The 176,806-nt window shown below is 48.7% G+C and carries 164 protein-coding genes, 1 tRNA gene and 2 pseudogenes; 102 read left to right on the top strand and 65 right to left on the bottom strand.

Annotated features, from left to right (window positions below; genetic code table 11):
* Window positions 1-164: 164 nt before the first annotated feature.
* Both ACW73I_RS05490 and ACW73I_RS05485 read right to left on the bottom strand, forming a co-directional pair.
* Window positions 165-491, bottom strand: coding sequence for a hypothetical protein (locus tag ACW73I_RS05490; protein WP_458028230.1), 327 nt, complete (start codon window positions 489-491; stop codon window positions 165-167).
* A gap of 54 nt (window positions 492-545) precedes the next feature.
* A complete protein-coding gene (locus ACW73I_RS05485; protein WP_458028229.1) occupies window positions 546-899 on the bottom strand; it encodes a hypothetical protein in 354 nt (117 codons plus the stop codon).
* Between the two features lie 732 nt (window positions 900-1,631).
* Here ACW73I_RS05485 and ACW73I_RS05480 point away from each other — a divergent pair.
* Entirely contained in the window at window positions 1,632-2,219 is a 588-nt protein-coding gene (locus tag ACW73I_RS05480) for a DUF2452 domain-containing protein (RefSeq protein WP_458028228.1), read from the top strand.
* 367 nt (window positions 2,220-2,586) lie between these two features.
* Here the strand turns inward: ACW73I_RS05480 and ACW73I_RS05475 are convergent, their stop codons facing one another.
* The 6 genes from ACW73I_RS05475 to ACW73I_RS05450 form a co-directional block, all read right to left on the bottom strand.
* The gene (locus tag ACW73I_RS05475) at window positions 2,587-3,483 is read right to left on the bottom strand and encodes a VPLPA-CTERM sorting domain-containing protein (RefSeq protein WP_458028227.1); all 897 of its coding nucleotides are present in this window, start codon (window positions 3,481-3,483) and stop codon (window positions 2,587-2,589) included.
* Between the two features lie 534 nt (window positions 3,484-4,017).
* The gene (locus tag ACW73I_RS05470; RefSeq protein ID WP_458028226.1) at window positions 4,018-4,980 is read right to left on the bottom strand and encodes an SAM-dependent methyltransferase; all 963 of its coding nucleotides are present in this window, start codon (window positions 4,978-4,980) and stop codon (window positions 4,018-4,020) included.
* Window positions 4,981-5,182: 202 nt separating this feature from the next.
* Window positions 5,183-5,539, bottom strand: coding sequence for a hypothetical protein (locus tag ACW73I_RS05465; RefSeq protein WP_458028225.1), 357 nt, complete (start codon window positions 5,537-5,539; stop codon window positions 5,183-5,185).
* Between the two features lie 4 nt (window positions 5,540-5,543).
* On the bottom strand, window positions 5,544-6,350 hold the full coding sequence (locus tag ACW73I_RS05460; protein WP_458028224.1) for a tRNA threonylcarbamoyladenosine dehydratase: 807 nt from the start codon (window positions 6,348-6,350) through the stop codon (window positions 5,544-5,546).
* Entirely contained in the window at window positions 6,347-7,108 is a 762-nt protein-coding gene (locus ACW73I_RS05455; RefSeq protein ID WP_458028223.1) for a TatD family hydrolase, read from the bottom strand. The genes ACW73I_RS05460 and ACW73I_RS05455 overlap by 4 nt, the downstream gene beginning before the upstream one ends.
* Before the next feature lie 109 nt (window positions 7,109-7,217).
* Complete coding sequence (locus tag ACW73I_RS05450) at window positions 7,218-7,676, bottom strand: DUF5658 family protein (RefSeq protein ID WP_458028222.1); 459 nt, start codon at window positions 7,674-7,676, stop codon at window positions 7,218-7,220.
* A 430-nt stretch (window positions 7,677-8,106) separates the two neighbouring features.
* Here ACW73I_RS05450 and ettA point away from each other — a divergent pair, with 430 nt between their 5' ends.
* The 7 genes from ettA to ACW73I_RS05415 all read left to right on the top strand — a co-directional run bounded on the left by ettA (window position 8,107) and on the right by ACW73I_RS05415 (window position 16,364).
* Complete coding sequence (ettA, locus tag ACW73I_RS05445; protein WP_458028221.1) at window positions 8,107-9,771, top strand: energy-dependent translational throttle protein EttA; 1,665 nt, start codon at window positions 8,107-8,109, stop codon at window positions 9,769-9,771.
* A 268-nt stretch (window positions 9,772-10,039) separates the two neighbouring features.
* Window positions 10,040-10,282, top strand: a complete 243-nt coding sequence (gene hfq, locus ACW73I_RS05440) for an RNA chaperone Hfq (protein WP_458028220.1) — start codon at window positions 10,040-10,042, stop codon at window positions 10,280-10,282.
* Window positions 10,283-10,293: 11 nt separating this feature from the next.
* The gene (gene hflX, locus ACW73I_RS05435; protein ID WP_458028219.1) at window positions 10,294-11,622 is read left to right on the top strand and encodes a ribosome rescue GTPase HflX; all 1,329 of its coding nucleotides are present in this window, start codon (window positions 10,294-10,296) and stop codon (window positions 11,620-11,622) included.
* 88 nt (window positions 11,623-11,710) lie between these two features.
* Window positions 11,711-12,904 carry an FtsH protease activity modulator HflK gene (hflK, locus tag ACW73I_RS05430; protein WP_458028218.1) on the top strand — a complete coding sequence of 398 codons (1,194 nt, stop codon included), beginning with the start codon at window positions 11,711-11,713 and terminating at the stop codon, window positions 12,902-12,904.
* Window position 12,905: 1 nt separating this feature from the next.
* A complete protein-coding gene (gene hflC / locus ACW73I_RS05425) occupies window positions 12,906-13,760 on the top strand; it encodes a protease modulator HflC (RefSeq protein ID WP_458028217.1) in 855 nt (284 codons plus the stop codon).
* 89 nt (window positions 13,761-13,849) lie between these two features.
* The gene (locus ACW73I_RS05420; RefSeq protein WP_458028216.1) at window positions 13,850-15,043 is read left to right on the top strand and encodes an ATP phosphoribosyltransferase regulatory subunit; all 1,194 of its coding nucleotides are present in this window, start codon (window positions 13,850-13,852) and stop codon (window positions 15,041-15,043) included.
* A 28-nt stretch (window positions 15,044-15,071) separates the two neighbouring features.
* Window positions 15,072-16,364: an adenylosuccinate synthase gene (locus ACW73I_RS05415; RefSeq protein ID WP_458028215.1), complete on the top strand. Its 1,293-nt coding sequence runs from the start codon at window positions 15,072-15,074 to the stop codon at window positions 16,362-16,364.
* A 338-nt stretch (window positions 16,365-16,702) separates the two neighbouring features.
* Here ACW73I_RS05415 and ACW73I_RS05410 read toward each other — a convergent pair whose 3' ends face one another.
* The gene (locus ACW73I_RS05410) at window positions 16,703-17,629 is read right to left on the bottom strand and encodes a cation diffusion facilitator family transporter (RefSeq protein WP_458028214.1); all 927 of its coding nucleotides are present in this window, start codon (window positions 17,627-17,629) and stop codon (window positions 16,703-16,705) included.
* Entirely contained in the window at window positions 17,629-17,940 is a 312-nt protein-coding gene (locus ACW73I_RS05405) for an ArsR/SmtB family transcription factor (protein ID WP_458028213.1), read from the bottom strand. Before ACW73I_RS05405 ends, ACW73I_RS05410 begins: the two co-directional genes overlap by 1 nt.
* Window positions 17,941-18,171: 231 nt before the next feature.
* On the opposite strand from ACW73I_RS05405, the gene ACW73I_RS05400 reads away from it, so the two are divergent.
* A complete protein-coding gene (locus tag ACW73I_RS05400) occupies window positions 18,172-18,312 on the top strand; it encodes a hypothetical protein (RefSeq protein ID WP_458028236.1) in 141 nt (46 codons plus the stop codon).
* A 239-nt stretch (window positions 18,313-18,551) separates the two neighbouring features.
* On the opposite strand, the gene hemG is transcribed toward ACW73I_RS05400, so the two are convergent.
* Window positions 18,552-19,079, bottom strand: coding sequence for a menaquinone-dependent protoporphyrinogen IX dehydrogenase (gene hemG, locus ACW73I_RS05395; RefSeq protein WP_458028212.1), 528 nt, complete (start codon window positions 19,077-19,079; stop codon window positions 18,552-18,554).
* 17 nt (window positions 19,080-19,096) lie between these two features.
* A complete protein-coding gene (locus tag ACW73I_RS05390; protein WP_458028211.1) occupies window positions 19,097-19,873 on the bottom strand; it encodes an ATP-binding protein in 777 nt (258 codons plus the stop codon).
* A gap of 322 nt (window positions 19,874-20,195) precedes the next feature.
* Between ACW73I_RS05390 and tnpA the strand changes: the two are divergent.
* The 14 genes and pseudogenes from tnpA to ACW73I_RS05320 all read left to right on the top strand — a co-directional run bounded on the left by tnpA (window position 20,196) and on the right by ACW73I_RS05320 (window position 33,300).
* A pseudogene (gene tnpA, locus ACW73I_RS05385) lies at window positions 20,196-20,621 on the top strand (IS200/IS605 family transposase).
* 389 nt (window positions 20,622-21,010) lie between these two features.
* A pseudogene (locus ACW73I_RS05380) lies at window positions 21,011-21,070 on the top strand (type IV pilin protein); the annotation flags it as partial.
* Entirely contained in the window at window positions 21,047-21,388 is a 342-nt protein-coding gene (locus ACW73I_RS05375; RefSeq protein WP_458028235.1) for a type IV pilin protein, read from the top strand. The pseudogene ACW73I_RS05380 and the gene ACW73I_RS05375, both read left to right, overlap by 24 nt.
* Window positions 21,389-21,506: 118 nt before the next feature.
* Entirely contained in the window at window positions 21,507-21,869 is a 363-nt protein-coding gene (locus ACW73I_RS05370) for a response regulator (RefSeq protein WP_458028210.1), read from the top strand.
* Between the two features lie 41 nt (window positions 21,870-21,910).
* Window positions 21,911-23,986 carry a chemotaxis protein CheA gene (locus ACW73I_RS05365; RefSeq protein WP_458028209.1) on the top strand — a complete coding sequence of 692 codons (2,076 nt, stop codon included), beginning with the start codon at window positions 21,911-21,913 and terminating at the stop codon, window positions 23,984-23,986.
* 40 nt (window positions 23,987-24,026) lie between these two features.
* Entirely contained in the window at window positions 24,027-24,515 is a 489-nt protein-coding gene (locus ACW73I_RS05360) for a chemotaxis protein CheW (RefSeq protein ID WP_458028234.1), read from the top strand.
* A 42-nt stretch (window positions 24,516-24,557) separates the two neighbouring features.
* The gene (locus ACW73I_RS05355) at window positions 24,558-26,897 is read left to right on the top strand and encodes a methyl-accepting chemotaxis protein (protein ID WP_458028208.1); all 2,340 of its coding nucleotides are present in this window, start codon (window positions 24,558-24,560) and stop codon (window positions 26,895-26,897) included.
* A gap of 40 nt (window positions 26,898-26,937) precedes the next feature.
* Window positions 26,938-27,447: a chemotaxis protein CheW gene (locus ACW73I_RS05350; RefSeq protein ID WP_458028207.1), complete on the top strand. Its 510-nt coding sequence runs from the start codon at window positions 26,938-26,940 to the stop codon at window positions 27,445-27,447.
* 205 nt (window positions 27,448-27,652) lie between these two features.
* Window positions 27,653-28,108 carry an STAS domain-containing protein gene (locus tag ACW73I_RS05345; RefSeq protein ID WP_458028206.1) on the top strand — a complete coding sequence of 152 codons (456 nt, stop codon included), beginning with the start codon at window positions 27,653-27,655 and terminating at the stop codon, window positions 28,106-28,108.
* 23 nt (window positions 28,109-28,131) lie between these two features.
* Window positions 28,132-28,968 (top strand): CheR family methyltransferase, encoded by an 837-nt coding sequence (locus tag ACW73I_RS05340; protein ID WP_458028205.1) that lies wholly within the window; start codon window positions 28,132-28,134, stop codon window positions 28,966-28,968.
* The gene (gene cheD, locus ACW73I_RS05335) at window positions 28,965-29,603 is read left to right on the top strand and encodes a chemoreceptor glutamine deamidase CheD (RefSeq protein ID WP_458028204.1); all 639 of its coding nucleotides are present in this window, start codon (window positions 28,965-28,967) and stop codon (window positions 29,601-29,603) included. The genes ACW73I_RS05340 and cheD overlap by 4 nt, the downstream gene beginning before the upstream one ends.
* 7 nt (window positions 29,604-29,610) lie before the next feature.
* A complete protein-coding gene (locus tag ACW73I_RS05330; protein WP_458028203.1) occupies window positions 29,611-30,657 on the top strand; it encodes a protein-glutamate methylesterase/protein-glutamine glutaminase in 1,047 nt (348 codons plus the stop codon).
* 7 nt (window positions 30,658-30,664) lie between these two features.
* Window positions 30,665-31,870, top strand: a complete 1,206-nt coding sequence (locus ACW73I_RS05325; RefSeq protein ID WP_458028202.1) for a methyl-accepting chemotaxis protein — start codon at window positions 30,665-30,667, stop codon at window positions 31,868-31,870.
* A 329-nt stretch (window positions 31,871-32,199) separates the two neighbouring features.
* Window positions 32,200-33,300, top strand: coding sequence for an AI-2E family transporter (locus ACW73I_RS05320; RefSeq protein ID WP_458028201.1), 1,101 nt, complete (start codon window positions 32,200-32,202; stop codon window positions 33,298-33,300).
* Between the two features lie 4 nt (window positions 33,301-33,304).
* Here ACW73I_RS05320 and ACW73I_RS05315 read toward each other — a convergent pair whose 3' ends face one another.
* A complete protein-coding gene (locus ACW73I_RS05315) occupies window positions 33,305-34,717 on the bottom strand; it encodes a PhoH family protein (RefSeq protein WP_458028200.1) in 1,413 nt (470 codons plus the stop codon).
* Window positions 34,718-34,922: 205 nt separating this feature from the next.
* Here ACW73I_RS05315 and ACW73I_RS05310 point away from each other — a divergent pair, with 205 nt between their 5' ends.
* The 10 genes from ACW73I_RS05310 (at window position 34,923) to ACW73I_RS05265 (ending at window position 44,833) form a co-directional block, all read left to right on the top strand.
* Window positions 34,923-35,465, top strand: coding sequence for a hypothetical protein (locus ACW73I_RS05310; protein WP_458028199.1), 543 nt, complete (start codon window positions 34,923-34,925; stop codon window positions 35,463-35,465).
* 24 nt (window positions 35,466-35,489) lie between these two features.
* Window positions 35,490-36,251 (top strand): tetratricopeptide repeat protein, encoded by a 762-nt coding sequence (locus ACW73I_RS05305; RefSeq protein WP_458028198.1) that lies wholly within the window; start codon window positions 35,490-35,492, stop codon window positions 36,249-36,251.
* A gap of 12 nt (window positions 36,252-36,263) precedes the next feature.
* On the top strand, window positions 36,264-38,186 hold the full coding sequence (locus ACW73I_RS05300; protein ID WP_458028197.1) for an ATP-dependent DNA helicase: 1,923 nt from the start codon (window positions 36,264-36,266) through the stop codon (window positions 38,184-38,186).
* Window positions 38,183-39,070 carry a tRNA (adenosine(37)-N6)-threonylcarbamoyltransferase complex dimerization subunit type 1 TsaB gene (gene tsaB, locus ACW73I_RS05295; protein WP_458028196.1) on the top strand — a complete coding sequence of 296 codons (888 nt, stop codon included), beginning with the start codon at window positions 38,183-38,185 and terminating at the stop codon, window positions 39,068-39,070. The genes ACW73I_RS05300 and tsaB overlap by 4 nt, the downstream gene beginning before the upstream one ends.
* Window positions 39,071-39,113: 43 nt before the next feature.
* Window positions 39,114-39,737 carry an L-threonylcarbamoyladenylate synthase gene (locus tag ACW73I_RS05290; RefSeq protein WP_458028195.1) on the top strand — a complete coding sequence of 208 codons (624 nt, stop codon included), beginning with the start codon at window positions 39,114-39,116 and terminating at the stop codon, window positions 39,735-39,737.
* Window positions 39,738-39,739: 2 nt separating this feature from the next.
* A complete protein-coding gene (locus tag ACW73I_RS05285) occupies window positions 39,740-40,393 on the top strand; it encodes a site-2 protease family protein (RefSeq protein ID WP_458028194.1) in 654 nt (217 codons plus the stop codon).
* A gap of 22 nt (window positions 40,394-40,415) precedes the next feature.
* Window positions 40,416-41,243, top strand: coding sequence for a segregation and condensation protein A (locus ACW73I_RS05280; protein WP_458028193.1), 828 nt, complete (start codon window positions 40,416-40,418; stop codon window positions 41,241-41,243).
* Between the two features lie 313 nt (window positions 41,244-41,556).
* Entirely contained in the window at window positions 41,557-42,216 is a 660-nt protein-coding gene (gene scpB / locus ACW73I_RS05275; protein WP_458028192.1) for an SMC-Scp complex subunit ScpB, read from the top strand.
* Window positions 42,107-42,961, top strand: coding sequence for a 23S rRNA pseudouridine(2605) synthase RluB (rluB, locus tag ACW73I_RS05270; protein WP_458028191.1), 855 nt, complete (start codon window positions 42,107-42,109; stop codon window positions 42,959-42,961). Before scpB ends, rluB begins: the two co-directional genes overlap by 110 nt.
* Before the next feature lie 204 nt (window positions 42,962-43,165).
* Window positions 43,166-44,833, top strand: a complete 1,668-nt coding sequence (locus tag ACW73I_RS05265) for a hypothetical protein (RefSeq protein ID WP_458028190.1) — start codon at window positions 43,166-43,168, stop codon at window positions 44,831-44,833.
* Between the two features lie 148 nt (window positions 44,834-44,981).
* On the opposite strand, the gene ACW73I_RS05260 is transcribed toward ACW73I_RS05265, so the two are convergent.
* The 5 genes from ACW73I_RS05260 to ACW73I_RS05240 all read right to left on the bottom strand — a co-directional run bounded on the left by ACW73I_RS05260 (window position 44,982) and on the right by ACW73I_RS05240 (window position 50,004).
* Window positions 44,982-45,293, bottom strand: a complete 312-nt coding sequence (locus ACW73I_RS05260) for a hypothetical protein (RefSeq protein WP_458028189.1) — start codon at window positions 45,291-45,293, stop codon at window positions 44,982-44,984.
* A 97-nt stretch (window positions 45,294-45,390) separates the two neighbouring features.
* On the bottom strand, window positions 45,391-45,816 hold the full coding sequence (locus ACW73I_RS05255; protein WP_458028188.1) for a hypothetical protein: 426 nt from the start codon (window positions 45,814-45,816) through the stop codon (window positions 45,391-45,393).
* 400 nt (window positions 45,817-46,216) lie between these two features.
* A complete protein-coding gene (locus ACW73I_RS05250) occupies window positions 46,217-47,818 on the bottom strand; it encodes a DUF4080 domain-containing protein (RefSeq protein ID WP_458028187.1) in 1,602 nt (533 codons plus the stop codon).
* A 74-nt stretch (window positions 47,819-47,892) separates the two neighbouring features.
* Window positions 47,893-49,401 (bottom strand): cbb3-type cytochrome c oxidase subunit I, encoded by a 1,509-nt coding sequence (locus ACW73I_RS05245; RefSeq protein ID WP_458028186.1) that lies wholly within the window; start codon window positions 49,399-49,401, stop codon window positions 47,893-47,895.
* Between the two features lie 3 nt (window positions 49,402-49,404).
* Window positions 49,405-50,004: a c-type cytochrome gene (locus ACW73I_RS05240; RefSeq protein WP_458028185.1), complete on the bottom strand. Its 600-nt coding sequence runs from the start codon at window positions 50,002-50,004 to the stop codon at window positions 49,405-49,407.
* A gap of 451 nt (window positions 50,005-50,455) precedes the next feature.
* Here ACW73I_RS05240 and ACW73I_RS05235 point away from each other — a divergent pair, with 451 nt between their 5' ends.
* Window positions 50,456-50,881 carry an RrF2 family transcriptional regulator gene (locus tag ACW73I_RS05235; RefSeq protein WP_458028184.1) on the top strand — a complete coding sequence of 142 codons (426 nt, stop codon included), beginning with the start codon at window positions 50,456-50,458 and terminating at the stop codon, window positions 50,879-50,881.
* 35 nt (window positions 50,882-50,916) lie between these two features.
* On the opposite strand, the gene ACW73I_RS05230 is transcribed toward ACW73I_RS05235, so the two are convergent.
* Genes ACW73I_RS05230 through dksA form a run of 4 tightly spaced genes read right to left on the bottom strand, consistent with a single transcriptional unit; the run spans window position 50,917 to window position 55,126 of the window.
* Complete coding sequence (locus tag ACW73I_RS05230) at window positions 50,917-51,828, bottom strand: DMT family transporter (protein ID WP_458028183.1); 912 nt, start codon at window positions 51,826-51,828, stop codon at window positions 50,917-50,919.
* On the bottom strand, window positions 51,828-53,771 hold the full coding sequence (gene acs, locus ACW73I_RS05225) for an acetate--CoA ligase (RefSeq protein WP_458028182.1): 1,944 nt from the start codon (window positions 53,769-53,771) through the stop codon (window positions 51,828-51,830). Before acs ends, ACW73I_RS05230 begins: the two co-directional genes overlap by 1 nt.
* A gap of 39 nt (window positions 53,772-53,810) precedes the next feature.
* Entirely contained in the window at window positions 53,811-54,701 is an 891-nt protein-coding gene (gene gluQRS / locus ACW73I_RS05220) for a tRNA glutamyl-Q(34) synthetase GluQRS (RefSeq protein ID WP_458028233.1), read from the bottom strand.
* A gap of 2 nt (window positions 54,702-54,703) precedes the next feature.
* Window positions 54,704-55,126, bottom strand: coding sequence for an RNA polymerase-binding protein DksA (dksA, locus tag ACW73I_RS05215; protein ID WP_458028181.1), 423 nt, complete (start codon window positions 55,124-55,126; stop codon window positions 54,704-54,706).
* Window positions 55,127-55,234: 108 nt separating this feature from the next.
* On the opposite strand from dksA, the gene ACW73I_RS05210 reads away from it, so the two are divergent.
* From ACW73I_RS05210 to ACW73I_RS05200, 3 genes are read left to right on the top strand one after another with little or no spacing between them, the layout of a single operon-like run.
* Window positions 55,235-56,398, top strand: a complete 1,164-nt coding sequence (locus ACW73I_RS05210) for a pyridoxal phosphate-dependent aminotransferase (RefSeq protein WP_458028180.1) — start codon at window positions 55,235-55,237, stop codon at window positions 56,396-56,398.
* A complete protein-coding gene (locus ACW73I_RS05205; protein ID WP_458028179.1) occupies window positions 56,389-56,712 on the top strand; it encodes a rhodanese-like domain-containing protein in 324 nt (107 codons plus the stop codon). The genes ACW73I_RS05210 and ACW73I_RS05205 overlap by 10 nt, the downstream gene beginning before the upstream one ends.
* 11 nt (window positions 56,713-56,723) lie before the next feature.
* The gene (locus ACW73I_RS05200; RefSeq protein ID WP_458028178.1) at window positions 56,724-57,449 is read left to right on the top strand and encodes a DUF3581 domain-containing protein; all 726 of its coding nucleotides are present in this window, start codon (window positions 56,724-56,726) and stop codon (window positions 57,447-57,449) included.
* Between the two features lie 79 nt (window positions 57,450-57,528).
* Here the strand turns inward: ACW73I_RS05200 and moeA are convergent, their stop codons facing one another.
* Together moeA and mobB are read right to left on the bottom strand one after the other, a co-directional pair.
* Entirely contained in the window at window positions 57,529-58,773 is a 1,245-nt protein-coding gene (moeA, locus tag ACW73I_RS05195; protein WP_458028177.1) for a molybdopterin molybdotransferase MoeA, read from the bottom strand.
* On the bottom strand, window positions 58,770-59,297 hold the full coding sequence (gene mobB / locus ACW73I_RS05190) for a molybdopterin-guanine dinucleotide biosynthesis protein B (protein WP_458028176.1): 528 nt from the start codon (window positions 59,295-59,297) through the stop codon (window positions 58,770-58,772). The genes moeA and mobB overlap by 4 nt, the downstream gene beginning before the upstream one ends.
* 74 nt (window positions 59,298-59,371) lie before the next feature.
* Between mobB and ACW73I_RS05185 the strand changes: the two genes are divergently transcribed.
* Complete coding sequence (locus ACW73I_RS05185) at window positions 59,372-59,878, top strand: DnaJ domain-containing protein (protein ID WP_458028175.1); 507 nt, start codon at window positions 59,372-59,374, stop codon at window positions 59,876-59,878.
* A gap of 377 nt (window positions 59,879-60,255) precedes the next feature.
* Entirely contained in the window at window positions 60,256-61,242 is a 987-nt protein-coding gene (gene rpoS / locus ACW73I_RS05180; RefSeq protein WP_458028174.1) for an RNA polymerase sigma factor RpoS, read from the top strand.
* Window positions 61,243-61,259: 17 nt separating this feature from the next.
* Here rpoS and dnaQ read toward each other — a convergent pair whose 3' ends face one another.
* Both dnaQ and ppk1 read right to left on the bottom strand, forming a co-directional pair.
* Window positions 61,260-61,982, bottom strand: coding sequence for a DNA polymerase III subunit epsilon (dnaQ, locus tag ACW73I_RS05175; RefSeq protein WP_458028173.1), 723 nt, complete (start codon window positions 61,980-61,982; stop codon window positions 61,260-61,262).
* Between the two features lie 2 nt (window positions 61,983-61,984).
* A complete protein-coding gene (gene ppk1, locus ACW73I_RS05170; protein ID WP_458028172.1) occupies window positions 61,985-64,069 on the bottom strand; it encodes a polyphosphate kinase 1 in 2,085 nt (694 codons plus the stop codon).
* Between the two features lie 136 nt (window positions 64,070-64,205).
* Between ppk1 and cysM the strand changes: the two genes are divergently transcribed.
* From cysM to truA, 4 genes are all read left to right on the top strand, one after another.
* Window positions 64,206-65,096: a cysteine synthase CysM gene (gene cysM, locus ACW73I_RS05165; RefSeq protein WP_458028171.1), complete on the top strand. Its 891-nt coding sequence runs from the start codon at window positions 64,206-64,208 to the stop codon at window positions 65,094-65,096.
* Window positions 65,097-65,178: 82 nt separating this feature from the next.
* The gene (gene rlmD, locus ACW73I_RS05160) at window positions 65,179-66,501 is read left to right on the top strand and encodes a 23S rRNA (uracil(1939)-C(5))-methyltransferase RlmD (protein ID WP_458028170.1); all 1,323 of its coding nucleotides are present in this window, start codon (window positions 65,179-65,181) and stop codon (window positions 66,499-66,501) included.
* Window positions 66,501-66,989, top strand: coding sequence for a L,D-transpeptidase family protein (locus tag ACW73I_RS05155; RefSeq protein WP_458028169.1), 489 nt, complete (start codon window positions 66,501-66,503; stop codon window positions 66,987-66,989). The genes rlmD and ACW73I_RS05155 overlap by 1 nt, the downstream gene beginning before the upstream one ends.
* A gap of 6 nt (window positions 66,990-66,995) precedes the next feature.
* On the top strand, window positions 66,996-67,799 hold the full coding sequence (gene truA / locus ACW73I_RS05150) for a tRNA pseudouridine(38-40) synthase TruA (protein ID WP_458028168.1): 804 nt from the start codon (window positions 66,996-66,998) through the stop codon (window positions 67,797-67,799).
* Window positions 67,800-67,983: 184 nt separating this feature from the next.
* On the opposite strand, the gene ACW73I_RS05145 is transcribed toward truA, so the two are convergent.
* From ACW73I_RS05145 to ACW73I_RS05105, 9 genes are all read right to left on the bottom strand, one after another.
* A complete protein-coding gene (locus tag ACW73I_RS05145; protein ID WP_458028167.1) occupies window positions 67,984-69,231 on the bottom strand; it encodes a hypothetical protein in 1,248 nt (415 codons plus the stop codon).
* A 119-nt stretch (window positions 69,232-69,350) separates the two neighbouring features.
* Complete coding sequence (locus tag ACW73I_RS05140; protein ID WP_458028166.1) at window positions 69,351-71,147, bottom strand: V-type ATP synthase subunit A; 1,797 nt, start codon at window positions 71,145-71,147, stop codon at window positions 69,351-69,353.
* A complete protein-coding gene (locus ACW73I_RS05135) occupies window positions 71,144-71,839 on the bottom strand; it encodes a DUF2764 family protein (protein WP_458028165.1) in 696 nt (231 codons plus the stop codon). Before ACW73I_RS05135 ends, ACW73I_RS05140 begins: the two co-directional genes overlap by 4 nt.
* Window positions 71,836-72,525, bottom strand: coding sequence for a hypothetical protein (locus ACW73I_RS05130; RefSeq protein WP_458028164.1), 690 nt, complete (start codon window positions 72,523-72,525; stop codon window positions 71,836-71,838). Before ACW73I_RS05130 ends, ACW73I_RS05135 begins: the two co-directional genes overlap by 4 nt.
* 12 nt (window positions 72,526-72,537) lie before the next feature.
* Window positions 72,538-72,987 carry an ATP synthase subunit C gene (locus tag ACW73I_RS05125; protein ID WP_458028163.1) on the bottom strand — a complete coding sequence of 150 codons (450 nt, stop codon included), beginning with the start codon at window positions 72,985-72,987 and terminating at the stop codon, window positions 72,538-72,540.
* Window positions 72,987-74,786 (bottom strand): V-type ATP synthase subunit I, encoded by a 1,800-nt coding sequence (locus ACW73I_RS05120; RefSeq protein ID WP_458028162.1) that lies wholly within the window; start codon window positions 74,784-74,786, stop codon window positions 72,987-72,989. Before ACW73I_RS05120 ends, ACW73I_RS05125 begins: the two co-directional genes overlap by 1 nt.
* Window positions 74,787-74,788: 2 nt before the next feature.
* Window positions 74,789-75,391 carry a V-type ATP synthase subunit D gene (locus tag ACW73I_RS05115; RefSeq protein ID WP_458028161.1) on the bottom strand — a complete coding sequence of 201 codons (603 nt, stop codon included), beginning with the start codon at window positions 75,389-75,391 and terminating at the stop codon, window positions 74,789-74,791.
* Window positions 75,384-76,733 (bottom strand): V-type ATP synthase subunit B, encoded by a 1,350-nt coding sequence (locus ACW73I_RS05110; protein WP_458028160.1) that lies wholly within the window; start codon window positions 76,731-76,733, stop codon window positions 75,384-75,386. The genes ACW73I_RS05115 and ACW73I_RS05110 overlap by 8 nt, the downstream gene beginning before the upstream one ends.
* A gap of 302 nt (window positions 76,734-77,035) precedes the next feature.
* Window positions 77,036-77,962 (bottom strand): YfdX family protein, encoded by a 927-nt coding sequence (locus ACW73I_RS05105; RefSeq protein WP_458028159.1) that lies wholly within the window; start codon window positions 77,960-77,962, stop codon window positions 77,036-77,038.
* A 515-nt stretch (window positions 77,963-78,477) separates the two neighbouring features.
* Here ACW73I_RS05105 and ACW73I_RS05100 point away from each other — a divergent pair.
* From ACW73I_RS05100 to ACW73I_RS05000, 21 genes are all read left to right on the top strand, one after another.
* Window positions 78,478-83,520: a diguanylate cyclase domain-containing protein gene (locus ACW73I_RS05100; protein ID WP_458028158.1), complete on the top strand. Its 5,043-nt coding sequence runs from the start codon at window positions 78,478-78,480 to the stop codon at window positions 83,518-83,520.
* Window positions 83,521-83,595: 75 nt separating this feature from the next.
* Entirely contained in the window at window positions 83,596-85,020 is a 1,425-nt protein-coding gene (locus ACW73I_RS05095) for a hypothetical protein (RefSeq protein WP_458028157.1), read from the top strand.
* Between the two features lie 185 nt (window positions 85,021-85,205).
* The gene (locus ACW73I_RS05090) at window positions 85,206-85,769 is read left to right on the top strand and encodes a DUF447 domain-containing protein (RefSeq protein WP_458028156.1); all 564 of its coding nucleotides are present in this window, start codon (window positions 85,206-85,208) and stop codon (window positions 85,767-85,769) included.
* Window positions 85,766-86,500, top strand: a complete 735-nt coding sequence (locus tag ACW73I_RS05085; RefSeq protein ID WP_458028155.1) for a (5-formylfuran-3-yl)methyl phosphate synthase — start codon at window positions 85,766-85,768, stop codon at window positions 86,498-86,500. Before ACW73I_RS05090 ends, ACW73I_RS05085 begins: the two co-directional genes overlap by 4 nt.
* Before the next feature lie 40 nt (window positions 86,501-86,540).
* The gene (locus ACW73I_RS05080) at window positions 86,541-89,072 is read left to right on the top strand and encodes a bifunctional diguanylate cyclase/phosphodiesterase (RefSeq protein WP_458028154.1); all 2,532 of its coding nucleotides are present in this window, start codon (window positions 86,541-86,543) and stop codon (window positions 89,070-89,072) included.
* Between the two features lie 68 nt (window positions 89,073-89,140).
* Window positions 89,141-90,229 carry a glycine cleavage system aminomethyltransferase GcvT gene (gene gcvT / locus ACW73I_RS05075; protein WP_458028153.1) on the top strand — a complete coding sequence of 363 codons (1,089 nt, stop codon included), beginning with the start codon at window positions 89,141-89,143 and terminating at the stop codon, window positions 90,227-90,229.
* Window positions 90,230-90,234: 5 nt separating this feature from the next.
* Window positions 90,235-93,135, top strand: a complete 2,901-nt coding sequence (gcvP, locus tag ACW73I_RS05070) for an aminomethyl-transferring glycine dehydrogenase (protein WP_458028152.1) — start codon at window positions 90,235-90,237, stop codon at window positions 93,133-93,135.
* A gap of 404 nt (window positions 93,136-93,539) precedes the next feature.
* Entirely contained in the window at window positions 93,540-94,454 is a 915-nt protein-coding gene (locus ACW73I_RS05065) for an AEC family transporter (RefSeq protein ID WP_458028151.1), read from the top strand.
* Complete coding sequence (locus ACW73I_RS05060; RefSeq protein WP_458028150.1) at window positions 94,451-95,725, top strand: competence/damage-inducible protein A; 1,275 nt, start codon at window positions 94,451-94,453, stop codon at window positions 95,723-95,725. The genes ACW73I_RS05065 and ACW73I_RS05060 overlap by 4 nt, the downstream gene beginning before the upstream one ends.
* The gene (locus ACW73I_RS05055) at window positions 95,716-97,608 is read left to right on the top strand and encodes an ATP-binding cassette domain-containing protein (RefSeq protein WP_458028149.1); all 1,893 of its coding nucleotides are present in this window, start codon (window positions 95,716-95,718) and stop codon (window positions 97,606-97,608) included. The genes ACW73I_RS05060 and ACW73I_RS05055 overlap by 10 nt, the downstream gene beginning before the upstream one ends.
* Window positions 97,609-97,741: 133 nt before the next feature.
* Window positions 97,742-98,236, top strand: a complete 495-nt coding sequence (locus ACW73I_RS05050) for a DUF3617 domain-containing protein (protein WP_458028148.1) — start codon at window positions 97,742-97,744, stop codon at window positions 98,234-98,236.
* Window positions 98,237-98,434: 198 nt separating this feature from the next.
* Complete coding sequence (gene lgt, locus ACW73I_RS05045) at window positions 98,435-99,223, top strand: prolipoprotein diacylglyceryl transferase (RefSeq protein ID WP_458028147.1); 789 nt, start codon at window positions 98,435-98,437, stop codon at window positions 99,221-99,223.
* Between the two features lie 67 nt (window positions 99,224-99,290).
* A complete protein-coding gene (prfB, locus tag ACW73I_RS05040; RefSeq protein WP_458028146.1) occupies window positions 99,291-100,388 on the top strand; it encodes a peptide chain release factor 2 in 1,098 nt (365 codons plus the stop codon).
* Between the two features lie 27 nt (window positions 100,389-100,415).
* Complete coding sequence (locus tag ACW73I_RS05035; protein WP_458028145.1) at window positions 100,416-100,652, top strand: DUF4160 domain-containing protein; 237 nt, start codon at window positions 100,416-100,418, stop codon at window positions 100,650-100,652.
* Entirely contained in the window at window positions 100,633-100,911 is a 279-nt protein-coding gene (locus ACW73I_RS05030; RefSeq protein WP_458028144.1) for a DUF2442 domain-containing protein, read from the top strand. Before ACW73I_RS05035 ends, ACW73I_RS05030 begins: the two co-directional genes overlap by 20 nt.
* 20 nt (window positions 100,912-100,931) lie before the next feature.
* Window positions 100,932-101,747: an NYN domain-containing protein gene (locus ACW73I_RS05025; protein ID WP_458028143.1), complete on the top strand. Its 816-nt coding sequence runs from the start codon at window positions 100,932-100,934 to the stop codon at window positions 101,745-101,747.
* An 80-nt stretch (window positions 101,748-101,827) separates the two neighbouring features.
* The gene (gene lysS, locus ACW73I_RS05020; protein ID WP_458028142.1) at window positions 101,828-103,324 is read left to right on the top strand and encodes a lysine--tRNA ligase; all 1,497 of its coding nucleotides are present in this window, start codon (window positions 101,828-101,830) and stop codon (window positions 103,322-103,324) included.
* Window positions 103,324-103,629: a DUF2818 family protein gene (locus ACW73I_RS05015; protein ID WP_458028141.1), complete on the top strand. Its 306-nt coding sequence runs from the start codon at window positions 103,324-103,326 to the stop codon at window positions 103,627-103,629. The genes lysS and ACW73I_RS05015 overlap by 1 nt, the downstream gene beginning before the upstream one ends.
* A gap of 18 nt (window positions 103,630-103,647) precedes the next feature.
* The gene (locus ACW73I_RS05010; protein ID WP_458028140.1) at window positions 103,648-104,133 is read left to right on the top strand and encodes a flavin reductase family protein; all 486 of its coding nucleotides are present in this window, start codon (window positions 103,648-103,650) and stop codon (window positions 104,131-104,133) included.
* Window positions 104,134-104,233: 100 nt separating this feature from the next.
* On the top strand, window positions 104,234-106,144 hold the full coding sequence (ftsH, locus tag ACW73I_RS05005) for an ATP-dependent zinc metalloprotease FtsH (protein ID WP_458028232.1): 1,911 nt from the start codon (window positions 104,234-104,236) through the stop codon (window positions 106,142-106,144).
* A 31-nt stretch (window positions 106,145-106,175) separates the two neighbouring features.
* A complete protein-coding gene (locus ACW73I_RS05000; RefSeq protein WP_458028139.1) occupies window positions 106,176-107,321 on the top strand; it encodes a glutaredoxin family protein in 1,146 nt (381 codons plus the stop codon).
* Window positions 107,322-107,387: 66 nt separating this feature from the next.
* Here the strand turns inward: ACW73I_RS05000 and ACW73I_RS04995 are convergent, their stop codons facing one another.
* Both ACW73I_RS04995 and ACW73I_RS04990 read right to left on the bottom strand, forming a co-directional pair.
* A complete protein-coding gene (locus ACW73I_RS04995; protein WP_458028138.1) occupies window positions 107,388-107,858 on the bottom strand; it encodes an EVE domain-containing protein in 471 nt (156 codons plus the stop codon).
* Window positions 107,859-107,875: 17 nt separating this feature from the next.
* Entirely contained in the window at window positions 107,876-109,048 is a 1,173-nt protein-coding gene (locus ACW73I_RS04990; RefSeq protein WP_458028137.1) for an EAL domain-containing protein, read from the bottom strand.
* A gap of 205 nt (window positions 109,049-109,253) precedes the next feature.
* Here ACW73I_RS04990 and ACW73I_RS04985 point away from each other — a divergent pair, with 205 nt between their 5' ends.
* The 8 genes from ACW73I_RS04985 to ACW73I_RS04950 are packed head-to-tail and all read left to right on the top strand — an operon-like array spanning window position 109,254 to window position 119,496.
* Window positions 109,254-110,732, top strand: coding sequence for a lipopolysaccharide biosynthesis protein (locus ACW73I_RS04985; RefSeq protein ID WP_458028136.1), 1,479 nt, complete (start codon window positions 109,254-109,256; stop codon window positions 110,730-110,732).
* 13 nt (window positions 110,733-110,745) lie between these two features.
* Complete coding sequence (locus ACW73I_RS04980; RefSeq protein ID WP_458028135.1) at window positions 110,746-112,512, top strand: hypothetical protein; 1,767 nt, start codon at window positions 110,746-110,748, stop codon at window positions 112,510-112,512.
* Window positions 112,509-113,387, top strand: coding sequence for a sulfotransferase family protein (locus tag ACW73I_RS04975; protein ID WP_458028134.1), 879 nt, complete (start codon window positions 112,509-112,511; stop codon window positions 113,385-113,387). The genes ACW73I_RS04980 and ACW73I_RS04975 overlap by 4 nt, the downstream gene beginning before the upstream one ends.
* 4 nt (window positions 113,388-113,391) lie before the next feature.
* Window positions 113,392-114,546 (top strand): glycosyltransferase family 4 protein, encoded by a 1,155-nt coding sequence (locus ACW73I_RS04970; protein WP_458028133.1) that lies wholly within the window; start codon window positions 113,392-113,394, stop codon window positions 114,544-114,546.
* The gene (locus ACW73I_RS04965) at window positions 114,546-115,679 is read left to right on the top strand and encodes a glycosyltransferase family 4 protein (RefSeq protein ID WP_458028132.1); all 1,134 of its coding nucleotides are present in this window, start codon (window positions 114,546-114,548) and stop codon (window positions 115,677-115,679) included. The genes ACW73I_RS04970 and ACW73I_RS04965 overlap by 1 nt, the downstream gene beginning before the upstream one ends.
* The gene (locus ACW73I_RS04960) at window positions 115,679-116,641 is read left to right on the top strand and encodes an NAD-dependent epimerase/dehydratase family protein (RefSeq protein WP_458028131.1); all 963 of its coding nucleotides are present in this window, start codon (window positions 115,679-115,681) and stop codon (window positions 116,639-116,641) included. The genes ACW73I_RS04965 and ACW73I_RS04960 overlap by 1 nt, the downstream gene beginning before the upstream one ends.
* Before the next feature lies 1 nt (window position 116,642).
* Entirely contained in the window at window positions 116,643-117,680 is a 1,038-nt protein-coding gene (locus tag ACW73I_RS04955; RefSeq protein ID WP_458028130.1) for an MraY family glycosyltransferase, read from the top strand.
* Window positions 117,670-119,496 carry a polysaccharide biosynthesis protein gene (locus ACW73I_RS04950; protein ID WP_458028129.1) on the top strand — a complete coding sequence of 609 codons (1,827 nt, stop codon included), beginning with the start codon at window positions 117,670-117,672 and terminating at the stop codon, window positions 119,494-119,496. The genes ACW73I_RS04955 and ACW73I_RS04950 overlap by 11 nt, the downstream gene beginning before the upstream one ends.
* 41 nt (window positions 119,497-119,537) lie before the next feature.
* On the opposite strand, the gene purH is transcribed toward ACW73I_RS04950, so the two are convergent.
* The 3 genes from purH to dusB are packed head-to-tail and all read right to left on the bottom strand — an operon-like array spanning window position 119,538 to window position 122,370.
* Window positions 119,538-121,097 carry a bifunctional phosphoribosylaminoimidazolecarboxamide formyltransferase/IMP cyclohydrolase gene (purH, locus tag ACW73I_RS04945; protein WP_458028128.1) on the bottom strand — a complete coding sequence of 520 codons (1,560 nt, stop codon included), beginning with the start codon at window positions 121,095-121,097 and terminating at the stop codon, window positions 119,538-119,540.
* A 28-nt stretch (window positions 121,098-121,125) separates the two neighbouring features.
* Complete coding sequence (locus tag ACW73I_RS04940; protein WP_458028127.1) at window positions 121,126-121,389, bottom strand: helix-turn-helix domain-containing protein; 264 nt, start codon at window positions 121,387-121,389, stop codon at window positions 121,126-121,128.
* Complete coding sequence (gene dusB, locus ACW73I_RS04935) at window positions 121,390-122,370, bottom strand: tRNA dihydrouridine synthase DusB (RefSeq protein ID WP_458028126.1); 981 nt, start codon at window positions 122,368-122,370, stop codon at window positions 121,390-121,392.
* A 225-nt stretch (window positions 122,371-122,595) separates the two neighbouring features.
* Between dusB and ACW73I_RS04930 the strand changes: the two genes are divergently transcribed.
* The 7 genes from ACW73I_RS04930 to lipA all read left to right on the top strand — a co-directional run bounded on the left by ACW73I_RS04930 (window position 122,596) and on the right by lipA (window position 127,112).
* A complete protein-coding gene (locus tag ACW73I_RS04930) occupies window positions 122,596-122,769 on the top strand; it encodes a rubredoxin (protein ID WP_458028125.1) in 174 nt (57 codons plus the stop codon).
* A 149-nt stretch (window positions 122,770-122,918) separates the two neighbouring features.
* Window positions 122,919-123,128 (top strand): hypothetical protein, encoded by a 210-nt coding sequence (locus ACW73I_RS04925; protein WP_458028124.1) that lies wholly within the window; start codon window positions 122,919-122,921, stop codon window positions 123,126-123,128.
* A 141-nt stretch (window positions 123,129-123,269) separates the two neighbouring features.
* Window positions 123,270-124,430 (top strand): D-alanyl-D-alanine carboxypeptidase family protein, encoded by a 1,161-nt coding sequence (locus ACW73I_RS04920; RefSeq protein WP_458028123.1) that lies wholly within the window; start codon window positions 123,270-123,272, stop codon window positions 124,428-124,430.
* The gene (locus tag ACW73I_RS04915) at window positions 124,430-125,269 is read left to right on the top strand and encodes an aminotransferase class IV (protein ID WP_458028122.1); all 840 of its coding nucleotides are present in this window, start codon (window positions 124,430-124,432) and stop codon (window positions 125,267-125,269) included. The genes ACW73I_RS04920 and ACW73I_RS04915 overlap by 1 nt, the downstream gene beginning before the upstream one ends.
* A complete protein-coding gene (locus ACW73I_RS04910) occupies window positions 125,266-125,532 on the top strand; it encodes a YbeD family protein (protein ID WP_458028121.1) in 267 nt (88 codons plus the stop codon). The genes ACW73I_RS04915 and ACW73I_RS04910 overlap by 4 nt, the downstream gene beginning before the upstream one ends.
* Window positions 125,533-125,550: 18 nt before the next feature.
* Window positions 125,551-126,153, top strand: a complete 603-nt coding sequence (gene lipB / locus ACW73I_RS04905; protein WP_458028231.1) for a lipoyl(octanoyl) transferase LipB — start codon at window positions 125,551-125,553, stop codon at window positions 126,151-126,153.
* Window positions 126,150-127,112, top strand: a complete 963-nt coding sequence (gene lipA, locus ACW73I_RS04900) for a lipoyl synthase (protein ID WP_458028120.1) — start codon at window positions 126,150-126,152, stop codon at window positions 127,110-127,112. The genes lipB and lipA overlap by 4 nt, the downstream gene beginning before the upstream one ends.
* 94 nt (window positions 127,113-127,206) lie before the next feature.
* Here the strand turns inward: lipA and ACW73I_RS04895 are convergent, their stop codons facing one another.
* From ACW73I_RS04895 to ACW73I_RS04885, 3 genes are all read right to left on the bottom strand, one after another.
* Window positions 127,207-127,428 (bottom strand): hypothetical protein, encoded by a 222-nt coding sequence (locus ACW73I_RS04895; protein ID WP_458028119.1) that lies wholly within the window; start codon window positions 127,426-127,428, stop codon window positions 127,207-127,209.
* Between the two features lie 164 nt (window positions 127,429-127,592).
* Entirely contained in the window at window positions 127,593-129,407 is a 1,815-nt protein-coding gene (locus ACW73I_RS04890; protein WP_458028118.1) for a GspE/PulE family protein, read from the bottom strand.
* A 153-nt stretch (window positions 129,408-129,560) separates the two neighbouring features.
* The gene (locus ACW73I_RS04885) at window positions 129,561-130,532 is read right to left on the bottom strand and encodes a hypothetical protein (RefSeq protein ID WP_458028117.1); all 972 of its coding nucleotides are present in this window, start codon (window positions 130,530-130,532) and stop codon (window positions 129,561-129,563) included.
* 239 nt (window positions 130,533-130,771) lie between these two features.
* Between ACW73I_RS04885 and ACW73I_RS04880 the strand changes: the two genes are divergently transcribed.
* A complete protein-coding gene (locus ACW73I_RS04880; protein WP_458028116.1) occupies window positions 130,772-133,081 on the top strand; it encodes a penicillin acylase family protein in 2,310 nt (769 codons plus the stop codon).
* 548 nt (window positions 133,082-133,629) lie between these two features.
* On the opposite strand, the gene ACW73I_RS04875 is transcribed toward ACW73I_RS04880, so the two are convergent.
* The gene (locus ACW73I_RS04875) at window positions 133,630-135,594 is read right to left on the bottom strand and encodes a hypothetical protein (RefSeq protein WP_458028115.1); all 1,965 of its coding nucleotides are present in this window, start codon (window positions 135,592-135,594) and stop codon (window positions 133,630-133,632) included.
* A 114-nt stretch (window positions 135,595-135,708) separates the two neighbouring features.
* On the opposite strand from ACW73I_RS04875, the gene ACW73I_RS04870 reads away from it, so the two are divergent.
* Complete coding sequence (locus ACW73I_RS04870) at window positions 135,709-136,131, top strand: GtrA family protein (protein WP_458028114.1); 423 nt, start codon at window positions 135,709-135,711, stop codon at window positions 136,129-136,131.
* Here the strand turns inward: ACW73I_RS04870 and ACW73I_RS04865 are convergent.
* The 3 genes from ACW73I_RS04865 to ACW73I_RS04855 form a co-directional block, all read right to left on the bottom strand.
* Window positions 136,124-136,855 carry a methyltransferase domain-containing protein gene (locus tag ACW73I_RS04865; RefSeq protein ID WP_458028113.1) on the bottom strand — a complete coding sequence of 244 codons (732 nt, stop codon included), beginning with the start codon at window positions 136,853-136,855 and terminating at the stop codon, window positions 136,124-136,126. The two genes, ACW73I_RS04870 and ACW73I_RS04865, sit on opposite strands and share 8 nt — an antisense overlap.
* Window positions 136,856-136,859: 4 nt before the next feature.
* Complete coding sequence (locus ACW73I_RS04860) at window positions 136,860-137,780, bottom strand: glycosyltransferase family 2 protein (protein WP_458028112.1); 921 nt, start codon at window positions 137,778-137,780, stop codon at window positions 136,860-136,862.
* Window positions 137,781-137,892: 112 nt separating this feature from the next.
* Window positions 137,893-138,735, bottom strand: a complete 843-nt coding sequence (locus tag ACW73I_RS04855; protein ID WP_458028111.1) for an ion transporter — start codon at window positions 138,733-138,735, stop codon at window positions 137,893-137,895.
* Between the two features lie 267 nt (window positions 138,736-139,002).
* On the opposite strand from ACW73I_RS04855, the gene ACW73I_RS04850 reads away from it, so the two are divergent.
* From ACW73I_RS04850 to ACW73I_RS04840, 3 genes are all read left to right on the top strand, one after another.
* Window positions 139,003-140,196: an NAD(P)/FAD-dependent oxidoreductase gene (locus ACW73I_RS04850; protein WP_458028110.1), complete on the top strand. Its 1,194-nt coding sequence runs from the start codon at window positions 139,003-139,005 to the stop codon at window positions 140,194-140,196.
* A gap of 115 nt (window positions 140,197-140,311) precedes the next feature.
* Window positions 140,312-141,076: a hypothetical protein gene (locus ACW73I_RS04845; protein ID WP_458028109.1), complete on the top strand. Its 765-nt coding sequence runs from the start codon at window positions 140,312-140,314 to the stop codon at window positions 141,074-141,076.
* A gap of 82 nt (window positions 141,077-141,158) precedes the next feature.
* Window positions 141,159-141,644, top strand: a complete 486-nt coding sequence (locus ACW73I_RS04840) for a hypothetical protein (protein ID WP_458028108.1) — start codon at window positions 141,159-141,161, stop codon at window positions 141,642-141,644.
* A 250-nt stretch (window positions 141,645-141,894) separates the two neighbouring features.
* On the opposite strand, the gene ACW73I_RS04835 is transcribed toward ACW73I_RS04840, so the two are convergent.
* Both ACW73I_RS04835 and ACW73I_RS04830 read right to left on the bottom strand, forming a co-directional pair.
* Complete coding sequence (locus ACW73I_RS04835) at window positions 141,895-142,491, bottom strand: hypothetical protein (RefSeq protein ID WP_458028107.1); 597 nt, start codon at window positions 142,489-142,491, stop codon at window positions 141,895-141,897.
* A gap of 345 nt (window positions 142,492-142,836) precedes the next feature.
* The gene (locus ACW73I_RS04830) at window positions 142,837-143,361 is read right to left on the bottom strand and encodes a hypothetical protein (RefSeq protein ID WP_458028106.1); all 525 of its coding nucleotides are present in this window, start codon (window positions 143,359-143,361) and stop codon (window positions 142,837-142,839) included.
* 342 nt (window positions 143,362-143,703) lie between these two features.
* Here ACW73I_RS04830 and ACW73I_RS04825 point away from each other — a divergent pair, with 342 nt between their 5' ends.
* From ACW73I_RS04825 to ACW73I_RS04815, 3 genes are all read left to right on the top strand, one after another.
* On the top strand, window positions 143,704-145,254 hold the full coding sequence (locus ACW73I_RS04825; protein WP_458028105.1) for an AAA family ATPase: 1,551 nt from the start codon (window positions 143,704-143,706) through the stop codon (window positions 145,252-145,254).
* A 1-nt stretch (window position 145,255) separates the two neighbouring features.
* A complete protein-coding gene (locus ACW73I_RS04820) occupies window positions 145,256-146,119 on the top strand; it encodes a general secretion pathway protein GspB (protein ID WP_458028104.1) in 864 nt (287 codons plus the stop codon).
* A gap of 125 nt (window positions 146,120-146,244) precedes the next feature.
* Window positions 146,245-146,817: a hypothetical protein gene (locus ACW73I_RS04815; RefSeq protein WP_458028103.1), complete on the top strand. Its 573-nt coding sequence runs from the start codon at window positions 146,245-146,247 to the stop codon at window positions 146,815-146,817.
* 583 nt (window positions 146,818-147,400) lie between these two features.
* On the opposite strand, the gene ACW73I_RS04810 is transcribed toward ACW73I_RS04815, so the two are convergent.
* Window positions 147,401-147,835 (bottom strand): ProQ/FinO family protein, encoded by a 435-nt coding sequence (locus ACW73I_RS04810; protein WP_458028102.1) that lies wholly within the window; start codon window positions 147,833-147,835, stop codon window positions 147,401-147,403.
* 217 nt (window positions 147,836-148,052) lie between these two features.
* Between ACW73I_RS04810 and ACW73I_RS04805 the strand changes: the two genes are divergently transcribed.
* A complete protein-coding gene (locus ACW73I_RS04805) occupies window positions 148,053-149,495 on the top strand; it encodes an SLC13 family permease (RefSeq protein WP_458028101.1) in 1,443 nt (480 codons plus the stop codon).
* 214 nt (window positions 149,496-149,709) lie between these two features.
* Window positions 149,710-150,018 (top strand): hypothetical protein, encoded by a 309-nt coding sequence (locus ACW73I_RS04800; RefSeq protein ID WP_458028100.1) that lies wholly within the window; start codon window positions 149,710-149,712, stop codon window positions 150,016-150,018.
* A 75-nt stretch (window positions 150,019-150,093) separates the two neighbouring features.
* On the opposite strand, the gene ACW73I_RS04795 is transcribed toward ACW73I_RS04800, so the two are convergent.
* Both ACW73I_RS04795 and sbcB read right to left on the bottom strand, forming a co-directional pair.
* The gene (locus ACW73I_RS04795; protein ID WP_458028099.1) at window positions 150,094-150,570 is read right to left on the bottom strand and encodes a NifB/NifX family molybdenum-iron cluster-binding protein; all 477 of its coding nucleotides are present in this window, start codon (window positions 150,568-150,570) and stop codon (window positions 150,094-150,096) included.
* 399 nt (window positions 150,571-150,969) lie between these two features.
* A complete protein-coding gene (gene sbcB, locus ACW73I_RS04790) occupies window positions 150,970-152,406 on the bottom strand; it encodes an exodeoxyribonuclease I (protein WP_458028098.1) in 1,437 nt (478 codons plus the stop codon).
* Window positions 152,407-152,537: 131 nt separating this feature from the next.
* Between sbcB and ACW73I_RS04785 the strand changes: the two genes are divergently transcribed.
* The 3 genes from ACW73I_RS04785 (at window position 152,538) to ACW73I_RS04775 (ending at window position 154,476) form a co-directional block, all read left to right on the top strand.
* Entirely contained in the window at window positions 152,538-153,131 is a 594-nt protein-coding gene (locus ACW73I_RS04785) for an SRPBCC family protein (protein WP_458028097.1), read from the top strand.
* Window positions 153,132-153,192: 61 nt separating this feature from the next.
* On the top strand, window positions 153,193-154,143 hold the full coding sequence (locus tag ACW73I_RS04780; protein WP_458028096.1) for a beta-propeller fold lactonase family protein: 951 nt from the start codon (window positions 153,193-153,195) through the stop codon (window positions 154,141-154,143).
* Window positions 154,144-154,188: 45 nt separating this feature from the next.
* Window positions 154,189-154,476 (top strand): hypothetical protein, encoded by a 288-nt coding sequence (locus tag ACW73I_RS04775; RefSeq protein ID WP_458028095.1) that lies wholly within the window; start codon window positions 154,189-154,191, stop codon window positions 154,474-154,476.
* A gap of 45 nt (window positions 154,477-154,521) precedes the next feature.
* On the opposite strand, the gene ACW73I_RS04770 is transcribed toward ACW73I_RS04775, so the two are convergent.
* From ACW73I_RS04770 to ccmA, 13 genes are all read right to left on the bottom strand, one after another.
* The gene (locus ACW73I_RS04770) at window positions 154,522-154,743 is read right to left on the bottom strand and encodes a FeoC-like transcriptional regulator (RefSeq protein WP_458028094.1); all 222 of its coding nucleotides are present in this window, start codon (window positions 154,741-154,743) and stop codon (window positions 154,522-154,524) included.
* The gene (gene feoB, locus ACW73I_RS04765; RefSeq protein ID WP_458028093.1) at window positions 154,740-157,052 is read right to left on the bottom strand and encodes a Fe(2+) transporter permease subunit FeoB; all 2,313 of its coding nucleotides are present in this window, start codon (window positions 157,050-157,052) and stop codon (window positions 154,740-154,742) included. The genes ACW73I_RS04770 and feoB overlap by 4 nt, the downstream gene beginning before the upstream one ends.
* Window positions 157,049-157,282, bottom strand: a complete 234-nt coding sequence (locus ACW73I_RS04760) for a FeoA family protein (RefSeq protein ID WP_458028092.1) — start codon at window positions 157,280-157,282, stop codon at window positions 157,049-157,051. The genes feoB and ACW73I_RS04760 overlap by 4 nt, the downstream gene beginning before the upstream one ends.
* Before the next feature lie 473 nt (window positions 157,283-157,755).
* Window positions 157,756-159,135, bottom strand: coding sequence for an oxygen-independent coproporphyrinogen III oxidase (gene hemN / locus ACW73I_RS04755; RefSeq protein WP_458028091.1), 1,380 nt, complete (start codon window positions 159,133-159,135; stop codon window positions 157,756-157,758).
* Window positions 159,135-160,334: a c-type cytochrome biogenesis protein CcmI gene (gene ccmI, locus ACW73I_RS04750; protein WP_458028090.1), complete on the bottom strand. Its 1,200-nt coding sequence runs from the start codon at window positions 160,332-160,334 to the stop codon at window positions 159,135-159,137. Before ccmI ends, hemN begins: the two co-directional genes overlap by 1 nt.
* Window positions 160,331-160,831: a cytochrome c-type biogenesis protein gene (locus ACW73I_RS04745; protein ID WP_458028089.1), complete on the bottom strand. Its 501-nt coding sequence runs from the start codon at window positions 160,829-160,831 to the stop codon at window positions 160,331-160,333. Before ACW73I_RS04745 ends, ccmI begins: the two co-directional genes overlap by 4 nt.
* A complete protein-coding gene (locus ACW73I_RS04740) occupies window positions 160,828-161,361 on the bottom strand; it encodes a DsbE family thiol:disulfide interchange protein (protein WP_458028088.1) in 534 nt (177 codons plus the stop codon). The genes ACW73I_RS04745 and ACW73I_RS04740 overlap by 4 nt, the downstream gene beginning before the upstream one ends.
* On the bottom strand, window positions 161,354-163,303 hold the full coding sequence (locus ACW73I_RS04735) for a heme lyase CcmF/NrfE family subunit (RefSeq protein ID WP_458028087.1): 1,950 nt from the start codon (window positions 163,301-163,303) through the stop codon (window positions 161,354-161,356). Before ACW73I_RS04735 ends, ACW73I_RS04740 begins: the two co-directional genes overlap by 8 nt.
* The gene (gene ccmE / locus ACW73I_RS04730; RefSeq protein ID WP_458028086.1) at window positions 163,300-163,734 is read right to left on the bottom strand and encodes a cytochrome c maturation protein CcmE; all 435 of its coding nucleotides are present in this window, start codon (window positions 163,732-163,734) and stop codon (window positions 163,300-163,302) included. The genes ACW73I_RS04735 and ccmE overlap by 4 nt, the downstream gene beginning before the upstream one ends.
* Window positions 163,731-163,895 carry a heme exporter protein CcmD gene (gene ccmD / locus ACW73I_RS04725; RefSeq protein WP_458028085.1) on the bottom strand — a complete coding sequence of 55 codons (165 nt, stop codon included), beginning with the start codon at window positions 163,893-163,895 and terminating at the stop codon, window positions 163,731-163,733. Before ccmD ends, ccmE begins: the two co-directional genes overlap by 4 nt.
* A complete protein-coding gene (locus ACW73I_RS04720; protein ID WP_458028084.1) occupies window positions 163,892-164,653 on the bottom strand; it encodes a heme ABC transporter permease in 762 nt (253 codons plus the stop codon). The genes ccmD and ACW73I_RS04720 overlap by 4 nt, the downstream gene beginning before the upstream one ends.
* 24 nt (window positions 164,654-164,677) lie before the next feature.
* Window positions 164,678-165,352 (bottom strand): heme exporter protein CcmB, encoded by a 675-nt coding sequence (ccmB, locus tag ACW73I_RS04715; RefSeq protein WP_458028083.1) that lies wholly within the window; start codon window positions 165,350-165,352, stop codon window positions 164,678-164,680.
* Window positions 165,343-165,975 (bottom strand): cytochrome c biogenesis heme-transporting ATPase CcmA, encoded by a 633-nt coding sequence (ccmA, locus tag ACW73I_RS04710; RefSeq protein ID WP_458028082.1) that lies wholly within the window; start codon window positions 165,973-165,975, stop codon window positions 165,343-165,345. Before ccmA ends, ccmB begins: the two co-directional genes overlap by 10 nt.
* A gap of 145 nt (window positions 165,976-166,120) precedes the next feature.
* On the opposite strand from ccmA, the gene purE reads away from it, so the two are divergent.
* The 10 genes from purE to pnp all read left to right on the top strand — a co-directional run bounded on the left by purE (window position 166,121) and on the right by pnp (window position 176,726).
* Window positions 166,121-166,618: a 5-(carboxyamino)imidazole ribonucleotide mutase gene (purE, locus tag ACW73I_RS04705; protein ID WP_458028081.1), complete on the top strand. Its 498-nt coding sequence runs from the start codon at window positions 166,121-166,123 to the stop codon at window positions 166,616-166,618.
* Window positions 166,615-167,709: a 5-(carboxyamino)imidazole ribonucleotide synthase gene (locus ACW73I_RS04700; RefSeq protein ID WP_458028080.1), complete on the top strand. Its 1,095-nt coding sequence runs from the start codon at window positions 166,615-166,617 to the stop codon at window positions 167,707-167,709. Before purE ends, ACW73I_RS04700 begins: the two co-directional genes overlap by 4 nt.
* Before the next feature lie 220 nt (window positions 167,710-167,929).
* A tRNA-Phe gene (locus ACW73I_RS04695) sits at window positions 167,930-168,005 on the top strand.
* 136 nt (window positions 168,006-168,141) lie between these two features.
* Window positions 168,142-168,627, top strand: a complete 486-nt coding sequence (gene rimP, locus ACW73I_RS04690) for a ribosome maturation factor RimP (RefSeq protein ID WP_458028079.1) — start codon at window positions 168,142-168,144, stop codon at window positions 168,625-168,627.
* A complete protein-coding gene (gene nusA / locus ACW73I_RS04685; RefSeq protein WP_458028078.1) occupies window positions 168,617-170,128 on the top strand; it encodes a transcription termination factor NusA in 1,512 nt (503 codons plus the stop codon). Before rimP ends, nusA begins: the two co-directional genes overlap by 11 nt.
* 14 nt (window positions 170,129-170,142) lie before the next feature.
* Entirely contained in the window at window positions 170,143-172,851 is a 2,709-nt protein-coding gene (infB, locus tag ACW73I_RS04680) for a translation initiation factor IF-2 (protein WP_458028077.1), read from the top strand.
* A 2-nt stretch (window positions 172,852-172,853) separates the two neighbouring features.
* Window positions 172,854-173,267, top strand: coding sequence for a 30S ribosome-binding factor RbfA (gene rbfA, locus ACW73I_RS04675; protein ID WP_458028076.1), 414 nt, complete (start codon window positions 172,854-172,856; stop codon window positions 173,265-173,267).
* On the top strand, window positions 173,267-174,178 hold the full coding sequence (truB, locus tag ACW73I_RS04670) for a tRNA pseudouridine(55) synthase TruB (protein ID WP_458028075.1): 912 nt from the start codon (window positions 173,267-173,269) through the stop codon (window positions 174,176-174,178). Before rbfA ends, truB begins: the two co-directional genes overlap by 1 nt.
* A 111-nt stretch (window positions 174,179-174,289) precedes the next feature.
* A complete protein-coding gene (gene rpsO, locus ACW73I_RS04665; RefSeq protein WP_458028074.1) occupies window positions 174,290-174,559 on the top strand; it encodes a 30S ribosomal protein S15 in 270 nt (89 codons plus the stop codon).
* Between the two features lie 88 nt (window positions 174,560-174,647).
* Window positions 174,648-176,726, top strand: coding sequence for a polyribonucleotide nucleotidyltransferase (gene pnp / locus ACW73I_RS04660; protein ID WP_458028073.1), 2,079 nt, complete (start codon window positions 174,648-174,650; stop codon window positions 176,724-176,726).
* Window positions 176,727-176,806 lie beyond the last annotated feature (80 nt).

Here is a 176,806-nt window from a genome sequence, read left to right as displayed (position 1 = left end):
TCACGTGGCGGTGTAGGCGCGATTGCTAGCCAGGGATGGCTAGCAATCTTTCCCGCCGGAAGCCGACACTCTCCGGTCAATTCATAACGCTCCACATAACCCGACTGAGCCGCATCGCGGCGAAGGGCTGTGTTAATGTGGTTGTTAGGCTGGCGTGTTTCACGTTAGGGCCAAGGCATGCCGTCAAACGCGCGGCGGACAGCAGAGCAACTATCAGGACTATTTCCTGATGCCTGCTGTTGTGCATGGTACCGCATGCCTTCCATAAATATTGGAAGGAATATTATTTGGTCTTGAGATCCTGGCGGAAAAACCCTATCCATCCAGCCTCCAACCCGACTAGACGCATCTGTTGTATCAATACCACAAGCTGCGGCTCGGCCTAAAATTACAGCATATGATGTGAGCTTGTCTGTATCGCTTGATGAAGCCGCAATCGCTAATGAATTAAATAATATGAACGCAATAACAGCTTTCACAAGATGTTTCATTTGTATCTCCTATAGAAGCCTAACGTCAAGTTGCCCCGTTAGTTATGTGGTTGTTTAAAATACGGCTGCTTGTAATTTCGTAAACGTTTTACTATCAGTAGACGCAAGCAATTTTCTTCCATCTTTAAATTTCGCTACAAAAGTAACTTCTTTCTTTTTTCCACCTAAAAGTAATCCCGCTAATAATCCAACAGGACCTAATATTACAGCTCCTGCCGCACCCCAACCTATTGTGCCGCTAAGTTTCTTGACGCTCTCTTCAGTTGCAATTTCCACCGTTTCTAATTCTGTAATAGGGATTGTCTCGCCAAGAAAATTATGAGCTTCTGTCTTGAGTGTCAATGAGCCAAAACTGTATTGGCCATCTACCTTTAAGAAATCTCCCGCATGTACTTTAATTTTTGCCATTTACGTTCCTTTTGAGTAACACATAACAAGTTATTAAGCTGTTAACAGTATATCTACCTAAAAATGACTTTTGATATGCTAATTTGTTGATTAGCTGAGAATTTTCCCTTCTGTATATCATCGGTATTAGTAGATTATGACTGGTAATGATCCATTTGCCGCCATTGAATCACGTTAGGCGATAGACCGCAACGGGTCGTAACCTGATGGCCAGCCTATTCGAAACCAATTTCCAGCGGCCGCTTTAGAGAAGTATTGCATAGCCGGATTTTGTTGAAACCGTAAGTTCTGTTCAAATGCTCCTGCTCGTCCTGGTAGAGCGTTAATGATGAAAGGGTATTGTTAACCGAAAATATGCGGATGTTTCGCTAGTTCACCAAGGCCGGACAATGACTATTCCGGATCATCAAGTTCTTCCCGGAATTTACTCCACCACCGTCCGGTATTCAGTATGCGGTGGATGATTGCAGGTCGGCACGAATAATTGCAAAGTAATGCCGGTTTGAACGCCCGTCAGTTGCATTTAATTCAGGTCGAAAAATGTGCTGATTGCTGGTTTGGGCGTTTTCGATTGCAAGCCGCTACAGATAGTAACTAAATGTGCAAGAGGTGTTTTTAACGAACGGTGATTTCCTTTTTGTCATTAGAGGAAAATTCGCCCATTTTATAATTCAGTTTCGCGGCCGATTGGGTCGCAAGGGTTTTTCCGGATGTAAACGGGTGTTTCAAATTATGACTTTAACGATTAAACCTGTAAATCCGCAGGGTAAAGGGCTTGTAGCGGTGTTGGATAGCTTGCAACAAGCTAAAACACAGTTGCATGCTCCGGCTAAAAACATTCGGCAGATTAGCGGTGAATTATTTACTTCGCTGTTTATTTTGAACAGTCAAATTCGCTTTAAGCCGAAATTAAAGCAAACCTATTGGCTCTATTTAAAAAATAATCAATACCGACTCTCTTTAATCGCACCTGAACAGTGGACGCCGACGCAATACGGGCGCTTTATCGGTGCTTGTGAACTGCAAACAGATTTAACCTGGACATTGGAATTATCCCGCGATTGTAGCAATGACCGGGCTTTTATTCTGGAGATTGCGCGCCAGCGCTCGCGACTTGAAGAAAAAATGCAACAGGCGGAAAAACTTGACGATGTATTGCCAGTATACCTGGAGTCGCTGTCTTATTACCCCCGCCTTCTAGCCTCGGCACTGGCTTATTCCTTAAGGCAATCCATGCAGAAAAGCGGTATTTCCGGGTTAAGCTTTCAGCAGGCAAAAAAACGACTTACAACTGATACGAATCAAAACTTGTTCGGCTAGCTGCGAGCAAAAGGATGACCGTAAGGAATCGTGCAAAAATGAGCAATAGCGGATAAATCCGTGTGGCACGTTTTTTATAGCGCCATTCCTCCATGGTTAGCCGGATCGAGCCGTACATCCTAGTCTATTGACCATACCTCGCTTCATCTTTAGCGCCGGGGGGAAGTGGGATCTTCAATCAAATGCCGACTATCGACGCCTGCCGCCATCAGCGCAGCGCGCCCGGGAAAAAAATACCCCCACTTGCGCATTGCTCGGCTGTCACCAGCGCCAAAATAAGCATTGTTTTTGATGGGGTTAGGGTTTAAGTTAATCGCAGTGACGCGGAGCGCGGGAAGCCTGAGTGGAAGTTGTTTTTGGCCGAATGTTAAACGGGTAACGCACGTTTGCGCCGGATTACGCCGGCAATGCTAGCTAGCCCACCGCCAAACAACCAGATGGCTGCCGGAACAGGCACCGGCGATGAGTTGATGTCCAGCGAATAACTATCGTGCGGTCCAAAGTTGCCTGCGCCGGAGTATCCCCCAAGTAAGATCGAATAAATCTGGCCCGCTTGCGCAGTGAAGGTAACGGTGCTGTTATCCGTGTAAGTCAGGAACGTCAAGCCGGTCGAAAAAGAAGGATTATTTTGCATGGCCGGCGCAAGATTGGGGTTGTCGTTGCTGGCCGGACGATAATTAATATTCCAGCCGCTATGATGGTCGTAAGTACCGGCGTCCATACCAGTAAACACCGATATGCCGAAATTATTCCAGCCACCGCTGCTAGCATGAAGCGATGCGGCTGTGAGCGTCACTTGTTGTGTTAGGTCTGATTTGAACAAGCCAACATCCGTATTGTGCGCCCAGCCCTGGGAACCGCCCGAATCAGCGGGTCCATTCGGCCCGGCGTCATTCCATGCGCCTTTGGCCGTATCGACGTCCGCGTAGATGCCGTATAGATCATAGGCGTTTTGCGATGACACCACCTGTGCTTCGCCAAGCGAACTAAACTGCACTGCCCAGTTGGTTACGGGGGATATAGTACCGAACGGTGTCACACCTCCGCCGGGTGATGAACCTTGGCCGCAAGTCGGACACCAACCATCGGTTCCAACCCAGAGGCCGTCTTCGGACCAGCCGTCCGAGCCTCCGGTTCCAGGGGCCGTACCCGCGTTCATCGTGTTGTACATAACAAGCGCCGATGCGGAAGATACTGCGCCTAAGTAAAGTACGCCACCCGCTAACGTCTTGGCGATCGCACGGGTAAGTTTGGCATTTTTCATTCCATTTACCTCGATTAAGTTAATCCTGGGTTTGTAATAGCCGGTAGGGTATTTCCCGGGTCAGGTGCCAACTACACTTTTTCGATTTTGTCCTGAAAGGATTAGTGACTATCTTGGGCTATGCTAAGATTTTGCGTTTACCGAGCAAGCTAACAAATGCAGTTACCATGCCAATTAATGCTTTACCAAATTCATGTCTTAAGGAGCTATTAGGGGTTTAGGAATATGGGAAAACTCGCGGTTTCTATATTGATTGTGTGAAATGCCGTAATTTAAGATTGACTGGCAAGATAAAGCCCGCCCCGCTTACGCAAGCTAATCGCCGCTAGTGTGCCCGGCATGGGCTAAAACCTGTTAAAGGGCGAGCGAGTTTCACCATGCTGATCACTTCGCGTAAATTTCGAATGTGCTGCGTCAACAAACTCATCCCGGTGCAATTTCGTGCCGGCGGCCGGGCGGAGGTTCAGCGATTAAACCGGAAATAAATGGCTGGGATCCGGCTTGACCGTCTGATTGGCGCCTTGCGCGCAAATCTCAAACCGGCTTTTGTGCCGTGAAGATTAGGTATTCGGTCATTTTTTCGTTGAACAGTTGGTGTTGGGCCAAGCCGACCAGGTAATTAGCGGTTTGAGCTCTGGTCCGCAGTCCCAGCCATTGGCTGATGGTTTGTACCGGTTTAAGGCGTTTGGCCACTTTGTACATGTACTCCACCGAGGCTTGCGTTTGCGGCGTGATATCGTGGCAATTTACCGTGTCAAAGCCTTGTTGCGCCAATAAATTTTGCATCTCGTCGCGCGAACACAAGTTCGGTACGGCCCAGCCATTCAGGCAAGTAACCACGGCTTGCCATTGATGTTCGGTAAATTGGCGCTGCAACAAAAATCCGTCGCAGATGACAATGCGCCCGCCGGGTTTCAACACGCGGAAAGCTTCCAGTAGAAAATCGCCTTTGTTTAAGGCATGGCAGGAGCTTTCCAGGGCCCAGACTACATCGAAACTTTCATCGTCGAAAGCTGTTTTGCAAAAATCGGCGACTTCAAAATTCACCAGTTCGGCTACACCGTGGCGACAGGCGTGTTGCCGGGCATAATCGGCTTGTTTGGGGCTGATTGTAATGCCGGTGGCTTGGTTGCCGTGTTGTTTGGCCATCCAGATCGTGCTGCCGCCGATCCCGCAGCCGGCGTCCAATATCTTGTCATTCGGTCGAATCTCCGCTTTGTCGTAAAGCACCTGGTTTTTATTCAATAAAGCCTGATGTTGATTATACGGTTTGGTCTCGTCCCAATAACCGTAATGTAGAGCCAGATTGTCACGGTTGCACCAGGCAAACAGATAGTCGCGATAGCATTCCTCGTAATGTCGGGTGGCGTCCGCCTGTAGCTTTTCGGTAGAAAGTTCGGCATGTTGGCGTAAACTTTGATCGCGGTAATCCTGGTTCGGTTCTATCGTGTACATCGTGGAAAATAGAGGCTGTTGAAATTTAACAAGGCTGGGCATTATAAGCCAGTTTGACCGAGCATTACGTGACTTGGCGCGATACGGTAGCGGACCGGCCTGGTCTCGCCGGGGCATTCGTCATGACGGTCTGCTACCGGACCACTGACGGCTGGCGAAATTAATTGCATTCTGGCCGAGCGACTTTTGCCGATGCTTAACCGGACCGCCGGGCGATTAAGCCCGTAGACGATTCGATTTCGAATCAGCGCTTTCGGCGCTGGTTCGGTTCGATTTTCAATAGGGCTGCGGCTTGTTTAGAGGGCATTTGCTCGAGCTTGTCCAAGTCTACTCCGAAGCGGATTTTGAACAAACTGCGGCGCTTGCCGGCGGGCAAGTTAGCCAGAATCTCCGCGAGTCGTTGATTTACTTGAGTTCGTAACCGATTCGATTCGGCGTCTTCCTGCGCGTTCGCACCGGCTGGATGGCGGGAGGTGGTTCTTTGAGTATTATCGGATTCGTCAACCGAAGATTGCTTGCGTAATGCCTGTAATCGATTGCTGTTCACCAGATTTAACTGGGTTGGGTTAGCCGTCGCTTCGGGGCGATTGGAGTCGGTCATCGGTTTATTCCTTCACATGAGATTCAGGGATGCTGCTTTCCTCGAAGTTGGGCGTTTTAGCGGTCTGAGTGTGGTGATGACTGTGAGCGGTATCGTGAATCAAATTACGAATGACCACCGAGGCACAAACGCCGCCGAAAGCCGCGGGCAGATATGAAATCGTACCGTAGGCGGATTTTTTGTAGTTGCTGCCGTCGGTAAACATCAGAGAGTCTTTGTTGACCACTTCCGGCGAAAACACCACTTTGACGCCCCGGCTAATGCCGTGTTTACGCAGACGTATGCGAATGAATTGCGCGAACGGGCAGTTATAGGTCTTGGAAATATCCACCACTTTCAGATGGGTCGGATCCATTTTGCCGCCGGCGCCCATGGAGCTGATGATTTTCATCTTGCGGGTTTTGGCCGCGCGGATCATATGAATCTTAGGCGTCAGGCTGTCGATCGCGTCGACGATATAATCGTAATGGGTATTCAGCAATTCCGCTGCGGTATCCGGCGTGATGAACTCGTGACGGATGTTAAGTTTCAGGTCAGGATTGATTTCCAGTAAGCGCGCGCCCATCACGTCCGCTTTGGATTGGCCATGGGTCGTGGCTAATGCGGGTAATTGGCGGTTGCGATTGCTGGGCTCGACCACATCGCCGTCAACTATCGTCATCCGGCCTACGCCGGCCCGACAAATGAATTCCGCGGCAAATGAACCGACGCCGCCCATGCCGACTACCAGCACATGGGCGTTTTGCAATTTGTCGAGTTTGGCTTTGCCGATCAGGAGTTCGGTGCGCGATAGCCAGCTTAAATCAGTCATTGAAGAAACACTCTTTTAAAATTGTGAAAAATTTGTCGCCGTAAGGCGTCGGCAGTTAAACCGGTTATTTTAGCGGCAGCGGCGTAAATCGCGTTAATTGATAAGTCGTCGGCGTCGTCCGTTTCCAAAAATAAACGCTCAAAGGGCATGGTGCCCAAGACTCGATAGGCATTACTTTGAGGATTCAATAAAACTTTGCCTAAGGATAAGTAAAAACCGTGTCTGAGCAGCTGTTTGGCCAATTCGGGTTTGTTGTTGTAGCCGTGTACGATCCAGGGAACAGCCGTGTTAACGGACTTTTTGATTTGCATTAACTCGTTAAATGCTCGGACGCAGTGAATAATCAGGGGCTTTTTCCATCGCTCGGACAGCTCGATTTGGCGCCGGAACACGATTGATTGCGCGGATAGGTCGATACTTAACGTCTTATCCAGCCCGCATTCGCCAATGGCCAATAGCTTCGGGTGATGACAGTAGGTTTCGAGTGTTTGGATTGCGACGTTAATATCTTGACGTTCGATAAACCAGGGATGAATGCCGAGGCTGAAGTAACTTGCGGAAGGTAAATTGATGGCCGGGACATGTTCTAGCGGCCGCTTATGGGATGAGGGGGATTGCCGAGGTTCGCGATCGTCAGTTTCGATTATCTGGTGTGTATCGACGCTGATGATTTGCCAATGGTCTGTTGTTTTTAATCGGTGGCTATGTATATCTATGGTGGGGTAATCGGCTAACGAATGATTTGTTTGGGGGCGCATCAAACTATTTTAAGCCAGCACCTATACGGTGATTACGATAGTGTTATCAATTACTGCATGTTAGACAAATAAGCTCGGCAGTTTATCGTTTTGCGGTTTTAAATATTGGTCAAGCCGCAGCCACTAGAAAAATATTGTTGCTGACGACCCAGCTGTAGAATGCATCCGCACTTAATAAAGTGGCTGTGCCCCAGCAGCTTCCCATATTACGCCGAGCAAAATACAGTACGGCAATAAACTCTAACAACAGCAGTTTCAATAAGAATATCGACAATCCCAAGCCCATCGTACCGGCAAAAAACACCAGCATGGGGTTAGCTTCATCGACTAGGTTGAATTTCAAGCCCAAGTACGTGACGACGCCGTCGGCGGTATGTAGTAAGCCGAACAGTAGAATCAGCGAGGAATTGATCAGATATTTCAGATGTCCAACTTCCATTCCCAATAATGAAGAATGTACCGGGCGCGCGGATAGACAGATATATCGTAACGGAAAATTAGAGTCGCGCAGAGCGTCGCTTAATGAACGACAGCGGATCTTGAGGGAGCGGAAGAGCTTGGTTTTCATATCCACGTCTCCTTGAAAATTTGACTTATATCAATTTCAGAATAAACCAAAAACCGAATTTTCCCTAATTTCCTATTGAATTAATGCCGTTTCTTTTAGGTCGCTCGCAAATTTGGTGAGTCATATACAGCACGCTCAGCAACGGATTAAGGCGTTGGCATATGGTTGCGGAAAACTTTTGCGGATTTCGAGCCGGCAACATCGAGTAGCCGCTTACGACTTCGCATGTGCGTTATACCTGAAGGCGGTCTTTGTCTTGCCGTTAGGTGGCGGATGCGATTTCCGGAAGCGGTATCGTAGGTTCCTGGCAGAGTATATATAGCGAATGTTCAGACTGAAATGCCGGCTAGGTCTTTGCCGAACAAAATACAAACTTAAATTTTGACAAGCCACGCTATAATGGCGCTTTCAGTTTTTTGACCGAGAAACGATGGCTCAATATATTTTCTCCATGAATCGGGTAGGCAAGGTGGTGCCGCCCAAGAAATACATACTCAAAGACATCTCCTTATCTTTTTTTCCCGGTGCAAAGATCGGCGTTTTGGGCCTAAACGGATCCGGGAAATCGACTTTATTGCGCATCATGGCCGGCGTCGACAAGGAAATCGAAGGGGAAGCGATACCGTTAAAGGGCATCAATATCGGTTATTTGCCTCAGGAACCGCAGCTTGACCCGAATAAAAACGTTCGGGGCATTATTGAAGAAGCCGTACAACATGTTAAAGATGCGTTGGCTCAGCTGGATGCAGTGTATGCCGAATATGCGGATCCCGATGCGGATTTCGATAAGTTGGCTGCCGAACAGGCGCGATTGGAAGACATTATCAATGCGTGCGACGGCCATAACCTGAATCGTCAATTGGAGATCGCCGCGGACGCTTTGCGTTTGCCGGATTGGGAGGCGGAGATCGGCAAATTGTCCGGCGGTGAAAAACGCCGGGTCGCTTTGTGCCGATTGCTGCTGTCCAAGCCCGATATGCTGTTGTTGGACGAGCCGACCAACCACCTGGACGCGGAATCGGTCGCATGGTTAGAGCGGTTCCTGCACGATTATGCCGGCACGGTTGTAGCGGTTACTCACGATCGTTATTTTCTCGATAATGTGGCGGGCTGGATCCTTGAACTGGATCGCGGTATGGGTATCCCATGGGAAGGCAATTATTCTTCTTGGCTGGAGCAGAAAGAAAAACGTTTGGAATTGGAAGAGAAACAAGAAACTTCACGCCAAAAAGCGATGAAAGCGGAACTGGAGTGGGTGCGCTCCAATCCAAAAGGGCGCCATGCCAAGAGCAAGGCCCGTTTGGCCCGCTTTGAAGAATTGTCGTCGGTTGAGGTGCAAAAGCGTAACGAGACCCAGGAAATCTATATTCCGCCCGGGCCGCGCTTGGGCGATGTGGTTATAGAGGCGGAGAATATCGGCAAAGGCTTCGGCGACAGGCTGTTGATCAATAATCTGAGTTTTAAGTTGCCGCCCGGCGGTATCGTTGGCATCATAGGTCCGAACGGGGCCGGTAAAACCACCTTGTTCCGAATGATGGCCGGTTTTGAAAAGCCGGATTCAGGGACCTTCACGATGGGTCAAACCGTGCAGTTGTCCTATGTTGAGCAGTTCCGTGACAACATGGACGACAATAAGACGGTTTGGGAGGAAATTTCCGATGGATTGGACATGGTTACGGTCGGTAAATATGAAACGCCTTCCCGGGCCTATTGCGGACGGTTCAATTTCAAAGGCCCGGATCAGCAGAAACGTATCGGCGATTTGTCCGGCGGCGAGCGCAACCGTGTGCATTTGGCCAAGCTGTTAAAAAGCGGCGGTAATGTTTTACTTCTGGACGAACCAACTAACGATTTAGACGTCGAAACGCTGCGGGCCTTGGAAGAGGCTCTACTTGCGTTCCCGGGCTGTGCCGTCGTGATTTCACATGACCGCTGGTTCCTGGATCGAATTGCGACACATATGTTGGCTTTCGAGGGCGATAGTGAGGTCGTTTGGTTTGAAGGCAACTATGCCGATTACGAAGCGGACCGTCATAAACGCTTGGGTATCGATGCCGATACGCCGCATCGTATTAAATATAAGAAAATTTCTTAAATTTGAATGGATATAACACTATCTATCTACTCTACTGATCGAAAAAGTTAAGGATTGGTAGAGTACAATCTACGGCATTTTCTGTGGGTTGTATGGTTAAGCGCGTTTGTATATTGATGTAAAATATTACGCGTGGGCTTGAATTAGCAATTTATACCCCAAACTTGGATTCTGTTTTGTAAATAAACCTCGTTTATAGTGTGTTGAAAACAATAGATTTAGCCGGTAATGTATTGCCGTAGCCCGAACAATAATAAGGAGAAATAGGATGTCAAAAGCGCAAAATTTGCAGGATAATTTCTTAAATTCCCTCAGAAAGGAACATATTCCTGTATCTATATTCCTGGTTAACGGCATCAAATTACAAGGCCGGGTAGATTCTTTTGATCAATATGTCGTCATGTTGAAAAACACTGTTAATCAAATGGTATACAAACACGCAATTTCTACCATTGTTCCCAGCAAAAACGTCAGTATGCATCGAGACACTGATTCCAGTGATGAAGGCTGAGAGGTTTCTGATTGTTTGAACGTCCCGATGCAGGTGAACGAGCAATTCTCGTTCACCTGAATTTGCAAGTCGGTCAAGAAGATCTCGACGAGCTTAAAGAACTGACCAAATCAGCCGGTGCTCTGCCTGTCCACGTGGTTACAGGGAATCGGCACAAGCCGGATCCCAAATATTTCGTCGGTATCGGTAAGCTGGATGAAATCAAAGCCGCAGTGACCGAGTTTCTGGCAGACATCATCATTGTTAATCATCCGCTTTCTCCCAGTCAGGAGCGCAATTTGGAGAGGGCATTAGAAGTTCGAGTTGTCGATCGCAATGGTCTGATCTTAGATATATTCGCTCAACGCGCGCAAACCTTTGAAGGTAAGTTGCAAGTGGAATTGGCGCAGCTAAAACATTTATCGACCCGTTTGATTCGCGGATGGACTCATCTGGAGCGGCAAAAAGGCGGTATCGGTTTGCGCGGACCGGGTGAAACTCAGCTCGAAACCGACCGACGTTTATTGGGCGTACGTATCAAGCAGATTCAGCAACGTTTGCAAAAAGTCGAAAAGCAGCGCCACCAAGGACGCAGCAAGCGGAAAAAGGCGGAGATTCCATCCGTTTCGCTGGTTGGATACACCAATGCCGGAAAGTCCACATTGTTTAACAGCTTAACCGGTGCCGGTATCTATGCGGCAGATCAATTATTTGCCACGCTGGATCCAACCCTGCGCCATTTGCAATTAAGTGATAGCGGAGGATTGGTCTTGGCCGACACGGTGGGATTTATACGGCATTTGCCGCATGAATTGGTAGCGGCCTTCCGTTCGACCCTGCAAGAAGCCAGCGAAGCCGACTTACTGCTGCATGTGATCGACGCGCACGCCGAAGATCGCGACGATACGATCTTTCAGGTGAATCAGGTATTGGAAGAAATCGGTGCCGATAAAATACCCCAATTAAGGGTCTTCAATAAAATCGATTTGTTAGACGGTATCGAACCCCACATTGACTATGACGCCGATGGCAAGCCTACTTCTGTTTGGATTAGCGCGCAAACCGGCGCAGGTTGCGACTTATTGCAGCGGGCACTAATTGAATGTTTTTCCAGTAGCAAGGTCATTAAAAAGTGCTTTCTGCCGGCGCGGCAGGTCGGCATGAAGGCCAAATGGTACGGCTTAGTTCGTTTTATCGATGAAACTGTTAACGAACATGGCGATTGCGAGCTGACTATAGAAATCGACAAAAAGAATCTGGGATTGCTGAAAGACATTAAAGTAGAGGAAGTAAGCCGTGCTCAACTTAATTTAAACGCGGCTAACCGCGCGAGTTGGCCGAACGCGGCGGATATACGATAGAATGGTCGGCTTTAGCTCGTTGTAATGTGAGACGCTGTGTTAAACGCGTCGATTGTATTGAAGTTTTAAATCCTATTGGAGCATTTGTATGTCTTGGAATGAGCCCGGTGGCGACAACAAAGACCCTTGGAGCGGTCGTAACGACCAAAACAGTCCGCCTGATTTGGACGAAGTGTTGCGTTCGTTGCAAGAAAAGATTGGTGGTATCTTTGGTCGCGGTTCCGGAGGCGGGGGAGGCGACGGACCATCGATGCGAGGATTGGGCTTTGTGATAGCGGGTGCCGTTGTGTTATGGGGCATGAGCGGCTTTTACATAGTCGACGAGGGCACCAGAGGAGTGGTCACGCGTTTTGGCGCTTATGTCGATACGACGACTCCCGGCTTGAACTGGCATATTCCCGCGCCAGTCGAACAAGTTCAAGTGGTTAACGTCGAGAAGCAGCAGTTTATCGAAGTCGGTTATCGTTCCGGTAGCGGTATGGCTATGGGCTCGGTGCCGAAAGAGGCGATGATGCTGACCAAAGACGAAAACATCGTCGATGTCCGTCTCGCCGTCCAATATCAAGTGAAAGACGCCAAAGACTATGCTTTTAATGTGCTCGATCCGAATTCTACACTGAAACAAGTAACCGAGAGTGTCGAGCGCGGCGTAATCGGTGCCAGCAACATGGATTTCGTATTGACGGAAGGCCGTAGCGAAATCGTCATGGCAATCAAGAGCGAAATTCAATCTGTAATGGATGCCTATAAAACGGGCATTTTGGTAACGAGCGTCAACTTGCAAGATGCTCAGCCACCTGAGCAGGTGCAGGGTGCGTTTGAAGATGCGATCAAAGCCAGGGAAGACAAGCAACGTCTCATCAATGAAGCGGAAGCGTATTCCAACGACGTTTTGCCAAAAGCCCGTGGTGCCGCATCGCGCATAGAGCAAGAGGCGGAAGGCTACAAAGAGAGAGTGATCGCTCAAGCTAAAGGTGATGTCAGCCGTTTCGCTCAATTGCTGACGGAATACAAAAAAGCACCGGCGGTTACCAAACAGCGGATGTATATCGAAGCGATGGAATCGGTATTACAACGCTCCAACAATGTCTTGGTCGATGTAAAAGGCGGCAACAACATTATGTATCTGCCGCTCGATAAAGTCGTCGACAGATCACCTGAGGCGACTAACGACGCTCCGGTTAGTTATGAGCATACACCTTTGGTATCTCAACCGGTAAAAGAAACGATCAAAAACAATAGTCGTGCTTCGGCCCGCGAACGCGACGTGAGAGGACGCTAAGATGGGAAATAAAATAATTGTTGCTATCGTTGCGTTGGTGGTCTTGTCATCGATGTCGGTGTTTACCGTCAGCGAAACGGAACGTGCGATTAAATTCCGATTGGGTGAAATCGTGGGCGCAGACTTTAAACCCGGTTTGCACTTTAAAATACCTTTCATCAATAACGTTAAAAAGTTTGATGCGCGCATCTTGACCATGGACGCCACGCCGGAACGATTTCTGACCGCGGAAAAGAAAAACGTGATCGTCGATTCGTTCGTTAAATGGCGTATCGGCGATGTGAAAGCGTTTTATACAACGGTAGGCGGCGATGTCAATCAGGCGAATATCCGCTTAGATCAAATCATCAAGGATGCGGCGCGTAGCGAGTTCAGTAAAAGGGAAATCAAACAACTGGTCTCCACCGACCGCAGTATCATTCGTGAGTCTTTGATTACCAACGTGTCGCCCCAAGCCGAAAATTTGGGCATCGATATTGTCGACGTACAAGTCAAACGCATCGACTTGCCGAATGAAGTCAGCAGTTCGGTTTATCAACGGATGGAGGCCGAGCGGGCGAGGGTGGCTCGCGAGTTTCGTTCGCAAGGTTCTGAAGCGGCGGAAAAAATTAGGGCCGACGCCGATAAACAGCGCGAAATCATCCTAGCCAACGCTTATCGTAATTCCGAAGTACTGCGGGGCGGGGGCGACGCTAAAGCCGCTGAGATTTTCGCCAATACCTACAGCGAAGACAGCGAGTTTTATGCATTTTATCGGAGTATGATTGCTTATAAGCAAAGTTTAGGTAAATCGGGCAATATCATGGTGCTTGAACCCGATTCGGATTTCTTTAGGTTCTTCAAACATCAAAAATAAGCAAAACATTCGAAACGTAAAACAAGACGCTCCGCTGGTCATGAATACATGACAGCAGGGCGTTTTTTTGCGATTGGGACAAACAAAAAATGCAAAATAAAGATTCCTGGCTGTTACCGGAAGGCATTTCCGAGATGTTGCCCGAGCAAGCGGCGCATCTGGAACGTCTACGCCGCGACCTGCTCGACACCTTTGATCGTTGGGGTTACCAACTGGTCATTCCGCCTTTCGTCGATTTTTTGGACTCGTTACTGATCGGTTCCGGTCATGACCTCGACCTACAAACCTTTAAACTCACGGACCAATTGAGCGGCGAATTACTGGGGGTTAGAGCCGATATGACCCCGCAGGTGGCCCGAATCGACGCGCATCATTTGAAGCACGAATGGCCCACTCGTTTATGTTATGCCGGTACTGTCCTGCATACTTTGGGCGATCCTTTAGAAAAAACCCGCAGTCCCATGCAAATCGGGGCTGAGCTATATGGTCACGGCGGTATCGACAGCGATTATGAAGTCATTCAGTTGATGCTGGAAATGTTGGCTATCAGCGGCGTACAAAACGTGCATCTGGATATGGGGCATGTCGGAATTTACCGGGCCTTAGTCGAACAAGCAGGATTGAATCAGCAGCAAGAAGCCGAGTTGTTCGACGTTTTGCAGCGCAAGGCCAGAACCGAGTTGGCGGAGCTGGTTGATCAATTCGCGATCGATGACCGGTTTAAAACCATTTTCAATACCTTGCCGAAGTTAAACGGCGGTATCGAAGTATTGGCCGACGCAGCCAAATTGCTCGACGGCGATAACGAAACCATTCAAGCCGCATTGCAAGATTTACAAGCTATCGCTGAAAGGTTGAAACGCGATTATCCTTCGTTAAACGTCAGCTTCGATTTAGCTGAACTGCGCGGATATCACTATCACACCGGTATGGTTTTCGCCGCATTCGTGCCGACCATCGGTAGGGAAATTGCGCGCGGCGGTCGCTACGACAACATCGGCGGCGTGTTCGGCCGAGCCAGGCCGGCGACCGGATTCAGTGCGGATTTAAAAGTACTGGCGGGCTTGCTGAAAGATGCTATGGAAACAAACGTTCAAACGGTGTTCGCGCCGGCAGCGGAAGATATTGATTTACCGGTCACTATTAGAGATTTAAGGGCTTCCGGTGTTCGCGTGATACAAGAACTGCCGGGACAACAAGGCAATATCGAACAGCTGGGTTGCAATGCCGTGTTGGAAAAGCAGGACCGAAAATGGGTCGTCAAACCATTGGCTCGTCGTTAAAGCATTCATATAAAGGTAAAAGAAAAATATGAGAAAAAATGTTGTTGTTATCGGCACACAATGGGGTGACGAAGGTAAGGGCAAATTGGTCGACTTGTTGACCGAACAAGCCGCTGCGGTCGTTCGCTTTCAAGGCGGGCACAACGCCGGACATACTTTGGTGATCAACGGTCGGAAAACCGTTTTGCATCTGATTCCGTCCGGCGTGTTGCGCGAGGGCGTGCAATGCATGATAGGCAACGGCGTCGTGTTATGCCCGGAAGCGTTGCTAAAGGAGATCGGTATTTTGGAGCAATCGGGCGTGCCCGTCAGAGACCGGCTGAAAGTCAGCGAGGCTTGCGCCCTGATTCTGCCGGTGCATGTTGCAATCGATCAGGCGAGGGAAAAAGCGCGCGGGGACAAGGCTATAGGAACGACCGGGCGCGGCATCGGCCCCGCCTATGAAGATAAAGTGGCTAGACGGGGCTTGCGTGCCGGCGATCTGCGTAACGCCGAAGAGTTCGCCAGACGCCTGAAGGACCTGGTCGACTACCATAACTTCATGCTAGTCAACTATTATCAAGCCGACCCGGTCGATTATGATTCAATTCTAAATAGGACATTGGAGTTGGGCGAACACATCAAACCGATGTTGGCCGATGTCGCCGAGGAATTACAACTTCATCAAGCGCAAGGCAACAACATTTTGTTTGAAGGTGCGCAAGGGGCCTTGTTGGATATCGATCATGGTACTTATCCTTACGTGACCTCGTCTAATACCACGGCAGGCGGTGCCGCGACAGGTGCGGGCATCGGTCCGTTAGCCATTGACTATGTGCTGGGCATCACCAAGGCGTATTCGACCCGAGTCGGCAATGGCCCGTTTCCGACCGAGCTGAACGATGGCAATGGCGAACATCTCGGTTCGAAAGGTCACGAATTCGGCGCCACTACCGGCCGTAAGCGCCGTTGCGGCTGGTTTGACGCAGTTTCGATGCGCAAATCCGCTCAGATGAACAGCCTCAGCGGCATTTGCTTGACCAAATTGGATGTATTGGACGGCTTAGAAAAAATCGGCATTTGTACAGCCTATAAAATTAAGGGCGAAATGACGAAAACCGCACCATTGGGCGCCGATCAATATGCGATTTGCGAAGCGGTCATAGAGGAAATGCCCGGTTGGAAGTCGACGACGGCAGGTATTACCTCGTTCGACCAATTGCCTGATAACGCTAAGGCTTATATCGCCCGTATCGAAGAACTGGTCGGCGTTAAGGTAACCATTCTTTCGACCGGACCGGATCGTAACGAAACCATCGTATTGGAAAACCCGTTCGCTTAAAAAGCACCCGAGTCAAATGATCTGTAAGCATTGTGATGTGGCATTTGTCCTTATATATCGGGACTTGCCACGTTTACTTTTTCAATGACGATCATACGGGACAAGTCGAACGCAACCCGTAGCGGGGAGACGCGGCGAAAGAAAGGCTTTCCGATAGCGGGAAACGACGGGTGAGCCAATTAGCCGGCGAAGCGTCGAGGAAAATTGGTTGCCACTGAAAATCCCTCGACTTAGCCGTCAATCCACCTATCCAATGGCCACTTTGCACATCGACCGGCAAGACTTCGACACCATGGCGGCGAACATCTTGGGGATTTAACTATCGTGCGCGGTCATTGCTACTGGATGTGCAATGCACAGGTGTGCTCGATAGTGCCTTGTTCTATTTGCAACGTGCTGTGCTGAATGGAAAAACGCTCTTTTAGGGCCTGCGCTAGGTCATCCAAGAACGCGTCGCCGGGGTAAGCGGGCATGACTAAATGGACAGTTAAAGCAGTTTCGGTGGTACTCATGCCCCAGATGTGCAGATCGTGCATGTCCTTGACTCCTGAACATCGGCGCAGATAGTTTTCCACTGCGGATACATCAATGTGTGCTGGAACGGCGTTCAAAGCCAGTTTGATTGACTCGCGCAGCAGTCCCCATGTGCCGATTACAATCACACCTACGATGAATAGGCTAATCGCCGGATCGAGCCAATACCAGTCGGTAAGCATCATCGCCGCTCCGGCGATCACAACACCCAGCGATACAGCCGCGTCGGCGGCCATGTGCAGGTAGGCTCCACGAATGTTCAAATCCCCTTTACTTCCCTTCACGAATAACCAAGCCGATAAAACGTTGATTACGATTCCAACACTTGCTACCAGCGTGACTGTCTGTCCAGCCACAACAGGAGGTGCAGAAACGCGCTGGATGGCTTCCCAGGCAATGGCACCACACGCAACCAGCAAGAGTATGGCATTCGCTAGTGCCGCCAAAATCGATGTGCTACGCAGACCGTAGCTGTAGCGCCCGCTAGGTGCCTTACGAGCGAGAATGGAAGCGCCCCAGGCCAATAGTAGACCTAATACATCGGAGAGGTTGTGTCCGGCATCCGCCATTAAAGCAGTCGAGTTGGCAATGAAGCCGTAGGCAAATTCGATCACTACAAAAACAATGTTCAGAACGATGGCGACGCCGAAGGCCCTATTATGATTGTCGATATTGCTATGTGTGTGGCTACAGTGATTATGACCATGGTTATGCAAAGGATCGTGTGACATTAGTCTGTCTCCGTATGAGGTTCTGCAATGTGTTCTAGCATATTGGTTAGGATGTCCGAGATGTGCTGATCCGCAGCGGCATAGAACACTTGCTTGCCGTGTCGGTCGGCCTTGACGATACGTGCGGCTTTCAGTAACCGAAGATGATGACTGACCAGCGAATTGCTCAAGTCGAGTTTGCTCGCTATGTCATTGACGGCAATTGGCACATCAAGACAAGTCAAAACGATGCGCAAGCGGGTATTGTCACCAAGTAGGCGAAAAAGATCGGCGAGTTCAGCAACTGAATTTTCAACAAGAGAAGGTGTCATTAAAATGGCAAACGATTGAACAGTTGTTCAAATATTATTTAAAGTCTATGTAAAAGTAAAGCAATGCGGAAAATGTTGTTGAGCTCTCAGCTATTGCTCTATCGGTGTTAATGGCCATCTAAACTGACCCACTTTCGGACAACAAAATTGCCCCCACTGACATTTATATTGGGGTAGTTGCCCCTTACCATTCTCCGATTTATCCGGGGAATGGTTTTGAAGGAGTGGAACATGATTCATAAAATAAAATCGCTGTATGACGCTGGAAATGGCCTCGGTAAAAAGGCGATTGCTCGGGAGCTGAAGATTTCAATCAATACCGTTCGTAAATATCTAGCCATGGATGAGGTGACATGCACCGCGGTTCGCTAGTGCCCACTACAGGGCCCGTAGCGGTGGACACGTTTGGTGGTCGAATCCATGTTGACGGTGGTAACGCCATTGAGGTAACTGCTCTTTTTTATCGAACTCCCCCATATCAGCGGTTTGTTCGACGATCGGGTGGCGCAGTGTGCCCGCAGACCTGGAGCAGCCCCAATGCCCCATTGAAGCGCGATGTGCCGGGTACGGTCATCCTATCCGTGCTTTCCGGCCATCAGCGCTTGATATGGTTACATTGTGCTGATGCGTTTTGCAAACGATTCGACTTGCTGCCAATCGGTAAATTCAACCGTAGTTTCGGGGTTGGTCGGCCCGCGCGTCAGGAACATGATGAAACGGATTATTGTGCGATCTAAAAAGTTATAGCGCGGATAATCGAGTTTACCGGCAAATACGGCTAATTCTTTGGGTTTCCAGCTTATTTTTTTTAGAAATTTTTGCAAATAGGGGTTGGTCTTCGGTTGATTCTTGTCGGGTTTGCGGGCAACCACATTGACCGAGAAAAAGGCGTTGGGTTTGGCATCCAAAATCGCTTGTTTGTTACGGATGAAATCGAAGATTTGCCGACTATGCTTGCCATAGCGGATGCTGGCGCCAATGACGATTTTATCGAAGTCGTCTAATTCAACGGAAGCCGAATCTGAAACCGGCACTACTTTGACATGGTGCCCACCTTTTTCGATAAATTGTCGCAAGCGCTGGCAAATAGTCAGGGTATGTCCATCGGTGGTTGAATATACGATCAAAATTTTGGACATCGCTTTGCTATGAGTAGTCAATTAGAGAGCTCTTTTTGCTGTCGACAATAAGCGTTAAAAAACTGCTTTGCGGTGCGGCCGTTTTTCGCGGCATTTTGATGGGCGAAATCCAACGCAGCCTTATGCAACTCATCCCGGTTACCGTCAAAATCGGCAAAGTAACTGTCGACGATCTCGAGATAGGTTGGAGTCTGTTGAGGATAAAACGCTAAGCGCAGGCCAAAACGGTCGGCGAGCGATATTTTTTCCTCGATTGCGTCGGAATAATGCACTTCACCATCGATCAACTTCGTATCGAGATTGTCGCTCATCAGTTCGGGTAACAAATGGCGTCGATTTGAAGTCGCGTAGAACAAAACATTATCCGGTGGAAGTTCTATCGATCCTTCCAATACGCTTTTAAGCGGCTTATATAAGCTGTCGCCACTTTCGAAAGACAAATCGTCGCAATAGATAATAAAACGTTGCGGATGCTCGCGTATATCATCGACGATTTCGGGCAAATAGAGCAGGTCGTATTTATCCACTTCAACGATGCGTAGGCCTCGGTGTTTGTAAGCATTTAACAACGCTTTGACCAGCGAGGATTTGCCGGTACCCCGCGCACCCCATAATAAAACGTTGTTGGCGGGCAAGCCGGCAAGAAAACGCTCGGTATTACTAACGATTTGCTGCTTTTGCGTATCTATCCCGAATAGTTGTTCCAACCGAATAGGGTCGGTGTGACGTACTGGGCGCAGGGCGGCCTGACGTTGGCGCCAAATAGCCGCGCAGGTGGAATTCCAATTGATCATTTTGCGAAAATGTTGTTTGTGTAATCGGCAACGCCATATGCATTGCCGGTTTACGTGATAGTGTTAGGGTCCAACGGTTAAAGAAGCCGCACAGTCTACCGTAGCTCCGCCGGCGATTGATTGGCTTCCCACATTGAAATTGCCGGTGCCGTGTAGTTTAACAACAGGTCCTGTCGGGTTCCAAGTAGAAGGTACGCTGTTAACCAAAAATGAGAAATCCCCCGGCTCTGCCGGGGAGACAGCAAAAGTTTGACATTTAGAGGAGTCCATCAGGACACTCGAACGCGTGAGCCGCCAAGCAAACGCGAAAAAGGAGAACCTGATGGACGAGAACGAAAGCTTAAGCCACTCGAAATGGGAGTGCAAATATCATGTGGTATTTATACCAAAGTGCCGGCGTTGAACGCTGTACAAGGAATTGCGAAAACATTTAGGGGAGGTGTTTCGGAGGCTTGCGGGCCAGAAAGAGAGCCGGATACTGGAAGGTCACTTGATGCCGGATCATGTGCACATGCTGATTTCGATCTCGCCGAAATATGCGGTGTCGCAAGTGATTGGTCACATCAAGGGCAAGAGCGCGATTCATTTGGCGCGGGTTTATGGTGAAAAGAAACGGAATTTTGTAAGGCAACATTTCTGGGCGAGAGGTTATTTTGTGTGGTAGGTCGGGATGAAACGATGATTCGGGAGTATATCCGGCATCAAGAACAGGAAGACCAACATTGAACAAATGAACCTTTGGCAGTGAGTCGCCGCCTATGGGCGGCCATTATGAAAGGGCCGCGTTAGCGACCCTATTTACCGCTTTGAGCGGTTCACAACATAAAGCCCCCGGCTTTGCCGGGGGATACTTACTGTAGCGCGAATTTTCTCTTAACGCTGACCGAATAAAATCCTCAACGGCGATTTCGACTATGCTTGATACAACAGATGGTAATTCAACTGAGTTCGATTTTGCCAAACGAATGTTTCGCCAATTAGGCCGCGCTTTTAATTTTTTGGGCTGTTCCATGAAGTACGTCCTATCGGTCTACGCAATATACTCGAGATTGTTGGATTCGATTGTTTCTTAATTCTAGAACCGGATTTAGTTATGCAACGCAAATTTAGTACAAAAAATAAGACAGGGGGGTAGCAGGCTTCACACTTATTGAGCTAATGATCACGGTGGCGGTGATAGGCATTTTGGCAGCGATTGCCTATCCGGCATACAACGATTATGTCAGAAGAGCCAAACGTGCGGACGGAAAAGCCGTATTGATGCAAGTGCGATTAGCTCAAGAAAAATGGCGAGCCAATCATACGACGTATGGAACGAAAACAAACATAGGAATAACGACGTCGCCCGATGGCTACTACACTGTAAATGAATTTACCGATTTGAGCGCAACCACTTACACCATAAGCGCCAGCCCCAATTTTACTGACGCAAAATGCGGCACATTGGGAATTAACCAAAATGACGTTAAAACCGTTTCCGGTACCGATCCGGTTGCCGATTGCTGGGGCAAATGAACGCTTTTCAGTTGACTGGCCCGGATAAGACGAAGTGTGATTTTATCCAAACTCAAATTTATTTTTGTCGATTCGTAATGTAGTATTTTGCTTACATTTTTGATTTAAGGAGTTGATTGTGGCAACGATTCTTGCAGTCGATGATTCTGCATCCATGAGACAGATGGTGTCCTTTACTTTGAAGGGCGCCGGATACAATGTGATTGAGGCGGTTGACGGGGTTGACGCGTTGAATAAAGCGAAGACTCAAACCTTCGATTGTGTTGTGACCGACGTGAACATGCCCAATAAAGACGGCATCACACTTATTAAGGAATTACGCGCCCTGCCTGATTATAAATTTACCCCTTTGTTGATGCTGACAACCGAATCCGGTATGGAAAAAAAACAACAAGGCAAGGAAGCGGGAGCGACCGGCTGGATTGTAAAACCGTTTAATCCCGACCAGCTGTTGAAAACGATCAAAAAAGTCTTGGGTTAAGAATTGGTCGCAAACGGATATTCGGTGCGCGGGTAGAGTCTATGTCGATCGATATGGCGCAATTTCACCAGGTTTTTTTCGAAGAGAGTTTCGAAGGCTTGGACGCTATGGAATCGGGATTGCTCAATCTCGACATGGGCGACGTAGACGTGGACGAAATTAATACTATTTTTCGGGCTGCGCATTCGATAAAAGGCGGTAGCGGCACATTCGGCTTTACGGTGGTTTCCGACTTTACCCATGTCATGGAAACTCTGCTCGACGAAATGCGCGACGGGCGCCGACAAGTCACGCAACAGGCTGTCGATGTTTTACTGGGTTCGGTCGATTGTTTAAGAGAAATGCTACAGGCGATACAAGATGGTGGCGAGATCAACCAGGAAAGCGTAAATTCTCATCGGCAAGCGTTGGATTCCGAGCTTAGTCATGCAGCGGGCGCAAGCCAAAACGGATTGCCGAGTGTGCAAAATGGGAGCACTTCGACTGAAGCGATGCCGCCGGTTGAGCAAACGCAAGGTAAAGAAGAAATCATCGGATGGAAGATCGCCTTCAGCCCGCATCTGCATTTATTAAAAACCGGTAACGAGCCGGTCAGAATGTTCCGCGAGTTGGCGGGTTTGGGCGAACTGACGGCGTCCGCGGATTTGCAAGGCGTTCCCGATCTTTATCAACTCGACCCCGAAGAGTGCCATCTGTCCTGGAAATTGGATTTGCAGGGCCATGTTTCGGCAGACGAAATTGATGAGATTTTTGATTGGGTCGAGGACGACTGTGATTTAGCCAAGCAAGCCATCTACGCAGAATTCCCTTTGACTATCGGGCAGGCGGCCGGTGCCGAGCCTTGGATTGACACCGGCGCCGAAACAAGTGCGTCCGGCCCTACCCGTTCCGAATCGAATCATCCGCCAAGCCGTGCAAGAAAGGAAGAAACCAAAACTGCCGCCAAAGCGTCCAGTTCAATTCGTGTCGATACGCGAAAAATCGATACCTTGATTAACATGGTGGGGGAGTTGGTCATTACTCAATCGATGTTGAGTTTGATCGGAGAGCATTTTGAGCTCGGCAAGCTCGATCAACTCAAAGCCGGCCTTTCGCAATTGGAGCGGCATACCCGCGAGTTGCAAGAAAGCGTGATGAATATACGCATGTTGCCGATCAGCTTCGTTTTCAGCCGTTTTCCGCGGCTGGCGCATGATATCAGCAATAAGCTCGGCAAAAAGATAGAGCTCAAATTAGTGGGCGAACACACTGAGGTCGACAAGACGGTTGTGGAATTGCTGAGCGATCCGCTGGTTCATCTGGTGCGAAACAGTTTGGATCACGGTATCGAGATGCCGGATATTCGAATGGCCGCCGGTAAGCCGGAAACCGGTACGATTACATTGGAGGCCTATCATAGAGGCGGAAATATCGTTATCGAAGTCAGCGATGACGGCAAAGGCCTGGACAAAGAAAAACTCCGGGCGAAAGCCGTAGAAAAAGGCCTGATCGAACCCGATGCGATTTTGACCGACAAGCAAACCTACGAATTGATATTTATGCCCGGTTTTTCCACCGCAGACCAATTAACCGATATTTCCGGGCGGGGCGTGGGTATGGACGTGGTTCGGCGCAACATTCAGGCCTTGGGCGGCAATATTGACATCATCTCAAAATTGGGTGAAGGCTCGACTATATCGATTCATTTGCCTCTGACCTTGGCCATTTTGGACGGGCAATCCGTCGCCGTCGGCGATGAAACCTATATCGTACCGCTGGGAGCTATCATCGAGTCGCTGAATATCAAGGAAGATCAGCTAAATCGGGTGGTCGGAAAAGGCGAGACATTTCTGCTGCGCGGCCAATATCTGCCTATCGTCCGAATGCATGAAATTTTTAATGTTGCTTCCGCTAAACACACTAAACTGACTGAAGGTTTATTGGTGGTGGTGGAAGGGCAGGGAGGACGCTGCGGATTGTTCGTGGATGACTTAATGGGGCAGCAACAAGTTGTTATTAAATCGTTAGAGGCCAATTATCGTAGGGTCGAGGGCGTATCGGGAGCCACCATTTTAGGCGACGGTTCGGTGGCGCTGATTCTGGATATACCCGGCTTGCTTCGTCTGGCACGTCAATAATTCATCAGCGCTTATGACTCAAATAGAAGAAGTCGAACGAATGGAACAGGCCGACGGAAAGTCGCAGCCTGCCAGCATTCAATTTCTGAGCTTTACCTTAGGTCAGGAAGAATACGGCGTCGATATTTTACGCGTACAGGAAATCCGTAGTTGGGAACCCGTCTCTCGTATTCCGAATGTGCCGCCTTATGAAAAAGGCGTGGTCAATCTACGAGGTGCCATTGTTCCGATTATCGATCTGCGCGAGCGTTTCGGACTGGGGCGTAGCCAATATACCCCGTTGACGGTTGTGGTGGTGTTGCAAGCCCATATCCGCGACAAAACCCGCATTATGGGGGTGGTGGTCGATGCCGTATCCGATGTGATCGACGTCGATAAAAAGAATATCCAGAGTGCTCCGAATTTCGGGTCCAGAGTGAGTACCGAATTCATCAACGGCCTGATTTCAGTGAATCGGCGTATGGTAATGCTGTTGGATGTGGATAAATTATTAAAATTAGATGGCGTGGACGATGACGATGAGATTTGAGAATACCGATCAGCTGGGTGGGGTTTTAAAGGGGGAGTGGCCATGAAAATCAATCATCCGGTGACTGACCGTGAAGTGATGATGAAGCCCGGCACCCTGCTAGTGACCAGAACTAACTTGAAAGGTATCATCACCTACGCAAATGAAGCTTTCGTTGAAATCAGCGGTTTTTCCAAAGACGAACTGATCGGAACGAATCACAACGTGGTCCGGCATCCCGACATGCCGCCGGCTGCATTTGAAGACTTGTGGTTGAACTTGAAGGCGGGAAAACCTTGGACCGCACCGGTGAAAAACCGGACGAAATCGGGGGATTTTTACTGGGTCGAGGCCAACGTCACCCCGGTTTATAAAAATGGCAAGGTCCATGAATATTTATCGGTTCGCTACGCGCCATCGAGAGAACAAATCGCGCAGGCCGAAGCTTTGTATGCCAAGCTGAACGCTAATGCCGCCACGATGAAGCCAACCGGCTTTAGGGCGCTAGTCAAAAAAGCAACGGACCTGGGGATAGGGAAAAAATTCGGTCTTGTCTACCTGTTATTGCTGGTACCGGCATTGAGTCTGCTTTATTCCCAATATCAATTGCAGCAATGGTTTAGCTTATCGGCGAATTTAGCCTTCTTGTTGCTAGCCACGTTTTTGGGATACAAGCTTTATAAGGCTATCAATCAAAACCTTGAAGAAGCTTTAGGTATTTGCTACCGGTTGGCGGAAGAGAAATTTAGAAACAAAATGGATCTGGATCGGGACGATCTGATCGGCGATTTCAAAAGGGCTTTGTACAGTATGCAAGTCAAACTGAACGCCGATTTGGCCTATTCCAAAGAAGTTGCCGCGGAGGCGACACGAATCAGACAGGCTTTGGATAACGTTCAGTCCTGTGTGATGGTGGCCAACAACGATCTGGACATCATATACATGAATAATACCGTCATGGAGATGTTCAAAGATGCCGAAGCCGATATTCGTACCCGGTTGCCGAACTTCGACGCGACTAAATTATTAGGTGCCAATGTCGATCAATTCCATCAGAACCCCAAGCATCAGCGCTCCCTGCTGGCGAACTTGAATACTTCATATAGCTCGGAATTGGAGATAGGCGGACGCCATATGAACGTGGTTGCAACGCCGGTTAAAAATGACCAAGGCGAGCGCATTGGCTATGTCGCCGAATGGGTGGACAGAACACGGGAAGTTAAAGTGGAAAAGGAAATCGAAGAAATCGTTGATAGCGTCAAGATCGGCCGTCTGGACCAGCGTATCTCGCTGGATGACAAACAAGGTTTTTTCGCGAAGTTGAGCGGAGGTATCAACGAATTGACGGATGTTATCGAACACGTATTTCAAGACGTCGGCAGCACCATGGAAAGCATGGCGGAAGGTGATCTGACCAACCGGATTACCAGCGACTATCAGGGCGTCTACTTAAACTGCAAAAATGACATCAACGCGACTATTGATAAGTTAAGCCAGATTTTCGGGCGGGTCGCCGAGTCGGCCAATTTTATTAACAATTCCTCCCAAGAAATCGCCAGCGGTAACAACAACCTGTCGCAACGAGCCGAACAACAGGCCGCCAACTTGGAACAAACGGCTGCTAGCATGGAGGAACTGACCGCTACCGTTAAAAATAATGCCGATAATGCCCAACAAGCGAATTTGGTGGCTGGCAATGCCAGGGAATTAGCCGAAAAAGGTGGCGCCGTGGTGAAGGAGGCTGTTGCCGCGATGCAGGAAATCAACGAAAGCAGCAATAAAATAGCGGACATCATCGGCGTCATCGACGAGATTGCTTTTCAAACCAACCTGTTGGCTTTGAATGCATCCGTAGAAGCGGCCAGAGCAGGAGAGCAAGGCCGCGGTTTCTCCGTAGTTGCGACGGAAGTCAGAAACCTTGCTCAACGCAGTGCAACTGCGGCCCGCGAGAGTAAAGAACTGATCCAGAACAGCGTGCAGAAAGTGCGCGCAGGCAGCGAATTCGTCAATCAAACCGGGTCGGCTTTATCGGAGATTGTCGCGGGCGTGAAAAAAGTCGGCGATATCGTAGCAGCGATCGCCAATGCCAGTGTCGAGCAATCGGCCGGGATCGCACAAGTAAACCAAGCCGTCGCTCAGATGGATGAAATCACTCAGCAAAATGCAGCATTGGCTGAAGAAGCCTCGGCCGCCAGCGTTTCCATGAGCGATTTATCGAGCGATATGGTTGAGTTGTTATCGTTCTTCAAGTTGGAAAATCAAGTTAAAAAATCGCATGCTCATTCAAGTGTCGCCGACTCACCGTCTGCCTCAATCGCCGTACCGGAGCAAAAAGTCGCGTCTCGATCTAAGCAGCCGGCTTATAAAAACGTTACGAGCGATGATGAATGGCAGGACTTTTGACTTGATTGAAATTTAGGTTTGCTGACATGAGAAATTCGTTATGAATGCCGATTCCAAGCCTGAACCACAAGTTGAGCAATTCCTGACTTTTGAGTTGGCGGGCGAATCTTATGGAATCGAGATATTGAAAGTCCAAGAAATTCGCGGCTGGGAGGCGGTGCGGAAAATTCCGAATACGCCGGACTATGTCAAAGGGGCTTTAAACTTGCGCGGCTCGATTGTGCCCATCATCGATTTACGTGTGCGTTTTAATATGGAAGGGGTTGAATATACGCCGATGACGATAGTGATCGTGTTGTATATAGAAATTGAAAGTATCGGCTCTACGGTGATGGGCATTGTTGCCGATGCTGTTTCGGACGTACTGGATATAAAGATTGGCGATATCAAACGCACGCCTCATCTCGGTTCGAAAATCGATACCCGTTACATTCGCGGTATGTATGTCAGTAAAAAGAATATGGTGATGCTGTTGGATGTCGATAAGCTATTGAATCCTGATGAGTTTGTTGCAATTGCCGAATTCCCTTCGTCGGCAGATCCTAAATGACCGCAAAAAATATTGCGTCTATTTGGCGGAAAGGCCGAGTAAAAAAGAGCACCGGTTCTGTTAACTCCCCCCCGATTATTCGCGAAAGCGAAATTGCCGCTTAATACCGCGTTGGCTACCGTTAATTATTGCAAAACGCATTTCGAATCGGTGCCGTTGGCATTGGATCGATAGCGCGAAACTTCGTATACGGAAGGATGACGAAATGTCGGAAAATGTAAAAGATCAACTAAAAGATTGCGTTCCTGCCGATCGTTCAAGTGAAGCGTATTGTAGCGAAGCTCTTGAAACGACAGCAAATGATGCCGTTCAGGAAAACGAGCGGACGCTCAATGCCGAAGGGGGTGATCTAAATCTCCAGCAGGAAGACGTGCAACAAGTTGTGTTGGCGTCGGTTCAGAATATTCAAAATGTCGCCGAACTACATGACCGATTGATACATGTATTGGATAGCGCCAAAAAAATCGAGGTCGATGCGTCGGCGATCACCACTGTCGACACCGCAACTTTACAATTGCTATTGGTGTTAAAACAAACCGCTCTCAAATTACAAAAGGAAGTGAATATCGATTTTCCGTCGGAAAAGTTCATCGAGGCGGCGGAATTATTAGGATTGGCGGAGATGCTGGATGTCGACCAAGCCGCCGCCGGTTTTTTCTGACTCAAACACCATACTAATTGGCAGTGATAGAAAAAACGCGCGAATTTGAATATACCTGGGATGATTTCAATTTTTTGAGACAAATTTCCAATCAGCATTCGGGCATCCTGGTACCTGATGATAAGTTTGATATGTTCTATTCCAGGCTTTCGAAGCGCATTCGTACCTTGGGCTTTACGCGTTTCAAACAATATTGCGACTATTTACAGAGTCATTCGGATCGTGAATTTACCGAATTTATAAACGCGGTAACGACCAACCTGACTTCGTTTTTTCGAGAAAATCATCACTTCGAGTTTCTTGCCAACCATTTACTGTCGGAACTGCTGAGTAAAAATCGCGCCAACCGACAGATCAAAGTCTGGTCGGCCGGTTGTTCCACGGGCGAGGAGCCTTATTCCTTGGCGATGACATTATTGGAGAATGTTACGGAAGGTTGGGAAATCAGTATATTAGCCACGGATTTAGATACCAACGTCCTGTCAACCGCAGCCGAAGGCATATACCCGATTGATCGGGTTAGCGGCATTAGCGAACAGCGGCTACGGCGTTGGTTTCAAAAAGGAACGGGAACGCAGGCCAACAAAGTTCGGGCGAAAACCGAATTACGCAAAATCATTACCTTTAATCAATTAAACTTGATGCAGGAATGGCCCGTGACAGGTTTTTTTGATTTTATTTTTTGCAGAAACGTATTAATTTATTTCGACAGGTCAACCAAAGCTCGATTGGCGAACCGTTATGCCGGTTTGCTGAAACAAGGTGGACACCTGTTTATCGGTCATTCGGAGTCTTTGCATCAACTGGATACGCCTTTTACCCCGGTTGGTAACACCATCTATAAAAAGATAGTGGCATGATGCATCGCAATATAGTCGGCTTGCCCTCTATATCCGGGTTCGAAAATATTAACCGTTATTGGGATGCCGAAAATGAAATCGTTGCGGCGAAGTTACTGCCGGGTGACTATTACGTCACAAGGGAAAATGAATTGATCACGACGGTATTAGGATCGTGCGTTTCCGCCTGCATCCGAGATGCGGCTGCCGGCATCGGCGGTATGAACCATTTCATGCTGCCCGAAACGACGAAGTCGCGTTTGAATTCAAGGGACGAATCCGTGGTGGGAACGGCGTTACGCTACGGCAATTACGCCATGGAGCATTTGATTAATACTATTCTCCGGTTTGGCGGGAAACGTAAAAATTTGGAAGTAAAATTGTTCGGCGGCGGCAAAATTATCGCGACACTGGGGGACGTGGGTTTAAAAAATATTCAGTTTGTACTGGATTATGTGGATACCGAAGCATTGAAGTTGATATCTCACGATCTGGGCGGTATCTATCCGCGTAAAATTAACTTCTATCCTCAGAGCGGGCGGGTCAGGATGAAAAAAATCAAAGACCTACATAACAATACAATTGCGTTAAGAGAAAAACAATACTGGCTGCAAATCAAAGACGTGCCGGTTGAAGGCAGCATAGAACTGTTTTAGGTTGAATGTGGACAAAATAAAATTGCTGATTGTGGATGATTCGGCATTGATTCGCCAAATACTGACTCAAATTTTCAGTACCGCTGAAGATATTGAAGTGGTAGGCAGCGCGAGCGATCCGTTGATTGCGAGGGATAAAATCAAAGCCTTGAAGCCTGATGTATTGACATTGGACGTGGAAATGCCGCGTATGGACGGTTTAACGTTTTTACGGAATTTAATGCGATTGCGCCCAATGCCGGTGGTAATGGTTTCAACTTTAACCGAAAAAGGAGCGGAAGCCACGCTGGAGGCTTTAGCGTTGGGTGCCGTTGATTTTGTAGCTAAACCCAAGGCCGATGTCCCCGATGCACTGCTTGCTTACGCTGCCGAGCTTATCAATAAAGTGCGCATGGCCGCGAACGCACGAATAAAAGCATTGGAAATTCCGGCGAAGAGCCATTTGACCGGACAATCGCAAGCTAGCGTCAGGAAACTTTTCAAGACTACCGACAAGATTGTCGCGGTCGGATCGTCGACGGGAGGCACGGAAGCGCTGAAAACAATCGTCAGAATGTTGCCTGCAAATGCGCCGGCTATGGTCGTCGCCCAACATTTACCGCTTGCCTTTAGCGAGTCTTTCTCCAAGCACGTAAGCGAATGCGGCGAAATGAGAGCCTGTATTGCCGACGATGGTCAATTGATTTTGCCGGGTCATATTTATATAGCGCCGGGAGACAAGCACTTACAAGTCGGGCGAAACGGTGCGAGATATGTTTGCCGTCTGAACGACGGTCCCCTGGTCAATCGGCACAAACCTTCGGTGGAGGTATTGTTTAAGTCTATGGCGGAAAATGTCGGCAAAAACGCCATCGGAGTGATGCTGACGGGAATGGGGGCGGATGGCGCCAAAGCCATGGTGCAAATGCGTGAAACCGGTGCAATCAATATTATCCAGGACGAGGCTTCCAGTATCGTATGGGGAATGCCGGGCGAGGCCTATAAACAAGGCGCCGCCCATTATGTGTTACCCTTGGAAAAGATCGCGGGCCAAATTCTAGCTTTGATGAATTAAACAAATTATGACCAAATTTCTGAAGGATAACCGCTGGCCGCTGCTTTTTACTGTCGCTATGCTGTTGTCGCCGTTTTTGTTGCCGACCGTATATGTGATCGGTCTATCCATGCCTTTGATCGCATTGGTCTGGATGTACAAGGTGTTTGCGATGGGTAAACAGAGTCAATCCGGCGAAAACGAATTGAACAATAATGGAGACACGGAACGCTTGATTCAGGCAATCGACAGATATCAGAACAGTCTAAGCGGCTGTATCAACGATGAGCTGTTTCAGTTTGATGCGGAACTGAAACAATTGAAAGCGATGGTGGCGGACGCGGTCGTGACGATGTCCGCTAGCTTTAGTAATCTGCATCAGCTAACAACAGGACAATCGGATGTCGTTCATTCCTTGATTGAGGACTTAAACCAATCCGAAGCAAAGTCCGGCGGCAGTCAGACTTTTCAGGAGTTTGCCGAAGAAACCGACAAGGTGCTTGGTTTTTTCATAGACCATATTCTGCAGATCAGCAAACAAAGTACGGAAATGGTCGGCGTGATTAATGACGTCGGCGGCCATATGGCGCACGTGGAAAAACTACTGGGTGATGTTCAGAAAATCGCGGATCAAACCAATTTATTGGCGTTGAATGCCGCCATCGAAGCGGCACGGGCAGGCGAAGCCGGACGCGGATTTGCCGTAGTTGCGGACGAAGTACGTAACTTATCTAAAAACTCGGATAAATTCAGCGAAGAAATCAAGACTGTGGTCAACGCATCCAAGGCAAATATCAAACAGGCGCAGGCGATGATTGAAGAGATGGCTTCGAAGGATATGAATATTACAGTAAGCTCCAAAGCTAAAATCGATAAAATGATGAGCGATATTGCCGTGATCAATAGCAAGATATCTCGAAGTATCGATGAAGTGTCTAAACTCAATACTAAAATCGGGCGCAGCGTCAACGATGCGGTCAGAGGCCTGCAATTCGAAGACATGTCCAGACAATTGATCGAATATTTACAAGCCAATATCCACAAATTTCAAGCTTTAAACGACGAGCTGAAAATAGGGATGGGGGTATTCAGAACGATGGATGCGGCTAGTTGGGAAAAACAGTTAAATGAAGGCGTTGATCGTTTACGGAAAATGAAGGAACAGTGGCGGACTGAATCGCCCAAAGTCGTGTCCCAATCGTCGGTTGACGAGGGCGACGTCGAACTATTCTAAAAATAATAAAAAATATACCTGGGGGGGTAAATGAGCGTTGATTCGAAAATCGACTCCGACGTTTTACATTTCAAACTCTTATGTCTCACTGATTTAAGTGCGTATAAGGGCTTTAAAAAGGCGGCCGATTATCCGGGTGATTTTGCGTTAGGTACGCGATTGCATTTTCGAGATAAGCCGGCGGGCGATCGGCATTCGGCCTTAATAAAAGGCTCCCGGCGCGAGTGAAAGGTAAAGAAACTCCGGAAACAGCAAATCAATAATATTTTTTGCTTGGCTTAAAGCTACTCCAACCACTCCCACTGCCGCCGTTCAGGCGAAAGATGCCTATGCCCAAACAAACTGATTTCTCCAATCTCGATTTCGTGCGGGATTTTTTTCATCGGTTCTTACCCAACTCACAAGTTGTCGCTCTGGCAATCAGCCTAATTGTCGGCTCGCTGCTGATTTACAGTCTGTCCGGATTACTGATGCCGGTATTCGCGTCTGTTGTTTTGGCCTACTTATTGGAAGGCTGGGTCGGCAAGCTGGAAGGGCGCTGGATGTCGCGATTGGTGGCAGTGCATGTGGTATTTTTCGCTTTCTTGACCGTCCTCGGCTTCGTGTTATTTGTCCTTGTACCTATGGTATCCGAACAAACCGTGCAGTTGGTGCAGCGTATCCCGGAGATGGTGGCTAGCGCTCAGGTCAAAATTATGCATTTGCCCGAGGTTTACCCGGAATTTATTTCTCAGGCGCGCATTAGGGAAATTATGTTTTCCATTCAACAAGAGTTGTTGAAATACGGCCAGAATATCATTTCCGGATCGGCTCAGTCCTTTGCCGGGTTATTGGCGGCCGTTATCTATTTGTTCCTGGTGCCGATGATGTTATTTTTCTTCATGAAGGATAAAGAGTTGCTGATCGGCTGGTTTGCGCAATTTTTTCCGGACGACATGACGCTGACCTTGCGAGTTTGGCAGGAGGTGGATTTACAACTTGCTAATTACGTCAGGGGGAAGTTTTTGGAAGTATTTCTTCTTTGGTCTGTTAGCTACCTTACCTTCGCGGTGTTGAACTTGAACTACGCCATGTTATTAGCCGTGTTGATGGGGCTGCAAGTAGTGATACCGTATGTCGGAGCCACCCTGGTCACTTTTCCGGTGTTAGGCGTCGCATATGTACAATGGGGTATGACCGGCGGGAACGAGTTTATGTACGTTTTGATCGCGTATTCGGTTATTCAGGCCGTCGATGGTGTGGTTCTAGTTCCGTTGTTGTTTTCTGAAGCCGTTAACTTGCATCCTATCGCAATTATTGTCGCCATTTTGTTTTTTGGCGGATTATGGGGCTTTTGGGGCGTGTTTTTTGCGATTCCGCTAGCCACGCTGGTCAAAGCCGTATTAACCGCGTGGCCGCGAGCCGGAGGGCAGGTTCCGGAAGTCGTATGAGTGCTTATAGATTATCAGAGGCGTAATCCGCTAAACGGGAGCGCTCGCCGCGTTTTAAGGTTATATGGGCGCTGTTCTCCCAGTTTTTGAACCTGTCGACTACATAGGTCAGGCCTGAACTGGTCGCCGTTAAATACGGGGTATCTATTTGTGCCAGATTGCCGATGCAGACGATTTTGGTTCCCGGGCCAGCGCGCGTAATCAAGGTTTTCATTTGTTTCGGCGTCAAATTCTGCGCTTCGTCGATGATCAGATAACGATTTAAAAACGTTCGGCCCCGCATAAAGTTCAACGAACGAATTTTTACGCGGTTCATCACCACGTTTTGCGAAGCGCCTTGTTCCCATTCATTGTTACCCGAACGGCTACCTAATAATTCCAAATTATCCATTAATGCCCCCATCCACGGCGCCATTTTTTCTTCTTCGGAGCCGGGCAAAAAGCCGATGTCTTCGCCGACGGGAACGGTTTCACGGGTCATGATGACCTCTAAATAGGTTTTCTGCTCCATCGTCAGCGATAAACCCGCGGCTAAAGCAAGTAAGGTTTTTCCGGTTCCAGCGGAACCGAGTAAGGTGACGAAGTCGACATCGGGATCGAGTAAGGCATTGAAAGCGAAATTCTGTTCGCGGTTTTTGGCAATTACACCCCAAACGCTGTTATGTTTGTTTCTATAATCTTTAGCCAATTGTAGGACCGCCGTCTCGCCGTTACAGGATTTAACTATCGCTTCAAACCCCGACTCATCTTCAAGATAAAGATACTGATTGGGATACCAATCGGCTACATCGCGGCCGTGAATACGGTAAAACGTTTTATTGTTCTCCTGCCACGATTCCATTTTGCTGCCGTGTTCTTCCCAGAAGCCCGGTTCTAAGGCCATCGAGCCGCTATAGAGCAGGTCGATATCTTCTATCGTTTGGTCATTGTGGTAGTCTTCCGCGTTAATCTGCAAGGCGGCGGCCTTGATCCGCATATTGATATCTTTGGACACCAAAATAACGTTGACGCCGGGATACTCCTTGCTCAAGGCCATGACGATGCTCAGAATGGAATTGTCGGCAATTTGTCCCGGCAGGTCGGACGGCAGCAAATGCGACAGCTGTCTGGTTTGAAAATACAGACGGCCGATATCGGCTTGCTCGCCGCCTGGTCCGAATTCGATTTTGGATAATGGCAAGCCTTCGTTGATAAGGGCTTGGTCGGCATCGCGAATCAATTCGTCAAGGAAGCGGCTGACTTGGCGCACGTTACGCGAAACGTCCGATATGCCTCTCTTTGCATGGTCCAATTCTTCCAATACCACCATAGGAATGAAAATATTATGCTCTTGAAACCGAAAAATTGCGGTTGGATCGTGCATCAGTACATTGGTGTCCAGCACGAAAAGTTTTTTTGCGGTGGATTTAATATTCATGTAGTCCTGTTGGGGTCAGATGTATTGCTTTTTGTAGCTTTCTACCTTATTTGCTATCGGTGCGTCAATTGCGACTGACAATGCCCCGATCAGGGTTCGTTTTGGTCGGTGCCCGGTTTGTGTTGCTTGTTTAATTACACTAGAATGCAGCGTTAGTTTAATCGCGACGCGTTGTCTTTATTACTTTGTTATTGGGTGTCGGAGCATGACATTTTCAGGAACACGTCAGCCGGATTTGGATTGGAGCCACGTCAGGGAAACAGTCAAGCTATTGGCGGTTTCCGTTGCACAAGTTAAAGCAAGTATGAAAGCTGGTGACAGGTCGATTGATGAATTAGCGAAGTCGTTTACCGAAATGGTAGACGATATGGCCGCTATTAATAATATCTTGACCGCGTTGCCAATCAGTGCGGAAAGAGATGACGCGTTACGGAATTGCGTAGGAATGCAAGATAAGATTTACGCTTCGATTGTGGCATTTCAGTTTTATGATAGATTGCAACAACGTCTACAGCATGTTTCTCTCGGCCTGAAAGAGTTGTCGGCATTAATAGGAAATCCTAATCGCCTGTATAACCCAACGGAATGGATGAAATTTCAACAAGAAATTCGCGGGTGTTACACAATGGAGTCCGAGAAAATTATGTTTGATGCCATCCATGAAGGTAAAAGTATCGAACAGGCGCTCGCGTTGGTGCATATATCGGAAAATCAATTGGCCGATAACGATGAGGTCGAGTTGTTTTAATTGCTAAAAGTTTTAAAATTATTGATGAATAACAGATTTTTGTTAGCTTTGGTTCCACTGATATCGATGGTGTCGGGATGTAGTACTGTTAGTGACCAACAGCCTCCTAGGCCGGTTGCCAAAGTGGTCAAACCAAGCCAGCCTGCACCGCAGAAAAAGCCTCAGACCAAAAAAACGCCTCCCCCTGTGGCCAAGAAAACTGCGCCTGACACTGCAACCTATCCAATCGACGACGGTAAGGGCAGTATTAAGATTGAATCGAATGTGCCTGAAATTCGGATCGATCCGCTGGCTCCACCCGTTGAAATCCCGGCGGCAACGGGTTCGGCTACTACGGATAACGCCGTTCAGCACAATAGCATTCAGGGAAACAGCATTATCGGCAATGCCGTCGCGGCCCCGCCCCCCCCCGCTTTCCCACCTTACACGATCGAAGATGTTCACGTCCCGACCGGAACGTCACCTGCTGTCGTGGCCTTGCTTACCGAAGCGGACCGCAATCGGGCATCCGGCAATCTCTCGGCGGCCGTTGTCGCTACCGAGCGCGCTTTGCGTATCGATTCACGCAATCCGACTTTGACCTATAAACTGGCGCAGTTAAGAATCAAGCAAAACAAACCTCAACTGGCAGAGGAGTTAGCAGGAAAGGCTGCGTTATTGGCGGGAAACAATCTGGAGTTAAAACGCAAAAGTTGGTTGTTGATTGCGGAAGCCCGACGTATGCAACAAAACTATCAGGGTGCCAAACAAGCTCAATTTAAAGCCGAAAGTTTTTATGGCCGTTAGTTAGAAAGCATAGTGACCAATCTTGCTGAAATATTCGGCAACGATGGTGCGTTAGCCGCTCATATCGATGGCTACTCGCCGCGCGTTGCCCAAATCGAAATGGCCGAAAAAATTGCGCAAGCTATAGAGAGTCGGCAAAACCTAATTGCCGAAGCAGGCACCGGCACCGGAAAAACGTTTGCCTATCTGATACCCGCGATTATTTCCCGAAAAAAAACCATTGTTTCCACCGGCACCAAAAATTTGCAGGATCAGCTGTTCAATAAAGATCTGCCACTGATCCGCAAAACCTTGAGCCGCACTCCGTTTAAGGCAAGTCTACTAAAAGGTCGTGCCAATTATCTCTGCACCTACCGTCTTGAATTAGCGCTAAACGCCTCTTTCGGCTATGTCAAACAAGATGCCGAGGCGCTCGCTAAAATCAAAACTTGGTCTAGCCGAACCAGAACCGGTGACGTTTCGGAAGTGGCCGACGTGCACGACGGCGATCCTGTTTGGTTTCATGCCACCTCGACCACCGATAATTGTCTTGGGCAAAACTGCCCCGACTATACCGATTGCTTTTTGACGAAAGCCCGTAAACAGGCCCAGGAATCCGATATCGTAGTGGTCAATCACCATTTGCTCTGCGCGGATTGGTCTATCCGAAACACCGGCTTTGGTGAGTTGCTCCCGGACGCCGAAGTGGTCATCATAGACGAAGCGCATCAATTGGCCGATACCGCATCTAACTTTTTAGGCGTATCGGTTAGCGGCAAGCAATTGACGGAGTTGGCGGACGATACGCTGGCTGAATATTTTACCGATGCCAAAGACATGCCGGATTTGCGTACGGCTTGTGAAGATTTGCAACTCGAAGTCAAGGATATGCGTTTGGCGTTCGGTTTGGAACTACGCCGTGGCGATTGGCAAGACATCGAAACCAATCCCAAGATGACCGCAGCCCTGGCGTCTCTGCAAAAACAGCTGGCGCGTCTGACCGATCAATTGGAGCGGGCATCGATCCGTAGCAAAGGTCTGGAGTCGTGTTTCGAGCGGGCGGAAGCACTGGACATGCAATTGGAAACCTTGATTAAGGACGAGGACGGGCAGTGGATCAAGTGGTACGAAACCTACAGCAAGTCTTTTACCTTAAGCCGGACTCCGCTGGACATTGCTAAAGAATTTCGCGGATTCATGGCGCAACATAAAGCCATCTGGATTTTTACGTCGGCGACCCTAAGCGTGGCTAATAATTTTGTCCATTTTTCCAAAAGCTTAGGATTGAACGATACACAAAGCCAAAGCTGGGAAAGCCCTTTCGATTATCCTAATCAAGCCTTGTTTTATCACCCTAAGGGTTTACCGCAACCGAGTGATCCGGCGTTTACCGATAAGATTGTCGATTTCGTGTTGCCGGTGCTTGAAGCGAGCCGGGGCAGGGCGTTTTTCCTTTTTACCAGTCATAAAGCCTTGCAACGCGCCGCTCAATTATTGGATGGCAAACTCGATCACCCGCTTCTAGTGCAGGGCAAGAAATCGAAAGCGGTTTTGCTGGAACAATTCAAAAAACTCGGCAACGCCGTATTGCTGGCCACTGCCAGTTTTTGGGAAGGCGTGGATGTACGCGGCGATGCCTTATCGTGCGTCATTATCGACAAATTACCGTTTGCATCGCCCGGCGATCCGGTGTTGAAAGCGCGCATGCATGCAATGGAAAAGCAAGGACGCAACCCTTTCTTTGAACATCAATTGCCCAGTGCCATCATCATGTTGCGCCAGGGCGTCGGCCGTTTAATTCGTGATGACAATGATAGGGGGGTGCTGATGGTTTGCGATCCACGCCTGTTGAAACGCGCATACGGTCAGATGTTTTTGGACAGCGTGCCCCCGATGAAACGCAGCCGGGATATCGAAGATGTGCGGAACTTTTTTGCTATAGAGGAAAATCATTGAAATTATTGGCAGTAGAAACATCCACCGACGCCTGCTCGGCCGCCTTGTACGTCGATGGCGAGACTATTGAGAATTTCGAAATCGCACCGCGCCAGCATACCAAGCTAATTTTACCGATGATTGACCGCTTGATGGCCGATGCGCAGCTTAAGCCGCAACAGTTAGACGGTGTCGCATTGAGCCGCGGACCCGGTTCCTTTACCGGCGTGCGCATTGCCACGGGTGTGGTGCACGGCATAGCGTTCGGAGCCGATCTGCCTGTGGCGTTGGTGTCGACTTTGGCCGCAATTGCGCAGGATTTTTTCAATCGCCACAAAAAAGGCGCCGCACAGGGATGTGCAAGTGCCGCGAAAAGCAGGATGCTGGCAGAGGCCGCCGCACAGGGATGTGCAAGTGCCGCGAAAAGCAGGATGCTGGCAGAGGCCGCCGCACAGGGATGTGCAAGTGTCGCGAAAAGCAGGATGCTGGCAGAGGCCGCCGCACAGGGATGTGCAAGTGCCGCGGGAGGCGGGACGCCGGAAGCGACCGTTTCATTCACGGCGATGGATGCCAGAATGGACGAGATTTTTTGGGGTGTTTATCGCCGTGATGATGCGGGATTGGCGAAACTGATCGGCCGGGAGGCCGTGACGCCGGCCGCCGAAGCCGTTTTTCCGGAATTGGAGGGTTTTGGCGTTGGTTCCGGCTGGGCTGTCTACGGAGAAACGCTATCCAAACGCTTGGGCCGGCGTGTGCAAGGCACTGAAACCCGAATATGGCCAAGAGCGGCCTGCATCGCACAGTTAGGCGTCTACGATTTTGCAAATGGCATCGCCGTGCCGGTGGAGCAGGCGATGCCGGTTTATCTGCGCGACAAGGTCGCTAAAAAGCAATCCGAAAGATGAGGTACAATAGCCCGTTTATTGCTCGATACCTATCGTCTTCTCCATGGCTGAATATCTTGAAATCCATCCGCAAAATCCCCAGCCGCGTCTGATTCAACAAGCGGCCGACATGATTCGCGAAGGCGGCGTCATCGTTTATCCGACAGACGCCTCCTATGCGTTGGGTGCGCAAATCGGCGACAAGCAGGCAATGGATAGGATGCGCCGGATTAGAAGATTGGACGACAATCATAACTTCACCTTGTTATGTAACGATTTGTCTCAAGTCTCGATATTCACCAAAATGGGTAACGATGCTCATCGCTTGATCAAAAACCTGACGCCTGGACCCTTTACTTTTTTGCTGGATGCCACGCGCGAGGTTCCTCGCCGTCTGCAACATCCGAAAAAGAAAACCATAGGCGTGCGCATCACAGACAACCGCATTGCCCGTGCTTTACTAGAAGCACTCGGCGAACCGCTGCTTACTACGACAATGATCTTACCGGACGAGGAAGAAGCGATGGCCGATCCTTACGATATTAGGCAAAAATTGGATCGAGAACTCGACTTAGTGATCGATGGCGGTATCATCGATTACAAGCCTACGACTATTATCGCCTGCACGGATAATGTCATTGAAATTGTCAGACAGGGGATAGGTCATGCCCCGATGTTGGAGAAATAAATATGATGGAAGAATTGACGCTGATTCAGCGCATTGTCGTATGGGTCTTGCCGGTCATTTTTGCGATTACGGTTCATGAAGTCGCGCATGGCTGGATGGCTAAAAAATTCGGGGACATGACTGCCGACCGGGCCGGCAGGCTGACGCTAAATCCCTTGAAGCATATCGACCCGCTCGGGACGATTATCGTTCCGGGACTATTACTGATCACGTTTACCGGCTTCATATTCGGATGGGCAAAGCCGGTACCGGTAGATGCCCGGAATTTTAAGAACCGCAAAACCGCCATGATGATGGTTGCGCTGGCAGGACCTATTTCCAACCTGCTGATGGCTCTGGCCTGGGCATTGTTGATTCGTATTGCTGTAATAATCAATGTCGAGTTCGTCTCGATGCCGCTGATCTACAGCGGCGTAGCCGGGATTACGATCAATTTGGTCTTGGCGCTGATTAATCTCTTACCGATTCCGCCTCTAGACGGAAGCCGGGTTTTGTCCGGTTTGCTGCCGGACTACTGGGCTTGGCGCTATAACCAACTGGAGCGCTTCGGTTTTCTGATACTGTTATTGCTGTTAATTACAAACGGCTTAGGATTGATCTTGGCTTATCCCATGTATTATGCCCAGCAGTTTTTTTTCTCTCTCGCTGGTTTGTGAGTTCGTTTAATCTTAAGCCGTTATGAACGCTTTGGACCAAACTGTTGAGCCGTCTGCGGTTTCCTCGCCGCTGGCCTTAGTTCAAGGTCAGCCGTTTCAAGACTTACCGGACGATTTGTATATTCCTCCCGATGCGTTGGAAGTGTTTCTGGACGCCTTCGAAGGGCCTTTGGATTTATTGTTGTATTTGATCCGGCGTCAGAATCTGGATATCCTGAATATCCCTATAGCTCAAATAACCCGGCAATATATCGCTTACATCGAGATGATGGACAGCTTACGTTTGGAATTGGCGGCGGAATATTTGGTAATGGCTGCGTTACTTGCGGAAATCAAGTCCCGCATGCTGCTGCCTCGGCAACCTGAAAGCGAAGAAGAGGAAGAGGATCCTAGAGCATTTTTGATTCGGAAGCTGCAGGAATATGAAGCCATCAAAAAAGTTGCCGAAGAAATCGACCAACTGCCGCGCGATGAACGCGATACGTTCGCGGCAACAGTGGACGTCTCGACCGTTGACGTGAAACAAGCTTTGCCGGATTTGCAACTAAAAGAACTATTGCTGGCGTTTCAGGACGTATTGAAACGCGCAGTACAACTCAGTCACCATCATATAAGCAAAGAGCCCTTATCAGTCCGTGAACGAATGGCAACCATTTTGGAAAAACTTAACGGAGCAGATCAACTCCCTTTCGCAGCGTGTTTTACCCGAGGTGAAGGAAAAAACGGGGTGGTTGTCGCGTTTCTTGCCATCCTTGAGCTCTCGAAGGAACGAGTCATCGATATCCTCCAGCCCGCTCCCTTTGCAGGAATCTTCGTCCGAATCCGCGTTAATAACAGCACCGGCGACTGATAACGCCATTACCGAAAGTGTCGTTGATGATTCCAGTGTTGAAGAAATCAAACCTAAGCCAAAGCCGAGAAAGCCTAGAGCCAAACCCGCATCGGCGACCGAGCTTGTCCGCGTTCGAAAAAAAGCCGTTCGCTTACCGCCGGTTTGGTCGGCCGAATTACGCACCAAACCTTCGCCACCGCCATTTGTCCCGAAATTCAGGAGTAAAACGCGTTTTCCGTCGACCTGGACCAAAGAGTTACGTACTCATGCCGCAAACCCCGTTGTTTACGAAGTTTCGGCGCCATTACCTGAACAGCCGATAGAGTGCGACGTGAATATAAAACGCATCGTAGAAGCCATTCTGTTCGCCGCGAATAAACCCATGAGCATCAAACAGATTCAACAGGCTTTTCCGGAATTGGATCAGCCCGATACTTTGGAAATTCAGCTGGCACTGGAAGCGATTGCCCAGGATTATCTGACCCGGCCTATCGGTTTGAAACGGCTTGCCAGCGGTTATCGTTTTCAAATTAGGGAAGGTGTGGCACCCTGGCTAACGCGCTTGTTCGAAGAAAAGCCGCCCCGTTATTCCAGAGCATTACTGGAAACCCTTTCCATAATCGCTTATCGCCAGCCGGTGACGCGTGGCGAAATCGAGGATATTCGTGGTGTGGGCGTCGGCTCCGGCATTATTCACACCCTATTAGACCGTGAATGGGTGCGAGTCGTGGCGCATAAAGAAGTGCCCGGACGTCCGGCCCTCTATGGCACCACCAAGCAATTTCTGGATTATTTCAATCTATCTTCGTTGAGCGAATTGCCGACACTGGACGAGATTATCGATCTTGATCTCAGTCATGACCAAACACAGCAGGAATCCCGTGAAAGAACGCAAACCCAGTCATCCGAAACCGAAGTCTCATTCGACGACGCCGCGCCGGAAAGCGCATCCCTCGACGAATCCACCGCCGACAACCGAACGTTACACTAACATCCCGGCCGGCGGGGAGCGTATCCAAAAGTTGCTGGCCCGGGCCGGAATCGGTTCACGGCGCGAAATCGAAAAATGGATAGAGGAGGGGCGGGTCACCGTCAACGGCAACCGTATTCAACCGGGTTATCATCTGAAGCCGCACGATCATTTGCAAATCAATGGGCGCGTTGTGAAGTGGGAAAAATACGCCGATCAGCCGACACGTGTATTGGTGTATCACAAACCCGTTGGCGAATTAGTCACGCGGCGCGATCCGGAAGGTCGCCCCGTCATATTTACCCAATTGCCGCGTTTGGCCGTCGGACGTTGGGTGGCGGTAGGACGATTGGACATCAATACCTCCGGATTGATATTAGTCACAAACAATGGCGAACTGGCGAACCGTTTGATGCATCCGTCTCGCCAAATCGAACGGGAATATGCGGCTCGGATTTTAGGTGAAGTCGACGAGGCCATGATGCAACGCCTGCACGACGGTGTGGAACTGGACGACGGCCTTGCCCGTTTCGAAGAAGTGAGTTTTTACGCCGGTGAAGGTGCCAATAAGTGGTTTTATGTTACCGTCAAACAAGGCCGTAATCGTTTGGTCAGGCGGCTATGGGAATCACAAGGCGTCAAGGTTAGCCGCTTAATCCGCATTCGTTACGGTGATATTATCTTGCCGGAACGCGTCAAGGCGCATTCATACTATGAGTTGGAGCAAAAGGAATTGGAAGTGCTGATGGCGTCTGTCGATTTGTAAAAGAGCTTTCGCCGTTTTCCGCGCCGGGTACGATTTGGCCGTGACTGCATCAGGATCGGAAACCGCAGGGTTCTGCCCGAACATAAAAGACCACGCGCCTGGGTGCGAACCTTGTCGAGATAAAGCACCGCTCGCCAGGGTAAGCGCTGAATCCGGCGTGAAAAATCGCCTAACACGATTCTTCCGGCAATTGAGGTTAATACGATGGGGCAAACTAACAAAGCTGTCAAACCCGGCCTCGCGACGCAAGTTAGAGTCTGGTTCGATGAAAACATCTTGGAATTAGGCCGGCAAGTCCGCTGGAGTTATTTGCCGCCTTTGATGGTATATCTTGCGGCCGGGGTGTCGGGATTGACCGGAATTGTCGGCACATTCTTCGTGAAGGAATACCTCGGCCTGTCCGCCGAGTTTCTGGCGGCCTTGGGATTCTGGGCCACGCTGCCATGGACCTTGAAGATGCCTATCGGGCATTTGGTTGATTTATTCTGGCAATATAAAAACCAGTTTATCTACCTAGGCGGCGTATTGATTGCTTCCAGCTTGTTGATCATGAGCAATCTGCTGAGCGATCTCCGCTACATGCTCACCATCATGCCGGCCGATGATTGGTATGTTCTAGCCGCCTTGTTGGCGCCTATCGGCTACGTCATCCAGGACACGGTGGCCGATGCGATGACGGTCGAAGCCGTGCCTCGCTATGACCTACAGGGGCGGCCGGTCAGGGAAGCCGATGCCCATTTAGCTCACACGACGATGCAAACCTTGGGCAGAGTCGCTATTATCGGCGGCTCGATGCTGGTCGCGGCTGCAAATGTCAGTCTTTTCAGTGGTGCCGCGGAAATGACGGTCGCCGAAAAGGCCGAGGTTTATTTGCGCATTTATCGCCTGGCCTTATTCATCCCGTTGATTTCGATAAGCGGTGTATGGCTGGCTTCTTATCAGCGCCACGAGCGAGCGAGCGCGCTGGCCGCGCAAGGTTACGAGTTCGAAGATATCGACCGTATGTTAGGCCGTAACGAGAGGGCGCTGACCGAAGTCAACTGGTGGATATTGGGCGGTGGATTCGGCTTCGCGTTATTAGCGTTAGTCGTTGGCTTGGCCGACCGGCCCTATAGCGAAGAGATGGTGTTCGCAGGCTCCTTGGCCATTGTGCTGTTTCTGATCCGGCGCTTGACTAGCAATCTAAGTTGCGACGCCCGCAATCAGCTTTACGGTATCGCTTTCGTAATCTTTGCCTTCCGCGCCGTACCGACTGCCGGCGCCGGCGAAACCTGGTGGGCGATAGACGAGCTAGGTTTCGATCAGCAGTTTTTGTCAAAACTGTCCCTTTTAACCAGTTCCTTGACTTTACTGGGCATGTTTATATTTCGCCGCTTTATGGCAGAACGCCCGATAACTTATATCATTGCGGTGCTTGCCATTGCTTTGGGGCTGTTGTATTTGCCCAATGTGGGATTGTTTTACGGTATTCATAAATGGACGGCGGCGCATACCGGCGGCGTGGTCGATGCCCGCTTTATCGCTCTATTCGATACCGCGCTGGAATCTCCGCTGGGACAGATAGCGATGATACCGATGCTTGCCTGGATCGCGCATTCCGCACCGGAAAATTTGAAGGCGACTTATTTTGCCGTAATGGCGGCTTTTGTCAATTTGGCTTTGTCGATGTCGCAATTGCTGACCAAACTGTTGAACCAATGGTTTGTGATTACGCGGGAAGTCAGAGAGGCAAGCACAGGTATGCTGGCCGTGCCGGCCGATTACAGCGAATTAGGGTTGTTATTGATTTGCGTGATGATAATCAGCATGGTCATGCCGCTACTGGCAATCGTGGTCGCCAATCGCACTTTTTTGGGCAATAAAAAATTATAAGGTTGAATTGCCGAGTTTTAGCGTCCGTAACGGTAAGCCGCCAAGTGGCAAGGTCACGGCGCATGCGCGGGCTACCGTTTTCATCCTCGCAACTTGCGCTGTTCCACTACATTATCGACCGCATGCCAAGTTCGGGGACGATGTTAATTTATTCGTACCTTTGATGCCGGCTTTGCATATCGGGATAAAACACGCCGACCGGGCGACTAAAGGTGAAATTGAAGGGAGTAAGTATCAATTTGTCTGTTGCGATGTCGAAAGCGTCGTGCGGCGGAGGGATCATGGCGAAGGCGGTTAATGGGGAGATAGCAACAAACAATGCAGAACTGCAAATTGTGGCCGCCAAACCGACCGGCCTAGCCAGTAGTACGTCAACCAGAAACGCGTCCGCTCTAACGTCGTCGGCGTATGCATTCGTTGTCGTGATAAACAACAGCGCGGCCAATGCCCATCTTGCCATTTTGTTCTCCATATAACTATAAAAATAATACCTTTCCTGCGTGAGGTTTTCGGCAATTTGCTTTTCCGTTTTCGGTTGTTTTGAAACAGGATATCTATCAATCGCTATCGTCGCGCGATTTAGTCAACTCGGCCAACATGTTTTCTAAGTGTTTGATTTTAACATCGCAATTTTCAATGCTTGATTGAACCTTACGCTGAAAAAAAATTCCCATGGCTTCGCCGTCAATTTCGTGTTCCGCATATTCGTTTAATAAATGGCAGGCATCGTTCATTGCTTGTTCCGCTCTTTGCAAACGGTCGTTTTCAGAAAAATAGTCAGTATCGCTCAACATCATGATACGACTCGTTAATTCATTCTGGTGACGGAAAACCGCTTCAGCGTACTCGGCAAAACTATCATAATTTTGCGCTGCGGGCGGGAGAGTGGAGCAAGCGGGCAATGTCAGCACTATTGTTGTAACGATACGAAAAATTTTATAACGAGGTACATCCATCATTAATCTCTTGACGCGAACAAGCAAATCAGTCGGGCAATTCACGCGATTTGCGTACGAAAAACCAGCTGAACGGCCATTCTACCTTCTCGATAACGATTCAGCGCATAAATCCGAAACTTTAATGACCAATCACCAAACTTTAATGTCAATGAGGCCGTTTTACCTTCCAATGTTTTTTACGCCATTGCGTGTTTATCCTGTATATCTTAATGCGCTTAAGGCGATATTGTGACTTGAGGTGTTTCAATAATGCATCAATCAATCGTTGGCACTCGATAGCGGCACCTGAAATACGTTTCTCCAGATCGAGATCATTCTTTGTCATTGATTGGAACCGGTAGCAGTGAGCAGATGAGCGAAGTATAGATATATTAGGCAAAATTGATCGGATGCACGCCGATTTAGACCAAGATATGCGTTTTATTCAGGTCGGCCGGGTTTTGGTTGATTCATAGAATAGTCGTTGTCTCTTATTTGCGCTGCCACGTTTCAGGTGTTGTTTTGCGGTGTTTTGCAAAAAGTCGGGAGCGCGTTTTTCCGCCGTGCTCAGATAGTCTAGTTCCAAAACCCGTTTGGCAAGGTCCGGCGTAATTTTTAGCGTATCGGTCATAACGGCGTATGTCATTTCAAATAGTCGCTTCAACGCGATTTTCCACGTGCTGCTGTTAAGCGTAAATAGCGCATCGCTAAAACGTAAAAAACGCTCAAAAGGCTGATTATCGACGATTAACGGAACGGTATTTTTAAAGCGGCCGGAATTGCCGACCAAGTCCCAGTAGCGGGCAAATCGGTTAATGCGCTGCATGTCGCCAAAGCTCATAGTATGACTGTTTAGTAAGGAATAGGGCGCATGGGGATCGTAGCGCATTTGATACGAGCCGTTGTGACGATTGATAGGCGCGCCGCGCAGGCGCTTTAGAATCCCCACTTGAATTTCCTGAGGGTTCAGGGCGATCAGCTGGTCAAAGCTACGACCGAATCCTTCCAGGGTGTCCCCAGGCAAGCCGGCAATCAAATCGGCATGAATGTGGACATTTGAGTGTTGCCTAAGCCAGGCCAGATTGGCGCGGGTTTTATCGTTATCTTGTTTGCGGCTGATGCGCTGCTGAACTTCCGGGTCAAAACTTTGTACACCGATTTCAAACTGTAAACAGCCGGGTGGAAAGCGTTGTATGACCTGTTTCAGTCTTTCCGGTAGATTGTCGGGAATGACCTCAAAGTGCAGATTAAGGTTTTCGGGGTTTTTACCCAGAAAAAATTCCAAAATCGCCACGCTGCTATCGATTTTTAAATTAAAGGTACGATCGATGAATTTAAAGCTCCGTGCACCTCGGGCATATAGCGCATCCATCTCGATTAAAAACTTGGTCAATTCAAACGCCTTTGCAGTGACATCAAGAGACGACAAACAGAATTCGCATTTAAAAGGGCAGCCGCGCGAGGCTTCTACATAAACGATGCGTTGGCGGATATCGCTATCGCTGTAATAGGGGTAGGGAGAAGCCAAATCGGTTAACGCTGCTGCTTTTCCGTTAATGATTTTTTCGCAAGGTTCCTTGTCGCAAAGGATCTGCCGGCAAAGCCCGGGGAAGCTGATTTCGCCGTATCCGGTAATGATGAAATCGGCCTGATCAGTCACATTGGGTAGATCCGGAGGATGGCTGACTTCCGGACCGCCGAGAACGATAGCGATTTCGGGAGCGACTTGTTTGATAAGGCCGACCAAAGCCGTGATTTCCGCGACATTCCAAATATACACGCCAATGCCGATGATACGTGGTTGGCGGTTTAGCAGTATCTCGGCGATATCGATTGGCCGTTGCTCGATGCCGAACTCCAGCAATTCGGTTTGCGATTGCAAGTCTCCCATGTTTGCATATAGATAGCGGAGACCGAAAGCACTGTGAATATAACGGGCGTTGAGCGTACAAAGGACGATACTGGGCATGCAGGTGCGGTTTATTTCAAAAGCCGTCAGCATACCATCGGTCGGACTGGCCGCACAGGAATCATGCGCCCGCTTCATCGACATAAGCCGTTATGGTTTCTATTGGACGAAACGCGAACGGCTTAACATTAAAGTGGTTTTAATAGCGTCGCCTAGTTTTCTATGGCGGGTTCGCCGGTGATGATTGCCGCAGGGCGCAGTTCTTTGCGACCGATTTCGAGTAGATCCCAGAACAACAGGGCGCCGCCGGCCGCAGTCATCAAACCGAATACCATGCGCCAAATCATCGCCTGCAGGAACCAGGGATGATTTTGTGCGGCAAAGTAGCCCGCCCAAGTTGAACCTTCCACGGCGCGTTCGATGAATGATTGCTCGTAACCGGCGATCAACAGCGCGACGGTCATGCCCACGACCCCCAGGTTGAGCAGAATCAACGACGTTTTCCAACGCCAACCGTTGATTAAGTCGCCGCCCATCCAGACATTGCCGCGCGCTTGTTGCGCTGCCAGGTAGAAGAAGGCGATATTGATAGTGGCGTAAGCGCCGAAGAAGGCCAAATGCCCGTGAGAGGCCGACCACTGAGTGCCGTGGGTGTATAAATTGATTTGCGGTAGCGTGTGCATAAAGCCCCAAACGCCGGCGCCCAAAAAGTTTCCGAAAGCATGGGCGATGACCCAGGCTAGCGCAGGGTGGTTGCCGTTCTTAAACCGGTGGACGCCTGAATCGTAGATCGAATGGACCACCATGGCCACCAAAGGAATCGGTTCCAGCGCCGAGAAAAAGCCGCCGATGGTGAACCAATATTCGGGCGTGCCGATCCAGAAATAATGATGGCCCAAGCCTAGAATGCCGGAGCCGAACATCAACGCCACTTCGATATACAGCCAGGTTTGTACGATTTGCCGGCGGACCCCCAGCAGCTTCATCAGACTCCAGGCCATGATGCAGCCGACCAGGACTTCCCAGGTTGCTTCCACCCATAAATGAATGACCCACCACCACCAGTATTGATCGACACTGATATTAGTGGCGTAGAACATGCCGGCGGTGTATAGGCCCGCCAGTGCGACCAGGTCCAGCGTCAGAACGCCGGCAATGCCCGACCATTTGCCGGCGGCGAAAGTAGCGGCGACGTTGTAGAAGAAGATCAACATCACCGCGACGATGCCGATATCCGCCCAACGCGGCGCCTCTATGTATTCGCGGCCTTCGTTGATCAGCCACAAGGAGGTGTCGTTACCGCTACCGAATTGAATCAGCAAATAGACCAAAACCACGATGGTGACGGCGCCGGTTAGCACCCAGAATGCCAGTTGTCCCCACTTCAGGCCGACGATGGGCACACCGCTTTCCTCTTCCAGAAACCAATAGACCGAACCGATGAAGCCGTACAACATCCACACCACCATGGCATTGATATGCACCATACGGTTGACGTTGAAATCCAGGATTTCGTACAAAAAGCTCGGAAAAATGAACTGCAAACCCGCCAATAAACCAAACAGCAGCTGAGCCATGAACAGCACCATCGCCACGGCAAAATAATGCACCGCCAGTTTTTGACCGCCGCTCAAATGGGGATTGGCCATGAAATCGGCATGGCGTTGCTTGCAGTCGCCCCAGCAAATAGCCGCTTTTTCTCGATAAGCTTGTAACTTCATGACTTATTCCTCTTCGCCTAGCGCGATGAAATTATGCGGAAAACCGTTGGTGTCGATAGACGACATCCATTTCAAAAAGGCGACTATGCCTTCGGCTTCTTGTTGAGTGATGTCCAGATTCGGCATCTTGCGGTTGGAACCGTAAGTACGGGCGTTTTTCTCCGGATCGAGCAGGAAATCGACCATCATTTGCTCGCGCGATTCTTTGGCAAACCAGCCTTGATCCAGCCAGGCCTTGGTCAAGTCCGGCGCGTAATAGGCGCCGTTGCCGAGCAGCGTGTGGCAGTTCATGCAATTTTTGGCCTGCACGGTTTTTTTGCCTAAATCGACCAGAGCCTGGGCCTCTTCCTCGCTCAACACTTTGCCGAATAGCGGCGCTTCGTTGCCGATGGCTGGCTGGTAACGTTGCTTGGCTTCATCGAAACGGTAGCTTATGTCGTTGTTGATGACGCTATAAGCCGGTACGCGTGGGCCGCCCGCGGAAATCCTAGCCATCGAATCAAACGTTAAAATAACTAATAACACAAACGAACCGCCGGTCACCCAGATGGCGGTTTTTTTCCAGAATGTTTCCGATGCCCAGCGCGGCACTTGTTCAGTCATGATGACGATCTCCGGATAGATGAAAAGTTAAGAATCATTCTCTGATTCGTGGGTTGCAACACACAAGCACCAGATGAAATGAGGCATGAAGCCATAACCTAATGCCATAATGAGCGATAGGATCAGCCAAAAACCGCTGAAGTGATTAACAACGCTAAATACCGCAATACAAATCAGTAATACCGCGTAACAACTGATGGCGAATAGGTAAAACGGGCGGCGGCCGCTAATTTTGGCCCAAGCGAATAATGCGGCATAAAGAGCGGCGGAAAAGATAATCATAGCCGCACAGAAGAAGCTCAGGAAAAAGTCGGATAACGCGACAGGTTCAATTAGCATTGGGATTTAGGATAAGGAACGTTTTTCAGCATGCCCAGTCTGAAAATTTCAGTACGCTTGAGTTTAGAGTGAATTAACATTTATTTCAAATACAGCTATTAAGGAAGGAATCATGCAACTGACTGCCCACACGGATTATGCGTTAAGAGTATTAATGTATTTAACGATTCATCCGGAGCAATTGGTCACCATAGGCGAATTAGCCGAGTTTTTCGACATTTCCAAAAACCATTTAGTAAAAGTCGTACATCATTTGGGGCTAAAAGGGTTTGTGCGGACGGTGCGAGGAAAAGGTGGCGGGATTTGTTTGGCCAGACCGCCTCAGCAAATTAATGTGGGGCATGTCGTTCGTGAGGTCGAAGGGCATTTTCAGATCGCCGAATGCTTCAATCCGAAAAAACAAGGTTTATGCGCCATTCATGCGCAATGCGGTTTGATGGGGTTATTCGGCGATGCGGTAGAACAATTTTTGCAAGTTCTGGATGGCGCTGTGTTGGCCGACTTGTTGCCGCCGGAACCTGTTCCAATGCTCAAGTAGCTTGAGCGGACGAAAAGCATGGCAAGCCCTGAAGCTCAACCGCCACCCCGAATGACCTCAATCGGGCGTACCCGCCGCCGGTGGCGGTGGTCTACTAAGGTATGTAAGCCGAGTGCTAGTAGGATCAAACTTGCGCCGCCGGCAATTTTTAACGATACCGGTTCATGATTGATGCTCCACCCTAAAACCAATGAAAATACCGGCGTGACCAGCGTGATTAAGGCCACCTTGGTGGCTGCCATATGAATCAACACGTAGTAGTAAAAGGCAAAGCCGATCGGGGTTGCGACCATGCCCAGATAGAGTATCGATAGTTGTGCCTGCAACGGTATCTTAGGCGGCAACATGCCGTGATCCAGCCAACACCACGTCAGCAAATAGGCGGGCAAGGCGATGAGCATGCCGCCGCTGATTTGGGTCAACGCGGGCAATTGGGCGTGTATGCGTTTAACCCAAACGGAACTGGCCGCTTGCAGGAAGGCCGCAATCAAGATGGCGATCATGCCCTGTATTGCTTGTTGCTTGATATCCAAGGCCGACTGGAACATCAGAATCAAACCGGCCAAACCTAAAGTATAAGAAGCCAATTTACCCCAACCAAGGCTGTGTTCTTTTAAAAAAGTAGCCGCGAGAAAGGCGGTCATAAACGGCGTCAGACCGAATATGACCGATATCCAGCCGGAAGGAATAAAGCGGGCGCCCCAGTACACGGTCAGCATGCCGGCAAATAGCTGGACGGCCACTGCCAGGTAGGTCAGACCGGCTGCCTTGTTCAGACGTAACGGCAGCCGTTTGCCGAGCATTAACAGAAGCAAACAAAGCGCGCCTAGGCTCATTCGGGCGGTGACGCCGAAGACGTAACTGACTTCTTCGGCGCTCCATTTGATGGCTAACGGCGTAGTGGACCAAATCAAAATGACGCCGAAATAGGCCAGGGCGATTCGCATTATTTCTGATGGGAAGCGCGCTGAGCCAGTAGATCGTCGACCACCAACGGATCGGCCAAGGTCGAGGTATCGCCTAAATTGTGAATGTCGTTAGCGGCGATTTTACGCAATATGCGGCGCATGATTTTGCCGGAACGGGTTTTAGGAAGGCCAGGCGCCCATTGAATCAAATCGGGTTGAGCGATAGGGCCAATTTCCTCGCGGACCAGATTCAACAAGTCCTTTTTCAAATCATCGGTCGGAACGATGCCGACGTTCAACGTCACGAACGCATAAATACCCTGACCTTTGATTGGATGCGGATAGCCGACCACCGCGGCTTCGGCCACGTCGCGGTGCAATACCAATGCACTTTCGACCTCGGCCGTTCCCAATCGGTGGCCGGAGACGTTAATGACATCATCCACCCGGCCGGTAATCCAGTAATATCCATCACTGTCGCGGTGAGCGCCGTCGCCGGAAAAGTAATAACCCGGGTACTTTTGAAAATAAGTCTCATAGAAACGTTGATGATCGCCGTATACGGTACGCATCTGTCCCGGCCAGGAGGCTGTCAGTACCAAAATACCGGTGGCTTCGCCCTCCAGTATGTGTCCGTCGTTGTCGAGAATGGCGGGTTTCACGCCGAAAAACGGTAAGGTGGCCGAACCCGGTTTCAGTGCCGTGGCGCCCGGAAGCGGTGTTATCAAAATGCCGCCGGTTTCGGTTTGCCACCAGGTGTCGACGATGGGGCAACGGCGTTCGCCGACCACCTGATAATACCATTCCCAAGCCTCGGGATTAATCGGCTCGCCCACGCTGCCCAAAATACGCAGGCTGCTGCGGTCGGTACGCGTTACGAAATCGTCGCCTTGTGCCATTAATGCGCGGATTGCGGTCGGCGCGGTATAAAAAATATTGACTCGGTGCTTGTCCACGATTTGCCAGAAGCGGTCGGCCTCCGGATAGGTTGGAATGCCCTCGAACATTAGTGTGGCGGCGCCGTTGCACAAGGGGCCGTAAATCACGTATGAATGGCCGGTGACCCAGCCGATATCGGCGGTACACCAGTAAACCTCGCCGTCCTGGTAATCGAACACGTATTTGTGCGTCATCGCCGCATACAGCAGATAACCGCCGGTGGTGTGTAACACCCCTTTCGGTTTGCCGGTGGAGCCGGAGGTATACAGGATAAACAAGGGGTCTTCGGCATCCATCCATTCCGGTTCGCAGTCTTCCGAGGCTTCCGCCATGGCTTCGTGGTAATAAACGTCGCGGCCCGTTTTGAATGGGGTTTCGTATTCGCTGTGTTTGACCACGATGACTTTTTCCAAATTAGGACATTTTGCAGCTGCTTTATCCGCCATCAGCTTGGAAGGGACGACTTTGACGCCGCGGTAGCTTTCGTCGACACAGATTAGCAGACGGCAGTCGGCATCCAGAATACGGTCGCGCAGGGATTCGGCGGAAAAACCGCCGAATACGATGGAGTGTATCGCTCCGATGCGGGTACACGCCAAAATTGCCACGGCGGCTTCGATTATCATCGGCAGATAAATACACACCCGATCGCCCTTCTTGATGCCTTGGGCTTTCAAGACATTGGCGAACTTGCAAACTTCCCGATGCAATTCCCGATAAGTTAGCTTGAGCGAATCTTTAGGTTTATTTCCTTCCCAGATCACGGCCACCCGATCGCCGCGGCTCTCCAGATGCCTGTCCAAACAGTTGACACTGACGTTTAACTTGCCGCCTTCGAACCAGTGTATTTCCGCCTGGTCGTAATCGCAGCGCATGACGCTATGCCATGGCTGATGCCAATCCAGAAACAATTCGGCTTGTTCCGCCCAAAACCCGGTAGGATCTTTAATCGACCGTTCGTACATGCTTTGATAGGTTGCGGCATTGATATGGGCTTTTGAGGCGATATCAGGTTTTACGGGATAAATGTGATGTTCTGACATGGTAATTCCTTGGGTCTTATCCGATTTATGAGCGGTAACTTAGTGAATCGGCGGATGAATTGCACTAATTTTTTTCAAGGCTAACGGCTCCCAATGAGTAATCGCCCATTCTAGTTGGGTTGCGACAGGCGCGTTTCGCAAAGACGAGGGCGGATTTTGCTGCAGCATGTTTAATAACAAAAACAGGGTCGGTTCGGGTTGTGAGTCGTCTACCGGAGTGGCTAAGTTCTGCTTGCTGAGTTTATGGCCTTGATCGTCGACGATCAGCGGCAAATGCATGTAACGGGGATGCGGGTAGGCCAGCAATCGCTGTTGGTAAATCTGTTTTGGGGTCGAGTCGAGTAAATCGATACCCCGCACTACGTGCGTAATTTTTTGCAAATAGTCGTCTATTACCACCGCAAACTGATAAGCGATGATGTTGTCTTTACGGCGTATAATGAAATCGCCGTGTTCTCGGCTCAGATGATGATTGACTTTACCTTGCAACGCATCGTCGAATTCGATCGATATATCTTGTACTTTTAAGCGCCAGGCCGATGGCTCATCAAAGGAAAAACCCGCGTATCGACATACGCCAGGATAGACGGCGGTATGCCTTAGGATTTTGCGGCTGCAACGGCAGGCGTAAAGCCAGTGCTGTTCCTGTAGGTGTTTTAAAATGGCTTGGTATTTGCTCAGGTACCGGCTTTGGTAGTAAATCTCGCCATCCCAATGTAAACCGAATCGCTCAAGACAATGCAAGATGGCGTCAATGGCACCGGCGGCATTGCGCGGCGTATCTAAATCATCAATGCGCAATAGCCATATACCGCCGTGCCGGCGAGCATCCAGATAACTGGCTAAGGCGGTATAAAGCGATCCAAGATGCAGCTGGCCGGTTGGGGATGGCGCAAACCGGCCTATATAGCGTGAGTCGTTCGACGCCAGAGTTAACCCATTTGTTTTTCCCGGATTTCATCCAGGGTTTTGCAATCGATACACAATGTGGCGGTCGGGCGGGCTTCCAGACGGCGAATGCCGATTTCAACTCCGCAGGTTTCACAATAACCGTAATCGCCTGACTCGATGGCTTTTAGGGATTCTTCGATTTTCTTGATCAATTTGCGCTCTCGATCCCGGGTACGCAGCTCTAAACTGAATTCGGATTCCTGAGTCGCTCTATCGTTGGGATCGGGAAAGTTAGCCGCATCATCCTGCATATGATGTACGGTACGATCCACTTCTTCCATCAATTCTGACTTCCATTTGTTCAGGATGTTTGTAAAGTGCTGAAGCTGCGCTTCATTCATGTATTCTTCACCTTCTTTTTCTTCGTACGGTTTAAAGGTGAAATCTGTCGTGGAATTATTCATCCATTGACTCCTGACTGACAATAAAAAAATCGGAGCTTTTTATCAGAATGGCTAAGTGCAGGCAAGAAGTTTGTTATGATTCCCGCGGTTTTTTTACAAAAAGATAATATGAAACAGAAGATCGCCGATCGCATGCAAGGCATTTCCGCCTTTTATGTTATGGAGTTACTGCAACGTGCTAAGGAATTGGAAAAGGAGGGCAGAGATATCGTTCATATGGAAATCGGCGAGCCGGATTTTCCTACGCCGCAGGGCATAATAGACGCCGGTAAAGCCTTGTTACAGTCCGGTGAGGTAAAATATACCGCTGCGGCCGGCTTGCCGGAATTGCGTGACAGCATCGCTAATTATTACCGAGAGGAATATCGGGTGGAATTGGATCCGCGGCGCGTCTTTGTTACGCCCGGCGCATCCGGTGCGTTTTTGTTGGCGTTCGGTATTAGTTTAAATCCGGGAGAACAAGTGTTGATGGCAGACCCTTGCTATCCATGCAACGACAATTTTGTGCGTTTGTTCGACGGTCAAACGCAATTTGTGGATGTCGATGCCGGTACGGGCTACCAACTCACAGCGGAACTGCTGAGTGAACATTGGCGACATGCCAGCAAAGGCGTGTTAATAGCATCGCCTTCCAACCCGACCGGCACCATGCTCGGCGCGGACGACTTGAAAAGCGCTATTGATCGAGTTCATGATTTGGATGGCTGTTTTTATTCCGACGAGATTTACCATGGCTTAGTTTACGACCGACGTGCGGCTAGTGCCTTGGAATTTAGCGACGACACCTTTGTGATTAATAGTTTTTCGAAATATTTCGGCATGACCGGATGGCGGATCGGTTGGTTAATCGTGCCTGAAAACTTTATTCCGGCCGCGGAAAAACTCGCGCAAAATATTTTCATTTCCACGCCGACTCATTCGCAATACGCGGCGTTGGCCTCGTTTTCTCCGGAAAACAGGGCCGAACTGGAAAGGCGGCGACTGGAATTTAAACGCCGTCGGGATTTTTTGTATGAAAATCTACTGAAATTGGGATTTAAAATCGCTTGTAAACCGGAAGGGGCGTTTTATGTTTATGCCGACTGTAGTGCGTTTACCGACAATAGTTTTGAGTTCGCCAAACAACTGTTGGAACAGCAAGGCGTAGCCGTGACGCCAGGGCGAGATTTCGGCAGAAATTTAGCTGACCGGCATATCCGTTTTGCATATACCGCTTCTATAGATAGAATGGCGACCGCTTTAGAACGATTGGAACGATTCCTATGCCAATAACACAATATACTGTTTATCAATTGCAAAAAGATATTGAAAATGGAAAGAAGCTTTTATTATTAGACGTGCGCGAACCCAACGAATACGCATTTGCGCACATCGACGGTAGTCTGCATATTCCGTTACGCCTACTATCCGAGCGGGTTGACGGCTTGGATAAAGAACAAGATATCGTGGTGGTCTGTCACCACGGCATGCGTAGTCAACAAGCATGTTTGTTTTTGGAGCAATATGGTTTTAATCGGCTTTATAATTTAAAGGGTGGCATAGATGCCTGGTCTTTAAACTGTGATCCTACAATACCTCGCTATTAATAATAACAACTATGTTCCTAAAAGAATTTTATGAAACTCACGACAATAGCATTCGGATTGCCGCGCAGCAGGCCAGTGCATTTGCCAAAGAGATTGCCCATGACTTTAATCCCTTGCATGATGCCGACGCAAAACGTTTTTGTGTACCGGGTGATTTATTATTTTCCTTAGTGCTGGAAAAATACGGCCTTAGCGAAAACATGCATTTTATCTTTTCCGGTATGGTCGGTGACGGCGTGTTTTTGAATTTTCCGGAAACCAATGCCGATCAAATCGATATTACCGATAATCAAGGTAAAACTTATCTTCAGGTTCAGCGTTCAGGCAGAATCAATCACGATCATAAGATGTTGGAAACCTTAATTAGGGATTACGTTGCATTTTCCGGGCAAAACTTTCCTTACGTGTTGGTCCCGCTGCTTGAGAAGGAAAATGTAATGTTTAACATCGATAGACCGCTGGTCATCTACGAAAGCATGACTCTGAATATGTTAAAGCTCGATATCGAAAATCCTCATCTGGTCATGCTGGAGCCTTCAATGGAAGTGAACGGTAAACGCGCCACTGCTTATTTGCACTTTCAAATCAAGTCCGACGATGAAGTTGCCGGATCCGGTTTTAAAAAGTTGGCTGTTAGTGGTTTGCGCGAATACGAAGCGGAACCAATGAAAGCATTTGTGGATGGTTATTTGGCTCGAAAAAACGGCTACCTGGCTAATGTGACCATAGGTCCTTAGTGGTTGTGAATCAAATCAATGTTTACGGAATAGACGGGCTGATAGAAGCGGGGGTATCGAACGCTTGCCGTTGCCCCCCTTAAATTCGATTTTCAAAAGGTTCGACCGTCACCATTTGTCCTGCTTCTACGCCGGAACAATCTTGATCTAATATGATGAAACAGTTTGCTAGGCTGGCTACTTTTAGTTGGTGAGAATCCTGCGGACCGGCGAGTTTTACCGCAAATTCGCCCGGCTTTACTTGGCTTAAAATCCCGCGTTGATATTCCTTTCTTCCGGGAGATTTCCGTAAAGATGTTTCACAACGTGCGCGCAGTTGTAACGCTTGTGTCGGCGGTGCGCCTGCGAGTCTTAGTAGCGCCGGTTTGACAAATTGTTGATAGGTCACTAATACGGCTGCGGGATTACCGGGCAAGCCGAAAAACCAGCAGTTGCCAATTTTACCGAATGCCAATGGTTTTCCGGGTTTGATCGCCAGTTTCCAGAAATTGACTTGGCCGCATTTCTCCAATGTTTGCTTGACAAAATCCGCGTCGCCAACTGATGCACCACCCGTCGAAATTAATACGTCGAACTTGTTTGCTGCGCCCATTAAGGCATTTTCGAGCGATTGCGGATCGTCTTTGATGACGCCTAAATCCGTCACCGAATGATTGGGGTCGTTTAGCATGGCGGCTAACAAATACCGGTTACTGTCGTAGATCTGACCCGGTTGCAGTGCTTGACCTATTCCGACTAATTCATCGCCCGTGGAAAAGAACCCGATGTTTAATCGGCGATATACGGTAATGTTTGCTATGCCGGCAGCCGCAAGTAAACCTAAATCACTCGAATTCAATTTCTTAGGAGCGACAATCAGCGGGTCCTGTTTTTTTACGTCGCTGCCAATCGCCCTGATGTTTTTGAATGGTTGAGTGTCGTCAGGGAAAGTTACGTATTCGCCATCAACGATTAATCGTTCCTGTGCAATAACGCTATCGGCAAAGTTCGGTACTAATGCGCCGGTAAAAATTCTTACGCATTGGTTCGAAGCGACCGGACCGTTAAACGGTTTTCCGGCCCAAGCTGTCCCTGCGATACGCAATTTGAATGCCTGATTGCGAACGATGTCTTCATTCGAAAACGCGTAGCCGTCCATTGCTGCATTGCGGTGCGGCGGGATATGGATCGGCGATTTGATCGTATTAGCCAATACTCGATCTTTCGCTGAAAACAGGTCGATCGATTCCTGGTCTTGGATGGTTTCAATGGCGTAAATAATGCTGGATATAGCCTCTTCCGCCGATAACAGGCCCGCAGACCCGGGGTAACAAAAATCCGTCACAATTTAAGCTCAAAAAAACGGTGGAAAATAAAATCGGCGATCGCCTGCGGATTGTTCAAATCTAAACAAGGTATCGTGTCGGGCGTGGGTAATGGCTGGTCGCTAGCGATTGCGATGACGTTATCGTCGTCCGGGTATAGTAAGTCTTTGTTCAGGCTCGGCCTGTGCAACTCGATTTTTACAAAGTTTTCGTCACGGAAGCCTTCCACCAAAATAAGATCGAGATTGTTTTTCGGAAAAAAAGCTAATTGTTCCATTAAACCGACTTCACGTCGACGAGAATACTCTGTGACTAGGACGCTTCGATATGGCGAAACTATCATCATCGGCGATGCGCCGGCGCTTCTCAAGCGATAGCTATCTTTGCCGGGATAATCAATTTCGAAATCGTGATGGCTATGTTTTATTGCCCCGATTCTTAAGCCACGTTGCTTAAGAATCGGTATCAATCGGGTTAGCAATGTGGTTTTGCCTGTACCACTGTACGCAGCAAAACCTAGAATCAATGGATTAGATTGAGGCATTGATTGTATGTATAGGACCGGTCAAGCATTCTAATGTATTATGGATCGGATGATATTACCAGTCGAGACAGACCTTGATACGCATTTTATTGTTTTTGGCGCCGCTAATACTGATTTATCTTGCTGCTCGCTGGTATCAGAAAACACCGACGGGACAAATACGCGTTGCGTTGAAAAAGTCCATTTGGATAGTTGTCATATTGCTATTGACGGCTTTAGCCGCCGCCGGAAAACTAAATTTACTGTTTGCCATGATAGGTGTACTGATTGCGAGTCTGGTGCGGTTAATGCCGGTTCTTTTACATTATGCTCCGCAACTGCGCCGGCTTTGGATGCTATACGTTCATGGGAAGCAAACGCATAAGACGGATTCTGAACAGCCTAGATATCGGGCGGGCAGCGATAGATCAATGACAAAATCGGAAGCATTATGCGTCCTTGGTTTAAAACCTGGAGCCAGCGAAGAGGACATTATCCAGGCTCACCGAAAGCTGATTGCGCGATTGCATCCCGACCGTGGCGGCTCAGATTATTTGGCGGCGCAAATCAATCGGGCAAAGAAAGTATTGCTTCAAAGCTAAGTTATTCTTAAGATTCGATTAAAATAGTTGTTTTTTGTCAAGTGTTGTTTTTTAACAACGATGAGTCTGTCTCAATTTTGTGAAAAATTTCACCAAAATACCCAATTAAATCAAATAATAATATTTTTTTTTTAAAGTCATACTAGCACTGGAATAAAAAAGGCGTTATGCTTGAAACCACGATAAGGAAACGGTTTGTTGCTCAAATAGTACTTAATTTTACTTATGGGAAATACATAGTTTTCGGATTTCTTAGGTAGATCCGTGCTTTTGGAATCGCTAATTGAAATGTTAAACCGTGATAAACAGCTAATCGTGAAAATATTTACCAGTAAGACGGCCGAGTGTACATTAAGCATCAAACCTGGAGAAGAGTCATGATGGAAGAATCGATTGATATTACAAAAGAGTTGGAAATGGACATTGCTGACGACATAACTTTTGGCGATATTGAAGACGACAGTCCGGGTATCGACACTTCCGAAAGATATAAAACAAGTGATGCCGAGGTCAGCGACTCTCCGCTCGAAGCTAATTTTGATGCGACTCGGGCTTATCTTAATGAGCTTAGTAAGTCCCAATTACTCAGTGCAGACGAAGAAAAAATATACGGTAAAAGAGCGCTGCAAGGCGATCCTGAAGCACGAAAAATCATGATCGAAAGCAATTTGCGCTTAGTGGTAAAGATTTCCAGACGTTATCTGAATCGCGGTCTTCCGTTATTGGATTTGATCGAAGAAGGCAATTTGGGTTTGATACGAGCGGTTGAAAAATTCGACCCCGATCGAGGGTTTCGTTTTTCTACTTATGCCACGTGGTGGATCAGACAAACCATCGAACGGGCGATTATGAATCAAACCCGTACCATACGTTTGCCGATTCATATCGTGAAGGAAATGAATGTTTATCTAAAAGCGCAGCGTAACCTCGCGCAGCAACTCGACCATGAGCCGACGGCTGACGACATCGCCAAGCATTTAGATAGGCCCGTTAAAACCGTTAACAGGATGCTTAAGCTGAATGAGCGGGTCACTTCGGTTGACGTTTCGTATGGCAAGGATATCGACAAACCGCTGCTGGAGACCATCACGGAAGAGGAAAGTCGCTCGCCGGTGGAAATCCTGCAGGAAGATTTAATTCAAAATAATGTAGCCGATTGGGTTTATCAACTGGCTGAAAAGCAGCGCGAGGTGATTTGTCGCCGATACGGTCTATGTGGTTTTGAAAGTGCGACTTTGGAGCAAGTCGCATTGGAACTCGGAGTGACCAGAGAACGCGTTAGACAAATTCAGATGGATGGATTGAAACGCTTGAAAGAAATTTTGGAAGACACCGGCTATTCTTTTGAATCGATATTTAATTAATAGTGAACACGGCATGCTTAATCTCGGAGCCAAATGCAGTTCCCGCTCATCTTAGCAATGCTTTCCAGGCGTTCCCGGTGCGCCGCGAGTTCATCGCTATTGCAACGCACTACTTTTAACGCCGGACGGTCGGCGGACAACCGCACAAACTGTTCCTGTTCTGTATTTTCGATTTGATCCCCTTCATCTAATAACGACGATTGACCGCCGGTCATGATCAGATACACATCGGCGAGAATTTCGGCGTCCAGCAAAGCGCCGTGCAGATCGCGGTGGCTGTTGTCTATTCCGTAGCGTTTACACAAAGCATCCAAACTGTTACGGGCGCCTGGGTGTTTTTTGCGCGCATAGGTCAGCGTATCGAAAACGGTGCTGTTGGTTTCTACTGAACGCGTTTCGTTTTCCAGTAACGATAATTCGTGGTTTAGAAAACCGACGTCGAAGGGGGCATTGTGAATAATCAGTTCGGCGCCGGCCGTAAACGCCATAAAATCTTCAACCACATCGGCAAATCGCGGTTTGTCTCGCAAAAATTCGTTTGTTATGCCGTGCACCTCAATGGCGCCTGCATCGATTTCTCTATCAGGATTCAGATAGACATGAAATCGGTTCTGTGACAGGCGTCGGTTGATCAGTTCCACACAACCGATTTCAATGATTTTGTGACCTTCTTTCGGATTAATGCCGGTGGTCTCGGTATCGAGTACTACTTGACGTTGATTTGCAATATGGGCTGGCATATTTATTGGCTATAAGTTTTTAGTAATTCGGTTTGCACCTGAAATACGGGCTCATCGCCCGGTGTGGCGCGTAGATATTTTCCGTCGCGCTGTAATAACCATGCTTGGGAATTATCGCTTAAATTAGCTTTCAAGTCGTTCATGATGCGTTCGCTGATTTTTTTGTCGGCAATTGGAAAACACACCTCCACTCGTTTAAACATATTGCGATTCATTAAATCGGCGCTGGAAGCATATACAGTCCAATCGCCGCCATTCATGAAGGCGTAAACGCGAGCATGTTCCAAAAAACGGCCGATAATGGAGCGAACCTCGATATTATCGGAAACCCCTTCTATACCGGGACGCAGGCAGCAAATACCGCGTACGATGAGTCTGATCCGCACGCCGGCTTGCGATGCGCGGTACAACGCTTGAATCGTTTGTTCCTCAACCACGGCATTGACCTTAATGATGATTTTGGCTTGTTTGCCTTTCTGGGCGAACTCGATTTCCCTGTCTATCATCTTTAACAAGCCGTTATGCAAGGTAAAAGGCGATTGCAATAGCTGATTAAGTTTGCTGACCTTGCCTAGGCTGGTCAATTGCATGAACACGCGGCGCACGTCTTCGCTTAGTTCTTTTTCGCAACTAAACAGGCCATAATCGGTATATAGGCGGGCCGTTTTCGGGTGATAGTTGCCGGTGCCCAGATGAACGTAATTGCGCAGAATCCCCCCCTCTCTACGCAGTACCATCGACATCTTAGCGTGAGTCTTGTATCCAACCACGCCATACACGACATGAGCGGCCGCTTCTTGTAATTTCGCGGCTAGGCCTATGTTTTCTTTTTCGTCGAAACGGGCGCGCAACTCGATGACGACCGTTACTTCCTTTCCGGCACGGGCGGCCTTGATTAATGCCCCGACAATCGGGGAATCAACACCGGTACGGTAAAGCGTTTGTTTGATGGCTAATACATCGGGGTCCGTCGCTGCCTGGCGGAGAAATTCTATGACAGGCTGGAAGGACTCATAGGGATGATGTAGCAATATATCCTGTTTACGGATGCAGGCAAACATGTCTTTGTTGCGGGTCAAGACCGACGGTAGACCGGGTTTGAACGGCGGAAATTTTAGCTCGAATCGGTCTACCATGCTGTAAATGGCCTGGATACGGCTCAAATTAACCGGGCCATTAGCCAAAAACAGTTTGTCCGGTGTTAATTCGAATCGGGCCAATAAAAAATGAATGGTTTCTTCCGGGCAATTGGCGTCCACTTCCAAACGGACTTCGTCACCATAGTTACGCATTGCAAGCTCGCCGGCGACGGCCAACATTAGGTCGTCTATCGCATCGTCGTCGACGAAGAAGTCGCTGTTGCGGGTTACACGGAACTGATAACAACCTTTTACCGTCATGCCGTTGAATAAATCCGATACGAAAGCATGAATAATGGAAGACAAAAACACGAAATCATGCGGCCCGCTATCGGTATCGGCGGCGGGCAGTTGTATGATGCGGGGCAAAGCGCGCGGCGCCTGTAATATCGCGCGCCCGCTGTTTCGGCCGAATGCGTCTTTCCCGGTAAGAGAGATGATGAAATTCAAACTCTTGTTGAGTATGCGAGGGAAGGGGTGCGCCGAATCCAGCCCCATCGGGGCCAGAATCGGCAGTAGTTCTTCATTGAAATATTTTTCCAGCCATGCTTTCTGCGACTCGCTCCAGCGGTCGCGCTTCAGAAAACGGATATTTTCCGCTTCGAGGCTTGGAATCAGCACCTCATTGAGCACTCGGTATTGTTCGGCCACCAATTCGTGAGCCTTAATCGAGATCTTTTCCAATTGCTCTTGAATACTCAAACCGTCAACGCTGATGGCGCTGTCGTCCATTTCCGCCATTTGCAACAAGCTGGCGACGCGCACTTCGTAAAATTCGTCTAAATTTGAGCACGAGATACAAAGATAATTTAAGCGTTCTAATAATGGAATATTCGTATCGAGCGCTTGTGCCAGGACGCGGATGTTAAATTCCAACAAGCTTTGTTCGCGATTGATATAAAGTTCTGGACTGGTTAGTTCGGGAGAAATATTTACAAGGGTATCCATAACCGTTCGGAGTTCTTTTGTCGATTAGCTCGAATTATAAAACAATTCCTTATGCGCAACAGTTATATGCATTCGGCGCGACCACGGGTTGGTCGATTTGATATAATCCGGCAGTGTTCATTTCTCCGATTCAGTTATGAAATTTCCTACCATCGAGTCGCAAGTCGGTAATACCCCGCTTGTGCGTTTGCAACGTCTCCCAGGCGAAACGACTAATACTATTTTAGTTAAATTAGAAGGTAATAACCCGGCCGGTTCAGTCAAAGATAGGCCTGCTTTAAGCATGATTAAACATGCCGAAGGCCGCGGCGAAATTAAACCGGGAGACCGATTGATCGAGGCGACCAGCGGGAATACCGGTATCGCACTGGCAATGGCCGCTGCTATTAAAGGGTATAAAATGACCCTGATTATGCCGGACAACATGAGTGCCGAACGTATCGCTTCGATGAAAGCCTATGGAGCGGAAATTATACTGACACCTGCTAAGGGCAGTATGGAAGCCGCTATCGACTTGGCTCGCAACATGGAAGCCGAAGGTAAGGGGCGGATATTGGATCAATTCGCCAACCCCGACAATCCGCGCGCTCACTACGAAGGCACCGGTCCGGAAATTTGGCGCGATACTGAAGGCAAGGTCACGCATTTCGTCAGCGCGATGGGCACGACGGGTACCATCATGGGAACGTCGCGCTATCTGAAAGAGCAAAATCCGGATATTCAAATCGTCGGCGTTCAGCCCAAGGGCGAATCCAAGATTCCCGGCATTCGCCGCTGGCCTAAAGAGTATCTGCCAAAAATATTCGACGAAACGCGGGTGGATCGCATCATCGAAGTCGACCAAATCGACGCCGAGAACGCTACTCGGGCGCTGGCCGCGCGGGAAGGCATCTTCGCCGGCGTATCGTCCGGCGGCGCGGTATTTGCGGCCTTGGAATTGGCCAAACAAGTGCAAAACGCGATCATCGTCGCGATTATCTGTGATCGCGGTGACCGCTATTTATCCACCGGCGTGTTTCCTTCCTGACGCTCGTAAACAGGAGAAGGCTCAGGCTCGTATAGATTTCCCGGAAAAGCGATGCTTCCGGTTTTTCATTTATTCATGCTTCATGTTCCGAAAGAAAAAATTACCCCTAGATCCCGTTACCGTTACGATCGAATCTCTATCTCATGACGGCCGGGGTGTCGCCCATGTCAACGGCAAAGTCGTGTTCATCGACGAAGCCTTGCCGGGCGAAACCGTCGACTTTATCTATACCGACAGCCGTAAGGACTACGCCGAAGGCAAACTCGCGGCTTTGCATAGCCGCTCGGAACATAGAGTCGAGCCGGCCTGTCCGCATTTCGGCGTTTGCGGCGGTTGCAGCTTCCAGCATGTAGACGACGCGGAACAAATTCATTTCAAAGAAGATTTATTACAAGACCAATTTCGCCGCATCGGCAAAGTCGAGATTCCGCAAATCTGGGAGGCATTGAAAGGCCCACACTGGGGCTATCGGCGCAAAGCCCGAATGGGCGTCAAATGGGTGGCCAAGAAAAACCGAGTGCTGGTCGGTTTTCGCGAGCGGCGCAACCCGTTTTTAGCGGAGATCGACAGCTGCAAGGTCATGCATTCCATTGTCGGTGAAAACCTGATCGCCTTGGGCGAGATGATTGCCGGTCTCAGCATCAAAGACAAAATCCCGCAAATCGAAGTGGCGATCGGCGATACCGAATGCGTGCTGGCCTTTAGAGTGCTGGAGCCGCCTACCGATGCCGACAAGCAGCGCATGCGCGAGTTTGGCCGTCGCTACGGCATCAGCATGTGTTTGCAGTCTAAGGGGCCGGACAGCATCGTTCCGCTCGACGGCGAGCCGGAAGTGATTCCTAGCTATGCCTTGGCAGAGCAGGGCATCAAATTCAATTTCCGACCGGCCATGTTTACCCAGGTCAATTACGACATCAATCAAAAAATGGTGACGCGCGCGTTGGATGCGTTGGAATTGACTAAGGAGGATAGGGTGCTGGATCTATTCTGTGGTTTGGGTAATTTTACCTTGCCTATGGCGACCAAAGCCGGCTGTGTGGTCGGAGTCGAGGGCGACTTGCCGTTGGTCAACCATGCCCGCGAGAATGCTCGACTGAATCAGGTGGAAAATGTCGAATTTTATGCGGCCGATTTGAGTAAGGACATTAAAGACTTGTCTTGGTCTAAACAGAAATTCACCAAGATCCTGTTGGATCCATCGCGTGCCGGCGCTTCGGAAGTACTGCATCATTTTAAGCATTGGCAGCCAGAACGTATCGTCTATGTGTCCTGCAATCCGTCGACTTTGGCGCGCGATGCCGGTATCATGGTCAATGATCTGGGTTACAAGCTGGTCAAGGCCGGCGTCATGGACATGTTCCCGCAGACGGCGCATGTCGAATCGATAGCCTTGTTTGTCAAATAATGGCTGTAGTGAAATGTTACCTGGATGTCTGTATCGCCAGCCAAGAATTGAGGCTGCTGGCAAACGACGAGGTGTTATGCCGCTACTCGGTATCTACTGCGAAAAACGGCCCAGGCCAACTGAAAGGCAGCGAATGTACGCCGACCGGTTGGCATAGGATACGAGCGAAAATTGGCGGGGATGCGCCGATAAACAGCGTGTTCGTCGGGCGCAGGCCGACCGGGGAGATTTACACGCCGGCACTGGCCTCGGAATTTCCCGGACGCGATTGGATACTGAGCCGCATCTTGTGGCTGGGCGGGCTGGAGCCCGGCCATAACCGCTACGGCCGCGTCGATAGCACTTGGCGTTATATTTACATCCACGGTTGCCCGGACGAATCGATGCAAGGCGTGCCGGCATCGCATGGTTGCATCAGGATGAAGAATGCCGATGTGACCGACTTATTTGCCAGGGTTGAGGTCGGATATAAGGTGTTCATTCATTAAAGATTAATGGCGCGTATCGTTTTAGGCATAGAATACGACGGCTCGGCCTATGCCGGCTGGCAATGGCAGGCGGGCAAACCCACTTTACAAGGCGAACTGCAGACAGCCTTGAGCAGGATAGCCGACGAAGCTATCACGGTACATTGCGCCGGCCGTACCGATGCCGGTGTGCATGCATTGGAACAAGTCGTACATTTTGATAGCAACGTTAATCGAGATTTACGGGCTTGGTTGATGGGCGGCAATAGCCTGCTGCCGGAGGATATCCGAATTATCTGGGTCAAGCCGGCGGTCGGCGATTTTCATGCCCGTTACAGTGCGATAGCCCGTTTTTACCGTTATGTCATCTTGAATCGACCGATGAAATCGGCCCTATTGAGAACGCAAGCGACTTGGTGCTATCTGCCTTTAGATGCCGGCAAAATGCACCTGGCCGCCCAATATTTAATCGGCGAGCACGATTTTTCGTCCTTTCGTGCACAGGGTTGCCAATCTAAAAGCCCAAATCGCTTCATGCACTTTGTCGATGTCTACCGCGACGACGATCGGGTTGTCATCGACATTTGCGCCAATGCTTTCCTGCATCATATGGTCAGGAATATCGCCGGCGTGTTGATCGAGATCGGAAGCGGTAAACGGCCGGTTGATTGGACCGCGCAGCTGCTGGATATAAGAAACAGGGCGGTGGCGGCGATGACGGCGCCGCCGCACGGTTTGCATTTGGGCGGCGTATATTATCCGGATCAATACGGCATACCCGGTCACCCGATTTTTGCGAAATTGCCGCCGGATGCTAGACGTTTTGACTAATCGATATACCGATTACCGTCAAAGTCATTGTGAGAGCGACGCTTCGTCGCGCTCGAAACTCTCCGGTCGCGACAAAGTGTCGCTCCCACACAGGACATCTTTCATGTCCTTATGGAGATGCCGGCAGTTTCATGACCGTCGGCTGCTAAGTCGAGTAGCCGAGTCGTTTCGTAACACGAGATCATTATTCTATGGTTTCGGTCCAATGGCAGCGCTGTTTGACGATATCGGCTGTCTTGTCGTTGGCGATGCCTTTGGCGATCAAAGCGATCACGCGGTCATCGGTATCGTAGCCGATATGGGCGTCCAGCGGATTGGCCAGTTTGCCTAGCCCGAACGCATCATAAACCTTGGCGACATTGATGTTGATGTTGGTTACATTAATGCACAGACGGGAATCCAAATATTTGTCGACGAAATCGTAGGGCAAGGCGTAACTGAGCAAATCATTGGGGTCGCTGAAGGCGATGATGTTGGTATGGCGCAAGATGCGTTCCTGATATTTTTCCCCGGTCGGCTGACAATAGCTTGCTGCCTGTTTGGTGATTTCCGGTAACGACCGTCCCAATTGCAGCATGGGTAATTGATTCGACATCATGTAAATCGGCACATCTTTATTTTTCAAGACGTTGGCGACGTCCTCGTAATAGCCCTGATTTTTGCCTTCGGTGTAAAGCGAGGCGATGCGGTGTAAACCGTCTATCGTAATCCGGCTACCCAAACTATGGGAAACAAAGGCATAGCTGTCGTTATAGAACGGCGTGACATTCTTCGACGAGCAGGCTTGATGCACGTCGTTGGGCAACGTGTCCCAGTCGCCGCTGACCATCCAGCAAAACGATTGCAAGAATGCGGTGAGGATATCTGCGCGCTTTTCGCCAAGATAAATGATGGGATCGGGGCCGGTGTCGTTGGAGAATTTTTTCAACAAATCGTTGACTTCGGCGCGGCGAAAAGATTGTTCGCCGGAATTGTCGTAAGACAAAACCTCTTTGTCTTTCGCGGTGATTTCCGACCAAGTCAATTCGTAAAACAGCAATTCCTGGTTTCTTTCCTTGTTCAGGTAACGATGGATGCGCAGGTTCCCCAGGTTTGCGTTCGAGTCGTTGGGCGAGGCCAGCTTGATGTTTTTGTGCGCTTTCGTGGTAACCGTGAGATCGAGTTCCTTAGCCAGTTTTTCCAAAAATTCGGTGGAATAGCCGGGTAGGTGGTTGCCCACACCATGCACCATCAACACCTTCATTTTGCGCCCGGGTGTTTCCAATTGCGGTTTTAGTCCGGTGAATTTGTCGCCGGTGATTTCGCAAACCCGGGTATCCTCTTGTTCCTGTTTTTCCAGAAAGGCTTCGGCGATACCTTTGCCAAAGCTGGCGCAGCCGTTTAGAAGGCTAGCGGCGGATAAAATGAGTAACAAACGAATTACTGTGCTCATAAATACAATCGAGTAAAAAAGGTAACAAGCGAAATAGGTAATGTATGCCGGGGGTTTGCTTAACTCTCAGCGAGATTCGTAACGATTTTATTTGAAGCCGAATCCAAGCCCTTAGTTGTCTATTGTAAGGCCTCAATCTTACTCCACAAGGATTTATATTCGGTCGATTGCCAAATCGCATAGTTCAAATTTTTGAATAGACCGGTCAAACGCGTGTAATAATCTCGCACATGGTGTTGGTCGGAAAACTGGTGCTTGGCTCCGATCAGTTTAATGATCAACATGAATACCTCTTTTTGGCGTTCCAAAGACACCGATACGTCAACATTGTCGAACGCATCCTGCTGCAAATAGACCATATCTACGAAGGTCGCTTGTTGATAGATCACAAAGTCTTCCAAGGTCACGCCTTCCTCTCCGGCCACTTGTATCATTTCGTAGACATGATTGCCGTGCGCTAATAATTCGATCATTTGCTGTACATGCGCAGTCCATTCCGGCGCGAGGTGTTCGGAAAACCAAGGGCTTAGTTGTTCCAGGTAACGCGACCAAGACAGCAGTGGGTCGACCGCCGGATAAAAGCGTTTGTAGGCTCGATCAGCGCTCAAGCCAAGAAAGGTTTTTACCGTACTCAAGGTCGATTGCGTCACCGGTTCTTCGAAGTTGCCGCCGGCGGGCGATACCGTGCCTATCATTGTCAGACTGCCATCACTTTCCGCGTTCGAGATGACACCGGCTCGCTCATAAATGCCCTTAATCGACGAATCCAAATAAGCGGGGAACGCTTCTTCACCGGGAATTTCTTCCAAACGGCCCGAGGTTTCGCGCATGGCCTGCGCCCAACGCGAGGTTGAATCTGCCAACAGTAATACGTTCAAGCCCATTTGCCGATAATATTCGCCCAAGGTAATACCGGTATAAATCGACGCTTCGCGCGCGGCGACCGGCATAGAGGAGGTGTTGCAAATAATGATGGTCCTGTCCATCAACGATCCGCCGGTTCTAGGGTCGGTCATTTGCGGAAATTCGGTAATGGTTTCCACCACTTCGCCGGCCCGCTCGCCGCAGGCCACTACAACCACGACATCGACTTCGGAATTTCTCGCGATCAGGCTTTGCAGAACGGTTTTTCCTGCACCGAAAGGTCCGGGGATACAGCCGGTGCCGCCTTTCGCAATCGGGAAAAAAGTATCGACCAAACGCAAATGTGTAATCAGGGGTTCGCTAGGATATTGGCGTTGGCTGTAGTTGTTGCGCACTAAATCTTGTGTCAACGGCTTACGTACGGGCCAGCGTTGTTTTAAGGTTAAGATTTGCTCTTTACCATTACTCAAGCGAATTTTTGCCACGGGTTCGTCCACCGTGACATTGCCTTGTTGTATCCAAGTCACTTCGGCTTCGCCTTTGATATCGAACGGCACCATGATTTTATGTTTGAAGCGCCTCTCCTGCACGCTACCCAAACTTAGCCCGGCATGGACTTTTGCGCCTAATTGGACGCATGGGGTAAAAGCCCATTTGGCGTTACGATCAAGAGCCGGCATATCGACGCCGCGCGGCAGAAAATAACCGAATTCCGTACCGAGTAATTCGAGGGGATTTTGCAAACCGTCATAAACCTGCCCCAGTAAGCCGGGACCAAGCTCGACCGACAGTTGTTCGTTACTCTGCTCGACCGGATCGCCGACACCCACGCCCAAGGTGCTCTCATATACCTGAGCATCGGCTCGGTTGCCGTATATCCGCAAGATTTCCGCTTTTAGGCGCTCCTTATGTTTGACTTCGCTACGGCTGGGCAGCACATAAACCACTTCGTTTTTAGTGAGCGCATGATTTCCCAGAGATTCGATCGCGACAATATCATCCTGTACGGCGATGACGCGAGCCGAGGCGGTGGTTGGGTTTTGTTCGTTCATGAATTTCCTTCACATTCCAGCGATACGTCCGCCATGGCGGCGCAAACTAACTCGTTAAAGCGCAACAAGGCTCGGTCTGCGTCGTAACTGACCCAGCGATGAATCAAGTCCCAGCGCAATACGTAAAGCACAACCGCCGGAAAATCGAAACAATGGCCGCGGCTCAAGCGCGCGTAATATTGCCAATTCAAGCTCAGCATCAGTTTATCCAAGGCCAAGGTCTGATTTGTCGCCATCAGTTGCTGCGTTTGTTTCAACCAGGGTAGGGCTTGCCCTAGGCCGAAGTCGGGTTTTTGCCAGTTGCGTTTAATCAGATGCAAGCGGTTGCCGAAACCATGGAAGGGTTCGCCGGCCTGCAGCGTTTCGCCCGCGTGTTTGCGGCGCAAGGCAGTCAGGATGGTTCTGAGCTCTAAACGCCACAAGACGATTTCACGCAAAAACTGACTCCGGATTAGCCCTAACTCGGCCATGCCGGTTTCGACGATGTGCCGATCGTCCGCCACCTTCATTTTCGACCAATGCAACATACGCTCAATTCTGTCCAAATCGCCGGCATCCTGCGGGTCGAGCAGACTCAGACGCTTATCTAATTGGATGCGGGAAATCGGCAGAATCTTGGTCGAGAACAAATTAGCAGGCTGTACCGGCAGACTACTCATCAACAACGTATATTTAAAGTCGTCGTTGTTCACTTGACGATGCCCTGCAACAAAGCCCGAAACCGAGGCTGCAAATGTTGCAGCAACAAGCTCGATACGGCGTCGTCGGTAAAATCGATTTCCATCGCGTTCCCGTCCAACCGAATCAGAAGACCGGCTTTGATGTCATCGGAAACCTCGAAACGAACACCCTTTCGAAGCAAGTCGCCGGCGATCGCGGCGGTTAAATGCGATAAGGCGCCTTGTTGCAATTCTTCAGGTTTTTTGCGCAACTCTTCGACGCCGATGACGATTTCCGGCAGAATGACCGTCATCTCGTTATTATCATCCAAACCGGTTCGTTCACGTATTTGGCCGGCTAGCGCCAAAATCAATTGTTCGATAAAAGCCGGACTAGCCATTTGTTCGCCGACGACCCTTTGGACTTCTTGGCTGAAGCTGCCGAGCAGCGTATCCCTGAGTCTTAACAAGGTGTCTCTGGCGGCCAGGTTCAAGGCATCTATGCCGGCGTTGGTTAATGCATCGGCTTCGGTTTGCGCTTTTTTTACAATGTTTTTGGCTTCCTGTTCGGCTTCTCCGATCAACCAAGCTGCGCGCCTTTGAGCGTCGGCGACTATGTCCTCGGCTTTGGCCTGGCCGGCATTAACGGCCTGTTCACGCAATCGCTCGATCAGTTGTTCAACGCCGGAGGAAGCGAATTCGGCTTTTTCCTCTTTCATAACTTATGTCTCTTACGCTTGCGGAATGCCGCCGCTGATGACCAGCGCGAAAATGAATGCAAATACCGCGAAACCTTCGACGATGGCGGCCGGGACGATGGATAAACCAAAAATTTCGGGTTTGGCCTTTGCGGCGTGTATCGACGATGCACAGCATTGACCTTGGTAGATTGCACAGAACATCAAGGCGATGCCGGCTAATACCCCGACCGCGAATAGACCGCCGGCATTATCGACATTGACCGGGCGGTTCAATGTGAACATCACGACGATGCCGTAAATCACCTGAGATGAAGGCATCGCCGATAAACCGACATAGCGGCCATGACCGGTTTCGGTGTCCAACATGGCGCCTATAGCGGCTTGTCCGGCAATGGCGCAACCGATTACGCTGCCGACAGCACCCAGTGCCATAGGAGAATATATGCCTATCCACCCCAAAACGATCATTAAATCAGCCATTAACGGACTCCTTTTTTGGAAAATGCTTTAAACGAGTAACCTTCATCGGAGACGCTCCAATTATAAAATTCGATGAAATTCAGACGCAGACCGTGTACCAGGCCGCTCATTAGGCACAGCATTAAATTGAGCGTGTGGCCTAACAACAAAATCAAAATCCCAAGCAAAAGGCCTGGGCCCGGCATATTGTGTACCACTTGTGCTGCCAATTGATTGAAAGTCAATGCCAGCGACGCACTGGCCAAACCCAAAGCGAATAAACGCATATAGCTCAATACGTCGCCGAACAGCTGCGTGATGCCGATTAAGCTCTTAATGCCATCGGCCAAACGCCAAAATAAATCTTGGAATTGTCGAACGGGACGGGCGCTACTAAACAGCAGCAGCAATACTGCGCCGCAGACCATGAATGTTCGTCCGACCGAACCCAAAATTGCAACGGAACCACTTTGTTCAAGCCATACGCAAAAACCGCCTACAACCAGTCCGATCCAGCCGATTGGCGCCAATGCTTGGCTAGAGCGGCGTAATTGGTAAGCTTTGATTAGGTTAGCCAACGCGATATGCACCACGCCGATCGCAACTGTTAATCGTATCATGCCGTCGAAATCGTTTAGGTCGAATATTTTGATTCGGCTGAAAAAGCTATCCGGTTTAGGAGCGAATCCGAAATAGCTGCCGCATAGCATCCCCCAAATGATAGAGATTAATACCGTATTGATGGCCAACGTACGTAATCGGCGCCCTTTAATATTTGCGCCCAATTTACCCCATTTGAATGCCAATAAAATACCGAACACCAGCGCGTAACCCGCATCGGATAAAATGATTGCGAAAAACAAGGTAAACGAAAGAAACACCATGATGGAAGGGTCCCAGCCTTGATAACTCGGTGTTTGGTAGAAATTAACCAAATCTTCGCCTCCTGCAAATTGTGCAGGGTTTTCCAATAGGGTTGGCGGATTATCGTTAGGCTCCGGATCTTCGATTAATAATGCAAGATTTCGCTCATTTGTGAACTGCCGGTATCGCTCCAGCTCTTTTTCGGGCAACCAACCTTGTAACGCAAAAACGCCCATTTCGTCCCTGGTCAATGCTTGGGCTTGCTTTAAATCGTCCTGATTCAAGGTTTCGTTAAAATGCAGGGTCATTAATGTAATCCAGCGCGTGTAGGATTCGCGTTGCGCGTGCAGATCTTCCAACGTTAACTCAAGTTCGCCGGCTTGATCTTCCAATTCCGATAAAGGAATGGAACCGGTATGTGTTCGCGTCACCGGAAAGGCGTTTTCAACGGGCTCTGTTTCAGAAACGACGACTACATAGCAATACAAATTGTTTTGATAGACCGTTTGCCAGACGTATTCGCAGCCAAGTAATTTATGCATCAATCTTTTGGGAATGATGTAAAACCATAGCCGTTGAGATGCTAATAATCCCGATTTGGGAAATTGAAAATCGCCCCAGGGTTCCAGTTCTTTGATGCGTTTTTGGATTGCATCGTAACGGTCTCTTAATTCGCGCGTCTTGTTTTTCAGCTTCAATACTTCGTCGGTTATTCGACTAAGATTAAAGTTTTTATCCTTTCTAATTTGTTGACGCTTGTTTCGGCAACCGTTTAGATATTTCAATGCTTCAATCACCCGCTCGGCTTGATGAGGGTTTTCATCGGTATCGGACCTGATCATCGGAACCATCGGGATCAGATGCAATCCCCCCATAGTCTGCAGCTGTTCCAGTACGCGCGCTTTATCGCGGATCAAGCCGCAGAATGTCAATTTCTTCAATTTGACTATTGCCACCGTTACCTCACCGCGTTTGCTCTAAGTTGCTTGGTAATTTTGGAACGGACGACATCGGAGCGTTCGGTATCTGAAAGAAAGATACGGATTTTTCGGATGTTTTGTTGGGCTCGAGGAATCAGTACCTTATCGAATAGGTTTACTTTTTGCGTCACCTTTTTAACGGCGATGCTTAACAGCTCTAATCTTCGCTCCTCGACTCGATGCTGTAAGCGCAACTCGAGCATTAGGCGCAACTGCGCGACTAACGGATCAACCCAATGCGGCTTTAAGTACGGAGAATAGGGCAGGTCGATTAATTCAAAACTTTTTAGCGTTGGTAAATTGATACCCACGATATTTTCATTCCCTAACTCGACATCTTTGATGGTGACCAATTTATCTAAATCGATATCCCGGTTGGCGATCATCGGCAGAAAATCGGCAACGCCTTTGTTGCACTGTTCAATGCGGCTTTTTGTCTGCTCGAATTGCGACCAGCCTTTCGCGCGTTCCACCACCAACTTTTGTCGTTTTAGCTCCAACGAGGGTAGATATTGCTGATAGCGCTTCAGCGTTCGCGTTTCCTTATGCAAGGACGCTTTATTCAGCGATAGCTTAGCCATGCAGTGCCTTCGGGAAATATTTGTCGATCAAACCCTGTTTCATCAGCAATTCGCTTTCCGAAAAGCATTCGGCCAAGGTTTGCCAACTTAAATCTAAAGCTTGTTCCAGCGGGATCGATACGCCGATATCCATAAACCGCTTTCTGAATAATTTGCCGAATTTCAGCAACTTCCGGTCATAATCCGATAGATCGAAAGCCATGGCTTGTTTTTGTTCGGCGTCGTTGGCGGCTGCGTAAAACCGGATCATCGTATTCATGATCTGGGAATGGTCTTCTCGAGTCACTTTGCCTATCACGTGTTGTTTCAACCTGGACAACGATCCGAACGGATCCAGCATGCCGTCATGCAGATAAAACTGACCTTCGGTGATATAACCGGTATTGTCGGGTACCGGATGCGTCACGTCATTGCCCGGCATGGTAGTCACGCTCAATATGGTGACGGAACCGGCTCCTTTGTAATCGCAGGCTTTTTCGTAGCGCCGGGCCAATTGCGAGTATAGATCGCCCATATAGCCCCGATTGGACGGTACATGTTCCATCGAAATACCGACTTCCTTCATCGCATCGGCATAGGCGGTCATATCAGTCATCAACACCAGGACCCGTTTGCCTTCTTCGACCGCAAAACGTTCCGCTACCGCCAAGGCCATATCCGGCACCAGCAACCGTTCTACGATAGGGTCTGACGCCAGGTTGCAGAACATAATCGTCCTGGCAAATACGCCGGCCAATTCGAATTGGGATCTAAAATAATGGAAGTCGTCGAATATCAGCCCCAACCCGGCAAAGACCACGATATCGGCATCGGCTTGAATACCGACACGAGCCAAAAAGGCATTATAGGGTTCGCCGGCAATCGAAAAAATCGGGATCTTCTGGCTTTCCACCAGACAATTGAACAAATCGATCATCGGCACATTCGTGCGTATCATTTTAGACGCAAGAATTCGTTTCATGGGATTGACCGATGCGCCGGTGATGGTGACTTTCGGATCGGGTTGCAGATCGGAGCCGCCGTCCATAGGTTGGCCGATACCGTTAAAAATGCGCCCCAAAATATTGTTCGAATAAGTGACCTGTAACGCATGCCCCAAGAATCGCACCGATGCCGCGGTCGAAATTCCGCGGGTACCCGAAAATACTTGCAGCGAAACCTTGCTATCGTCGATTTTAATCACCTGCGCCAAAGACTCGCTGCCATTTGGATCCTCGACGCGGGCCAAGTCGCCGAAACGGGTAGTGATGTCCTGATGTGCCGAAGCGCTGCCGACATTGACCGTAATGATATTTCCAACGATAGACAAAATGTTGTAATGTCTAACCATGTGTTCGATCATGCAGTGCTCCGTTCACTTAAGGCTAATGATGAGAAAAGGTGCGGGCAACTGCGCAAACCGTGCGGTAAGAAATGCGAGATTTGCGATAACGGATTAGCCCGAAAGATGATACCGTCCCATTGCCTCTGACCTTGGTTTAATCATACAGCTGAACCCAGTGGTGACTCAAGTGCAGTAGTTCTTTCAGCGTTGAGCGTTTACAGAGAATTGTCAATTTTTTAACAGACAATCAGCGAAAAACACGAAACCGAAAGATTATGCTTCATGTTTTTCGCAACGTTTGAGTGGGGGCCGAAGACGCGCTATTTTGAAGTGATCGAGTTGGCGATCTTCTTCTTTAAATCGCTCAACTTTTGTTTGATTTTATCCCAAGCGGCCTTTGATCGTTCGGTATGCATCTCATTTTGCATGTCGTCGATTACCGTATACAGTAGGGAAAAGTCGTCTTTGCTGCCATAACCGAGTAGTTCGGCGATTTTAAGCTCATCCTTTGCCGCATTGGTGTATTTCAAAACCTCGGTCCGACTTTGTTCTTTAGTCATATCTTCCTTGTGTTCGACTTCTGACGCTCTGGTTAATAATGATTCCGCCCGCAAAACAGGCAGTGGAGTTATCTCGGTTTCTTCAACCAGGGTATTTAACACATCCCCTAATATTTGCTTAGCTTCATCAATTTTCTGCGCATCGATTTTCGCGATTGCCGTTTTAATAGCACTAGGGTAGGTGCCAAGAGGGATGCTAACCGTTGTCACTCTAAGTTCGCTCGCTAAACCGGAAAGTACACGACGCGCATCTTGTAACCGGCCTTTATCGAGCAAATCATCGGCCTGTTTGACTGTTTTTTCCAAACTCTTTGCATCACCTTCGTAATCAAAAACATCAACGCTCACGTCGGCCGGAACCAACATCATAGCCGGGTGCTCCATTAACAGTATGTCCAGTTTAGTCAACGCGTCTTCTAATAAGACTTTGGCGCCTTTCGCATCGTTGTTCTCCAAACTGACCAAGGCCTGCTGCGTGGCCGACAGCGCTCCTTTCGCTTCCCGGATTAGGTTCTGAATTTTCTCCGCCAATATTTTCTGTTTGTTTACATGATCGGTTTTTTCGTTGGTGACGGTAGTCGGTGAAGATTTTTTTTGCTCTGCGTCTGCCAATGCATCGAAGGATAGAGGCAAAGCGGAAACCAAAATAAATGCGGTATAACTTGCGAGCTTATGAATTGAATGCATGGTGTTCTCCTGTTAATAGACGAGAAACTAGTCCACAAAGCTAGCGCAGGGCGTGGGTTTGTGGGGTTTTGCATTTTCTATATAGCAGTTATTATGCCACTGATATTCTGTGCGATTTATATTTAAAATCAATTAGATAGATTTATTTAAAGCTGTATCGGAGAATTTGAAGCTAAAAGTTGGCGAAAACCACCAGGTTAGTGCTTATTTCAACCGGAATTAATCGACTGAATCGAATAGGGCCGCAAATTCGTGAATCAGAAACGAAAGCAAATTATGAAAAGAAAAAGGCGGGGAATAAACCGAATTCTGAGCAAATGGACTGCTTTTTCCACAGCACCGCCTATAATAATCGCACATGAAATTTCGATTTGGCGATAGCTAATGCCTCGGGTTGCGGTGGTTTAAGTCAAAGCAAAGATTGCTTAGAAGTCCAATTGGGTTTGTCTTATTCGGCTTTATTTTTCTGTTATTCTTTGAAGCATCATAATAATTTCAAATTATAGAGTTCACTCTTGTTGCCTAGCGATCGCTATCTGATTACCGAATGCCTGAGCGATGCCGGTTGGTATAAGGTTTATCGCGCAAAATGCTTGCAGCACGGCCAAGAGCTTGTGTTGAAATATTTGTGTGACAGTTATCCCAACACATCCATGTTGGCGTCATTCCGGTCCGAATATCAAATCTTGCAGCACTTGGATATTTCAACCGTCATTAATGTTTTGGCGTTAGAAGCGCATGGCAGGCAACTGGTTCTGGTACGCGAATTTTTTCCGGGCCTCAGCTTGAGCGAATATGTCGATCGCAGCCCCTTGCCGTTATCGGCAGTTTGCCAATGGATTTCGGCGCTCGCCGAAACCTTGCACGCCATCCATGACAGCGGGGTCGTACACGGTAATTTGAATCCGCAGAACGTCTTGATCGATGCGGAGCGGAAAGCGTTAAAATTAATAGGGTTCGGCCATGCCAAATTTAATTTCGAAACCGACACGCGGACGCCATCGCTGGAGGGGAATATCGATTATTTGGCACCGGAACAAAGCGGGCGTATCGATAGATCGGTCGACGGCCGAACGGATATTTATGCACTGGGGCTGGTTTTCTTTGAATTGTTGACCGGTCGCAGGCCGTTTGTGTCCGATGACACGATCGGCCTGTTGCATAAGCACATCGCGCAACCGGCTCCGGATCCGCGCGAATTCAATCCGGAATTACCCGAATCCGTAGCAAATGTGACTAACAGGATGTTAGCCAAGGATCCCGATCAGCGCTATCCGACGGCATTGGCATTGCTATCGGATATAAAACTCTGTCACAACTCCTTAGCCACGGGCATGTCCGTCAATCTCACTTCGCTAAGGCCGGCATTGAATCTGCCGGACTGCTTATACGGACGTGAATTGGAACTCGATCGATTGAAAACCGCCTATCGCCGTTCGCGGCATGATCGGTCGGTGTTATGTCTGATCGGCGGCGGTTCGGGCGTAGGCAAGTCGCGACTGATCGATATCTTTAAACGCGACGCCTTGCCGGACGAAGCCCGCTTTGTTTCCGCCAAATGCGATCAATATCAAAACAACCCGCCGGCGCAAATTTTTCAAGACGTTTTTAAAGACTTGCTGCAGCAGTTGTTGGGCGAGGAGCAAGAGACGCTGACTACCCGGCGGGATCGGCTGCAAATTCAATTGGGCGGCGAGGGACAAGCTATCATGGACATGCTGCCGGAATTGGAATTGGTGCTGGAAGCCCAAGCCCCTTTACCGGAACTGCCGGCTGCGGAGGCCAAGGTGCGTTTGTTACGAGTATGCACCGCTTTCCTATCGGCTTTTTGCGAGCCCGAAAGACCGTTATGCGTGTTTCTGGACGATATACACTGGGCTGATCCGGCACTGTTCCCTTGGCTGGAGTTCTTTCTGTTCGACCTGAAGCATTTGTTTTTAATAGCCGCCTTCCGCGACAACGAAATCGAGGAGGACAGCGCTTTGTTTCGCATGACGGAAAAGTTGCGTAGCGAAGGTATTCCGGTTGAAAGTTTGAATCTGGCGGCTTTGCCGGTAAACGCCTTGACGGAAATGGTGAAAGACACCTTAAACCTGGGGGAACACAACGCCTTCGAGCTCAGCAAGGCGCTCCATGTCAAGACTCAAGGCAATCCATTATTTTTCGTTAATTACCTACGCCAATTACAATTGGAAGGCTGTCTGAAATACTGCGCATCGTCCGGGCGCTGGCATTACGACGCCGACATGGTACGCATACTAGGCATAAGCGAAAACGTTGCCGAACTCCTGCTGGCCCGGATCGCATCGCTCGACACGGAGGTACGCGACGCATTGAAACTGGCGGCCTGCATCGGAACGACTTTCGATGCCGAATTGCTAAGCGCCGTATCCGACGAAAGCGATGGAATCCCGAAGTACCTGGCTAAGGCCGAAGAGTGCGGTTTGCTGATCGTGAAGCACGACAAGAAAACCGAATTTAAGTTTTCTCACGACCGCGTACAACAGGCGGCTTATTCGCTGCTAACAGAACATCAATTACAAAGCAATCGCCTGAAAATCGGCCGATATTTACGCGATTGCGCACATAACCATCAGGACAAATCCCTATTGTTCCAAGCGGTCGATCATCTCAATGCCGTTCAAGCATTGATAGTCGATGCGGAAGAGCAGCGACTGTTGGGCGCGGACAATTTCCGGCTGGGCTTATGGGCCAAGCATCGTGGCGCCTTCGAACAAGCCTTGCCTTATTTCCGCCAGGCTTCGGATCTGTTGCTTCGCGAACTTCGCGTATTCGGAGGCTCGGCCACCGTGTTTTCTCATAGAGCCGAATGCGAGCATTTGTGCGGCAATCATGACCAAGCGAAAGCCCTGTTCGAGCAGGCGGTCAGTCTGGCCGATTCGGAATTGGAAAAAGCGCGCATATTTGAATTAATGATCCAGTTCTATGCGGACTTGTCCCGGTTCGAAGAGGCGTATCAAGTGAGCCGGCAGGCGGCCGCTCTTTTCGGTATCGATTTGCCGGCGGGATTCAATCCTTTAAAGTTCGGCATCGAATTTTCGGCTCTAAAATATCGCCTGCGCCGATTCGAGGTCGGCGACTTATTGACGTTGCCGACGGTGGCCGACAACCGGATGGATATCGCTATCCGTATCTTATCCGCCACATTGAAAGTGGCCTACCAAATCCGGCCCGAATTGTGTGCGGCTATCGCCGTCAAGCAGGTTGAACGTTGTTTACGCTATGGCAATAATGCCGAGGCCGTGATCGGATACATGGTCTTTGGCGTGATTTTCTTGGGCGGCGTATTGGGCGATCATCAAGCCGGCTACGAGTACGGGCGTTTGTCCCTGGGATTGCTGGATAAATACGCCAACCAACGGCAAAGGGCGGAAGTCCATTTCGTTTACGGCTATTTTGCCCATTCTTGGCGGTTCCCGGCGATGGATACGGAGACTTATTGGCAAACCGCGTTGACCAAGGGTTTGGAGCTCGGCGACTGGTTTCATAGCGGCTGTGCTTGCTGCGGTTTGGCTCAAAGCCGCTTGATGCGAGGCGTGGCTCTGGACCGGCTTTGGCAGGACATTACGGAAATGCTGCCGACGCTGATGCGTATCGACGTGCATGAACATTTGGGCGTCGTTCACGGCATACGCCAAGCGATTAAAAATTTGCGCGGCGATACCGCATCGCCGGATTCATTCGACTCGGACGATTTCGACGAAAAATCTTATGTTAGAAAGTTAAGCAGCTACGGTTCCAGACATTTCGCTCATTATTATTTTGTAAATAAGATGATGTGCTGTTATTTGCAAGGCGAATACGAAATCGCGCTGGAATACAGCAGGCTTTCCGAAAATTATCTAAAAGATTCGGCCGGGATGCTGCATGCGGTCGAGCACCATTTTTACAAGGCGCTGATTCTGGCGAAGCTTTATCCGAATTTGTCGAAATTGGACCGCTATCTGGCGCTAAAAACCATGGTTCGGACCGAAAAAAAACTGAGCCGTTGGGCCAAGGAAAGCCCGCTCAATTTCACCGGCCGAAAATATCTCATTAGGGGCGAAATCCAACGTCTACGCCGGCGCCCCGCCTTGGCCCTGGACGCTTATTTAAGCGCAAGCCGGGAGGCCGAATCTGCCGGGCATTTGCATCTGGAAGCGCTGGCGAACGAAATGGCCGCCATGCAACATCAGGCATCGGGTCAGCTACGCCCGGCAAGATTTCACTTCGAAGAGGCGGCCTACTGTTACCGGCGTTGGGGCGCTGTAAGCTGTTTGCGGCGGTTTGAATCCGGAGTAATGCAAAGCGGGGAATTATCGCGGCGGCGCCCGGCCGCTTCCACGGCACTCGATAGCGTCACGCTGGTCAAGGCGGCCGAAGCCATTGCCTCGGAACGTAAATTGCCTGAGCTGCTGCAAACATTGATGCATATCGTGATCGAAAATGCCGGAGCCCAACGCGGAGCGTTGTTGCTGCGGGATAATGACGAACTCTTGATTCAGGCCGAGGCCGAGTTCGGCGGCGCTCCGGCCGCCGTGATGCGGAGTGTACCGTTGGCGTCAGCGAATGGAGTATCGAGGAACGTGATCAATTTCGTTTCCCGCACTCGGGAAATCGTCGTGTTGGAGAATGCTCAGGACAGTCCGATCTATGGCAAGGATCCTGAAATCGTTCGACGGCAGGTCCGGTCTTTGCTCTGCGCGCCATTGTTATTGCACGGGGAATTACAAGGCGTACTTTATTTGGAAAATAACTTGTCCGACGCGGTGTTCAACGCGGAACGCGTCTATTTGCTGAAACATTTGAGCGGCCAGATCGCCATTTCCATCGATAACGCGCTCGGTTACCGCTTATTGGAGGACAAGGTGGCGGAAAGGACGGCGCAGTTACAGACGCAAAAGCGTGCATTGGAACGGAAGAATATAGAGCTGCAAAGCTTCAACGATACGATACGCGCGTTAAACGAACGCTTGCGTAACGAAAACCGTGAACGGAGAGGTGCCGAGCTGGCTTTGCAAAAGGCGAACAGCGAGTTGGAAAGCCTGGTGATGTTGGACGGCTTGACCCAAATCGCTAATCGCCGCCGGTTCGACCAATGCCTGGAAATCGAATGCCAACGCGTATTGCGCAATAAGACGCCGTTGGCGCTTATTCTGTGCGATATCGATTATTTCAAAGCCTATAACGATTGTTACGGACACTTAGGCGGCGACGATTGTTTGAAAGCCGTGGCTCAAGCCATTGCGGGCGCGTTACGGCGAACGACCGACATTGCCGCCCGTTACGGCGGCGAGGAATTTGCGGTGATCATGCCGCATACCGACGAGGAAGGCGCCACTCAGGTGGCCGGCCGGGTCCGGCAGGCCGTAATGGATCTCAATATTCCGCATCAAGGCTCGCAAGTCGCTCAGATTGTGACCGTCAGCATAGGCGTTGCAACGGCGATACCTTTTCGCCGCTGTGCGCCGGCGTCGTTGATTAAGACGGCGGACGAAGCGCTCTATTTGGTTAAAGAGGGCGGGCGCAATGGCATACACAGAAAAATGGTTGCGTGAAATAGCGCTGTCAACCATTGCGGTTGACCGCCCCGAATATTTCCAGTTGTTGTTCGTTTTTATTTAGGAGGAAAAATGCCGTTAAAAAACCAGCTGTCGTCCGTCGCGACTGCCATTGCTTTTTCACTTTCGTTTTACTCCGGTAACGCGTCAGCCGTCGAAACCGGCGGCGTCGATCCCTATGCCGTCAATGACGGACACATCCCAAGCAAAGCCGAATACGACGGTCCGCTTTGGCGTTTTAATCACGATTATCCGAAATCGTTGCCGAAATCGGAAAAACCGTGGACTAAGGTGCTGAACGGCAAACCTTTGAGCAAAGAAAACGCTCATGCTTATATCGAAGCGTTGAAACAGGCCGTATCCCAAGATATGCGGGTCATGTTGACGCGCCCTAGAGAATGGAATGCCAAGCCGCATAATTGGTACAGCATGCTGTGGGCAGGCGATGCCGTGGAAAAAGCCGGCTGGGAAGGGCGGGAGGCCATATACGGCACCTATACCGGTCAGATTCAAGCCGCATCGGTTTATGCCGAATCCGGTTTGACCGTCGATATTCGCAATTATGCAACGATTTATTACAACGATGTCGCCGCCTATGCTTTGCATCGCGTTTGGCAAAAGTGCAGTAAAGAAACCCGGCAATGTCCGCCTACCCTGAGCGATAACGCGGCACAATTCGACGACGGTTCCTTGGTCGTTAAATCGGCCGGAGTGAACGCGTCGGGCGAACAATGGCCCGTCATGCAAGGTGCGGCCAAGTGGCAGATCTATCGCCCGCCTTTCGATTTGGAAGGCACCGTGCCGGGTAAACCGCCGGTAGTCAGCGATATCTATGTCGGCATTTTCGACATTATCGTCAAAGACAGCGTTGCGGCGCCGGAAACCGGCTGGGTGTTTACCACCCTGGTATACGACAAAGATGCGCCGGGTAAGGACGCTTGGGACCGAATGGTGCCGCTCGGCGCGATATGGGGCAACGACCCTAATGTCAATTCCGCCGAACATCCCGAGCAGTCCTTGTTGGAAACCTATGTCAACCCGGCCGCGCCGGCCTATGCCAAAGTGACATTGGGTTACGGCGGTCGTTTGTCGGGGCCTTTCGACATCGCGGTCAAGACCGATGTCGAAGTAGACGGCAAGATCGTCGAGAAATTGCCGAGTTCGTCATGTCTGAGTTGCCACGGCACCTCCAGTTTCCACCCCGGATCGTACCAAGCCTTGACGTTTTTTTATCCGGTGCAAATGCCTTTGACCAAGCCTTGGAAGATGTATACGCCGGGCTCCGACGAGTGGAACCAGTGGTTTCAAAACAGGCCCGGAACCGTTTCGCAAAGTAAGGAGGCGGGTGCGATTGCGCTGGATTACAGTACTTTTTTGGAAGCGGCCTTGATGAACTATGCCGCGGTCGAATCCGATAAAAAACCGCGTTTATTAAAAGCGGTCAAAGACGACCTTTGGGAAAACTGGCGTAATTGGCAAAAGGCCAGAAAACACTGAGGTGAATTTGGCTTCAGGTTTCGATATTAATCCATCCTGATGCATGCATCGCATCAGGATTTTCAACAGAATTTTCTGTGCTTCAATAGGCACCGCGGATAAATCGCTGATGCCGACGACAGGCATGTAATGGTATTCTGACCGCTGTTGTCAGATGACTGAGATTGAGCCTTTACCGATTTTTAATGATACAAGAAACGATCATAACCAGCGTTAACGGAGGCGATATGCCCCATATCGCACCGATGGGAGTGCATGTCGAGGGGGATAGATTCGTCATTTTGCCGTTCAAGCCCGCCCTTACTTTGGACAATATCGTGCAGACCGGCGCGGCCGTCATCAATTGTTCCGACGATGTGCGAGTGTTCGCCGGTTGCCTGACCGGGCGGCGCGACTGGCCGTTGAAGCCTGCCGAAAAGATTAAGGGATACTATCTCGCGGACACGCTGGCTCATACCGAATTGGAATTGGAAAAAATCGAAGACGACGCGATTAGGCCAAGGCTAATCTGTAAGCCGGTACACGAAGTCAATCACAAGCCGTTTCGCGGCTTCAATCGCGCTCAGTTTGCAGTGTTGGAAGCTGCAATTTTGATCAGCCGTTTGAATAGATTGCCTTGGGATAAAATTCAGGCCGAGTTGGACTATCTACGCATCGGCTTCGACAAATGCGCCGGCGATAGAGAACAACAAGCATGGGCTTGGTTAATGGATGCGATTGAACAATATAAACGAGGCGTGATGTCATGACCGGGATGTTAGCCAGTGTCAATAGTTTGGAAGAAGCTTTGCTACTCGAACCGTTCAATGTCGATGTGATCGACTTGAAGCAACCCGCTAAGGGAGCGCTAGGCGCCTTGCCTGTTGGGGAGGTCGCGGAAATCGTATCCACGCTTAACCCAGAAACGGTTATCAGCGCAACGGTAGGCGATTTACCCATGCAGCCGGATCTAATCAGCGACGCCGTGCAAGCGATGGCGCAGACCGGGGTGGATTACATAAAGATCGGATTTTTTCCGGGCGGCGATTGGCCTGCTTGTATCGAGCGTCTGGCCGACGTTGCCGCGCGACGCCATGCGCTGATTGCGGTTTTGTTTGCCGATGTCCGGCCGGATATGCGTGTCATTCCCAGCTTGCAACGGGCGGGCTTTAAAGGCGTGATGTTAGATACGATGGACAAAAACCAAGCTTCTTTGACCGAAGCGATGAGCGCCGCTCAATTAAAGCGTTTTGTCGAAACGGCTAAAAGTCAAGGTTTGCTGACCGGTTTAGCGGGCTCCTTACGATTACAGGACATTGACGCTTTGCTGCCGCTGCAGGCCGATTATTTGGGTTTCCGTGGAGCACTGTGCCAACAACGGTGCCGGACCGCACAGTTGGACCCGGAACAAATTGCCGTGATTCGGCATCTGATCAATGGTCTGCAGAACCCCGCACTTAAATTGAACGTCATTAGCATTCAACAAGAGCGCTGTATATAGCTGTTCTTTGAAACATCATTGTATGGATGAGAGGAGAATTATGCTGATTTGCGCGGCAGATAAACATACCGGTTTGCGGCCGTTAATCATTTTGCCGGTCCTGTTGCTGTCAATACAAATAGCGAGTGTATTCCTTTTTCCGCACTACGCCTTAACCCTCGTTAACTACGTGCCGTTGCATACTGCAATGGAAATATTGGCCATTGTCGTGTCGTCGCTGGTGTTTGCCGCCGGATGGATTGTTTATCAAGAAGAAGGCTCCGCCAATTTAATGCTGTTGGCGTGCTGTTTTCTAGGCGTCGCGTTGTTGGATTTGATGCATACATTGTCCTTTCCGGGGACGTCGGACTGGTTGACGCCCAACGGTCCGGAAAAGGCGATCAATTTTTGGTTGGCGGCGCGTGCTTTTGCGGCAATGGCGTTGTTTTGCGTCGCTTTTTTGCCTGATTGGCCGCTCAAGAAAACGCAGAGCCGTTGGCTAATGCTGACGACTGTTTTAGCGCTGGTAGGCCTGATTGCCTGGCTGGTGTTATCGCATCAGTCATGGCTGCCGCGAACCTTTATAGCGGGAAGCGGGCTGACTTTGTTCAAGAAAAGCGCCGAATACTTATTGATCACGATTTACGCCGCGATGGCATTTCGTTTTTATCTGAAAACCCGCAACCCACATGTGCTGAATGTTGCCGGACTGTGTGCCGCCGCCACGGTTATGGCGATGAGCGAAGTGTTTTTTACCTTGTACGGCAATGTCTCAGATAATTTCAATTTCCTCGGCCATGTATACAAAGTGATCGCCAATGCGTTGATTTATTGCTCCGTGGTTACCAATAGCCTGATGCTGCCTTATCAACGCCTGTATCGGAGCAATCTTGCCTTGAAGGAGAGTGAGGCCAAGTTTCACGCGATTGTCGATGAATCTCCGATTGCCTATGTGCTGAATGACGAAAAGCAGCGTATTCGATATTTGAATCCGGCGTTTATCAATACCTTTGGTTACGGTCTAGACGATTTGTCGACCTGGCAGGATTGGTGGGTTAAGGCTTTTCCCGATTTTGAATATAGGCAGGCGTGCTACGAGAATTGGCAGCGGCATTTACAGTTCGCTCAGCAAAGCGGCCAAGCCTTTATGCCGATGGAAATGGATGTTTCAAACAAGCAAGGGAATAGGCGAACGGTGCAAGCCAATATCGCCTTTCTCGGCGATCGTCTTGCCGGACATCATGTCGTCATATTGCAGGATATCAGCGAGCGGGTTGAGGCCATGAATGTTATTTGGCGTCAGGCACACCTGGACCCTTTGACCGAGTTACCCAATCGCAGTCAATTCTTTGAAAAGTTGATGCAAGAAATGCTTACGGCGCGTAAAAACAGGCGGCGCATGGCTCTGTTGTTCATCGATTTGGATAGATTTAAAGACGTTAACGACACGCTCGGCCATTTTATGGGGGATATTTTGCTGCGTGAAGCCGGGCGGCGTTTACGTTTATCGGTCGGAGAGAATTTGACATTAGCCCGTTTGGGCGGCGATGAATTTACTGTGGTCGTCGGCAATTTAAATGCGCGTGAACAGGTCGAGCCAATCGCTCAAAACATTTTGCGCTGTTTGGCTAAGCCGTTTGATTTGGGGGACGAAACCGTATATATCTCGGCCAGTATCGGCATCGCCTTTTGTCCGGACGATTCCGACAAAAGCGAAGAATTATTGAAAAATGCCGATCAAGCCATGTACGAAGCCAAAAAACAGGGTAGAGACCGGTATAGTTTTTATACGAAGAAAATGCAGCAGCACGCTCAAAGCCGTATGCGTTTACTGGGGGAACTGCACAGCGCTCTTAGTAAACAGCAACTCATGGTCCATTATCAGCCCATCGTTGAATTAGCGACAGGAGAAATCTGTAAAGCCGAAGCGTTATTGCGCTGGCATCATCCTACCTTAGGGATGGTCAGTCCCATCGATTTTATTCCGTTGGCCGAGGAAACCGGCATAATTGTCGAAGTCGGAGAATGGGTGTTTCGAACGGCCGCCCGGCAGGTGAAAGCGTGGCGCGAACGTTATTGTTCCGAGTTTCAAATCAGCGTAAACAAGTCGCCGGTACAATTTAGTAATGACCGTTACGACCAGAGTCATTGGCCGCAAGAATTGGCACAGCTCGGTTTACCCGGCCACTGTATCGTGGCGGAAATTACGGAAGGCCTGTTACTCGACGCGAGCCGTCCTGTAGCGCAACAATTATTGCTATTTCGCGATGCGGGTATCCAAGTCGCGTTGGATGACTTTGGAACCGGCTATTCTTCATTAGCTTATTTAAAAAAGTTCGACATTGATTATCTAAAGATCGATCGTTCATTTGTTAATCAACTAACAGCCGAATCCAATGATAAGGTTTTGTGCGAGGCCATCATTGTCATGGCCCACAAGCTCGGGATCAAGGTCATCGCGGAAGGGATAGAAACCACCGAGCAATATCATTTACTGGTTGATGCAGGTTGCGATTACGGTCAAGGTTATCTATTTTCTAAGCCTGTTCCGGCCGAAGCATTCGAAGAGTTGCTTAAATCGGACGTTTCGTAGCTCGGCTGGCCGGCGGTCGGCCCGGTCCGACCGAGTTTGTTAGTCATCATTTTGTAAGGAAAATGGCTATGACGATCTTGAAACAGACAACTTTATACGGCCTACATATCGAACGGGGCGCCAAAATGACCGCGTTTGCCGGATATGTCATGCCGGTGCATTATCTAAAAGGCATCATACAAGAGCATTTGCATTGTCGCGCCGAGGTCGGGTTTTTCGATATTTCGCATATGGGCCAATGCCGGATTCTGGGCCGGAACGCCACGCTGGAATTAGAAAAATTGACGCCGGGCGGCATCGTCGATTTAGCGGTCGGCCAGCAAAAATATACGGTGTTGACCAATTCGGATGGCGGCATCATCGATGACGTCATCGTGACTCGGATAGAGGATGGATTGAGTATGGTCGTCAATGCCGGCTGCAAGGAGAAGGACTTTGCCTACCTGCGTCAGCGGGTTTCCAAAGATTGTAGGTTTGAAGAGCTCGCCGACTTGGCTTTGCTGGCCTTGCAAGGGCCGCAGGCTGGGCCGATCATGCAAATATGGAGCGCGGAAGCCGCTGAATTAGCCTTCATGCAGGCTTGTTCCACCCAAATAGACGGCGTGGACTGCGTGGTCAGTCGCAGCGGTTACACCGGGGAAGACGGGTTTGAGATATCGCTGCGACAGTCCCAAGCCGAATATATCGCGCGTTTGCTGCTGGCCGAAGCGGGTGTCGAGCCGATAGGCCTGGGCGCGCGCGATACCTTACGTCTGGAAGCCGGACTTTGTTTGTATGGGCATGAGCTGAACGAAACCATCACCCCGGCGGAAGCGAAGCTGCAATGGATCTTCAAAAAAGGCCACGATGATTTTCCGGGGGCGGAGACGATACTGCGGCAATTAGCTCAGGGACCGCGGCGCGTTCGAGCTGGCTTGTCGGTGGATGGCAAGATTCCGGTTAGGGAAGGGGCAGCCGTTTTCGATGACAAGCATAATCAGGTGGGTTATGTCACCAGCGGCAGTTTTTCACCCAGTCTGGGCCGTCCCATAGCGATGGCGTTGATTCAGCCCCAATCCGCCAAAACCGGCACCCGTTTATTGGCTAGTGTGCGCGACAAACAGATCGCCGTCACTGTTTGCCGTTTACCCTTTGTTCCTCACCGTTACCACAGGTAGTCGCCATGACCACGAATCGCCCCCGCCTAGAACAATTGGAAATGCGCGGCAGCTTCATTCCGCGCCATATTGGACCGGATGCCCGACAAACCCGCGACATGCTTGCCGAGCTAGGACTGAACGAACTGGAGGAACTGGTCGAAAAGGTGATTCCCGGCAACATCCTAAATAGCGAACCTTTGAAGCTGACCGAGACCATCAGCGAGCGAGCGGTGATCAAATATCTGCGCAACATGCGCGAACGTAACAAGGTCTTGGTATCGATGATAGGCATGGGTTATTACGATACCGTGATGCCGTCGGTCATAAAACGCAATGTGTTGGAAAACCCGGGTTGGTACACCGCCTACACGCCTTATCAGGCGGAAGTCAGCCAGGGCCGGTTGGAAGCCTTATTGAATTTTCAACAAATGATCATCGATTTGACCGGCATGGAGCTGGCCAATGCCTCGTTATTGGACGAAGCCACTGCCGCCGCCGAGGCGATGACGATGTCGCGGCGTTTGGCGAAAAGCCCGGCGAATACCGTTTTGATCGATGGCGATTGCCACCCGCAAACGATCGCCGTGGTCAAAACCCGGGCGGCGTCGCTGGGTTATCAAGTGCGTGTGGCCGACCCGTATCGGGATTTAGAGCAACATGATTTTTTCGCATTGATTCTGCAATATCCCGGATCCAAGGGCGAGATTCATGATTTGAGCGCTTGCGTGAGCGTGGCCCACGCTAAACAGGCCTTGGTGACCGTCGCCGCCGATTTGTTGAGCTTGGTGCTGCTGAAGCCGCCGGCCGCTTTCGGCGCCGATATAGCCATCGGCAGCGCCCAGCGTTTCGGCGTGCCGATGGGCTACGGCGGGCCGCATGCGGCGTTTTTCGCCACCCGCGACGAGTTCAAGCGCTCGGTGCCGGGCCGCGTTATCGGCGTGTCCAAGGACAGTCACGGCCATGTCGCCTTGCGCATGGCTTTGCAAACCCGCGAGCAGCATATCCGCCGCGATAAGGCCACCAGCAATATCTGTACTTCGCAGGTATTGTTGGCGGTGATCGCGAGCTTTTACGCGATTTATCACGGCGCCGACGGTTTACGCCTGATCGCGGGAAGGGTGCATCGTTACGCGCGGATCTTGGCGGCGGGCATCGCCCAATATGGCCATGAAGTGCTTAGCCAATGTTATTTCGATACCCTCTTGGTCCGGATACCGAACAGAGCCAAGCGCATCGCCGCGCGGGCGGAGGAGTCAGGCATCAATTTCAGGATTATCGACGCCGATCATGTCGGCATCTCGCTGGATGAAACCACGACCCGTGAGCATATTCGCAGCGTATGGCAGGTGTTTTCAGCGCCTGGTTATGACATGCCGGACATTGGAACGCTGGATAAAACGATAGGCGACTGCCTGCCGGATGGTTTGTTGCGCAAGGATGCGATTCTGCAAAATCCGGTGTTCAGCCTATATCATTCCGAAACCGAGATGATGCGCTACATGCGGAAGTTGGCGCGGCGCGATATCGCGTTGGACAGGTCGATGATCCCGTTGGGTTCGTGCACGATGAAGCTGAATGCCGCCACCGAGATGCAGGCCATTTCGGTACACGAATTCAACGCGATGCATCCCTTCGTGCCCTTGCATCAGGCGCAGGGTTATCAGCAGTTATTTGCCGAATTGGAAGACATGCTGTGCGATTTGACCGGCTTCGATGCCTTTTCCCTACAACCGAACGCCGGCTCGCAAGGCGAATACACAGGTCTCCTGGTCATACGCAAATACCATGAGGTCAACGGCGATAGCCAACGGGATATTTGCTTGATTCCGGCGTCGGCGCACGGAACCAATCCCGCCAGTGCAGTATTGGCCGGCTTAAACGTCGTCGTCGTCGCCTGCGACGAGAACGGCAACGTCAGCGTCGACGATTTACAGGCCAAGGTCACCCAATATCGCGAAAGCTTGGCGGCGCTGATGATTACCTATCCGTCGACGCACGGGGTCTACGAGCAAGCCTTTAGGGATATCTGCGATATCGTGCATCAAGCCGGCGGTCAGGTGTATTTGGACGGCGCGAATTTCAATGCCTTGGTCGGCCTGAGCCGTCCGGGCCGTATCGGCGCCGACGTGGCGCACTTGAATTTGCACAAGACCTTTGCGATACCGCACGGCGGCGGTGGCCCCGGCGTCGGTCCGATCGGCGTGCGCTCGCATTTGGCGCCTTTCCTGCCCGAACATCCGGTTGTGGAAGGCGTGAATCCCGCCAAGGGCGGGCACGGTACGGTCGGTACCGTGTCGGCGGCGCCTTGGGGTTCGGCCAGTATTCTGACCATTTCCTGGGCTTATATTGCGATGATGGGGGCCGCCGGTCTCAAGCGGGCCACGCTGGTGGCGATCCTGAATGCCAATTACATCGCCCGCAAGCTGGCGCGGCATTACCCGATTCTTTATACCGATCAAAACGGCTGGATCGCCCATGAATGCATCATCGATTGCAGAGCATTCAGGAAAACCGCCCAGGTCACGGTCGAAGACATCGCCAAGCGTTTGATCGATTACGGTTTCCATGCGCCCACCGTGTCTTTTCCGGTGGCCGATACCTTGATGATAGAGCCGACCGAAAGCGAAAATAAAACCGAAATCGACCGCTTCTGCGATGCGATGATCTCCATCAGGCGGGAAATTCGCGAAATCGAGGATGGATCGGCAGACGAGAGCAACAACGTGCTGCGTCATGCACCGCATACGCACCGCTTATTGTTGGATGAGTGGACGCTGCCTTATTCCCGGCAAAAAGCCTTTTTCCCCGACAGTCACCAGCACGACGATAAATATTGGCCGCCCGTCGGCCGCATCGACAATGTTTACGGCGACAGGCATGTGATGTGCAGCTGCCCGCTGGATTGGGGCGAAACCTTGGAATGATGTTTCGCCGCCGATACGGTAAGCGGCTTACCAATCCTTTGGTTATGCAGAACCGTCCTAATAGTAAAAACGCGCCAGACGTCTAACCGCTTTTCGGCAATAGCTAAAGCTATTGCACTCCGGAATTTCAATTCGGGAGTCAAAAAGCTTTAGCTTTTTCCGATCAATCTGGAAAAATCAATTGATCCACGAAATACACTAAAAACACGAAAAAATTCAAAGCGCTATTTATGTTGTATCCAACACCCGGTAGATGGAAGGCATACATCATGTAAGAAACTGATTCGTGTCTTTCGTGCTTTTCGTGGACCAACTGCGGTTTTTAGGATCAATGCTTACGCAATCGGCGTAAACCATAAGCCGGCCTGTATAATCCGGCTTTACAACTCGAACAAGCCACCTCGATGAATACCACCTTAATCCAAATGACCGTGCTGATCTTGTGCGGAGCTAGCTGGCGCTTGTTTCCGATACGCGGTCTGTCCGCCGATCAAACCCGCTTGGCCTTGACCAGTGTGGTGTATTACTTCTTTCTGCCGGCATTGGTGCTGGACGTGTTGTGGAAGGCCGACATCGGCAAGCAAACCTTAAAGTACAGCGCTTTGGGCTGCTCCACGATCTTGCTCGGCGTTGCCGTCAGCTGGCTGCTGGTAAAGGCATTCAAGTTTAAAAACCAGCAAGCCGGCGCGGTGATATTGGCCGCCGCCTTCCCCAACGTGACGTATCTGGGGCTGCCGGTGCTGGAACAAGCGTTCGGCACTTGGTCGCGTTCAGTCGTCATACAACTGGATTTATTCGCCGCGGCGCCTTTGGTGTTTACCTTGGGGATCAGCCTGGCCCGCTACTTCGGCGGCGATAACGAAGGCAAGACCAAGTCCTTGCTAGGCTTTTTCAATGCGCCGCCGTTTTGGGCGGCGTTCGCCGCGGTGTCGTTGAACGTCGGCCAAGTGCCTGCGCCAATATGGTTGGCTGGCTTGCTGCAGAAAATCTCAGCGGCCGTGGCGCCGTTGATGATTTTTTCGCTGGGTCTGGCCTTGAGCTGGCAGTCCGTTCGGATGCGCAATCTGCCGTATATCGTGCCGATCGTCGCGTTCAAATTGTTGCTGTTCCCGTGGGCGGCGATGCATATCGCCGATCTCGTGCAATTGCAAGGGCGATACAAGGCCGCGGCCGTTTTGGATCTGGCCATGCCCAGCATGCTGTTGGGCGTCGTGTTTTGCGACCGCTACCGTTTGGACAGCTCCTTGTACGCGACCGCCGTGACCCTGACCACGGGCCTGAGCCTGATCAGCCTACCGTACTGGTTTGAACGACTATGAAAGCGATCGCGGAAATTTTTTCCCAAGGCGAAGAGGTGGTTTGCGGGCAAATCGTCGACAGCAACGCGGCTTGGTTGTCGCAGCAACTCAATGATATGGGCTTTGCGGTCGAACGTCACACGGCGGTGGGTGACGATTTGGACGATCTGGTCGGCTTGATCCGGGAAATCGCCGAGCGTGCCGACGTTTGCATCTGCACCGGTGGCCTGGGGCCGACCGTCGACGACTTGACCGCCGAAGCCGCCGGGATTGCCGCCGGCCAAGCCCTCAGATTCGACCAGACCGCCATGAGCCAAGTGGAAGCCTACTTCGCCAAACGCCGGCGGCCGATGGCGGAGATCAATCGCAAGCAGGCTTATTTTCCGCAAGCTGCCGAGCGCATAGACAATCCCATCGGTTCGGCGCCGGGTTTTGCGTTGAAAATCCGGCGCTGTCGTTTCGTGTTTTTGCCGGGCGTGCCTTCGGAAATGAAAGCCATGTTTCCCACGGTACGATTACGACTGCAGGCGCAATTCGACCTGAAGCCGGATAGCCTGATTACCCTGCGTAGCGAAGGCGTAGGGGAATCGGCCATTCAACAACGCTTGCAAGACATGATATTGCCACAAGGCGTGGCTTTGGGGTTTCGGGCCACGCCGGATGAGGTGCAAACCAAATTGCGCTTTGTTCCCGGTTTTCCGCTCGGCGAGATGCGGCAAATCGTCCGGCGGGTGGCGGAATGTATAGGCGATTATGTATTCGCGATCGATGGCCTGGATGGTCAATCCGGCGGCGATTTGTTGACGGTGATCGATAGCTTGATGTCCAACCGGAGTTTGGCGACCTTGGAAACGGCCAGCGGCGGTTTATTGGCGGCCAAATGCCACGGCCGGGACTGGTTGGCGGCGGCCATGATCGCCAAGGATACGGATGCCGCGCTCGGTTCATTGGACGTCGGTCCCGAGCCCTTGGACTGCGCTCGGAAGAAACCCGCCGAAGATGCCGGACCAGTCGATTCCGAACATCAAATCGCCGAAGTCGCCCGTCGTTTGGCTATCGAGTTGCAACGGCGGCAACACGCTAATCTGGCTTTGGTGCAACTGTTTCACGGCACGCAAGACGATTATCGCGATCAGGACGGCAGCATCGTCCTTTATAATGGCCTAAAAACCGAAACCGGCTTCTTTCATAGTCGCCATCGACTGACCGGCCCGGCAAAAACCAAACAAAACCAGTCTGCCTTATTGAGCCTGGATTTACTCAGACGCTACTTACAAGACAAATGCCATTAATTCGCCTAAACAACGTATCCATCGCCTTCGGCACCCACGCCTTACTCGACAACGCCAACTTTCAACTCGACCCCGGCGAACGGGTCGGATTGCTTGGCCGTAACGGCGAGGGTAAATCCACGTTGATGAAAATCATCGCCGGCAATATTCCGGCCGATCACGGCGAAGTGTGGCGCCAACCGGAATTGCGCTTGGCCTGGCTGGAACAGATGCCGGATTTAAACGACGAAATCACGATCTACGAAGCCGTGGCCGGTGGCTTGGGCGATTTGGGTAGCTTGATCGCGCATTACCATGATTTGCTGACCCACATGGACGGCAGCGAGCAATCCCTGCAAGCTCTGGGTAGCGTGCAACATAAACTGGAAGCCGGGAACGGCTGGCATTTTCAGCAGCGGGTCGAATCCGTATTGAGCCGATTGCAACTGCCCGCGGACGTCAAGGTCGGCGGATTGTCCGGCGGCTGGAAACGGCGGGTGGCCCTGGCGCGGGCTTTGGTGATAGAGCCGGAAGTCTTGTTGCTGGACGAACCGACCAACCACCTGGATTTCGAAAGCATCACCTGGCTGGAAGAGCAATTGCTGAACTTTCCGGGCGCGGTGTTGTTCGTGACGCACGACAGGGCCTTTTTGCAAAAACTGGCGACCCGCATCGTCGATCTGGATCGCGGCCAATTGACTTCGTGGGCGGGCGACTACCAAGATTATCTGACCCGCAAAGCCGCCGCGCTGGAGGACGAGGCCAATCAAAACGCCGAATTCGACAAGAAGTTGGCCAAGGAAGAAGTCTGGATACGCCAAGGCATCAAGGCCCGCCGCACCCGCAACGAAGGCAGGGTCAGGGCCTTGAAGCGCTTGCGGGCCGAAAGGGCCGAGCGCCGCAATACTCAGGGCGTCACCAAACTTGACTTGAATAAGGGCGAAATCTCCGGCAAAAAAGTGGTCGAGGCGACAGACGTCAGTTTTAGCTACGGTGACCAGACCATCATCAAGGATTTTTCGATACGCATCGAGCGCGGCGACAAGATCGGCCTGATCGGCAACAACGGCGCCGGCAAATCCACGTTGTTGAAGCTTCTGTTAGGTCAACTGGAACCGACCGGCGGCACGGTCGAACTCGGCACCAATCTGCAAATCGCCTATTTCGATCAATTGCGCGAACAGCTCGATCCGGACATCAGCGTGGCCGACAGCGTGCTGGACGGCGGCGAATTCATCGACTTGCCGGATGGCAAGCGGCACGTGATGAGCTATCTGGCCGATTTTTTGTTCGCGCCTGCCCGTGCACGTTCACCGGTGCGCAGCTTATCGGGCGGCGAAAAAAACCGTTTGTTGCTGGCGCGGCTGTTCACCAAGCCGGCCAATTTGATCGTCATGGACGAACCCACCAACGATCTTGACCTGGAAACCCTGGAAATCCTGGAGGAAAAACTGGTCGAGTATCAGGGCACCTTGTTGTTGGTCAGCCACGACCGCGAATTTCTGGATAACGTCGTCACCAGCGTGCTGGTCTTCGACGGCGAGGGCAGGGTCGAAGAATACATCGGCGGCTATGCCGATTGGGTCAGATTGGCCGAGCAAAACAAAAAAGCCGAAGCCGAGATGGTCAAGGCGAGCGCCGAAACCGTCAAGAAAGAAAAACCCAAATCCGCGCCGGCCAAAAAGCTCGGTTACAAAGAGCAGCGCGAACTGGAACAATTGCCGGAACGCATAGAACAATTGGAAGCCTTGCAAGCGGAATTGACCGACCGGATCGGCCAGCCCGATTTTTACAAGCAAAGCCAGGACCAGGTGGCAGAGCTATTGGACAGGCTGAAGGCGACCGAGGAAGAGCTGGCCCAGGCTTATCAGCGTTGGGATGAGTTGGATGCGTTGCAGGGCTAATAACTGTGAGCAGCGGGACGCGTCGCTTGATGAATAGGATAATTTCGCGTTTACCTACCGACACTAATGAAAAGGAATGCGGGGTTAAGGGAACCGGTTTCAAATGATCAATCACTTATTCCAAGGGGAAAATATGCAACAACTTCAAATCCATTATCGTATCGCTATCACAACTGTGCTCATGAGTTGGACTGTCGCGGCGGATGCTCAGGCCGTCATGGAGCCCGGTGGTTGGGAAGTGCAAGCGAAAATAACGGCTCAAGACCCGACTACCGGCGTGACAAAGACGCTCAACGATTCGACCATGCGCCAATGCCTTTCCGAGGCATTCTTAAAAAAGGATCCGTATCTGACACCGGGTATTGACAATGAAAAGATGAGACAGAAAGGAGCGAAATGTTCGTTGTCCGACCAGGTCAGAAATAAAGATTCCGCGTCCTGGCGAATGATTTGCGAGTTCGCGGATGGAAGCAAGGCGGATATGTCGATCAACAATTCGGTTTCTCGACACGAATTTTCTTCGGAGATCAAGCAGCTTATTGTAAAAGGCGACCGGACCGTGCCGATCCAAATCGCGATTAAGTCAAGGTTTATTGGCGAATGCACCGAGGACATGCAGCAGCAATAGAGCCCGCTATCAATCGCCAGTTCGGATTTTATGTCAGCGGCGCGACCGATAGGGTAGAAGCGTTGGGTAAGGGCAGGCTTCGGTATTAAGATCATTCAACGACTGGTTCAGGAAAGATGGCAAATCTCAAAGCCCGTTTGCCGCATGTCTGCAAACCTTGTAACCTTTCCACAAGTTCAACTAATTCTCAGCTTAGCCATGCAGCATTTGATCTGGAACATAGATCCCATTCTTTTTGACTTCGGTTTTCTGAAAATTCGCTGGTACGGCCTGATGTTTGCGCTGGGCTTCGTCGGCAGCTTTTTAACCATGCAATGGTTTTATCAGCGCGAAGGCAAAAACGTCGAAGAGCTCGATACATTGCTGTGGTATATGGTAATCGCGACTATCGTCGGCGCGCGTTTGGGGCATACTTTGTTTTACGATCCCGAATACTACTTATCGCATCCCGTCAAGATTTTAGCGATTTGGGAAGGCGGATTGGCGAGTCATGGCGCCACCTTGGGGATTATTTTCGCCTTGTATCTTTACCGGCGGAAATTCGGCGACGGCTATTTCTGGTTGTTGGATCGAGTGTGTATTCCAACCGCGCTGGCAGGCGCGTTGATACGGATAGGCAATTTTTTTAATTCGGAGATTTTGGGAATCCCGACTCAGTTGCCCTGGGGCGTGGTGTTTGTTCGCGTCGATGCCATACCGCGTCATCCCGTGCAGCTTTACGAATCGTTCAGTTATTTAATGATTTACGGGATTTCGCTATTGATTTATAAGAAACGGGGCGACAAGCCCGGCTTTGTGTTCGGCTGTTTTCTGGTCATGCTGTTCGGGGTGCGATTTTTCCTGGAATACGTCAAAACCGAGCAAGCCATGTATGCGACCGGTTTTGCTTTGACAACCGGTCAATTGCTTAGCATTCCGTTTATATTGGCCGGCATGGCTTGTATCGCTTGGTCGCTAAAAAACCAGTCGAGCAAGCCGGTCGCGTAATCGTTTATAATTGCACGCTTTTTCGAATTGCCGGGTATGCCGGTGTTTTGCTGGGTTTTGAGGGTTCATGCAAGAAATCAATCCGATCAAATACAAAATCGCCGATTTGCGCGAACGTGGTTCCAGTCTGAAAACTTATTTGGATTTCGACACTAAGAGCGAACGTTTGGTGGAGGTTTTGCGGGAGCTGGAAGACCCGGCTATTTGGAACAACCCGGAACGGGCGCAAGCGATGGGTAAGGAACGCGCCATGCTGGAAAGCGTGGTGTTGACCATCAAAGGCTTGGAACAAGGCCTGAACGACGCGGAAGAATTGCTGTTGATGGCGGTGGAGGAAAATGACGCCGACACGGTCGACACGGTTGCGGCCGATTTAGAGGGTTTCGAAAAGCAAGTCGCGGGTTTGGAGTTCCAGCGCATGTTCAGCGGCGAGATGGACCCGAACAACGCCTTTCTGGATATTCAGGCCGGTTCCGGCGGCACCGAAGCTCAGGATTGGGCATCAATGATAGAGCGCATGTATTTACGCTGGGGCGAAGACAAAGGTTTCAAGACCGAATTGATCGAGGAGTCGCCCGGAGACGTGGCCGGCATCAAGAGCGCGACGATACGCTTCGAAGGACCTTATGCTTTCGGTTGGTTGCGCACCGAAACCGGCGTGCACCGCTTGGTGCGTAAGTCGCCGTTCGATTCGGGCAACCGCCGCCACACGTCGTTTGCTTCGGTGTTCGTGTCGCCTGAAATCGACGACAACATCGAGATCGACATCAACCCGGCCGATTTGCGCATCGACGTTTACCGGGCCAGTGGCGCCGGTGGCCAGCACGTCAACAGGACGGAGTCGGCGGTGCGGATTACCCACAACCCGACCGGGATCGTCGTGCAGTGCCAGAACGACCGTTCGCAGCACAAGAACAAAGATACCGCGATGAAACAGTTGAAAGCCAAATTGTACGAACTGGAAATGCTGAAGCGTACCGAAAGCCAGCAGGCGGTCGAGGATTCCAAGTCCGACATCGGCTGGGGTAGTCAGATTCGTTCGTATGTCTTGGATCAGTCTCGTATCAAGGATCTACGCACCAATGTTGAAACCGGCAATACCCAGGCGGTATTGGACGGCGCCTTGGACCAGTTTATCGAGGCCAGTTTGAAGAGCGGGTTGTAAAGTTTTAGTGACTTAGCACCGAATTCGATGCCCACAGTATTGAGAGTTGGCGGTTACCGTTTTTTCTTTTACAGCAATGAAAATGGTGAACCCGCACATATTCACGTTCAGTGTGAAAAGGCCTTGGCGAAATTCTGGCTAAGCCCCGTGGTATATGCGAGAAGTACCGGTTTTTCCGCACATGAATTGACTAAGTTGAATAAACTGGTAGAAGAAAATCAGAAAGTCTTAATGGAGGCCTGGAATGAATTCTTTAGCCGTTGAAATTCCTAGAGCATCTTCGGTTACTTGTACAGATCAGGAATTGATCGTGCTCTTAGTCGACGGACGCCAAATTTCAGTACCTATCATTTGGTTTCCTCGGTTGGCCAAAGCTGATGCGAGGCAGAGGGACGATTATCAGATACTTGGCGATGGCGAAGGAATACATTGGCCCCAGATCGATGAGGATATTTCGGTGTTTGGCTTGATTGCGGGAAAACCATCGGTTGAATTCAATAATCATGCGCAGGACTTCGGTTAGTTAATTCCAAAGGAATAAGAATGCAACTTTCCAACAATAAACGTTTTGCATTATTGATTGATGCCGATAACGCCCAGGCGAAATCTATCGATGCAGTGCTAACCGAAACTGCTCGGTACGGTGACACTACCTCGCGCCGATGTTACGGCGACTGGACAAGTCCACAGCTGGTGCAGTGGAAGAGTGTTTTGAATAAGCATGCCATTCAGCCAATCCAGCAATTTAGTTATACGACAGGCAAAAATGCCACTGATTCTGCGTTGATCATCGACGCCATGGATCTGCTTTATACGGGCAAGTTTCACGGCTTTTTTTTGGTTTCAAGTGATAGCGACTTCACTAAATTAGCAACGCGTATTAGAGAATCAGGGCTCGAAGTCATCGGAATTGGCCGTAGAAGTACCCCAGAACCATTTCGAGCGGCGTGCAATAAATTTATCTTTACTGAAACGATAATGGATGACGAGGCATCAACATTGGATGCACGATCAATCGGCGACTCGAAAGCGTTTTTTAACGTGAGCACAAGCGCAACATCTCCCAAAGACGATAAAAAAGAGCAGACAGGCAATAATAAGAAAACTGCTGATGACACACTAAAAAAATTGATTAAGGACGCTATTGAATCAGCCTCTGAAGAGGATGGGTGGGCAAATTTGGGTGGTGTCGGTAGTTATATTCCCAGAGTCGATAGTTCGTTTGATCCGAGAAATTATGGATTCAGTAAATTAGGGAAACTGATAACCTCACTCGATTATGTGAAGGTTGAACAAAGAAAAATGGAAAGTGGGCACCAGAATATTTACGTTCAGTTTCAACCATCTGAAACTAAATAATAGATCAAAACGAAGTCCTTCGATTTGTTTTTATCTATTCAAGAAACTTTTTCAATAATATTTTTTAAGTAATTTAATTCATGTCAGAACTCGTAAACGACGAACAAGAACAGATCAAACAACGCCGAGAAAAACTCAACGGCCTGCGCGAAGAGGGCGTTGCTTTTCCGACCGATTTTCGCCGCAATGTGGTGGCTGGTCAATTATTGGCCGAATACGGCGAAAAATCCGAAGAGGAACTGACGGCCGAACCGATTCGGGTAAAAATCGCCGGCCGCATGATGACCCGCCGCATCATGGGCAAGGCCAGTTTTTGCCATTTGCAAGATATGTCCGGCCAGATTCAGGTTTACGTCGCGCGCGATAATTTGCCTGAAGGCGTTTACAACGAGCGCTTCAAGAAATGGGACATCGGCGACATCATCGGTGCGGAAGGTGTGTTGTTCAAGACCAAGGTCGGCGAACTCAGCGTCAAGGTCGACGAAATTCGGCTGCTGACCAAAGCCTTGCGCCCATTGCCGGAGAAATTCCACGGCATCGCCGATCAGGAAATCAAATACCGTCAGCGCTACCTGGATTTGATCATGAGCGACGATACCCGCAAGACTTTCGTCATGCGCTCAAAAATCGTCAATTACATTCGTGAATTTCTGGTACAGCGCGACTTTCTGGAAGTCGAAACTCCTATGATGCAGGTCATCCCCGGCGGCGCGACGGCACGTCCGTTTTCGACCTTCCACAATGCGTTGGACATGGATCTTTATCTGCGCATCGCGCCGGAACTGTATTTGAAGCGCCTGGTCGTCGGCGGTTTCGAACGGGTATTCGAGATCAACCGTAATTTCCGTAACGAAGGTTTGTCGACTCGGCATAATCCGGAATTCACCATGTTGGAGTTCTATCAGGCCTACGCCGAATATGGCGATTTGATGGATTTGACCGAAGCGATGCTGCGCGGCATCGCCGAAGACATCGTCGGCAAGACCAGCATCGAATATCAGGGCGAAACGTATGACTTCGGCAAGCCGTTCGCGCGCATGACGGTACTGGAATCGATCCTGCATTTTAATCCTGACTTGACGATCGATGACCTCAATACGCGCGGCGCCGCGATTAAAGTAGCCGAAAAATTGAATATTCCGGTCAAGGAGACGTATGGTCTGGGCAAGGTGCAAATCGAGATCTTCGAAAAGACCGTCGAACATCGCTTGATGAATCCGACCTTCATCACGGCTTATCCGGTGGAAGTGTCGCCGCTGGCGCGCCGCAATGACGGCGATCCGCACGTGACCGACCGCTTCGAATTTTTCGTCGGCGGTCGTGAAATCGCCAACGGCTTTACCGAACTGAACGACGCCGAGGATCAAGCCGATCGCTTCCGTAAACAAGTCGAGGAAAAAGAAGCGGGTGATAACGAAGCGATGCATTACGATGCGGACTACATCACAGCTCTGGAGCACGGCATGCCGCCAACCGCCGGTGAAGGCATAGGCATAGACCGATTGGTCATGTTGTTTACCAATGCGCCTAGCATCCGCGACGTGTTATTGTTCCCGCATATGCGTCCGAAAAACTAATGATGCGTAGCAATGTTTACGAGGTGTTATTGGTCGCCGCCTTTATCGCTGCCAATATTCCTTGGCTTACCGAACATTTTTTGTTGGTGGTGAGGCTAAACAAGACGGCTTGGTGGCGCTGGTTGGAATGGCTGGTATTTTATTGCTTAACCGGCTTATTGGCGATGGCATTGGAAAACAAATTGACTGGCGGCGTACATTCCCAACAATGGGAATTTTACGTGGCGACGCTTTGTCTATTTGTAGTATTTGCGTTGCCCGGTTTTATTTACCACTATGACCTCAAGAAACTGTTAAAAGCATAATCTTTAAAAGAGAAATATATGACTGTCGATGCAAATGAATTTAAAAGTGCTCTAAAGCTATGGGCAAGTGGCGTCACCGTAGTGACCGCGCAATCCGCAGACAAAGGTTTAAAGGGTATGACTGCCACGTCGTTCAGCAGCGTGTCGCTCGATCCGCCGCAAATTTTGGTTTGTTTGAATAAGAATACCGATACCGGTATTGTTGTTTTGGATCAACATCAGTTTGCGGTCAATATACTGAGCAATGAACAACAAGATGTTTCCAATAAATTCGCCGGCGGCAGTTCGCAGGAAGAACGTTTCGCCAATACGGCCTGGGAATCGGGCGATAACGGCGCGCCTTTGTTAAGCGACGCATTGGCCTGCCTGGAATGCCGGGTTGTCGAACAGGTATCAGCCGGCACGCATTGGATCGTGATCGGCGAGGTACAAAAAGTGGTGTGCCGCAATGGCGAGCCGTTGTTGTATTACAGTAGCGCTTATCGGCAACTATCGCCCGCTTAATCGAGGAAAGGTTGGAAAATAAACGGAGTAAAGCCGGCGCTTTGATTTTTTCTTTGTAGAGGGTGGACATATCATGAGCGGACAACACAAATTGATCGAAATGCTAAAAGCCCTGTGGGAATGGTTGGTTTTATCGTTCCGCTGGCTGGATGATAAATTAGCTGCGTTGTTCAAACCGTCTTCCCAAGATCGGGCTCCGTCGGATAGTCCGGATGCTGCGAACAACAAAAAGCCTCGCACCTGGCTTTATGTGTTGCTCGTTTTATTTGTCCTCTCCATCTTAGCAGGCGGAGAAAAACCGAATGGAAAGGAAATTCCCTATAGCCGGTTCCTGGCATTGGTGAGTGCCGATAAAGTGGAAAATGCCGTCGTCACCCAACGATTTATCAACGGTAGCCTGAAGGAAGAAGACAAAAAGATCGGCAAGTATTTCTTTACCATTCCACTCTGGGATGAGTCGCTAACCAAAAACTTGCAAGACCATAAAGTGGAATACGTGGTCAGAAGCGGCGAAAACTGGTTCAGCAACGTCCTGTTCAATTGGATTATCCCTATCGCTATTTTTGCCGGCATTTGGATGTGGCTGTTGCCGAAAATGACCGGCGGCGCGGGGCGGGGATTTTTGAATATCGGCAACAAGATCAAGATTCAGCAGGAAGCCGGCAAAATAACCTTTGACGACGTGGCCGGCGCGGAAAGCGCTAAGCAGGAATTAAAAGAAACCATCGATTTTCTGAAATCGCCGGAAAAACTGCAGAAGTTGGGTGGGCGTATGCCGAAAGGCGTGTTGCTGGTCGGATCGCCAGGCACCGGCAAAACCTTGTTGGCTAGAGCGGTCTCCGGCGAAGCGGGTGTGCCGTTTTTCAACATCAGCGCCTCTGAATTCATCGAGTTGTTTGTCGGTATCGGCGCCGCGCGGGTGCGGGACTTGTTCGAACAGGCCAGGCAAAAAGCCCCTTGTATTATTTTCATCGACGAATTGGATGCGATCGGACGATCTCGTGGCGGCCCCGTCGTGATGGGAGGCAACGACGAACGCGAGCAAACCCTTAATCAATTGCTGACCGAGATGGACGGCTTCGATCCGGCTTCCGGCGTCGTCGTCATGGCCGCCACCAATCGACCGGAGATCCTGGACAAAGCCTTGTTGCGGGCCGGCCGCTTCGATAGGCAAATCGTGGTTGAAAAACCGGATTTGCAAGACCGCATCGCGATTTTGAAATTGCACAGCAAAGGCATGCAACTGGCTCAAGATGTCGATTTGGCAACTGTGGCTAAACGCACTCCCGGTTTTGTCGGCGCGGATCTTTCCAATATCGCAAACGAATCGGCCATTTTGGCGGCGCGTGGGGGCCGCGATACGGTCGGCATGGCTGATTTCGAAGCCGCGATCGACCGCGTCATGGCGGGGCCGGAAAAGAAAAACAGGGTGCTGGGCCCCGAAGAAAAACGCCGCGTGGCTTACCACGAAGCCGGCCATGCCCTGGTTGCTGAATCCGTGCCGACCGGCCAACCGGTGCATAAAATATCGATCATTCCGCGCGGCGTGTCGGCGCTTGGTTTTACGCTGCAGTTGCCGGTAGAGGAAAAATACCTGTCCACCGAGGACGAGCTCAAAGACCAATTGGCGATTCTGTTGGGCGGACGCATGGCCGAGCAATTGGCATTAGGTAGCATTTCAACCGGCGCGCAAAACGATCTGGAGAAAGCCAGCGAAATCGCGCGTAACATGGTGTGTTATCTGGGGATGAGCAAAAAGCTCGGGCCGCTGATTTACGGCCAACGTCAGCAATTGCAATTCTTGAGCGGCGATATATCCGAGCAGCGCAATTACAGCGAAGAAACCGCCCGTATCGTCGATGCCGAAATCAAGGACTTGGTCGAACAAGGTCAAAAACGCGCCGAGGAGATATTGACCAGCAAGCGGCAACAACTGGATAAATTGGCCGATCTGTTGCAAGAAAAAGAAGTCATTCAACGCGAGGAAATGACGGCGTTATTGTCGCGATAGGTTAAAAAGATCAAGGACGATGGTGTGTCATATGCCGACAAGCACCGGAACGTTGAATCGGCCCAGGCCGCTTAATTTGTATCGTTATATATGCTTACTCGGCCTGCTGGTTGCGCCTATTGTGGCTTGGGCGAGCAATGCGCAAGAACTGGGCATTTTGCGAGTGTATGTGCGCGATGGCTGTCCGCACTGTGCCGAAGCGAAAACGTTTTTGCCTCATGTTGCTGCGCAGCGCCCCCATCTCAAAATTATCTACCGATCGCTGGATCAAGATCCCAGTGCTCGCATTGAACTAATCAATCTTTCCCGAAAAGCCGGAATTTGGCCGCCGGGTGTACCGACCTTTGCGATGCACGGCAAGGTGATGGTCGGTTTTGCAGACGCAGCCACCAGCGGCCCGGAGTTAACGGCGTTTATCGACAATGCCTCCGTCAGTCAGCAGGTCGATGCCGGCTGGTTTGGCCGCATCAGCGTCGAACGCCTGGGGCTACCGATGTTCACATTGGCGATGGGCTTGCTGGACGGCTTTAATCCATGCGCAATGTGGGTTTTGCTATTTTTGCTGTCGCTATTAATCAGGCTGCAAAATCGTCGGCGCATGGCTTTGGTAGCGGGCACCTTCGTGCTGGTCAGTGGCGCAGTGTATTATGCGTTCATGGCAGCCTGGCTGAATGTGTTTTTGCTGATGGGAATGTCCGATTCGGTACGCTGGACTTTAGCGGGATTGGCCATCGTGATCGGCGCCGTAAACGTAAAAGACTATTTTGCCTTTAATCAAGGTATTTCGTTTTCGATTCCCGATTCGGCCAAACCCGGTTTATACGCTAGGATGCGCCAATTAATGCAAACCGAAGCGATGACGGCGTCATTGATCTCGGTTACCGTTCTGGCGGTGTTGGTTAACTTCATCGAATTGCTGTGCACGGCGGGCTTGCCGGCGATTTATACCGCCGTACTAAGCCAGCACGGATTCAGCACGATCGAATACTATGCTTACCTTTTGCTTTATATCCTTGCTTATATTGCGGACGACTCCTTGATGGTTGCGATCGCAGTGATTACCCTAGGCAGCCATAAGCTAACCCAAGAATCGGGGCGTTGGTTAAAGTTAGTTAGCGGTTCAGTGATGTTGGCATTGGCGGTCGTTATGATAGCGAGGCCGGATTGGCTGATGTAAATGCGCGGTCTCTAAAACTAAGCTTAAAAACGAGCGATCACTCGTTTGGGTGAACGAACGCTTGGTTCAAGAAACAGAGTTTTCTAACTCCCGTATCAATGTCCATTGCCGTTCGGTAACCGGCATGATGGATAGTCGATTGCCGCGTCTTACCAATGCAAGATCAGATAATTCCGGTTTTTGTTTGAGCTCCTGTAGAGTGATCGTACGCGCAAATTTCCTTACAAATCGAACATCGACCATAAACCACGTCGGCTTTTCGGGATTACTTTTCGGATCGAAATGTTTATCTTGAGGATCAAAGGCGGTGAAATCTGGATAGCTTTCTTTAACGACTTCCGCGATGCCGACGATGCCGGGTAGCTTGCAATTTGAATGATAAAAAAAGATTTGATCGCCTATTCGCATTTCATCCCGCATCATGTTTCGAGCTTGATAATTGCGAACCCCATCCCAATGTTCGGTTTGCTGCGGCCGTGTTTGAAGGTCATCGATGCTGAACGCATCGGGTTCGGATTTCATGAGCCAGTATTTCATAGTATGTGCGGTGATTATTATTCCGATGCCACGATATCGACCAGCAATATTCGGTCCGTATCAAGTCGTAACGATAGTGTTTTACAAAGAAAATCAGTGCTGAAATCCCGGTAGCGCTCCGAGGTAATGATACGGTCGCGGTCGCCACTGTCTTCTAAGGCAAGCAACTGAAAAAAGTACGGTCGCCAGGACCAATTAAAACCGATTTTGCGCGGGTCGGTAAACCATTTGTCTTCGGAAAAATTAAAATCCGGCGATAGTTGATAACCATCGTTATCGCACAAATAAAAGCGAATGACACCGCTTTCGGCGAAATTCCAGCTAGCGAGTTCATTTAGATTAAAGTCACCTTGTAATTGTTTCGCCAAACGATATATAAGTTCTTTGGTGTTAGCGATTGATTTGATTTTGTTCTTTATTTTGGCAATCTTTCTTTTTAAGAATTTGGTGCGCAAGGACACGATATGTTGTTCATAGCTGTCGGCCGGCATGAAATCGGGTTGAGCCGGCGAAAACAAGTGTCCTTGCATATATTGAGCGCCGCAGTTCAACCCGAACAAAAATTCCTCGTCGGTTTCAACGCCTTCGCAAATGATTTGACAACCTGTGCGTTTTCCCAAACGGGTCATCATTGAGACCACTTCACCGACAATACCGCCCTTAGTGGCTTTTTTGAATAGCCGCATGTCGATTTTGATAATGTCAGGCTGTATCGCCATGACTCGCTGCAACTGCGATGCACCGGCGCCAAAATCATCCAATGCCACGCGCAAGCCTTGTTTGCGGTATCGTTTCACTATTTCAGTCAGTTTAACTAGATCGGCATGTTGTTCGCTGATTTCGATTATGATGCGATGACGGTCGATCTTTAAGTCGTCCAGCATCTTAAGAGTGGGAAGCGCATTAAGGTGTCGTAAATTTTCTATCCACGATGCCGAAATATTGATGGCTAATGATGTATTATTATCGAGTTCGGCAAATTTTTGCAGGGCCTTCCACCGAACATCTCGATCGAATGCGGTCCTTTGCTCCGTACTCAATGTGCTTGATGAAAAAAGCGAGCCGGCCGAGACGACTGCGTTATTGGAATTTATTTGTCGGGCTAGCGCTTCATAGCCGATGATTTTTCCGTTGGCTACACTAACGATCGGTTGAAAACAAGGGAAAAGGTTGAGTTGAAGTTCCGTCATTAGTTAACAATCTAAACAATAAGATTTTGGCCGCAGTTGGTGACCTATCCATTTTAAATCAATTCGCTCTTTTGCTCCATTTTCGGATAAATTTAAACCTCAATAAGGTTGCCCCCTCAGGTTCGACGGACTTGCGGCTTCGCCTTTGCACGCAAATTGATCTAATGCACGGAGATTTTTCAATTGATAATAGCGTATTATTTCGATGCGAAAAATACCTATTATATTTTCCTTTCTTATGACATTAATAAACAAAACGTTTCATGGAATTGTTTGGCATTTTATCCAACTATTAGTGAGGCGAGGTATAAACTTTGTAGTAATATTGTTGCTTGCGCGGGTTTTGCTTCCGCAAGATTTTGCTTTAGTCGCAATGATGACCGTATTTTTAGCTATCGGCTCTTCTCTGATGAACTCTGGTTTTAAAGAGGCATTAATTCGGAAGAAAGACGCAACCCAGATAGATTTCAATACCGCATTTTACTCGAATTTGTTAATGGGGATAGGCTCTTACTGTATTTTATATGGCGCAGCTCCTTGGATTGCCGCATTCTACGATGAAGAGAGATTAGTTAATCTTATAAGAATTTCCGCGATAGGCGTTATTATTAATTCATTCATTGTGGTCCAGAATGCACAGTTACATAGAGAGATTGATTTCAAAACAGGGACACAAATTTTTATACCTGCCAGTTTTTTATCAGCGATAATATCAGTCGCTTTTGCTTATTCGGGATTTGGTGTATGGGCATTAGTTAGTCAATCGCTAGTTTTTTCCTTAACACAAGCGGTTTTTTTATGGTTTAAACGGCGATGGAGGCCGTCACTTAGTTTTAGCCAAAAGGCATTCAAACAAATGTACGCTTTCGGATACAAGCTTTTCCTATCCGGAGCGATTAACATCATATTTTCGAATATTTATATAGCAGTTATTGCAAAGATTTTTGATGCATCAACCGCCGGGTGCTATTTCTTTGCAGAAAAGATCAAAGATATGATCATCAATCAATTGATTGGGTCGATAAATACCGTTAGCTATTCCACTTTAGCCAAATTAAATGAAAGTGAGAAAGACCTGAAAGCTCGCTACAGAAAAATTACGTCGGTTGTAACTTTTCTTCTCTTTCCGGTGATGACCATTTTGGCCGTACTTTCCAGTCAAATTTTCGAAGGATTAATGCCGGCAAAATGGTCAGCGGCGGCGGAATACTTTCAATTGTTATGTTTTGCCGGATTGTTAGATCCAATTACGACCATCAATTTGAACCTCCTCAAAGTCAAAGGCCGATCCGATTTATACTTTTATTTAGAAGTTTTAAAGAAATTAGTTGTAGTGACTGTTTTTTTAATTAGTATTAAGTTTGGAATTTTAGGAATTTTAATAGGGCAAATTATTAGTTCCATTTTAACTTTTATCCCGAACAGTTATTTTCTATCGAAGTTGATAGGTTATTCTATAAGAGAACAATTAAGTGATTTTATTACCAATTTGTTATTGTCTTTTGTAGTTGCAGCTTGCTGTTTCTATATTGTAAATTACGTCTCTTGGGAGCCATTAGTCGAAATAACCGTGTTTGGCATGCTGTCTATAACTATGTATTTTTTTTCTGCGTTTTTATTTAAACTTAACGGATTTGTATTGATAAAAGAGATGGCGGCACGAAAATTTTATAGACATATTTAACGAATTACTTTTAATGGCTGATAATAAATTAATCCTAACAATATACGACGACGCCTGTATCGGGGCAAATCTTGCTATTGATGATCAGCCGGTTCAAGAGTTTTTTTCTGTTGATGAAAGATTAACAGTATTAGAAACCGCAGCAAAAAAATTAGATAACGATGTATTGGAAATCGCGAGGGCGTTCAAGAATTGCGCCGAAGGCATTTACGCATGGCCTATTACGGACAATTGGTATTTGCATGATTCATTTCGCCTCAAGGGAAAAAATAATATCATCTGGTATTATTATTTGATTGAGTTGATCAACGAAATCCATAGAATAAAACAAGTGGATTGCATATGTATTGAATCAAGTTTTGTTTCCGGAGCGCTAGATGAAGTTTTGCGTGCCAATTCTTTTTTAGTAAAACGAAAATTAAAAGGAAGTTTTTTTTGGCATCTTAAAAACGCAGCCTATTTTATCAAAAATGTATCCGTACTCATATTTATGATGAACGGTTTTTTAAATAGAAAACCGCGTTTAAAAAGGAAAGGATATCCATGCGTGGCTATCGACGTTTCCGGTGGAAGCAATCATAAATATGGGGGGTTTCTAAGACAAATAACGTCTGATTATGTATCCATAAGCATAAACTTAAAAAAAGGTATTTTTTTCGAGAATGGGATTGCTTATAGGCTTTTATCCTTGCTGGACCTAAAAGCTTGGGTTATTGGCGTCCATGAGTTGATTTCCTTCAATAAAGCTTTAAAGCAGAAACAGAGTCAGATAAATCATCATAATTTATTATTTAAATTTATTAAAAAAAGTAATTACATTTTATTCTTCAAAAACGTGCTTTTGATTTTGTCGATCAGAAAGGTTTTTGAAGTATTTCAAGTTAAATTTGTTTTTTTTCAATCGTCTCTAAACAATAACTTAAAGAAAATATTTGTATTTGTCGCAAGGGAAAAAATGGCGCCAAGCGTGTGTTTTTTGCCTCGATCCTTGGCAGAATTGAGGCCGGCGGAACGTGTTTTTAAAGACCGCGACTTTCCGCTTGAGCAACAGTTATTACCGGATTTTTATCATGTTACAGATAAAAATAGCTATGAGTTGTTGGTTCAACATGGAATCGATGCGCATCGAATTATCGAATCGGATCGAGCGGGTCGTGACGATGCGCCATTGCGATTTAACTGGAGTAAGGAAAGCAGTTCTGAGTTTGGGATAGTGTTAATTCTCGGCGGCAATAAAAAGGCAAACGATAAAATTATTAATGTTTTTAAAGGACTCTTATCTAAGAAAGACGAGGTTTTGATGTCGGTGCGTTCTCACCCTTTAAGTCCGTTAACCAAGAGTCATATTGAAACATTGAATCGTGATTATCCTGACTGGTTTGATGCCTCTAATCGGCGTTACGGCGATATTCCGGCGAAATACATACTGGCGATATCTGTTTCGTCTACCGCAATGATAGAAGCTGCAAAATCTGGCTGTGGCATAATTTGGTGCCCCTATATGGATGAACAGGCGTTAATAATGTATTCAATAATGGAAAAGCTAGGTAAATTAGCGAAAAACGATAATGATTTAATAGAGTCTGTAGAATGTTTGCTAAATGATGCCGATGCGTTTCGCACCTTTTCATATGCATGTGAAAGAGACGCGAATCTATTTTTTGGTGCAAGAAAAACCTTCAACGAAGGGTATAATGACCTGACAAATAAACTTATAAGATATTCGACTGGAGCGCAGCTTTTTGGGTGTCTGGAGCGAGCAGAGAGCGATTCGGAATGAAAAAACCTAACTTTTTTATCTTGGGTGCTCCAAAATGCGGTACGACTTCGCTCGCGGCATGGTTGTCGGAGCATCCGCAGGTTTATATGTCTCCGCACAAAGAACCCTTGCATTTTAATACCGGAGATGCATGGATTACGACGCCCGATAGAGAGGATTACGAACGCCTTTTTAGAGGCGCGAATGAACAACACATTGCCGTTGGGGAAGCGTCGCCGTGGTATTTGTATTCGCCTGCCGCCGTTCGAAATATCGAAGAATATTCGCCAAATGCGCGCTACATTGTTTGCTTACGTAATCCGGTAGAGATGGCATATTCGCTGCATGAGCAGTTAGTGGTCAGCGGGAGTGAACACATCGAAGATTTTGAAAAGGCTTGGAATTTGATCGACCAAAGACGCCAAGGTCGTGAGCTTACTCGTTGGTGCAGGAACCCCAGGCATTTACTCTATGACGAGGCGTGTGCTTTGGGGGGGCAGTTGTCGCGTCTTTATGAAACAGTGCCTAAAGAACGTGTTTTTACAGTGTTATTGGATGACTTGAAACACGACCCGGGGTCGGTATATCGGCAAATATTAGCGTTTTTAGGGGTTGACGACGATGGCCGTCAAAATTTTCCGGTATTCAATACCAGTAAAATAACGCGTTGGCCGTATCTTAGATTATTGCTGCGCTGGCTTGAGTTTGCGAAACGGCGTATCGGCATACGCCGTAGTTTGGGGATACTTCGAGGTATCGACCAAAAAAATAGGATTTACCGGGCGAGACCGCCAATGTCCGACGAAATGCGCTTAAGGCTTAAACATCACTTCAAGGCTGACATAGAAACTTTATCGCTGCTTCTTGCAAGAGATCTTTCCTATTGGTTGCGTTAGAGTGATGTTGCAGCTTAAAGTTTTACACGTAATATCCGGTCTACAGAACGGGGGAGCGGAAGCCACCCTCTATCGATTGTGCCGATCCGACATTGTTGACAAACATATAGTAATTTCACTGACTGGTCCCGGCAAGTACGGACCGATGTTGGAAAAAGAAGGTATAGAAGTTATATGTTTGAATTTTCATAAAAATTTATTTTATGGTTTTTATTCATTCATAAAGCTTTTTATGTTGATACGAACAAAGCGCCCCAATGTCTTGCAAACTTGGATGTATCATGCCGATTTGATCGGGGGCGGCGTCGCAAAGATGACTGGTATTAAAACAATTTGTTGGGGAGTCAGGCATAGCGATGTGCATCCGGTCAAGACGAAACTTTCGACTCGCTTAGTCGTGCGGCTTTGTGCCAAGGTTTCGGTATGGTTACCCGCCAAAATCATCTGTTGTGCTAACAGAGCCGTTGAGGTTCATCGACAATTGGGCTATCCGTCGAATAAATGCATAGTCATACCGAATGGTTATGATTTGAAACAATTCAGTCCGAATCCAACAGCCAGACTATGTGCGCGCGAGGAATTCGGTGCCGTTGATACCATGCCGGTGTTAGGAATGGTTGCGCGGTTCGATTCGCAAAAGGATCATACGAATTTGCTTAAAGCGCTAGCGGTCCTGAAAGCAGATCGGCATGAATTTCGTTGCGTATTGGTTGGACAGGGTTTGAGCGAGGAAAATACGATTTTTTTACAATTGCTCGACGATTACGACTTGACCGACCGAACGATATTATTGGGACCTCGTAACGATATCCCCGACATCATGAATGCGATAGACGTTCACGTCTTATCTAGCGCGTACGGTGAAGCGTTCCCGAATGTCTTGGCGGAAGCGATGGCATGCGGTACGCCTTGCGTGACGACCGACGTGGGAGACGCTGCAATGATCGTTGGCGACACCGGTTGGATTGTTAAGCCACAAGATGCGCATGCGCTGGCCTCTGCTTTGATTCAGGCGTTTACGCTAATGAAAAACAAAGCGGATTGGACAGATAGACAAAAACGCTGCCGCAATAGAATCGTCGAGAATTTTAGTATCGAAAAAACCGTCCTGGCTTATCGAAGGGTTTGGGATGAATCTTTGATATGTGCTGATCTTTAATGAAGCCGAACCAAGCCAAATTACTCTTTTTCGTCACGGAAGACTGGTATTTCTGTTCGCACCGTTTGGCATTGGCTAAAGCGGCCCGGCAAGCGGGATTTGAAGTCTCCGTGCTGACACGTCTGCATAGACATGGCGATATTATTCGCAGCGCGGGAATAAACGTCATTCCGCTAAATGTCGATCGAGGGGGAATCAATCCTGTCACCGAACTTCGCACTTTGTTACAAGTTGCGAAAGTTTACCGTGAAGTTAAACCTGATATTGTTCATCATATTGCACTCAAACCGGTTTTGTACGGCGGTATCGTTGCGTTGTTCATGCGTCGGCTTAAGGTGGTCAATTTGCTGGCCGGGCTTGGGGTTATTTTTTCCAGTCAGCGCTTCAAAGCTCGATTGCTAAGGCCGTGGGTGGAATTCTTGTGCCGAATTTTATTTCGCAGAAGAAATACATGCACTATCGTCCAGAATAAGGAAGATCACGAGGCATTGTTGCAAAGATTACAAATCGATCGGTCTTGCGTCAGATTAATCAAGGGGTCGGGCGTGGATATTGAGAGGTTTTATCCTAGCCCGGAGCCCGATGGCACTGTCTCCGTTGCACTTGCTTCGCGTCTGTTGTGGGATAAGGGAGTCGGGGAATACGTTGCGGCAGTAGCGTTGCTCAAACAAAAAGGATTAAGATTCGATGCATTTTTATTAGGTCAGCCCGATTCAGAGAATATGGCTTCGGTCAGTTTGGAAGATTTGCAGACTTGGAATCAGGAAGGTGACGTACGCTGGATCGGACAGGTCGACGATATAGCGCAGTTTTGGCGCGGCGGTCATGTCGCGGTTCTGCCGTCGTATTACGGTGAAGGCGTGCCCAAATGCCTGATCGAAGCCGCAGCTTGCGCTCGGCCTATCGTGACGACCGATACCGCGGGTTGCCATGAGATTGTCGAGGACGGCGTTAACGGCATCTTAGTTCCTCCAAGGGATATAAACGCGTTGGCGGATGCATTGGAAAAGCTGATTCTTGATCAGCAATTACGTAAAGAAATGGGTAGGGCCGGAAGAGCTAGAGTAGAACAAGAGTTTTCGGATCAAATTGTGCTAACACAAACTCTATCCGTATATCAGGCTATGCTGTAATGCGCTACGTTTTAGTAACAGGTGCTCATGGATTCATTGGTCAACGCTTGTGTTCGCTGCTGCGTGCGAGAGGAATAAAAGTTCGCACCTTAGGACATCGTTCGACGGGTAACGAAACGGACGCATTCAAAATGGATTTTATCTATGACAATTGCCCGAAGAATTTATGTAGCGGCATAGATACTATTTTTCATCTCGCGGGCAAGGCACATGCCGTAGCGGAAAGGCCGAGCAATAATCGCGAGTTTCGGCAAATAAACGTCGAAGGCACACGTAAAATTCTTGAAGCGGCTAAGCGAGCCGGTGTTAAGCAATTCGTATTTTTTAGCAGCGTTAAGGCCGTTGGCGATTGCAATGATCAAGCGGTTGACGAATCGGTGACGACCTTTGCTCATACTAGCTATGGCCGTTCAAAATTCGAAGCGGAACAGTTGGTTTTGTATGGCGGTTACGTACCGCATCCAGTCGTCATTCGCCCCTGCATGGTTTACGGCGAATCCAACAAGGGCAATTTGCCGCGCATGATTAAAGCGATTAAATTCGGTTTGTTTCCGCCTTTGCCGAATTTCAATAATCGAAGGTCAATGGTGCATGTGGAAGACGTGGCCAGGGCCGCAATATTAACGGCGGAAAAGCCGGAGGCTAAAGGTCAAGTTTATATTGTGACCGATGGACAGTCGTATTCGACTCGGCAAATTTATGACTGGATTAGAGAGGGGCTCGGTAAGCCGCCGGTTCGTTGGGAAATTCCTATTGGCCTACTCAAGGCTTCGGCAAAAATCGGCGATATAATTGGTTGTGTGATTCATCGACGCTTCCCGTTTGATAGCACGGCCCTGCAGAAGTTGAGCGGTTCCGCCTGGTACTCCTCTGTTAAAATCGAGCAGGAATTGGATTTTCATCCTAGCTGCACACTTCAACGATCTTTACCGGATATTATTCGCTTTCTTAATCCGAAATAGCATGTTATTGCATTTTGTTCTTCTTTTGCTCGTTTCATTTGTATTGACAGCTTGGATTCGCTCTTACGCCTTATCCAACAATGTAATGGATGTGCCCAATTTGCGTAGTTCGCATACGCTGCCAACGCCTCGTGGCGGAGGGGGAGCCATTGTATTGGCTTTCATCGCTGCCGTGATTTTCCTGTTTTTTGCCGCTCCTAATCATGCTGACTCCTTAGTCGCCTTAAGTTCAAGTATATTGGTTGCTGGAATTGGTTTTTGCGACGATCACGGCCATGTTTCCGCGCGGTGGCGGATATTAATTCATGTGATTGCGGCACTGTCGGCTTTAAGTTTACTTGGAGGATTTCCGAAACTGCTTGTGCCGATGCCTTTCGATTGGTTTGTTAAAACTCGGATGGCGGATTTCGGCTGGTTTGGCTATTTGCTTGGCACAGTTCTATTGGTCTGGTTTTTAAACTTGTTTAATTTTATGGATGGTACTGATGGCATTGCCGCATCCGAATCAGTGTTTGTTTCCGGTGCTTTGGCGGGTTATTTGTACTACATCGATCGGTTCTCGTTTACTGTCGCTATTAGTTTAACGGCTTCGTCGATTGGATTCTTGCTCTGGAATTGGCCCAAGGCCAAAATTTTCATGGGTGATGTTGGTAGCGGATTTTTAGGACTATTACTGGGAATTTTGTTGTTAATGGCTACACAACAAGCCGCAGTCTTGTTTTATTGCGGGCTGATTTTGTTCGGTATTTTCATGGTTGACGCAACCTATACCTTAATTTTTCGATTTCTTAGCCGGCAAAAATGGTACGAGGCTCATTGTTCTCACGCGTATCAGCGTGCCGCCAAACGATATGGCCACTTGAAAGTATTGCTGGCTTGCTGGAGCATCAATTTGTTTTGGCTTCTGCCGATTTCATGCTTCGTGTTTTTGTATCCTCGTTATGCGTTGCTGGGTTTGCTAGTGGCTTACCTGCCGTTACTGTGGTTGGCTTATTACTTCAAAGCAGGGCAAGCCGATAAGGTGTGCAATGGGTTTTAAGTTGCGCTCGCGAACCGCCATATTCATTCACGATTTAACCATGGTGCCGCTGGCATGGTTTGCGGCCTATTGGTTTCGTTTTAACTTGGATGAAATCCCGGACGAGTATTTTTATCAGGCGCTCTTATATTTACCCGGGGTGATAGCGATCCAGGTTTCCGCATTTTGGACGTTTGGTTTGTATCGTGGCGTATGGCGGTTTTCATCGATACCGGACTTAATACGTATTGCGAAATCGGTTTTGGCAGGGATTTTTTTTATCGCGGGATGCTTGTTCCTATACAACCGCTTAGAAGGAATGCCGCGGTCGGTAATGCCGCTGTATGTCTTAATCTTGCTGGCCCTGCTGTGCGTACCCCGCTTTATGTATCGATTCTGGAAAGAGCGGGCTTTCCTTGAAAGAGTTGGACGTAGGGCATTAATTGTCGGTGCCGGGTCGGCGGGAGAAATGCTGATTCGCGATTTATTATCGAATCCCGATAGTGGTTACCTGCCGGTTATTTTTGCCGATGATCAGCCTAGTAAGTTTAGGCGTGAAATACGCGGAATACGCGTTGAAGGTAGAATCGAGCAGTTGCCTGATCTGATCGAGCGGTGGGAAATCGAAGTGGTGCTGATCGCGGTTCCATCCGCGACGGACAGGCAAATGCGCCGTATTGTGGAAATATGCGAAGCGTGTGATGTGCCGTTTCAGACTTTGCCGTCAGTAAAGGAATTACTGAATGGTACGGTCACCAAAGCCAATTTAAGAAACGTATCGATTACGGACATTCTGGGGCGGGATCCCGTCCGACTGGATTGGCAGCGCATGAAAACCAGTTTGAAAGATAAAGCGATATTGGTAACCGGTGGTGGCGGATCGATTGGTTCGGAACTTTGTAAGCAATTGGCGCGAATACATCCACGACGTTTGATTGTGTTCGATCAATGCGAATTCAACCTGTATAAAATAGATGCCGAGTTGCGTCGGCTTTATCCGCAGCTAGAGCATCATGCCGTGCTTGGGGACGTCGCCGACGCGTTGTCCGTAAGGCAGGTAATAGATACTCAAAAACCCGATGTGATTTTTCACGCCGCCGCCTACAAGCATGTGCCCTTGTTGGAAGACCAAGTGCGCGAAGCCGTGTTTAACAACCTAATAGGCACCAAAATTCTGGCGGAATCGGCAATTGCCGGTGGTGTTGAGCGTTTCGTATTGATTTCGACCGATAAAGCGGTCAATCCGAGCAACGTAATGGGCGCCACTAAGCGCGCCGCCGAAATCCTTTGCCAGAATTTTAATCAAACCGGTGCTACGCGCTTCATGACTGTCCGTTTTGGTAATGTGTTAGATTCTGCGGGCAGCGTGGTACCGCTATTCAGAGAGCAAATTCAGGTGGGCGGGCCCGTGACCGTTACTCATCCCGATATTACTCGTTACTTCATGACCATACCCGAAGCCTGCCAACTGATCATGCAGGCCGAAACAGTCGGAAATGGCGGCGAAATCTTTGTGTTAGATATGGGGGAGCCGGTCAAAATTGTTTATCTTGCCGAGCAGATGATTCGGTTGAGTGGAAAAGTGCCCGGCGAGGATATTGCCATCGAATTTGTCGGCTTGCGGCCGGGCGAAAAATTATACGAAGAGCTGTTTCACGATGAAGAACAATTGATGGAAACGGGCTATAGCAAATTATACTTGGCAAAAGCGAGGGTCTATGACAATGACGCATGGTTCAATACGATTCGGAAATTGACCCTCGCTTGCCAAGCGTCTGATCAGCCGCGCATACTCGCTTTGCTTAAAGACTTAGTGCCCGAGTTTAAAACCGAATGATTGGGTTGGCCCGAACGGCGGCAGATCCAAGTTAATCAAGACTAGTGGCGGAAGTGGCGCATGCCGGTCAACACCATTGCAATGTTGTGCTCATTGGCCGCGTTAATGACTTCCTCGTCGCGTACCGAACCGCCCGGATGAATCACCGCAGTAACTCCGGCAGCGGCGGCGGCATCTATTCCGTCTCGAAAAGGGAAGAAAGCATCGGACGCCATCACCGATCCAGGCAAAGTCAAGCCTTCGTCCGAGGCTTTGATGCCTGCGATCCTGGCTGAATAGACCCGGCTCATTTGTCCAGCGCCAATGCCGACGGTCTGGCCATTCTTGCCGTAGACGATGGCATTCGATTTAACAAATTTGGCGACTTTCCAAACGAACATCAAGTCGGCCATTTCCTGTTCGGTTGGGGCTCTCTGGCTAACGATTTTGACATCCTTGGCAGTGATCATCCCGATATCTTTGTCCTGAACCAATAAACCGCCGCCTACGCGCTTGAAATCCGTTGCCGAAGTTGCGGCGTCGGTCCAATACCCGCATTCCAAAACGCGCACATTTTGTTTTTTGGCAAGAACTAACTTGGCGGCATCCGATACTTTAGGTGCGATGATGACTTCTACAAATTGACGCGAGATGATTTCGGCCGCAGTTTTTTCATCTAATTCGCCGTTAAAAGCGATAATGCCGCCGAAAGCCGAAGTCGGATCCGTCGCATAAGCTAATTTATAAGCGTCGAGTAAATTTTCGCTGACAGCGGCGCCGCAGGGGTTGGCGTGTTTAACGATCACGCAAGCGGGTTGTTCGCCAAAGCTTTTGACACACTCTAATGCGGAATCGGCATCGGCGACGTTGTTATAAGACAGGTCTTTGCCTTGCAATTGCTTCGTAGCGGCGATGCTGCCGACCGGGGGGGTCTTTTCGCGATAAAAAGCGGCGTTTTGATGCGGGTTTTCTCCATAACGCATGGTTTGCTGACGATAGAACTGTAAATTCAAAGTCTTGGGGAAACCTAGGTTAATCGTCTTACTTAAGTAATTAGCGATGGCCGTGTCGTAACTCGCCGTATGCTCGAAACTTTTCAGCGCTAATTTAAAGCGTGTGGTGTGACTCAATTCGGCATTATTTTCTTTCAGTTCCGCTAAGACCAGCGTGTAATCCGCCGGGTCGACCACGATAGCAACATCGGCATGGTTTTTCGCGGCGCCGCGTATCATGCTGGGGCCGCCGATGTCGATATTTTCGATCGCGGTTTCCAAGTCGCAATTCGGATTAGCAATCGTTTGTTCGAACGGGTACAAATTAACCACGACCATGTCGATCGGTTTAATGCCGTTTTCCGCCATCACCGCATCGTCGATGCCGCGTCGGCCTAAAATGCCGCCGTGAATTTTCGGGTGCAGGGTTTTGACTCGTCCGTCCATCATTTCAGGAAAACCGGTGTAATCGGAGACTTCGGTAACGGCAATATGGTTTTCGGCCAACAGTTTGGCCGTACCGCCGGTCGACAATAATTCGATGCCGAGTTTTTCCAATTCTCGGCAAAATTCCAAGACGCCGGTTTTATCGGACACGCTGATCAGCGCGCGAGTCAGTTTTTTATTCATTCAAACCTCGAGTAAGGGAAGTGGGGAATTAGCTGATACCGTAGAGTTCCAGTTTTTTACGCAAGGTGCTGCGGCTTAGGCCCAGGATTTTTGCGGCCTTACTCTGGTTAAAATCGGAGTGCTTTAATGCGATTTCGAGTAGGGGCTTTTCGACCTCGGTCAAAACCAACTGATATAAGCCTGACGAATCATGGCCGTTCAGATGTACAAAGTAGTCCTCAACAGACTGACGTACATGATCGGACAGGGTGTGGTTATTAATACGGTTGATTTTGCTTAATTCTGCTTCCATCTAGGCGACTCGCGAGGTAATTAAGTTTAACGAGGCGTTAACTAGCGCCATTTGTTGCGCTGGCCGTTGTGCCTGATTGATTAGTTTTTTCCGCTCGGCAGACAACGTGCCGAACTGGTCGAAATACCAGCCGATGTGTTTACGGGCAATTCTAACACCACTGGCAGAGCCATAAAAACTGTATAAATTATCCAGGTGTAGATTAATGACTGTTTTGATTTCGGGCAAGGAAATGGACGGCGTATTGCCGCTCCCCGATAGTTTGCTTAATAGTTCCCTAAATATCCATGGTCTGCCTTGACTTGCCCGGCCTATCATGATCGCATCGGCCCCGGTATAATTCAAAACGTGGCGTGCTTTTTCCGGGCCGTCGATATCGCCGTTAGCAATAATCGGTATTCTGACAGATTGTTTTACCTGTTTAATCGTGTCGTATTCGGCATTACCGTTAAATTTGCAGGTTCGGCTGCGGCCATGAATCGTCAGCGCTTGAATACCGCAATTTTCGGCGATTTGTGCGACATTCACGGCATTTCGATGAGCTAGATCCCACCCTGTGCGGATTTTAAGGGTTACAGGTATATCTACTGCAGACACCACTTTCGATAAAATCCGCGCGATTAAGGCCTCATCCTTCAGTAAAGCCGAGCCCGCGGCGACCGAGCAGACCTTTTTGGCCGGGCACCCCATATTAATGTCGATGATTTGGGCTCCACGGTCTTGATTTAGCTTTGCCGTTGCCGCCATTTGCTCCGGATCGACTCCCAATATTTGCACCGAACGCAAACCAATTTCGCCGCTAAGGTCGGATTTTTTCATCGTGCGTGGGTGATGTTGTAAGTCTTTATTGGAAATTACCATTTCCGAAACCGTTAATCCCGCGCCGAAATGCGCGCAAAGACGCCGGAAAGGATTGTCGGTAATGCCCGCCATGGGTGCGAGCAAAATATTATTGGGTAACTGGTAAGGGCCGATTTGCATTGATTTGCATACAGTCAAAAAGGCGGCACATCATACCCGAAATTTGATTAATCGGTATTCAACTTTTTTGACTACTATCCGTTGAACGTCAACCCGGAGGAATGTTTTTATGATAGGCAGTCTCTCCGTTAATTGACCGCTATGCCACATATTGCGGAACATGTTACAGTTTTTTACTATTAGTTGAGTCCTTGTCGGGACTTATCGCTTTACGAGGGGATGGCAATGTCCGAGTACAAGAAATATCATTGCATGGAATGCGAACATATTTACGACGAAGCTAAAGGCGATCCCGATAGCGGCATTCCGCCCGGTACTCGCTGGGAGGATATTCCGACGGATTGGGTTTGCCCGGTATGCGGTGCTCCGAAGAGTTTTTTTAAGCCGGTAAGTTGGTAAAAAACGCCGCTTAATCGGCGTGACGTTTCGCGACGAAAAATCGGCGATTTGATGATGTTTTTTATTATGTCATTGAAATTAAATAGAAAGGTAATATATGCATGCCGTTTGCTCATGGGTTTCTGACGCTAACAGAAAGGAGAACGGCAATGAAATCCTCCGTCAGAAACGAAATCAAAGTAGTCCATGCGGCTTTTTTCGACGCATTAAGCGCCGAATTTATTGCAAGGACTGGTCGCGGGGCTTATGTATATTTGAATCCGGTTGATATTCAGCACATGTTCAAAGACTATTTGAAGCACAGCGTACCGGTTCGCGATTACGTTAAAGCAAGCGTAAAAATGGTTTTATCGGCTTAAGGCAGCTCAACTAAGCTGTAAGATTTTATGCGGATTCATACGTGGTTACCATTGGGCTCGTTTCCAGTGGTTTTTCTAAGTCGCTAGCGCTAGCGACAGTGTTACAATAGTTACTTTCAGAATAACTATCGAACTGTCATCATGAAGTTATCTATCCGTTCAACATTTAGTCTTTTTGTTGCGCTTCTATATTTTGTAACGTCTCAGAGTCTGCAAGCGGCTGGACCTATTTTCACTCCCGCAGCGCCTAGTATCGCCGGAACCAGCTATTTCTTGATGGATTTCGATAGCGGGCGGGTATTAGCTGAAAAGGACCCGGATAAACGCGTATCCCCGGCAAGCTTGACCAAAATCATGACCGTTTATGTGGTATTTAGCGAGCTTAAAGCGGGACATTTAACCCTAGATGAAAAAGTAACCGTGAGTAAAACGGCTTGGGAAACCGGCGGCTCTAAGATGTTCATTGAAGTAAACAAGCAAGTTTCCGTTGAGGACTTGCTGCAAGGTGTAATTATCCAGTCCGGCAACGATGCGAGCGTTGCGCTAGCTGAACACGTTGCCGGCAGCGAACAAACGTTTGCCGCAATGATGAATGAGCAGGCATCGAAACTGGGCATGGTTAACAGCCATTTCGAGAACGCTACCGGGCTGCCTAGCCCCAATCATTACAGTAGCGCCCGTGATTTGGCTTTACTGGCGCAGGCAGTTATTAAAAATTATCCGGAATATTACCGTTGGGATTCGCAAAAAGAGTTTACCTATAACAATATTACTCAGAAAAATCGTAATTTGCTGTTATGGCGTGACGAGTCAGTTGACGGACTCAAGACCGGTTATACGGAGGATGCGGGCTACTGCATGGTCGCATCGGCAAAGCGTGAGGATATGCGTTTGATTTCGGTAGTGATGGGGGCGGCTAGTTCAATTGCGAGGGCTAACGAAAGTCAGTCCCTGTTAAATTATGGTTTTCGGTTTTTCGAAACCCACAGGCTATACGAAGCCGATAGTCAGTTGGCGGAAACACGAGTCAGAAAAGGTGAGACGTCTAAACTAACGGTCGGGCTGGCCGAAGATCTTTATGTTACGGCGCCTCGTCGACATTTCAACGAGTTAAAAGCCGAGACGGAACTCGATAAAGTCATCATTGCGCCGATTAAAAAAGGTGATACAGTCGGTACGATTAACGTGACTTTGGCTGGCGAAGTTATTATTAGTAAACCGTTGGTAGCTTTGGACAACGTTGAGGAAGGCGGCTTTTTCCGGCGCTTATACGATGCGGTATTGGTGTTGCTGGAGCGCTAATGGCAGATGAAGTTTATTTGAACGGCGAATACGTACCGTTAACGGATGCGAAAGTATCGGTACTGGATCGTGGGTTTCTATTTGGCGATGGCGTATACGAGGTCATTCCCGTCTATTCCGGTCGACTGTTTCGGCTAAACGACCATATTGACCGCTTAAACAATAGCTTACAAGCGATTCGGATTGATATGGACAAAACCGTTGCCGAATGGCAAGCGATTTTTCAACCCATGCTCGACAACAGCAAGGATCAATATATCTATTTGCAGGTGACACGAGGTCACGCCGCGAAACGCGATCACGGCTTTCCTGAGCATGTGGTGCCTACGGTGTTTGCGATGTGTTCGGAAATCAAACCGTTTCCTGGACGCGTCGCGGGCATTAAAGCCTTGACGGTCGACGATACGCGTTGGCAATTGTGTAACGTAAAAGCGATCGCGTTATTGGCGAATTTGTTGTTGCGTCAAGAAGCCTTGGATCACGACTGTGCAGAAGCGATATTGATACGGAACGGTTACGTCACCGAGGGTGCCGCTAGCAATTTGTTTGCAGTTATCGAAGGCGAGTTGATCACGCCGCCGAAAAATAATGAAATCCTGCCGGGTATTACACGGGACGTCATTATCGAACTGGCTCAGGCCAATCAAATGCCTTATCGGGAAGACGTAATTGCGCTAGAGGCATTGGCAAATGCTAGCGAAATCTGGGTGACCAGTTCTACCCGCGAGATCGTCCCGGTGATCGAGATCGATGGAAATAGCGTTGGTTCCGGGATGCCTGGTCCGGTTTATCAAAAAATGGACCGGTTGTTACAAGCCTACAAGAAGTCGTTGGCATGAACCATACAGAAAGTCTTTTAGAATTTCCCTGTCAATTTGCTATCAAGGCAATGGGGAAGAGTAGTGACAATTTCGACGCCATCGTGGTGGGAATCATTCGCAGGCATGTCTGCGATATTCACGAAGGCGCGGTCACCAGCAGGCCTAGTAAAGCTGGCAAATATACGGCCGTCACAGTCGTTATCGAAGCCACCAGCCGCGCGCAACTCGATGCGATTTATCAAGGTCTGACCGATCATCCGGACGTGTTAGTGGCACTTTAAGTTTTGGTTGCTCGACCTATCCGAATAAGGCAATTGGGGTTGCGGGATTTTGAGAGCGTTTGGCGCGATATGCGGCAGTTCACTGCTGAGCGTAGCCCGGAAACGACCGACGGGATTTGGATTACCGAACACCCGCCTGTCTACACATTAGGTCTGAATGGTAAGCGCGAACATGTGTTACAAATCGGCAATATACCGTTAGTGGAAACCGATAGAGGTGGCCAAGTTACCTATCATGGACCCGGACAGCTGCTAGTGTATTTTTTGGCTGATTTGAAACGCCTAAACTTAGGGCCGCGGCAAACGATAACGCTGCTGGAAAACGCCATGATCAATACCTTGCTGCAATACGGAATCCGTGCCGAAGCGAGAGCGGATGCGCCGGGCGTTTATATCGAAGGAAAAAAAATAGGATCGTTGGGGCTTAGAATCAAAAACGGCTGTAGTTATCACGGTTTGAGTCTAAATAACGCCATGGACTTGGACCCGTTTCGAAATATCAATCCGTGCGGTTATGCGGGTCTCGAAGTGACGCAACTGGCCGATTTTGGCGTTCAAGTGCATACGCATGAATTAGCGGTGCCGGTTATTCACCATATTATTAAGGCGATCGAATCATGAAATTAATCGCGCCCTCACGCGCTACGCCGGACACCCATAAACGCAATGCCGATAAGTTGGCACGTATACCAATTAAAGTGGAAAAGCCGGAAACGACGTTGCGTAAACCGGATTGGATACGCATAAAACTACCGGCTGCCGACAAGGTCAATCAGGTTAAGCAATCGCTTCGGCAAAATCGCTTGCATACGGTTTGCGAAGAAGCAGCCTGCCCGAATTTAGGAGAATGTTTCAGTCACGGTACCGCGACTTTCATGATCATGGGCGATCTTTGCACGCGTCGCTGTCCTTTTTGCGATGTCGCGCATGGTAAACCGCAGGCGTTGGATCAGGACGAGCCAACTAACCTGGCTCGAACGATTCAAGCGATGGTATTGAAATATGTCGTGATTACCTCGGTTAATCGAGATGACTTGCGCGACGGTGGCGCCGGACATTTCGCGACCTGCATAGGTGCTATCCGTCAGCAATCGCCGGATACCACGATAGAAATACTGACGCCCGATTTTCGTGGACGCATGGATACGGCGCTGGAAATTTTACAAAGTCAACCGTGCGACGTTTTTAATCACAATTTGGAAACGGTGCCGCGCTTATATTTAGAGGCCAGACCTGGAGCTGATTATCTGACGTCGTTGAGGTTATTGCAGCGCCACAAGCAATTGATGCCAAGCATACCGACAAAGTCCGGCTTGATGTTGGGCTTGGGTGAAACCGAAACGGAAGTGGTGCAAGTACTTGAAGATCTGTTAGGACACGGATGTAATATGCTGACATTAGGACAATATTTGCAGCCTAGTAAAGAACATCTCGCCGTCAAAGAATATATTCATCCGGATCAGTTTAATCGATATGCAGAGATTGCGCGCGCGTTGGGCTTTCAGCAAGTGGCCAGCGCACCGCTGGTTCGTTCTTCGTATCATGCCGATCTGCAAGCTGCGGCAATTATTGATGTTTAAAATAAAGACCGAGCGGTTTCGCCGGCCGGGCTAATGAAAGAGTTAATTATAGATAATTCCCCGCTCACAAAATTCATGTCAGCAGGGAACTGGGTTACAAGGATTTGATAAAGCGTCTGATAAAGTCGATAGCTGAATGCCGATGGTTGATGGACGGCATTAATGTCTTTTGGTACTCCAGGTAGGATTCGTATAACTGATCGACAGTGTCTGAAGTTATATAAGCATAGGTACCGTAGCCTTTCAGATACAGAAATTCATGGTGTAATTGCTCGAAAAAATCGATTCGCCGGACTATGTTTTGATTTTCTAGCATGACTCTCTCCTTAGAAAACAACTTTCGATATTGTTCTCCTTCCAAGAATTTATGTTGTGAAACACAGAACAGTTTTCCCGGTACGGAACTCAGTCAGCGCCATGGGGTTCACAATTATGATAAATTTAGGACCGGCTTGCAGACGATTGCTTGTTGCAAACGATTTATAACTCTATTTGCTCCGGCGCGACTCGCATGACCTCTTCAATGGTGGTAAGTCCAGCAGCCACTTTTTCAGCACCGCTGATGCGTAAAGGACGCATTCCGTCTTTAACGGCGTGTTTCTGCAATAAAATACTGTCGCAGCCTTCAACTATCAGAGGTTGCAGGGTAGGGGTGTTTTCAAAGATTTCATAAATCCCGATACGTCCTGAAAAACCGGTATTTCTGCATTCTTTACAACCTACCGCTCGATAGATTTTTTTCGGAGGTGGTATTTTAAACGGCGCAACCAATGCGTGCCATTGTCTTTCGTCAGTCTCGACGGAAATCTTACAACGACAAAGAACCCGTATTAAGCGCTGAGCCATAACCCCCAGCAAAGTCTGCTGAATTAAATATGCCGGAGCGCCTATGTTAAGCAACCGGGTTACTGCGGCCGGTGCATTATTGGTATGCAGCGTAGAAAAGACCAAATGACCGGTCAATGAAGCTTGTACCGCCATTTCAGCGGTTTCCCGATCGCGTATCTCGCCGACCATGATAATGTCCGGATCTTGCCGCATCAGCGTACGGATACCGTTAGCGAAATCCAGCCCGATATTCGCTTGTACTTGTAGTTGATTAAAGCTAGCTTCTATTTGTTCTATGGGATCTTCAACCGTACACAGATTAATTTCCGGTGTAGCCAGTCTTTTCAACGTCGAATAAAGTGTGGTGGTTTTGCCCGATCCGGTAGGGCCGGTTACCAAAATGATGCCGTGGCTCTGAATGGTCAAACGGTTCCATATCTGCAATTCCCGTTTATTGAATCCTAGCTGGGCATAATCCCGTAATACTACCTCGGGATCGAAAATACGCATTACCAATTTTTCGCCGAAGGCCGTCGGCATCGTCGACAGCCGAAGTTCTATTTCTTTACTTTTAGAATTATGGATTTTGATGCGCCCGTCTTGGGGCAGCCGCTTTTCGGCAATATTCATCCGTCCTAAAATTTTCAAACGACTTAAAACGGCGTTTAAGATGGGCTTAGGGAGTTGATAGACCTGGTGCAGAACACCATCGATTCTGAACCGGACATTACCTTGGCTGCGCCTAGGTTCGATATGAATATCGCTTGCGCGCTGGTCGAAGGCGTATTGCATCAACCAATTGACGAGGTTAACCACATGCTGATTATTGGCGTCCAGGTCTCCGATTCGGCTCAGTTCAACCAACTGTTCGAAATTGTGTAATTCGGTATGATCGTTCTGGGCCGTTTGTCTAGCGGCGCCCTTTAAAGAGCGGGAAAAGTTGTAAAACTCTTCTATATAGCGCTTGATTTCATCCGGATTGGAAAATACGCAATGAATCTCTCCACTATGCATTTTGGCCAAGTCTTGCTGCCAGGAACAAATAAACGGTTCGGCGGTTGCAACGATGATTTCGTCATCGCTAATCTTGATCGGTAAGATATTGTAATTACTTGCGTAAGCTTTGCTGAACAAAGACGTGACCTTGGCCACATCAATTCGCAATGGGTCGAAATAGTAATAGCATAACCTCAATTTTTGCGCTAACCACTGAGTTAAGTCTTCCAACGAAAGTAGTTTGCCGAATTGGGATTGATCACGAATTTCACATTCCGCCAACAGCTTGAGCGGGTGTTTATGTTTATTAGCGTTCGCTTGCGCGTGTTTCCGGCATTTGACCAAATCGGCTTGCGAAAGCATCTGATCATCGGTTAACCAAATCATGATTTGTTGAGCATCGAGCTTTTGGTCTTCCGATTTCTGTTTTTCAACCATTAACTCGATGGTGTTATTAAGATCGGATGTCATCTAAGAAAATGTTGGATGTCGGCTAGGGACCATTTGCGGCGTTTGCGGTATTTTGTTCGTTAGGTTAAAAAACACTCGTTTCGTTGTTCATTATAGCAGTACCGACACTGTTGGCTGGTTTTGCCGTATTGGTCCCGATTATGGAATGTGCTGTTAATCAGCGGCAACGCTCGGCCTACTTTCGCCCGGCATTGGTTTGGGCGCTTGCGGTTTTATTGTCGAACGAATGTTGATGAATTTGTTGAGCAGGTCAAACCAGAATGGTGCGCCGACTGAAGATGCCATTATCGTGATTAATAGGCCTAGGCATTTTTCTAGAACCTCCGGGGCGGAACGCAAACCGGTCGTGTCAGTCCAGCCTAAGGGCATCCCGACGTTTTGAATGCGCTGAATGCGTTTATTCAGTTGTTCGACTTTATCATCCAGGCATTGGTCATTTGTCTCGGCTGGCGCACAGCTTATTGACTCGTCTTTCATAACAAACGCGGTTTTAACCATGTCCGCGCGTAGGTTGTCATTGACCATCAGACTCTTGGCTATGGCGATGGTATCGATGTTTCCAGCCAATGTCAGCGCTGTCGCGATCAGAAACGTCACTAATTGAGTATGACGTTTATACCAACCGCCCACCCGGTCTCCCATCGCCGAATACCAATCTTCGATATTATTGATTGCTTGGTTCAAATTATTGCCGGCGGCGCCGATTAAGGTTTCCAAAGCGGCTTTCACGTTTGCGGGTAAGGCGGCTTTGCTTAAAGATTTTTTTAACGCCTCGATTTCGATCGACTCGCCATCGAGCAACTGATTGATTAAAGCCATCGAAAACGTTTTCGGATCGATATAAGACGGCAATTCCCCTTGAATTTTAAGTTTATTATCGAATGAGATATCGGATCGGCCTTTGTACATGCTGAAAATGATCGGATTTTTATAAAACATGTCCAGAAAATCGGCGCCCGTTTTATTTCCGCCAAATAGTTCGAATAGGCCAAGCGATAGATCTTTACTGCGTCGCTTTAATTGCTTTTCCACCGATTCGGTTAATGCCGAACAAATCAAACTCAGCAACAGATAAATTGAAACCAAACCGATTACTACATCGAGTATTTGAGAAGTATTTTGCATAATAGTCACCTTGCGTGCGTTGGATAATTACGAGCCATTCTGAATCTTAAAAAAATAGTCCTTTACAGATGTTTTTTCACTTTTTCGATAAAGATTGAACTTTATAAACGCTCATTTATTCCGTAGGATTAGAACCAATCAAAATCGATGAATATTTGTTTATGATGCGTACGGTAAGGCGAATTTGTTTAATTATAGGGCTGCTCGCCTCGGCTACGGCGGGTATTGTTTTTGGCTTGATGATAGCTTCGCTACCTTTTGAAGACGGTGAAATTAAGTTTCCGGGATTGAACTCGAAAGTGGCCGTTCAAAGCGACTCTTTTGGCGTTCCGACTATTTCGGCTGAAACCCGCAACGACGCTTTTCGGGTCTTAGGTTATTTGCATGCGCGCGACCGTTTGTTTCAAATGGAATTAATGCGACGCAAAAGCGCAGGGCGTCTAGCCGAATTATTCGGCATATCGGCGGTCAACCTAGACAGGAAGCAACGTGTCTACCAATTGGCCAAGGCTGCAAAAAATATTGTTAGTGATTTACCCGCCGAACAGCGCTTGGTATTGAAAGCGTACGTGGAGGGCGTAAATTTTTATATTCAACGAGCCGCCGTCCTTCCGCCCGAGTTTTTAGTCTTACAACATCGGCCCGAACCTTGGCGAGAGGAGGATAGTATCTTGGTGATTTTGGGCATGTTCCAAAATCTTAACGGATACGAGCAGGACGAGCGTATGGTCAGCGTCATGGAAAAAGCGTTGCCGGACGAGTTGGTTGAATTTCTGACGCCGGATACCGATCACTTTACCAATGTCCTGATCGGCGGTAGCGAATCGCGCCGTTATAGCAATCGTATATCGCCACAAGCCTTTGCGGCTCTGTCGGATTCGAATGTTCAAATCGCGCGTAATGGCGTTGATGTCGAAAACGTCGTGGCCGGGTCCAATAATTGGGTTGTGGCGGGCAGTAAAACTGCCGATGGGCGGACGATTATTGCTAACGACATGCATTTGGGTTTAGGCGTCCCCAATATTTGGTATCGGGCGGATTTGCGCTATGACAATAGGCATTTATACGGCGTGACCCTGCCCGGGGTTCCGGCAGTTATAGTCGGCGGCAACGACCATGTGGCATGGGGATTCACCAACGTCACTGCCGATTTGGTCGATCTAATTCGGTTGGAAATCAACCCGGATGAGCCGAAAGCATATCGAACGCCGGAAGGCTGGACCCGGTTTAACGAGCATACTGAAACCATACACGTCAAGGACGCGGACGATATCGAGGTTACCGTGCGGGATACCATATGGGGGCCGGTTTCCGATCAGCCTTTGTTAGGGCACTCTGTAGCGGTCAAATGGACGGCCTTGGAAAAACATGCTGTCGATATAGGCCTGTTGGCAATGGATCAAGTTCAAACGGTCGAACAGGCGATGGCGGTGATGAACCATACCGGCGCACCGCCTCAGAATGTCGTGATTGCCCACCGCGACGGCCATATTGGCTGGACTTATATGGGCCGGTTTCCTAATCGCTTTGGTTTTGATGGGTTGACCGCACAGTCTTGGGCAGATGGCAAGCAGGGATGGAACGGTTATATTCCCGCTGAGGAGTTGCCGCGCTTGCTCGATCCGCCGGAAGGATTCATAGCTACCGCTAACAATCGCACGCTAGGCAGTCAATATCCCTTTGTTATCGGGCATAACTGGGCTCTCGGCTACCGAGCATTTCGCATTGCCGAATTATTACAAGCAAAAAACGAGTTGACCGAAGCCGACTTGTTCCGGATACAACTGGATAGCCGAGGCGGCGTTTATGATTTTTATCAACAACTGGCCCTGGATGCGTTGCACAAAATACGCGATAAAGACATGGCACTGCAGGAAATCGAACAGACCTTGCATGCTTGGGACGGCTACATGCACAAAGATAGTATCGGTGCGGCCTTTTTAGATGGGTTCAGATTTGAATTAGCCAATGAAGTTTTTGCCAAGATCGTTTCGGCGTGCCGCCCCTACGATCCGGATTTCCAATATGCGTGGCGGGAAATGGAGACGCCGTTGCGTTTATTGCTGGCACAGCGTCCGCAAGGCCTATTGAGGGTCGATTATCGCGATGATTGGCATTCGATGATAATACAAACTCTGCGTCGTACTGCAGACGAATTGTATCGTCGCTATCCGGATCATAAATTGACCGATATGAAATGGAGCGAAGTTCATCGTATCGAATTACATCATCCTTTTAGCCGTATTTCACCCCTCCTTGCCAAGTTTTTGGATATGCCGAGTTTTGGTAGTGATGGTTGTGCCAGCGTTTGCGTCAAGGTTATGGGAACTAGCCATAGTGCCAGCGAACGCTTGGTACTTTCGCCCGCGCATCCGGAAGATGCGATTTTTCATATGCCGGCAGGACAATCCGGACACCCGTTGTCCGAGCATTATCGCGATCAACAGCCGCTTTGGCAGTACGGCATTGCGGAACCCATGCAAACGGATAATATCGCTGATACCCTCTATTTCAGCCCGGATAGGGAAAGTAATGTTGGTGGTTATTAAGCAGCGGGAACTAAAAAAACAATCACGGATTTGGAAATACGCGAGTTGCTGTCGTGTATCAATCGCGTAAAAATTTTTCATTGATGCCACCTCGAACGTCTTCCGGTTGTTGCTCGAAACGGTAGTCGTCGTTACCGCTAAGGATGTCGCAATCATGTTTCATCCGATCAAGCGGAGAAGCCGGCCTTGCAACATTAGGTCAAGCGGACTTCAACGGCACACTCCGCGCAATGAGCAAATGGCCGGTCACTCAGCACGGATCACATGTCACTCTTATAGCGACCGAAGAATCCCAGTTCACAAAGCGTCGGGCTTTTGCAATAAAACTGGCAGATAATACCGAACATCACAGATCAACTTATTCTGCAAGTTATCGTACACCATGCACTTGGATGTGCGCCGTTCGCAGTAACTTATCGACGCGCCTAAGTGAAGCTGATTCATGACAAAAAAAGAATTGTCACGTTTCATGCAAAGGAAAATACAACGAAATAAACGCTTGCGCCGACGGAAGCGAGGATGAGTGATAACTCAAGTAGTCGGAAACTCTACAAATCTAATTCAAAAGATAGTTTTTGTTTAGATCGATCGGTAAAAATAGAAATATAGCGCACTTTAGAAGCATGATTAATAATTACCGTGGAAAATAATTTGTTACCATCTAGAGTCCACTCCTCTGAGTTGTTATCGAATCTAATATCATAAGGTGTAATCAAGTCGTCATCGTCGGTTGCATGAATTCTGAGTTGTCCTTTATTTAACCGATTTTCATCACTTTGAATAATTATTTTAACCAGAATTATATCAATTGATTCTATGTTCAGATAATATGGCACTATCACTCGATAGTTTTCCACAGATCCTTTTAAATCAATTTGATTAACTCTAGCAGTCAAGATATGATCAACAGTATTGTGATTTTTAATTGGTTTGCTTATAAGTATAATGCCTTTCAACGGCAACACTTTTTCGTCTGCATAAATAAAATTAATGTCGTTAGGACGAATGTTAGGTACATTGAATGGAAAGCTAGTATTCTGAATAGTGTTAGGCAGCATAAAGACGCTATCTATACTTGCTAAAGAATCACCGGAAACATGTTTGTTTGGAAATAACCAATGAGTAATTCCGTTAACTGAAAATGCATTCTTTGCTTTTGGCGAGGGGCTTTGAGCATTTGGAAGATTAAAAATACGCACGGTAGAGTTATCATATATTTCGTTTCGATGTTTGCCTAAAGTATGAATTACTAAACTGGAAGCCTGCCAGTTTTCTTCAAAATCATTTTGTATATAGTTATTTACCAGATTAAACAAAGTGCAAGTCAAAAACAGAAAAACGATAGTTATTAATTTTATCAAACGGCCTTGATTAATGATCAGAGCTATCGTCGCCCCAAACGCTATAGACATACCGATCAACGGAATTAGAAACACTCGATCCGGAAGATAATAATCGATCACCATCAGTGGTGAAAATGCGGCAAGCCAGATCAGCAAGCCAGATAAAATAACAGAATAGTACTTGTTGTTTCTGTAACGAATTTTTGGCAGGAAGTAGCAGTATATTGCTAATATAAAAAGTATTAGCTCGGACGCTTGGAAGGAAGCCTGTTTAGCTGTTTCTATTAAATCATCTCTATAATATTGATCAAGTACGATCGATAACGGATATTTGATAAACAATGAAAGCGATTCAATGAATGTATCAAGGCTGTGATTTAATATCGAGAAGTCACTATGAGTATGTCTTTCCACTCTGCCTCTAGAGGCTCCATAGAAATTAAGAAAAACAAAAGCTCCCAGAATTGAGATCAGACCTGTGAAATCAATTATTAACGTTTTCTTCGAAATAGGAAAGGCGAAACATCTAAATGTAAATATTAATACTATAATTGGAATAAGTTGTTCTATTCCAAATGCGGACAATAAAAATAGTGTAAAAACAATTACCCGGCTACCTTGTTTTTCAATACGCCTATTTGCGTCGCGTAAGTAAATGAAGCAGCCTAGTACTAAAAATAATAACGGAAAAATGTATCCAATTATTGCGGCAGGCCATAGTATGGTAGTGCATTTTAAAGGATATATTGAAAATAAAAATAACGAAAAAAACCTTATCGGCCATTCTATGTTAGCCAATAATAATATTTTATTTAAAAAAAACATTATTATTGTAAAGCAGATCAGTCCGAGCAATTGAATAAACCACCATTGAAAGTCGCCAGGACCGATAAGAAATATTGGTTTAAATATTAACGGAAACAAGATTGCCTGAGTAAATCGACTGTTAAATGACCATTGGGTTATCGCTTCAATTAGGGTTTTATCGGATATGAATGATAAAAATGCAAAATCATCTGCATAACCACCACGGGTCCAAAATTTACCATAATTGAAAATAAATAACCATATTAGTAAAATCAGCCCCGTTTTTTCTTGAAAACAAATATTGTTTAAATATTTGAAATAATTAGCTCTAAATTCCGCAATTCGTAGGAAACTTACTGACATCTGGTCACCAAATAATGTTACGATCGAAGTTAAATAACAAATACCTTGTCATTATATTGATTCAGATGTTATCGTTATAATGTATAGATATAAATGAGGCTTATAACAAAGATTGTGGATAAGAACAAATTCCTACTACATGCTATGCATACACGCCGCCGATCTTTTCGGCAAATGCTTCAGTTTACCTTCGTTGGTGTGATTGCCACCGCCACCCACGCCAGCTTATTCATATTTATTCTTGAAAATAAAATCACTTCAGCATTACAAGCGAATTTTATAGCATTTATAGTTGCTTTCTTGATATCGTTCTTAGGTCAGTATCACTGGACATTTAAAAATACAGGCGTGAGTCATTGGCTTAGAAAATTGGTCAAGTTTTTCATAATTTCTTTGATCGGATTAAGTATAAATGCTGGGGCCGTATATCTGATCGTCAACGTGGCATTTTTACCATATGCCTATTCCGTAGTTGTTATGACGACTATAACGCCAGCGATGACATTTCTGATCAATAAGAAATGGACATTTACTTAGCTGATTGTTTTTGAGCCAAGCAAAATATTGTCAAACCTCCCAGTGTATTTATATGCAATAGCGTCCTAAGTTCGATTAGATTAATTCCAATTAGGAGTTTATTCAATAAGTAGGATGGCATACGTAAATCGCTTTTCGGCATGAGTGCACCGGCGCGCAGCCGGACTTTATTAATGATTCGTATTATCGCAACGACAGGAAATAATACACCAAAGAAGTAGCGACTACATACTACACTTAGACCTGCATCAGCAACCAATCTTTCGAGTTTCGCAAGAGTATAGCGTCTCTTGTGTTCTAAAAATATATCGTGTCCCGACCATAGAAAATTGAATGCCGGTACTGAAATTAGAATATGTGCACCGTTAGGCATTTGTTCCACATAGGAGCGCAATAACCCAACATCATCTTCAATATGTTCTAGTACATCTATCATTAAGATTACAGATTCGGATATGTTGTCTAGTGACTTTACAAAGTGCAAAGGTTTTCCGTTGTATATTTCCACATTGTTATTAGCATATGCTATGTCAAGACAGCGGGCCGATTCAACTTTTTCAGTGTTCAAAAGCATCTTCGAGAAAACACCTGAGCCGGCTCCAATGTCCAAAACACTCTTAAATGGAATTGATTGAAGAAAATAAGTAATTGCTCTACCTTTTGATACGTAATACCAATGCGAAAAAACAGAATTTCCAAGTATCTCTTCTTCTTTTACATCCATAAATTTATTTTTTAACTATTTTGTTAATTAAATACAAAGGACGTTGCTTAATTTCTGAAAAGGCTCTTCCCAAGTATTCACCTATAATTCCGATAAATATTAGTTGGATACCTCCTAGAAATAAAATAGTGACAAGCAAGGATGGGTATCCTGGGACATCGTTACCAAAAAAAATGGTATCATAAATAATGTAGGCGCCGTAAACGAATGAGATGGATGCAATTAATACTCCTAAATAGGTCGCAAGCTTAAGTGGAATTTCCGTGAATGAAGTAATGCCTTCTATCGCAAAATTCCATAATCTCCAATAGTTCCACTTAGTCGTGCCGGCGTGACGAGGATCGCGGCGATAGTCGACTGCGATTGCCGGATAGCCAATCCACGCATATAAGCCCTTCATAAAGCGGTGGCGCTCAGGAAGTTTTTTTAAAGCGTCAACTGCTCTACGGCTTAATAAGCGGAAATCGCCTGTATCTTCTGGAATGTTGATGTTAGAAATTCGCTTAATTAGACGATAAAACAAATATGACGTAGTTTTCTTTAAGAACGACTCTCCATCGCGACTGATGCGACGCGCATAAACGTTATCATAACCGCTCCGCCATTGTGTAATCAGCTCCGGAATCAACTCCGGGGGATCCTGCAAGTCCGCATCTATAATTATAATGGCATCGCCTTCTGCAATATCTAATCCGGCTGACAATGCAATTTCCTTGCCAAAATTACGACTCAAATCTACTATGACGATACGCTTGTCTCGTTCGCTCATGTCTTCCAATATCGATAGTGTTTTGTCGTTACTTCCATCATTAACAAAAACTAACTCATAAGGCATATTAATATTCTCGAGAACAGCGGTCGATCGAGAATAAAACTCGCCCAGCACCTCTTCTTCGTTATATGTGGGAACGATAATAGATATCATATAGCTGTCTCCTGCGTATGAAACTTACCCAATCTAATTCAACGGTATTATGGGCCATGGCGGAGAAACGTTGGTGGATTAAAGTCTCCCACTTCGTCAAAGCACTACTCACTTACCGCTTTAATGGCTTTTTATGTGACGGCAAATCTTCCAAATTACGCCCGCAATATTTACAGAAGTTGGCATCAATGTCGTGGCCGATAGCGCCGCAATCAGGACACGCTTCGTTACTGATGCCGGATTGTTGTACGGTTTTGAACAGCTCCGCCCCGTATATCCCTGTTGGAACTGCGATGATTCCATAACCCATGATCATAATAACCGACGCGGCGATCTGTCCTAAGGTTGTCTGAGGCGCTATATCCCCATAGCCGACTGTGGTTAGAGTAACTATCGCCCAATACATGCTACGCGGAATCGAAGTAAATCCGGCATCTTTGCCTTCAATGACGTACATCAGGGCGCCGCATATGACAACCAGAGTCAATACGGTATACAAAAATACCATGATTTTCCATCGGGAGTTGACTAAAGCCACCATCAGCATATTGGCTTCGTTTAGATACTCGGAGAGCTTCAATACCCTGAAGATGCGCAGTAGGCGCAAAATTCGAACCACCATAGTATATTCGACTCCAGGCAATAACAAACCGACATAACTAGGTAATATCGATAGTAGGTCGACGACGCCATAGAAACTGCGGATGTACAGCCAAGGATACCGCACACATAACAGGCGTAGCAGATATTCCACTGTGAATAGCAGCGTAAACACCCATTCCAAGATGGACAGCCAATCGGCATGTCGTCTACTGAAATCTTCAACGCTGTCCAGCATCACCACTAAAGCACTAAGGAATATCATGACTATTAGGATGATGTCGAAATTGCGTCCGGCAGGTGATTCCGAGCCGAATATCACTTCGTTGAGCTTTTCCCGCCACGGTGCTAACACTCGACTTTCGTTGTATCTTGATTTTTTTTGGGCAATGTTCATGCGATTAAAACTTGACCATTGAGAAGTTAAATAATTATCAGACTATGGAAGTTTATGAGTTCAACATTTGTCGCTGAAGATATTTTTTAAACAAAAGCGGTTTCCGTTAAGCAACGCATGGCTTAGGATATCCGCTTATTTTGAACCTATTACTAATTAATTAGTCCGATTATCGTTTCGGACACCCTCTTAAGGAAGAGTCAATAGCACGATTTGGAGGGTTCTATGTCAAATTATCATTATCTTATCATCGGTGGGGGCATGACGGCTTACGCCGCAATGCAGGGCATTAGATCCATTGATTCCGAAGGCTCGATAGGCCTGATCAGCGCAGAACATCATCCCCCGTACAAGCGTCCTCCACTTTCTAAGGGCTTATGGCAAGGTACTCCGTTCGAACGCATTTGGTATGGTTTAGACGATCTTAAGCCGATGCTGCACTTAGGCCGTTGCGTTCGAGCGCTGACACCGTCCGATAAAACGGTTGTCGACGATGAAGGTAACATATACCGCTATGAGAAACTCTTAATTGCTACCGGTGGCGATACGATCAAACTGCCGTTCGGAAGCGAGGATATTATTTATTTTCGCAATGTCGACGATTACCTCAAACTGCGCGCGCTGACCGAGAAAAAACAGAGGTTTGGCGTGATTGGTGGCGGATTTATCGGGTCGGAAATCGCAGCTGCACTCGCCATGACAGGCAAACAAGTAGTCATGCTATTTCCGGAAGACGGTATCGGCGCAGCTATATTTCCAAGAGACTTAAGTCAGTTTCTAAACGATTATTATCGCGCCAATGGCGTCGAAGTGTTACCTCGTCGTTTAGTTACAGGTTTAGAAAGAACTCAAGACACTTTATGTCTAAATACACGAGGCGCTGACGGCAACGGTGAACGCACTATTAAAGTGGATGCAGTCATAGCGGGGATAGGGATTAAGCCCAATGTCGATTTTATTAACCAAACCGGATTGGTTGCCGAGAATGGTATCGTCGTCGACGAGTTCCTTTGCGCGGGCGATCCTGATATCTATGCGGCTGGAGATGTCGCCAATTTTTATAATCCTGCGCTTGGTATCCGCATGCGTGCCGAACATGAAGATAATGCGTTAACCATGGGGGAATGCGCCGGCCGAAACATGGCCGGAGAAACACTTCCATATCATCACTTGCCGTATTTTTATTCAGATTTGTTCGATCTTGGGTATGAGGCCGTTGGCAAAACGGATTCCCGATTCGAAGCGGTAGCGGATTGGATAGAACCGTTTAAAAAAGGAGTCGTCTATTATCTAAACGAGGGTAGGGTGCGCGGCGTAGTACTCTGGAACGTTTGGGAAAAAGTAGAGGAAGCTCGTCGGTTGATTGTAGAACTTGGGCCATTCACACCGGAATATTTAAAAGGGAAATTGACATCTTAAAAGGTTGTCCACTTATAAACTCAATCGAGACCGACTCAGGCTGTAACCATATCACCGATATTAAAGCTCATTATCTGTTAGCTCGTCATTAAGCTGCACATTTTAGGAGTATTACATGGATAAACGGTATTTTTGGTTGGTTCACGATCACAGTATATACAATGTTGAAATATCCGAAGAGCAAATAGCGGAAAATCAACTGCCGGTGCTGTATAAGGAGTTAAATAAACGATATAACTTATTTGTTATATACAAAAAAGATATCGATGACTTTTTACAAAAAATCAAAAACATACTACCTTGCGGATGCAAAGCCTATGAGTTTTCCGACGATGAAATTCTAATCGGCGAACATTATATTGACCCATTGACAGACGTTAATGTTTTCATTCCGTGGATTGGTGATCAAACACAGATTCCACCGAAGGAAAAAGAATATGACTATTTTTTCTTTGCCGATTTTAACGCGACGTTTAAAGTGACCGATCGGATTCTATATAATTATCTACATAAATCCAGATGCCGATTTCATGTATTAGATTGCGTTAATGCTGAGCCTGCTTTTTATACCGATGATAAATACTATGCATCTAAACTCATCGTGAAGATGCACTATGCCGATGTCTTATTGGTGCTTGGCTTATTATTCAAAATGTTGGTGGAAAATCATAAAAAAGAGGATGAAGGTAGCATGACGCTACTTTACGGCCAATTTGATGACGGGCGAGTCAAAGTATTTGATCGTTGGTGTATTGCTAATATTTGGGCTTTAAGCCAAGACGCTTCATTCGGTCACGAAATGCCGCCTTTTTGTCAATGGGAATTTGATCAAGCCATCCGAAAATCGAACGATAGACGTCAAAAAATATGTTTCGTTTGAAGATTTTGTTACCGCAAAGTATTTCCAACAGCACGATTCAACTAGTTTGGTTTATCTATATAATTGCAAGGGAGATATACCGATGAAAACGTCGAATTATTTAAGAGATGTTAAAACAACTGGTTCAAAGATGAATCTGTCTGCCTGGACTGCGGGTCCTATCGTAAATATTCAACATAGAAAAGGTTTTAACCGCGCAGGCGAAGAAATGAAAACACTGGATATCAAAAGCTATGTGCTTGAAGTTTTCCCACCCGCTGAATTAGCCGAGTTGATGCAACAACCGTCTCCCGATGTCGTCAGCCATTTAGCGCACGAGGGCGTCGACACTCGCCACCTGAACAAAAGACATGTGTCTTTCCTCGCATATGTCGGTTTGCCATGTTTTCCGGACGAATCGGCAGTAGAAGTTACTTTAGTTTCCGAGCAACGCCAAAATGGCGGTATTTATAAACAAGAAATAAATATTCCAAGGCATATGCTCCGTATCCGGGAGTCTCCATCGGATACGGTTTTAGATTCGTTAAATAACGCTCTTCAGAATTATAATTGGTACCCGCCATATTAAGTCACTTGGCATTCGCACCTAAAGCGGTATGCAGTGTTGGACGGTAAAAAACCGTCAGCTTAGAGATTCTGATCCGGGTATTTGCCTCGCGTAAGCCCAGGTTGCGTCCTGTTTCAATTACGTTGTCCGCTTAAACTCGATGAAGCGGTCGTCAACAACGCCGAACTGGAGGACTGAAGCATCGTCAAGCCCGGATATCGGACCCTTTATCCGGGCGACCATTGATAAAACGATACTTTGATGATGCAAGTTAACCGTGCGTCCTAAAATGCGTTTCCATATTATCCTCGTTATATATTGCTTCGCCTCTGCCCAGGACGCTGTCACGCCCCGCTTCGGCAAAAGCCAGTATTTTGGAAGCCAATCGGTCGGGAATGTTTAATTGTTGTAACGCATGCGCCAGATTCTCTATGACGGCATCATAATTATCGTCGTTAGGCTGCAATCTCAGTAAATGAGAGTGTCCCGGACAAAGTACGATAAGTTCGGACGGTTTACCGGCATTGACAATATCACCGGTTACAAACGCCTCTAAAAAAGCGAAATCCCGATTATTCACCAAACTGGGCTTAGCGTTGCCTCTGGCAAACGCAGCCGTAAAGAAATTATTCGCTAACTCCCAAACTTGCTTATCGGTATATTGGTTGCGATTGACGAGCGCTTTTATCAGTGATTTCAAAGGTGCTTTTTGTTCTCCGATGGGTCGGGTATAAAAATATCGATTGATCCGGTAATCATCCAATAAGTATTGGTAAAACAGATCGACAACGCTGGAAATAAGCTTTTCATCTGCCAGATCAGTATAAGTGGCATCGCGTTTTTGCTCGGTAAATACTGTTTCAGTCATGGTTAGTCTCCGTGCCCGATTATTGCAATAACTAAGCTCGGTAAAATCTAGGTAACCGAGCTGCCTGGGTTGGGAATCAATATAAGGTCAAGCTAATTAAGACGGCCTGGCGTTAGTCACTTGTATCATTTCAGACGACACTCTGCCAAAAACTTGCTATGGTTTGGTTATGTTAATAGACGCAGATGTGTACCAAGTGTTCCCGAAATACTGATTTTGTCAATTTTATCGGTCTCCGAAGCGTATCGGACCAGATAGGGACAGGCGACGCCATTACAGGCCGATGTATCCGTTACCCTAATTTTCAAGCAGCCAGTCGATGGGCTTTTGTGCCGGATATTTCGGTCATTGTTCCGATTTATTATTCAATAAGATTGTTTGATTTAGTCGTTCTTCGGCAAATTCGGCATCGTTGTTTCCAGCGGCTGCTTTGTCTTTTTCGATGGCTTCTCTTAAGACCTCCCGATAAGAACGATTAATGCCTTTAGCAAATTCCGTTTCCTTTTTTTCCCTTGCCGCCGCTAGCGTTTTGGTAGGTTCGGGATCGTATCGTTCTTCGATCTCCTCAGCCAGGTTTTTCAGATGTCGGCCTATCGATAATAAGCTCTTGGATGAATGATATCTATTGTTGTCCAATTTAAAGTTTTTGATGATCTCGTCGCGTAAATTGAATCCATACACCACGTGTTCGCCGTGCTTTTGCTGGAAGTCATAGGCAATGTAAAAATCCAGCGGGTTTTCGGCATTTTCATCGAAGAATACCGTTGCGCTTTCCATGGTGTAATTAAGCGCTTCAACAAACTGTTTTCGGACTTGCTCCATTTCTTCGAAAATAAAATCGTCAGAAAGTTGTTTGATGATGTATTTCATAAGCGCTCCGAATCTTGTTGTTGTTTTCTGCAATTAAGAACCAAGGAAATTGATTACCTTCGCCGAGCAGTCCGAATACTACTATTTTTTGGAATCTGGGTGAATGCTTTTGGCCGCTTCGAAACCTCTATACCCATAGGTGAAAGCGGGTTGCACAAAGTCGATGAAATTTTTGCAGTCGAATTTCAAGCGTTCAAACATCTCCGAATCACTGAATGATCAAGATCCGCGTTAAAATATATCGGCCGATTCTCATACGTTAATCTGAAAGCTTTGTATCAGCAATATTTTCATCTTACGGAACTACCATTTTCGATAGCGCCTGACCCGCACTTTATATACATGAGCGAGCGCCATCAGGAAGGCCTGGCGCATTTGCTCTACGGTATCAATATGGGTGGAGGCTTTGTGGCGCTTACCGGCGAGGTTGGCACGGGCAAGACCACGTTATGCCGTTGCCTATTGCAACAGTTGCCTGACAAGGTTGACATTGCATTGATATTAAACCCAAAGCTTAATGCAATTGAGTTATTGTCTACTATCTGTGATGAACTAGGAATCGGCTATACGGAACGGCAGCAATCGTTGAAAAGTTTCGTCGATAAGATCAACGAACATTTGCTGGATGCTTTTTCTAAAGGCCGTACCACAGTCTTATTGATTGACGAAGCACAAAACTTAAGTTTGGAAGTATTGGAACAAATCCGTCTGCTTACCAACCTTGAAACCAGCAAAGCCAAGCTATTGCAAATTTTATTGGTGGGACAACCTGAGCTAAAACAGTTGCTGAACCGACCTGAGCTACGGCAACTTAATCAGCGTATTACCGCCCGCCACCATCTACTGCCATTGTCTTATGACGAAACCAAGGCCTATATTCGACATCGATTAACCGTCTGCAACGGAGATCCAAGTCTATTTAAAGACAGCGCTATCCGTAAAGTGTATCAATTGAGTGCCGGCATACCCCGCATAATCAACGTGTTATGCGATCGCGCCATGCTCGGCGCATATGCTACCAATGTCCGAAAGATTACTACTGATATCATTAACCATGCCGCCCGCGAAACGCTCGGTTTAAGGCGGCAGAATCGATTTGTTGTAGCGATATTATCCATCGTATTGTTGAGTGGTGTTGCAACAGGATTTTATTTTCTATATCGGCATACCTTTTTATTTAGGCCGGCTCAGCTATTAGCATCGAGTAAACCGCAACTGACGAGACAGCCACCGTTCATTGCCAAACCCGAACAACAATCGGTGAACCGTCATCTCAATTCCAACGATTTCTCTGACTGGTTGGAAAATCCCGGTTTGTCGTTAAATCAGGCAATCAAGCAAGCCTTATCCCTTTGGCACCAAGAAGTGCCCGACGAAACGAACCTGGCCTGTGACACATTGCCGGGCGAGTTTAGATGCTTTCCGGACAAATCCAATTGGAAAGAATTGCTTGAGTTGGATCGTCCGGCTATATTGGAATTTTCTTTGAATTCGGGAGACAAGCGCTATGCATTGTTAGTCGGTACGACCAAGCACCAAACGATACTCGGCTTTAATGGCGACGTAACCTTCCCGCTGGCCGACTTGATGAAGTTCTGGAACGGTAACTATCTAATCATTTGGCAACCGCCTTTACCGGACTTGTTAGCGATTACACCATCGTCTCAATCCGATGAGGTGGTATGGCTACGCCAGCAGTTAAGCATAATTTCGGGGGCTGAATCGAATAACGATTCCTCGTCTATCTTCGATGAATCGTTAAGAGCGCAAGTGATGGACTTTCAGCGCGCACATCAACTGACAACCGATGGCATCGTCGGTGCGCGCACTTTGATTCATCTAGAAAACCAAACGCAGCCCGAGCGCTCTCCGCACCTTAAAAACACCAACTGATATGTCATATATTTTGAACGCATTACGTAAATCCGAACGAGAAAGGCAAGCGGTCGAACCGGATGCCGTTATCAATAGGATTTCCGTGAGCCACGTTTCCCGTTACCGTAGTCCAAAAAGCCTCGTCGTCACGCTTATCGTTACTAACGTGGCTATGCTGATGTATTTTTTGGGCTTCATTCAAAACAATACAGCTATCTCTCCGGACGTTACGCTACCACAAGCTAAGGTGAAGGCTTCTATCGAAAACCAAGCACCGGTAACGGTTCCGGCGCATACCGGGAAAAACGACCTGGTCTCAATGAAAGAACCGGATAATCGTAGCGGCAAAGTCATAAACCCATTGCCAGCGAAACCAAAAACGGCCGCGACCGTGTATAAAGAAAAGGCGAGTGCGGCACAAAAGCCACCGACGAAAAGAGAGTCGCCGACAGACTTGGAAGAAGCCGCCAGTTCGGATAAACCGAAAGCCGACTCCGGGATCAAAAATAAGCCGACGTTAACCAATGCCAAAATCGACCACACACAATCGACCCGGCAGGGAGAGGGCACTGAACTCGCACAACCCGAGGTCGAACTCGAAGATACGGCTAAACATCCGATTGAAAAAACCGACGTGATGCCGGCACGCCCAAGCTTGGCGTTCCTGGATGAATTGCCTTACGAATTTCAACGCGAGCTGCCTAACTTAACTATCAATGTCTTTAGTTACTCGGATGCGGTCGCGGAACGTTTTGTAATGATTGATATGGTGAGATACGTTCCGGGACAGCGCATAAAAGATGTGTTGACGTTCAAGGAAATTCGCCCCGACGGCATCGTGGTTGATTACAAAGGACGTACGTTTATAATCAGGCGGCCTTAAAGCCTTACAATGCTTGATACGCACGCGGACTGGCACAACCTATAATAACCGTTGAGCCCGGTGTCGAAGAAGAAGTCGAGAATTGCTTTACCGATAACCGTATATCAAACCCCATGAGGCAAAATGTGACTAGACGTCTTATCTCGCTTGTAGTTTTGAATTTTCTGTGCGGTTGCGCCGAAATCGCTTTCCAACCGGCGACCGAAACGCCTGCACCCATGCTGCCGCAGGCATGTCCGGGCACGACGGTTTTACCTTTCACGCTAAGGGATAGTTTTGAAACCATAGAAGACCAAGCACTACTGGCTAAAGCCAAAGGAAAAGAAAATGAGGGTTCCCTTTGTCAAGCACAGGTCTACCAAAGCAAGGAAGGTACAAGCGTCGTCTTGTACCGGGCTTGGAATAGTATTAAACCGTACAGTAAGCTCGGTAGCTGGTGGACATTCTCAAAACCGGAAGGAAAGATTGCCGATTATCGCAAGGACTACGAAATCTGCTATCAATGGACGCCCTTGGATATGTTGGTACAGTGCACGCTGAAACCCGGTAAAAAAGTCGTCGTAGGTACCGGACAAAGCGTCGAATGCCCGGAGAAACAAATCTATCCCGTCTCTGCAACACAGCAAATATATATCGATAATGCCGAATCGGCTCTGAACGATTGCGTTACCTTTACCGGTGTATTTAGCTGGCGGTAACTTTGGCCGAGGCTGACATTACAGTCATCCGACTAGTACCGTGCGTTAGCCGAAAATAGCTAAGGTCGTAAAATAGTCCGAGAAAAAGAGCGACGTCGAACTATGGCTGATTATTTTTCGCCATCGGAAATCACTGTGTATTCGGCGTTAATGCTTCGATCTTGCGGCGGCAGTCCTTTCTTTATCAACCGACGCCACGCTATAAGCCCCGCGATACTCATTGGAATCACTATAAAGGCGAAAATCATGGAAAATAGCAATGTTCCAACGACGGTTCCTGCAATGATTAACGGTATCGTCACGAACCGAGGCAGTCTTCGGCTCGTGATTTCGTCTCGGACGCGGTACACGTTTGCATCCGACGATATTGACGGTTTTTGTCTATCAACTTGTATGGTGCGTTTATAGATTCTAATCATAAGTGTCCAAGGGGTTGCGCGATTAACGCAAATTAAATCGTTATGCCGAATCGGTTAACCTATCTGCAACAGATCGCTGATACGTTAGCAAAAGACCATAAATCCTCCGATTGAGTTCCGATTCCGGTCCCAGTTGCTAGGTTGTACGGAGAATTTGAAGATAATCAAGCGGTTGGCGCGTGTTGTATTAATGCTTCGCGGTTTTCCGCCTGATATGCTTCCTCTTTGGTGACATGTCCTGCTTCTTTCCCTTGCAAATCGACTCTCGCGGCACCCGCCATCATGCATTCTGAATAGCGTTTGCCTTTACACCACTTTCTTAACGCCGCACGGATTTCTTTTGCGGTAATTCCGAGTGATTCAGCTTGGTTTATTAGCTCTTTGTGAATACCGATTTTTAAAGGAACCTTGGGATGCGGTTTTTTCGGAAAGGCCAATGGAAAGCGTTTTTGCAGCAGACCTATAGTACGCAGCACTGGATCTACCGGGGGAGTTTTGACCGGATTGTCCGCGTCGAGTTTTCTGTCTTGCGCCTTGTTTTTGCTTGCTGCTTGTCTGGCCAATTCTTCTTTCAAGGATGCGAGTTGTTTTAAGTCCATAATCGAGATAACGTATTTTTTAGCTAGCGTAGAATCTATTCTAATGGCTTATTTGCCAGTACACCACTCACAAGCAGTCAGGGATGATGTTGCGTCATGAAAATTTGTCGGCATCGGTATAAAGCTCCATTTGATTCACAAGGCGTTCATTAGTCCGTCACAGTAACACAAAATTCAACGAACTTAGACCGTTAGGTCGGTCTTATTTACACCAAATATGAATTTCAAAAAAAACATTGTCATCTTTTTTCCTATTATTTTGCTGCTAATTGGACTGGTTATCGATTCGACTCAATCTGTAGTGGACCGGAATATGTTCTTCTGTTTACTGATGGCGGGCTGGATGGTTAGCTGGTGGATATTCGAAGTCTTACCGCTCGGCATCACAGCGCTTATTCCACTTTGTTATTTGCCGTTATTACAGATCATGCCAATCAAACAAGTCAGCCCATTTTATGCCAATCCGGTCATTTATTTGTTTTTAGGCGGCTTTATGATTGCGCGGGCTCTGGAAAAAACCAAACTGGACGAGCGGATCGCTTTGAATATCTTATCGGTCACAGGTCGGTCGGATTCGGGCATCATCATTGGATTCATCATCGCGACGGCCTTTTTGAGCATGTGGATCAGTAATACCGCCACCACGGTAATGATGGTGCCGATTGCGCTGTCGGTGATACATTTCTTGAAACAAAACCTGCCTACGGATACCAGTCACACCTTGGATTCGATGACTGTCGTGCTGTTTTTGGCTATCGCTTATGCCGCGAACATCGGCGGTATCGCGACGCCGATCGGTACGCCGCCCAATGTCGTGTTCATGGCTTATTTGGATGAGTTTTACACACGGAAAATCGATTTTTGGAAATGGACCGCAACAACCTTGCCCGTCGCCGTCGGCTTATTGGCCATTATGTTTTACACCCTAAAAGTCCTATATCGATTTCGGGTTTCAATCCCTCCCAACTTTAGGGATTTTATCCGTGAACGAATCGTGAGCCTTGGTCGTATCGATCGTTCGCAAACCATCACGATCGCCGTTTTTTTGTTCGCCATCGCTTTATGGATACTTAAAGACTTGATTAATTACTTGATAGGCACCGAATTTCTGGACGACACCTCGATAGCGATCTTGGCAGGCATACTATTGTTCTTGATTCCGACTGATGTCAATAATTCAAACCCGGTATTGGATAGCACCGATCTTACGCTGTTGCCTTGGGATATCGTCTTGCTATTCGGGGGCGGTATGGCGATGGCCGGAGCGTTAAGAGAGGTGGGTATCATTCAAATGGCCACCGAGTATTTTGCCTCGATGGATTTTGTCAGTCCTTATTGGATGATTTTGACGCTAGCGGCGCTTGCATTGTGTCTTACCGAAGTGATGAGTAATGTAGCGCTCTGCGTCGTGGCCTTGCCTATGATCATGAAATTAGGCGAAGCTCAAGGCCTCGATCCGGTGATAGTGTCCATGCCGGCAGCGCTTTGCGCGAGTTTTGCGTTTAGCATGCCAATTTCGACGCCCCCGAACGCCATCGTGTTCGGAACTAACACTATCACCGTAAAACAGATGATGAAAGCCGGCATTTTGCTGAATTTTATTGCATTGACGCTTACGATGACGTTGGGTTTCTATTTAATTACGGTACTGATCGATTGACCGACCGACAACAGCCTTTATAAACCAAATGAATGAAAGTCAATTTCAAATTGCAAGAAGTTATTCATAGTAAGCCCGAAAGGCCGATCTGAATTCAATAGCTGCCGTTAACGGTTACTGGCTACATAGCAGAAATCCCTGTTAACAAATATGGCATAAAGTTTGTTATACGAATAATTCCGGATGAAACAATCTTTGCCTTTATTTTGACCTTATGACGACTAACAACAACACATTAAGCCCCGCACAAATCGAGCATTTATCGTCGTTACGATACATCAACAGCATCGACGAACATATGAGAATCGTGTCCAGCGTCAAGGTGTTTGATGACGCACATCAGTCCGACAATTTTGTGTTACTGGTGCTCGATATTTTTATTGACGACAAACAGATCGACAAAATGAGTTTCAATTTACACAATTACGGCTATGAAGAGATCATAAAACTCGCACGGCATATTCGCGACAACGAATATATTTTGCGAGCCGTGGATACTGCACTGGCGGGCGATATTGAATAATCTTAAGCGTGTGCCACGCTATTTGAGGGATTCAAAAGCGTGGCGGAAGCGGGTAATCAAAGTAAGCGGACGAGCTTATTCATCCCATTCTTCTTCTGCCATCTCGTCGAAACGGCTTTCATCTTTACGCATTTTTTGTTTAAAAATGCGTTCGAGCATAGGCGACATGGTGCCGGCGATTTCTTTTTGCAACTCGGTGATGATCTCTTCGATATCCGGGCCGCCTTTTACGATGACGGGGTGAGCACCTAACTTAATCAATTGATTCGTGGCCGAACCACCGACAGAGCCGCAATAAACCAAGTCGCAGCCCGTTAACCAAGCTAACTTAGGTTTTAGCTTGTCTTCATTGCCATCTTGCTTTTCTTTATTAAACGACTTAGCGGACAGCGGTTTGGCGGTGTCGCCGCCGATACCGTACACATGGAACCCAGAAGCCGAACCGAAATGCTGATCGACTATTTCACCATCTGAACTTGCAAAAGCGACTATCAGCATATTCTCATCGACTTCAATTTCCGCAACACTATTTACATCAGCAAGTTGACTCATATGACACTCCCAAATTAATGACTGAAGGCCAAAGATCGATTGGTGCGGGCTGTCAAAATCGAATATCTTTGGCCCAATTGAAAGATAAGTATGTTATCAACCAGGGGCGGCCATAATAAAATATCGGTAGCGCCGTCTGGTCGACAGACGATTTCCTAACTGAGCTAATATACCGCTTTTTAACCGCTACAAATACGATTATCTTCCATGATTTGGTGGCGATGAAGTCCTCTCTTTACCCGCACCGCTGCGGGTAAAGAGAGCATCACGGAAATACCTGATTCGGGCGGCTGCCCCGGTGGAGGGCGGCAAGTCCCTCACACTGGCGGATGAAGCGAATTTGCCGGAAATTGCGGGGTATTAAAAGGCAGCCAAAGATCGGCCAGACACACGCCTTGCCTAGTCGGGCCGGCGTAGCTTATTTGCGGCAAATGCTTCCAATTCGCTTAGTATCCGGTGATTAGTGCCTAGTGTTTCTGTTAGTGCATCGAGCGTTTTTCGAAAGTTTCTAATATTACCGGGATTTTCCTCGTCGTCAAACCTGGCCAGACAAAAGGCCTGCCAACGTCGTTTGTCGTCGGCATTCAAGGTTTCGGGGTAGTTTCTGGCCCGGTAGCGAAACAGCATTTCAGGGAGGCGGGCGTCGTCGAAATCGGCACGAAATCCGGCCAGGGCTTGCGGCGGCGTTTGCCTGATTTTTTGCATCACGGTTTTGTCTTTGTGGCCGAAAAAGCCGCCGCTGTACATCATCAAATCCGGATCGCCGGGCGTATCTGCGTAGCTGCGGGTAAAAACCTCGGCCAGCTTTTGTTCCAATTCGACCGATGGCACGGCACGGATGCGTGCCAAATTGGTTTGGCATTGTCCGATATCCAGTTCCAAGCGTTCAGCATCATTGCGCCGGATAACGGACAAGGGTGCAAGTACCGGACACTTGTTGATATGCACGGTTTTTAGCGGTATGCGTGCCACACCGTCCGGCAGTTCATCGTTGGATACAAACAAGCGTTGCCGGATCTGCTCGGCATCGAGTTCAAGCATTGCTTCGGGATCTGCCGATAAATCGTAAACGATCACTTCATTGGAATTGCGAGGATGAGCGCAAACGGGCAGCACAATTGCCAAACAATTTTTTCTGGCAGGAAAACGTCCGGAAACATGTACAAGGGGGGTAAAACTACCCAGCTGCAATTGTTTTAATACCGCCGATTTAAGGCGGTTTGCGAACAAATAATCATAAAGCTTCGGGTGTTTTTGCCTAATCAAACGTGCCAGAGCGATCGTGGCGTAAACATCGGATAAGGCATCGTGCGCCGTTTGATGCGCAATGTCATTAGCTTGCGTGATTTCTTCCAAACGAAAACTGGCGATGCCTTCGTCGTTTACCGGCCAATTAATGCCATCCGGGCGCAATGCGCGGGCGGCACGAGCAACGTCGATCAAATCCCAACGGGAATTGCCGTTTTGCCATTCTCTGGCATATGGATCGAAAAAGTTACGATAAAGCAGATTACGAGTTACTTCATCGTCAAATCGAATCGTGTTATAGCCCAGGCTGCAGGTTTCGTGTCGAGCTAGTTCGCGTTCGATACGGGCGATGAATTCGGCTTCGCATATACCTTTTTCATTGGCCGATTGCGGAGTAATGCCAGTGATCAAACAAGCCTCGGGATTGGGCAGATAATCGTCGGCCAACTTGCAATACAAAACCAGTGGTTCGCCGATGACGTTAAATTCCAAATCGGTACGGACGCCGCCGAATTGGCAAGCACGATCTCGCTGGGGATCGGTCCCGAAGGTTTCGTAATCGTGCCAAAAATAACTGACTGTGGTCATTGTTTTATTTTAGGTAAGCTAAATAAGAAAAACAGGAAAATTTCCGTAATCGGCCTTTTACGACTGCCCGAGCAAAGAATTTATTTTATAATGAGGGATTCAATTTTATGTGTCTATCATAGGAAAGTGTTATGAAAAAAACCTCATTATTTGTTTCTGCGGCTTTGCTGCTATTTACCGGCATAGTTAACGCCCACGGTCCGGTTAGAGGCAAAATGACCGCAATCATCACAATCGATGCACCCGCTGCCAAAGTTTGGGATGTCATTAAAGACTACAATGATATGTCCTGGCACCCGAGCATTAAAAGCGTCGAAGGCGGCAGTAATGAAAAAGGCTCGGTTCGCAAGCTGACTTTGACTAATGGCGGCACAATCACCGAAGAATTGAAATCGTATGATGCCAAAAAGATGGCATACAAATATAAAATCACCGACATGAGCTCAACCGGTACGATTAAACACGCCGGTCAGGACGAAGAAATCCCTGTATTGCCGGTCGGCAACTATGCGGCTGAAATTTCGGTTTCCGACAAAGGCGGCAAAGCCGAGGTCGAGTGGGTGGCTACTTACTATCGCGCCTATGTCAATAACAATCCACCGGCCGAACTGAATGAAGAAGCCGCCGATAAAGCGGTCACTGCGGTCTTGACCACCGGTCTGGAAGCGCTGGATAAAAAATTAGGTTCCGGATCGGCTGAAGTTAAGATCGAATTAAAACGCTAGTCCTGCCGTATACGGTTTCCGTCTAATGACGGAAACCGTTTTTCCTCCCTTAATCTAAGTCATGATGCTTACAAAATCGTTTGTTTTGGTCTTCCTATTGGCTTGCGCCGGGTTAGCTTCCGCACGGCCTTATGCATTCATCACGAATCAGCTAGACAATACAGTCTCGGTTATCGATACGGATCGTCAACTTGTGATTGACACAATAAGAGTCGCCGGAAAACCTGCAGGCGTTGCGGTGAACACTGCGCTGAAACAAATTTATATTAGCACGCCCGAAGGCGGAGGCTTTGCGGTCGTGGATGCCGAATCATTTAAAGTCCATAAGGCCATAAGAGTAGGGGGGGCTTCTTTGGGGATCACTGTCGACAAAAGCGGTAAACTGGTTTTCGTGGCCGATTGGTACGAAAATACAGTAGCGGTTTTCGATACCAAAAATTTCAAGAAAATCGCGACGATCTCTGTAGGAAAATCGCCGTCCGGCATGACGATTAGTCCGGATAACAAATGGTTGTTTGTGGCAAATCGAGTCGACGATTCGGTATCGCAGATTGATTTAAAAAAGCTGACTATTCGAAACACTACCAAAGTAGGCGCCCATCCGTTCGGCATTACAGTCGATAGTAACGGCAGACGCCTATACACCGCTAACGTGGAAAGCGACGATGTCACAGTATTGGATACCCGCCGGTTGAAGCGTATAGCGACCATCAAAGTCGGCGGTCGGCCTTATGCAGTGACCCTAGCGAAAAACGATAGTTTATTGTTTGTTACTAATCAGGACGATAGCACGGTGTCGGTCATCGATACGAAGTCCTTGAAAACCGTTGCGGTTATTGAAGTGGGGGATAAGCCGGAGGGCATTAGCACTCACCCCGATGGTCGTTTAGTTTATGTCGCCAATTGGTTTGATAACAATGTTTCAGTCATAGACGCGGAAACCCTGAAGGTTGTTAACACGATTTATACAGGAGAGGGTAGCCGCGCGTTTGGCGAGTTTATCAGTCCGTAAGCTCGTGATAAACTTGCGGCTCTATTTGTTTTAGAAAGGAAAACCATGGCAGAAACCGTTGATGAACTGACAATTCGCTACGAAGATGGCGGTATCGAAACCGTTAAAGAACTAGACAAGAAAATATTGAGTAAAGGAGCCTGGGCGACGGTAATTTATCGCTACCAAGATTGGGAACCCGGCAAAAATCAATATAGTCAAGACCGGTTCAGTATTCGCCGCTATCAAAAGCGCAACGGCGAATATCAGCAAAAATCAAAATTTAATATTTCCAGCGAAAAACAAGCGCAGGAAATTATCGATGCACTGCAAGACTGGTTAGCGGATAAATAATGCATAAACTTATCGGGTTGAGCTTATTTATTCCTTCCGCGTAATTCAGTCTATCCATTCGTAAATTTCAGTCAAAAGCGGGTCGCATTTGCAGCAGCTGGTGGCGCAGCCGGAAGGTGCGGGCGATCTGCGCACTTTGCCTTTGCTGACCCATTTAGACAACATCCCTCGCAATGCGTTGGCATCGACGTGAAAATGCAATACCAAGTCGTTCAACGTGACGCGTTGTTTTTCTTTTAAATAAATCCTTAACTCCGATAATATCATGATAGTTTTTCGGCCGTATGTTGATGCGTCCCATAAAAACGCAGGATCGCCAAAATTGCCACAAACATAAAAATTAGCGAACCAAACCAAACACCCGCAATGGCGGGCTGCTGGCTAAAGCGCATCGCTTGATAGAATAAGGTCGCCGTCGAATAAGCCACAAACGTCGTCCAACAAACAACGAATACGGCCCAACCCAAGCTTGTTTCTCGATATATTGCCGCGGTTGCCGCGACGCAGGGCGCATACAATAATATAAATAATAAATAAGCAAACGCACCTATTTGTCCGTCAAATTGACTTTGCATTGCCCCGAAGGTCGCTACTGTTACTTCTTGTTGTTCAGCGGCGAGAGCGACATCACCGACATCGCCAATATCCACGCCGAGAGGATCCAATACCTTATCGACGATAGCCATTAAATTATCCGGTATGGTTTGAAACGCCGCCAAGAGTGCTGTCTGCAAGCGGAAGGGCTGTTCGCTTGCATCCTCTGCATTATTGGCCATTTGACTGTATAACGCATCTAATGTCCCGACTACGGCTTCCTTGGCTAGCACGCCGGTAAATATCCCAACGGTCGCCGGCCAATTGTCTTCATGAATTCCCATAGGCTGGAATGCGGGTGTCAAGGCACGACCGATTTGGCTTAATACCGATTTGTCACTGTTTTCTTGACCGAAACTTCCATCGGTTCCGAGCGAATTTAAAATATTAAGCACCAGCACCATAGGCACAATCACTTTGCCCGCATTAAAGATAAAGGCTTGTAATCGATCCCAGGTCTTAATGTAGACGCCTCGTAGCGTGGGCAGGTGATAGGTTGGCAATTCCATTAAAAACGGCGTTGGCTCGCCTTGTAACAAAGTATGCCGCATAATCAAACCTGTCATCACCGCAACCAAAATGCCGAATAGATATAATCCGAACACTAAGTTCTGTCCGCCAACCGGGAAAAACGCTGCCGCGAATAAGGCATAAACCGGTAGGCGCGCACCGCAGGACATAAACGGATTCATCAAATTGGTCAGCACTCTGTCACGATGATTATCCAGCGTGCGAGTCGCAATAATGGCAGGTACGTTACATCCGAAACCGACGATCATCGGCACGAAGGATTTCCCCGGCAAACCAATGAAACACATGAATCGATCCATTACGAATGCGGCCCGCGACATGTAGCCGGAATCTTCCAGTAGGGACAAAAAGACAAATAAAAAACCGACGATGGGAATAAACGTGGCGACCACTTGAATACCGCCGCCAATACCATTGCTAATCAACACCACCAACCAATCCGGCCAGTCGAATGAAGCGAGGAGGTTGCTCATGCCGTCAACCAAAAAAGCGCCGACGACTTGATCGAAAAAGTCCACAAAAGCACTGCCGATGTTGATCGTGAACATAAACATCGCATACATCACCAGCAAAAAAATTGGGAGACCTAAAAAACGGTTCAAAACGACAGAATCAATTTTGTCTGTGGTATGTCGCGATACTTCATTCACTTTGCAGACGTTGGCCTGAACTAAATGATTGACCAGGCCGTAACGGGCGTCAGCCGCAAGAATATCGATTTCGTCATCGGTTTCCGTTTCGATTTTTTCGCGCAATTGACCTACGAATGGCGACATCTGCGGACCGGCCAATTGTTTGGCTAAGGTATCGTTCTCTAACAGCCGCAGAGCCAGCCAACGCAGATCGCAACGGTGTTTATGGGTATCAAGCTTTTGTTCTAGTTCAGCAACGCCGGCTTCAATAGCCGGATGATAATCAACTCTCAAGGATGGGATCTGCGGATTAGCACAGGCGCCGCTGATGGAATGACGTAAGTCCGTGACGCCTTGACCTGTGGCTGCAATCACCGAAATCACCGGGCAGCCCAGTTGATTAGACAGGCCGGCAATATCGATTTTGATGCCGCGCTTTTTAACCGCATCCATCATATTCAACACGATGATCATCGGTACGCGCATTTCAATTAATTGAGATGTTAGATATAAATTGCGTTCGATATTAGACGCGTCAATAATGTTAATGATCAGGTCGGCATGGCGGGAAGCGACATAATCGCGGGCGACTTTTTCGTCTAAGGACACACTGTCGTCATCCGATTCTAACGAATAGGTACCCGGTAGATCGACAACGGCAATGCGTTTGCCTTGAAATGTGTATTCACCTGTTTTTTTTTCGACGGTAACGCCAGGCCAGTTACCGACATGTTGCCTGGAACCGGTTAAGGCGTTGAACAACGTCGTTTTACCGCAATTTGGGTTCCCAACAACGCCGATAGTGAAATCAACAATCATATTTTCTCGATCATTAATACAGAAGCTTCGTTTTTTCTCAGCGACAACGAAAAGCCGCGAAGCTTAATTTCAACCGGATCACCCATAGGCGCAAAGCGGGTGATAGTAAACTCGGTGCCGGGTGTTAATCCCATGGCCAACAGCTTCTTGCGGTAAGAACCGCCTTTCTGATCAAAGCCCACAATGCGGCCAGAATCGCCGGTCGCCAGCATTTTAAGTGAAGTCTTCATAGTCGCTGTTTATCCAAAAGGTAATTAATAATGGTTCTCATTAATTGTGAATATAGCACATCAGGAACCAAGGTAAACATATTTTTATGATTTAACATAATATACATTATGCGAATTATTATTGGGCTCAGTTCTACTTCGTTGTGGGTTCGTCGGCATGGGGTCAATGAAATCAGATAGCAGATTACAAAGCTCGGCATTTCATAAGGATACATTCTGCCTCCGTCAGTCGCTTCGCCAGTTATGATTACGAGGCAGGCAAGCAACCTCGAGCGAATGAAAGCCGGTCGTCATGCCTAAAATTTAAAACGGAGCCTGTATTGACGGTGAAATAAACTAGAAAATCGCCCCATCCGAACTAAACCTCAACAAGCTCGGTTTTTTACCCCGAGCCAGTCGGGGAGCCGGACAGCCATCTGGAAAATGTTCTCAGAGATTTTTCACCTGACAGATTGGATGAGGATTACTTCTTTTTAAATCACCTTCGAAAACTGCCGTTGTTTTTTAACTAGATATTTGTCAAATACCATGCAGATATTGCGAATCAGCAAGCGTCCTGCCGTGTTCACTTTTATTCCTTCCATACTGATTGTTAACAAACCGTCATCTTGCATGGTTTTCAAATTCTTTAGATCCGATGAGAAATAGTCTGCAAAAACGATGTTGAAGACCTTTTCGATCTTATTGAAATTTAATTCGAAATGGCAAATCAGCTGAGTGATTACTGCGCGACGCAGTTTGTCGTCATTATCCAGTTCCACGCCTTTGAATACCGGCAAACGACCTGAAGATATGGCTTTGTCGTATTCGTCCAATTCCTTATAGTTCTGCATATAGGCATCACCGACACGACCAATCGACGTGATACCCAGTCCAATTAGATCGCAATCCGAATGGGTAGAATAACCTTGGAAGTTGCGGTACAGCTTACCTTCACGCTGGGCAATGGCTAGTTCGTCATCCGGTTTGGCGAAGTGGTCCATGCCAATATATACATAACCGGCTTCCGTGAGTTTGTGGCCTATCATCTGCAGGATGTCCAGCTTGACTGCCGGCGACGGCAAGTCGGCATCGTTGATCTGGCGCTGGGTTTTGAAGCGGCTGGGCATGTGGGCGTAATTGAAGATCGAAAATCGATCCGGCGCATAAGCCAGAATTTGATCTAATGTGCGGGCGAAGCTTTTTTCAGTTTGCAGCGGCAAGCCATAAATCAAATCGATATTGGTGCTGCGGAAGCCTTCTTTGCGTGCCGCCTCCAATACGGCAAAGGTTTGTTCTTTGCTTTGCAGTCGATTCACGGCTTTTTGTACGGCTGGATCGAAATCTTGCAGACCTAAGCTGATGCGATTAAAACCTAGCTCACGTAATTGAGCGATGGTTCTGTCATTGGTTTCGCGCGGGTCGACTTCGATGGAATATTCGCCGCTATCGTCATCATGCAAATTGAAATGTGCACGGGTGGTATCCATGAGCCGCTTCATTTGCTCGTAGCTCAGGAAAGTCGGCGTGCCGCCGCCCCAATGCAATTGATTGACCTTGCGGCTTTTGTCGAATAACTCGCCTTGCATGGCAATTTCCTTGCATAAGTTATTCAGATACGGCTCGGAATGGGCACGGTTCCTGGTGACAATTTTGTTGCAGGCGCAATAAAAACAGACGGTGTCGCAAAATGGAATATGGAAATATAAAGACAAAGGCCCGCCGGCGGCATTGGATTTTTCGATGTGCCGGCGATATTCGGCGTCTCCGAAACCTTCGTGTAATTCCAAGGCCGTTGGATACGAGGTGTAGCGCGGTCCGGATTTGTCGTAGCGTTTGATCAGGTCAAAATCAAATTTGATTGATTGGTCCATTATTTGACTTCTTGATTGATTAATACGGTGGCCACTAGGCTATCAAATGGCGCGGCTAGCTCGGCATTACCCAACAAGTCGCCAGGCTCAGACATGGCCTGCCCCGACTTGGATACCCGCGCAACGATTTTTAGTTTGGTTTGATCGCTTAATTTCATGTCAGGACGCATCGCTTGGGCGTCGCTTAATGTGATTTGTAGCGGTAAATCGGCTAATTGTTTACGTACAATGGCCAATGGCATCTTGGGACCATTGACGGCTTGAGCGTAAACAAAGACCGTTGATTCGGCCGGCAGCTTGGCTTTCAATTCCGGACTGATGTCGACGTTGACTTGGAAAGCCACATTAGGCGTGGCGGCATCATTTTTTGCCGTTTCCTGATCCAAGGCGGCCAGCATATCCTGTACTTGCGGCCTGGATTCCGAATCGGGCGGTAATAGCGCTAACAGTTTCCGCCAATGGGCTTTAGCCTCGGTAAAACTGCCCTCTTCCGCTTTAGCCATGCCGGCCAGCCATAAGGCATTGGCGTTGTTCGGATCACGTTCGAGTATCTTGGCAACCAACTGCGCCGGTTCGCCGGCCATGCGGCCATTGCGGGCCATCGCCAGGTTATTGGCGTATTGCATCATCGCTTCCGGATTGTCCGGCTGTAGGCGATAAAGTTCGGCAAAGGCGTTGGCGGCTTTTTGATATTGCTGCAAATAACCGAACGTCCGGCCCAGCATCAACCAGCCTTCAGGGTCGTTCGGTTGAGTTTTAAGCCTTTGTTCCAGCTTACCAATCATCTGACCGATGTTTTCCATTGCCTTGGTTTCGTTGGCTTGTAATTCGGCCTTTTTTAACGCGTTGGGTTCCCCCAATAATTGGTAGATCAGCAAACTGGTAGCCGGAATCAACAGAACTAAGATGGCGATGATCCAACGCCCCTGGTCTTGCGAAGACTTGGTTTCGACAGGTATTTGCAAGTCGTCATTCAGGATCAACTGTAGTTCGACATATTGTTCGTCAAACTCGGTTTCGTTTAACACACCATCACGCAACTGCTGTTTCAAATCGGCCAAGCGTTGCCGTGCAATATCGATATTGCGTTGTCGATGACTAATGGTTTCCAGCGCTTGATTTTTCCATAACGGTATGAACAAAATGATCAGCGCCAGTGACACTAAAGCGACTACGACGATCCAAAACAGCGTATTCAATCTTCTTCACCTTTTAAAATATCATCGAGTCGGCTTTGTTGCTGCTGGTCCAAGACCGGATGCTCTGCCCTTTTTTTGGTTTTGGCCAAAATCAGCACGGCAATAATCCCTATCAATAAAAACGCGATAGGGCCTAGCCACAGCAATCCCGTTTTTAAGTTAAAGGCAGGCCGGTACATCACAAAATCGCCATAACGTTGAGTCATGAAGTCCACGACGTCTTGCCGAGACCGGCCTTGTTGCAGCATTTCGTAAACCTGCTGTCGTAAATCCTTGGCCAGGTCGGCATTGGAGTCGGCGATGGTTTGGTTTTGACAGACCAGGCAGCGTAATTCGGAAATCAGGCTTTGATAAGCCTCTTCCTTGGCGGGATCGTCGAACGGATGGTATTCGACCACGGCCTGAACCGGTGCGGCAACAAGCAAACACAACAGCATAAACCACATCCCTATGCGACTTCCGCGGCGAATGAATTCGCCCCTACAAAGCTTATTCATGCCGCCTCCTGCTGCAATTGCTGTAACAAAGGCAGGAAAATCCGTTCGATGTCACCAGGCTCCACCGGACCGGTATGCTTGTAGCGGATCACGCCGCGTTTGTCGACCACAAAGGTTTCAGGCACGCCGTAAACGCCATAGTCGATCCCTACCCGGCCATCGGCATCCATTACGCTAGCGTCATAGGGATTGCCCAACTGTTGCAGCCACATTTCGGCGGCTTGGGCTTCGTCCTTGTAATTCAGGCCAATAATGGTGGTGACGTTGCGTTTCGCCAATTCCAGCAGCAATGGATGTTCCTGCCGGCAGGATACGCACCAGGAAGCCCAAACGTTTAACAGCCAGACCTTGCCTTTTAAATTTTCGACACCCAGGTGTTGTTCAGGCTTGGATAAAACCGGCAATGAAAATGCCGGCGCCGGTTTGTCGATTAAGGGGGACGGAATGTGTTTCGGGTTCAGTTTCAAACCGATCGCCAAAAATACCGCCAAAATGACGAACAAAAGTAACGGCACTAAATATTTAAGCATGTGCGGCCACCGCTTTTTTATTCGATATCCGATAACGTCTGTCCATGGCACCCAACAAGCCGCCTATGGCCATCAGCACGCCGCCCATCCAAATCCAGCGAATGAAAGACTTGTAATACACCCGGAGAGCCCAAGCACCGCCCTCGCCCAGCGGTTCGCCGATTGCAACGAACAAATCTCTAAATACGCCCGCATCGATGGCCGCTTCGGTCATCGGCATTTTTTGCACCCGATATACGCGCTTTTGCGGGTGCAGCTCGGCTACCGTTTGTCCGTCGCGGGTTACTGTTAAAGCGCCCTGTTGCGCCGTGTAATTCGGACCTTCGGTTAATTGCACGCCGTGAAAATGAAACCGATAGCCGGACACATCCAGCGTATCGCCCGGCGCCATACGCACGTCACGTTCGATGCTGTAAGTCGACGTCAGCGTTATGCCAACCACAAACACCGAAATACCGATGTGAGCGATCGTCATGCCGTAAAAGCCGGCCGGGATTTTTGTCAGACGGTCCAACGACCAGATTTGTATTCTCTGTTTAAAGGCTATGGCGGAAACGGCCAATGTCCAAAACGCCAAACTCAAACCTATGACAGCCGCCGTTGAATACGAAGGCATTGTAAGCGGCACCAGCGCTGCGACGATGACGCATGCTAGGCCTAGTAGCCAAATCCTACCGCCGAGCGCCTTAATGTCGTCACGCTTCCAATGCAGCAACACGCCGAAGCCGACTACAATCGCCAGCGGGGCCATCAGCGGAATGAATACGGAATTAAAATAAGGAGGCCCGACAGACAATTTACCGAGACCAAGCGCATCGATTACCAGTGGATATAAGGTGCCCAGCAATATGCTGGCCGCCGTCACGACCAATAATACATTGTTGATTAGCAGCACCGATTCGCGCGAGACCAACTCAAAGCGGGTGCTGCTTTTCACTTCCGGCGCGCGAATCGCATACAGCAATAAAGAACCACCGACCACCACGGCCAAGAACACTAAAATGAACACGCCGCGGGTCGGATCGCTGGCGAAGGCATGGACCGAGGTCAGTACGCCGGAACGCACTAGAAAGGTGCCAAGCAGGCTCAATGAAAAAGCGAAGATTGCCAACAGCACGGTCCAGGTTTTGAATACGCCGCGTTTCTCGGTCGCCGCCAAGGAATGAATCAAGGCAGTGCCGACCAGCCAAGGCATGAACGAGGCGTTTTCCACCGGGTCCCAGAACCACCAGCCGCCCCAGCCCAGTTCGTAATAGGCCCACCAGCTGCCCAGCGTGATGCCCAAAGTCAGGAACAGCCAGGCCACGCTGGTCCAAGGCCGCGACCAGCGCGCCCAGGCTGCGTCCAATTTGCCTTCGATCAACGCGGCAATCGAAAACGCGAAAGCGACCGAAAAGCCGACATAGCCCATGTACAGCATGGGTGGATGAATTGCCAAACCGGGGTCTTGCAACAAGGGATTTAAATCGCGGCCTTCGGCAGGCGCCGGAAACAAGCGATCGAAGGGATTGGAAGTAAACAGCAAGAATAAGATAAAGCCAACCGCCACCAAACCCATTACGCCTAACACCCGAGCGCGGGTTGCATCCGGGATATGTTTGCTCAGCAAGGCGACCAGACCGGTCCAAATAGACAAGGTCAAAGCCCATAACAACAACGAACCTTCATGCGCGCCCCACACCCCGGAAATCAAATATAAAAACGGCAATGCGGTGTTGGAATTTTGCGCGACATAGGCCACGGAAAAGTCATGCACGATAAAACTGTAGGTCAAACACGCATAAGCCAGCGCCATGAATAGCAATTGCCCAAGTGCGGCCGACTTTGCCACCCGCACCCAGCCGGCTATGCCTTTAGACGCGCCGATAAAAGGCAGCACACCTTGCACCAACGCCATGCATAATGCCAATATCAACGAAAATTGACCGATTTCGGGGATCATGGTCCCTCCTGCGATTTCTTCAGGCTATCGGCCACTTCCGGCGGCATGTAATTTTCGTCATGCTTGGCCAAGACTTCCTCGGCAACGAATACGCCATGGTCGTCCAACCGGCCTTTGGCGACAATGCCCTGCCCTTCCCTAAACAAATCCGGCAAGAGTCCGCTATATTCGACCGTGACTTCTTTGCTGAAATCGCTGAGTTTGAAGCGGACCAAAAGATCTTTTCCGGGGCGTTCCACACTCCCTTTGACGACCATGCCGCCCAATCTAAACAAGGTATCCTTGGGCGCCTTGCCTTCCGCCACGTCGGTCGTGGAAAAAAAGTACATCAGGTTTTCATTGAAGGCCTTCAATGCAAAAGTAGCGGCTAGGCCGATACCGGCCAGCATCAGACCAATCAAAATCAATCGTTGTCTACGGTGCGGTTTCATCGTTGTGTGCGTTTTTGTTTCAGGGCTAACTGTCTGAGCAAATGTTTGCGTTGCACGATGGGCGCAAACAAATTCCATAGCAGCACCGCTGTGGTGATACCGTAGGAAGTCCAGACATAAAAGGCGTAACCGCCCATGTTTAAAAAACTTTCCAATGTCATGCTTTTTTCTCCAACAAGGTTTTGACCCACTGCGCGGAGGCCTCTCTTCTTAATAACTCCAATTTGGCGGCTTGCAATACGGCAATCGCGTAATACACTTTAAACGCAAAGGCCATCAACAGTAGAGGAATCAGCATACTGATATGAATGGAGGGTTTGTCGATTTTGCTGACCGTTGCCCCTTGATGCAGCGTATTCCACCATTCCACCGAATAATGAATGATAGGAATATTCACGACGCCGACCAGCGCCAGAATCGATACGGCGCGGGCTGCACTGCGTTTGTCCTCGATTGCACCATATAAACTGGTCACTCCCAGATACAAAAACAGCAGGATAAGTTCCGAAGTCAGCCGCGCGTCCCATACCCACCAGGTGCCCCACATCGGCTTACCCCATAACGAACCCGTTACCAATGCGATAAAGGTAAAACCGGCACCTATAGGAGCGCTGGCAACCAACATCACTTCCGCCAACTTCATGTGCCAGACCAGGGCAATAGCCCCCATGACCGCCATCAGCACATAAATGAATAAGGACATCCAGGCCGCGGGCACATGGATATAAATGATGCGGTAACTATCGCCTTGCTGGTAATCGGCCGGCGCCATCACCAAGCCGCCGTATAAGCCGGGAATCAATAGCAGTAAAAACAATACCGTCAGCCACGGGATGAACTTGTCCGCCAACGCGTAAAAATGCGGCGACGAGGCCGTGCGGTGAAAAAATCTGGAAACTGGAGCTGGGATGATAGACATAGACTTCTTTATACAATGTTGAGGCTAGTTCACACTCATTTTTAATGCCGCCGCAGTCGGTAATGGCGTCAACACTAATGCCGAGCACAACATGGCTAATAAAATATTAATTTGCGCCGAGACCGGCAAACCTGTAGCGGCTCTATCCACCGCGCCGCTGGCAAAAATGAGTACCGGAATATATAGGGGCAGCACTAATAGCGACAAAATCATGCCGCCACGGCGCAAACCCACCGTCAAAGCTACCCCAATCGCACCGATCAAACTTAAAACCGGCGTTCCCAAAATCAAGGTCAGCCACAAGGTCGACATTGCCGCGTCGGGCAAGCCCAGAAATAAGGCCAACAACGGCGCGATCAATATCAACGGCAAACCCGTGACAAGCCAATGCGCCAATACTTTACCCAAAACCAGGATCGACATCGGATGCGGACTCAATATCAGTTGTTCCAGAGAGCCGTCATCGAAATCCGATCTGAACAGACCGTCCAGCGACAATAAAGTCGCCAACAAAGCCGAAACCCAAATCACCCCGGGCGCCATCGCTTGCAATAAATTCGGCTGTGCTCCGACCGCCAACGGAAACAAGGTGACCACCAACACGAAGAACAGCAAAGGATTGGCCATTTCGGCGCGGCGCCTGAAAGCCAGCAGCAAATCGCGGCGTATGATCGCAAAAAAAGCTTGTGTTAACGACATGAGTCCAAATGAATGCGTTGCAGGCAGGTATGCGGAAAGTTTAAATCATGGTGCGACGTCAAAATCACCATGCCGCCCTGTTTGACATGAGCATCGATCAAGTTTTCAATTAAGGTTATGCCTTGTTTATCCAATGAGGTGAACGGCTCGTCAAGTATCCATAACAAGGGGTCGGTGATCAATAGTTTGGCTAGCGACAGACGGCGCTTTTGCCCGGCCGACAGTGTTTGCACGGGATTGTCGTCATATCCGGCCAGTTGCACTTTCTGCAGGGCATCCTCGATGGAATGCTTGCCGGGACGGCTCAAAGCCAAGGAGAAGCGTAGATTTTCCAGGACCGTCAGCTCTTTTTTAATGCCGTCGGCATGTCCGACGTAAGCCATATTCGCGAAATAATGACTTTCGGCAACCGGTTTACCGAACCAAAAAATCTGTCCGCTATCGGCTTCCCTAAAACCGCACAGGGTTCGTAATAAAGTGGTTTTGCCGCTACCGTTGCTGCCTTCCAACAATAAAACACCACCCGGTCGTAGCGTAAAACTCAGGCTTAAAAACAACAGTCTATCGTCTCTACTACACGATAAATCGACAACCTCAAGCCCGATTTGTTGGCTATTTTCCATCGAATTTCGTCAGACTCCATTTAAAAGGCCGATCATTTTATCAGCAAATGAACGTTTTATAATAATTCGGTGACACAGAACACCGGTGTTTTTATGCGATAATTCTTCAGTTTTACAGCAACGATTAATATCGGAGATTTTTTTCATGACCGCATTGATTGGCATCATCATGGGCTCCACTTCCGATTGGGAAACCATGCAACATGCCGCGCAAACCCTGGAGCACCTTGAGATACCGCATGAAGTGGAGGTGGTATCGGCGCATCGGACGCCGGACAAGCTATTTCAGTATGCCGAAAGCGCTGAACGCAAAGGCCTGGAGGTCATTATTGCAGGAGCTGGCGGCGCAGCCCACCTACCCGGCATGACTGCCGCCAAAACCACGGTGCCCGTATTGGGCGTACCCGTACAGTCCAAGGCCTTGAACGGCATGGATTCTTTGTTATCTATCGTCCAAATGCCTGCCGGCATTCCGGTCGGCACCCTGGCAATCGGGAAAGCCGGTGCAATCAATGCAGCGCTGCTGGCTGCAGCCATTATCGGTAACAAACATCCGCAATATCGTCCGGCTCTGAACTCTTATCGGCAGCAACAAACCGATAACGTCAACTCAAACCCGGACCCACGACAGGTACAACCATGAAAGTCGGTATTTTGGGTGGCGGCCAACTGGCCAGAATGATCGCGCTTGCGGGATATCCTTTAGGTTTGAAGTTCATCGTACTGGATCCGGACCCGAACGCCGGCGCCGCCGGCCTTAGCGAACATTTACTGGGCGCTTACGATGACCTTGATCTGTTGGCGCAATTAGCCGATAAAGCCGATGTAGTGACTTATGAGTTCGAAAATGTACCCGCACATGTCGCGGAATTTTTGTCCAGCCATACCAGGGTCTATCCGCCCGCTCAAGCCTTGGCCGTCGCGCAAGATCGCTTGCTCGAGAAAAATTTTTTCAATGAGCTCGGCATAGACACTGCTCCCTACGTCCCTGTCGATAACTTGGAAGACTTGCAAAAAGCCATATCGACGATCGGCTTACCGGCAATATTGAAAAGCCGGCGTATGGGTTACGACGGTAAAGGTCAGGTAGTTGTGAAAACCGACGCGGAATTGAAATCGGCTTGGGAGGCCATGCAAGACATGCCGTCCATCGTAGAAGGCTTTGTACCGTTCCGGCGTGAAGTCTCCATTATCGCTTCACGCCGTCCGACGGGCGACATCGCTTTTTATCCCTTATCGGAAAACAAGCATGCCGGTGGTATTCTAAGGGTCGCCACGGCCTGCCCCGACGACGCGGAGCAAGCTATGGCCGAAGACTATGTGCGCCGGTTGATGGAAAAGCTGAATTACGTCGGCACCATAGCACTGGAATTGTTTGACGTGGACGGCAAGCTACTGGCCAACGAATTCGCTCCGCGCGTGCATAATTCGGGGCATTGGAGCATAGAGGGATCAGAGACCAGTCAGTTCGAAAACCATTTACGTGCGGTCCTCGATCTGCCGTTAGGCGCGACCCGAACCCGCGGCCACGCGGCGATGGTCAACTTCATAGGCGGATTGCCGGATGTCGCTGGGTTATTGAGCATGAACGGCGTCCATTTGCATTTGTACGACAAAGCCCCTCGAAAGGGCCGCAAGGTCGCTCATGCTACCGTACGCGCAGATGACCTCGAATCGTTTCAAACCGTCCTGTCTCGATTACAAGCGATTGCGGCAGCGGTAGACGATTCTTAACCTTGTGGTTATGAATCTTGGCGGAACGGTCGCTTAAACTTCGCGGTTGAGCCGATCGAAAGCGATCTCAAGTTCGGCAATCGAAGTCTGTGCGTCTATGTTTTAGGTCCTACCGACAAGGTTGTCAGAAATTTAGAAAAATATTTGAATTGTTTTACATCGATAATTGAGTATAATGGTCGGATAGTTAGCGACGTAAGGTTAACAAAAAGCACTGTATGCCCAGGTAGCTCAGTCGGTAGAGCAGAGGACTGAAAATCCTCGTGTCGACAGTTCGATTCTGTCCTTGGGCACCACGCTTTTTCCGGTTTTTTTAAGAGCCCCATTTATGGGGTTTTTTCTTTTAAGGGCTTTCATAAGCCGCCGGTTTAACGAATGTTTATGGAAGAGCCTGAGGCTCTTTTTTTTTGTGTCAGCGAAGGCAAGGCGAAAATGAAACAGGCACCGGAGCATTTGGTAGAACTGATCGAGCCTATTGTTGAAGGCCTGGGTTACGAGTGCGTGGGGATTGAATATAACCCCCATCCTAAACACGGAATGCTGCGGGTTTATATCGATAGCGAAAACGGCATTCTATTGGACGACTGCACCAAAGTCAGTCATCAACTTAGCGGTATGCTTGATGTAGAAGACCCTATTCAAGGCGAATATCAATTAGAGATTTCTTCGCCGGGTGAAGACCGGCCGTTTTTTAAACTCAGCCAGTTTGAAAGATTCATTGGCAGCACGGTTTCAGTACATTTGTTCAAGCCGATCGAAAGCCGCCGAAAAATAACCGGCCTGATTCAGGCAGTTGAAGGTGAAAACGTAGTGTTGCAGGAAGGCGAACGAACAATCAAGGTTCCTTTTCAAGCAATGAGCAAGGCACGCTTAGCACCGGAATATTTACTCAAAAAAGGAGGCCGCAGTGGCAAATAAAGAAATTCTATTGGTAGCGGATGTTTTTGCTAACGAAAAAGAAATCGACAAGGAAATCATCTTTCAGGCCATTGAATCCGCCTTGGAAGCAGCAACCGTCAAACGATACGACAATCCGGTCAGAGTGCGCGTGGCGATCAATCGTCAAACCGGCGATTACAAAACCTACCGGCGTTGGCTGGTGGTGGAAGCCAATCCCGATATCAATGGCGACGTTGAGTTCCCGAGTTGGCAAGTCTTATCGGATGTGGCCAAACTGGACAACCCGGAAATAGCGCCCGGCGATTTCATTGAAGAAGAAATCGAATCCGTCGAGTTTTGCCGAATTGCGGCCCAAACGGCCAAACAAGTCATTATCCAAAAAGTGCGAGAGGCCGAACGTCGTAAGATCGTGGAAGCGTACCAGCATCGAGTAGGTGAACTGATTACCGGCGTAGTTAAACGCGTAGAAAAAGGCAACGTTTATCTGGACCTCGGCGGCCATGTCGAGGCCTACATCGCGCGCGAAGATATGATTCCGAAGGAGCCTATACGCATGGGCGACCGGGTTCGCGGTTATTTGAAGGCAGTGCGCTCCGAACCGCGCGGTCCTCAACTATTCGTCAGCCGGACGGCTCCGGAATTACTTATCGCCCTGTTCCGCCTGGAAGTGCCCGAAGTCGGCGAAGGCTTGATCGATATTATTGCCGCCGCCCGGGACCCGGGGTCTCGCGCTAAGATCGCCGTCAAGGCGAACGACCCTCGCCTGGATCCCGTCGGCGCTTGCGTCGGCATGCGCGGCTCCAGAGTACAAGCCATATCCAACGAATTAGCGGGCGAACGGGTGGATATCATTCTTTGGAATCCTAATGAGGCTCAATTCGTCATCAATGCGATGGCGCCGGCGGAAATACAATCCATCGTAGTTGACGAAGACAAACACAGTATGGACGTTGCCGTTACGACCGATAGCTTGTCGCAAGCAATCGGCCGCGGCGGACAAAACGTGCGTCTGGCATCCGAGCTGACCGGCTGGGAACTCAATATTCTGGATGCGTCGCAAGTCGATAAAAATCTGGACGAAAACGCCGCCAAAGCCAAGCAAGAATTCATGAGGCTATTGGATGTCGATGAAGAAATCGCCGACGTATTGGTTGAAGTCGGGCTGAATAATATCGAAGAAATCGCCTATATTCCGGTCGACGAAATGCTTGAAATAGAAGGCTTCGATGAGGAGCTGGTTGAAGCGCTACGCAGCCGCGCTAAAGACGCACTGTTAATTAAAGCGATCGCTTCCGAGGAACAGATCGAAACATCGGAGCCTAGCTCTGAGTTATTGGCGATGGAAGGAATGGACGACACCCTGGCTCATGAAATGGCAGCTAAAGGCATAGTGACCTTGGACGATTTAGCCGAGCAATCCATTGACGACATTATCGAATTTGCCGGAATGGACGAAGATCGTGCCGGCAAACTAATTATGAAAGCCCGCGAATCATGGTTCGCAGAGGATAAGGGCTAATATAGGAGGATACTATGAGCGATAAAACAGTACGGGCATTGGCAGAGGTTGTGGGTATTCCGCTGGAACGTTTCTTGGAGCAACTCACGGAAGCGGGTTTGACTGCCACTCACCCAGACGACATCATTACCGATGAAGAGAAAGTCAAATTGCTGGCACATTTGCGCAAACGCCACGGTAAAGCGGATGCCGACCGGGAAGGCGCCGCCCCGAAACGTATTACTTTAAAACGCAGCACCAAAACCGAATTACGTCAATCAACCGCTCCCGGCACCGGTGCAAAAACGGTGAGCGTGGAAGTCCGCAAACAAAAAACCTATATTAAACGTAGCGAAGCTTCGGTTAGCGACGAGCAAAAAGAAGCGGAGCGAGCTAGACAGGCGCTAGCCGAACTGGAAAAGCAAAAGCATCTAAGAGACGTGGAAGAAGAAAAGCGTCTCCAACACGAAGCGGAGTTAAAAGCGCAAGCCGAAGCGGAGGCTGCCATTCTCAAAACAAAAGGGAAAGCCGAAAAAGCCACGGGAGTTCAGACCGCGGAAACCACAATAGCAAAAGAACCCGTCGAAATTAAAATTAAACCGACTGAAGCAACTCCGGAATCCGGACCGACCCGAACCGAAGAAAAAGTCGAAAAATCAATCGAGCCTGCCCAGTCAAAACTTAACGAGGACGAGCTTCTAGAGCTTGAAAAACAGCGCCGCCTGGAAGCCGCCGTGGAACGAAACGCGGAAAAAGTGCGTAAGGCGGCGGAAGCGAAGCAGCAGCAAACGTTGCATAAAAAGAAGCAGGAATTCAAGCCTAGCCGCGGCCCTGCTCCGGACATAGGCTTTGATAGCGGCGATGCCGGCGGCCGTCGCGGCGGAAAAGGCAAAAAAGGCAAAGCTCAACGGCGCGAGAAACCGGAATTTGAAATCGAGTTACAGACTAACAAGCACAAATTCGAAAAACCGATCGCACCGTCTAAACTGGAAGTGAGGATCCCTGAAACGATCATCGTTTCCGATCTGGCTGCAAAAATGAACATCAAGGCTGCCGAGGTCATCAAGCAGCTGATGAAACTAGGTATCATGACCACCATCAACCAACCCATCGATCAGGAAACTGCCGTGATTCTGGTTGAAGAGATGGGACATAGCGCGATTATGCAAAGCGAAGACGATTTCGAACAGGAGATGTTGGCCGAAGCGGTAGGCGACACCGACGAGCGTAAATTGTCTCCTCGGGCGCCTATCGTTACCATCATGGGGCACGTCGATCACGGCAAAACCTCGCTGCTCGATTACATTCGGAAAACCAGAGTTGCCGCGGGCGAAGCCGGGGGCATCACCCAGCATATCGGCGCATATCAAGTCAAAACCGACCATGGCGCCGTGACTTTCCTGGATACGCCCGGTCACGCGGCCTTTACCGCAATGCGGGCCCGTGGCGCCGAAGTGACGGATATCGTTATCGTGGTTGTTGCTGCCGATGACGGCGTAATGCCCCAGACCAAAGAAGCGATCGAACATGCGCGCGCCGCCAATGTGCCCATCATCGTAGCGCTGAATAAAATTGATAAACCTGAGGCTAATCCTGACCGTGTGATGCAGGAACTTGCCAGTTTGAATGTAGTACCCGAAGAATGGGGCGGCGACGTGCAATTCCTTAAGGTTTCGGCGAAAACCGGCGTCGGCATCGACGATTTGATCGAATCACTGATCGTACAAGCTGAGGTGTTGGAGCTAAAAGCCGCAAAAGAAGGTACTGCATCGGGCGTTTGTATCGAATCGCGTTTAGATAAAGGCCGCGGTGCCGTCGCGACCATCCTCGTTCAACAAGGTACGTTAAACAAAGGTGAATTCGTGTTATGCGGGCATGAGTACGGCCGTATCCGGGCCATGTTCGACGAAAATGCGCATGCGATCAAAACCGCAGGCCCGAGTACTCCGGTGGAAATCTTGGGTCTTTCCGGCACGCCGGATGCCGGTGACGAATTCTTGATCGTGCAAAATGAACGTGTGGCGAGGGAGCTTGCGGCACACCGCGAGGAACGCAAAAGATCCAGCCGCCAAGCTGCCGCCCAAGCCTCCAAGCTGGACGATGTATTCTCCAAAATGTCCGCCGGCGAAACGGCCAGCTTAAATCTGGTGATTAAAACAGACGTTCAGGGCAGTTTGGAAGCCTTGCGAGAATCGCTGGTTAAATTGTCGACCGACGAAGTGCAAGTTAAATGCATTTACGGCGGCGTAGGCGGCATCAACGAAGGCGACGCCAACTTGGCTCTCGCGTCGAGCGCGATCTTGATCGGTTTCAATGTCCGCGCCGACGCAGTTGCTCGTAAGTTAATCGAAGAAAAAGAGATCGATCTGCATTATTACAGCGTAATTTATGACGCTATCGATGAAGTCAAGCGCGCGATTAGCGGCATGTTGGCCCCCGAAATTCAAGAAAAAATCGTCGGTTTGGCTGAAGTGCGCGATGTGTTCCGCTCGCCGAAATTCGGCGCGATTGCGGGCTGCATGGTCATCGATGGCTATGTTAAACGCAATCTGCCGATCAGGGTATTGCGGGAAAATGTGGTCATATTCGAAGGTCAATTGGAATCGTTACGCCGATTCAAAGACGACGTCAACGAAGTCAAAATGGGTATGGAATGCGGCATCGGCGTTAAAAATTACAACGACGTCAAAGTCGGCGACCAAATCGAAGTCTTCGAGCGCGTGGAAGTTAAACGGGAAATCTAAACATGGCAAGAGAGTTTGGCCGTAGCCAGCGTGTCGCATCCGAGATGCAAAAAGAGCTGGCGACGATATTACAACGCGACGTGCATGATCCTCGATTGGGCTTTATCACCGTCAACGAGGTGGTATTGTCCAAGGATCTGGCTGTCGCCAAAATCTATGTCACTGTGCTGAATGCGGACGAGGCCGGCAAGAAAGCCAATATCGAGGCGCTAACCGACATGGCGCCGTTCATCCGCCACGAGTTGGCAAAACGAATGCGCCTGCGCCACATTTCGGAACTCCATTTTTATTACGATAGCTCGTTCGATACCGGTATGCGGGTGGCGGAGTTGCTAAAAAATGTGAGCGACCGCAAAGATGTGGGACATTGCGAAACCACGGAATCAATCACTGATAAACCGCTACCGAAAGACTGATGGCTAAACGCAAGTCCGGGCGCGATGTCCACGGCATCGTGCTGCTCGATAAACGCTTGGGCGTATCTTCAAACAAGGCCTTGCAAGAAATCAGAGGCCTATTCAATGCCAACAAAGCGGGCCACACCGGTAGTCTGGATCCTCTGGCGACCGGCGTATTGCCGTTATGTTTCGGCGAAGCGACTAAAGTTTCCGGACTGATGCTTGATGACGATAAGCGTTACCAGGTGACCTTGCGTTTAGGCGTGATGACCGATACGGGTGACAGCGAAGGCCGTATCATCAAGGAGCTTCCCGTACCGCGTTTTTCCGAGGCAGAACTGGTGACTTGCCTGCGACAATTTATCGGCCTTATTAGCCAAGTACCGCCAATGTATTCAGCCTTAAAACACCAGGGTAAAAAGCTATACGAATTGGCTAGGGAAGGCAAAACTGTCGACCGCCAGCCGCGCGGCATCACGATCTACGCAATTAATCTACTCGGTTTCGAGCCCGCATCCGTCACACTGGATGTCATCTGTTCGAAAGGCACTTATATCCGCTCGCTGGCCGAGGACATCGGGCAGGCGATGGGCTGTTGCGCGACGGTCACGGCACTGCGCCGTACTGCTGCCGGCCTATTTGCCATCGATCAAGCCTACACTTGGGAACAACTGCGGGCGATGACTGAAACCGAATTGACGGGTTGCTTGATCCCGGTTGATGCACCGCTGAAAAACATGCCGGCAATCAGTCTGTCGCCAGAGCAAGCAGTCAATATTCACCATGGCCGACAAATTCACGTTCGAGGCCATCATCCGGGCGCTGTACGCATGTATAGCCAGGACACTTTTTTAGGCTTGGGTGAAATCCTTTTGAATGATAAACTAGCGCCCAAGAAGTTATTTAATCTGAATAATCAAGCGATTTGAAGATTCGGAAAAAATCATTTGCTCCTGCACCCTATAGCGGTAGCGATGTAACCCGCCATCATTTTTTCGATGGCATTTTTTAACACAATTAATCGATAGGGATTAAAAAGAATGGCATTATCTGCAGCACAAAAACAAGCAATTGTCGAAGAATATCGTTTGTCTGAATCAGACACCGGTTCTACCGAAGTGCAAGTTGCTTTGTTGACCCACAATATCAATCAACTGACGCCGCACTTTGCAGCGCATAAAAAAGACAACCACTCTCGTCGTGGCTTGTTGCGCATGGTGAATCAACGCCGCAAACTGCTGGACTATTTGAAAAATAAGGACGTGGCGCGCTACCGTTCTTTAATTGAGCGTTTGGGCATCCGGAAGTAACGCATTCAAAGAAACGGCACTTCATGTGCCGTTTCTATTATGTATAGTAAGATTTTAAGCACAACCTTTCAAACAAAGGAACCTCATAGTGAATCCTATTAGGAAACAATTTCAATACGGCGATCGTCTCGTCACTTTAGAAACGGGCGAAGTTGCCCGCCAAGCCAACGGCGCGGTGATGATCGATGTCGAGGGTACAACATTGTTGGTCACTGTAGTCGGTAAAAAAGAAGGCAGCGGCGGCGACTTTTTCCCATTGACGGTGGACTATCAAGAAAAAGCCTTTGCCGCCGGCAAAATTCCCGGCGGTTTTTTTAAACGCGAAGGCCGTCCGAGCGAAAACGAAACCCTGACCTCGCGTCTGATCGACCGACCAATTCGACCGCTATTTCCTGAAGGTTTTACTAACGAAGTCCAAATTATCGCCACCGTTATTTCGCTGAATCCGGAAATTGATACCCAAGTTCCGGCTATTATCGGAGCCTCCGCGGCGCTGGCGATCTCCGGGTTGCCGTTCAATGGCCCTCTCGGTGCGGCTTGCGTCGGCTATAAAGACGGTCAATATTTGCTGAACCCATCGTTGCCGGCATTGAAAGAATCTCAACTGGAGTTGGTCGTAGCCGGTACTCAAAAAGCTGTATTGATGGTGGAATCCGAGGCTGAATTGCTGTCGGAAGAAATCATGCTGGGCGCCGTATTGTTCGGGCATGAGCAAATGCAAGTCGCCATCAACGCTATTAACGAATTTGCCGCCGAAGTGGCGACGCCGCCTATGAACTGGGCCGCGCCGGAAGCCGATACAAGCTTAAAAGCGGCAGTTGCCGCTGAAGCCGAAGTTAATATCAAAGCGGCCTATCAAATTCCGGAAAAATTGCTGCGTCAAGACACCTTGAGCGCTATTCGCACGGCCGTCGTCGATAAACTGACTGCGGACGAACAACATGCCGAATCCGATGTTCGCAATGTTATCGAGGATTTGGAATATAACATCGTTCGCGAGGCGATTTTAAACGAGCGCAAACGTATAGACGGCCGTGACCTGACCACCGTCAGACCGATCACGATTCGGACCGGCGTATTGCCTAGAACCCACGGCTCCGCCCTTTTCACTCGCGGCGAAACTCAAGCCATGGTCGTGGCTACATTGGGTACCGAACGCGACGCGCAAGTAATCGATGCCTTAGCGGGTGAATACAAAGACAGCTTCATGCTGCATTACAACTTCCCGCCTTTCAGCGTGGGTGAAACCGGCCGCGTCGGTTCGCCGAAACGCCGAGAAATCGGTCACGGTCGTTTGGCAAAACGCGGCGTGAAAGCGGTATTGCCGACTATTGCCGAATTTCCATATGTCCTCCGCGTGGTTTCCGAGATCACCGAATCCAATGGCTCAAGCTCCATGGCTTCAGTCTGCGGTAGTAGTTTGGCGTTGATGGATGCCGGCGTTCCGTTGAAAGCCCCGGTGGCGGGCATTGCGATGGGCCTGATTAAGGAAGGCGACCAATTTGCGGTATTGTCCGACATCTTGGGCGATGAGGACCATTTGGGCGATATGGACTTTAAAGTCGCCGGCTCGGAACATGGCGTCACCGCACTGCAAATGGACATCAAGATAGACGGCATTACGCCGGAAATCATGAAAGTCGCCCTGGAGCAAGCTAAACAAGGCCGCTTGCACATCCTGGGCGAAATGAACAAAGCGCTGTCGGCTAGCCGCGAGCAAATGTCCGACTTCGCGCCGCGCATCATCTCCTTCAAGATCGACCCGGCCAAAATTCGCGAAGTCATAGGCAAAGGTGGCGTGACGATACGCGCGATTACCGAGCAAACCGGTGCCAGCATCGATTTGACCGACGACGGTATCGTCAATATCGCCTCTGTCGATAAAGCTGCCGGCGAGGAAGCGCGCCGCATGATAGAGGAAATCACGGCCGAGGTTGAAGTCGGAAAAACCTATGAAGGCAAAGTGGTGCGTTTGATGGATTTCGGCGCGTTTGTCACCATTCTGCCTGGTAAAGATGGCTTGGTTCACATTTCTCAAATCTCCGAAGAGCGTGTCGAAAAAGTCAGCGACAAGCTGTCGGAAGGCGATATAGTTCGGGTCAAGGTATTGGAAATCGATCGCCAAGGCCGGGTGCGTCTGAGCATGAAAGACGCCGATAGCGAATAATCGAGCCTCGCTCGAAACAGCGCATTAGAAAGGGCCATGAGGCCCTTTTTTTGTTTAATTAAAGCCTCTCTGAACCGGAG

This window comes from Methylomonas sp. MgM2 (assembly GCF_054172045.1).
The sequence above is the reverse complement of the archived record's forward strand: the minus strand, read 5'-3'. Positions and strand labels throughout refer to the sequence as shown.

Bases quoted from the DNA above. Each gene is read 5' to 3' on its own strand.
- ACW73I_RS04780 (WP_458028096.1), top strand. From the start codon at position 153,193: ATGATGCTTACAAAATCGTTTGTTTTGGTCTTCCTATTGGCTTGCGCC.
- ACW73I_RS04850 (WP_458028110.1), top strand. From the start codon at position 139,003: ATGTCAAATTATCATTATCTTATCATCGGTGGGGGCATGACGGCTTAC.
- ACW73I_RS04825 (WP_458028105.1), top strand. From the start codon at position 143,704: ATGAGCGAGCGCCATCAGGAAGGCCTGGCGCATTTGCTCTACGGTATC.
- dusB (WP_458028126.1), bottom strand. From the start codon at position 122,370: ATGCAAATCGGCCCTTACCAGTTACCCAATAATATTTTGCTCGCACCC.
- ACW73I_RS05205 (WP_458028179.1), top strand. From the start codon at position 56,389: ATGCCAATAACACAATATACTGTTTATCAATTGCAAAAAGATATTGAA.
- gcvP (WP_458028152.1), top strand. From the start codon at position 90,235: ATGACCACGAATCGCCCCCGCCTAGAACAATTGGAAATGCGCGGCAGC.
- ACW73I_RS04955 (WP_458028130.1), top strand. From the start codon at position 116,643: ATGTTATTGCATTTTGTTCTTCTTTTGCTCGTTTCATTTGTATTGACA.
- lipA (WP_458028120.1), top strand. From the start codon at position 126,150: ATGAAATTAATCGCGCCCTCACGCGCTACGCCGGACACCCATAAACGC.
- ACW73I_RS05085 (WP_458028155.1), top strand. From the start codon at position 85,766: ATGACCGGGATGTTAGCCAGTGTCAATAGTTTGGAAGAAGCTTTGCTA.
- ACW73I_RS05485 (WP_458028229.1), bottom strand. From the start codon at position 899: ATGGCAAAAATTAAAGTACATGCGGGAGATTTCTTAAAGGTAGATGGC.
- ACW73I_RS04820 (WP_458028104.1), top strand. From the start codon at position 145,256: ATGTCATATATTTTGAACGCATTACGTAAATCCGAACGAGAAAGGCAA.
- hemG (WP_458028212.1), bottom strand. From the start codon at position 19,079: ATGTCCAAAATTTTGATCGTATATTCAACCACCGATGGACATACCCTG.
- ppk1 (WP_458028172.1), bottom strand. From the start codon at position 64,069: ATGGATACCCTTGTAAATATTTCTCCCGAACTAACCAGTCCAGAACTT.
- ACW73I_RS04960 (WP_458028131.1), top strand. From the start codon at position 115,679: ATGCGCTACGTTTTAGTAACAGGTGCTCATGGATTCATTGGTCAACGC.
- ACW73I_RS04875 (WP_458028115.1), bottom strand. From the start codon at position 135,594: ATGTCAGTAAGTTTCCTACGAATTGCGGAATTTAGAGCTAATTATTTC.
- ACW73I_RS05230 (WP_458028183.1), bottom strand. From the start codon at position 51,828: ATGCGAATCGCCCTGGCCTATTTCGGCGTCATTTTGATTTGGTCCACT.
- ACW73I_RS04920 (WP_458028123.1), top strand. From the start codon at position 123,270: ATGAAGTTATCTATCCGTTCAACATTTAGTCTTTTTGTTGCGCTTCTA.
- rpsO (WP_458028074.1), top strand. From the start codon at position 174,290: ATGGCATTATCTGCAGCACAAAAACAAGCAATTGTCGAAGAATATCGT.
- ACW73I_RS04830 (WP_458028106.1), bottom strand. From the start codon at position 143,361: ATGAAATACATCATCAAACAACTTTCTGACGATTTTATTTTCGAAGAA.
- ACW73I_RS05400 (WP_458028236.1), top strand. From the start codon at position 18,172: ATGATTCATAAAATAAAATCGCTGTATGACGCTGGAAATGGCCTCGGT.
- ACW73I_RS05155 (WP_458028169.1), top strand. From the start codon at position 66,501: ATGGCTGTAGTGAAATGTTACCTGGATGTCTGTATCGCCAGCCAAGAA.
- ACW73I_RS05390 (WP_458028211.1), bottom strand. From the start codon at position 19,873: ATGATCAATTGGAATTCCACCTGCGCGGCTATTTGGCGCCAACGTCAG.
- ACW73I_RS05240 (WP_458028185.1), bottom strand. From the start codon at position 50,004: ATGACTGAACAAGTGCCGCGCTGGGCATCGGAAACATTCTGGAAAAAA.
- ACW73I_RS05280 (WP_458028193.1), top strand. From the start codon at position 40,416: ATGAACGCTTTGGACCAAACTGTTGAGCCGTCTGCGGTTTCCTCGCCG.
- hfq (WP_458028220.1), top strand. From the start codon at position 10,040: ATGTCAAAAGCGCAAAATTTGCAGGATAATTTCTTAAATTCCCTCAGA.
- ACW73I_RS05065 (WP_458028151.1), top strand. From the start codon at position 93,540: ATGAATACCACCTTAATCCAAATGACCGTGCTGATCTTGTGCGGAGCT.
- ACW73I_RS05320 (WP_458028201.1), top strand. From the start codon at position 32,200: ATGCCCAAACAAACTGATTTCTCCAATCTCGATTTCGTGCGGGATTTT.
- ACW73I_RS05030 (WP_458028144.1), top strand. From the start codon at position 100,633: ATGAATTCTTTAGCCGTTGAAATTCCTAGAGCATCTTCGGTTACTTGT.
- ACW73I_RS05290 (WP_458028195.1), top strand. From the start codon at position 39,114: ATGGCTGAATATCTTGAAATCCATCCGCAAAATCCCCAGCCGCGTCTG.
- ACW73I_RS05025 (WP_458028143.1), top strand. From the start codon at position 100,932: ATGCAACTTTCCAACAATAAACGTTTTGCATTATTGATTGATGCCGAT.
- ACW73I_RS05285 (WP_458028194.1), top strand. From the start codon at position 39,740: ATGATGGAAGAATTGACGCTGATTCAGCGCATTGTCGTATGGGTCTTG.
- feoB (WP_458028093.1), bottom strand. From the start codon at position 157,052: ATGATTGTTGATTTCACTATCGGCGTTGTTGGGAACCCAAATTGCGGT.
- ettA (WP_458028221.1), top strand. From the start codon at position 8,107: ATGGCTCAATATATTTTCTCCATGAATCGGGTAGGCAAGGTGGTGCCG.
- sbcB (WP_458028098.1), bottom strand. From the start codon at position 152,406: ATGACCACAGTCAGTTATTTTTGGCACGATTACGAAACCTTCGGGACC.
- ACW73I_RS04735 (WP_458028087.1), bottom strand. From the start codon at position 163,303: ATGATCCCCGAAATCGGTCAATTTTCGTTGATATTGGCATTATGCATG.
- cysM (WP_458028171.1), top strand. From the start codon at position 64,206: ATGAAATTTCCTACCATCGAGTCGCAAGTCGGTAATACCCCGCTTGTG.
- ACW73I_RS04995 (WP_458028138.1), bottom strand. From the start codon at position 107,858: ATGAAATACTGGCTCATGAAATCCGAACCCGATGCGTTCAGCATCGAT.
- ACW73I_RS04915 (WP_458028122.1), top strand. From the start codon at position 124,430: ATGGCAGATGAAGTTTATTTGAACGGCGAATACGTACCGTTAACGGAT.
- ACW73I_RS04720 (WP_458028084.1), bottom strand. From the start codon at position 164,653: ATGTCTATCATCCCAGCTCCAGTTTCCAGATTTTTTCACCGCACGGCC.
- gcvT (WP_458028153.1), top strand. From the start codon at position 89,141: ATGACGATCTTGAAACAGACAACTTTATACGGCCTACATATCGAACGG.
- ACW73I_RS05110 (WP_458028160.1), bottom strand. From the start codon at position 76,733: ATGATCGAACACATGGTTAGACATTACAACATTTTGTCTATCGTTGGA.
- ACW73I_RS04990 (WP_458028137.1), bottom strand. From the start codon at position 109,048: ATGACGGAACTTCAACTCAACCTTTTCCCTTGTTTTCAACCGATCGTT.
- mobB (WP_458028176.1), bottom strand. From the start codon at position 59,297: ATGCCTCAATCTAATCCATTGATTCTAGGTTTTGCTGCGTACAGTGGT.
- dnaQ (WP_458028173.1), bottom strand. From the start codon at position 61,982: ATGCCAGCCCATATTGCAAATCAACGTCAAGTAGTACTCGATACCGAG.
- ACW73I_RS05460 (WP_458028224.1), bottom strand. From the start codon at position 6,350: ATGACTGATTTAAGCTGGCTATCGCGCACCGAACTCCTGATCGGCAAA.
- lgt (WP_458028147.1), top strand. From the start codon at position 98,435: ATGCAGCATTTGATCTGGAACATAGATCCCATTCTTTTTGACTTCGGT.
- ACW73I_RS05245 (WP_458028186.1), bottom strand. From the start codon at position 49,401: ATGAAGTTACAAGCTTATCGAGAAAAAGCGGCTATTTGCTGGGGCGAC.
- ACW73I_RS04925 (WP_458028124.1), top strand. From the start codon at position 122,919: ATGAAATCCTCCGTCAGAAACGAAATCAAAGTAGTCCATGCGGCTTTT.
- ACW73I_RS05145 (WP_458028167.1), bottom strand. From the start codon at position 69,231: ATGAGCACAGTAATTCGTTTGTTACTCATTTTATCCGCCGCTAGCCTT.
- ftsH (WP_458028232.1), top strand. From the start codon at position 104,234: ATGCTAAAAGCCCTGTGGGAATGGTTGGTTTTATCGTTCCGCTGGCTG.
- ccmE (WP_458028086.1), bottom strand. From the start codon at position 163,734: ATGAAACCGCACCGTAGACAACGATTGATTTTGATTGGTCTGATGCTG.
- ACW73I_RS05490 (WP_458028230.1), bottom strand. From the start codon at position 491: ATGAAACATCTTGTGAAAGCTGTTATTGCGTTCATATTATTTAATTCA.
- ACW73I_RS04930 (WP_458028125.1), top strand. From the start codon at position 122,596: ATGTCCGAGTACAAGAAATATCATTGCATGGAATGCGAACATATTTAC.
- ACW73I_RS05080 (WP_458028154.1), top strand. From the start codon at position 86,541: ATGCTGATTTGCGCGGCAGATAAACATACCGGTTTGCGGCCGTTAATC.
- ccmA (WP_458028082.1), bottom strand. From the start codon at position 165,975: ATGGAAAATAGCCAACAAATCGGGCTTGAGGTTGTCGATTTATCGTGT.
- ACW73I_RS04895 (WP_458028119.1), bottom strand. From the start codon at position 127,428: ATGCTAGAAAATCAAAACATAGTCCGGCGAATCGATTTTTTCGAGCAA.
- ACW73I_RS04985 (WP_458028136.1), top strand. From the start codon at position 109,254: ATGCGAAAAATACCTATTATATTTTCCTTTCTTATGACATTAATAAAC.
- ACW73I_RS05450 (WP_458028222.1), bottom strand. From the start codon at position 7,676: ATGAAAACCAAGCTCTTCCGCTCCCTCAAGATCCGCTGTCGTTCATTA.
- ACW73I_RS04775 (WP_458028095.1), top strand. From the start codon at position 154,189: ATGGCAGAAACCGTTGATGAACTGACAATTCGCTACGAAGATGGCGGT.
- purE (WP_458028081.1), top strand. From the start codon at position 166,121: ATGACCGCATTGATTGGCATCATCATGGGCTCCACTTCCGATTGGGAA.
- ACW73I_RS05360 (WP_458028234.1), top strand. From the start codon at position 24,027: ATGGAACAGGCCGACGGAAAGTCGCAGCCTGCCAGCATTCAATTTCTG.
- rpoS (WP_458028174.1), top strand. From the start codon at position 60,256: ATGATGGAAGAATCGATTGATATTACAAAAGAGTTGGAAATGGACATT.
- ACW73I_RS04800 (WP_458028100.1), top strand. From the start codon at position 149,710: ATGACGACTAACAACAACACATTAAGCCCCGCACAAATCGAGCATTTA.
- ACW73I_RS05235 (WP_458028184.1), top strand. From the start codon at position 50,456: ATGCAACTGACTGCCCACACGGATTATGCGTTAAGAGTATTAATGTAT.
- infB (WP_458028077.1), top strand. From the start codon at position 170,143: ATGAGCGATAAAACAGTACGGGCATTGGCAGAGGTTGTGGGTATTCCG.
- ACW73I_RS04760 (WP_458028092.1), bottom strand. From the start codon at position 157,282: ATGAAGACTTCACTTAAAATGCTGGCGACCGGCGATTCTGGCCGCATT.
- ACW73I_RS05420 (WP_458028216.1), top strand. From the start codon at position 13,850: ATGCAAAATAAAGATTCCTGGCTGTTACCGGAAGGCATTTCCGAGATG.
- ACW73I_RS05355 (WP_458028208.1), top strand. From the start codon at position 24,558: ATGAAAATCAATCATCCGGTGACTGACCGTGAAGTGATGATGAAGCCC.
- ACW73I_RS05105 (WP_458028159.1), bottom strand. From the start codon at position 77,962: ATGCATTCAATTCATAAGCTCGCAAGTTATACCGCATTTATTTTGGTT.
- ACW73I_RS05345 (WP_458028206.1), top strand. From the start codon at position 27,653: ATGTCGGAAAATGTAAAAGATCAACTAAAAGATTGCGTTCCTGCCGAT.
- ACW73I_RS05415 (WP_458028215.1), top strand. From the start codon at position 15,072: ATGAGAAAAAATGTTGTTGTTATCGGCACACAATGGGGTGACGAAGGT.
- ACW73I_RS05090 (WP_458028156.1), top strand. From the start codon at position 85,206: ATGATACAAGAAACGATCATAACCAGCGTTAACGGAGGCGATATGCCC.
- ACW73I_RS04795 (WP_458028099.1), bottom strand. From the start codon at position 150,570: ATGAGTCAACTTGCTGATGTAAATAGTGTTGCGGAAATTGAAGTCGAT.
- ACW73I_RS04965 (WP_458028132.1), top strand. From the start codon at position 114,546: ATGAAGCCGAACCAAGCCAAATTACTCTTTTTCGTCACGGAAGACTGG.
- ACW73I_RS04745 (WP_458028089.1), bottom strand. From the start codon at position 160,831: ATGAATAAGCTTTGTAGGGGCGAATTCATTCGCCGCGGAAGTCGCATA.
- purH (WP_458028128.1), bottom strand. From the start codon at position 121,097: ATGAATAAAAAACTGACTCGCGCGCTGATCAGCGTGTCCGATAAAACC.
- hflK (WP_458028218.1), top strand. From the start codon at position 11,711: ATGTCTTGGAATGAGCCCGGTGGCGACAACAAAGACCCTTGGAGCGGT.
- ACW73I_RS05260 (WP_458028189.1), bottom strand. From the start codon at position 45,293: ATGGCAAGATGGGCATTGGCCGCGCTGTTGTTTATCACGACAACGAAT.
- cheD (WP_458028204.1), top strand. From the start codon at position 28,965: ATGATGCATCGCAATATAGTCGGCTTGCCCTCTATATCCGGGTTCGAA.
- ACW73I_RS05015 (WP_458028141.1), top strand. From the start codon at position 103,324: ATGATGCGTAGCAATGTTTACGAGGTGTTATTGGTCGCCGCCTTTATC.
- ACW73I_RS05055 (WP_458028149.1), top strand. From the start codon at position 95,716: ATGCCATTAATTCGCCTAAACAACGTATCCATCGCCTTCGGCACCCAC.
- ACW73I_RS05465 (WP_458028225.1), bottom strand. From the start codon at position 5,539: ATGACCGACTCCAATCGCCCCGAAGCGACGGCTAACCCAACCCAGTTA.
- ACW73I_RS05095 (WP_458028157.1), top strand. From the start codon at position 83,596: ATGCCGTTAAAAAACCAGCTGTCGTCCGTCGCGACTGCCATTGCTTTT.
- ACW73I_RS04860 (WP_458028112.1), bottom strand. From the start codon at position 137,780: ATGATATCTATTATCGTTCCCACATATAACGAAGAAGAGGTGCTGGGC.
- truB (WP_458028075.1), top strand. From the start codon at position 173,267: ATGGCTAAACGCAAGTCCGGGCGCGATGTCCACGGCATCGTGCTGCTC.
- dksA (WP_458028181.1), bottom strand. From the start codon at position 55,126: ATGAATAATTCCACGACAGATTTCACCTTTAAACCGTACGAAGAAAAA.
- ACW73I_RS04910 (WP_458028121.1), top strand. From the start codon at position 125,266: ATGAACCATACAGAAAGTCTTTTAGAATTTCCCTGTCAATTTGCTATC.
- ACW73I_RS04785 (WP_458028097.1), top strand. From the start codon at position 152,538: ATGAAAAAAACCTCATTATTTGTTTCTGCGGCTTTGCTGCTATTTACC.
- ACW73I_RS05265 (WP_458028190.1), top strand. From the start codon at position 43,166: ATGGGGCAAACTAACAAAGCTGTCAAACCCGGCCTCGCGACGCAAGTT.
- ACW73I_RS04810 (WP_458028102.1), bottom strand. From the start codon at position 147,835: ATGGACTTAAAACAACTCGCATCCTTGAAAGAAGAATTGGCCAGACAA.
- hflC (WP_458028217.1), top strand. From the start codon at position 12,906: ATGGGAAATAAAATAATTGTTGCTATCGTTGCGTTGGTGGTCTTGTCA.
- ACW73I_RS04980 (WP_458028135.1), top strand. From the start codon at position 110,746: ATGGCTGATAATAAATTAATCCTAACAATATACGACGACGCCTGTATC.
- ACW73I_RS04940 (WP_458028127.1), bottom strand. From the start codon at position 121,389: ATGGAAGCAGAATTAAGCAAAATCAACCGTATTAATAACCACACCCTG.
- ACW73I_RS05480 (WP_458028228.1), top strand. From the start codon at position 1,632: ATGACTTTAACGATTAAACCTGTAAATCCGCAGGGTAAAGGGCTTGTA.
- ACW73I_RS05405 (WP_458028213.1), bottom strand. From the start codon at position 17,940: ATGACACCTTCTCTTGTTGAAAATTCAGTTGCTGAACTCGCCGATCTT.
- ACW73I_RS05315 (WP_458028200.1), bottom strand. From the start codon at position 34,717: ATGAATATTAAATCCACCGCAAAAAAACTTTTCGTGCTGGACACCAAT.
- rbfA (WP_458028076.1), top strand. From the start codon at position 172,854: ATGGCAAGAGAGTTTGGCCGTAGCCAGCGTGTCGCATCCGAGATGCAA.
- ACW73I_RS05470 (WP_458028226.1), bottom strand. From the start codon at position 4,980: ATGCCCAGCCTTGTTAAATTTCAACAGCCTCTATTTTCCACGATGTAC.
- ccmB (WP_458028083.1), bottom strand. From the start codon at position 165,352: ATGTCGTTAACACAAGCTTTTTTTGCGATCATACGCCGCGATTTGCTG.
- ccmD (WP_458028085.1), bottom strand. From the start codon at position 163,895: ATGACATTGGAAAGTTTTTTAAACATGGGCGGTTACGCCTTTTATGTC.
- ACW73I_RS05250 (WP_458028187.1), bottom strand. From the start codon at position 47,818: ATGAAGCGGGCGCATGATTCCTGTGCGGCCAGTCCGACCGATGGTATG.
- ACW73I_RS04975 (WP_458028134.1), top strand. From the start codon at position 112,509: ATGAAAAAACCTAACTTTTTTATCTTGGGTGCTCCAAAATGCGGTACG.
- ACW73I_RS05060 (WP_458028150.1), top strand. From the start codon at position 94,451: ATGAAAGCGATCGCGGAAATTTTTTCCCAAGGCGAAGAGGTGGTTTGC.
- ACW73I_RS04950 (WP_458028129.1), top strand. From the start codon at position 117,670: ATGGGTTTTAAGTTGCGCTCGCGAACCGCCATATTCATTCACGATTTA.
- ACW73I_RS04880 (WP_458028116.1), top strand. From the start codon at position 130,772: ATGATAGCTTCGCTACCTTTTGAAGACGGTGAAATTAAGTTTCCGGGA.
- ACW73I_RS05365 (WP_458028209.1), top strand. From the start codon at position 21,911: ATGTCGATCGATATGGCGCAATTTCACCAGGTTTTTTTCGAAGAGAGT.
- ACW73I_RS04845 (WP_458028109.1), top strand. From the start codon at position 140,312: ATGGATAAACGGTATTTTTGGTTGGTTCACGATCACAGTATATACAAT.
- rimP (WP_458028079.1), top strand. From the start codon at position 168,142: ATGAAACAGGCACCGGAGCATTTGGTAGAACTGATCGAGCCTATTGTT.
- ACW73I_RS04700 (WP_458028080.1), top strand. From the start codon at position 166,615: ATGAAAGTCGGTATTTTGGGTGGCGGCCAACTGGCCAGAATGATCGCG.
- ACW73I_RS05115 (WP_458028161.1), bottom strand. From the start codon at position 75,391: ATGGCTAAGCTATCGCTGAATAAAGCGTCCTTGCATAAGGAAACGCGA.
- ACW73I_RS05210 (WP_458028180.1), top strand. From the start codon at position 55,235: ATGAAACAGAAGATCGCCGATCGCATGCAAGGCATTTCCGCCTTTTAT.
- ACW73I_RS05310 (WP_458028199.1), top strand. From the start codon at position 34,923: ATGACATTTTCAGGAACACGTCAGCCGGATTTGGATTGGAGCCACGTC.
- ACW73I_RS05410 (WP_458028214.1), bottom strand. From the start codon at position 17,629: ATGTCACACGATCCTTTGCATAACCATGGTCATAATCACTGTAGCCAC.
- lysS (WP_458028142.1), top strand. From the start codon at position 101,828: ATGTCAGAACTCGTAAACGACGAACAAGAACAGATCAAACAACGCCGA.
- ACW73I_RS05305 (WP_458028198.1), top strand. From the start codon at position 35,490: ATGAATAACAGATTTTTGTTAGCTTTGGTTCCACTGATATCGATGGTG.
- ACW73I_RS05010 (WP_458028140.1), top strand. From the start codon at position 103,648: ATGACTGTCGATGCAAATGAATTTAAAAGTGCTCTAAAGCTATGGGCA.
- ACW73I_RS05140 (WP_458028166.1), bottom strand. From the start codon at position 71,147: ATGAACGAACAAAACCCAACCACCGCCTCGGCTCGCGTCATCGCCGTA.
- ACW73I_RS04770 (WP_458028094.1), bottom strand. From the start codon at position 154,743: ATGATATTATCGGAGTTAAGGATTTATTTAAAAGAAAAACAACGCGTC.
- ACW73I_RS04805 (WP_458028101.1), top strand. From the start codon at position 148,053: ATGAATTTCAAAAAAAACATTGTCATCTTTTTTCCTATTATTTTGCTG.
- ACW73I_RS04740 (WP_458028088.1), bottom strand. From the start codon at position 161,361: ATGCTTAAATATTTAGTGCCGTTACTTTTGTTCGTCATTTTGGCGGTA.
- ACW73I_RS05035 (WP_458028145.1), top strand. From the start codon at position 100,416: ATGCCCACAGTATTGAGAGTTGGCGGTTACCGTTTTTTCTTTTACAGC.
- rlmD (WP_458028170.1), top strand. From the start codon at position 65,179: ATGTTCCGAAAGAAAAAATTACCCCTAGATCCCGTTACCGTTACGATC.
- ACW73I_RS04890 (WP_458028118.1), bottom strand. From the start codon at position 129,407: ATGACATCCGATCTTAATAACACCATCGAGTTAATGGTTGAAAAACAG.
- acs (WP_458028182.1), bottom strand. From the start codon at position 53,771: ATGTCAGAACATCACATTTATCCCGTAAAACCTGATATCGCCTCAAAA.
- ACW73I_RS05050 (WP_458028148.1), top strand. From the start codon at position 97,742: ATGCAACAACTTCAAATCCATTATCGTATCGCTATCACAACTGTGCTC.
- ACW73I_RS04865 (WP_458028113.1), bottom strand. From the start codon at position 136,855: ATGGATGTAAAAGAAGAAGAGATACTTGGAAATTCTGTTTTTTCGCAT.
- ACW73I_RS05455 (WP_458028223.1), bottom strand. From the start codon at position 7,108: ATGCGCCCCCAAACAAATCATTCGTTAGCCGATTACCCCACCATAGAT.
- ACW73I_RS04885 (WP_458028117.1), bottom strand. From the start codon at position 130,532: ATGCAAAATACTTCTCAAATACTCGATGTAGTAATCGGTTTGGTTTCA.
- truA (WP_458028168.1), top strand. From the start codon at position 66,996: ATGGCGCGTATCGTTTTAGGCATAGAATACGACGGCTCGGCCTATGCC.
- hemN (WP_458028091.1), bottom strand. From the start codon at position 159,135: ATGGACCAATCAATCAAATTTGATTTTGACCTGATCAAACGCTACGAC.
- ACW73I_RS05325 (WP_458028202.1), top strand. From the start codon at position 30,665: ATGACCAAATTTCTGAAGGATAACCGCTGGCCGCTGCTTTTTACTGTC.
- ACW73I_RS04970 (WP_458028133.1), top strand. From the start codon at position 113,392: ATGTTGCAGCTTAAAGTTTTACACGTAATATCCGGTCTACAGAACGGG.
- ACW73I_RS04835 (WP_458028107.1), bottom strand. From the start codon at position 142,491: ATGACTGAAACAGTATTTACCGAGCAAAAACGCGATGCCACTTATACT.
- prfB (WP_458028146.1), top strand. From the start codon at position 99,291: ATGCAAGAAATCAATCCGATCAAATACAAAATCGCCGATTTGCGCGAA.
- ACW73I_RS04840 (WP_458028108.1), top strand. From the start codon at position 141,159: ATGAAAACGTCGAATTATTTAAGAGATGTTAAAACAACTGGTTCAAAG.
- ACW73I_RS05350 (WP_458028207.1), top strand. From the start codon at position 26,938: ATGAATGCCGATTCCAAGCCTGAACCACAAGTTGAGCAATTCCTGACT.
- ACW73I_RS05200 (WP_458028178.1), top strand. From the start codon at position 56,724: ATGTTCCTAAAAGAATTTTATGAAACTCACGACAATAGCATTCGGATT.
- ACW73I_RS05125 (WP_458028163.1), bottom strand. From the start codon at position 72,987: ATGGCTGATTTAATGATCGTTTTGGGGTGGATAGGCATATATTCTCCT.
- ACW73I_RS05475 (WP_458028227.1), bottom strand. From the start codon at position 3,483: ATGAAAAATGCCAAACTTACCCGTGCGATCGCCAAGACGTTAGCGGGT.
- ACW73I_RS05000 (WP_458028139.1), top strand. From the start codon at position 106,176: ATGCCGACAAGCACCGGAACGTTGAATCGGCCCAGGCCGCTTAATTTG.
- ACW73I_RS05130 (WP_458028164.1), bottom strand. From the start codon at position 72,525: ATGAAAGAGGAAAAAGCCGAATTCGCTTCCTCCGGCGTTGAACAACTG.